The organism is Agrobacterium vacciniicorymbosi (genome assembly GCF_040427045.1).
Classification (GTDB): Bacteria; Pseudomonadota; Alphaproteobacteria; order Rhizobiales; family Rhizobiaceae; genus Agrobacterium.
In genome coordinates, this window is the sequence record NZ_JBETMF010000002.1 from 113,138 (window position 1) to 332,766 (window position 219,629).

A 219,629-nucleotide genomic window follows, 5' to 3' on the forward strand; every position below is an offset into this window, starting at 1 on the left:
GTCGGCAAACTACCCTCACCATCACTTGATCCTCGCCACAAGGGCGAGGATATCGGGTGCAGGGGCGCTAGCTCGCCCCTGCTATTCCCGACACGGTGTGACCGCGCCGCCGTTATCAGCTGGACTTGTTCATTGCCGTCGCGATCTGCTCGACATTATAGCGGAACATCTTCTCATAGGTCGGCGCAGGGCCTTTGGCCTTGGAAAGCGATTCCACGTAAAGTTCGCCGCCCGGCTGCGCACCGGTTGCCTTGGCCACCTGCTTGACCAGACGTGGATCGTTGGAATTTTCGAAGAAGTAGGTCTTCACATGCTCCGCCTTGATCTGCTCGATCAGCTTGGCCACGTCTCCGGCAGAGGCTTCGGTTTCGGTTGAAACGCCCAGAGGCGACAGGAACGTCACCTTGTATTCGCGCCCGAAATAGCCGAAGGCATCGTGGCTGGTCAGCACCTTGCGGCGATCTTCCGGGATGCTGTCGAATTTCGCATGGGCAAAGGTGTTCAGCTCATCCAGTTTCTTCAAGTAGGCCTCGGCGTTGGCCTTGAAATCTGCCTTGTCTGCCGGGTCGGCGGCAGAGAGGGTGGTTTCGATGTTCTGCACCCAGATTTTGACATTGACCGGGCTGTTCCAGACATGCGGATCGGTCACGGTCTTGCCGTCCTCTTCCATGCTGCGCGTCTTGATACCTTCGGAGACATTGACCGGCGTTCCCTTGTAACCGGAGGCGGAGATCAGCCGGTCCATCCATCCCTCAAGACCAAGACCGCTGACGAAGACGACATCGGCGGCTTTCAGGCTTTTCGCATCGGATGGAGACGGCTCGAATTCATGCGGGTCGCCATCCGGCTTGACGAGGCTGGTGACGGTAACGTGGTTGCCGCCCACCTGCTTGACCACATCAGCCAGCACGGTGAAGGAGGCGACGGCCTTCAGCTCCGCCGCAGAAAGCGGGGAGGCGAAGGCAATGAAGGCGGGTATTGCGGCAGTCAGCAGAAGATTACGGGACAACATTGGCAGGTCTCCAGTTAGCCCTTCAAATGCGGGCGGGTGAAAAAACGTCCTGCAAGACCCGCCGGTGCTGCCAGAATGGACAGCCCGTAAAGGCAGGTTGCAGCCATGATGATGGTGGGGCCAGAGGCCAGCTCGAAATGGTAGGACACGACAAGGCCGACATAGCCGGAGATGGCGGCACTCAACGCAGCAAGGATCAGCATGGCGGGCAGGCTGCGCGTCCAGAGTTGGGCGATAGCCGCAGGCAGCATCATCAACCCCACCGCCATCAAGGTGCCGAGCGCCTGAAAACTCGCAACCAGATTGATGACCACCAGCACCAGAAAAATGACGTGATAGACCGGCCCACGCCCGCCAACGGCCCGCAGGAAGCCGGGGTCGAAACATTCGCTGACCAGAGGACGGTAAATGATGGCGAGAACGATCAGCGTCAGGGAGGTAATGGCGCCGATCTGGTAGAGCGCTGGCGCATCGATAGCGAGAATGGTGCCGAACAGCACATGCAAAAGATCGACATTCGACCCGTGCAGGGACACGATCAGCACGCCGAGCGCCAGAGAAGCCAGATAGAAGCTGGCAAAGCTCGCATCCTCCTGCAGGGGCGTGATGCGGCTGACGATGCCGGACAGGAGCGCGACGGAGAGGCCAGCAATCAGGCCGCCGAAGCCCATTGCCGTCAGCGATAGCGACCCGGCAATGAGGTAGCCGATGGCGGCTCCCGGCAAGATGGCGTGGCTCAGCGCGTCACCCATCAGGCTCATACGGCGCAGCATCAGAAACACGCCGATCGGGCTTGCCCCTGCAGCAAGGCAGAAGCAGGCGACGAGCGCGCGGCGCATGAAGCCGTAATCCTGGAACGGCGCGAGGAAAATATCATAGGCCGTCATGCTGCTGGCTCGCAAATCTCGCTATTGTCATCCCAGCGCTCAGCCATGATGCGCGCGCGCATGAGATTGACCGGCGACATCACCTGCTGGGTCTGGCCCCAAGCGATCAGCTCGCGAGCAATCAGCAATGTCTCTGGGAAATGCGCCCGCACCTGATCGAAATCATGCAGCACCGCAACCACGGTGCGGCCTTCACCATGCCAGCGGGCAACGATGTCCAGAAGGTCGCGCGTGGTGCGGGCATCGATGGCGGTGAAGGGCTCGTCCAGCAGAATGACGCTGGCATCCTGCATCAGCAGCCGGGCAAACAGCACGCGCTGAAACTGACCGGCAGACAGCGCGCCAATCGACCGGCGCTCGAAGCCCGCAAGACCAACGGTGGCGAGAGCCTCTTGCGCAAGCGCCGCCTGCTGCTTGCTGATAGAGCCGAAGGCACCGGCGGTTTTCCATGTGCCCAGCAACACGGTTTCCAGAACGGAAATCGGAAAGCGCCGGTTGATATCGGCTGCCTGCGGCAGATAGCCAAAGTCGGTTCGCTTCAGCGCATGGGTAATGGAGCCCTCAGATACCTTGACGTCGCTAATGATGGCCTTCAGCAGCGTGGACTTGCCCGCCCCATTCGGCCCGGCAATGGCCGTCAGGCTGCCCTTGCTAAAGCTGCCGGAGACGTGATGCACCGCCGGATGCCGGTCATAGGCCACAGTCAGATTGTCGATGGACAGAACCGCAGCGCCACTCATGACAGCAGCACCGCCCAGTGAATGGCAAGCCAGAGTGGGAAGAGGATGACGAGAGCGATGAGAAGGCGAGTGATGGCGGACTGTCGCAACAGATGCCGTGGAGAGAAATGATGCAGCATGGAATGCTCACAATAATGTTATATAGTTACTGTAATGATATAACAATTACGGCGAAAGCATGGCGTGTTTTGCGGGGAGGTGGGGATGATGATGTCGCGCGTTTCTCTAACGTCATCCTCGGGCTTGACCCGAGGATCTGACCACATTTGACGTTGTGGTTCGTTAGATCCTCGGGACAAGCCCGAGGATTGTTTGCTGCTATCAAGCTATTGTCGGTGCGGGACTGCGCGCCCTTCACAGCGCGCAGTCCCGGCAGCAGGCGACCGTCCGAGGATTGGGACTACACCCCACGTCATCAAGGCTCCCTGCCGCCTTTGCTTCACCGCTTGGAGAGTTGATTGGGCCGCTGATTGCCACGCCCGCAAACAATCCGAAGCCTGCAAAGGATAGCAGACCTATGGACTTTTTGCACACACCACCCCTTCACTGCCTCGGCGTCGATGTCGCCAAGGACAATCTTGTTGTCAGCGATGGGAAACGCATCATCACCTTTGCCAACGATCGCTGCGGCATCCGTAAGCTGCTCAAGGCGATGCAGCCCGACTTTATCATATGCGAGCAGACCGGTGGCTACGAACTCATGCTTCTAGAGGCGTGCGTCAAGGCGGGCATCGCCTGCCACCGTGCCGATGTGATGAAGCTCAAAGCCTATATCCGTTCTCTCGGAACTTTGGGCAAAAGCGATGCCATCGACGCGACACACATGACCGCCTATGGTTATGAGCGATGGGCAAGACTGGCGTTATGGCACGCACCAGACCCCGATGACGTTGAATTACAGGCGCTTGTGCGGCGCCGGGCCGATCTTGTGGCGTTCAAAGTCGCCGAGCAGAATAGAGCGGGTGCGCCGGGCACCAAGGCCGTGGCTGCATCGTTCAAAGCCATGCTCGCCACCATCAAGCGCCAGATAGACATGCTCGACACCCAAATCGCTGCGCTCGTTGCCAGAAGCGTCAATCTTGCCCGACGTATCAGGATTTGCACAACGGTGAGCGGCGTTGGCACGATCAGTGCCGTAAGCCTTGTTGCCCAGATGCCTGAACTCGGCTCCCTGCATCGCCGCCAGGCCGCAGCTCTGGCAGGAACCGCCCCACATCCAAGTGAAAGCGGAAACGCCAAGGGTCGGCGACGACAGCGCGGCGGAAGACCTCAGGTCAAAACTGCTCTGTTCATGCCGGCAATGTGCGCCGCTCAGGGAAAGGGACAATTTGCCCCCTTCTACAAACGCCTTATCGAAAGCGGAAAGCCGCCAATCGTCGCCATCGCCGCAACCATGCGGAAAATTATCATAACTATAAACGCAAGGCTCAGAGACGACTTAATGCAACAGAGTTGATGACGAAAAGTGGCGTGGCGGTGGTCAGCCGCCTGATAACGCCGAGCATCTGCATATGCGAGATTGCGTTGACGTTGGAAAATCCCAGGCACAAGGCCTAGGATGACCTGGAAAAATCAAATCAAAGCTGCTCGATCATCGTAGCAGCCGAGGAAACCGTAGCCTGGCCTGGGTTTTCCTCAACATTCAGAGACTTCACCACGCCGTCTTCCACCAGCATGGAGTAACGCTTGGAGCGCACGCCGAGGCTGCCTGCGGAGAGGTCGGCATCGAGGCCCAGCGCCTTGGTGAAGGACGCGTCCCAGTCTGCGAGGAAGTGGATTTTGCCCTGTCCGCCAGAAGACTGCGCCCATGCGCCCATGACGTGCCAGTCGTTGACCGAGATCACGGCGATATCATCCACGCCGCGGGACAGAATCGTGTCGCGGTTTTCGAGATAGCCGGGCAGGTGGTTGAGCGAGCAGGTGGGAGTAAACGCGCCGGGAACGGCGAAGACGACGACTTTTTTGCCGCCGAAAAGGGCGTCCGTGGTGGTTTCAACCGGGCCGTCTGCGGTCTTTTCCTTGAATGTCGCGGATGGAAGTTTGTCGCCAATCTTGATGGTCATAATATCGCTCCTGTGGCAATGATGCGGCGCGACTATAGAGGATGAAATCGCCAACTTGCCAGCGATTTTCCGCATGTGTTATTGCGGAAAATCAAGCGGGGCTTCCATCACCCGCTCACCGGATTTGACTAGAATGGTCCAGCGCTGACCCTTGGGATTATAGGATTTCGGCAGACCCTTGATGTTCATGTAAAAGGTCAGCTTGCGCTTGTCGCGCACCATATTCTGCGGCTCGAAATAGGCATAGCCGGATGGGCCGGCGACGAAAATATCCGTTTCTTTCGGCGCATCTTCGGGCAAGCGCAACTCTACACCCAGCAGCGTTTTGTCAGGCGTTATGTGGAAGCTTTGTACCTTGAAGTCATCCGTTGCCTCTTCCGGCAAGGTGGCCTTGGCGGTCTGCACGGCTTCGGTCTCTTCCGCCGTCGCCATCTTTCCATGGTCCTTGCGGATTTCGAAGCTGGCTTCGAAAGGAATGCAGATGTTGAGGCAAACACCGATGAAGGCTGTCATACGCGCATTGGCATCATCAGAGCCGGGTTGTGCCTGAAGCACGAAGGGCAGGCTGACGGACCGGTCGTAGCCGATATCCTTGAGGTCGCCATTCTCTATGAGCTTGGGGACCGGGAAGGAGAGGGAGGACAGGGTCGCGCCGCTTTCCGGATCGAGCGTGATCTTGGGCGGAATGCCCGCTTCGCCCGGCTCTCGCCAATAGGTGATCCAGCCGGGTTTGAGGTCGATCTGCAATGCCGCTTCGATGCGGCCATTGGCATCGGCGGGAAGGCTGACGACGCGCATGCGCCCGCCTTCGCTTTGCTCCCAGTCGGTTATATCGGCATGAGCCAACCGGGATGTGGATGCCGTTGCAAGCATGAGAGCAAGCGCTGACAGGGATGCACGTATGGAGATAGAGACCTTGGCGTTCATGTTTTCGGTCTAGCCTAACATCCGCCCCCGGACCAGTTACGATTTTAACTCATTCATCATTTTCGGTTGATTGATTGGCATCTATGCCGCATCCTTGGCCGATGACCAACCACTATGCCGTACCTGTTTCACGCCAGAGTACCGCAGACCGGAGGCGCCAGTGACCTTTTCGACCCTGATGGACAAGAGAGAAAGAGGCTTCCTGGACGGCCATTTTCTCATCGCTATGCCGGGACTGGAAGGCGGCGCGTTCGAGCGGTCCGTGGTCTATATCTGCGCCCACTCCGATGCGGGCGCCATGGGCTTCATCATCAACCGTTCACAGCAGATCACCTTTACAGACGTGCTGCTGCATCTGAAGATGATGGACCGCAATGACGCCATCATGCTGCCCAACCGCACTCGCGAATTCCCAATCCAGTGCGGCGGGCCGGTGGAATCCGGTCGCGGCTTCGTGCTGCATTCGGATGATTACAACAGCGAATCCAGCATTCCCGTGAGCGATGATATTTCGCTGACCTCGACGCTGGATATCGTGCGTGCCATTTCCAGCGGGCGCGGGCCTGACAGGGCCACCATGTTGCTGGGTTACGCAGGCTGGGCACCGGGACAGTTGGAAAATGAAATCGCCAGCAATGGCTGGCTGAACTGCCCCGCATCGGAAGAACTGATCTTCGACCGCACGCTTGATAACAAGTATGAGCGCGCGCTTGGCCTGATGGGCGTCGACCCGCGCATGCTCTCTGCCGAAGCAGGTCATGCTTGAGGCAAATAAAATTTAGCGGAACCAAACGTTATGCCTGACGTTTTTACCCCGGTTGCCAGCGCCATGTCTGGTTAGAAACTAGGGAGAAATACCATGGGTAGCACATCCGATAAAGTCGCTGGCACAGCCAATGAAGTTGCTGGCAAGGTAAAGAAGAGCGTCGGCTCTGCCACAGGTAATGACCGTATGCGCGCCGAAGGTGCTGCACAGGAAACCAAGGGCAAAGTTCAGAAGACGGTTGGCAAGGCCAAGGACTCCGTCAAGGGCGCCGTAGACCGTATGTAATACGTCCTGTCACTTCGGCCCTCGGGCCGTGGCAGTTATTAATAAAACGCATGTGCCTAATACCGGCACATGCGTTTTTTCATCTCTGATCACCCAATTTCCCAGCGCCGGACCGTTTGAAAGCAAATCTTTCCCGTCCTTGGCGCTCGCTTCTGGAGCGGTAAATGCAGCTTTTCTCTTGCGCTGCCTGTGGGCAGCCCGTCCATTTCGACAATCGTTCTTGCGTCAAATGTGGCCATCGTCTGGTCTTCGTGCCGGAAACGCTTTCCATGGAAGCCGTGGAGCCTGCGGGTGATCCCAACTGGTCGCTGGTCTCCAATCCAGAGCGGCAGATCCGTTATTGCGCCAACGAGGTCAACGACATCTGTAACTGGTCGGTGCCTGCGCAGAGCGATCACAAATTCTGCCCGGCCTGTAGCCATAACCGCCTTGTTCCAGACGCTTCGACGGAAGAGGGTATCGAGCAGTGGCGTCGGTTGAGCCAGGCACAGCGTCACCTGTTCTATTCCATGTTGCGCCTGAACCTGCCGCATCCCAACCGCGATGTGGATCCGCAGGGTGGTCTCGTTTTCGACTTCCTGGTGGATGAAGTCGCGCCCGATGGTTCGATCATTCCCGCGATGACCGGCCATGACGAGGGCCTGATCGCCATCCGCGCAGCCGAATCCGACGATGCGACGCGTGAGCAGATCAAAAGCAACATGAACGAGCCATACCGCACCATGCTCGGTCATTTCCGTCACGAAGTCGGCCATTTCATCTGGAACAAGCTGGTGCGCGATGCCAACCGGTTGGAAGCCTGCCGCGCCGTCTTCGGTGACGAGCGCGAGGATTATGGCGAGGCGTTGAAGCGCAATTACGAGCAGGGACCGCAGCCCGGCTGGCAGCAGACCTATGTCAGCTCATACGCCTCGGTTCACCCTTGGGAAGACTTCGCGGAGTGCTTCGCGCATTACCTCCACATCGTCGATACGCTGGAAACAGCGCATGCTTTCGGCATCGCCATTGAGCCGGAGGGACACGAGGAGCTGGAAACGGATGTGGCCTTCGAGCCCTATAGCGCGAGAAGCGCCAAGCAGCTGGTCAGCGCCTGGGTTCCGCTCAGTGTCGCGCTGAATTCCATGCAGCGCAGCATGGGGGAGGCCGACCTATATCCTTTCGTGCTGACGCCAGCCGTGGTGGACAAGCTGGAATTCCTGCACAAGCTGTTGCACGGCCGCGTGCCGGAAGACCAGCAGCAGAGCTGGCAGCCAGCTCCGCAGCAGCAGGCGGAGCAAAATCAGGCTCTCTTGACAACCTGAAAACGCTCACGCAGCAGCCGTAGCGCCGCATCCGGCGTATCCGGCGTGCCGAACAGGAAGCTTTGCCCGTAGTGACAATTCATGCGGGCAAGCTCGGTCGCATCCTCCGGCGTCTCGATCCCTTCGGCCACCACCTGCATTTCCAAGGCACGCGCCATGGCGATGATGGAGCGCAGCAGCACGTTGCGCTTGTCGCTGGTATTGGCCACCAGCGCCTTGTCGAGCTTGATCGTATCGAACGGGAAGCGGGTGAGGTAGGCGAGGGACGAGTAACCGGTGCCGAAATCGTCCAGAGCGAGGCTAAGGCCGGTTTCTTTCAGCTTCGCTAGCACCAGCCGCGCCTGTTCCGGGTTCTCCATGACGATGGACTCGGTCAGTTCCAACTTCAACTGCGCCGGATTGCAACGGGTTCGCTGCAACATGCTGCGCACATCGTTATAAAGCTCGTTGTTCAGCAGCTGTGCACTGGAAATATTCACCGAAATGAAGATCGGCAGCTTGTCGATGGCGTGTTGCCAGTCCATCAGATCGGTCGCGGCTCGCTCCAGCGCAAACATGCCCAGCGGCTCGATCAGGCCGGAGGCTTCCGCGACAGGAATGAACTCGCTCGGCGGAATGTTGCCGCGCTTGGGATGTTCCCAGCGCATCAATGCTTCGAAACCGGCCAGATCGCCATTATCGAGCTTGATGATCGGCTGATAGGCCAGCGACAGTTCCTTGCGCTCGATGGCACGGCGAAGATCGCTCTCCATTTGCAGACGGTCTGTGCCTGACGTGCGGAATGCGGGGCGGAAAGGCTCCACCCGGTTGCCGCCCGCGCGTTTGGCCCGGTACATGGCAAGCTCGGCGTCGCTCAACAGACCGGCGGCATTTTCCTGCTGGTCGATCCAAGAGACGAGACCAATGGAAGCGGTCAGAATGATTTCGCGATTGGCGAAATTGATCGGCACCATGATGGCCTTGTTCACCGCATCGGCAAAATCCGCCACGCGCTGGGGATCACGTTCCGATACGAGGATCAGGCCGAATTCATCGCCGGAAAGACGCGCCAGCGTATCCTGCGGCTTCAACAGACGACGCAGACGGCGGGTCAGCGCAATCAGAATATTGTCGCCAGCGGCAATGCCCAGCGTGTCGTTGACCAGCTTGTAGCGGTCGATGTCGATTGCCATCACCGTCGGGCGCACGGTTTCGCCGTCCGGTGCAAGGTTCAGTACGGATTGAAGCCGGTCAAGGAAGACCTGACGGTTGGGAAGGCCGGTCAGATTGTCGCTCAGCGCATCCTGCAGCAGCCGTTCGACGGAATTCTTCTGCTCGGTGATATCGGTGATCGTGCCAACGCAGCGAATGATTTCGCCGTTGGAGCCCAGCACCGGCCGGGCGCGGATTTGCAGCCAGTGGAAATGCCCGTCTTCGGCGCGAATGCGGAATTCGTGGTTGAGGCGGCCCTTGCGATGGTCCAGCAGCACATCCAGCGTGGCCTTGAAACGGTCGCGGTCATCCGGGTGCAGGCGCGGCAACCAGTTGCGGGCGGCGCCGTGCATGGTGCCGGGCTGAAGCCCGAGTTTGGCTGAAACATCCGGTGTCGTCACGATACGGTCGCGCGTCACGTCCCAGTCCCACACGGTATCGCCGCTGCCGGTCAGCGCCAGCGATTGCCGCTCCAGATCGGAGAACAGCCCCTGTTGATAGGCACTGCCAGCAAAGGCATGCTGAATGACGGTGAAGCCGATCAAAAGCACGATCAGAACCAGACCGCCGCCAAGGGCTGGCTGGACAATGTCATTGTCCAATTGCCCGGTTACAGTGAGCCAGCTTCCAAACAGCCAGACCAGAATGAGTGCCCAGGATGGCACAAGCAGAATGGCACGGTCGTAGCGGTTGAAGCCCAGATAGATGATCAGCACGATACCGGCAGTCGCCGTCAGCGCGAAGGAGAGGCGGGCGATACCGGATGCGATGGAAGGATCGTAGATGGCGACGCCAAATAGCGCGCCAAGACCGATGATCCAGGCGAATGTCGCGTAACCCAGATGCGCGTGCCATCGGTTCAGGTTCAGATAGGTGAACAGGAAGACCACGAAACTGGACGCGAGCGCGACCTCCGCACCCGCGCGCCATATTCGCTCGTCGCTGGACGTAACGGTAATCAGCTTTTCCAGAAAGCCGAAATCCACACAGATATAGGCCAGAACTGCCCAGGAAAGAGCCGCGGATGCAGGCAGAACGGACGTGCCCTTGACCACGAAGAGAATGGTCAGAAGAACCGCCAGAAGTCCGGCAATGCCCAGAACGATGCCGCGATACAGTGTGAACGCATTGATCGTGTCTTTGTAGGCTTCCGGTTCCCACAGATAGATTTGCGGCAGCTGTGGTGTGGAAAGCTCTGCCACGAAGGTGATGACCGCGCCGGGGTTCAGCGTGATGCGGAACACATCCGCATCCGGGCTCGGTTGCCGGTCCAGCGCAAAGCCTTCACTCGGCGTAATGGCGATGATGCGCTGTGAGCCGAGATCGGGCCAGAACAGTTTGGAATTTACCAGACGAAAATGCGGCGCGACGATGACGCGCTCCAGCTGCTCTTCCGACACGTTGGCAAGCGCGAACACGGCCCAATCACCCTGATGCGTGGGGGATGAGGCGCGTACTTCGATACGGCGGCGAATGCCATCCGGGCCGGGGGCGGTGGAAACCTGAAAGGCTTCACCCTGATTGGCGTAAATGTCGGTGGTCGCGGTCAGATCGAGCGCGGTGTCGTCGCGGGAAATCTTGACCGGCTCGAAAGCATGGGCTTCAGCGGCGAAAAATACGCAGAGCAACAACAGAGGCGTGAAGCGCGCTGCGGCCACAAGACGTCCAAAACGGCGCAACGCAAGGCTAATATATGTCATCTATCCTACTGCGTCCCGCCGGGATTTGGCTTGTCGGAGATGAGGGAGAACATGACATGGTCCCGCCACTCGCCGTTTATTTTCAGATATTCCCGCAAGAGACCTTCCCGCTGAAATCCGGCGTTTTCAAGCAGCCGTATGCTTTTGAAGTTCTCTGGAATACAGGCTGCCTCAATACGGTGCAACTGAAGTCCGTTGAAGATGTAGGGTATTACCAGCTTTAATGCGGCAGACATATGGCCTTGGGCGGCGTAAGGCTGGCCCATCCAATATCCAATCATGCAGCTTTGCGCCGCACCGCGCCTGATATAGCCAACGGTGATGCCGCCCAGAAGCGTGGCATCCTGCCTGAACAGCAGCATGGAAATAGCGAGGCCGGAGGAAAATTCCTGACCGTTACGGGTGACCCGCACGCGAAAAGAGCTTTCGGTCAGCTCATCGCTGCGCCATGTCGGCTCCCATGGCTGAAGGAATTGCCTGCTTTCCGACCGCAGCTGGTACCACTGCCTGTAGTCGGAATAGCGCGGCAGTCTCAGCAGGTAATCTGCATTGCGAAGTTCCGGCGTATCACTGTTACGGGAAAGAAAACGTAGCATTTTGTCGCCCAACACCACGCTTCAGGACATGCCCTTGGCCTTCAGCCGTTTGCTTGTATCTTGATGGATGGCGACGCAGAAAGCTCCGCCGTAATGTCCGAAAGCGGCGAGAGGTTTTCCAGCGGGCCGATGGCGGACAATGTCGGAACTTTATCGAAAAACAGCCGTCCCGCAAGATCGGTCAGACGTTCTGTCGTGATGTCGCCCAGACGCGTCATCATTTCGTCGTTCGGGATCGGGCGGCCATAAAGCATCATCTGGCGGGCCATCTGTCCGGCACGCGCTGCGGGGCTTTCCTGACCCATCAACAGCTGAGCGCGGATTTGCGCGCGGGCACGGTCGATTTCTTCCTGATGAATTTCCTGCGACGACTTGCGAAGCTCATCGATGATGACAGGCACCAGTTCCGGAAGGTCGCTGCTGCCGGTGGCGGCGTGAATGCCGAAAATGCCCGTATCGGAAAAACCCCAGTGGAAGGCATAGACCGAATAGCACAGGCCGCGATATTCGCGCACTTCCTGAAACAACCGCGAAGACATGCCGCCGCCCAGAATATTGGCAAGGATTTGCGAACAGTAGAAGTCACGGGCGTGATAGGCTTTGCCCTCGAAACCGAGAAGGACCTGCGCGTCCATAAGGTCGCGCGATTCGCGGATTTCGCCACCGGTATAGATGGCTTTTTCCATGACCGGCGTCGCAACGGGCAATTGCGGCAGACCGGCAAAGCGCTGCTCCACCTGCTTGACGAAGCTGTCGTGATCCACCGCACCGGCGGCCACGACGAAAATGCGATCTGTCGTGTAATTGCGCGCCAGATAATGGCGAATCTGGCCGGTGGTGAAGGATTGCACCGTTTCCGGCGTACCGAGGATGGGGCGGCCAATGGTCTGGTCGCGATAGGCGACACCGGAGAAATTGTCGAAAATCACATCGTCAGGCGTGTCGGTCGCTGCACCGATTTCCTGAAGGATGACGTTCTTTTCACGCTCAAGCTCGGCCTCTTCGAAGGCCGATTCCGTCAGGATATCGGCAAGGATATCGACGGCGAGCGGAACATGGTCTTTCAAAACGCGGGCGTAGTAGGATGTCGTTTCGGTGGATGTCGCAGCATTGACCTCGCCGCCGACATTCTCGATCTCCTCGGCAATCTGCCGCGCCGTGCGCCGTGCGGTGCCCTTGAAAGCCATATGCTCGAGAAGATGGGCGATGCCATGCTCGTCATCGGTCTCGTTGCGGGAGCCGGATTTGATCCACACCCCAAGAGCAACGCTTTCAAGGTGTGGCATTCTTTCCGTAACGACGGTCAACCCGGATGAAAGCCGGGTTACATTTACACTCATATCACGTCTTTCCGCGCTACTTAACTCTTGGCGCGAGCATGGTTGCCGATGAATGTTTCCACGGCGGTCAGCTCAGCATCCAGAATATCGAAACGCTCCTCCCGGTTCATAAGATCAGCAAGCCATAGTGGAAGCGCGGGATCGATTGCGCAAGCGGATTTTACAGCGGCGGGAAATTTCGCTGGATGCGCAGTGGACAAAGTGACCATCGGCGCGTTTGATTTTTCATGCTTTTTCGCCACGAAAACGGCGGTTGCCGTGTGCGGGTCCAGAAGATAGCCCGTCTCTGCCAGCGTATCGCGAATGGTGGCGGCAACCTGTTTTTCCGTAGCGCGGCCAGCTCGGAAGTCACGCTTGATGAACTTCATGGCCTTTTCGGAAATGTCGAAAGCACCGGATTGCTTCAGCCCATCCATGGACCGCTTCACCGCACCGGCATCGCGATCATAGGCTTCAAACAGCAGGCGCTCGAAGTTGGACGAGATCTGAATGTCCATCGAAGGCGATGTCGTGGCATGCACGCCGCGCATCTCGTAGCGACCCGTCTTCAGCGTGCGCGCCAGAATGTCGTTGTCATTGGTCGCGATGACCAGCTTGTCGATGGGCAGTCCCATCTGCTTGGCGACGTAGCCTGCGAAGATATCGCCGAAATTGCCGGTCGGCACAGTAAAGGAAATCTTGCGATCCGGGCCACCCAGCGAAAGGGATGCGGTGAAGTAGTAAACCACCTGAGCCATGATGCGCGCCCAGTTGATGGAGTTCACACCCGACAGCTTGACGCCATCGCGGAATTTCCCGTCGTTGAACATCTCTTTGACAAGGGTCTGGCAGTCATCGAAATTACCGTTGACGGCGATGGCATGCACGTTGGACGCCGTCGAACTCGTCATCTGGCGCTGCTGCACCGGCGAGACCTTGCCGTGCGGGAAGAGAATGAAAATGTCAGTGCGGTCACGGCCTGCGAAGGCATCGATAGCGGCACCACCCGTGTCGCCCGATGTTGCGCCAACGATGGTTGCGCGCTCATTGCGCTGCGTCAGCACATAATCCATCAACCGCGCAATAAGCTGCATCGCCACGTCCTTGAACGCCAGCGTCGTGCCGTGGAAAAGCTCCAGAATATAGGAGTTTGGCCCAGTCTGTACCAAGGGAACGACCGCCGGATGACGGAAGGTCGCATAGGCATCGTCAATCATCGCACGGAATGTATCTGCGGGAATTTCGTTACCGGTAAAGCGATAAAGAACCTCGAAGGCGACTTCCTGATAGGACTTGCCGCGCAATGCGCGAATTTCCTTTTTGGACATGGTCGGCCATTTGCGCGGAACATACAGTCCGCCGTCACGCGCCAGACCCGCCAGAAGCGCGTCGGAAAAACCCAGCGATGGGGCGCTGCCCCTGGTCGATACATATTCCACGAGATGGTCCCTTGTCGTCTTTCAGGCAAATGTCGTCAGCATCTTATCCGCCGGATGCCTCTGGTTTGGGCGGTTTCGGAAGCATTTTGCAAAATTCAGGCAAATCCGAACACAACCAATCGATTTTTTCCAGCGCCGCTGCTATAGACCATCGCCGACAGGCATGAAAGGCCAATAAACAGGTCTCCGGTCCTGTATCGGGATAGTTTTTAGAGGGTTGAACAGAGTGACAAGTAATATTCTGCGTTTGTCTGCCGCCATATCGCTTCTGGCCGTCCTTGCTGGCTGCAACTCTTCAAATCCATCGGACTCGCTGGCCGTCAATGCACCCGCCGCGCAGGCCGTTGCCCCCGTCGTGCAGGCCAATTGCCCACCCATTACCATTCTCGATTCCAACGCCGTTCACCGCGTTTATGCTGGCGGTGCGAAAGACGATGCATCCAAGCTGGTCTATCAGGCCTCCCTTTCCGATACGACACGTTCCTGCAGCATGAGCGACGCGACGCTGACGGTAAACGTTCTCGCCCAAGGCCGCCTCGTTCCCGGCCCGCTCTCCAAGCCCGGCCGCGTCAACCTGCCGATACGCGTCACGGTGAAGGATGGCGACGGCGAAATCTACTCACAGGTCACCAATTTCCCGGTCGATGTTCCAGCAGGTTCCGCAGGCACGCAATTCATCTTCAACAACCCCAACGTCGCCATCCCCAACGCCCCCGGCGGCGCATCGCGCCAGACGAACGTGTTTATTTCGTTTGATGAAGCCGGTGCAAAGGCGGGGACGAAGAGGGGTCGGCGCGGGTAAGCTGACCTCGGAGCATCCCCCGCTTCAAGCGATGTGGCCACCAATGACGTGAGGTGCCGTTCTTGTGTAATTATCGCATATCGGCTATATTGCGCAAATGAGATGGTCTGTCGAAACGCACGAAGCGGCAGATTCTGAGATCGAAGCGCTACCCGTTGGGCTTCAGGCACGACTTGTTCGTTTGATGGAGGCTGTTGAAAATATCGGTCTCGAGCACTTACGCGAACCCCACGTCAAGCATCTCGAGGGCAAGCTTTGGGAGTTGCGAGCCAAAGCAAGTGAAGGTATCGCGCGCGGCATCTACGTAACCATGACGGGCCGTCGAGTCATTGTCCTCCATGTGTTCGTAAAGAAGTCGCAAAAAACTCCCGCAGGTGCGTTGGCAATTGCCAGACAGCGAATGAGCGAGATAAAGCCATGACGAAAATTGCCGATCTTAAAAAGAAACTGATGAGCAATCCGGAATTCCGGGCTGAATATGAGAAGGCTGACGCCGAGTTTCAGCTTATCGAGGCGCTTGTTGGTGCGCGTACCCGCGCAAAGCTATCTCAGTCTGAAGTCGCACGTCGTATAGGAACAACGCAGTCTGCAATCGCGCGACTTGAGGGCGGCGGTGTGTCGCCTTCAATCGACACTTTAAGGCGTTACGCGGAAGCGACAGGTGCCAAGTTGGAAATTAATCTGGTCGGCCATTAAACTGCAGTTTCTTACATTAGGCTGGCCGCGAAAGTTCACTCACAGCCCTGCGGCTTTGCGCAGGGCGGCGTTCATGCGGCCTTGCCAGCCTTTCCCACCTTCACGGAACCGGGCGACCACGTCTTCGTCCAGCCGCAACGTGATCTGTTTTTTCGTATTTTCCAGTGCCGGACGTCCGCGTGTCGCACGAACCTCGTCCATCGCTTTGAAAAACGCAGCAGGCAGAACATCTTTGGCTGGCCGGGCGCTGTCCAGCTCAGCCTCCGTCATTTCCGGAAAATCCACGGCATTCCAGTCAGCTTCGCTGTAGCCGCGTCCAGCGTCAAAGGACTTCACTTTAGATGTCTTGGCCACGGCAGCATCCTTCTTTCCTTTTCGCTGGCCTGCCTGAAGCTCACAATGGATATTGCCTCAGACCCCAGCGTTGCGAATGACCGCAGCCGTTCCGTTGCGGAAATAGCCTATCGCCTTGAAACGCCTGCTGTTAGGTGTCTCTGCCGGGCTTTCCGCGACAATCGTGCTTTCCCAATCGAACTCGCCGATATCTGCAAAGTCCAAGCCGTGCTTGTCGATATTGGCAAGCCGCTTCGGCTCATCCCAGATGATCTTCATGAATTAATGTAACTACATTTATTGAAAAAGCAATGCAGTCATTCAGATCATGAAAACTCGGTCATAGCAATTCACGCCACGCCAGCCCATTCCGACAGTGCCTCAATCGTTGCTGGCAAATCCTGCATGCGGGCGATCACCGTTTCAGCACCGGCATCCGTCAGGCGGTCGGCGTGGCTGGGGTAGGTGTGGGATGCGCCGGTGAAGCCGATCACGCGCATGCCGGCTGCCCGGGCGCCGGTAATACCGTGGACGGAGTCCTCGATCACGACGACGCGGTCGGGTGAGATGTTGAACTGCTTTGCGCCGTGCAGGAAGATATCCGGCTTCGGCTTGACGCGGTCTGCACCCAGATCCTTGGCGGAATAGATGTGGCCATCGAAATAGGGCTTGAGGCCGACCTTGGTCAGCATCATCTCCAGACGTGCGCTGGAAGAGTTGGAGCAGATGCAGCGTGGCAGCGTCAGTCGTGACAACGCCGTTTTGACGCCTTCGATGACCTTTACGTCACGTTCCAGCCGGGCATCCAGAAGCTTTTCGGATTTTTCCAGCAGCGAGGCGGAAAGAGGGATGCTGGCTTCGCGTTCGACTTCCAGAAGAATGTTCTTCCATGTCATGCCGGAGAAGCGTTCGCCCATCTCTTCGGTCGAGATCGGGTAACCGGCATCCGTCAACAGGCGCGATTCCACCTGTGCGGCGATGATTTCGGAGTCGACGAGAACGCCGTCGCAGTCGAAAATGATGAGGTCAAAGCCGCTCATGGGCTCTCCTTGGCAATTTGGTATGGAGGAACTTGGTATCGGAAGAGTTGGGCGCTTTTAGCCCATGTGGGCCATAAGCTCAACCGATGCCGTTGCAAACGAGCCTTGCAGATGCCCGCCACCCACGCGCCTGCGTCTTGCTCGACAATGTTCATGCAGCCCTTTATGTCAGACCAATGGCCAAAACTGCGAAAACCAAACCCGAAGACACCATTGCCGCAAAGATCAGCCGCACGCTGGCGGATCGCATCGTGCGCGGCGAGCTTTCGCCCGGTGCACGGCTGCGGCAGGATCATGTTGCCGAGGAGTTTGGTGCCTCGCATGTGCCAGTGCGTGAGGCCTTTCGTCGGCTGGAAGCGCAGGGGCTTGCCGTCAGCATTCCGCGCCGCGGCGTGCGGGTGGCGGATTTCGGTCTGGCCGATGTGCAGGAAGTGGCGGAGATGCGCGCGGCACTGGAAGTGCTGGCGCTGCGCCATGCCATTCCCAACCTGACTGCCGCTATTCTGGATGAGGCGGAAGCGGCGACGCTTGCGGGTGACAGGGCCATGGATGTGCAGCAATGGGAGGAGGCGAACCGCCGCTTCCACCGGCTGATTACTGCGCCCTGCAACATGCCGCGCCTGATGGAGGCCATTGACGGGCTGCATGCCGCCAGCGCCCGGTTTCTGTTTTCCGCATGGCGGGCAGGGTGGGAACGGCGCACCGATACGGACCACCGCGCCATCATAGATGCCCTGCGCGGCGACCGCGCGGAAGAGGCGGTGCGCATCCTTGATGGCCACGTCCAATGGATTGGCCGCACCGCAATCCGCACGCCGACGGGCTCGACACGCGATGCCTTCGCGATTGTCGGGTGAATTATAGATAATTTTATTTCGCTCTATCCTGCTGAAATCAATGTGTCTATGTGGAATCTATTCACATGGGGTACGCAGGCGCGTGCGATTTTTCCTTACTGCATGTGGATTCTCGAGAGTTTTACGATATCAATCAAGCCGTCTTTGTGAATTATCTATAATTTGAAAAGGAAGACATCATGACGGCTCACATTCGAACCCTTCCCACCGGTTTCCTCGGTCTTTCATCCAGGCCTTACGTCCAGCAAGCGCTGTTCGTCGTTGCTGGCACTCTGGCGCTGGCGCTTGCGTCCAAAATCGCCGTGCCGATGATCCCGGTGCCGATTACCATGCAGACATTTGCGGTGACGATGATAGGCGCGCTCTATGGCTGGCGGCTTGGCAGCCTCACAGTGCTGGCCTGGCTGGGCGAAGCCATGCTCGGCCTGCCGGTTCTCGCCGGGGCGTCATCCGGCTTTGCACCTTTCGTGGGCCCGACTGCGGGGTACCTCGTTTCCTTCCCCATCATGGCCGCTCTCGTGGGTCTCGTGACGGAAAAGGGCATCAGCGGTCATTGCCCTATTGCCGGTTTCCTGCTGCATCTTGCTGCCAATGCCGTGGGTCTTGTTCTTGGCTGGGCGTGGCTTGCTGGGCTTCTGGGCGCTGAAAAGGCCTTCCTCGCGGGCGTAGCACCCTTCATTCTCGGTGCAGTGCTGAAATCCGCACTTGCCGCCGCCGTGCTCAAGCTTCTCGCATCGCGCACAGAGGCCGCCCGGTGACGGTTCGTCTCAGAGCGCATCACCTGCTCTGCATGCTGACCTATGTCGGCAAAGGCTACACGCCCGGCTTCACGGTCAACTACGATCGTGTTGCCGAGCGGCTGAACTGCGGTGAAGAGATCGAAATCGTGTTTGGCCCGGATGATATCTGCGCGCCGCTGCTGGCGGACGAGGCGGCCCATTGCTTCAAAGACAGCATCAACAAGCGGGACGCCAAAGCACTGGCATTGGTCACTGAATGGCTGGGGCAGGCAACGGAAACCGGAAGCCGTATTGCGCCAGACAAAGCCTTCATCGAAAAGCTTCGCTCAGGGTTTCAACAGGGCCATCTGCGGTCTGCATGTTCCGGCTGTGAATGGATGAGCCTTTGCGACCGCGTTTCAACGAGCGATTTCTGCGGCGTGAAAATCGCGCCGCAGGTCACTAGTGCGGTCAATCGGTGACGTTGAGTTCGGTGCGCTCGCCAGCCGTTACCGTCGCCGTCACTTCTTTGGGCTCACGGCTGGTTTTGTCATCATAGGTCACCTTCACGGAGTAATTTCCGGGATGCAGCGTTTCCTGATGCGTGGTGCCGTAGCGACCGGAAATTTCTTTCTGGGTGCCCTGCAAATCCTTCGTGGTTTCCAGAATATCGATGCGCTGTGCGTCCTTCGCCGTCACGGCCAGCACGCCCGCATCCAGATTGACGGTCACATTCGTGCGCTGACCCGCCGTCACGCTGAACGGCGTTTCGACAACGACCTTGCCCAGACGCGCCCGCATGATGAAATTGCCCGCTGGCATCTGCATCAACTTGCCCACGCCATAGGTGCCGGTCAGTGTCTCGCGGGTGCCATCCAGCGTTTCATCGGGAGAGACTGTCTCAAAGCGGATATTGTCCGTCTCCACGGCGCGACCGCCATCCTTGTAGACGGCGTTGGCAATAACCACGCCGCTCGGAATGATCAGGTCATGGCTGACGGTTTCACCCGCGGTGACATTGATCGTCTCCTGCGCCTGTGCAGGTCCGATGCGGCCCTCCAGCGTCAAAGCGCCAGCGGGTACGAAGATTTGCTTGGCACCATAGATGCTGTCGCTGAAAGTCGCGCCCTGTTTGACATCCACGCGCGCCTGCGGCTCTGCTTCCTTACTGTCCACGCTGCGCTTGGGCACGATGGTCAGCTGGGCCGCGTTGAAATCGGCGGTGATCTCCGCCACTGCGCCATCCTTCACCTCCACGGGAATTTCCCGGGTGATATTGCCCAGCGCCGCCACGGCCACATATTTGCCGACCGGAATTTTCTCTTCGAAGGTCGCGTCATAAGCGCCACCGACATTTTCGTCGCTACGTCCGCCCGTGCTGTCCGCCTTGTAGAAATCCCAGCGCACCCGGTCGCTATTGCCAAGCGAAGGCCCGCCTTTGACCAGCACGGCATCGGTTTTGACATTGATCTGTGGTTTGGGAACCGGTGGCTTGGCATTCTGCGCAAAGGCAGTGCTGGCAAACAGCATGGAAACGACAATGAGAGAAACGCGCATTCTGAACTTACCCCTGCAACCCAAACCCTTGGCTCCACCATACAGATGGCGCGCAAAATTCCGAAATCACAACGTTAAAAGTGCTGTCTGGTTCCATTGCGCACCATCGAATATCGTCAGGGTGGCAAATAGGCAGCGGAAAGGTCGTGAGCTTGGCCAGACTCGCTGGGCGGCTGAATGCTCTAAACGGCAGATTGCTTAACCCTGATAATTCTCGCCTTTTGCGCAGTTCGCGTATTTTTTTACGCACTTAGCGTGATTTTGCATGCCGCGTTCAGTCTTTGATAACCAACTTCGGTAACCATAAGGGTCAGTTCAGTCGAGTAAGCGTATGGAGCGAGTACCTATGGCATCAGTGTTTCCGCTGGCCGATTTTCGGCGTGCCGGTTTTGACCTTGCAGGTGAAAGCGACGCCTGGAAAGACAGCATCATCAAGGGTGATTGCGTTGCTGCGCTTGAGGCACTCCCCAGCCAGTCCGTCGATGCGATTTTTGCAGATCCGCCATATAACCTTCAGCTCGGCGGCACGCTTCACCGCCCGGACCAGTCTTTGGTCGATGCTGTCGATAATGATTGGGACCAGTTCGCCTCTTTCGAAGCCTATGATGCCTTCACCCGCGCCTGGCTTCTGGCCTGCCGCCGTGTGCTGAAGCCCAATGGCACCATCTGGGTCATCGGCTCCTACCACAATATCTACCGCGTCGGCTCCATTCTTCAGGACATGAACTTCTGGATTTTGAACGACATCGTCTGGCGCAAGACCAACCCAATGCCGAACTTCAAGGGTCGCCGGTTCCAGAACGCGCATGAAACCATGATCTGGGCCAGCCGCGATGCCAAGGCCAAGAGCTACACCTTCAATTACGAAGCGATGAAGGCATCCAATGACGATGTGCAGATGCGCTCCGACTGGCTGTTTCCGATTTGCAGCGGCGGCGAACGCCTGAAGGGCGATGACGGCAAGAAGGTCCACCCGACCCAGAAGCCGGAAGCTCTGCTGGCCCGCGTCATTATGGCCTCCACAAAGCCCGGCGATGTCGTACTGGACCCCTTCTTCGGCTCTGGCACCACGGGTGCGGTGGCAAAGCGTCTGGGCCGTCATTTCGTCGGCATCGAGCGCGAGCAGGATTATATCGATGCGGCATCCGCGCGCATCGCAGCTGTCGAACCGCTGGGCAAGGCGGAACTGACCGTGATGACCGGCAAGAAGGCCGAGCCGCGCGTTGCCTTCAACGTGCTTCTCGAAAGCGGTCTGGTGCGTCCCGGTCAGGTTCTGACGGATGCCAAGCGTCGCTACAGCGCCATCATCCGTGCCGATGGCACGATTGCGTCTGGCGGTGATGCCGGTTCCATCCATCGCCTCGGTGCGAAAGTGCAGGGGTTGGATGCCTGCAACGGCTGGACCTTCTGGCATGTCAGCGAAGGCGATACGCTGAAGCCTATCGATGATCTTCGGACCGTGATCCGCAACGAAATGGCAAAGGCCGAATAGAAAGCGATCCACCGCTTCGCCTTACCAGAAAGGCCCTTTGTGGCCTGATATACTTCATCCGGTTTTAGTACCTTCAGTCCCGGATGAAGAGTGACCAATGCCCGGCGCTCCCTGATCGCCGGGCATTGGTATATTCGTTATTCATCATAACCGCATTTTCCAAAATATATCAATTGCATGGCAAGTTTGGAGCAAGTAAGGGTGTGTAGCTATTTTGTCCAAGGGAGAGACAATCAAGCCGCATAACGCATCGATACCGAGGTCCCGCCGGGCTTCGTGTCATTCAGATGCCAGAATAAGAAAGCGGCATTTTTCCCAATATGACATTAACAAATCTGGCCGCTTGCGGCCGGACTGGTGCAGGTTGAAGACCGCCATTTTCGCCTGCACCAGACATTCTCTTTCCCCACGCTCTGTAATGTCTATTCGCCTTTGCGAATGCTGTAATCGCGTGGAATTCCCTGTGTCACCGCAAACCAATCTGAGCTTTTGATGCGCTGTTGATGGGCGTCGAACGCGGCCTGATCTGAAAATATTTCCGAGACGAGATATCGCCCTTCGATAACAGGGCTGGGTACGACTTCGAAGGCCATGCAGCCCGGCTCGGCAAGGGTGAGTTCAATGTGCAGCGGCAAAGCGTCAGCCACGGCTTGCCGGCGATCTGGCGGAACATCGATATGGCCTTGCAGATAAATCTTTTCGTCAGACATGGTTTGTGGTTCCCGGATATCAGGCCTTGATGCCGAATTCTGCCAGATCGGCCTTCAGCTTCTCAGCACCGGTAAAATGCACGGCCTGCCATCCGGCAGCCTTTGCGCCTTCGACATTCGGCAGCGAGTCATCGATGAAAATGCTGCTCGCCGGGTCGAGGCCAAAGGTTTCCGCATGCAATTCATAAATCGCCACATCGGGCTTGATCAGACCGACATCGCCCGACACGGTCACGCCGCGTGATAGGGTAAGGAAGGGGTACATCTTCTGCGCTTCACGGAACGTGTCGGAGGCAAAATTGGTCAGCATGGTCACATCGTAACCGCCATCGATAAGGCCTTTGAGGATCGCGACCGAATCGTCATAGGAATGCGAGACCATTTCATGCCAGTGCAGGCGGAAAGCGCGGATCGTCTCTTCATGGTCCGGGTGGTCCTGCAAAAGCAGCGCTTCGGCGTCGGCCCATGTTCGGCCCCGGTCCTGCTCCAGATTCCATTCATGTGTGCAGACGTTTTCGAAGAACCATGCCCGCTCTTTCTCATCGGGAATGATGCGGCTGTAGGGAATGTTCGGGTCGTAATGGATGAGAACCTTGCCGATATCGAAAACGATGTGATTGATCTTGGTCATCAATTTTTCCTGCTTTTATCGAATGCGAGAGGAATAGCCTGAGAGATGGCTTTTTTCATCACCGTCGGCAGGGCCTGCGCATCAAGATTTGTGACCGGCTCCCACCATTCGTCATTGGCGCCCGGTTTCACGCTGCCGGAAACCTTGGCGCGGAAAATGGAAAGCCGAAGCTCGAAATGGGTGAAGACATGAATGATTGTACCCGCTGCCTCCCACGCCGCATCGAAGGGTGCATGGTCGGTGCCGGTGCCGCCATCGATCCGCGCTGTCCATGCGGTTGTCGGCACCTCCGTCATGCCGCCCAGCAGGCCGGTTTCGATCCGGCGGCGCAGCAGGATTTCGCCTTTGTCGTTCACTGCCACGAAGGCGGCACCCACGCGCACCGGCTTGTCCTTCTTGGCTGCCTTCACCGGAAAACGTTCCGGTTCATCCTGCGCCAACGCCAGACAGTGGCTGTTGTAAGGACAGAGCGCGCAGGCCGGACGCTTCGGCGTACAGATCGTGGCGCCCAAATCCATCATCGCCTGCGCAAAATCCCCCGGACGGTCGGCGGGCGTAATCTCCGCCACCTTCGCCCGCATCACACCCTTGGAGCCGGGCAGGGGGGCATCGATGCAAAACAGGCGGGAAATCACCCGCTCGACATTCCCATCCAGCACAGCCGATTGCCGGTTGAATGCGATGGCCGCAACGGCTGCGGCCGTATAATCACCAATGCCGGGAAGCTTCTTCAAACCCTCTTCGGTATCGGGAAACACGCCACCATGTTCGTTCGCCACTGCTTCCGCGCATTTCTTCAGATTGCGTGCACGGGCATAATAGCCAAGCCCCGCCCAAGCCGCCATTACGTCCTCGCTGGGAGCGGCGGCCAAGTCCTCGACCCGTGGCCACAGCGCCAGAAATTTAGCGAAATAGGGCTTCACTGCCTGCACGGTGGTCTGTTGCAGCATCACTTCCGACAGCCAGACATGGTAGGGATTGGCCCGCAAACCCTTGGCTGTCATCGGCGGCGAGGTACGCCATGGCAGGTCACGGTGGTGCCGGTCGTACCATGCCAGCAGCATGTCCGCATAAGGCGGGTTTTCGATTTTATGAAGCATGGTTTGCTGTGGCCCTCGTATTGCGCCTATACTTGGTTCATCCGCTTGCGCTGATCAAGCCCATAGCTTCCGGGTAAAAAGAGTTGCAGAGGTGAGAATGAAAAAGCCCCGCAAAGGCGTTATACAGATTGCCGAAATCGCAAACGGCATCATCGATCCGGTTCTGGCAAAAAGAGCGGGAATCAGCACGTCTTTGCTCGGCTCCTGGGATGAAATTGTAGGAAGCGATTTCGCCGATTGCACCCGCCCGGAAAAAATCACCTGGCCGCGTCGTGACGAGGGGCCGGATCGTGGCGGCTATCAGCCCGGCGTTCTGACCATCGCTTGCGAAGGTGCGCGAGCGCTGTTTCTGACCCATGCGCAGGGTGAGCTTATTTCCCGCATCAACGGTTTTTTCGGCTTTCCCGCCGTGCGCCAGATCAGGATCGTGCAGAAGCCGGTTTCGCAAACGCTGAACCGTCGCCCCAAGCCGCAGCCCTTGCGCGGCGATGCCGCCAGACGGCTGGAAGGCATGATGGAAGGCATAGAAAGCGAGGCTTTGCGCAAGGCGGTAGAGCGTTTGGGAACCGCCGTTATGCAGAAGCGAAAAGCGGGCCGGACGATTTGAAGCAGGCTGAAAATCCGCACTGTCCTTGACTGGTCACAATTCTTTGACAAGAAGAAAAGAAATGGCCGCTTGTTATGAACAGGTTGCCGCTATATCGGAATCGCAGACAATTGAGTCTTTCACAAACAGGTGCTTTCATGCATTTTCCCGAATTTAATATCACCCGCCGCAGCCTTCTTGGCGGTGTTGCTCTTGCTGCAGTTGCCGCGGCACTTCCTTTTGCCCTGACACCAACTGCCGCCCTTGCACAGGATCTGCCTGAATCCTCCGGCAATGTGGACATGGCCGAAGTGCTGAAGCCGGGTCCGCTGCCGGACCGCGCGCTGGGTGATGCGAATGCACCGGTTAAGATCGTCGAATATATGTCGATGACATGCCCGCACTGCGCGCATTTCCACAACACGACCTTCGAAGAAATCAAGAAGAAGTATATCGACACCGGCAAGGTCTACTTCATCATCCGCGAATTCCCGTTCGATCCGCGCGCTGCCGCTGCCTTCATGCTGGCCCGTTGCGCACCTGAGCAGCAGTATTACCCGTTCGTCTCCATGCTGTTCAAACAGCAGCAGACATGGGCAACCGCGCAGGATGCACGCGCAGCACTCCTGCAAATGTCGAAACTGGCCGGTTTTTCACAGGAGACATTCGAGGCCTGCTTGACGAACCAGAAACTTCTGGATGATGTGAACGCAACGATGCAACGCGGTGCGACGGAGTTTGGCGTCAACTCGACCCCGACCTTCATCATCAATGGAAAGCGCTACGCTGGAGACATGTCTGTTGAATCCATGTCGGCTCTTGTCGACAGCCTTCTCTAAAAGACGTTACCGGTTAAAAACGGGCGACGGATGTTTCCGTGCGCCCGTTTTTTTCGTTGAGGCCGCAGCATGAAGTTCAACAAGCTGCGCCTGCTCGGCTTCAAATCCTTCGTGGAGCCTTCAGAATTCATCATCGAGCCCGGCCTGACCGGCGTCGTTGGTCCCAATGGCTGCGGCAAGTCCAACCTTGTCGAGGCGCTTCGCTGGGTGATGGGCGAGAATTCCTATAAGAACATGCGCGCGTCCGGCATGGATGACGTCATCTTCTCCGGCTCCGGCAATCGCCCGGCCCGCAACACCGCCGAAGTCGGTCTTTACCTCGACAATTCCGACCGCACTGCGCCCGCCGCCTTCAATGATGCCGATGAAATTCAGGTCACGCGCCGTATCGAGCGCGAGAACGGCTCGGTCTATCGCATCAATGGCAAGGAAGCCCGCGCCAAGGACGTGCAGCTTCTATTTGCCGATGCCTCCACCGGCGCACGCTCGCCCTCCATGGTGGGGCAGGGGCGTATCGGCGAACTCATCAACGCCAAGCCACAGGCGCGCCGGCAGTTGCTGGAAGAGGCGGCTGGCATTTCCGGGCTGCATTCCCGTCGCCACGAGGCGGAATTGCGCTTGCGCGCCGCCGAAGCCAATCTGGAGCGGCTGGAAGACGTTACCGCGCAATTGGAAAGCCAGATCGAAAGCCTGAAACGGCAGGCGCGCCAGGCCAACCGCTTCAAGATGCTGTCGGCGGATATCCGCGCCCGCGAAGCGACATTGCTACACATTCGCTGGGTGGAAGCCAAACAGGCCGAAGGCGAGGCGGAAAGCGCGCTCAATCAGGCCACCAATGCGGTTGCCGAAAAAGCCCAGCGACAGATGGAAGCGGCCAAGGCGCAGGGGCTTGCGAGCTTCAAGCTGCCGGAACTGCGTGAGAACGAGGCGAAGGTCGCAGCCGCTCTGCAACGCCTGCAAATTGCCCGCACGCAACTGGATGAAGAAACCAACCGCATCCTGCGCCGCCGCGATGAGCTTGCCCGTCGCCTGGCGCAGTTGGGTGAGGATATCGAGCGCGAAGAGCGCATGGTCTCCGACAATGCCGAAATCCTCGCGCGTCTGGATGCAGAAGAAGCTGAAATCCTCGAAATTCTGGCTGACTCGGGTCGCACCTCCGAAGAAACCCGCGAGGCTTTCGAGGAAGCCGCGGCCAAGCTTGCCGAAAGCGAACGCGTTTTCGCCGCCCTGACCGCAGAACGCGCCGAAGCCTCCGCCAACCGGACCCAGCTGGAACGCACTATCCGCGATCTGGCCGACCGGAAGGCGCGGCTTGATCGTCAGTCTTCGGAAGCGTCGGCAGAAATCGACAACATAGACGAAAAGCTCTCCGGCCTGCCGGACCCCTCGGAAAAACGCGAAAGCGTGGAAGCCGCCGAAATCGCCGTCGAAGACGCGCTCATCGTAGTGGAGGAAGCTGAAACTGCGGTAGCAGAGGCCCGCTCTGCGGAAGCGATGGCGCGTGGCCCGGTGGAAGCCGCGCGCAGCCGCCTCAACGCGCTGGAAACCGAAGCGCGCACCATCTCCAAAATGCTGGCCGCCGGTGCCGTCTCCGGCTCGTTTACACCGGTGGCGGAAGAGCTGAAGGTGGATCGCGGCTTTGAAGCGGCCCTCGGCGCAGCCTTAGGCGATGACCTCGAAAGTCCGCTCGACCCAGCCGCCCCGGCCTATTGGACCGCCAATGGCGAAGGGGACGCTGATCCGGCGCTGCCGGAAGGCGTGGCATCCCTGCTTGCCCATGTCGCAGGCCCGGATGCGCTGAAACGCACGCTGCGCCAGACGGGTATCGTCTCCAGCGCCGAAGAGGCCAAGCGACTGATGCCCGCACTGAAACCCGGCCAGCGTCTCGTCACCAAGGATGGCGCGCTGTTCCGTTGGGACGGCCATATCACCAGTGCCGATGCGCCCGGAAATGCCGCACTTCGGTTGGCCCAGAAAAACCGTCTGGCCGAGCTGGAAAATGAGGTCGAAGAGGCGCGTTACGCCTTGGAGGAAGCGGAAGAGCAGCTTGCCGCCAGCGCCGACGAAATTCGTCTGGTGGAAAGTCAGCTTGCCGATGCGCGCGAACGCAGCCGCCTTGCGTCGCGCCAACTGGTCGAAGCCCGCGATGCACTTTCCATGGCCGAACGCGCCTCCGGCGATCTGCTGCGCCGTCGTGATGTCGTCTCCGAAGCGATCAATCAGATCAGCGGCCAGATCGAAGACATCGCCGTTCAGGAAGAAAATGCCCGCATCGAGCTGGAAGACGCTGCCGATCTCTCCGATCTCGATCTGCGCCTGCGCGAAAGCCAGCTGGAGGTCGCAACTGACCGCAGCCTTGTGGCCGAAGCCCGTGCAAAGCATGAAGGCCTGAACCGTGAAGCGGAAGCGCGCCAGCGCCGCATCAATGCGATTGCGCAGGAACGCGCTACATGGCAGGCCCGTGCCGCCAGCGCCAGCGGTCACATCGCGACCCTGCGCGAGCGCGAAGACGAAGCCCGCGACGAACTGGCCGAACTGGATATTGCGCCGGAAGAATTCGACGAGAAGCGCCGCGATCTCCTGACGCAACTGCAAAAGACCGAGGAAGCACGGCGGCAGGCTGCAGACCAGCTGGTCGAAGCCGAAAGCCTGCAACGCGAGGCAGACCGCACCGCGACCATCGCTTTGTCCGAACTGGCGGAAGCCCGCGAAAAGCGTGGCCGCGCCGAAGAGCGCCTCGTCTCCGCCCGCGAGAAGCGTCAGGAAGGCGAACATCGCATCCGCGAAGCGCTGAATGTCGAGCCTCATATGGCATTCCGGCTAACGGGCCTCGCAGTCGATACGCCGATGCCCGAAATACGCGATGTCGAGCGTGATCTCGACCGGCTGAAGATCGAGCGCGAGCGGCTGGGTGCGGTCAACCTGCGCGCCGATGAGGAGCAGGCCGAGCTTTCCGAAAAGCTGGCGGCGCTTATCAAGGAACGTGATGACATCATCGATGCGGTGCGCAAGCTGCGTGCGGGCATCCACAATCTCAACCGCGAAGGCCGTGAGCGTCTGGTCGCCGCCTTCGATATCGTCAACACGCAGTTCCAGCGACTGTTCACCCACCTCTTCGGCGGCGGCACGGCGGAACTGCAACTGATCGAATCCGACGATCCGCTGGAAGCTGGTCTCGAAATTCTCGCCCGCCCACCGGGCAAAAAGCCGCAGACCATGACTTTGCTGTCCGGCGGCGAGCAGGCCTTGACTGCCATGGCGCTGATTTTCGCCGTCTTCCTCACCAACCCGGCCCCCATCTGCGTGCTGGATGAGGTTGACGCACCGCTGGATGACCACAATGTCGAGCGTTACTGTAACCTGATGGACGAGATGGTGGCCTCCACCGAAACCCGTTTCGTCATCATCACCCACAACCCCATCACCATGGCCCGCATGGATCGTCTCTTCGGCGTCACAATGGCAGAGCAGGGCGTGTCGCAGCTTGTTTCCGTCGATTTGCAGATGGCCGAACGGCTTATCGAGACCGTTTGAGTTTACGCGTTCTTCTCCATCCGCCGCATTTATGCTGCACTGCGGTGCCAAGCTGCGAGAACGGGCGTTCCCAACAATGTAACAATGCTGTAAAGGGTTGAAAAACAAGAACGCTTCTGGGTGGAGAGCGTAGAATGAAAAAATGGGTTTATACCTTTGGCAACGGTGCTGCCGAAGGCCGCGCGAGCGATATCGCCATATTGGGCGGCAAGGGTGCAAACCTTGCTGAAATGGCGAGCCTCGGCCTGCCCGTTCCCCCCGGCCTGACCATTATCAGCGAAGCCTGCGCGCGCTACCATCAGGGCGGTCGCTCTTTGCCAGAAGAACTGAAATTGCAGGTCACAAGCGGCATTTCCGGCATGGAAGCCATCACGGGGCGCAGCTTCGGTTCCGGCTCGCAGCCGCTTCTGCTCTCCATTCGCTCCGGCGCGCGCGCCTCCATGCCCGGCATGATGGACACGGTTCTCAACCTCGGCCTTAATGACGAGACGGTGCAGGCGCTAGCCAGCGATTCCGGCGACGCCCGCTTTGCCTGGGATAGCTACCGCCGTTTCATCCAGATGTATGCCGATGTCGTCATGGGCCTGGACCATGAGATCTTCGAGGAAATTCTCGAGGACGAAAAGGGCCGCCTTGGCTACGAATACGATACCGAGCTTTCCGCCGCCGAGTGGCAGCATGTCGTCTCACGTTACAAGACCCTCATCGAAGAGGAGCTGGACGAACCTTTTCCGCAGAACACACAGGTGCAATTGTGGGGCGCCATTGGTGCCGTCTTTGCCAGCTGGATGAACACCCGCGCCGTCACCTACCGCCATCTGCACAATATCCCCGGAGACTGGGGTACGGCGGTCAATGTTCAGGCCATGGTTTTCGGCAATCTGGGATCCTCCTCGGCCACTGGCGTTGCCTTTACCCGCAATCCCTCCACCGGCGAAAAAGAACTTTACGGCGAATTCCTCGTCAATGCGCAGGGGGAGGATGTTGTCGCGGGCATTCGCACGCCGCAATCCATTACCGAAGAGGCGCGCATCTGTTCCGGCTCCGACAAGCCATCGCTGGAAAAGCTGATGCCGGAGGCATTCGCCGAATTCCTCGAAATTTGCAGGCGGCTGGAAACCCATTACCGCGATATGCAGGATATGGAATTCACCATAGAGCGCGGCAAGTTGTGGATGTTACAGACCCGCTCCGGCAAACGCACCACCAAGGCGGCGATGAAGATTGCGGTCGATATGGTGGCCGAAGGTCTTGTGACCACCGATGAGGCGATCTGCCGGATCGAGCCGTCCTCGCTCGACCAGCTGCTGCACCCCACCATCGATCCCTCCATCGAACGCCCAATCATCGGCTCCGGCCTTCCGGCCTCTCCGGGTGCTGCATCCGGGGAGATCGTCTTCACCTCCGAGGAGGCGATTTCCGCCAAGGCCGAGGGACGTCGCGTCATTCTCGTGCGCATGGAAACCAGCCCGGAAGACATTCACGGCATGCACGCCGCAGAAGGCATTCTGACCACGCGCGGCGGCATGACCAGCCATGCGGCCGTGGTCGCGCGCGGCATGGGCATCCCTTGCGTCTCTGGCGCGGGCTCGATGCGGGTGGATGTGCGCAACAACGTCCTGATCGGCGTCGGCTGCATGCTGAAGCGGGGTGATGTCATCACCATCGACGGTTCGTCCGGTCGCGTGATGAAGGGCGAAGTGCCGATGACGCAGCCGGAACTCTCCGGTGATTTCGCCAAGCTGATGGAATGGGCAGACGCGACCCGCCGCATGACGGTGCGCACCAATGCCGATACACCTGCCGATGCCCGTGCCGCCCGCGCCTTTGGTGCGGAAGGCATCGGTCTTTGCCGTACCGAACACATGTTCTTCGAAGGTGACCGCATTCAGGTGATGCGCGAAATGATCCTTGCCGAACATGAAGATGGAAGGCGGGCCGCACTCGACCAGTTGCTACCCATGCAGCGGCAGGATTTCACCGACCTGTTCTCCATCATGCACGGCCTGCCGGTCACTATTCGCTTGCTGGATCCGCCCTTGCACGAATTTCTACCGAAGACGGATGGTGAAATCGTCGAGGTCGCAGCGGCCATGGGCATGTCGCAGACGCTGTTTCGCCAGCGGCTGGATGCCTTGCATGAGTTCAACCCCATGCTTGGCCATCGCGGCTGTCGTCTCGCCATTTCCTATCCTGAAATCGCGGAAATGCAGGCCCGCGCCATTTTCGAAGCCGCCGTGGAAGCCGCCCGCCAGACAGGCGCGCCCGTCGTGCCTGAGATCATGGTGCCGCTGGTCGGTCTGCGCTCTGAGCTGGATTACGTCCGCGCCGTCATCGACCGCGTGGCCGCAGCCGTGGCGCAGGAAACCGGCATGGCACTCGAATATCTGACTGGCACCATGATCGAGCTGCCGCGCGCGGCCCTGCGTGCCCATGTCATTGCGGAAGCTGCCGAATTCTTCTCCTTCGGCACCAACGACCTGACGCAGACGACATTCGGCATCTCTCGTGACGATGCTGCCCGGTTCATCGAAACCTATCAGCGTAAGGGCATCATTGAGCGCGACCCCTTCGTGTCCCTGGATTTCGATGGTGTCGGTGAGTTGATCCGCATCGCTGCAGATCGTGGCCGCCAGACGCGTCCGGAACTCAAGCTCGGCATTTGCGGCGAACATGGCGGCGACCCGGCTTCCATTCATTTTTGCGAGGATGCGGGTCTGGACTACGTGTCCTGCTCGCCCTTCCGCGTGCCGATTGCACGTCTCTCTGCTGCGCAGGCAACGCTGGCCATGGCGCAGAAACGTGACACCGAAGCCGTCTCGAAGGTCGTGCCGCTCAGGGCGATTCCGGCGAAGGTCTAGCGGTTCTGCACGATGATGCGGCGTTCCACCACGACGGGGCGATAGAACATGTCGCGGCTGGATTGCGCCTGCCATGCGCGGGCATCGGCACGGCGGTCAAGATCCAAATCCAGCAGGCAACCGGCCATCTGGTCTGTATTGGGGCGGAAGCCATAGCCACGGCAGGTGGCCTCGTCACGCGCCCGCCGTTCCTCCGGGCTCAGCGTCTGGCACGCCGAAAGCGCCATGGTTGCCGCAAGTGCGCCGAGGACGATGGAAACACGCATGATGATAACTCCCTGGAATGCCAGCTTGTCGCTGTCTTGTGTTTCACTGATACGATTGTTTGAGCCCGGAGAAAAGTCTGCCGCACGGCAAAGGTTGCGTTTGGAAAACACGTCGCGGAAAAGTGTTTGCCGGGCCGCGATGAGTGGAGGGACAGATTCCATTCGAGGCCAAAAGGCTTTATGACATGCTGTACCGGCGATTCCTTGCGAAACCCAGCTTTTGCGCGGAGTGCCTTCATTGCAAAACGACAGCATGTCGCGGAGATGTCGCTATGATCTTTCCCCATCGACATGCGCATCCGGGTGCCGCTTTATGACTGTGCGTTTCGTTCGGCCCGTGTCCTTTGCGGCATATCTGTCCCGATATCTCGGGCTGTCGGCGCTCGTGCTGTTTCTCATCGCCGCACCTCTGCACCGCTTTGGCCCGCTGACGCTGCCGGATTTCATTTCGCTGACCCTCATTTCCGCCGCCATCGCCACTGTCGCGCTGCTGCTCGCCATCATCGGCTTGCAGCGTCTCTGGTCTGCGGGTGCAAAGGGTGGCATGTGGTCGCTCTATGCCATCTTTCTGGCAGCCATTCCGCTTGGAGTCGTGGGCTTTGCGGCCTTTCTCTACTGGCAGAAACCGCCCATCTATGATGTCTCCACGGACGTAGCCGATGCGCCGAACTGGCTTTCCATTCCAACCGCCAACCAGCAATGGCTGCCGCGCCCGGCCATTATATCCAAGGCAGACCGCGATGCGCAGGTGGCAGCCTATCCAAGCCTCGCAGGCCACCGCTATGAAGGCGCGATAGACCGCGTCTACACCGCCGCCCGCAAGGTCGCCAAAGCCCAGCGCATTCGCATTGCCTACACCGATGGCCTGATAGGCTCTCTGCCGGATGTTCAGCCCGGCGTGCCCAGGCAGGACCAGACCGAAGGCACCAACGACACGCCTATCGACGAGTTGCCCACCAACGTCCCTGTGCCACTGGCGCGCCCGGCAGAGGCTCCGGCGCCGACCTTCTTCAATGGCAGCGGCGTGGTGATGCTACAGGGCGAAATGCGCAGCCTCATCTGGGGCCTGCGTTTCGATGTCCTCATCCGCCTGCGCGAAGACACCGAAACCACGCTGGTCGATGTCCGCGTCGCCTCCCGCTTCGGCCCGCATGATCTGGGCATGGGCGCGGATATAGCAGAGGCCTATCTGGATGCGCTGGATGCGGAAATGCAGGGGTTGAACGATAATTGAGGACGATCAGATAAAACGGTCGCGTTCGTCAGCCGTCGGCATCCGGCAGGTCTGACGCCTTCCGGCAATCTTCATGCGGTTTCTGGCGACGATATCGTAGATGCCGTCTCGAAGAATGCGCGGGACGAAACGTAGAATTGACATCAGGCCAGCAAACCCGCCCAAAAGCTGAAGCACGCGCAAAGCACCATCCGAGCGCGGATAGGCGATGCCGTTTTCAATCAGCAGGCTGGTTTCGTAATCATCTGTTCTATAGCCGTAATGGCGCATCAGCGCAGTACCGAGTTCAGACTGCGCCGGGGTGAATCGAAAAAGCCCATGCTTATCGCGCTGCAGGACAAGATCGACATCTCGCGAGCAAAAGCCGCATTCGCCATCAAAAACGATCAGCGGCCTGTCGTCGGGGAACTCCGGAACCGATGGATCATCGCGGTAGCTATAGGCGTCAGCCATGGTCTCAAATCCTATGCCGGGAAATAAAGCCCATTCAGCGAAGGTGGTCCATCCGTCTGCACTTCGCCCTTTTCAATCAGGTCTTCGATATGCGCCAGAACGGAAAGCGCTGCTGCTCCATGCAATCGCGGATCGGTGCTTCGGTAGATGATCTTCACCATATCAGGGATGGTCCGGTCGCCCGCCTTGATGCGTGCCAGCACGGCTTTTTCCCGCATGCGCCTGTGCGCTCGCAGCCCGCGCATGAAGGCCGTGGGGTCGTTGACCGGCCCCCCGTGGCCGGGCAGAAACAGCCGGTCCTTACGTTTCAGAAGCTTCGCCAGCGAGGCCATATAATCGCTCATCGATCCATCCGGTGGCGCAACGATGGTCGTGGCCCATGCCATCACATGGTCGGCTGAAAAGACGATGCCGGTATCATCTAAAGCAAAAGCCGAGTGGTTTGCTGTGTGGCCGGGTGTATGCAGAGCAGTCAAAGCCCATCCGTCACCGGAGATGCTCTTGCCGTCCCCCAGCGCGATATCAGGCTCGAAAGCCGTATCGGAACTCTCGGCAAAGGGGTTGCGCTCACCCTCATGCAATGGACGTGCGGCACGATGCGGGCCTTCAGCCACCGTCAATGCACCGGTCGCCAGCTTCAACCGCGCCGCCAGAGGCGAGTGGTCGCGATGTGTATGGCTGACGAAAATATGCGTCACATCGCGTCCGGCAAGCGCTGCCATCAGAGCCTGGAAATGCGCCTCGTCATCAGGGCCGGGATCGATGACGGCCACGGATTTGTCACCGACGATATAGCTGTTCGTTCCGTGGAAGGTAAAGGCCGAGGGATTATTGACGGTGATGCGCTGCACACCTTCCGCCACAGGCACGGCAATGCCATAGGCGGGGTCGAAGTCACGGTTGAATTCCGGGTCTGCCATCGGCTTAGTCAATGCTCACTTATATTCGATCTCGATGAAAGACATCGGCTCGCTGCCCGCATTGACCACATTGTGCGAAACGCCAGCCTCACGGCGATAGGGCATACCCTTCGGCGTATCGACACGGCGACTGCCGTCCTCATCTTCGATCAGAAAATGACAATCCGTCATCGGCACTACGACGTAACCGAGGCCATGGGTGTGGTGGCCGGTATCAGCACCCGGCTCGAAGTCCCAACGGATGATCCGCACCACGGCATCATCAAGCAAAGTCGTGGGTATCGCGGGTGGACGTGCACTATATTTGCTCATGGGCGCTTTCACCGAAAAGCCTGAAGACCGGATATATCCTGACGTAACATGAAGCTTAGCCCGGACACACAAGAAATATTGTTCATCCATCAACTTAATCATTGCCGCTGCCGCCCCGCTTTGCTAATCAGGCGCCGTTCAGGCAGTGGCGCTTCGCCCATCTGCCCTGGTGGGGCGTCGCCAAGCGGTAAGGCACCGGTTTTTGGTACCGGCATTCCCAGGTTCGAATCCTGGCGCCCCAGCCATGTTTGAAAATCATCGCGCCTCTTCGAAATTCGCCTCTGCCTCAGGCAACATATTTGCGACTTTCAGCTTTGCTCAAGTCTGAATTTTAAAGCCTGCCAAGCGGGGAGGTGAGACAGGTTCCTGACCCCACCACTTTCGCAAGGCAATGCCAAACTCCTCGGCCTCGGTATTCTCGAACAGTCGCTTTGGCAGGACATGGGCCTGAGTCTTTGATGTCCAGAAATAGTAACGTTCTCCGTCTTCCTCGACGCTATAGAGGCTTTCCCACGGACATAACCATGTTTGTTGCCGGACAAGGACAGAGACGCCTTTGTCGTCCACCGTCATCTCCAGTGGAACATTGACAGCCTCGCGTGCTTCGAGAAAACCCTGCCAGAAGCCACGAAACTGTGCGCGGAAAAAGCTATAAAGCAGCCAAGCAAGCGCCGGGCCCGCAGCGAAAGCACCGATGACGATAGCCGCAGCTATCAAACGATCTCCGCTCTTCCACCACCCAAACGCAATAATGAAACCTATAAAAAGCGTACAAAGGGTGACAAATCCCGCGAAGCGGCCGAACGGCAAAGGCTCACTGCGAGCGTAGCGTACTGCCATATGGTCTTCGATGCTGATTTCAAACTGCTTCTTAAAGGCAGAATTTGTCGATGTCCGCCAGATGGAGGGAACTGTTGACTTGGCCATGTCAGCTTCTCCTGCTCGAATATGGTAGATTGATAATGTCAGCGCGCGGGGTAGTAATAATAAGAACTCATTGAATAATTGACCACGCAACAGCCATTTTTGCCATCCGTGAATTGTAGATGCAAGCAAAGATTGCATGTTCTCTGTGCTGCAAAACGGAAAAGGCACGCCCGTAGACGTGCCCTAATATTTTGATATTTCGACAGGCAGTGACGCCCGCCAAAACCGCTCGTTAAAGCGCCATGTCCGGGCGCTTCACACCGGGTTCGCTTGTCGCGCCCGGCGCTGCGTTGATTGCACTCACATCAATCTGCGGCGGTGTTGGCAGTTGCAGGTGTTCTGCGGTGTAAGCCCATTCCTGGCTGACCTTTTCAGGGTCTGCATTTAGCTTGGTGCCGTAGCTTGGAACGATCTGGCGGATTTTGGCCTGCCATTCTGGAGTGGCGACCTTTTCCTTGAAGACCTTTTCCAGCACGTTGAGCATGATGGGGGCAGCTGTGGAGGCACCCGGGGAGGCACCCAGCAGGGCTGCGATGCTGCCATCCTTGGCGCTGACGATTTCGGTGCCGAGCTTCAGCACGCCGCCCTTGTCCTTGTCGCGCTTGATGATCTGCACGCGCTGGCCTGCCTGCCATAGACGCCATTCGCCCTGCTTGGCACCGGGGAAATATTCCTGAAGCGCTGCGAAGCGGTCATCGTCGGAGAGCATCAGCTGACCGGCCAGATATTCAACCAGCGGATATTCATCGATGCCAACGCTCATCATCGGCCATGCATTGCTCATGGTCGTAGAGGTCAGCAGGTCGAAGTAGCTGCCTTCCTTGAGGAACTTGGTGGAGAAGGTCGCAAACGGTCCGAACAGGATGACGCGCTTGCCGCCAATAACGCGGGTGTCGAGATGCGGAACAGACATGGGCGGAGAGCCGACCGATGCCTTGCCGTAGGCCTTGGCCAGATGCAGCATCGTCACGTCAGGGTTTTCGTTGACGAGGAAGGAGCCGCCGACGGGGAACCCCGCATAATCGTCACCTTCCGGAATGCCGGACATCTGCAACAGGTGCAGCGCTCCGCCACCGGCGCCGACGAAGAGGAACTTCGCATCCACGGTGTGGGTGCTGCCATCTTTCGTGTTGCTGTAGCTGACGCGCCATGTGCCATCGTCATTGCGCTCGATGCCATCGACTTCGCTGGAAACCTGAAGGTTGAAATTCTGCTGGCTCTTCAGATGAGCAACGAACTGGCGGGTGATTTCCCCAAATTCCATGTCGGTGCCGAGCGGAGACCATGTCGCGCCGATCTTCTGGCCGGGGTCGCGGCCTTCCATCATCAGCGGAACCCATTTCTTGATCTGCTCCGCGTCGCTGGAATATTGCATGCCGGCAAACAGAGGGCTGGCCTTCAGGGCCTCGAAGCGCTTTTCCAGATAGGAAATGTTTTCGTCACCCCACACAAAGCTCATATGCGGTGTGTGGTTGATGAAGGAGCGCGGGTTTTTCAGCACGCCATTGCGCACCTGCCAAGCCCAGAATTGGCGGGAAATCTGGAAGGATTCGTTGATTTCGATCGCCTTGGAAATGTCGATGCCGCCATTGGCGGTTTCCGGCGTGTAGTTCAGTTCCGCGAGCGCGGAGTGGCCGGTGCCGGCATTGTTCCAGCCGTTGGAGCTTTCCAGCGCCACCGCATCCAGACGCTCCAGCATCTCGATAGACCATGTCGGCTCCAGCTCATGCAGCCATACGCCAAGCGTAGCACTCATAATGCCGCCGCCGATCAGCAGGACATCGACCTTCTTATCTGCAGCCTGCGCCAGCGCTGGTGCGCCCGGCACTGCGGCAGCAGCCAGACCGGCAAGCGCGGTGCCCAATACCTGGCGGCGGTTCATGGTGAAATTGTCGTGCGAAAATCCGGTGTTAAGGCCGTTGCCCTTGTCGTCTTTGGTCACGTCTTTTCCTAAACTATTGATGATTTTCAAATTGTGCGGCGCAATAACGCAAACAATCCCGCAACACAACGTCGGGAAAACACGCCAAGGTGGCGGGGGGGGCAGGACTACCCGAATTTAGCAAAAGCGAATATGGAGTGGAAAAAGGCGAGGCAAAACATCGCGGTGCGACATTTTGCCTTAGTTTTCCGCATCATACAGCATCAGCTGTTTTACGCGGTCAAGGCCAGAGATAAGACCTCAGAATTCAAGCTAATCGATTGTATAATATGTCCTGCGTGAAATGCATAACAGATGTGCGGGCTCAAATCAGGCGCGCATGGCAGTACAAAAGCGTGAAGGCGCTGAGGTTGAGAGCATGAAAAAAGCCCGCCGAAAATGAATTCGACGGGCTTTTGAAAGGGTTCTCTTCCTGCCTTAGTTGGCGGCGAGGAACTCTGCGCAATAGCTTGGGCCGTTGACGCCTGGGCGGTCAGACACGGTGCGGATGGAGCGGATGTTGTAATCGCTGCCGACAACCAGCTGCACGGTGCAGGAGAGGTAGACCTTGCGGGCAGACGATGTCTGGCGGCCGCGCTTGCCATCCTTGGTCTCGTCATACTTCGCGGGGATCGTGGTGGTCTTGTAACCGCCGCGCCAGTTATAGGTCGTGGTGCTGCCGGAATCGACATCGCTCAGCGGCGGGCCGAACTTGGCGAAGAAGACGCCAGCCGACTGGCCGACCCAACGGGTTTCAACAGCGCTTTTGGGAGCAAGCGAAGGAGTGGTGGTGGTGCAAGCGGAAAGGGCAATGGCCAGCCCTGCCAATGTTACGCTGCGAAAACGCATGTCGAAATTTCCTTGTTGTGCCGTTTCCGGTGTTTTGCGGGAGGATGATGTTCCCCTAGCAGATTTGTGACGAAGCGGCAGGGCCAGCGAACGCCGCGACGCATATTTTTTGCCACAATTGTTTTTTTGTAACGATTTTGTCTCCGGAACAGATGGCGGCAGGCCACTTTGTCGACCCAAAAAAGCTGTCACAAAAAATTCAAACGGCCTTCTTGTCGAAAACCGGACGCTGGTTTATAGAAGCGCCGCTGGTCACGGAGTGTAGCGCAGTCTGGTAGCGCACGTCGTTCGGGACGACGGGGTCGGAGGTTCGAATCCTCTCACTCCGACCAGGTAAGGCCTTAAAATCCCAAGGTTTTCTCATTTTTCTAAAGCTGTTTTGCGCTGCTGAAAATCTTGTCGGTCTCCAGCTCATGTTGCCACATTTGCAAGAATATCCCTCCAGACCCTCGTTTTTCGCATGAAGCCTCGGTCGTCATGTGGATTCCTGTTGCTAGCACTATAGCAAGCGCGACTATTTTTGGGCTAACGGCCGTTTCTGATAGGTTTTTAGGCGAAAGCCGTTGGATTCTCCCGATAGGGCTATGGTGTATTAGCAAAAATGATAGTGTAATCAGATACCGCATGCGAGTTAGGAAATAGCTCACTGTAACGTTTCAGAATAGTCATCTGCCCAAGCTACTAAGCCCAAGGTGTATGGATGTCATACCGAAGTAAACGTGGTGCTTCTGGCAAGGTCACATTGCAGGACGTTGCGAAAGAAACCGGAGTCAGTGCGATCACGGTTTCCCGCGCCTTGCGAGAGCCGGGTAAGGTCTCTAACGCACTTCGCGACCAAATTCTCAATGCCATCGAAAATATGGGTTATGTGCCGGATTTGAATGCCAGAGCCCTGGCCAGCGGCACCAGTGCCTTCATCGGTGTGCTTCTTCCATCTCTGTCCCATCCCGCTCTCAGCGCGGTGCTCAGTGGCATCGAGGCGCGGGTGAGGGGAACGGATTATCGCATTCAATATTCCAACACCCATTATGACCCGGAAGAAGAGGTCAAGCAGCTGCGCGCCTTTGCCGCCCAGCGCCCCGCCGGCGTCATTGTGGCTGGCACGGAGCGGTTGGAAAATCTGAAAACCATTGTGAAAGAAGCGGGCTGTCCCGTGGTGCAAACCATTGATTCCTCCTTGAAGATGGAGGGCATCGCCGTCGGCATCGACCACAAACAGGCTGCCATGGCGGCCACCCGTCACATGCTGTCGCAGGGTTATCGCCGCTTCGGCATACTTGGCTGCGGCCATGACATCAGGGTGCGCCTGCGCAAGTCCGGCTATTGCGAAGTCATGCAGCAGGCGGGCCTGTTCGATGAGAGCCTGATCATCTGGCAAGACGCGCCGCCCAGCATCCATCTCGGCTCGCGCATGATCCGCCGCTTTATCGAATCCCGGCCCGATGTGGATGGTGTGCTGTGCCAAAGCGACGATCTGGCGCTGGGCGTGATCTTCGAAAGCCAAAGACTGGGCATGCGTGTACCGGAAGATTTCGGCATTTGTGGCTATAATGATCTGGACTACGCCGTCTCCACCGAACCGCCGCTGACCACCGTGCGCGTGCCACGCTTCGATATAGGCTACAAGGCCGCAGATATCGTCATCACCCTCGGGCAGGGCGGGCTCATCAAAGAGCGAATCTTCAACATGGGCTTCGAAATGGTGGACCGCCAGACCACACGGCGCTTGAAAGCCGCAGCGTCTGCCTAGAGCGAGACATTTTCGAGCACTGAGTTAGCGCAAAGCCCTTCAAAACACCCATAATTCCTCATCGGCAAGTAGCAAACGAGCTCGATGGCGAAACGCAGGGTCGCTTTTCGCAAGGAACTTTTGGCTTCGACGACGCGTTAGGTCAGCAAGTCAAAAGGAGAGATATGATGCTGAAAGCTATGGTTTTGTGGGCAATGGGCGTGCCCTTGTTTGTCGTTGTTCTGATCTGGATGTTCTTCTTTTAATCTCCAGTAGACATCAAAAAATACCATCAAAAAGCGCAGGTTTAGACCGGCGTTTTTCGTTTGTCTGAGCAGGGCCGCGCGCGAAGTGGCCTACTGATCTGGCATAAGCTTCGCGAAAGCCGGGCCTTGTAGTCCTTTTTTATAATCAGTCGGAATTGTTCTTCATGATGAGGGCAGGGCTGGCGCAGCAAGCAAGAGACTCATCCCGCATCGGTCCTCGGGCTCGAGAATTTCCTGTCGGCGACGATGCCTTCTGTCGATGTCAGAGCGAATTCTCCCCTGAGGACGATGCCCAGTCGTTACTCACAGGCGGTCGTCGCGATGTCCAGTTCAGAAATCCTTCTCTCCATTTGCGTTCCTACATATAACAGGCAGTTCCTGCTGGAGAGGAACGTCAATTTCCATCTGGAATGGTTTCGGCGGCTGGGCATGTCGTTCGAGATCGTCATCGTCGATGATTGCTCGACCGACGGTACCGCGGACTATATTCAAACGCTCTCGCAGGTCCCTGAAGTCAACGCCTACAGGCGCACCAAGAATTCCGGCTTTGTCAGCAATTATGCTTTCGCCATGCGCCGTGCGCGTGGGCGTTACGCCGTCTTCCTCGGCGATGACGACTTGCTCATTCCGGAGAAGGTCAAGGAATATGTCGAGATCATGCAGGCGGACTCCGGCATCGGCATGGTGCAGGCGCCGTGGATGCTGGTCGATGCGCGCGGCGGTCAGCGCGATATTTCTCCGTTCTACCGTATTCCCGGCCCGACCCGTCACTCCAAGGGCGATTTCTCCTCCTTCCTCAACTTCATCTTCAACCACCACGTCTTTCCGGAATTCCTGATCGTTCGTCGCGACGTCCTCGCTCGGTCGATTTCAAGCGCAACGCCCTTCATCTTCTGGGCTTACCTCTACACCGCCCGTGCGCTTGAACATGCCGATGTCCTGTTCATGCCGGAGCCTTTTGCACGCGTGACGGCAGTCTCCGACGATCCGAGAATGCAGCAGGGCAACAATGAGTGCATGTTCCAGTGGGACACCTACCGCGGCGGCATCGAGTTTCTGGCGGCGCAGATGTGGAAGAATAAAACGCCTTCGACCCACGAGCGCAGCGACTTCTTCCAGCGCCTCGTCGGCTTCATGATGCAGCGGCAGGGCGTTGCCTTGCGCTTGCACATCGAATCCCGCAACTGGCCGGAAGCCTATATTCTATATAATCGCATGGCTGCGTATCAGAACGTTCCAATGACGGGTACTTCGATCGACACGATCCAGAAGCTGGCTGGGCTCGTCGTTGCCGGAAAAGAGGCGGCAGCATTCAGTGATCTTCCGATCATCGTCGATCCGGCTGTCGGTGACGAGATCGTCACTCTCCTGCCCGCTGCAATACAACAGCGACTGACGCGCATAACACCAACGTCCGATGATGGCCCTCGCGCATGGCTTCGTTTCGATCCGAAATTCGGTGAGCCCATGGCCCGCACCGACGCGGCTTTTGATCTTCAGGCCTATATCGGGCAGTTCATCTAAAAACGAAGACGTGACTTACGTGCCGGGGCTCTCTACCGGCATGTGAGTCACGTCCAAATTTCCGTTAGAATATTGGCGGCTTGGGCTTTCTTCAGCTCTGTAACGGTGGCCGCCATCAGCAATTCCCCACTCGAGACAATTACTCCGAAGGCGCCCGCAGCTTTTGAAGCGTTTCGTTGATGAGCGTAGACGAGGTGGACTTGGTGTAGGGGAAATAAATGATCCTCACGCCGACTTCCTTGAACTGATCCTCGAATTCCTTCCACTTCGGTGTGTTGTACCAGTCATCACCCACGAACATGACGTTGAAACCGTATCGTTTCCAGGCGTCGAACTTGTCACGGGAAAATTGCGGTACGGCAACGTCGACATATTTGATGCCTTTGACGATCTCCAACCGCTCGTCGAACGAGATGACGGTGCGCTTACCCTTGTATTCGCCGACAAGTTCATCGGTGCTGACGCCGACGACGAGCTTGTCGCAGAGAGCCTTTGCGTTGCTGAGCATTCTCATGTGCCCGACATGAAACAGGTCGAAGACACCCGCCGTGTAACCAAGGATCATCTGCTAAAGCTCCAGTAAAATCAGTGTTGATATATAAGGTCTGAGATATCCGCCCAGGGCGTGTCCAGCAACGTCTCAAGGTTGAAGCGAAGCCACTTATCCATCCCCGACCCTTCGCCCGCAAAGAGACGATCCGTCGGCACGGGAAAGCCAACTTTGGGACGGTCGATGATGGCGTCCGGCAATATGTTCCGGCACAGTCTTTTCAGCGGAGCTTTCGCTACGCCATTTTCTAGTCTGTAAGACGCCGGTGTGCCATACATCAGTTCGACAAGCCGATGATCCACGAAGGGCGTGCGCGCTTCGACGGAACACATCATCGTGCTGTTATCCAGTCTGCGCAGCAGCCCATGCAGATGGTGAATCTGGAAAAAGGCAGCTGTCCGGTCCAGCGCGGTGGTGCGATGCATGACGGGTGAGAGGATATCCTCGAGGATTTCACGATCGTCATGTTTGCCGTAGCTGTAGAGCTGATCGAATTTTTCGATATCCCACGGATTTTCAGCTGCCCAACGGAAGATGCGGTCATAGCCGAAAAACAACTCGTCCGCGCCTTCTCCACTCAGGATTACGGTGTTGAATTCCTTTGCGACTTTCGTCATTTTGTAAATCAGGACTTCATTTGGCACAGACAGCGGTTCGCCTCTGTGAAGGATGAGCATCTTAGCGATGTCCCGGAACTCCTGATCTCCGATGGTGATGGCGTGATGGTTGAATGAGAATTTTTCAGCCGCGAGTTCGGCCCAGTCGAACTCGTTATTATCCTCAAATCCAACGGTCCATGTATGCGGGCGTGAGCTGAGAGCGGCGATCAGCGTGCTGTCCACGCCTCCACTTAGGTAACTGCCCACCGGCACGTCTGCGATGCAACGGAGATCGACGGCACTTTTCAAAGTGTCCATGATCTCTTCGTCAGAGACTGACTTATCGTAGACCTCGCGTTCCGGGAGGTCCCAGTAGCGCGTGAGCTTGCCATTGAAATAATAATGGCCAGCAGGAAACAGCGATATACCCTTGTACATCGTGCGACCGTTGAAAAAGCTTCGGGCTTTCACATACTGACGCAGGGCAAATGGGTCGATTGCCGTCAGATCGTGAAGCTGCTTCAGCGGCTTGATCTCGGAAGAGAACGAAACGGAAGAGCCATTCTCATGGACATAGAGCGGCTTCACGCCGAGGCGGTCTCTGGCTGCAAAAATGTCGCCCGTCAGCATGTCATGGATGACAAAGCTGAACATGCCGTAGAATTCCTTGAGCGCGTCAGGCCCGATCTTGACGTAGAGCTCAATGAGAACCTCGGTGTCGCACGAGGTTTTGCAGTCGATGTTGTGTCGGGTTGCCAGCTCTTTGAAATTGTAGATTTCGCCGTTGAATATGATCCGGTAGCGCCCGTTGGATGACACGAATGGCTGGTTGGCACGCGCATCGAGATCGACGATTTTCAGGCGCCTGTGGCCGAGCTTGACGTGGTCAAGGCAGACAATCGATCCAGCATCCGGACCACGGTGATGCATCAGGTCGAGTGCGCGTTCAAATGCCGATCGATTGATCTCGGGAAAATTGGAGAATAATATTCCGCACATTTGAAATCCTCAGAATCGGAAAAAAAGAACGCGCCCCTCATAGCTTGGATTTGTCTCAGCCCGAAGTGCTGCTCACAAGACTATGAGAGGAACGGCCATAATGAGAAGCGGCGGCGCTGTTAAACGCCGATGCCGCTGGCAATGGAATCGAGAACGATTTCCGTCGATGGACGCTCATTCGGCAACAATTTCTCAAGCAGGCGTTCACGCGCCTCCACATTGCCCCATGGCTTGCCATTGGCGTAGGCGAGAACTGCGTTTTCTATTTCTTCCATGGTCGTCACGGTTTCAGCGCAGGCGTGGGCCAGTTCACCCAAAGCATTGAATGGAACGCGCCGTTGTGAATCGATGAAGACCAAAGGCTTATTGAACAGCTGGTATTCCGTCAAAAACGAGACGCCGTCCGTCAGCATCAGGTCGGATGCCGCGAACAGGTCGCCATATTGACCTTCAATGATCGAGCAATTGGGCAGGCTGTTCCAGCGTGCTTTGAAACCATCGACATCCGCTTGTGTCATCAATCCCATTTTTACGACCAGCGCAAACAGGGCAGGGTGAGGCTTCAGCGCGAACTCGATATTCGGCGAGCGCTGCGCCCAGGTCAGCATGTCTCTGTAGATGCGGTGGAACACGCCGAACGCAAGCCAGTCGTTGCCGACAGAGTGATGCGGCGCCCAGATGACGCGGAACGCCTTTTCCTCACCGCTATGGATGGGCCAGGATCCTTTTCCGATAAAGCTCACCAGTCTCTCATGTTTCGGGTAGCCTGAAAGCACGAATTTGGATGGATCTGAATGCTGGAAACTGCGGAAATAGGACTGTGTCTGCTCTGTTTCGCAAAACACACGCCACGCCGAACGGTGATACGGCTGATCGAACGCCATGGGCGATATTTCCGCCACGTCACGCTCGGAATGGCTGAATTTCGAGACGAGAGAGGTTCCATAGGTGATGGCGCAAAGCCGCGCGAAGCCCAATTCTTCGGTGCGGAACGCAGCCGGGTAGTCCCTGTCCCATTGCGACTGACGGAAAATAACGTCTGGAGACAGCGCGCGAAGGATATCGAGCCCCTCGAATGAGTTGGGCATACCCAGCCGAAGATGGGCAATCCCAAGTTCCGTCAAGGCTTCACTCACCGAGCTTTCACCGCCGCAGGCGTTATCGCCCGGGAACACTCTGTCGATGCTGACCACGAGAGGATCGAAGCGCCCGTCATTCTTCATGGCATGGAAAATATCGATCTGCGCGTCCCAGGCCTCGATCATGTGAACCAGAAATACGCAGCGGATTTTGCCGGAAGTCGGAGGCATCTTGCGAATGCCCGCATGCATGACCTGACGCAACTGGCCGAAGTTGCTTGCAATATGCTCGCTTTTCACCGCGAGGCCTTTGAAGCTTTCAACGAGGTTGTTTGCAAAGGATGCGTTTGATTGGGAGAGCTCTCGAATATTGCTCGATGTGACCTGCACGGCCTCATGGAGCTTTTGAGCGTGGGCGTGCTGAACGCCAATAGCATCTTCTCGGAATTTCGCCAGAAAGTTGACCAGCTCCAGCATGATCTCATCCTGAATCTGCTGTCTTTGTGCCAAGGCAGAAATATCTGCAATCACTTGGTCAAGCTTGTCGCTGACGGACGCAGACGATGCGGTGTTGGCAGCCATATCCATATTAAAACTCTCACCCTGTTTACCCAAGTATTTCAGCGTTTGCTTGCGCCGAACTGACCCTGGGTTCGCAGGCTGAGTGTCCTGTTTTCAAATCTGGCAGACTGGAAAAGAGAAAGCGCTGGAGATGGCTCCAGCGCTCTCGGGATATCAATCAAGCTCATCGAAAAGACGCGAAGCCGTCGCCGCACTCGTCCGGCGGACTTCGATTTCGTCTCTGCGGCTGGAGAGCTGTTCGCTGGCCAGAAGCGCTTCGGCGAGATCGGCGGGCAGGGAAATCAGGACACGTTCGCCCTGGGCAATCTTGCCGGTGTCGCTGCGCTTGCCGAGGATCATGCCGCCGGCCACCGTGTTGTTGGTGTCGGGGTCGATCAGGATGAAAGAGCCGGTCGAACGGTTCTGGTCGTAGGGGTCGAAGATGGCGGTTTCATCGAAGGATAGGCGCACCTTGCCGATGGCGTTCATAGGCAGCGTGTCGGCATGCGGCAACCATTGGCCGTTTTTCAGGTCCAGCTGCGTTGTCGGCTGCACCGTCACGCGCTGGCGACGGCTGCCGCTTTTCAGCCAGTAGCGTTTTGAGGGTTCGATACCACCCGGCTGAAGCGCCACGATCTGCGCGTCGAAGGCATGACCGGTTTGCGGCTGGGCTTCGATGGAGACGATCACATCGCCACGCGACACATCGACCTGACGGTCGAGAACGAGGGTGATCGCATCGCCCGAAACGGCAGCATTGCGCACCAGATCGAAGGTGACGATCTGCTTGACGTTGGCCACCATGCCAGATGGCAGGATGACGACGCTATCGCCCGGCTTGACGGAGCCACCAGCCACCGTGCCCTGATAGCCACGGAAACTTTCGCCCGGGCGGGACACGCGCTGTACAGGCAGGCGGAAACCGCCGGTCTGGGTGGTTCGAACCGTCGCCAGTTCTAGCGTTTCGGCCAGCGTCGGGCCATCATACCACGGCATGGAGGGCTTGCCGGAGAGAACGACGTTCTCGCCCTTCAGCGCCGACATGGGGATAGAGGTGATCTGCTTGGTGCCGAGCGATAGCGCAAATTCGCGGAAGTCGTGGGCAATCAGCTCGAAACCGGCCTTGTCGTAATTGGTGAGGTCGATCTTGTTGACGGCCAGCACGAACTGACGAATGCCCATCAGCGCGGCAATCGTCGCATGGCGGCGGGTCTGTTCGAGAATGCCGGTGCGGGCATCGACCAGTAGCACGGCCAGATCGGCAGTCGATGCGCCGGTTGCCATGTTGCGGGTATATTGCTCGTGGCCGGGCGTGTCGGCCACGATGAAGGCGCGCTTGTCGGTGGCGAAATAGCGATAGGCGACATCGATGGTGATGCCCTGTTCGCGCTCGGCCTGAAGACCGTCCAGCAGCAGTGCGAAATCGGGCAGGCCGAGATCGTTCTGTTTGCCGCTGTCGCGGTGCAGCGTTGCGGCCTGATCTTCCTTCACCGCCTTGGTGTCCCAAGGCAGGCGGCCGATCAGCGTGGATTTGCCGTCATCGACGCTGCCGCAGGTGATGAGACGCAGTGGACGTGTGTCGCGCACGGCCTTCACAGGCTCGACGAAGGGCAGAATGGTGGCGGATTGTGCGTTTGCGTTCTGTGTCATCAGAAATAGCCCTCGCGCTTTTTCTTTTCCATGGAGCCGGACTGGTCGCGGTCAATGGCACGGCCCTGACGCTCCGAAACGGTGGCGATTTCAAGTTCGGAGATCACCTCGTCCAGCGTGGTTGCCTCGGAGTTGATGGCACCGGTCAGCGGGAAGCAGCCCAGCGTGCGGAAGCGGATCATGCCGTGCTGAACGACTTCGCCGGGCAGCAGCTCCAGACGCTCGTCTTCAGCCAGAATCATCATGCCGTCGCGCTCGATGTATGGACGTTCGGCGGCGTAATAGAGCGGAACGAGCGGAATGTTTTCGGCCTGAATGTATCGCCAGATATCCACCTCGGTCCAGTTGGACAGCGGGAAGGCGCGCACGCTTTCGCCCTGACGAACCATGCCATTATATATGTTCCACAATTCCGGGCGCTGGTTGCGCGGGTCCCATTTATGATCAGGCGTGCGGAAGGAATAGATGCGCTCCTTGGCGCGGCTGGCTTCCTCATCGCGGCGTGCCCCACCAAAGGCGGCGTCGAACTTGCCAGCGTCCAGCGCCTGACGCAGCGCTTCCGTCTTCATGATGTCGGTGTAGAGCGCCGAACCGTGGGTAAACGGCGTCACGTTTTCGCTCGCGCCGCGCGGGTTGGTGTGAGAAATCAGGTCGAGATCGTATTCCTTGACGATATTGTCACGAAACTCGATCATCTCCTTGAATTTCCAGCCCGTATTGACGTGAAGCAGCGGGAAGGGGATGCGGCCCGGAAAGAACGCCTTGCGCGCAAGATGCAGCAGCACCGACGAATCCTTGCCGATGGAATAGAGCATCACCGGATTGTCGAATTCCGCCGCAACTTCGCGGAAAATGTGGATGGCTTCGTTTTCGAGGGCTTTCATGTGGGGATCAAGCGGCTGCTTTGGTGTGCTGACACTCTTGCTTTCCGTTTCCGGAACTGCATTGGACATTTTAAACTCCGGCAATCTACTGATTTCAATTATCTTTGTGAGGCGGATGGTAGCGGGGAGGCTTGGGCTGCCTCGGCCACGTGCAGGCCGCATTCGCGCTTCTCGTCATTTTCCCACCACCACCGACCGGCGCGTTCTGGCTCGCCGGGCTTGATGGCGCGGGTACACGGCTCGCAGCCGATGGAAGGATACCCACGGGCGTGAAGGGGGTTGATGGGAATGTTTTCCGACGAAACATGCACCTTGATCACATCGATATCCCAATCCGCAAGCGGATTGATCTTGATCAGATTGCGCTCGGCGTCGAATTCGGCAAAGGGCGTCGTTGCCCTGTTGCCTGACTGGCCACGACGAAGTCCAGTAATCCAGAAACTTGCGCCTTCCAGCGCCTTTGCCAGCGGCACAAGCTTGCGCACGTGGCAGCAGGCATGGCGGGCTTCGACGCTGTCATAAAAACCATTCAGACCATATTTCGCAGCATAAGCGTCGATGTCATCCTGCTCGGGATGAAAGCGCTTGATGGTGATGTCATAGCGCTCTTCCGTCTCGCCGATCAGCGTCACGGTTTCCGCGAAAAGACGGCCCGTTTCTAGCGTCGAGACACCGATCGGAAGGCGATGTGTGCCGATTGCGGCGGTTATGACCTGATCCTCGATACCGAGGCTCGTTGTGAACACCGCTCGTCCGCCCAACCCTGCAACGAAGGCAAGCCGACCGGCTAGATCAAGGCTGGCGAGCGTTTCATCGAGCGATGCAACATCATGGCTGGAAAGACTATGCGATGGGGTGTTGATGGTCATTTCACGGGTCCGAAACTCTACTGCTTCGAATAATCCCTGAAATGCGGGTTTTTTGACAGGAATGGCTATGCTTGTGCATGGCCTTGGGGAGCAAATATCTCTCTTGCACGTAAGTTACGCGCAAAAGAGTCCCAATCTGGCGAAATCAGTCCCGATTTGTGTTCGTATAAAAACTGCGCTAATCGAAAAAAGCAACCCCATTCATGATATTTTCGGTAATTTTAGTATGATTTCCCAAAAGGCGAAATATGCGTTGCGTGCGCTGCTGGCGTTGGCGAGAGCCGACGGGAACTGTCCTGTGCAGATTTCCGATATTGCCCGTACCCAGGCCATCCCGAAAAAGTTTCTGGAGCAGATCCTGCTGGAGCTGAAGCGCGCGGAGATCGTCACCAGTCGTCGTGGCAAGCAGGGCGGTTATCTGCTTCAGCGCCCGGCGACCGAGATATCATTTGGCGAAGTGCTTCGGCTGATCGATGGGCCGGTGGCGCCGCTGCCGTGCCTGTCGCAGACGGCTTACCGGCGCTGCGAGGATTGCGACGGCGAAACACAATGCGAAATCCGTCACGTCTTTGCGCAGGTGGCGGATGTGACGCGCAACATTCTCTTCAACACGACGATTGCAGATGCCATCAGCGGTGCCGAGGTGGCCGAGCTTCTGACCGCGTAAACCTTGAGCGACACGGAAAAATCATCCCTGATGACGGATTTTTTTATCCGTTAGCGGCGAAAATACGGTAAAAATGCGAACTGGTTTTGCGTAAAGCCCTGCGTTTCCACGGCACTTGTTGCGCATTTTCAGCATGCGGCGTTGCATTTGTTGCCGCTGACGCCAAGCGAAGGGAAACACTTTTGCGATCGTGATCGCCCTGATTGACCAACTCTACTGAACCGGTAGTGTTAAGCGCAATGCATCTAGGAGGGATACCGATGTCGAAACTTCTTTCCAGCCTCAGCGCCGTAGCGCTCAGCCTGTCAGTCACTCTCGGTGCTGTCGGAATGGCCCGCGCGGAGACCACGCTTCTCAACGTGTCCTATGACCCGACCCGCGAACTCTACAAGGACTTCAACGAAGCCTTCGCCAAGAAGTGGAAGGCCGACACGGGTGAAGACGTCACCATCAAGCAGTCGCATGGCGGCTCCGGCAAGCAGGCTCGTTCTGTTATCGATGGTCTGGAAGCAGACGTCGTAACACTGGCGCTACAGAGCGACATCGACGCCATCGTTGCCAATGGCGGCAAGATCAACAAAGACTGGCGCACCCGCCTTCCGCACAATTCTTCGCCATACACATCGACCATCGTGTTTCTGGTCCGCAAGGGCAACCCGAAGGGCATCCACAACTGGGGTGACCTCGTGAAAGGCGATATCCAGATCGTAACGCCGAACCCGAAGACATCGGGCGGTGCGCGCTGGAACTATCTGGCCGCATGGGCCTGGGCAAACGAAGAGTACAAGGGCGATCAGGACAAGATCAAGGCTTACGTCGGTGAACTGTACAAGCGCGCTCCAGTGCTGGATACGGGTGCACGCGGCTCCACGGTAACGTTTGCACAGCGCCAGATTGGTGATGTGCTGCTGGCATGGGAAAACGAAGCCTATCTGGCCGGTGAAGAATTCGGCAAGGACGCCTTCGATATCGTCGTTCCGCCGATCTCCATTCTGGCAGAGCCGCCGGTCGCCGTGGTTGACGCCAATGTCGATGCCAAGGGCACCCGCAAGCAGGCCGAAGCCTACCTGCAATACCTCTATTCTGACGAAGGCCAGAACATTGCTGCCAAGCATTTCTACCGCCCGTCTAATCCGTCCGTTGTCTCCAAGGATTTGCTGAAGCAACTGCCTGACATCAAGCTCGTCACCATCGATGATCCGCAGTTCGGCGGTTGGGCCAAGGCGCAGCCGGAACATTTCGGTGATGGCGGTATCTTCGACCAGATTTACAAGCCCGCAAAGTAAGCGGATGATGTGACACACCGAACAGGTCGCCCACGCGTCTTGTTCGGATCGGAGACAAGATCGACCGGCCCCGAGCCGGTCGATGGCGCATAAGAGGGTGGCTGTCGATGGCCCCCATTTTACCCGGAGCCTTGATGAGCAAAACCCCATCGCCCGCAAAGTGGAAGTGGCGTCAATCCAGTGTCTTGCCGGGGTTCGGCCTGACGCTCGGTTACACCATCACCTACCTGTTTCTCATCATTCTCATTCCTTTGGCCGGTCTGGTCTGGTCCACCGCAAAACTTGGTTTTGCGGATTTTTTCGCCATTGCGACCGATAGCCGGACGCTGAATGCGCTGCGCATCTCCTTCACCACCGCCTTTCTGGCGGCCTTCGTCAATGCCATCTTCGGCGTGCTCATTGCATGGGTGCTGGTGCGTTACCGCTTTCCGGGCCGCCGCTTCGTGGATGCCATCGTGGATCTGCCGTTTGCGCTGCCGACAGCCGTTGCCGGTATTGCGCTGACCGCGCTTTACTCCAATCGCGGCTGGGTTGGCCAATTGTTCGAACCCTTCGGCATCAAGATCGCCTTTACGCCGACGGGTATCGTCATTGCGCTGATCTTCATCGGTCTTCCCTTTGTCGTGCGCACGGTGCAGCCGGTCATGGAAGAGATCGACCGTCAGGTGGAGGAGGTCGCGGCAACGTTGGGTGCCAACCGCTTCCAGACCATCACCCGCATTCTGCTGCCAAGCCTCACACCTGCCATCCTCACCGGCTTTGCGCTGGCCTTTGCGCGTGGGGTCGGGGAATATGGCTCGGTCATCTTCATTGCGGGTAACATTCCATATGTCTCGGAAATCGCGCCGCTTCTGATCGTCATCCGGCTGGAGGAGTTCAATTATGCGGCAGCCACCGGCATCGCCACCATCATGCTGATCATCTCGTTTGCCATGCTCTTCGTCATCAATCTCATTCAGGCTTGGAGCCGCAAGAGGTACGGTTATGCCTGATCACGCGCGCAGCCTCCCATCCACAAAGCCGTTTCGTGATCCCGCCAGCGAAGCTCTGCCCGCTCGCATCGTACTCATCGGGCTCGCCTTCCTGTTCCTCGCATTGTTCCTCGTGCTGCCGCTGGTCGCGGTTTTCGTCGAAGCCTTCCGAAAGGGCATCGGCTCTTTCTGGGATGCGATTGTCGAGCAGGATGCGCTATCGGCCATTCGCCTCACGCTTCTCGTGGCCGCCATTGCCGTGCCGCTCAACCTCGTTTTCGGTATCGCCGCTGCGTGGTCCATCGCGAAATTCGAGTTCAAGGGCAAGGCGTTTCTCATCACGCTGATCGACCTGCCGTTCTCCATCTCTCCGGTCATTTCCGGTCTCGTCTACGTCATCCTGTTTTCATCCCACAGCGTGCTAGGTCCTTGGCTGAAAAGCTATGGCATCGAGATTCTCTTTGCCGTGCCGGGCATCGTGCTGGCCACCATCTTCGTGACATTCCCCTTCGTCGCGCGCGAGCTGATCCCGCTCATGCAGGATCAGGGCACGGGCGATGAAGAAGCGGCCATTTCGCTGGGTGCATCCGGCTGGCAGACTTTCTGGTTCGTGACGCTGCCCAACATCAAATGGGGCCTGCTCTACGGCGTGCTTCTCTGCAACGCCCGCGCCATGGGCGAGTTCGGTGCCGTCTCGGTGGTCTCGGGTCATATCAGGGGCGAAACCAACACCATGCCGCTGCATGTCGAAATCCTCTATAACGAGTACAATATCGGCGCGGCCTTTGCCGTGGCTACATTGCTTGCGGGACTTGCGCTCGTCACACTCGTTCTCAAAACCATTCTTGAAATACGCTTTGGCGCGGGCAACGCCGCCGGCAAGCATTGAAGGGCATATCAATGGAAGTGAAAGTTTCCGGCATTACCAAGCAGTTCGACCGCTTTCCCGCCTTGAACGATGTATCGCTGAACATCCGTTCCGGCGAGTTGATCGCGCTGCTTGGCCCATCCGGCTCCGGCAAGACGACGCTGCTGCGTCTCATCGCCGGTCTGGAGCAGCCGACGCAAGGGCAAATCTTCTTTGGTGACGAAGATGCCTCGCACCGCTCCGTGCAGGAGCGCAATGTCGGCTTCGTCTTCCAGCATTACGCCCTGTTCCGTCATATGACGGTGGCCGATAATATCGGCTTTGGCCTGAAAGTCCGCCCATCCGCCAGTCGCCCACCGAAAGCGGAAATCCGCAAGCGCGTTTACGACCTGCTGGATATGGTGCATCTCCAAGGTCTGGAAAAGCGCTATCCCAACCAGCTTTCCGGCGGTCAGCGTCAGCGCGTGGCACTGGCCCGCGCGGTCGCCATCGAGCCGCGCGTGCTGCTTCTGGATGAACCCTTCGGTGCGCTGGATGCAAAGGTGCGCAAGGAACTGCGCCGCTGGCTGCGCGAGTTCCACGACCGCACCGGCCACACCACCGTTTTCGTGACGCATGACCAGGAAGAAGCACTGGAGCTGGCCGACCGCGTCGTCGTCATGAGCCAGGGCAAGATCGAGCAGGTCGGCACCGCCGACGATGTCTACGACACGCCAAACTCACCCTTCGTCTTCTCCTTCATCGGCGAATCGTCGAACCTGCCGGTGACGATCCGCGATGGTCATGTGCTGTTTCAGGGGGAAAACATTGGCATCAGAGAGGCCAATGACGGCGAGGGCGATCTGTTCTTCCGCCCCGAAGATGTGGTGCTAACCGGCGAGCAGGACGCGCTCTACGGCAAGGTCACCACCTGTCGCCGTCTGGCAGGTACGCGCATCGCCGAAATCGACATCGCCAACAATGGCCATCAGCCCTATCATCTCGAAATCGAAGTTCCGCTGGACGCCTCGGTCGCCGTCGGCAACGAACTCCGCTTCCGCCCAACCCGCTGGAAAATCTTCCGCAAGTAGAGAGCGGACAAAGGAAAAGGGCCGCTTGGTTAGCGGCCCTTCCATGAGTTTGGTCGTTGTTACAGACCTGGAAACGTTTATCAACGTCCCGTTGGAAGGCGGATCAAGCCGAGGGCTGCCTCGTCAAAATCAAATCCTTTCCACTGTCACGCACCAAGACCGAAATCTCACTAGACATTGGATCACCTTCCTTTCGCTACGTTGAACATAAGAAGAAGGTAATACGATTCGCGGGGATTGCAAGGGGTGGCGAAACTCACGCCGCCTTTTCAGCCTTCATGTCGAACTCGAAATGAATGTTGTCGTACGGAAATTCGACGCCGTTTTCGTGCTTGTCGATAATGCCCGCATTGATCAGCGTCGTTACATCCCGGTGCACCGCCTGCACATCACGGCCTACACGCCGCGCCACTTCGCGAATGGCGAGCGGGCCTTGGCCCACAAGGCTTCTGACGATACTCAGTCGCAAAGGCGCCAGAATACGATGCAGGTCGTCGTAGCTGGAAAATTCGATGGATGGTGTCGCCTCTACCGCATTGCCGGAAAGGGCAAGCTTCCCAGCCGCCGCGAACCGCGCCTTCATGTCGTCCATCGTGCTCAATCGTATCGTCAAACTCGTCATTTCAGAATCCTTTCCATGTCGGTTTGAAAGTCGTCGAAGAGCGCTTCAAGCGTGGTGAATATGATTGCTTCTTCACGACCACCGATGTGGCGATGGTCTCCTTTGCCGCGCTCATTGTCGTAGCGAAGAATGCACTCGCCATTCACGACAAGCGCCAATCGGTATTTGAATGGGTGGATGCTGCCGGGTACCGGCTTGGGCAAGTGCCATAACACCACTTCAAAAAAGGTCTTTTCATCAATAACCTTTCTGGATTTTTCTATCAACGTCGCACCCATGTTGTTATTGTTAACAACACAGCGGACTGTTGTCAATGATAACAACAGTCCGGATCATGTCTGCTCAAGAAACCCGCATCATAATCTTCCCAATATGACTGCTGCTTTCCATCAGTTTATGCCCATCCGCCACATGGTCGAAATCGATCACATCGTGAATAACCGGCGCGATCTTGCCTGCTTCCAATAGCGGCCAGACTTCGGCCACCAGTTCATCGCGGATGGCGCGTTTTTCGTCTGCGGTGCGGGGGCGCATGGTGGAGCCGGTGACGGTCAGGCGTTTGACCATGATGGGGCGCAGATCGACCTTTTCGGCAATGTTGCCACCCAGAAACGCGATGATCGAGAGACATCCGTCCTTGGCGAGCGAAGACAGGTTCTTGGCGAAATAAGAGGCGCCGATCATGTCGAGGATGACATCCACGCCCTTGCCGTCGGTCTCAGCCTTGATGACCTCGGCAAAATCCTCATCGCGGTAATTGATCGCCCGCTTTGCGCCGAGCTTTACGCAGGCATCGCATTTTTCCTTGGAGCCAGCGGTGGCATAGACCTCTGCGCCAAACGCCTTGGCCAGCTGAATGGCGGTTGTGCCGATGCCACTGGTGCCGCCGTGGATCAGCACGCTTTCGCCCTCGGTCAGCCCTGCCATCTGGAACAGGTTGGCCCAGACGGTGAAGAATGTTTCCGGCAGTGCCGCCGACTTTACCGCGTCATAACCCTTGGGGAAGGGCAGGGCCTGGCCCGCAGGAACCACGCAATATTCCGCATAACCGCCGCCATTGGCCAGCCCACAGACATTGTCGCCTATGCTGTATTCAGTAACACCTTCGCCCAGCGCCACGACTTCACCGGAGATTTCCAGCCCCAGAACCGGGCTTGCATCCTTTGGTGCCGGATAGTTGCCCTGCCGCTGCGCCACATCGGGTCTGTTGATGCCCGCGGCTGCCACCTTGACCAGAATCTCACCCGCCTTGGGGGTGGGAACTGCGCCCGTTGCAAAGACCATTACTTCCGGTTCACCGAAGCTTGGCAGATCAACAAATCGCATCGTCGTGGGCAAAGTCATGGCGGGCCTCCATTGTGTTTCAATGGCAGGGAAACTAGGCGAGATGCCGCCCGGAGGGAAGGAGGCGTTTTGCCGCTACGGCGAAAGTCAGGCCATGAAGCGGCGCTGACCTCTCAATGCGCGTCGCCGGAACTGCGGATGATGAGGCCGGATTCGCTTTCCTTGGCAGCTTTCTTGATGGCCGCGATCTCGCCCCCGATCCGCTCAGGATTACCCAAAAGCAGGCCTCTGGGCAGTTGCAGCACGCCGATGGAGCAGCGCAGCAGCGCAAACTCACGTTCATTGCCAAAGCGGTCATGACCAGTGATCAGCCCTGCAGCCCGGTCTTCTTCCGAATAAAGCTGCACCACGTCGTCGTGGAAATCGCTGAGCAGACGCTCCAGAATTTCCGTCACCTCATCCTGCTGCCAGTCGCGAACGCCGATGAAGAAATCGTCGCCGCCAATATGGCCAAGGAAGCAATCGCCGGAGAAGAAATAACGCTTCATCAGTGCTGAAAACAGCGTGATGGCATGGTCGCCGACATGGAAGCCGTATTTATCGTTGAAGGGTTTGAAATTGTCGAAATCGCAATAGCAGAAGAAGCGGTTGTCATCGCTGTCGCCGCAGCTGGCTTCGATGAAGCTGCTGATGGCCCGGTTGCCGGGCAGGGCCGTCAGCGGGTTCTGCTCCTGTGCAAGCTTCAACTGCTTTTCATTGATGACCTTGATGAGCGATGCAGCCGAAACCACGCCGATATAGCGCATATTCTCGGTCAAAATCACACAGGCGCTGCCGCCCGTATTGGCAAAGACATTCATCAACTGGTCGGCATCCGCATCCAGCCCGACAATTGGCGCGCCATCCACGAAATGCGAAATGGTGCGCTCATAGACCTTGTTTTTTAGCAGGTCGCGGCCAAAGGGCTGGTAGATGTATTCCTTGAGATGATGCTCGTTGATAACGCCGCGCGGCTCGCCATTGGCGTTGAGAACCGGAAAGAAGGCCTGCGCCGGATTGCGGCGAAACAGCTCGAACACGCTGTCGATGGTGTCGTTTTCAAATACGGTCGGCAGCCGCTCGATCTGGCGGCGAATGAGGATTTCATCCAGCGTCTGGCTGCTGCGACGGGTCTCGCCCAGATGCTGCAGATGCGGAAAGGCGCCTTGCAATTCACTGACGAAAGTGGTGGGCCGGGAAATAAACCAGCCCTGCACCAGATCCACGCCATGTTCGCGGCAGGCCAGAAACTCCGCTTCGGTCTCGATGCCCTCGGCAATCACCCGCACACCCAGCGTGTGAGCAATGTTGACGATGTTCTTCACCAGATGGCGCTTGCGCGGATTGCGGTCCATGCCATCGATGAAATAGCGGTCGATCTTCAGGTAATCGACCGGGAACTCGCACAGCAGCTTCATCTCGCCATGGCCGACGCCGAAGTCGTCGATAGCCAGTTTGAAGCCTTCCTTGCGCATGCGGGCAATCAGTGCGCTGAACTCCGGCACGCTGGTATTGTCGAAACGCTCGGAGAGTTCGAAACAGATTGAGGAGGGCGGTATCGAGGCTTTGGCCAGATGCTCCAGGAGCTTGTTCAGAATGGCATCGCCATGCGGAATGAGGCGGACATCGAGATTGAGAAACAGCGTGGCGGAGGAAAATTCCGGCAGGGTGGAGAATTTGGCCAGCGCCCGGCCTGCCAGCATCTGCTCTACGGCAACCAGCTGGCCATCGGCTTCGATGTGGTCCAGAAGGTCCAGCGGGCTGGAAAAACCGATGCGGTCGAAACCGCGCATCAGGGATTCGTATCCGAAAACAGTGCCTGTCGTGGCTTCGACAATCGGCTGAAAAGCCGTTTCAAGAACGAGTTTCGCCATGGAAGCCATTTGCCCGGTTGCAAATCGCCGTATGACGTCAGGGTCGATCGCCGTCGACTGCATGAATTTTCTCCACCATTGCGCCCATTTTTAAAGGCACTTTTTGGGTGGGAGAATGCTCGAAACTCCTCAACAAAAGCTTTCTGACAGATGAAGCTTTCTTGAAGTTTTTATGACACAACCGCGACGCACTAAAATAGCTCTCATGCAGAAGCCCTAATAGCTCAGGCGTGACGCCGTTTGAGAGAATGCGCAGCATAAAGTTCGGCTACATTGAGATGCTCACCGCTTACATGTGCATCCGTGCCACCCTTGGTAGTGTCGTCGCGGCCAGCAGTTTCCACCCACAGGCGAAGGGCTGCGCGCACAACTTCACTTCCCGAAGCGTAATCCCCACTATTCACCGCTTCGCGCATCTTCGCGGCCTGCTCTGGGGAAATGGATACAGTCACCATTGGCATCATGTCTCTCCCTATCATGGCGGTTCTTGTCCCTGACAATCATGTCGAAGCTGAACCGTCCTTGGCCATTTATGCATCCGCTCCCGGCCAGTTGTGAGCAGACTTAAGTGATTATTATATTAGCACATCTGTCATGCGCGCCCGAAGGAACGCCCACCTTCGTTTGCGGTTCCGAAGGAAACGTCGTTTTATGAAAATGGGAAGAGGCGGCAAAAACCGCCGGGCTACCTGTCACGGCGCAGACATGCAGCTGCGCTAGTGGACGCTGAAGGCTTTTCAAGCGAATGCAATCGGTCATGCCTGCGACCTTTCATTTGCCAGTTGGCGCGATCCTAGCACATTTGGGCGAGCGGGCAAAGTTTTCCGGCATGTTTGATATGACGCAAGTCACACGATTGCGTGTCGCATTTATTATTGATTGATCAGTCAATCAATAATAAATTGCCTGTAAAGGAGAATGCCAATGCCGAAGCTTGGAATGGAGCCGCTGCGCAAAAAGGCGCTGATGGATGCCGCATTGCGGGCCATTGGCCAGACCGGTTCGCTGAATGTGACCATGTCTGATATCGCTCGCGAGGCGGGGGTGTCGGCGGCACTGGCGCATCATTATTTCGGCAGCAAGCAGCAGCTTCTTCTGGAAACCATCCGCAGCCTGCTGCGCGCCCTTCGCCGTGATGCGATTGCCGCGCTGAGCCAGGCCTCTGGCCCGCGGGCGCGGCTGAGCGCCATTGTCCGCGTGTCGTTCCAGAGCGATCAGTTCACCAATGAAACCGTGGCCGCATGGCTGGCCTTTTATGTGGAGGCGCAGCGCTCCGAAGAAATGCGCCGCCTGCTGGTGACCTATACCCGCCGCCTGCGCTCCAACATCATGGATAGCCTCAACCGCCTCTGCCCACCGGATGATGCCGCCCGCATCGCCGAAGGGGCCGCCGCGCTGATAGACGGGCTCTACATCCGCCACAGCCTTCAGGCCGCACCGCTCGGCCTTTCCGCCGCGCCTGCGCTGGTGGAGAACTATTTCGACACCCAGCTCAAACCCTTTTCTGACGCGCCTTCTCTGGAAGGCAAGCCGTCCATTCGTATTCTCTGAGGACCTTTAGATGACATTGAAAGCCCAGCCGAAAGCCTCCCATTTCATCGATGGCGATTACGTCGAAGATACTCAAGGCACGGTCTTCGAAAGCATTTATCCCGCCACCGGCGAAGTCGTCGCAAGGCTTCACGCCGCCACGCCAGCCATCGTAGAGCGCGCCATTGCCTCCGCCAAAAAGGCGCAGAAGGAATGGGCGGCGATGAGCCCGACTGCGCGGGGTCGAATTCTTCGTCGCGCCGCCGATCTCATCCGCGAGCGCAACCGTGCTTTGTCGGAACTGGAGACGCTGGACACGGGCAAGCCGATTCAGGAAACAATCGTCGCCGATTCCACCTCTGGCGCGGACGCGTTCGAATTCTTCGGCGGCATCGCACCCTCGGCTCTGAACGGCGATTACATTCCGCTCGGCGGCGATTTTGCTTATACCAAGCGCGTGCCGTTGGGTGTCTGCGTCGGCATCGGGGCGTGGAACTATCCGCAGCAGATCGCCTGCTGGAAGGCTGCCCCCGCGCTGGTCGCTGGCAACGCCATGGTTTTCAAACCATCGGAAAACACGCCGCTTGGTGCCTTGAAGATTGCGGAAATTCTCATTGAGGCAGGTCTGCCTAAAGGGCTGTTTAACGTCATTCAGGGCGACCGTACGACTGGCCCGCTGCTGGTGGAGCACCCGGATGTGGCGAAGGTCTCGCTCACCGGTTCCGTGCCCACGGGCCGCAAGGTGGCCGCTGCTGCTGCCGGTCATCTGAAACACGTCACCATGGAACTCGGCGGCAAGTCTCCGCTGATCGTTTTCGATGACGCCGACATCGAAAGTGCTGTCGGCGGCGCGATGCTGGGCAATTTCTACTCTTCCGGTCAGGTCTGCTCCAACGGCACCCGCGTTTTCGTCCAGCGCGGCGCAAAGCAGCGCTTCCTCGAAAACCTCAAGGCCCGCACCGATGCGATGGTGATCGGCGATCCCATGGATGAGGCAACCCAGATCGGCCCGCTGGTGTCCAAAGCACAGCAGGAAAAGGTTCTGGCCTATATCGAAAAGGGCAAAGCCGAAGGTGCGACGCTCATCACCGGCGGCGGCATTCCCAACCATGTTGCGGGTGAGGGTGCCTATGTGCAGCCGACCGTGTTTGCCGACGTAACCGACACCATGACCATCGCCCGCGAGGAAATCTTCGGGCCTGTTATGTGCGTGCTGGATTTCGATCACGAAGACGAAGTCATCGCCCGCGCCAACGCCACCGAATTCGGCCTCGCGGGCGGCGTGTTCACCGCCGACATCAACCGCGCGCACCGCGTGGTGGATCAGTTGGAGGCGGGGACGCTGTGGATCAACACGTATAATTTGTGCCCGGTGGAGATGCCGTTTGGTGGGTCGAAACAGTCCGGCTTCGGGCGGGAGAATTCGGCGGCGGCGCTCAATCATTATAGTGAGTTGAAGACAGTTTATGTGGCGACGGGGAAGGTCGAGGCGCCTTACTAAATCCGTGCGCTCCCCTGCTAAGGGAGTATCGGGATCAGTGGCTCATCCTCGTCCCTCGAGGCCTGTTTCACAGGCACCTCAGGATGAGGATGAGAGCAAGCGTCTCGGTCTCCGTCACTCCACAGCAACGCATGTTTTCAACCAGACAATGCAACGTCTCTCCACCTCATTTTTCGAGGCCCGTTTCACGGGCGCCTCAGGATGAGGATGAGAGCAAGCGTTTCGTCCTCCGTCACTCCACAGCAACGCATGTTTTCAACCAGACAATGCAACGTCTCTCCACCTCATTTTTCGAGGCTCGTTTCAAGGGCACCTCAGGATGAGGATGAGAACAAGCGTTTGCCCTCAGGCACCCTTCAGCAGCGCACGCTCGTCAACGAAATAAATGCACAACCTCTCTCCACCTCATCCTGAGGTGCCCGTGAAACGGGCCTCGAAGGACGAGGTGGCCACAGCAAAGAGCAACCACAATGCAGCAAGCAGATTTCGTCATCGTCGGTTCGGGTTCCGCCGGCTCTGCCATGGCTTACCGCCTGTCGGAAGACGGCAAATATTCCGTTATTGTCATCGAGGCCGGTGGCTCCGATTTCGGGCCCTTCATCCAGATGCCTGCTGCCCTAGCCTGGCCGATGAGCATGAAGCGCTACAATTGGGGTTATCACTCGGAACCGGAGCCAAACCTCAACAATCGCCGCATCACCGCGCCGCGCGGTAAGGTCATTGGCGGGTCGTCTTCCATCAATGGGCTCGTTTACGTTCGCGGCCATGCGGAGGATTTCAATCGCTGGGAAGAGCTTGGCGCGCAGGGCTGGGCTTATGCCGATGTGCTGCCCTATTACAAGCGCATGGAAACCAGTCACGGCGGGGAAGAGGGCTGGCGCGGAACGGATGGGCCGCTGCATGTTCAGCGCGGACCGGTCACAAATCCGCTGTTCCACGCCTTCGTCAAAGCCGGATCGCAGGCCGGTTTCGAGCTGACGGATGACTATAACGGCTCCAAGCAGGAGGGCTTCGGCCTGATGGAGCAGACAATCCACAACGGTCGCCGCTGGTCCGCTGCCAATGCCTATCTGCGGCCAGCGTTGAAACGACCGAACGTCTCTCTGGTGCATGGATTCGCGCGCAAGATCGTCATCGAAAACGGCCGGGCCATGGGTGTCGAGATCGAGCGGCGGGGCGGAGTGGAAACCATCCGCGCCAACCGTGAGGTCATCGTCTCGGCGTCGTCTTTCAATTCTCCCAAGCTGCTGATGCTCTCGGGCATCGGTCCAGCCCAGCATTTGCAGGACATGGGCATCGAGGTGATAGCGGATCGCCCCGGCGTCGGTGCCAACCTTCAGGACCATATGGAGTTCTATTTCCAGCAGGTCTCCACCAAGCCAGTTTCGCTTTATTCATGGCTGCCTTGGTTCTGGCAGGGCGTTGCCGGTGCGCAGTGGCTGGTGACGAAGGGCGGGCTGGGTGCTTCCAACCAGTTCGAGGCTTGCGCCTTCTTGCGGTCTGAGCCGGGCCTGAAGCAGCCGGATATCCAGTTCCACTTCCTTCCCGTCGCCATTTCCTATGATGGCAAGGCGGCCGCGAAAAGCCATGGTTTTCAGGTCCATGTCGGTTTCAACCTGTCGAAATCGCGCGGCAATGTCACGCTGCGCTCGTCCGATCCGAAGGACGATCCGGTCATCCGCTTCAACTATATGAGCCACGCCGAAGACTGGGAAAAGTTCCGCCACTGCGTCCGCCTGACGCGGGAAATCTTCAGCCAGAAGGCATTCGATGATTATCGTGGCCCCGAAATCCAACCGGGCGAGAGTGTTCAATCGGATGAAGACATCGACGCATTCCTGCGGGAGCATCTGGAAAGCGCCTATCACCCCTGCGGCACCTGCAAGATGGGTGACCGCAACGACCCGATGGCGGTGGTCGATCCCGAATGCCGTGTCATCGGCGTGGACGGCTTACGCGTCGCAGACAGTTCGATCTTCCCGCACGTCACCTACGGCAACCTCAACGGCCCCTCGATCATGACGGGCGAGAAGGCGTCGGACCATATTCTGGGCAGACAGCCGCTGCCGCGCTCCAATCAGGAGCCGTGGGTCAACCCGCGCGCAGCGGTGAGTGACCGCTGAGGATCAGTGGTAGTCGTCTTCGCGCTGGTGGCGGATGGCGAGGATAGAGACGGTTTCTGCGTCCTCGATTTCGATAAGGGCAATATAGCCTGATGAACCAAAGGGTATCAGAAGCTCTCTACGCCGTCCGTTGTCACCAATGGTTTTACGCGTCGCGAAAGGAAACTCCTTGAGGTTTTCTATAGTGCTGATGATCTTATCGAGGGCTTTTTCCGCGGTGGGGAAATCCTTTTCCAGAAGAAATTGATAGAGCCGCGTAATGTCGTCTCTGGCGGAAATCGTATATCGAAGATTGAAACTCAACGGCCAAGCTCTGCCTTTTTAGCCGCAAGCATTGCCCGCAGCTCCGCATGAACTTCATCTGCCGAATAATAAATTCCCGTCCGTTGTGATTCTTCCAACGATGCAATCCCACGCGCGATAAACTCCGCCTGCGATTTGCGAATTTCCACCTGTTTGCGAACCGCCGCTTCCATGAATGCGGAAAGCGTTTCGCCGTCCTTCAAAACGCTTTCCGCCTTGTCGCGAAATTCCGGCTCAACGCGTAGAGAAGGCAGTGTGGCAGTTTTTAAGGGTCGGCTCATGGGCAACGTCCTGCATTGCAATTGCGATGCGCGATCCTGCTCCATTCCATGGCAATTGTCAAAGACGAGGTTGCAATCCCAGCGTCGCAGGTCGATAACTGAGGCCTTCCCCGGACGACAGAAAAGTTGCCATGCCTTCCAAATACAAGAAAATGAAAATGTTTCGCCGCTCCCGCGTCATGTGGGGTTCGTGGCGGATATGGAAGCCGCGTGCGGTGTTCTGGACCGGCGCTCTGGCTGTCGGGGTCATCAGCGTCGCTTTCGCGAAAATGGCAGACTGGGCGCAGCATCTGTTCTTTTCCGTCACCTCGTCGGGGGAGTGGGCCTTTCTTCTGCCGCTCATTATCACGCCACTCGGCTTTGCGCTTTGCGCGTGGCTGGCCATTACCGTGTTTCCCAATTCCGGCGGCAGCGGCATTCCGCAGGCCATTGCGGCACGGCACTTTCATGATGATGAAGATCGCTCACGGTTGCTCTCACTAAAACTGGCGGTGGGCAAGATCGTGTTGACCATTGCCGGGCTGCTGTCGGGAGCGTCCATCGGGCGTGAGGGGCCGACGGTACAGGTGGGCGCGTCGATCATGCTTCAGGCGGCACGGATTGGCGGCATGGCGCAGGCGCGGGGCCTGATTCTGGCCGGTTCTGCCGCAGGCATCGCCGCTGCCTTCAACACGCCGCTGGCCGGTATCGTCTTCGCCATTGAGGAAATGAGCCGGACTTATGAGTCGCGCTCCAACGGTCTGGTGCTGACCGCCGTTATTCTGTCGGGTCTCGCATCGCTGGGACTAGTCGGAACCTACACCTATTTCGGAACGAGCAACGTCTTGGCGCAGACGGCGGCGGATTGGGGGCTGGTGCTGATCTGCGGCATTGGCGGCGGTGTGTTCGGCGCGCTGTTCAGTGCCGGTGCGCTCAAAGCGTCGCAGCGCATTCGCCGCTGGAGCCATAGCGTACCGCTGAAACGTATGCTGATCGTGGCCGCCGGTTGTGGTCTGGCCTCCGCCATCATCGGTGTGGCAACGGGTGGCGCGACCTTCGGCACGGGCTATGAACAGGCGCGGTCCGCCATCGAAGGTCAGGCAGCGCCGACATTCTTCTTCATCGAGAAACTGGCTTCCACCTTTCTTTCCATGATGTCCGGCATTCCCGGCGGTATTTTTGCGCCATCGCTTTCGGTCGGTGCCGGTTTCGGCAGCACGGTGTCGTCCATTCTCGGCACAAGCATCGGGCTCGGCGCAATCCTTGGCATGGCGGGATATTTTGCCGGCGTCGTCCAGGCGCCAATGACGGCTTTCGTCATCATTCTGGAAATGACCGGTAACCACGAAGCCGTCATTCCCATCATGGCGGCGTCCATGCTGGGCTATATAACGTCGCGCATGATTTCGGCAGAGCCGCTCTATCACGGCCTGTCCCGGGTCTTCATCGCGCAGGGCATTCGCGCCAAGCGCGCTCACCGCAGCGGCGATGATCACACACCCAGCCGTGAGCCCGTACCGAAATAACCCAGCCCCGGAATTTTGATGCCGGGGTTCATCACGTCGATCCCGGCAACCAGTCCGAGGAAATTGACTTCCAAACCACTGCGCTGACCAGCGGACACGCCGAAGAAGCCGCCCAGCGAAAGGCTGATATCCTTCCAGTCATCGGCAACATGAATGAATTCGCCGTTGGGCAGATAATCGCGACCCACAGCATCTGGCGGCAGCACGACGCCCAGTTCCGGCACGCTACGCAGCACATGGGCCACGAAGGTGTTGGAGTTGGGACCGGGATAGATGCGATAACCGCCTGCCTTGCCATAGGGGTAATCGGCAATGGCTTTTTGCATTTTGGGGATCAGCTTTTCGGCTTCTTCGCCGTGTAGCTCCACCACAAGGCGCGGCATGTTGGAATACCAATAGGCGTCCGGAGCATAGGCGTTACGGCGGATGGGCGTGCCCCAGCCGACCTTGTCGTAGCGCTCATAGCTGTCGGCACCTTTCTCCTTCATCACGATCCAGGCGTGGCTGGCAATCGAGCCCTTGAAGCCTCCGGTCATGGCGGAATAGACATAGATCGCCGCTGGCTTGTCCGCCGGTGCTTCAGGCAGAATACCTGCGGAAGACCAGCGCGCGTTGCGATAGCCGGTCGGGTGCTCTTTCATGACCCACAGGCCAGCCGAAGCCAGCGCGGGCAGCAGGTAGATGATAAGAATGGCAAGCAGCAAACGTTTGGCAAGTTTCAACTGTGGGCCTCGTGCATCGATAAGAGAAGTTGGATAGAACAGTCTCAATTTCGTATTTTTTGAGGCCGCCCCATGCACAACCCCGTTACCGTCGAAGTCACCAGAGGAAATCTTGTCGAAAGCCGCCATCGTGGCATGGCCGTGGTGGTCGATGGGGATGGCGCGGTCGTGTTTTCCGCTGGAGATATTGAAAGCGGCGTGTTTCCACGCTCCGCCTGCAAGGCCATGCAGGCGCTGCCGCTGATGGAAAGCGGGGCTGCGGATGCTTACGGCTTTGGCAACCGGGAACTGGCGCTCGCCTGCTCCTCGCATTCTGGCGAAGATGCGCATGTGCAACTCGCCGCCGCGATGCTGGCCAAGGCGGGCAGGGATGTCGAGACGCTGGAATGCGGCGCGCATTGGTCATCCGACCAGAAGACCATCATCCATCAGGCCCGAACTCTGGACAAGCCGACGGCCCTGCACAACAACTGCTCCGGCAAGCATTCTGGCTTCGTCTGCACCTGTGTCCACACGGGCACTGACCCGAAGGGCTATGTCGGCTACGACCACCCGCTGCAGCGGGACATTCGCGCGACGATGGACAGCCTAACGGGCACGGCGCTTGGTCATGATAATTGCGGCACGGATGGCTGCTCCATTCCCAATTACGCTGTGCCGCTGAAAAACCTGGCGCATGGCTTTGCGAAGATGGCGACAGGGCAGGGGCTTGAGGCAGGCCGGGCCAAAGCCTCCCGCCGCCTGATCGATGCCTGCATGGCGGAGCCCTTTTACGTGGCCGGAACGGGCCGCACCTGCACGCGGCTGATGGAACTCGCGCCCGGCCAGATATTTGCCAAAACGGGTGCAGAAGGCGTGTTCGTCGCGGTCCTGCCGGAACAGGGCATCGCCATGGCGGTGAAATGCGAAGACGGCACCACGCGCGCTGCCGAAGCGATGATTGCCGCGCTTCTGGCCCGCTATTCCGAAAAGGACAGCGCCCGGCAGCAGGCGCTGTTGGGCATGGCAAACCGTTCCATGAAGAACTGGAACGGCATCCATGTCGGCGATATCAGGGTGACGTCAGCGCTGTGATTACGCCGCTTCGCTGTCGCGGGCGCTCCACATGGCCTTGAAGGCCGGGCGGGACTGGCAGCGTTCCAGCCAGGCCCGGACAGCCGGATTGGCGTCGAACAAGGGCACGTGCGCCTGGGCGTAACGCACGACTTCAGCGGCGTTTATGTCTGCGACGCTGAAACGGTTACCGACCAGATAGTCATTGCCGGACAGATGCTGCTCCAGGACCTTGAACGGACGGCGCAGCATGCGGGCCGCAACCTCGATCACGGCTTGGCCGGCATCGGTGCCTGCCAGCCCCTCGGCCACGGTGGAGGAAATCTTCAGCGCATTGGTTTCGATTTCGGTCGCGGCAAAGAACGACCACTGCATCATCAGCGCGTCTTCGGAAAGATCGGCAGGCGCAAGCGCCGTGCCATGCTTGCGGGCGAGATACATGTTGATCGCCATGGATTCGTAGAGAACCATGCCGTCATCTTCGATGCAGGGAATGGTGCCCATGGGGTTGATCGCCAGAAAGGACGGCGTCAGCGTGTTAAGCGGAGCGCCTGCCGCCAGCGGATCAGTCACGCGTCTGGCCTGAATGACAGGCACATGGCGGAACTCCAGCCCGAGTTCTCCCGCCAGCCAAAGTGTGCGCGTGGCGCGAGAGCGATAAACCCCATAAATCGTCAGCATTCCAGATCCCCTTCGATTGCTGGAGGGCAACCTATTGCTGCCGCTTGGAAAACGGAAGTCGGAATAGTGATGGGATAGCCGATTTTTTTGGAAGCCCCTGTGCATCTTTCGATTGCATTTAAATCGAATTAGAGCTATCTGCGGCTATATTGCACCAATATTGTTCACGCATAAATATATTTCCCGTTACAGACAGTGTTACGACTCATTTTAATGGGGCATAAGTATTTTTGCTCCATGGTCGTGCAAGCTGAGCTGTTACCGTGAAGTATGGCATTCAGTCGCAAGAGCAATTGCAAACAGGAAAGACTGGGTTCGGTAGGGGTTGTTGCGCGATGCGTGAAGAAAATGGCGCTCGTTCGTTTGGCATGCAAGCATTGGCAACGGATTTTCTGACGAACGGCCTTGCGGATGCACGGCTGGCCTATCTGCTCAACAATATTCCTGAAATGGTCTTTCTCAAAGACATAGATGGTTACTATACGTATATGAATGCGGCAGCGCTCGCCTGTCTTGGGCGTCCCGCTGATTTCATGCAGGGACGCCGCCTTACCATTTATGACATGGCACCACCCGATGTCGCACGCCGGATCGACGTGATGGATCGTAACATCATGACCACGGGCGAGGGTCTTTATGAGGCCGAAGAACGTGTGGCGATGGACGGCCATGTCCGCTGGTACTCCGGCACGCGCATTCCTATTCGCGACGACAAGGGCGAGATCGTTGGTCTTGCCGGTATTTCCCGCGATATCACTGCCGCCAAATGGCAGGAAACGCTTCGCCACAGTCATGCAGCACTTCTGGAAATGATCGTACACGGCCAGCCGTTGACGTCCATACTGGAAGCCGTGGTCAAGACGGTGGAGAACATGCTGCACAATCTCACCGGCTCTATTCTGCTGCTGGAGCAGAACCGGCTATGGAATGGTGCTGCTCCCTCTCTTCCCGATAGCTACACGTCGCTGATCAACGGCGTCGAAATTGGTCCGGGCATCGGCTCGTGCGGGGCGGCGGCGTGGCACCGCGAAGCCGTCTATGTCAGCGATACGTTTCAGGACCCGCGCTGGGCGGAATCCGTCGATGTCGTCATGCGTCATAATCTTCGTTCCTGTTGGTCCACGCCGATCATGGGCAATGGCGGCGTGTTGCTGGGCACCTTCGCGCTGTATTCCGGCACGGTGCGCATGCCGACCGATATCGAAAAAGAAATCATCGATATGGCGACCAACATCGCCGGTATCGCCATCGACCGCCGCCGCGCGGAAGAGCGCGTGAATTTCATGGCGCACCACGATCCGCTGACGGGGCTTTCCAACAGAAACCTGTTCTGGAGCCAGTTCCGCCGCGCCATTCATGAGGCCAGACGCGAAGACCGGCTGGTGGCCATCACCTATATCGATCTCGACAATTTCAAGCAGATCAACGATGTCCACGGCCATGCCGTGGGGGATGAGGTTCTGCGCAGCCTGGCAGAGCGGATCACCAGCTGCATTCGCGCGTCCGACATTGCCGTGCGGTTGGGTGGCGATGAGTTCGCCATCATCTTCAGCAACCCCAAACATGACGAGCCCGGCATCTTGCGGCGGCTGGAAGCCATTCGTCAGCGCGCGGCAGAGCCGATTGCGCTGGAAAGCGGTTCAATCAGCGTTACCTGTTCCTCCGGCACGGCCTTCTACCCCGGTGATGGTGAAACGCCGGAAGCCCTTCTGGCCAAGGCAGATGCTGCCATGTACGAGGCCAAGAAGCAGGGCCGCAACAGTGTGCGGGTCTTCGAGCAGACGTTTGGCGATGGCATCTGACGCCTGCGGCACATTGCCTCAATATTCAGAGAAATAGCGTAAGTTACTGAAATTAAATGATTTAATCTATTCTCGAAATAACCGGGGTTTGCGCCGCGCTGCGCGGATTTGATCTTGCGCAAATCGAGCGCTCCCGGCCTGTTCTAATCTGCCTCCATCAACCGATGGAGGTTTCTATGACAAATACCGATACCATTTTCGATGCAATCTCGACGCCGGTTTATGCGGGCGCGGCTATCGTGCTGCTGCTATCTGTCCGGCAGATGGAAAGCTGGAGGACTAAGCGCGGTCACCATGTGAAGCCGGATGCGGCGCGGCGGGATGGGCCAGTCAGAGTTCTGCGGGCGGCGCAAAGTCGGAAAGCGTCGGCGTTCTGAATATTGCGTGAAGTTTCTCCCGCTTAACGGCTTTCCACCGCTTTTACCGTCAGAGCCAGGGCATCCGGTGCGAGGCGCTTTTCGAACCGACCGATAAACCGGTCGAACAGCCGCGCGAAATCCGCCACGTCCTGCTCTGGCCAGTCGCTGACGACTTCGCGGATGATGCTGATCTTGGCGCTGCGCATTTCCGCCAGAATGCTGTGGCCGAGTGGTGTGATGTCGATGACGCTGCGGCGTCCGTCTTCCTGTGACGCTTCCCGTTTCAACAGACCTCTGCTCACCATTTCCGCCACCACGCGGCTGCCGCGCGAAGGGTCGAGACGCATGGCATCTGCAATGGCACCCACGGTGGCCGAGCCTTCGGCGCGGTTGACGATATCGAGCACATCGATATGCGAAAGCTCCAACCCCGGTGCCAGCTTGGCAATGGCCATGCGGCCAATCACACGCCGCCCAATCATCAGCCGCATACGTGTCATGGTGTGGCTGATATCCAGCACGTCATCGCGATCGGTGTTTTCACACTCTTTCGACAGTGATGCGTGCTCGTTCATATCTGCGATTCCCCGATAATTTCACGCAATATAACACAGACACAGAAATGTGCCATTGACATATATGTGCGAAAGGCACATAAATTCTCCATCAAGCGTGAGACCCTCCCATGGATATGTCCGTTACGCCTGTGGCGCCCCTCGTCGCGGATCGCCGTCGCAGGCTTGTTGTTTTCTTCTTTCTGATGTTTGCCATGTTCATGGCGACGCTCGACAACCAGATCGTATCGACGGCCCTGCCGACGATCGTGGGTGAGTTCGGTGCGCTGGAACGCTTTGGCTGGATCGGCTCTGCCTATCTCTTGGCAACCAGCGCCGTCATGCCTGTCTATGGCAAGCTGGGCGATCTCTTCGGGCGCAAATACGTCATGATGGCCGCCATCGTCATCTTTACGCTGGGCTCGCTCGCCTGCGGTCTGGCATGGTCGATGGATTCGCTGATTGCCGCGCGTGTACTGCAAGGCCTCGGCGGCGGTGGTATCATGGTGTCGATCTTTTCCGTCAATGCCGATCTGTTCGAGGCACGGGAGAGGGCACGTTACCAAAGCTATTCCAGCCTCGTCATCATGGCATCGGGCAGCGTCGGGCCAATCCTCGGCGGCACGATGAGCGATCTCTTCGGTTGGCGCTCGATCTTCCTCATCAACCTGCCCATCGGCATCATCGTGCTGACGGGGCTTGCTTTCCTTCTGCCCTATCGTCGCCCGGAACGGCAGCCCAAGATCGATTATCTCGGTGCGATCCTTCTGGCGCTGACAATTTCCAGCGTCGTGCTGTGGGCCGATAGTTCGCAGCTCTTCGGTTCGATCTTCGCCTGGAAGAGCCTCTGCATCGTCGCCTTTGCGGCCATCACAGCCTATTTGTGGGTGCAGGTGGAGCGCCGTGCGCCGGAACCTGTCGTGCCGCTGCGGCTGTTCAAGGACAGCACCTTTCCGCTGTTCATGATCATTTCGTTGGTCAGCGGCGGTCTTGGCATCGGCATGGTCAACTACTACGCGCTGTTCCTGCAAACGACGACGGGCCTTTCTCCGTCGTCAGCCGGCCTGTTCTTCATAGCCGTCACCGGCGGTATCGTTATGGGGTCGCTCACGGCGGGGCGGCTGATTTCCAAAACGGGCAGCTACAAGATATTCTCCGTCATCAGCCTGTCCATCGCAGTGTTGGCCATGCTGTCGCTCTCGCAAATGCATGCGGGAACGCCGCTCTTCGTCATTGCCATCATCCTGTTCGCACAGGGGCTCGGTGTTGGCCTTGGACAGCAGGCACCCATCATCGGCGTGCAGAATTCGGCGCCGAAGGCAGATATCGGTGCAGCCAGCGGCGCGGTCTCGCTGACGCGCATGGGTGGGGCGGCGATTGCGATCTCGATCTATGGCGCGATCATTTCAGCCAATCTCAAGGGCGTCGGTGTGGATATTCCCGGCGTCGGCAAGATACAGGAATTGACACCCAAGATGCTGGCAGAACTGCCTGCCGCATCGCAAAGCGCTGTCGCCAATCTCTATGCCGGGGCCTTCACGCCTCTGTTTTACGCAGCGGCAGTCACCGCAGTCATCGGCCTCGTTGCAGCACTTGCCTTGAAGAACGTCAGACTGCCCGCAGCAGTCGTCGAAAAGCCGGTTGCGGCAGTGGAATAAGGCCAGGCGCTGAAAAGTTGTGGCGGGAGGAACGTGTTGCTTTGACAAACGTTTCTTCCATCCACGCCGCAATCGATAGCGCTTATGAAACCAGAGAAATTGCTCTATCCCACGCCTAAGGGGCTCTATTGCTCCGTCGGCGATTTCTATGTCGATCCCGTGCGCCCGGTGCCACGGGCGCTGATTACCCACGGCCATTCCGACCACGCCCGCGCAGGGCATGAGAAGGTTCTCGCCACCCGCCAGACGCTGGATATCATGCGCATCCGCTACGGCGAGGATTTCACCGGCAGCGAACAGGCCGTCGGTTTTGGCGAGACGGTGGAGATCAACGGCGTCACGGTTGGCTTTTATCCCGCAGGTCACGTTCTCGGTTCAGCACAGATTTCCATCGAACATGGCGGCACACGCATCGTCGCATCCGGCGATTACAAGCGCGGTGTCGATCCCACCTGCGCGCCTTTCGAGCCGGTGAAATGCGATGTCTTCATTACCGAAGCCACCTTCGGCCTGCCTGTTTTCCACCACCCAAAACCCAGCCGCGAAATCGCCAAGCTGCTGACCTCCATCAAGCAGTTCCCCGAACGCACCCATCTGGTCGGTGCCTACTCGCTTGGTAAGGCGCAGCGCGTGCTGCGTCTGCTGCGTGACAACGGCTACCGTGAGCCCGTCTATATTCACGGGGCGCTGGTCAAGCTCTGCGACTACTATGTGTCGCAAGGAATCGACCTCGGCGACCTTCGCCCCGCGACGCTGGAAAAAAGCAACCCCGCCCAGTTCAAAGGCGCCATCGTCGTCGGCCCGCCCTCCGCTTTTCAGGAAAAATGGGCGCGTCGCTTCAACGAACCGCTGATCTCCTTCGCCTCCGGCTGGATGATGGTGCGCCAGCGCGCCAAACAGGGCGGCGTGGAACTACCGCTTGTTATCTCCGACCATTGTGACTGGCCGGAATTGTTGGAGACCATCAAGGAAGTCGCGCCGTCTCAGGTCTGGGTAACCCATGGCCGCGAGGAGGCGCTGGTGCGCTGGTGCGAGCTGCAGGGCATTCCGGCACGGCCGCTGCATCTGGTGGGCTATGAGGATGAAGGGGATTGATGGTGCGGAGTTTGCGGCTTACCCCCCTCTGTCCTGCCGGACATCTCCCCCTCAAGGGGGGAGATCGGCCAGACGCGTGCTCCCCACTTCATACGCAGCCTTCGATATGGGCGAGAGCCAACCACGAGTCTATCTCCCCCCTTGAGGGGGAGATGTCCGGCAGGACAGAGGGGGGTGTCCCACCCGCAGTTCCCCAACGCAGGGAGCATCCCCACCCATGAAATCCTTCGCAACCCTCCTAGACCGCCTCGTCCTAACACCCTCCCGCAACGGCAAACTCAAACTGCTGACCGACTACTTCCGCGACACCCCCGACCCCGACCGGGGCTATGGCCTTGCCGCCATTGCAGGCACGCTGGACCTGAAAAGCATCAAGCCCGCCATGCTGCGCGAATTGGTGCTGGAGCGGATGGACGATGTGCTGTTTCACTATTCCTATGATTATGTTGGCGATCTGGCCGAGACGATCTCTCTTGTCTGGGATACCAGTCAGAATATCAACCCGCCGGACATCCAAGACCCCGGCCTTGGCGAAATTGTCGATCTGATGAATTCGCTGGGCCGCACAGAGGTTCGCTCAGCGGTGCGCGATCTCTTGGATCGGCTGGAAACGTCGTCGCGTTTTGCGTTTCTGAAACTCGTCACCGGTGGCCTGCGCATTGGCGTGTCAGCGCGGCTTGCCCGGCAGGCTCTGGCGGATTTTGGCGGCAGGGATATCACTGAAATCGAAACACTGTGGCACGGCCTGACCCCGCCCTATGAGCCGCTTTTCGCATGGCTGGAGGGCAAGGCCGAGCGCCCGGTGCTTGCAACGCCTGCGATTTTTCATTCGGTCATGCTGTCGACGCCCGTCGGCGATAACGATCTGCAAAACCTCGATCCCAAGGACTTCGTTGCCGAGTGGAAATGGGATGGCATTCGTGTGCAGCTGTCGCGCTCCGGCGAGACCAGAAAGCTCTATTCCCGTTCAGGCGATGATATTTCCGGCGCCTTTCCAGACGTTCTCGACAGAATCAATTTCGAAGGCGTCATCGATGGTGAACTGCTGATCGGCGGCACCGCCCGTTCCAACAATTCCACCCGCACTTTTTCGGATCTGCAACAGCGCCTGAACCGCAAGACAGTGACGGGCAAAATGCTGGAGGAATACCCCGCCTTCATCCGCGCCTACGACCTTCTGTTCGAGGGCGATGACGATATTCGCGGCGAGGTTTTTCTCAAGCGCCGGGAAAAGCTGACCCATCTCATCGAAAACGCCCCGCATGACAGGTTCGATCTGTCGCCGCTGGTGCCCTTCGACAACTGGGATGAGCTGGAAACCCTGCGAAAAGCGCCGCCCGATCCCGTCATTGAAGGCGTCATGATCAAGCGCAAGGACAGCATCTATCAGGCAGGTCGTGCCAAGGGTCCGTGGTTCAAGTGGAAACGTGATCCCTTCAACATCGATGCCGTGATGATGTATGCCCAGCGCGGCCACGGCAAACGCTCCAGCTATTATTCGGACTTCACCTTTGGCGTCTGGTCCGAAAACGAGGATGGCGAGCAACTGGTGCCCGTCGGTAAAGCCTATTTCGGCTTTACCGATGCGGAATTGGAAGTGTTGGACAAGTTCGTACGCGATAACACGGTCGAACGTTTCGGCCCCGTCCGGGCCGTTCGCGCCACGCCCAGTTTCGGTTTCGTGCTGGAAGTGGCCTTCGAAGGCATAAACCGCTCCAACCGCCACAAATCCGGCGTAGCCATGCGCTTTCCAAGAATCGCCCGCCTCCGCGCCGACAAGCTGCCATCAGAGGCAGACAGGTTATCGACGCTGATGGCGATGATTGAGGAGAAAGAGTGATGATATCATTGGTTTCTCAAAACAGTGAGTGGACAACCGAATGGGTCAATGGTGAAATTGAAATGTGCGCAACGCTGTTTAGGGTCATCGCATATGGTCGATAAACTCTCCTCCACCGACACCATTTCCAAACGCCTGACGCGTCGCACTTTGCTGGCCGGGGCGGCGGGGCTGTCTGCCGCTGCGCTGCTTGCGCCGCATGCGCGTGCCAGCCTGACGATGCCGGAGTTCATGCCGCTGGAGGCCGTGGATTATGCCGATGCGCGCAAGCGGTTTCACACGCATCTGCTGCGCAAGATTTCGGCACCGGAAAAATCTTCGCCGCTTGGTACGCCGGATGGCGGGACGCGGGTGACGTATCCCGGTGGGCCTAATGGTTCTATCGAGCTTGTTGCGTGGCTATCTGATTACACGCCGTCCAGCACGCTGAAACCGGCGGTGCTTTTCCTCCATGGCGGCAATGCCACGGGGGACGGTCACTGGGCTTTGATGAAGCCCTATTGGGACGCGGGCTTTGTGGTTCTCCTGCCATCTTTCCGGGGTGAAAACGGCCAAAAGGGCAATTATTCCGGCTTTTATGATGAAACATCCGATGCGTTGGCGGCGGCTTCCTATCTGGAAAACCTGCCGGGTATCGACAAGGATCGCCTCTATCTCGCGGGCCATTCCAATGGCGGCACGTTGTCGCTTCTGGCGTCCATGACGCGGAAATTCCGCGCCGCGGTGCCGATTTCGGCAGGCGTGAATTCCTGGCGCTATTTCAACCGCTATTCGGACGAGCTTTGCTTCGATGGCAGCAATCCGCAGGAGTTCATCATGCGCTCCTCGGTCTGTTTCGGGCCCAGCCTGAAATGCCCGACGTTGCTGCTGCGCGGAACGGAAGAGCGGCCCTTCGATGATGACCACAAGCTGTTGATGGAGCGCGTGCGTTCTGCTGGCATGCCCATCGACAATATGCTGCTAAAGGGCACGCATAATGGCGTGGTGCCGGGAGCGGTGGTGGAAAGCATTCGTTTCTTCAATCAGTTTGCCTGACATCGCTCCGAACTGACCATTCCTCCAGCTTCGCGCCAGCCGGGCAGGGCATTGTCATCGCAAAGATGACTCCCTGTGAAGCGGTTCAATGACAGTTCTATCCCTGAAACACTGCCGTCGCCTTGTCTCCCTCGCGGTGCTCTCGCTCATGCCGATGTTGAGTGGGTGCCTGTTCGTGACGGATACGAGCCGCATGAACCCGGATGTGTTCGTGCAGGAAACGGCACCTGTCTTCAATTACAACAATGTCGGCTCCATTCCGCGCCAGCCGCTGCCACCGACGCCGGGGTCGATCAACAGCCGTCCGCCGGATCTCTTCCGTTCGCAGTTCCAGCAGCATTACGGCCCGCCATCCACGGCGCGGCCAACGGGGTCTGGCCTTTCGCCCGCTTACAGCAACAATCAGACGCTGGGTTATGGCCTGCCGGTGTCGAACCCGCTGCACCGCGTGATGTATGACCAGCTCAGCGATGACGGCCATACGCTGCCCGCTATTCCCTATTCGCGGGTCGATCCCCGTTTTCTGCGTCAGGACGTGAGTTACCAGACGGCGGAAGCGCCGGGCACGATCGTGGTCGATACCAAGCAGCACTTCCTCTATCTGGTTCAGCCGGGCGGCAAGGCCGTGCGTTATGGCGTGGGCCTCGGTCGCGATGGTTATGCCTGGGCCGGTCGCGGCAAGATACAGTGGAAGGCCAAATGGCCGCGCTGGACGCCGCCGGACGAGATGGTGCAGCGACAACCGGAACTGGCGTCGATATCGGCTGCCAATGGCGGCATGATCCCCGGTCTCAACAATCCGCTCGGTGCCCGGGCGCTTTACATTTTCAAGGATGGCAAGGACACGCTGTACCGCGTTCACGGCACGCCGGACTGGCAGTCGGTGGGCAAGGCGACATCGTCCGGCTGCGTGCGCATGCTCAATCAGGATGTCATCGATTTGTACGACCGCGTGCCGCAGGGCGCGCCGATTGTGGTTATCTGATCACGCAGGGCAGGAAAGCTTGCGCAAACAGGCCATGTTGCAGATCGGCAACTGGCCTTTAGCTATGTATTAACTACTATACCAATACGTGATCTGCTGTGGAACAAATGACGTACAGCGAGATTGAAGGATGGTTCTGCAACCCCGCTAACATCCGCCTAGTCGCTTCGATGTGAGAAAAACGGCCTTATGATGAGCACCGACACAGATCTTTCCAGACGCACTTTCCTTTCCCTTCTCGGCCTTTCCTCTGCATCGCTTCTAGCGGGCTGCGCCTCTTCCGGCGTTCGTCCCTATAACAGCGTGCAGCCGGGCAGCATTGCCAGCAACTTTGCGGGCGATTTCCGCTCGATGTTTGCAGGTGGCATTTCCGATGCCGAGCTTGCCGTGATGTACGGCACCGTAGAGGATGGCGGTTACGTCATTCCCGCCGTGCCTTACCAGAAGATCGACCGCCGCTACTATCGCCAGCGCGTCGTCGATCCAACCGGCGAACCTGCCGGCACCATCGTCGTCGATACGCGCTCGCGCTTCCTCTACGTTGTCGAGCCCGGCGGCTCCGCCATGCGCTACGGCGTCGGCATTGGCCGCGAAGGCTTCGCATGGTCGGGTGAAGGCGTCATCCAATGGCGTCAGAAGTGGCCAAAATGGACCCCGCCAGACGAGATGGTTGCCCGCCAGCCGGAACTGGTCAAGTTCTCCTCCAAGAACGGCGGCATGCCACCGGGCCTGAAAAACCCGCTCGGCGCCCGCGCGCTCTATATCTTCCAGAACGGCAAGGACACGCTCTATCGCCTGCACGGCTCGCCAGAGTGGAACTCCATCGGCAAAGCCGTCTCGTCCGGCTGCGTCCGCCTGATGAATCAGGACATCATCGACCTCTACGACCGTGTGCCGAACAAGGCGCGGGTTGTGGTTTGGCAGTAATCATGAAGAGGAGGGCGGCACTGTGCTGCTCTTACTTCTTGAAATTGCAAACGCCGATTTTTGACATCCTCGGGCTCGTCCCGGGGATGTAACATCTTACAAATCAATCAGTTGCAAATCCTCGCGGCAAGCTGGCTTGCCGTGAAAGAGGATACGAGTTTTTTTGGCAATGAAGATCTGACAGCGATGCTCCAAAAGCAGTCATCTCGTCACTGAGAAGTTTGCCACACTCCTTCCAGATGCAATGAAATGAGTAGCTTACATTGTCCGCTTTCCCTGCATATCCGCAGCGGACGACGGGGCAATGCATTGCTGGTCAGCGAGAAATAGGACCAGCGCAGATCGGGTTAGCGTGAGAAAGAGCGTTAACCGGACATTCCCGAACCTGAAAATCATCTTTTGAACCGGAACGAGTTCGCACGATGATCGACGGGAGTTTTCGCGCGGCCTCTCACACTCGGCTTTTGTTCTGTCTACGGAAATGCTTAATACCGGGAATGACAGAACCCACGTCCGATCAAACCGAACAGCTCGCTATTGCCTTCGAGCGCTTTACCCGCCGCTTTAAGGTCGCAGAGGCATCCGCTGCCGTGCAGAACGCGCTCAATGCGCTGGATATACAGGTCCTCCTGTTCATCAACGATCATCCCGAATGCAGCCTGGGCGACGTGGCCCGCCACCTCCAGGTCGCCCTGACAACCATGTCTTCCTCGGCCGACCGTCTGGTTCGCCGGGAAATGATAGAGCGGGAGCGGCCGGAGGCCAATCGTCGGTCGGTGGCTCTGACGCTCACGCAGGGCGGAATGACGGTGGTTAAGGGCTACATGGATGGCTATCGCTCCTCATGTCGCGCGATGTTGGAGGCGCTCGATCATGACGACAGGATCGCATTCCTGGATCTGGCGGAAAAAATAAAAAATACGGATATTGAATAATACGAATTTCGTAGTATATCTCCGCCGACGAAATCGACGGATATACGAGATGACTGACACACAGACGACTGCGCTTATCACAGGCGCCAACAAGGGTATCGGCCTCGCCATTGCGCGTCAGCTGGGCAAACATGGCTACGTCGTCTGGCTTGGTTGCCGGGACGTTTCGCGGGCCGATGCGGCGGTTGAACATTTGCAAAGCGAGGGCATCGATGCCCGTGCCGTCCAGCTTGACGTCACCAACGAGGGTAGCGTTGCCGCCGCCGTCAGGGTCGTCGGCTATGACAATAGCGGCCTTGACGTGCTGGTGAACAACGCGGGCCTAATGTATGCGCCGCCGCCCTCGCTCGAGGAGGAATCCATCGACGAGATCAGGCAGATGTTCGAAACCAATGTGTTTGGAACATTGCGGGTGACACAGGCCTTCCTGCCATTGCTGCGCAGATCAAAGGCGGCTCGGATCGTGATGATGAGTAGCGGCCTCAGTTCGCTGGAGGATGCGCTCGATATGCGCAGCGAAATGTGGGGCGTTGGCTTCGGCGGCTACTGTGCATCAAAGACAGCTCTGAACATGCTGACCGTCAAGCTGGCCAAAGAACTGGATCGAGAGGGGATCAAGGTGAATGCTGTCGACCCGGGGCTGACATCCACCGACATGACGGGCAACGGTCCCGGCCATTCACCTGATGTGGGCGCGCGTCCTGCAGTCGCTCTATCGACGATGCACGCCTACGGTCCTTCCGGTGGTCTTTATGCATGCTCGGCACAGGGCGAACTGGTTCGGAAGAATTGGTGACAGAGCGGAACGATACTCAAAAAAACGGAGCGGAAATGCATTTCCGCTCTTTGATCGTTGAATGAAGCAAGCCGATAAAAAAGAATGGTTCATCTCACATTTTGAGGCCGGAACGTTTTCTCCGGGCGGAACCCAGATTCTACTTTTAGGGTATCGTTTCTATTTCACTCGCTCAAAGCGCGTCTATCTTCCGGTATGGGGTATCGCTCCCCGTCATAGACCAGACGCAATGTCTGCGGCTTGCTGGTGACGGTCTTGTCTTTGCATTCATTGTCTTTTTCAACGAAGCTGGTCTTTGTCGATTTCGTTTCAACCAAGGTTATGTCTGCGTAACCGTTGGTTCTGTTCGCACTCATCGAAAGCGTACTTCCACTCGACTGAAACTCACCGGCGCAATTTGTGTCCCATTCGCCTCCATTCTGTGAGACGACCAAGCCATCCAGCACCGGGCGAAGCGAACCATCTTCTATCACATACAGCCACAAGCCCGCGCCATCGTAAGGGTTTGGCCTTGAGCTGCCTGAAGTCGATATGCGCAAGCCGAAGGCCGTCTGGTCTTGCGTCAACCTGTAGCGTGCCGTGTCGAATTCGACCGCGCTGATGCTTATCGCATCGTCATTCATTCTATCGGCAAGAAGCAGGCGATGTTTTACCGCTGAACTGGCTGTGTCGATTACCAGAAGATCCAAGTCGCCCACGGTGCCATCTTCATTTGTGGACTTGATCAGGGGCACCGCGACGAGCGTGAGTTGAGGATTGGCCGGCCAGACACGGCATTTCATCGTATGCGGCGTGTCACCACTGGTTTCGCCGTCGTTGATCTGGATTGTTGAGCCGCGGAACTGGAATGTTTCCCCGCTACTCTTCGTGGCATCAGGATAGGCGTGGCGGACTATGGCCTCAGCCCTGCCATCGCAACTCGGACCATCTTCTGCCTGCGCCTTGTCGATTGCGAGGACGCCCGGAATAACGATGAATAAAACGACCCTGATACATTGAGCAAACATTGGTGCGTTCCATGAGGCTTGATGGGGCGTGCGCTGGACAGTATCGGAACACCCCAATGTCTCAAGCCTAATCCTTCACCAAATTCTCCTTCAGCGCGTTCAACCGATCCCGCAACTGGCCCAACTCCTCCAGGCTGCAGCCCGTCGCCTCGCCAATCGAGCGCATGACGTTGGCGGCTTTCTTTTTCAAATCCGCGCCTTCCGGCGTCAGCGCAATCAGCACCTGACGTTCATCCACCGTGCCGCGCTTGCGGGTAATCAAGCCAGCCTGTTCCAGCCGCTTGAGAAGCGGGGAGAGGGTGCCTGAGTCCAGCCCCAGCATTTCGCCCAGTGTTTTGACAGTTGCGGTTTCCTTTTCCCACAGCGCCATCATGACCAGATATTGCGGATAGGTCAGACCCAGCGGTTCCAGCAGCGGTTTATAGGCGCGGTTGAAGGCGTGCGCGGCGCCATACAGCGCGAAGCATATTTGCAGGTCGAGCCTCAAAAGGCCTTCCATCGTCCCGTCGTCCATAATGTGAGCTCCAAATGCGGCTGGAGAGGGAACAATTTATCCCGTCACTCGGTTCCTGCCCCATGCACAAGGCAACGCAATCTCCTCAATATCTATTGCAGAAATTGAAAAATTTCTCAATGTGCAAAATTGTATTGCGCGCAATTTAATTGTGAGCTATATGATATTCAACATCAACCGAAGGAAGTGAATGACATGGCTATTCTCTACACCACCCAGGCAACCGCAACAGGCGGCCGTGCAGGCAACGCCAAGTCCGCAGACGGCGTTCTCGACGTAACGCTGACCGTTCCCAAGGAACTGGGCGGCGACGGTGCAACCGGCACCAACCCTGAGCAGCTCTTTGCCGCTGGCTATTCCGCCTGCTTCCTCGGCGCGTTGAAGAACGTCGCTGGCAAGGAAAAGGTAAAGATTCCTGAAGACACGACCGTGGCGGCAAGCGTTGGCGTTGGCCCGCGTGAAGACGGTGGCGGCTTCGGCATCGACGTGTCGCTGAAGGTCAACATTCCCGGCCTCGACAAGGCCACAGCAGAGGATTTGGTCAAGAAGGCGCATATCGTTTGCCCTTACTCCCACGCGCTGCGCACCTCTACTGAGGTTCCTGTTTCTGTCGCCTAATCTCGTCCCCGTGATTAACGACACAGCAAGGGCTGGCTTCACCGCCAGCCCTTCTTGCTTTCAGAAAGAAATTTGCTATATTCTTTCCAAGGAAAGGATATGCGCATGAATATCCAAGTTAGACCATCAGCGGACCCGGCAGAGCAGGGCAGGGTCGTCACCAAGGCGGTGGTATCAGCCGCAGAACGGCTTGGCCTGAATGCGGCCCGCGTTGCCGATGTACTCGGCGTTTCCGCCCCCACCGTGTCGCGCATGAAGCGGCTCGATTTCGTACTGGAGCCGGGCGCCAAGTCCTTCGAACTGGCCGTCTTGCTGATCCGCGTTTTCCGTTCGCTCGATGCCATCGTTGGCGGGGATGAGGCGGTGGCGCGCGCATGGCTGCGAAACCACAATGATGCGCTGGGTGCCGTGCCCGCCGAAAAACTCACAACCATAACCGGATTGCTCGATGTCCTTGCCTATCTGGACGCCAGACGCGCTCCAATCTGAAAAACGTGAAATTTCAGGCCATTGGTGGCGGTTGGTGGAGGCTCAGCACCACGTCTCCACCATGAAGCTTGTCGATACGGTGGATGAGCAATCCCTGCTGGAAGATATTCTGGAAGGCAGCAAACGACGCTTTCCGCCGGAATGTGCAGGGCTCGATTATCTGCTGGCGACGCCTTTTCGCTACGATGCCGCCTATCCCTATGGCTCCCGCTTCCGCCGGGCGGGCTGGACCAAGGGCGTTTATTATGCGGCGGCAAAGGTGGAAACGGCGCTGGCCGAAATGGCATTCTACCGCCTGCTGTTCTACGCCGAATCCCCCGCCACGCCGCTGCCCGCCAATGCCGCAGAATACACCGCCTTTTCCGCCGAAATCGCCACGCCTGCGGCCATTGATCTGACCACGCCGCAATTGTCGGATGACAAGGCGCTGTGGACACACCCGACGGATTACGAACCGTGCCAGGCGCTGGCAAACACGGCACGCGCTGCGGACGTCGAAGCCATTCTCTACCAGTCCGTTCGCGATCCGCAGGCTGGGCTGAATATCGCGCTTCTGACGCCGCTTGCCTTCAAGAAGAAGCAGCCGGTGGAGCGGGTAAGCTGGCGCATCCGGCTGGCGAAGACCGGCATTCAGGCGCTGTGCGATTTTCCCATGCGGCGCATTGGTTTTGCGGTGGAGGATTTTGCGGGAGACCCGCGGATTGCGGGGTTGTTGCGGGGGTAGCGCTACCCCAAATCCACAAGGTCACTCCGCAATCTGTCCGCATCACCGCTGCCAATCTGCGCTTCCACCTCGCCATGCGTCCGTGTCCAGATGGGAATGGCGGAGGCCAGTATCGCCAACCCTTCCGCCGTCAGTTTCAGCCGTTTGCCGCGCTTGTCTTTCGGGTCGGGCTCTATGGAGAGCAGACCGCGTTTTTCCAGCGGCTTCAGTGCTGCCGTCAGCGTCGTGCGGTCCATGGCCAGCAGGTTGGCCACCGGCCCCATGGGTGGCGGTTCGGGGCGGTTGAGGGACATGAGCAGCGAGAATTGCCCATTCGTCAGTCCCACCGGCTTCAGCGCCATGTCAAACCGGCGTGCCAAAGCACGGGCGGCGCGCTGGGCATGCAGGCACAGGCACGTATCGCGCACCAGGAGTGTTGTCGAAAAAGGAATCACTGACGTATTTGACATGCGGAATATATGTTGATATCAACGTAAATAGTCAAGCAAAATCGTTTTGGTGGTTTAGGAGGGCATCAGCCAAACCAAAACCGCGCCATAAGTGTTGTTTGTGCAGCTGTAAGATCGAAGGAGGATGAGATCATGCCGCATGCTATCGTTTCCAGAGAGGAGTGGCTGGAGGCCCGCAAAGCGCTTCTGGCCCAGGAAAAAGAACTCACCCGCGCACGTGACAGGCTGAACGAGGCGCGCCGCGCCCTGCCGTGGGAGCCGGTTACGAAGGATTATATTTTCGACACGCCGTCCGGCCCGAAATCGCTGGGTGAGCTGTTCGGCAATTGCAGCCAGCTCATCGTTTATCACTTCATGCTGGCACCGGATTGGGAAGAGGGCTGCGTCGGCTGCTCCTTCTTTGCTGACCATGTGGATGGCGCAATCGTTCACCTCAAAGCAGGCGATGCCGCCTTCGTTGCCGCATCCCGCGCGCCGCTGGACAAGATCGAGACCTACAAGGCCCGCATGGGCTGGAAATTCCCCTGGGTATCGTCTCAAGGCAGCGATTTCAATTATGATTATCAGGCCTCGTTCCGCGATGAAGACGTCGCTTCCGGCACCATTACATATAATTACACGGACATGCCTGCCATGGGCGATCTGAAGGATCTGCACGGCACCAGCGTGTTCGCCAAGGGTGAGGACGACAAGATTTTCCACACCTATTCCACCTATGCCCGCGGTGCCGAGCAGACACTGACGACGCTGATGCTGCTGGACCTCGTGCCAAAGGGCCGTAACGAGGAAGGCACCATGAACTGGGTGCGCCGTCACGACCAGTATGAGGATTCACCCAAGGCCGCCAGCTGCTGCCATTAACATCACAGGGAGAGACGGCATGGAAAGCGCAAAACCGCAGACGGAACACGCATTTCTGGAACGCCTGGTGGGCGAGTGGGAAATGGTGTCCAGCACGGGCTATGAGGGTTACGATCCCGATGATTCCGAGCAGCGCTTCACCGAAAGCATCCGCTCTGTCGGCGGGCTCTGGATTGTCAGCGATGGCAAGGGAAAGATGCCGGATGGATCGCCGATGGAAGCGATCATCACGCTGGGTTTCGACCCCGCCAAGGGCCACTATGTCGGCTCATGGATCGGCTCGATGATGACGACGCTCTGGGTCTACAAGGGCTGGCTGGAGGCGGATGGAAAGACGCTGGTGCTGGAGGCGCAGGGCCCGAAATTCGATGGCAGCGGCGAATTCGCCACCTATCATGATATCATGACGTTGCATGATGATAATAGCCGCACTTTCTCCGGCAGCGTGCTGCAGCCGGATGGAAGCTTCAAACAATTCATGTCGTCGGAATTCCGCCGCGTATAGAGAGGGAGAGAAGCGATGTCTGATACCCATGGGAAATTCATCTGGGCGGAATTGATGACGCCGGACAAGGACGCCGCAGGCCGCTTTTACAGCCACGTCGTCGGCTGGGAGCTGAAGGATTTCGGCTCGCCGGAGATGGGCTATAAAATCTTCGAAGCCAATGGCGTCGGCGTTGGCGGCATGATGGAACTGACCGAGCAGCATAAAGGCGAGGGCATTCACCCCAACTGGACGCGATATGTGGCGGTGGATGATGTGGATGCCACGGCAAAACGCTTTGAGGAAAAAGGCGGCAAGATCATGCGTCCGCCGAGTGACATCCCCGAAGTCGGCCGCTTCGCCGTGGTGACGGACCCCTCCGGCGCTGTGCTCTGCATCATGAAACCCTTGCCGATGGATACGGGCAGTTTTCCCGAAGAGCCGCAGCATCTCACCGGCCATGTCGGCTGGAACGAACTTTTCACCGATGATGTCGATAGTGCCATGGCCTTTTACGGTGATCTCTTCGGCTGGACCAAGGATCATGATTTCGACATGGGCGAAATGGGGCCATACCGCATCTTCGCCTATGGTGGAAATCAGATCGGCGGCGTCATGAAACGCCCGCCGCAAGTGCCCGTGTGCCACTGGGGCTATTACTTCAACGTCGATGGCATCGACGACGCCATCACCCGCGTCAGCACAGGCGGCGGTAAGGTCGTGAATGGCCCAATGTCCGTGCCGGGCGACGCCTGGATCGTCAACTGCCAGGACCCGCAGGACGCGTATTTCTCGCTGGTCTCGCCGCGGAAGTAATCACCCACCCCTCGGCAGCCGCACATGATCGATAAACGCCCGTAGCTTAGGGGCCAGGTTGCGGCGGCTGGGGTAGTAGAGGTAGAAGCCAGCGAAGCTGGGGCAATAGTCCTCCAGCATGGGCAGCAGTTCGCCGCGCTCGATAAAAGGGCGGAAGGATTCTTCCATACCGAAGGTGATGCCGGCACCGGCGCAGGCCAGCTTGATCATCAGCTGCATGTCGTTGGTGGTGAATTCCGGTTGGACGGCGACGGCGAATTCGCGGTCGTTTTCTGCAAATTCCCAGCGGTAGGGCGCGACGCCGGGGCTGGGACGCCAGCCAATGCAGCTGTGGTCTATCAACTCCGCCGGATGTGATGGCAGGCCGCGCCGGTCCCTATAGGCCGGTGAGCAGACGGGAAGCTGCCGCTGCTCGACCGACACGGGAACGGCGATCATGTCCTGCGCAATCAATTCGCCCAGCCGCACGCCCGCATCATACTGTTCGGCGACGATATCGAATTCCTCATCGGTGACGACAATATCCAGCTGAACCTCGGGATAGGCAGCCGCAAAACTGGCCAGTAGCGGGCCGGAGAGGAAGCGTTCGGCGATGGATGACACGGCCAGCCGCAACTGCCCGCGCACAGCGCCGCCCAGCGAGGAGGTGGCAAGGGCTGCCTGCTCCAGATTGGCGATGGAGGGCGACACATCGGCATAGAGCCGCTGGCCTGCTTCGGTGAGGCTGACGCTACGCGTCGTGCGCTGCACCAGCGCAATCCCCATCATCTCCTCCAGCTTGCGAATGGTCTGGCTGACGGCGGAACGGGTCACGCCAAGACGGTCGGCAGTTGCGCGGAAATTCCGCTCCTCCGCCACCATGCAGAAAATCGAGAGGGCATTGAGATCGATATTCATTGGTTAGATTTTCTATCCATTGAAGTAAGAATTGAGGCAGTTATCACGACAATGCCATCGAACTATCTTGCTTGCAACAGCACCGCTCCAACAGGGACGGGCTGGCAAACAAGGAGATAGATCATGGCATCGAACAAAGTCGTTCTCATCACAGGTGCATCGAGCGGCATCGGCGAAGGCATCGCCCGCGAACTCGCCACCGCAGGCGCAAAACTGGTTCTCGGCGCTCGCCGCCTGGACCGTCTGGAAGCGTTGGCGCAAGAGCTTCGCCAGTCCGGCGCAGACGTCGTTGCCCAGCAACTTGATGTGACGGACCGGGAAAACGTCGCGGCTTTTGCCGAGGCTGGCCGCAGGGCCTTCGGTCCAATCGACGTCATCGTCAACAATGCGGGCATCATGCCGCTGTCGCTCATGTCGTCGCTCAAGGTCGATGAGTGGGACCGCATGATCGACGTCAACATCAAGGGCGTGCTGTACGGCGTTGCTGCCGTTTTGCCTGAGATGACCAGCCGCAAGTCCGGCCAGATCATCAACATCGCCTCCATCGGCGCACTCGCCGTTTCGCCCACGGCGGCGGTCTATTGCGCGACGAAATTCGCTGTCCGCGCCATTTCCGATGGTCTGCGCCAGGAAAACAAGGACATCCGCGTGACCTGCATCCACCCCGGCGTGGTGGAAAGCGAACTGGCAGGCACCATCACCGATCCCGCCGCTGCGGAGCTGATGAAGGGCTATCGCTCCATCGCACTGAAACCCGAAGCAATCGGCCGCGCCGTGCGCTTCGCCATCGAGCAACCTGATGATGTCGACGTCAATGAAATCGTCGTTCGCCCAACTGCAAACCATGGAGGCTAAAATGAAAATCATCTTTCCATTCGCCCTTGCCGTCGTAACATTGGTGGCCGCCACTGCGGCCTTTGCCAACCCCGAGCAGCTGGAAGACCGGCTGCAACGCGGGGATCAGGTGATCCGCACGCTCAACAACGGCGAGCCGCAGCAGACTCTCGAACGCATGCGGCAGGAATTTCCATTCCTTGCTGAAGCGACCGAAGGTTATGCGCTGGGCGAAGTCTGGTCCCGTCCGGGGTTGGACAACCGCACCCGCCAGCTCGCCACTGTTGCCGTCATGGCGGCCTTGGGTGAGCGTAATTTGATGAAGGTCCATGCTGGATACGCGCTGAATGTCGGCGCGACCGATGATGAGCTGAAAGAGATGATCTACCTCGTCACGGTCCCGGCAGGCTTCCCGAAGGCAATTGCGGCTTCGCAGACGCTTTCCGAAATGTTCGAAGAACGCCGCAATCAGGCCAGCACAGGAGCAGGCGAATGACCATCCTCTCCACATCCATCGCTGTCGCCTTGGCGGCAGCATCCATCGAAGCCGATCCGCAGCGGTCGGCTCCAGCCCTGAAAACCAGCGCGGCGGACCAAACCGCCCGAGCGCAAAGCCACCCCTATATCGGCATGTGGGTAACGGGCGATGGCCGCATCCGGCAGGAGCTTTTGACAAACGGGCGCTATGACGAAGCGCGCGGAAACCGCAAGAGTGCCTATCAGGGCCGTTACGAGGTGAAGGGCAACCGCATCGAGTATTGGGACGATACGGGCTTTACCGCGGATGGGGAGTTCCGTGACGACGTGTTGTACCACGGCGGGATGGTGTTTTACCGGGAGAGGTAACCACAACACTCCCTCATTCCTGTGCTTGTCACAGGAATCTAGTCAGCCCAAGTCCTTGGGCTGAAAGAACTTCTTCGCCGCGCAGACGCGCAGCACTGGATTCCTGTGACAAGCACAGGAATGAGGGGTGGGCTTCCGTTCCGCGCGGGAACGACGACAACACTACCGCCGCAAACTCCCTAAGATACCCCGCACCAGCGCACGTCCAACCGACGTCGCGACAGACCGTGCCGCACTCTTCATCGCTGCCTCGATCACCGTTTCGCGCTGGTAACCGCTGGATTTGCGTGCTCCGCCGGTGGTGGAGGCTTGCTTCGGCTCTTCATCGCCGAAGCCCGGGAGCTTCCAGCGGCCAGCGGCAGTGTCGGGTTGCTGGCTTGCCTGTTCTTCCGCAGCACGCTTTGCAGCCTCCGCCTCGGCTGCCTTCTGGGCGCGGGCGGCAAGAAGTTCGAAGGCGGATTCGCGGTCCAGGTCGGTGTCGTAGATACCGGCAACCGGGCTTGTGCTCATGATGCTGCGGCGTTCGTCATCGCTGACGGGGCCGACGCGGCCCGATGGCGGGCGAACCAGCGTGCGCTCCACGATGGAGGGTGCGCCCTTGTCGCCCAGCGTCGAAACCAGCGCCTCACCGGTGCCGAGTGTGGTGATGGCGTCTGCCGTGCTGAAAGCCGGGTTCTGGCGGAACGTATCGGCTGCGGTTTTTACGGCCTTCTGCTCACGCGGCGTATAGGCGCGCAGCGCATGCTGCACCCGGTTGCCCAGCTGCGCCAGTACGGTTTCCGGCACGTCCAGCGGGTTCTGCGTTACGAAATAAACGCCCACACCCTTGGAGCGAATGAGGCGAACCACCTGTTCCACGCGTTCCACCAGCACGCGGGGTGCATCGTTGAACAGCAGATGCGCCTCATCGAAAAAGAAGACGAGCTTGGGCTTGGCGGGATCACCCACTTCCGGCAGTTCCTCGAAGAGTTCCGAGAGCATCCACAGCAGGAAGGTGCCGTAAAGACGCGGGTTCATCATCAGCTTGTCGGCTGCCAGAACCGAAATCGTGCCGCGACCATCGCTGGTGGTGCGCATGATATCGGAAATCTTCAGCGCCGGTTCACCGAAGAAATGTTCCGCACCCTGCTGTTCCAGCACCAGCAGTCCGCGTTGCAGCGAGCCGACGGAGGACTTGGAAATCAGGCCGAACTGGTTGGAAAGCTCAGACGCATGTTCACCCATATAGTTCAGCAGCGCCTGTAAATCCTTCAAATCCAGCAGCGGCAAGCCGCCCTGATCGGCAATCTTGAAGGCGATGTTCAGAACGCCTTCCTGCGCTTCCGATGCATCCATCAGGCGCGCCAGCAGAAGCGGCCCCATTTCAGCGATGGTGGCGCGAACGCGGTGGCCCTTTTCGCCGTAGAGATCCCAGAAGATGACGGGAAACTGCTCGAAGGCGAGATCGGTAAAGCCGATCTGTTCGGCGCGTTTCGTCACCCAGTCCTTGGCCTCACCCTTGGCGGCAATGCCGGAGAGGTCACCCTTGATATCGGCGCAGAACACCGGCACGCCCGCCTTGGCGAAGCCTTCCGCCAGCACCTGAAGCGACACGGTTTTACCCGTGCCGGTGGCGCCGGTGATGAGGCCGTGGCGGTTGCCGAATCTCAAGTCCAGATATTCGCCCTTGTTGAGGGTGTCGTCGGGATTGCGGCTCGTGCCGATATAAAGCTTTCCGTCCTGCAGCATCGTGGCGATCCCTCCGGTATAGCGGGCAATGGCTGCCCTTTATCCATTCTTTGCAATATACTTATAGGAACTGTTTCCGCCCTCAACAACTGTTTGATAGGGATGTTGAAGAAGGGCGGCGAAACTTGTTTTTTCCGGCTTTTCGCCAGCTTGAAACACGGCATCAATTGTTTTACGTTGACGTGAACGTAATTTTATTCTCCAGGAGGAAGACTATGAGCGAGATCGTCACCCAGGTGGCTGACAGGGTGGGCATTGCCCCGGACGTGGCGGAAAAAGCCCTTGGCATGATGCTGGGTTTCCTTCAGCGCGAGGCCGATGATGCGCCGGTTGCCAAGATGATCGAATCCATTCCCGGCGCACCGGAACTGGTGGCCCGTTTCAACGGCGAAGGCCAGGGCGGCGGCGGTTTGCTGGGCGGCCTGATGAGCGCCATCGGCGGCGGCGGCATCATGGGTCTCGGCCAGCAGTTGATGAGCCAGGGCCTGGGCATGGGCGAAATTTCCGCTCTCGCCAAGGCGACGATTTCCATTGCGCGCCAGCATGCAGGCGACGAAGTGGTCGATCAGGTTATCGCCTCGGTTCCAGGCCTCAGCCAGTTCGCGTAATCAAACTGCCCGGCGCGGAGGGTGTTCGCTGAACGCTTTCCGCGCCTTTTCTATGTCCGCATGGTGCGTCTCGGCCCAGATCCACACGCCGCAGAAGGCGGCGCCGAGGCTTCTGCCCAGCGGGGTCAGGCTGTAATCCACATGCGGTGGGATGACCGGGTGGATGATGCGTTTCACCAGCCCGTCGCACTCCATCTGCCGCAAGGTTTTCGTCAGCATCTTCTGGCTGATGCCGCCGACATGGTGGCCGATCTGCGTGAAGCGCAGCGTGCCGTTTTCTTCCAGAACCTCCAGAATCAGCATCGTCCACTTGTCCGCAACCTTGGCGATGATGTCACGCACCAGCGCCTCGATGACCGGATCGGTCTCATCGGGTGGCGGTGATTTGCGCTTTTCCTCGATGATGTCATCGGCCAGATGCCTTTTCATCCAGACACTCTCCTTCGGGTAAGTATAAATCTTTCGGGTGCCTTCTACCCATTGGAGAGCAATCTACCTACTTTCCGGTAAGACAACAAGGAAAGGCACTCCCATGAACGTCACAGGCAACACCATTCTCATCACCGGCGGCGGTTCCGGCATTGGCCGGGCGCTGGCAGAAGCATTCCACGCACTCGGCAACAAGGTCATCATCTCCGGTCGCCGCGCTGAGGTTTTGAGAGAGGTCTCCACCGCCAATCCGGGCATGGCATGGGCGACGATGGATGCGACCGATGCCGCAGGCATCAAGGCTTTCGCGGATAAGCTCATCGCCGACCACCCCGATCTCAACGCCGTCATCAACAATGCCGGCATCATGAAGAACGAGGATATCAAGGCAGCACCCGATTATCTTAATATTGCTGAGGAAACCATCGCCACCAATCTCCTCGCGCCCATCCGCCTCACAGCAGCGCTGCTGCCGCATTTCCTGACGAAGCCGAAGGCAGCAGTACTGACCGTCTCATCCGGCCTTGCCTTCGTGCCGATGGTCGCCACGCCCACCTACAGCGCCACCAAATCCGCCATCCACGCATATTCCATGGCCATCCGAGAACAGCTCAAGGGCACCTCAGTGGATGTCATCGAAATCATCCCGCCCTATGTGCAGACCACGTTACAGGGCGACCACCAAGCCACCGACGAACGCGCCATGCCGCTCGACGCCTATATTGCCGAGGTCATGGACATCCTGACCAATCAGCCGGAAGCAACGGAAGTGGTGGTGGAGCGCTGCAAGCCGCTGCGTTTTGCCGCGCAGAACGGCAATTTTGATCAGGTGTTTGCGATGGTGAATGGGTTGCATTCTTGAGATGGTGAGGGAGGCGGATAGGTCACCCCGCAGGGCACCGTCACCCCGGCCTTGAGCCGGGGTCCAGCCAACCCAAGTCATTGGGTTGGAAGACTCTTTCACCTGACAGACGTCAGGTCGCTGGATTCCGGCTCAAGGCCGGAATGACGGAGAGTGTTGGGTATTTATTGCCGTTAAGCCCTCGACTAACGCAAAACTACTTATCCCACTCCGGTGCCAGATGACCCGGATTAACAATCCTGCCATCCGCCTTCGCCAGCGCAAAAATCGCCTGCATCTCATCACTGGACAGCTCGAAATCAAAGATGTCGTAATTTTCCTTCAACCGGCTTTCCGTCGCCGTCTTGGAAAGCGCAATCACATCCGGCTGCTGCACGGCCCAGCGTAGCGCAACCTGCGCGGCGGTCTTGCTGTGTTTTGCGCCGATGTCCTTCAGCACCGCATCCTGAGGCACCTTGCCGTCCGCCATCAGGTAATAGGCAGTGATGGAGATGCCGTTTTTGCGGGCGGCTTCTATGACTTTGGTCTGGTCGAGATAGGGGTGGTACTCGATCTGGTTGTTGGCAATCGGCGCGTCGGACAGTTTTATGGCCTCGTCCATCAGCGCGACGTTGAAGTTGGAAATGCCGATGTTGCGAACCTTTCCGGCCTTGTGGACTTCGTTCAGCGCGCCGATACGCTCTGCCAGCGGCACATCGCTTTTGGGCCAGTGGAGCAGAAGAAGGTCGACATAATCGGTCTTCAGCTTGGTCAGGCTCTCATCCACAGATTTGATGAAGTCGGCGTGTTTGTACTGATCAACCCAGACCTTTGTCGTGAGGAAGATATCGCCACGGGCAATGCCTGAGTTGGCGATGACTTCGCCGACAGATGCCTCGTTCTTGTAGATCTGCGCCGTATCGACATGGCGGAAGCCGAGCTTCAGAGCTTCGGGCAAAATGCGGTGGACGTCTGCATCAGGCATACGGAATGTGCCGAAGCCGAGAGCGGGGATATTGGCGCCATTGGCGTTCACTGTGTGCATGGTTTTCTCCATTTTGGGAGGGGGCCCCGCGAAGATGCGGGGCGGGAATGGTATAGGGATAAGTGTGTCGGCAGCGGTTTGGTTCAAGCCGCGTGGGCGAGATTTGTTATAGGCTACAAATGGGCCGCCACCTCGATTTCACCAAAACAGCGATTAAAGGTTGTTAATTTCACGGAAAGAAAAAGAAATATAATTCTAGGTTGAGGCAAGCTTCGAATGGCAACTTCGGCAAATAGCCACTTGGAGTTTTGAAAATGACATCCGTTGCAGCAAACTCACATTACAACACCGTTACGACATCACGCTCCGCCGACAAGGATCAAACAGCATCCGAAAACTCTGACGGATTCGGCGCACTGGTTGCAGATGGCGATACGTCTCCGACCAAAAATACAGCCACGGCCTCCGATGTCGTCACCGTTGGTCCTGTCACCACATTGCAGCTTGCCAACGGCGAAACCTTCGTTGGGCAATCGCACCGAGTTGATTTTTCCCGCATTCAATTCAGCGTCGCGCAACAGCCAGAAGATAAATACCAAGATTATATGAGCGTCACAGAAGAGACGATTGAAACGACGCATGAATCGCTGGAGCGGCGTTTCGAGCTGGATTATGCGACCGTCGTTTCCAACGGGAGAATGGTCGCGAGAATCGATAATCGCGGAGAGGTGATCAGCTTCAGCGACTATTCTGCTGCCATCAACGATCTTTTGTCCAGCGTCGATGGGGCGGCGGGGCCTGATCTGGCGCAGAAGAGAGCAGACGCTATAACTGGTCTATTCGGAGCCAAGGTCGTCAAGTCGGATGCCGCCATGACGCAGGAAGACTTTGACGTGATTGCCGAATTCGACGTCTATAGCCCGGTCAAGTATCAGGACGGCTTGGGAGAAACTACCGATGACCTGCTCAAGATGCTCGGCAGCTTTCAGAACGTCCAAAAAGATCGGGCCGATTATCTGGCGCAACAGGCAGTCGCTGACGTGGCGCTTTAATCACTGGATTTGAGAAGATGAGGCATCTCCCACCCTTTGGATGGGAGATGCCTAACCCAATCAGCTCGTCAACCGTGGCGATGTGATAACCCGCTTGAACAGTGCGGACATGGCGTCGCTGATGCCTTCTGTGGGGCTGACTTCGAAGTAAAGGCCGGGGGAGGCGCAGTCCTGCATCTTGGTGCCGATCTGCGATTGGAAAGGGCTGATCCAGGTGTTGTACCAGTCGTTGGTCGGCAGGGGCAGGTAGGTGGTGTAGAGGACCGCGATGCGGTAGCCCTTGTTTTTCAGGGCCGTGCAGAGCTTGGTGTCGATGGGTTCCTGACAGCGGCCGCCGGTCAGCTTCTTGGTGCAGCCGGAGGGTTTGTAGCTGTCGCCGACGCCATCGGAGACGAAGAACACGACCTTGTCGGGTGTGGCGGCACTTGCGCCGTTGCCGGGCTTGCCGATCTTGTCGGCGATCTGCGTCATCGCCCGGTCGAAATCCGTCATCTGGTCGTTGTTGTAGCCCTGATAGGGAATGGACATGAGGTCGATATCCGCCGCCTTCTTTTTGGTGGTGGCGAGATCGGCGCTCAGTGGCGAAACTTCCAGAAGCTTGGTGTCTTCTGCCTTTTCACCAAAGGTATAGACCGCCATTCGATACTGGTTGACGTTCTTTCTGGTCGCGACGGCGGTGTCCATCAGGCTCGCCGTTGCCTTGGCCACGACGTTGATGCGCGTCGTCACGCCCAGTTTCTTGGCTTTGAAGTAATAGCTGTTCTGGTCAGCCACACCGTCTTTGACGATGTGACAGGCAAAGGCGCATTTGTCGCTGGTGTTGGCCACCAGTTTGGAAACGTCTGATGGCGTTGCGCCCACGCCCATGGAAGGGGTATTGTCCAGCAGAAGATAGAAATCGCTGAACATTTCGGTCTCGTATTTTGCCGTCGCCTTGCCGGAAACGGTCACGAATTGCTTGCCCAGAATGCGGGTCAACGAGGTGTTGACGGTTGCCTGAAAGGCGACGGCTGCCTGCACCACATTGCCGACCTTTTCCACCGACACATCGACGGATTCGACCTCGAAGTCGTCGCGGCCAACCGCATCGCTTTTGAAGAAGTTCATGGCTTCGTCATCGGGAAGAACGATCGCGCCATCGCCGGACATTTTTCTGGCCGCTTCTACATGCGCGGACATTTTTGCCACCGCAGACAGCACGGCGGCATCGGCTGCCTGCTGCAAATCGGCCTTGACCGCCATGGCCTGGCTGATATCCAGAGCAGCCCCGGCAGCGCCAAAAATGGGCACAACCATGAGTGCGGTAAGAATACCGAAGTTACCTGATTTATCTTGCCAGAAATTTCGCACGTTCTACCCCAGCGTTCGAATTTTTCGCAAGAATAGCCGTGTAGGATTGAAAACTGGTTTCCTAAAATAACTAATGGCTGGTGAAAATATTGCATTAATATATTGATATTGATGTATTATCTGATGCTTTTAAAGTTTTATGGCAATAGCAAACGCGGCGCAAGGAAACATCGTGTCACGCTCCCAGCGTCTTCTAGACCTTCTTCAACTCCTGCGCTCGCATCGCAGACCCGTCAGCGGTGCGGAACTGGCGCAGGCGACGGGCATCAGCCTGCGCACGCTCTACCGCGATATCGCAACCTTGCAGTCGCAGGGTGCCAATATCGAGGGCGAGGCGGGCGTGGGTTATGTTCTGCGGCCCGGCTTTTTGCTGCCGCCGCTGATGTTCAGCGAAGCGGAAATCGAGGCGCTGGTGCTGGGCTCGCGCTGGGTGGCGGGCAGGGCGGATGGGCCGATGGCGAATGCGGCGCGCGCCGCCCTGACAAAGATCGCCGCCGTCTTGCCGGAAGAACTGAGCGAGGAACTGGAAAATTCCACCCTACTGATCGGCCCCGGCAAGGTGCTGGAAATGGCCCATATCGATCTGGGCAGCGTGCGCGCCACCATTCGCAGCCAGTTGAAGGCGCAGATCGATTATGGCGATGAAAGCGGGCAGGGCACGCAACGCACCATCTGGCCTTTTGCGCTGGCTTTTTTCGATCAGGTCCGGGTTGTTCTGGCATGGTGCGAGCTGCGGCAGGATTTTCGCAGCTTTCGCGCCGACCGCATTACGGCGTTCCAGCCGCTTTCGACACGATACCCGCGCAATCGCCAATCGCTTTTGAAGGAATGGCGCGCGCGTCAGGCAATCACTGCTGACAAAAACTGACAGTAGCACGGTCTAGGCTCACTCCATCGTCAACAAGGAGACAGAGCGATGACCCACCCCAACTTCACCATCCTGTTCGTGGAAAACCCGGTTAAAAGCACCGAGTTCTATAAGGACCTGTTCGGCATGGCACCTGTGGAAGCGTCCGAGACGTTCGCGCTGTTCATTCTGCAGGGCGGCCTGAAATTCGGCCTCTGGTCACGCCACACGGCGGAACCCGCCGTCACCGTAACCGGCGGTGGAATGGAAGTCGTGTTTCAAGTAGGGGCAGATAGCGATGTCGATGCGCGCCACCGGGAATGGAAGGCCAAAGGCCTGACCATTCTGCAAGAGCCGACCGCCATGGATTTCGGCTATACTTTCACCGCCGCCGATCCCGACGGGCACCGCCTGCGCGTCTATGCATTCCACGGTTGATTGCCAGATTTGAAGGGTTCGGAGTAGCCCACAAACTCCTCTTCCGTCATGCTCGGGCTTGACCCGGGCATCTAACCACCTCGAGACAGCCGAGAGGGTAGTGGATCCTCGGGACAAGCCCGAGGATGACGAAAGTGGGAGTTCAGCAGTTACTTCTTCACCGCCACGATGAACAGTCGTGGGAACCGCAGCAACCGCCGCCCGTCTGCCATGGGTGGATAGGCGGCGTCGATGCGGGCCAGATAATCGGCCAGAAACGCCTCGCGGTTTTCCGCGCCTACGGCTTCCAGATAGGGTCGAAGGCCGGTGCCTTTGACCCATTCCACGATGGCTTGGGCATTCTGCATCGGGTGGTTATAGATCGTGTGCCAGACATCGACCCGTGCCGATTTTGGCGAGAGCCGGTCGAAATAGGTGGCGGGAGAGGGCAGGGCGCGGCGGCGCAATCGGTTGCCTTCGAAGGCGGCGCTCCATGGTCCCGCAGCGCCGGTTTCTTCCATGGCAAGATGGGTGGGTTCACCGAGATTATCCGGCATCTGCACGGCCAGCACGCCGCCGGGCTTCAGGTGATCCATCAGCGCAACAAGAATATCCAAATGGTTCGGCAGCCATTGAAAAACGGCGTTGGCATAGAGCAGATCGGCTTTCTGCTGCGGCTTCCATGTGGCGAGATCAGCCCTCTGGAAGGTGGTGTTGGGCAGCCGAAGCCGCGCCTTCTCCAGCATGTCCTGGTCGCTATCGACACCGGTGATGACGTTGACGCCATAACGTTCGGCCAGAAGTTCTGTGGAATTGCCAGGCCCGCAACCCAGATCGTAACCCGCCGTCAACCGTTCCAGCGGCACCTGCGCCAGAAGATCGCTGGCAGGGCGGGTGCGTTCGTTCTCGAATTTCAGATATTGCTGCGCCGACCACACCATGATGCACTCCTCGATTGGTCCGAACATCGCATGGCGAAAGCAGGTGGACCAGCCACTTATTCATCAAAAAGCGTGATGGGTGTATCGATGCCGCTTGCGGATGGCGCAATAAAATCCAAGCGGAGGGCCGTTTTTCCGTAACTTTCCATCAATTTCGGAAATCGGAGGAATTTGGTCTTGACGCTCAAGGGCGAGAGGCATTCATTCCCCGGCACATCTACCAAGGAGAATGTCATGTCCGTCGATACCGCGCCCCGCTCCCCCACCTGGACCTATGTCGATGGCCAGTGGCTTCCCGGCAACCCGCCGCTGATCGGGCCGACCTCGCACGCCATGTGGCTGGCATCCACGGTGTTTGACGGCGCACGCTGGTTCAACGGGCTGGCGCCGGATCTGGATTTGCACTGCCAGCGCGTCAATCGCTCTGCCATCAACATGGGCATGAAGCCGACCATGACGGCAGAAGAGATCGAGCAGTTGGCGCTGGAAGGTGTCACGAAATTCGATGGCAACACGGCCATCTACATCAAGCCGATGTATTGGGCAGAACACGGCACGCCGGGCAGCATCGTCGCCCCGGACGCGGCCTCCACCCGCTTTGCGCTTTGCCTGTTCGAAGCGCCGATGGATGCCGGTGCGCCAATCACGCTCACCGTCTCCCCCCTTCGCCGCCCATCGCCGGAAACGGCCATGACGGATGCCAAGGCCGGTAGCCTCTACCCCAACAGCGGCCGCGCCATTCTGGAAGCCCGCTCGCGCGGCTTCGGCGGCGCGCTGATGCTGGATATGAACGGCAATGTTGCCGAGACGTCCTCCGCCAACGTCTTCATCGTCAAGGACGGCGTCGTCTTCACGCCGGTCCCCAACCGCACCTTCCTCGCGGGCATCACCCGCGCCCGCGTCATGGTCCTGCTGCGTCAGGCCGGTTTCGATGTGCGCGAAGCCACACTTTCGGTGCAGGATTTCCGCGAGGCCGACGAGATTTTCTGCTCCGGCAACTATTCCAAGGTCTCGCCGGTCATCAAGCTGGACGAGCGGGAGCTGCAGGCTGGTCCGGTGGCGCGCAAGGCGCTGGATCTGTATATGGAATGGGCGGGCTCCGCGAATGTTGAGGCGGAGTGAACATCGTATAACTCGGTATTTTGCTTTGAACCTGAATATACCAGCCGCGCGTCTAGGCGCGCGGTGGACGGTTTAGTTCAAAAACTGATAGGTTCACGTTTTAAGGGGTAAACGATGGCCGACATTAATTGGGAGATGGTGTCAGCATTAGCAAATGTCGTGATGGCGCTGACTGCGGTAATCGCCGCGTGGTATGGCTTACGTCAGTATCGTGCCTCGCTCCGAATTCAGGAACTAGAGCAGATCGACAACATCTATAGGTCTGGCGTCGATGTCGTAACCAATAATCCCCCGAAAGAATGGGACTTCGCATCTATGAAGCGGGTGATAGATCACCTTGAACTTCAGGAGAGACGCATCGCTTATGGTCTTATCAGCGCACGTGCATTGGAGTTCTATCGTGATGCAGCCTCGATCAACGGCGATTTTGTTGACATCCCTGCCGATAACCTAAAACTCATCAGGTCAATTTTGCAGGCTGATCTTAGAGGATACCGCCACCTTATCGCTTCATTACAAAAAAATCAGAAAACGGCCTACATCGTAAACTGGTGACAGTCCCCGTAGCTCATTGCACCAACACCCCCCGCGCCACATCCACCACCGCCTGCGTCAAAGGCATCAACTTCTCCGCTGCCAGCCTGTTCACCTGCCAATAGAGCGGAATATCCAGCGGCGTATCGGCCACCAGTTCCAGCAGGCGGCCCGAGGCCAGGTGCTGCGCCACAAGCGCGTGCGGGTTCATGCCCCAGCCCATGCCCAGAAGGGCCGCATCCACGAAGCTTTGCGTGGAGGGCAGCCAGTGGGTGGGGTGAACGACGGGCGCGCCGAAGACATTCGATACCCATTGGTGTTGCAGCCGGTCTTTCTGGTTGAAGGTTAAAGCCGGGGCCTGCGAAAGCCGCGCTTCTGTCACGCCGCCTGCGAAATATCGCGCCATGAACTGCGGGCTGGCGGTGGCGTGGTATCGCAGGGACCCTAGCGGCGTGACGCGGCAGCCCTGAACCGGCTTTTCAAAGCTGGTCACAGCGGCCAGAACCCGCCCGCGTTGCAGCCATTCCGCCGTATGGTCCTGATCATCGACTGCAATGTTCAGCAGATAATGCTGCTCGGTGGCAAAGCCGGAGATCGCATTGAGAAACCATGTGCCGAGGCTATCGGCATTGGTTGCGATGTGTAGCGTGACCTGTTGCCCCGGCTGGTCGGGCGAGAGCAGCGCAGGCAGTTGCCCGAACAGTTCCGTTTCCAGCATGCCCACATGCTCCATGTGGCGGCAGACCCATTCGCCCTTTTCCGTCGCCGTGCAGGGGTTGCCGCGCAGGATCAGCACCGCACCCAACCGTTCTTCCAACTGCTTCACCCGCTGGGAAATCGCAGAGGGCGTGACGTGCAAGGCGAGCGCTGCCTTTTCAAAGCTGCCCGTCTGCACGACCATTGAGACCGCGCGCAGCGCTGCATAATCCAACATGACATTAGCCTGACTTAATCCAGATAAGAAAGCTTAACTGGATTAACTTGGCCGCGCCACCTATTCAAAGCCGGAAAAGAGGGCAGGGTACATGGATTTTTCGACCTATATGACGGGCTTGACGATGGGGCTGACGCTGATCGTCGCCATCGGCGCGCAAAACGCCTTCGTGCTGCGGCAGGGGCTGCGCGGCGAGCATGTGTTTGCCGTGGTTCTCGCCTGCGCAGTGTCGGATGCGATCCTGATCACCGTCGGCGTTACCGCCTTTCGCGAGATCGCCGCCGTGATGCCAGCGCTGGAACCGGCCATGCGTTACGCCGGTGCGGCTTTTCTGTTCTGGTATGGCGCAAAAAGCCTGCAATCGGCACTCGGCGCATCGAATGTGCTCGTCGCCGCATCCGGCACCGTGACCTCGCTCGGCTCGACGCTCGCCACCTGTCTTGCGCTCACATGGCTCAACCCGCATGTCTATCTCGACACGGTGGTTTTGCTCGGCACTATCTCCACGCAGTTTCCGGGCTCGGAAAAAGCATTCTGGGCCGGTGCCGTCACCTCGTCCTTCGTTTTCTTCTTTTCCCTCGGCTACGGCGTCCGCTGGCTGCGGCCCATCTTCGCCAATCCGCAGGCGTGGCGCATACTGGAAGGCGTCATCGCGCTCACCATGTGGCTGATCGCCATCAAGCTTTTGACGGGTGGCTGAGAATGGCGGAAAGCGCCCGCAGAGGCGCGGTCATATGCTTGTCGCGGCGCAGGCCCAGCGCCAGCCTGCGTTCAAGCCTGGGAGATAAAGAGCGGATCGTCAGCGGCGACGATGCCGCCTCATCCCGCATAGCCATGGCTGGGACAATAGCCACGCCCAGCCCCGCTTGCGACAGCTTCTTCAAGGCTTCGACGCTGCCAAGCTCCATTACTGGCTGAACCCGTTTGCCGCCCGCCTTCAGCCAGTCATCCACCAACCGTCTCGTATTGCCGCCTTCATAAAGCAACAGCGGCTGGCTGGAGAGAAAATCGGCGGTGATCTCGCCTGCTGGCAGTGTGGCATCCGGCGGAAAAATCGCCACCAGCTCTTCACAGTGGATGTCGCGCAATTCGATGCTGCGCCCGCTGGCGGGCAGAGTCACGATCGCCGCATCGATCATATTGTCTTCCAGAAGCCGCAGAATATCCGGCGTGTTGCCGGTCTGAACCTTGATCTCGATATCAGGCATGGCATGGCGGATTTGTCCCAGAATGGCAGGCAGAAAATAGATCAGCGCTGTCGCACCGGTGCCGATCCGCAACCGACCGGCAGCACCGCTGCGGTGCGGGGCCACCGCCTCCATGGCCTGCGCGACATCTTCGGCAATGCGCCTTGCATGGACCAGCAGATCGCGCCCCGCCGATGTCGGCTGTGCCCGTCGCCCCACGCGCTCCACCAACCGGGTGCCCAACTGTTTCTCCAGCAGACGAATATGCAGGCTGATCGCGGGCTGGGTCACGCCAGCCTTTTGCGCAGCGGCGGAAAAACTGCCGAGATCGGCCACATCCATGAAGCTGCGCAGCTGCTTGAGATCGAAATCCATCACCAAAGAATTCCTTATGGTTTGCATAAGATGGATAATCTTTATTTTGGTTTTCGTCTGGTGCAAACTACACGAAGAGAATTTCCCAGGATATTGAAATGCTGTCCCAGCCAAAACCCACTGTCACCATCCGCCCCTGCGAAGAGGGCGATATCAAAACCATTACCGAAATCTACCGCCATGCAGTGCTGCACGGCACGGCCAGTTTCGAAATCGAGCCGCCATCCGCAGAGACCATGGTCGAGCGCAGGCGGGTGCTGGTTGCGGGCAGCTTTCCTTATATTGTCGCAGAGGTGGAAGGTGCGGTTGCAGGCTACGCCTATGCCGGACCCCACCGCGCTCGACCGGCCTATGGCGCGACGGTGGAGGACTCCATCTATGTCGATCCGGCGCGCAAAGGCCTCGGTATCGGAAAATCCCTGCTTCTAGCCTTGATCGATGAAGCCACTGCGCGCGGTTTCCGCCAGATGGTCGCCGTCGTCGGAGATGCCGACAACGCCGCCTCCATCGGCGTCCACCGCGCCACCGGTTTCGAAATGGTCGGCACCCTGAAATCCGTCGGCTGGAAGCATGGCCGCTGGCTGGACATCGTGCTGATGCAACGCGCGCTGGGTGAGGCGGGCACGTCGCCGCGGTTCAAGGTGGAATAGACCTCCCATCAGCATTGTGGTCGTTGGTTGATGACGGAGTTCAATGTGCTCAGCGTTTTCACATAGATTTCCGTTTCATGCGAAATCAGCGCAAGAAGCCCCATGACGTCGGCCAGTTTGGCCTGTGGGGTTTTGTCGAATAGAGCCGCGTGGTGCATAACATCGTTGCGAAGCTTGCGCATGTCTTCCAGCATCGAATGAATCTGGCTACGGCCGATGGCTTTTTGCGCGTAGGGGAACGATCCCTTGATGCCATTGTGCCACAAATGTTTGTCATAGGCTTTGCCCATCAGGGCGACCCAAAAGCCAAGCGAGAGTGCGGAAACGACATGGTCCCCACTTAGGGTCACGCCGTGTTTCCTGGTTTCTTTCCTTACAGCTTCGCGCAGCTCGTCTCTCAATCGAGGCGGCAGAATGTTTTCGAATTTGGGATTTTGATACCACTGCGCCGAAAAACGTTTCTGCACTGGCTTGAGGATTGCGTTTCTTGTTGCTACTTCGGTAAATTGGATCGGTAGATAGAGGCATTCGCACAGTCTGACGTTCCAGACATAGAGGCGAAGGGCAAATTGCGGATCGTTTTTTGCCGCAGGCATATATCGTGACAGCCGCACCCTGGAGAGCGTGTTTTCTATCTCGGCGTAAACCAAGGGTGTGCAGGAAAAAGGGTCTTGTATCAAAAGATGTTTGGCCTTATTTCTATCACATGCGCTGCGGAACAGATCACTGCCTTCGGCATATCTACTGCGGACAAAAATCGGGGGCAGGCCTAACGGCGCTGCCCCTTTATTTTTTGCACGCAAACTGGCTGCCTTGCAACTTTCGCGACAGGCGACGACGTGCATTTTCTCAGATTTCATGACAAAGCCGAACCGAATGGCATGGATCGGTACGCTTCCCAGTGTGAAAAGCGGCGTCCAGCAAGTCATGAGTGGAATTTTCTCTTTTGCCGGAACATTTTGATATTTCACAGGTTGCCTCCGATGACGTCCGCTCTTATGGTCCGCGCACAAGGTTTCAAGGAGCGGTCACGCCGCTGCAACAAGGAGTAAAACCATGGCCTTTGAACTTCCCGAACTGCCTTACGATTACGATGCGCTGGCGCCTTACATGTCGCGCGAAACGCTCGAGTTTCACCACGACAAGCACCACAAGGCCTATGTAGCCAACGGCAACAAGCTTGCTGCTGAAGCTGGCCTTGCAGATCTTTCGCTGGAAGAAGTGGTCAAGAAGTCCTTCGGCACCAATGCCGGCCTGTTCAACAACGCTGCCCAGCATTACAACCACGTCCATTTCTGGAAGTGGATGAAGAAGGACGGCGGCGGAAACAAACTTCCCGGCAAGCTGGAGCAGGCTTTCGCGTCTGACCTCGGCGGATACGACAAGTTCAAGGCAGATTTCATCGCTGCCGGCACCACGCAGTTCGGCTCCGGCTGGGCATGGCTGTCCGTCAAGAACGGCAAGCTTGAAATCTCCAAGACCCCGAACGGCGAAAACCCGCTGGTTCACGGCGCAGACCCAATCCTCGGCGTAGACGTATGGGAACACTCCTACTACATCGACTACCGCAACCTGCGTCCGAAGTACCTCGAAGCCTTCGTCGATAATCTCATCAACTGGGATTACGTTCTGGAGCGTTACGAAGCCGCTTCCAAGTAAGCCATCAATCCCTTTAAACATCGCCCCAACGTCATCCTCGGGCTTGTCCCGAGGATCTAACGAACCACTCGATTGAACGTGGTTAGATCCTTGGGACAAGCCCAAGGATGACGAAAGGGAAATGTGTGGATAGAGAGACATTGACACCCGGCCTCAGCGCCGGGTGTTTTCGTTTTGCCTCCGTCATACCGCACTTGATGCGGTATCCAGTCAGCCCAAGTCCTTGGGCTGAAAGAACTTTTCCCGCCGCGCGGACGCGCGTCTACTGGTCCCCGGATCAAGTCCGGGGTGACGGCGGTGGGGAGGCATTGTCAGCTTTCCATCCGTTGTCACACACCTGTCATTCGCTCGTCCTATGCGGGGGCATCATGACAGACACATCCGCACCGCTCTTCTCCTTCGGCATCGTCGCCGATCCCCAATATGCCGATATCGCGCCACGCCCGGACATGGGCCGTTATTATGCGGAAAGCCCGCGCAAGCTGGCGGAAGCCATCGATGTGTTCAACGCCCACGACCTAGCCTTCGTCGTCACGCTGGGCGATATCATCGACCGCAGCTGGGAGAATTTCGATGCGATTTTGGGCTGTTATGACAGGCTCAGGCACCGCTCGGTTCTCTTGCCCGGCAACCATGACTTTGCCGTTGCGCCGGAATATCTGAGCCAAATCCATGCGCGCCTCGGCATGCCGTCGCCATGGTATGATTTTTCCATCGGCCATTTCCGCTTCGTGGTGCTGGATGGCAATGACGTCAGCCTGTTTGCCCCGCCACCCGGCGACCCGCGCCGGGCGCTGGCCGAGAAGAGACTGGCCGGTCTGCAGGAAGCCGGTGCCATCAACGCGCAGGACTGGAACGCTTCTTTCAGCGACGAGCAGCTGAATTGGCTGGCAAAAACGCTGGATGCAGCCGATGCGGCGGGCGAACATGCCATTCTGTTTTGCCACTATCCGCTCTATCCGGAGAATTCGCACAATATGTGGGACGCGCCTGATGTGCTGAACCTGCTGGCCGCGCATCCAAGCGCCAGAGCCTGGTTCTGCGGCCACAACCACACCGGCAATTACGGGCAGCTGGGCCATACGCATTTTCTCAACTTCAAGGGCATGGTGGATACGCTGAGCGAAAACACTTTCGCCATTGCCGATCTCTATGCAGATCGCATCGAGATTCGCGGATTTGGCCGCGAGGATAGCCGCACGCTCACGCTCTGAACGCCTTATCTCACGACATGTCCGGTGCAACACGCCGTTGCGCGGGCGGGTGAAACGCATCGCCAGCGAGATGAAATCACCACACTTATTCATTTGATATTCCCCGAAAAAACGGATGATTTGGCTCGATATGGCGACATCATTTTGCGACCGTTATATTTTCAGGAATACTCACGATGACTTACACCGAAAATCTCTGGCTTTATTTCTCGCTCCTGTTCGGCATCATCATCCTGCCGGGCATCGACATGCTTCTCGTTCTGGCAAGCTCGCTGACCGGTGGGCGAAAGGCGGGACTTGCGGCCACATCCGGCATCATGGCGGGCGGGGTGGTGCATTCGCTTTACGGTGCCGTCGGCGTCGGGCTTCTTGCCAGCCTCATGCCCAAGCTTTTCACGCCGCTGATGATCTTCGGCGCGGCCTATATGATCTGGGTCGGCATCGGCCTCATGCGCAGTTCCATCGTGGTGGAGGGGGATGAGGTGAGTGTCAGCGCGTCGGCCCGCCGGGCGTTCCGGCGTGGCATCGTTACATGCCTCTCCAACCCAAAAGCCTATCTTTTCATGATGGCCGTCTACCCGCAATTTTTAAAGCCGATCTATGGCCCGGTCTGGATACAGGGCATCATCATGGGGCTGATGACGGCGGCCACGCAGCTTGCGGTCTATGGCACGCTGGCGCTCACGGCGGGCAAAAGCCGGGATTTGCTGGTCTCTTCACCGCATGTGACGATTTTCATCGGTCGTGCCGCCGGTTTGCTGCTGGTGGTGGTTGCCGGTTTCACGCTGTGGGAAGCTATCGCACATCGCTGATATGCACCTGATTTCGCTCCAGAAATCACCGGAATGTGACTTCTTTTTGCCATGGGAAGCGGGCATCTTCTTGTGCGTTCGTCGCGCCTGTCGCAAAGCTGTGCAGTGAATTTGCGATAGGCATGAAGCGATACGAAGCATACATCCCGCCAGCATGCGGATCAGGAGAGAGATGATGAAGCTTAGAACCATTGCCGCGTCCATAATGATAGGCTGTCTGTGCGCCGGTGCGGTTTCCGCAGCCGGCGAGGTCGAAAAGCGCGAAGGCTTGATGAAGGGTATCGGCGGCGCCATGGGCGCGCTGGGTTCCATCGCCAAGGGTGAAAAGCCCTATGATGCGGACGTGGTCAAAACCGCCGTCACCACCATCAGCGCCAATGCCAAGGCATTCCCGGACCAGTTCCCTGCCGGTTCTGAAGGTGGTGCCGCAGCACCTGCCATCTGGCAGAACTTTGCAGACTTCAAGACGAAGTCCGAAAAGCTCGGTACGGATGCAGATGCGGTTCTGGCGCAATTGCCGACGGATCAGGCCAGCGTCGGCGCAGCCCTCAAGACGCTGGGTGCCGATTGCAGCAGCTGCCACCAGACATACCGTCTGAAGAAGTAATCTGTCATCGCCAAGGTCCGCCATTCAACCGGCGGGCCTTTTTTGCATTTTGAATTTTGATTGAATCGGAGAAGGCGATGGCTTCCATCTGGGCGAAGCTGGCGGGTGGCGCCGTTGTTGCGGGTGTTGCCGGGTTCGGCATTTTCATGTGGGTTACAGCGCCTCAGCGCCAGTCGCCAAGCCATTGGGCCAATCTGGGTGAGCCCAATCTCGCCAATGGTGAAACCCTGTTCTGGGCAGGCGGCTGCGCCAGTTGTCACGCCGCCCCGGATGCGACGGGTGATGCGCTGAAAACGCTGTCCGGCGGGCAGGCGCTACCAAGCCCCTTCGGCACCTTCCACATGCCCAACATCTCGCCCGATCCGCAACATGGCATCGGCAGTTGGACGGTGGCGCAGTTCGGCGATGCGATGACGCGAGGCGTCGGCAAGAACGGCGAACATCTCTATCCGTCCTTCCCCTACGCATCCTATGCGCGGATGACGCCGCAGGACATCAACGACCTTTTCGCCTATCTGAAAACACTGCCCGCCAGCGCCAATGATGCGCCCGGCCACGATCTGCCATTCCCCTTCAACATCCGCCTCAGCCTCGGCGGCTGGAAGTTCCTGTATTTCGATAAGGGCCAGCCGCGCGTGGAACTCGCCAATGCGGATGCAGAGGTCGTGCGCGGCCAATATCTGGTAGAAGGCCCCGGCCATTGCGGCGAATGTCACACCCCGCGTGATGCGCTGGGCGGTTTCCTGAAAGACCAGTGGCTGGCCGGTGGCCCGAACCCGGAAGGCGAGGGGCGCATTCCCGATATCACGCCCGGGTCGCAGGCTATCGGCTCATGGACGAAAGCCGATATCGCCAACTACCTCGAAACCGGCTTCACCCCGGACTTCGACAGCGCGGGCGGCTCCATGGTCAAGGTCCAGCAGAACATGGCACACCTGACAGCCGAAGACCGCAACGCCATTGCGGCCTATCTCAAGGCGGTACCGTCGCGGTAACTATCTGCTCTTAGTCCGTGGGCATCACATAAAGGCTTACCGGTGCCCAGCTTATGTCGATATCGATCTTGGAATGGAAAGGACCCCATCCATTGTTTTGGGTGAGTTTCATCGAGAGGTCGCCAGACTGCTGAAAGAGTCCTACGCAGTGCGCGCTTACTTGCTTTGCGGATGCAATAAATTGTCTTGATCGGTCAGCAAGATTACCAGTTAGCACGACCTTAACCTCAAAAAGCTCGCCACTTGGTGAAACGCTAATTTCGAAGTCGCCTTTGTTTCCGAGTCGGTCATACTTTCCGTTTGCACGTAGCTCGTTACTCACAAAAGTCGCCAACAGACCGGTTCCGACGGAAATATGATTAGATCCAATTTCCATCTTTTCGTTGAGATTTCGTCCGACCCGGAAACCGCCGGAACTAGGATTTACTGATACAAAGTCCACCATCTGACACGTCCTTTTAAGTTGTTGTTCACATGCAAATACAATCTAAAGTTTCTTAATTTTTAGAAAACAATTATTGCGTTTTTTGCGGATATTGACTCTGCATAGCCAAAGGCCTGATAACAGGAGTGTGATGGTCTTTCCGGGTTCGCTCGGAAAGTGAAAAGGGAATACGATAGGAGCGAGCATTCGCTCTCATTCGTGGCTGCCCCCGCAACTGTGAACGGAGAGCCTGAAAACAAAGACCACTGATCTGGCAAGCCCGGATCGGGAAGGTGTTTTCAAGGTAACGACCCGTGAGCCAGGAGACCTGCCATTGCGTGAAGTGTCGTCAATACCGGCGGGGTGTCCGGGCAAGCACGGTTGGCAGGTCGGGTCCTCCCGCCTTTAAAACCATGTGTCTCTTTCCCCGTGGTGAATGTTGAATGCGGTCGTGCGGCGTTTGATCAGAACAGCGCCCATCCGCACAGGAAAGGGTCACCATGTCTATCCAGCAGAATACGGCGTCATCTGCCGTCTCATCCAAAACATCGAAAATCGCGCAATCGCTGACGGCAGCCGCACTCGGCCTGTTCATCGTCGGCTTCGTGGGCTTTTCGCATGTCGAAGCCGTGCACAATGCGGCGCATGACACGCGCCATGCCAACGCTTTCCCTTGCCATTGAGGGGAGATGAACCATGCCATTTTTCCGAAATATCGTCTTTTCCGCCGTTCTGGTGGGGCTGATTGCCGGTCTCGCCGTCAGCGCCATGCAGGCCATTGGCACCACGCCGCTCATCCTTCAGGCGGAAACCTTTGAGAGCGCCGGTGGCGAAGCGGCCCCCGCCCACAGCCATGATGCGGCAACACCCGCGGACCATCACCATGATACAGAAGCATGGGCGCCTGCCGATGGTTTCGAGCGCAATGCCTACACCATCGCCGCCAATGTGCTGACGGCAATCGGTTATGCGCTGGTGCTGACAGCGCTGATTTCGCTGCGCAGCACGCAGGGCGGCTGGCGTGAGGGCCTGTTCTGGGGTCTTGCCGGTTTTGCCGCTGTCATGCTCGCCCCGATGATCGGCCTGCCGCCGGAACTGCCGGGCAGCCCGGCTGCTGCGCTTGAAGCACGGCAGATCTGGTGGATCGCAACCGTTGCCGCAACGGCTGGCGGCATTGCGCTGCTGGCCTTCAAACGGGGCGAACCATGGGCGATCATCCTCGCTTTGGTGCTAATCGTCGCGCCGCATGTCGTCGGCGCCCCGCTGCCGCCGGAAGGCGAACATGCGCTGGCACCTCTGCCCCTGGAGCGCCGCTTCGTTGTGCTGGCAACGGTAACAAGTTTCGTGTTCTGGCTCATCCTCGGTTCGTTGAGCGGGTTGTTCCTCAAGCGTTTCGAGACGGCCAAGTAACATGACGCAAGCTAGGGAAAACGCAGTGGAATGGAGTGATGAGCTTCAAGCCCTGCGTTTTTCCGTCCCCGGTCATGGCGCGCTCTGCGCCATGCATCGGCTCGCCTTCAAGGCGCTTCTGCCGCAAGAGCCGGGCAGGGAGGCCTGCATCAGATTTTTCGCGGAAAACCACCAGGCCTTTATCAGCGCCGCCACCGCCAAGATCACCCGGCTGGCTCTACCCTTCGACCGCAGCCTGCACATCAACAGCCGCGATCTCAGGCGGGCGATGACACATGCACTTCCCGAAGGTCCGGTGCGCTCCTGCCGCGTGCTCGATCGGGGCTAGGCGGATATCAACGCTATCCCGCCAGCCCCTTCGCCACATCGGCCAGCGTGACTTGTGAAAACCGGCTGCGCAACAGTTGCTCGGCCTCATCGAACACGCCCTTCAGTGTCGCGTTGACCGCCTGCTCAATGTGACATCCCGGCATGTCATAGGCAGGTCCAACAGCGAAGATGGATGGCTCGCCAACGGCGCAGTAGATATCGAAAAGCGTCAGTTGGTCGAGAGGGCGAGCCAGCCGCCAGCCGCCGCCATGGCCTTTTTCCGATAGCACGAAACCCTCATCGCGCAGGCCCGCCATCGTGCGGCGGATAACGACGGGGTTGGCGTCCAGCATCTGCGCGATCATCTCCGATGTCATCGCCCCATCGTGCTTATCCATGTGGATCAAAACATGCAGCATGCGCGAAAGCCGACTGTCCTGCCTCATCCTCAAATTCCTTCTGCAAATCGCGTCGATCTATAGCACGATTGCCTCATGATACAAATGAAGTGCCATGACTATTGACTCTACACAATCACGACACTTATGTTGTTGCGAGAAAAGGAGCCAGCCATGAACGACACGATCTACGACGTCATCATCATCGGAGGCAGCTATGCGGGGCTATCGGCGGCGCTGCAACTCGGTCGCGCCCGCAGAAGCGTGCTCGTCATCGATGAAGGTCTGAGGCGCAATCGCTTCGCCTCACATTCCCACGGCTTCATCACGCAGGATGGTGTCGATCCGGCGGTCATTGCGGCAACGGCACGCTCGCAGGTGGCGCAATATCCAACTGTGCAATGGTTGTCTGGCCGGGCGGATGCGGCTCGACGGATATCGCAGGTGGGTGATACGGCAGCAGGCTTGTTCGAAGTCATGGTTGCAGAGACGCGAATTCTCTCCAAAACGCTGATACTCGCCGTCGGCGTGAAGGATATTCTGCCCGGCATCGAAGGTCTGGCGGAGCGCTGGGGGAAAAGCGTGTTCCACTGCCCCTATTGCCATGGCTATGAGCTGAACCAAGGTCAGATCGGCGTCATTGCCGGATCTGAACTGTCTATGCACCATGCCCTGATGCTTCCCGATTGGGGACCAACGACGCTTCTTCTCAATGATGCCTTCGAGCCGAACGCAGATCAACTCGCAGCCCTTGCCACCCGTGGTGTCACGCTAGAGCGCAGCGCCGTGCAAGCACTCAAAGGTCATGCCGATGTGCAGCTTGCCAATGGCCGAACGCTCTCCTTTGCCGGGCTCTTCGCCCTCGCGTCGATTGAGATCGCCACGGCCATCCCAAACCAACTCGGCCTCGATCTAGAGCCCGGACCGCTAGGCTCCATCATCAAAACCGATGCGATGAAGGAAACCAGCATATCCGGCGTTTTCGCCTGCGGCGATGCTGCCCGCGCCATGGCGTCCGTGGCGCTGGCTGTCGCGGATGGAAATCTCGCGGGCGTCAGCGCCCACAGGTCGCTGATGTCAGGAATGATCGCTCACAGGTAAGTGGCTTCGCGTCATCGATGCTCCGCCGAAAACACCGCAATTTCGGCTTCCGCTTCCGGCCCCCAGAGATCGAGCGCCTTCAGCACTTCGGTGGCGAATGTTACCGGTGCGCTGCCGGGGGCGGTGATGATGCCTTCGTGGCTCACCGCCTGTGGCTGGTCGTGGTAGTGGTCCGCGCCCTGATAGGTCTCGTATTTACCGTGGGACTCCAGCGAGTTACCGGTATGGGCCACATGGTTCAGCACGCCGGTTCCCGCCAGCGCACTCGCTGCGGCGCAAATGCCTGCCACCACGCGGTGCTGGGCGCGAAAGCGGTGGACGAGATCGGTAAAATCAGGCGCGGCACCCTTTTCCCAGATCAGCCCGCCGGGAATGACCAGCGCATGGATCGTCTCCGGGTCGAGTTCATCATAGGCCATGTCAGGCGTCACGTTGAGCCCACCCATGGAGGTCACGGGGGCACCGTCCGGCGACGCGGTGACGATATCGACGCCCAGATAACCGCGTGCTGCGGCGGCCAGCAAAGCGGGTTCCCAGTCGGCAAAGTCCTCGGTCAGAGCCAAGGCGATACGAGGCATTGTCTTCTCCTGCAATCAAAGACATCAAGATCAGCGGACGGAGATCCTGTCGTCAAGCAAAACCTGAAAACGGCGGTGTCGGTTCCGTCCCCTCGGGCGCTTTAAGCCAGCGCCTGCATGAAGCGCATGCCGGTGACGGGGCGCGGAACGAAATCCATGTTTTCGTAGAATTTATGGGCGGCGAAGTTGCCGGTCGCAGCGCCGACAGACAGGTAGTCGCAGCCGCAACGCTTGGCCACGTCGCGCGCGCGGGCCACCAGATGCTGGCCGGTGCCGTGGCCGCGGTGTCCGTCGCGGACGAACAAATGATGCAGATCCATGCCGCGACGGCCTTCCTGCGCGCGGTACTGCGGCACGAGAATGGCGTAACCGATCAGTTCGCCATCCGCCTCGGCCACCAATGCGGTGATCCAGGGCATCTGTGCGAAAAGATCGCGCTCCAGCTTCTCCGGCGTAATCGCCGCCGCATCGCCATGGTGGGCGGCCAGCAGGGTGATCATCTCGTTGAGTTCAGGCAGATCGGCCTTGCGCGCACCACGAATGGTCACGACGGGCGGTCTCGGCAGGGTCAGAAGGCTGTCTTCGGTCATTGTCTCGTCCTTCGGGTTCTGGTTTTTGCCGTCAGGACGTTTGAAAACAACAAAGCCGCCTGACGGCGGCTTGTTGACAAAGTGATCTGTCGAGCCGCCCTTAAAGGAAGGCCCAAAAATACGTGCAGGAAATGAGTGCGCGTGCGTTGATCATGTCTAGCTAGATGCGCTCGAATCGAAAAACTGTCAAGTGGGTTTGAAACGCCTTGCCGAAAACGTTGTCCGGCCAGCACTTATCTTGGACTGCTCATTTAAATAAGAAAATAATCCTCATTTCTTATATAGAGAAGTTTTGATCCGTCATTTTTCGAGCCCATTTCTGAGATTGATGTTGCCGAATTGATGGTGTATGAATTAATTCCTATTTAGTCAGGAGTTGCATCATGCCCTTCCATCTTGAAACCTTCAGCGCGGAACCGGCCTTTGGCCCGGCTTATTCCGCCAGCCTCAGCCCGCCACCAGCGGTTCCCATGGCGCATCGCGCCGCCTGCCAGCGCGTACGCCAGATCACCTATGAGACATTTGCGCAGATCGTGGATCGCGACATGATGCGGCGGGATCGCCGGCATGCCATGCTGCATATCCGGCAGATTGCGCTTTATGTCTGCCATGTCACGCTGTCTCTGCCCCTCCCAAATGTCGCCGTCTGCTTCGGGCGGGACCGCTCCACGGTCAGCATCGCCTGCCAGCGGGTGGAAGACCGCCGTGACGATCCGGGTTTCGATGAATTCGTGACGGCTGTCGAGGAACAGGCAAAGCCGCTTCTCGCAACGCTTCAGGCAGGTGACCATGACTGAGGGAAAGAGCAAGCAAGAGAAGAACGTTGAACGCGCGCTGGTACGCCTTTTGCGTTTCATCGGGCGCGGCCCTGCGCAGGTGAAGGATTGCGGCGCGCAGGTCGAAATCAGCGTCGATCACACGCCGGAGCCTCGGCGCATGGAAAAACATGTGCTGGAGCAGGGGTTTGCCTCCGGCTTGCTGCGCATGGAGGAAAACCGGCTCACCCCCTGCGACACGGCCAGCGCCTTCCTCAAACGCGCCATGGTCAAGGAACGCGACGAGATTTTTCAGGAGCAACACCGTCTCTGCGATATGGTCTCGGTGGAAATCGAAGGCGCGCGCCAAACTGCTCGACGCAACGAACTGTCGTCGCCGCTTCTGGCCCTCTTGCGACTGAAGGACCGCGATGGCCAGTCATTTTTTCCCGCAGAAGCACTGGACGCAGGCGAAAGACTGGCCAGCGATTTTCACCGCGGCCAACTCAGCCCCCGCATCACCGCCTCCTGGGAGCCGCGCCTGTCTAAACGGGTCAAAGGCCAAGCCAACGGCGCCCAAGACCTCACCGACACCGCTATGGCCGCCCGCAACCGCTTCTCAAGGGCCGCAGACGCGATGGGCCCGGAACTGGCAGGCGTCGCCATCGATGTCTGCTGCTTCGAAAAAGGATTGGAACTGGTGGAACGCGAACGCCAATGGCCCGTCCGCTCCGCTAAACTCATGCTACGCACCGCCCTGCTGGCCCTTGCCCGGCACTATAACCCGCCACAGCCCGCAGTGCGCAAACGCGAGAGCCATCACTGGGGCGCGGAGGGGTATCGACCGCGTGTGTGAGGTAGCCGGTGGGTGGAGCGATGGTCTTTACGCCTTTTTCCCTTTTGCGGAACCGAACGCTGTATCGAGACGCTTTTCCACACTGCTGCCAGATGTAGCCTTGAGAAGCTTTTCCCATTCATCCGGCGGGTCGCCATCATTGAGCATGTCTTTGAACACGGTATAGGCATCGGTCTTGGCACCATATGTTCGCAGCGTGTTTTCATCATTCACCCAGGCGAAGATGATGACTTTCGCTTTGGTGCTGTATCGAAAAAACAGACGAAACCGCCCGCCGCCGAATTTGGCTCGAAACCAGTGGCGGCGGGTCGTGCCAAGTGTGTTGCCCTGAACATAAGATGTGGCGGTTGGGTCTTGCGGAATCTTGTCGAACAAGAGGGACTGAAGTGCTGCCAGCAACTTGGTGTTGGCATTGTTGCGATAGGTTTCGGGGTCTTTGCGAGCCAGATGCTCTACGGTTGTCGTCAGCTTTTCAAGCTGGTCGAGCAGAAGCGGATGCGCACGGACGGTCCAGCCATTAATGACAGGCATGTCAGATCGTCACATCGCCATCGATCGGCGCATCCAGATCGACTTCGACACCCTTCGTCAGTTCCATCATTCGCTGGCGCAGCGCCTCGGGAAACTCCTGAATATGTTCGGGATGCTTTTCCATGTCTTGCGAGAGAAATGCGAGAAAGCTGTCGATGACGGGATCGTCTTCCTCGTCCACTTCCTTCTCTATCGAGACATGTCTGTTTTCATCGATGTAAAAGGCTATGCGCCCGCCATATCCCAGGCCAAGCGCATCCCGCACGGATTTCGGCACAGTGACCTGGCCCTTTTCCGTAATCGTGCTGACTTTTTTCAACAAAGCGGGCATTTCGAACTCCATTGCGAGCCCAAAAAGTAAGGAAAATTCCTTACTTTGTCAATGCGGATATGCTCACGCTGCCAGCAGCTGCGCCTCTGACCTTATGCGGTTGACCATGGAGCGCAGGCCGTTGGCACGCTGGGAGGAGAGGTGTTCGACAAGGCCGATCTTGCCGAAGACTTCGATGGCGTCGAGCCCGGCGATTTCGGAGGCGTGTTTGCCGGAATAGACGGCCATGACGATGGCGACGAGGCCGCGCACGATGTGGGCGTCGGAATCGCCCTCGAAGGTGAGGATCGGGTCGGCGGAACCATCGCTATGGCTGACGAGCCAGACCTGGCTTGCGCAGCCTTGCACCTTGTTCTCGGCGGTCTTCTTGTCCTCGGCCAGATCGGGCAAATCCTTGCCAAGCTCAATCACGTAGCGGTAGCGATCCTCCCAATCATCGAGAAAGGCAAAGTCGTCCATGATCTTGTCGAGAGAGGCCATCTGTCCATTATCCGTTGTTCGAACCACAGCTCCCTCGTTCCTGTCACGAGGACGGGAACGAGCAGAGGTGTCTCGTGAGCATATAGGTCAAACCATCCCCGAATTGAACCGCCATACAAGCGAAAAAAAGCCCTGCGACGAAGGGAAATTCGTGCAGGGCTCAGGAGTCGGGCAGTCAGGCGGCTCGATCATGAGCCGCAAGGGCGGGCAGGAGGCGGGTGGCCTCACTTGAAATCGGAATGGTCTGTGCTGCTCAAGGTGCCGGGCGGCGCAGGGGCAGGGGCACGTAGGGCTGGGATTTGATGGTGCCGGTTTTGATGTCGTCGCTTTCCTGCGCCACGTCGATGGTTGCGGCAGGCACGGTGAGGGCGGGTGCGGCAGGGGTGGTGTCGGCCAGTTTGACGGCAGGTTCGTTGCTGCCAGCCAGTTGGGCGTCGATCAGCTGATAGGCGACTTTTGCGCCTTCGCGGGCTCTTTCACCCAGCGCATGAAAGGTTTCGGCGCCCTTGACGCAGACATCAGGCTTTTCCACGCAGATGGCGCTGACATAGCGGTAGGCTTCGCTGGCAGCCGAAACGGCGCCGGCCACGTTCATCTGCGACGTCTGCGAAGTGCTGTCGCTCGACCCACCGAAGTAGGAAAGCGCCACCAGAACCAGCGAAAAGAAGATCGATGACTTGATCAAAAACCACATTGCGAAACTACCCTGTTCAAACGTCGCCCTTTTCGGGTCGTCCGTGTTTGCCCTGTTGTCCGGGCTTGGAATCACCCTAGAACCAAGAGACCAACAGCCATTTGCGAAAACCGGAAGGATTTAATTCAAATTGTATCTATTTGTTCCGTGACAGGACTAAGAATGACGTTTCGCTCAAACTTTAACGGTCCATGTTAAGCATAATTGCGGCGGTGGCCCACAAAAGCAGGGGATAGCGGCACATGCCGTTGCCACAAAGATTAACGCAATGGGAAAAATATAACGAAATCCTTCGCTTACCCGTCGTTAACCATGAAACACAAAGTCTGCCTCAAATGCCTCGAAATGGGATTCGGCCCAGCTTTAAGCCGGGTTGCGCTGCCTGCTTTTAGCCTTTCCTTAAGTCGCAGGCCCCTATTGTCGGGCATGGTTAAGGGCGCTCTCGCCCCTTTGGAATTCGGTGTTCAGGTATTGCGTAATATAACGGAAAAAGCGATTGCGTTGATCGATCATGCCACCGGCATGTGGCTTTCGCGCATGGAAGAAGACGCCAGCGTGCGGACCGCCACGGTCCATGCCCTGCGCCGTCTGGTGGCATTCGGTCTCACCGCGCTGTTCGTCGTTCCTGCCGTTTTCTGCCTTGCCTTTTCCGTCTCCGTTGCGCTGCCGCTGGGCGTTGCCACCGTCATCGCCGTCTTTCTTGCCGCCGCCGCCTCGCTCATCGCTTTCCGCAAACCGCTGAGGCAGGAAGAGATCGCTGCTGCGCCTGCACAGAATACGGTGCTGGCAAGCCAGGTCCCCGGCCTGCTGCTGGTGTTCGATGAGCATGGCGTCGTCAAAAGCGTTTCTGGCCGCGATCTCAAGCAGTTTCCCGCCCATTTCCAGAGCTGCACCGGCCATCTCTTTGCCGAGCTGGTGCATGTTTCTGACCGTATCGGCCTGATGCAGGCTTTCGATGCGCTGCGTCAGGGCAACGATAACGCCATTGCCGATCTGCGCTTTGAAAATGCCATTGCAGCGCGCCAGACGCAGTTCATTCATGCGCGCATGGATATCACCGCCGAGCGTGACCGCTTCGGCAGGCTGACCAGCGTTATCGGCCAGCTGCGGGATGTGACCGAAAAGGAATTGCTGCGCAACGAGGTCGCCCGCAAGGCTGCGGAAGCGGAATCGGCCAATGATGCCAAGTCGCGCTTTCTCGCCGCCGTCAGCCATGAATTGCGCACGCCGCTCAATGCCGTGCTGGGCTTCTCTGATATTCTGGCCGGGGAATATTTCGGCAAGCTGGAAAATGACCGCCAGCGCGAATATGTCTCGCTTATTCGCCAGTCCGGCGCGCATCTTCTGTCTGTGGTCAACACCATGCTGGATATGAGCAAGCTGGAAGCGGGCCGTTACGAGCTGCTGATGGAGCCTTTCCGGATTGCAGATGCCATCGCCACCTGCGAGGGCATGCTCGGTCTTCAAGCCCGCCAGAAGGGCCTGACGCTGACCAGTCGCATTCAGCGCGATATCGGCGAAGTGGTGGCAGATCAGCGCGCCATCCAGCAGGTTCTCATCAATCTGGCCGGCAATGCCATCAAGTTTACCGAATCGGGTGGTGTGGTCTCCATGGACGCATCGCTGGAAGGCCGCATGCTGAAACTCACCGTCAGCGATACCGGCATCGGCATCGAAGCGGACAAGATCGCGTTTCTGGGCCAGCCTTTCATGCAGGTGCAGAATGAATATACCCGCCGCTATGAAGGCACGGGTCTGGGTCTTTCGCTGGTCAAGGGGCTGGTGGAGTTGCATGGCGGCAGATTTGCGATTTCCAGCCGCGCCGGTGAAGGCACCGTCGTGACAATCCTGTTGCCTGCGGATGGCTCCGGCCAGACGAATGGCACGGATGGTGACGATGGCAGAGGTCCGGTGGAGTTTCCGCCGCGCCTCAAGCAGCAGGCTGCCGGTGCGGTAAAAATGATGAAGGAGGATGTTGCGGATGGCCGCGCCAAAGCGAAAATCGCCTAGGAAAACACCTGCCCGCAAGGAGCCCGGTTTCGTTTCTGTGGCAGCACTCGCCATAGGACAGGAAATTCTGCGCCATCCCAAACTGGTTGGTGGCTGCACGGCCTTTTTCGTCGTTTTCGGTTTCGTTGCCGCCAATGCACTCTGGTACCAGCCGGGCCATCACCCGTCGCCTTTCCTGCGCACGCGCGATGAGGAAAACCCCAACGGCATTCCCGGTTATCGCCTGGCCTCGGGCCTGGGAGAACACGGCAACGTCACCACCTTCCGCATAGAACGCCAGACCGATACGCCGCAGCCACAGGCACCGGCGGCAGCACCCGCTGCCCAGCCAGCGGACCCGGTGGCAAATGCCATCGCACAGGCCGCGCCGCATCCTCCCTCCGAACTGGTGGCTGAAATCCAGCGTGAGCTTGCCCGTCGTGGTCTCTATGAGGGCCCGGCAGACGGCATGACCGGACCACGTACCACTGCGGCTATTCTCTTCTTCGAGGAAACGGTCGGTATGGAGCAGACCGGCGAGCCTACGAGCCGCATTCTCTCCGCGCTGAAAATCGACAGCGCCACCACGGTTGCCGCTATCCCCAAGGCCTTGCCGAAGGATCGGCCCGCCAGCGCCAATACCGGCGGCGTGGCCATCGATCCCGTGGCCGCCGCCATCCGCAATGCCGAAGCCAACGCGCCCAAGCCGCAATCCATCTCGCTGACCTCAGGCGGATCTGCCAAGTCAGTGACGAAGGATCTGGTCGCCAAAATCCAGCAGGGCCTCGTCAACATCGCCTATGCCGATGTGAAGGTGGATGGCATGGCAGGCGAACAGACCCGCACCGCCATTCGCAATTTCGAAAAGCACTACCGCCTGCCGGAAACCGGCGAGCCGAATGAAGCGGTGCTGAAAAAGCTGAAATCCATCGGCGCTTTGTGATACTGCGTCGCTATGCGCTTAAAATCTGAGATATTTGTCTCCGCCCTGATCCGCCGCGTCTTTTCCGCAGGCGATTTCGCCGCCGTGGAGTGCAAGGGCGCAGATGCCGCAGGTGCCATCTTCATCCGCCAGCGCCTTCGCGGCGGGCTGGAAAACCTCTACGGCCCCGCACCGCAAAGCTTCTCGGACGACGAAGAGGAACGAGCCGAACGCCGCTTCGAGCGCCGCTTGATCAATGCCGAAACGCAGGATGTCGAGGCGTTGCTGGAGAAGGAACGGCGTTTCGATAGTGATTTGTGGGTGGTGGAGCTTGAGACGGAGAGTGTGGAGGGGTTGTTTACGGTTGTTGCTTGAGGCGGCAGCGCCAGCGGGTGTGGCTCACCCCCCTCTGTCCTGCCGGACATCTCCCCCTCAAGGAGGGAGATCGACTCGTTGAGACCTCTCGCCAATCTTAAACGTTGAGGATAGAGCGACGGATAAGCGTCTAGCCGATCTCCCCACCTGAGGGGGAGATGCCCGGCAGGGCAGAGGGGGGTAAGCCCCACCCGCTGCCCTACAATACCGGGCGTAAAAGGCCCCACCCGCAAACGCCTACCAACCTAAACCGCCGCCTGCGCATCCCAGCTTTCAGGATCGGCCGTGGCGAAGATGGCGTCGAGGTTGAGGAAGCAAATCATCACCTTGTCGCGGGCAAAGATGCCTTCGGCAAACCCCGTGGTGGCAAGGCCGGCGGCGGCGGGGACTGGCTGTAGGTCGGCGGCCGAGACGGTGAGAATGTCGGACACGCGATCCACCATCATGCCGATTGTTCTGCCCTTGACGCTGGTCACAACGATGGCGCTGCGTTCGCTGGCTTCCGCAGGCGGCATACCCAACTTGCAGGCCAGATCGATGATGGGGATGACCGTGCCGCGCAGGTTCATCACGCCCACCACTTCCGGCGGCGTGTGTGGCAGAGGTGTGACGGGGGCCCATCCGCGAATTTCGCGGATGGAGGTGGTGCGAACGGCGAACTGCTGCTCGCTGAGCATGAAGGCGATGATTTCAAGCGCGCCGTCGCCGCGAATGATTGGTGCATGATCCATCAAAATTCTTCCCAGTTGCTTTTGGATGTATCGAGAGCGGCGTTGCCGGAGAAGGCAGCGCTGATCTTGCGGCCAAGCGCACGCGCAGGAGAGGCGGATGGACGGTCATGGGAGGAGGCAGCACGCATTGGCGCTGCGTTTCCGGCATGGCTGCCGTCCGAAAGCTTGAACTGCGCCAGAAGCTGGTTGAGCGAATGGACTTCCTGCGCGAGACCGTGGCTGGCAGCAGTAGATTCCTCGACCATAGCAGCGTTCTTCTGCGTGTCCTGGTCCATCTGGTTCACAGCGGTGTTGATTTGCTGAAGACCGGAAGACTGTTCCTGTGCCGATTCCGCGATGGCTGCGACGTGGCGGTTGATTTCCTGAACCTCGGTCACGATGGTTTCAAGGGCAATGCCCGTTTCGCCAACCAACTGTACGCCCTGCGCAACCTGCGTGTTGGATGTGGTGATGAGCGCCTTGATATCCTTGGCCGCATTGGCAGAACGCTGTGCGAGTTCGCGAACTTCCTGTGCAACGACCGCAAAGCCCTTACCCGCTTCACCGGCGCGAGCCGCTTCAACGCCTGCATTCAAGGCCAGAAGATTGGTCTGGAAAGCGATTTCGTCGATGACGCCGATGATGTTGGAAATCTCGCCGGAGGATTTTTCGATCTGCTCCATGGCGGTAACGGCCTTGCGCACGACGTTACCGGATTGCTCCGCGCCAAGCTTTGCGCGGCTGACCAGTTGACCGGCTTCCTGGGCGCGACGTGTCGCGTCCTTGACCGTGGTGGTGATCTCTTCCAGCGCTGCGGCGGTTTCTTCCACGGCGGCTGCCTGCTGCTCGGTGCGCTTGGCAAGATCGTCTGCGGCAGAGCGGATTTCATTGGCACCGGAATCGATGCCGCGAGCATTCTGTGCCACGCGGTTCAGCGTGGACTGAAGCCGTTCTGCGGTGCTGTTGAAGTCATTGCGAACGCCATCCAGCGTTTGCGCAAAAGGCTCGCGCAGGCGGTGCGTGGTGTCGCCGTCGGCAAGCTTGGAGAGGGCGGAAGCCAGATTGTCCACGGCGAACTGCACGTCTGCCGCCTCCTGTGCCTTCTGCTTTTCGCGCGCAATGCGCTCCTGCTCGGAGGACGACCGGTTGGCCTCGGTTTCGCGCTCCAGACGGATGCGTTCGATGGCGTTCTCGCGGAAAACCTGCACGGCAGCGGCCATCTGACCCACTTCGTCCGAGCGGTCCATTCCTTCGATTTCAGCCTTTGTTTCTCCCGCAGCCAGCGAGGCCATGCGTTCACGAAGGCGGGCGATAGGCACGGAAATGCCCGCACTGGCGATGTAGAGGCCAAGAGCGATCAACAGGGCCGACACCGTCAGGATACCCACGGCGGCAGTGATAATGGTGCTGTCTGTATTGTCGGAAAGATTCTGGCTGCCTTCGTTCATCGCCGTGATGAGTTGTTCCGTGCCGGCTGTCACCTTCGGCGATATTTCGCCGATCTTGGCGACTACAGCGAGAGCGGCACTCTGCGCTTCGGTGCGATTTCCGGCTTTCGCGAGATCGAATACTTTTTTGCTCAGAGCATCCGCTTCCGAGATGCCGCTCAGAATGTCCGTAACGGCTTCCTTGCGCTGGGGGGTCAGCTCCGCGACCTTGACCTGACGCTCCGATGTCGTCTTGCTGTCATCCGTATATTTCTTGACCGCAGCCGCAAATGCGTCACTGGAAGGATCAAGCAATGCAGCGCGCAGCGTCTGAATAGACATCGAGTTCATCGAGCCGCTTGTTCGGGCGTTCAAAACGGCGGCGTAAGCATCCTTGGCAATGAAATCATTGTAGATATCATCGGTGGATTGATACTGCACGCTGACATAGGCCAATCCGGCGATGGACGCTGCGCTCATCAAGGCGATGACCGAGATGACCTTGGTCTTAATTTTCGTGTTTTTCAGAAATGACATGATTTCCTCAAGGCAGTGGTCAACCGCCTCATCAGCGGTTGGGAATAAATATTTGAAACATCGCGCGTAGCCGTCCCCTGCATCGGGGCAGCAAGCAGTTACCAAATCGCAATCTTTGGTTGATTGCGCTCCTCCGCTTGGTCTACTGACTTCATGTTTGAATGAAGTCTGCGGCGCAACAGTTCATTATTTTATCTAAATTTTGAGTTACTTTATTATGCGAATAATTACCGTTACGTGAAGTTGTGAGGCTATTTGAAATTACAGGGTTTTTTGCGCTCTGCCCCTTCCGGCACTCGCAAAAGGGGTGCTGGAGCTTCCCATGCGTTAGTTTGGCCAGAGGCTGGCTGCCAAAACCAGAAAGCGCCAGCGTTGTGGCGCTGGCGCTTTTGTCAAAAATACAATCTTCGGGGGTATTTGCGTGTGGTTGATAAGACGCCTCAGCGTCTGACCACCAGCTTCTGAACCGCAGCCGTTTCTTCGGCAACTGAGGCTTCCTGACGGCTTGGGTCGACCGTGTAGCGGTCGGCACGACGCCAGTTTTCGATGCGGTCTTCGCACTGGCCGGGGTCGAGCTTTTCAAGCATGGCTTCCGCCTTGGTCATGTCGCCATCACGCACCTTCAGGTGCGGATAGAAACATTCCAGCACGAAAGCCGCATCGGCGAAGTCCATGCCAAGGCCTGTCATGGTGGTGGCCAGTTGCTGGCCGGAAATATCCAGCATCACCCGCTCCGACAGCCAGTGGCTGGCCGAAAGCGAATCCGAAAGCGCCATGGAAAACTGCCGCGCATTGCGTTCGCGGGCAAAGCGCACCAGCAGAGCTTCCTGTACATCCGTCAGGCGGCGTGCTCCAAGGTTGTCGCTGTGCGGACGGTTGAGCTGGCGGGCCATGGTGCGAAGCTGGCGGCGCAAATCCTCTTCGCGGTCGGCAATGGTCTTCTGCATGGAAGGTGATTGCGCGGGCAGGGCGGCGGTGTCCTGCTCAGAAGGACGTGTCGGCGCGTGGCGGGAATGGCGCAGGCCCACAAGCGCATCAATAACGGTGGGCGAAAGGTCGTCGCGGCGGACGATGGTGCGGGCATGCGCACCACCCTGGGTGCGGGCAATCGCAATCAGCGTGTCGTCGTTCAGAGCCTTTGAAGACACCAGAAAGGGTGCCGATAGCCCAATGGGCTGGCTGGCAATGAAAAAGGCGACTGCCGATGGCACATTCGGGTTTTGAGAGAGTGCGGCCACGGCTTCCCGTTTCGCTTCCGGCGTGGAGGCGGTGAACAGGGGCATGAACAGTTCCGCAAACTGGCGAAGCTCGGACTTGGACGGGTGCGAAAGCCCTTCAAAACTCGATACAGTGGCCATTAGCACCACATCTTTCTTCCTCTCGGCACTGGGCCTTTCTAATTCTCGAAACCGGTCGGTCAACGCAATACCCAATGAGACGCAAAACAAAACGATCCGTTCAAATTAGAGCAAACGTGTTGACGCCCTGTTAACCAGCAATGTCGCAAAGCGGTTTTTTGTGCTTATGCACAGTGAATTTTTAAGAAAAGAATTTCGGAAAATTACGCGCCCTTTGAACCCTGCACATTGCTGCGCTAGCGGGAACTCGCCTGCCGTGTCGATAACACGGGATGGCGAGCCCCTGACCGCTATCATGGCGGCTAAGTCCCTTTAAACACGCGGGAAATGACAATGGTCAAATGTGATCTCGTGGAAATCTGACCTGTTACTTTTTCGGTCTTCGGCAAATGGTTATATAATACAATGACTTTGCTTGGCTCGCCCCAGTTGTGTTCACAGGACTGTGAGACGCGCCCCTGTGAATAAAATGCTGCATGGCAGTAAATTTTAATGGGTTTTGTGTCATGGCAAGAATATTAGTATTAACGAATAATTAACCTCCACATGTTTGTAATCCCATAGGCAGTTATGAGATTCGGTGTTAGATTTGGGGTATGAAATCTAGCATTCTGGGTGGCAAGCACTGTTGCACCCGCAGCTGCCTCTCGTCTCCCATGCCAGTCTGTGGACTGGAAATGCACAATGTTGTGGTGATGGCATTCCCGCGCGTCGCTTGAGCGTCCGCGCGTTTATTCAACAAAACAAGCGTCATGCCCCTGAGAGGAGAAGACAATGGCAGACATCATTTCGTTTTATGCGGCGTGGCGCCGCTTAAGCAGACCGGCAGATGCGCACAGGCCGCCAACAGGACCGGCACAATTGCTGTTTTTCACAGGCGTAAGGTATGAGCGCCCCATCATCGACATCAAGATGGAAACGCGCAAGAAACCGCGCAAGCGCAAGACGGTTGTCGCTCCTACGGATGCCGCTATCGGTTCCTGATGTGACGGGTCTGAAGACTGCTCAAGACCACGGCGTTGGCTCGCATTTGGCTTCGCCCAGGAATCTCTCCGCTTCTTCCACGAAGCTTGGCTGTGGCACCATGGTGCGCAACACGGCATAACCCTTGTTCTGGCCCGCTTCCACCAGAATGGATTGCGCAAGCCCCTCCGGCTTTGCCTTGCGGATGGCCGCAAGCTGCACCTGGTTTGCCACCAGAATATCCAGCTCTCCACCCGCCGATGTACGGTCGTTCATGCTGAAGATTTCATTGGACGCACTGTCGAAAATCGCCACCGACCAGAATGGCACGGCCCCAAAGGCCGCCAGCCGCACCGGCTTGTCTGTGATGTCGAAGGTGCAGACGGCAACCCGCATGAAGGGATCGCCACTGCCAAGCTCGGTCTTTTCACGGCTGTCATCCAGCAGATGAAACACATTCGCCCTGCCTTCCGCCACCGAGCGCGTATAGGCATCGCGGTTGGAAAAATGCGGGATCGACAACAGGATGATCAGATGCAAAACCGCTGCACCCACAAGCCCGACGAAAACGGCAAAGAGAACCCTAAGCATTGCCGCATCCTGTTTTCTGGATTTCCGGCATCTTTATGTCGATAAGGCCAGTGCTGCCAGCGACAGGCGTATCGAGCAGCGTCAGCACCAGCTTGAAATTGCCACCCTTCGGTACCGCCAGCCAATTGTAGGTCTGGGCGGTGGCAGCCACGCTGATATCCATGCTGCCATCCGGCGCATGCAGCAGCGTGCGGGAATTGAGCGCGATGGGACGGCCAGAACCATCATCCAAAAGATTGCCCTGCTGGTCGGCAGCATAAAGCGTCCAGAAGCGGGAAGGGGGCACGGTGCCCGCCAGCCGGTAACGGCACTCGCCCGTCAGGCGCTGACCGGCGCTGTCGATGGAAGCGGTAAAGCTCAGGCCTTCGGCTGTTCCATAGAGCAACTTGCCCGCATCCGCACGGTGGGATTTGGCGTAAGGGTCGGCCTCAATCGTCTGCGCTTCAGGAAAGGCATCCCAGGCTCCGATCTTGATCGAGCCGAAACCATCGGTCGCTTCAAGGGCCGCAAGCGTGGACAGTATGCCGCCGCCAAAGGCGATAATGAGCGAGATTGCAACAAGAAATGGAACTCGAAACACGCTGTTTTCCCGTTTTGGAACAGGTGAGCGTTAGCATTGATTTTGCTTCGGGGAAATGGGCAGAACGCGACGCACACAGGGCTTTGCATAAATCTCCACGCTTGTTGCTGAGGATGTGCTAATTTGTGGCCCGGAACCGCCGCCTGATGTTTGCCGAGGATGCCCATGGCCAGCAAAACCGATCCCGTTTTAGCCCAAGACGCCACCTTGCTGATCGACAAACGCATCGCTGAACTGAGCGATTGGCGTGGCGAAACGCTGGCCCGCCTGCGTGCCATCATCACCGAGGCAGACCCTGATATCATCGAGGAATGGAAGTGGCGCGGCGTCCCCGTCTGGTCGCATCACGGCATCATCTGCACCGGCGAAACCTATAAGTCCGTCGTCAAGATGACCTTCGCCCACGGCGCATCCCTTGCCGATCCCCACCACCTGTTCAACTCCAGCCTGGACGGCAACACCCGCCGCGCCATCGATGTGCATGAGGGGGAGGAGATCGATGCACAGGCCCTGACCGCGCTGGTTCGCGCGGCTGTGGCGTTGAACGTCTCGAAGAAGAAGTAGCAAGGCTTTACCGGCCAGTCGTGTCCGTCGCGACCACATGTTTGTCGCGCCGCGCCGTGAAGCGTATTTTCGAGGAGAACCTGTGCATCGGTTTTTCCAGCAGCACATAAATGACGTAACTGGCCAGGCAAATCAGTGGCAGGGAAACCAATGCCACACCGGCACGCCCTATTTCCGGCACCAAAAAACGGTCGCATATCTTGATGATGACGGCCACCATGAAGAAGTGGAAGAGGTAGAGCGAATAGCTGGCATCGCCAAGCGCAGTCAACCAGTTGCGGCCTGTTGCACGCCCCGCCTTTTCCAGCAGAACGGCCCCCAGAACCAGCATTGCAGCCGGTACGCCCTGCGTGAAAAACGTGTTGGTGATGGGCGCTATCGTATAGGCAGGGTCGAAGATTTTGTTCAGGCTGAACATCAGCACGAAGCCGACGACGCCCAAGCTGACATAAAGACCCGTATTTCTGTTGGTCTTGGCAAGAAGCACATCCGCGCTTTGCGCAATCAGCATTCCCAGCACAAAATCCAGCATGATCGGCCGTGTATAGACATAGGCCAGAATGCCGTATTCATCGGCGTGGATGAACAGCCCGGCGATGGTCAATGCCAAAATGATGGCGGAACAAATGTAAGTGCGCAGCTGGTAGCGAAGCCAGATCGCGATGCTGAACATCAGATAGAAGAACATCTCATAATTCAGCGTCCAGCCCAGATAATAGAGCGGATAGATGCGTCCCTCGGACTTCTGATAGGGAATGAACAGTGCACTCTTCACCATGGAAGGCAGATCGACCTCTGTCGATTTGAACGCCGCTGGCATGACAAGAAAGATCAGTATGACCAGCAACGTCGCGAGGTAATAGAGCGGCGCAATTCTGAGAAATCGTCTGAACAGAAAGGCCAAAGGTCCGGTTACACGCTGGCTTGTCGTATAGACCATAATGAAACCGCTGATGACGAAGAAAAGATCGACACCTTCCAGCCCATAGGGTGTGTATCTGAGCAGCGACGAGCCGGGAAACAATTCGCTGAGATGTGCCCAGACGACGAGGCAAGCTGCAAATGCTCTCAAAATCTGGACGTTCATCAGCATGGGCAGGTTCTCTCGCGTGCGTGATGCTATCGTAAGTGGAATTTTATTACATTTTCTCGCTTGTGAATTTCAAGGTTTTTATTCAACTTCGAAAGCATACGCGTTCGAATACTGGGAATATTATTAACTTGCACTCTGAGTTTGGCGAGCAAATCTTGTCTCGCACGGGTGCAGCATGCTTCATTACAGTCGAATGGACATCCAGTTCGTCTGGATCAATCCTGTTTGGACTGAAGGGCAGTTCGGGCGATATCCGACAGCCGGGCATCCTGATACGCCTTTGTCAGCGCCAGTTCAGCGCCCTGAAATGCTTCTACCAGCCGCGCATTCGTCGCTTTTTCCACCGGACAGGATGGGTGGTCACTGGAAAGTGGAGCTTCGAGAATAGTCTCGCCCTGAAGCGCACGCTGGATGTCGAGGATCGTCAGCTCTTCCAGAGGTCTTGCAAGCGACCAGCCGCCGCCGCGACCACCTTCTGAGACGACGATGCCATGTCGCCGCAACTGGCCCATGGTTCGCCGCACGACCACTGCGTTGGTATTCAGCATCTGCGCAATGCGCTCGGATGTTTCCCGTCCACCCAGAAGTCCCATGTGAACGAGGACGTGCACCATGCGCGCCAGTCGGCCATCCTGTCTCAATCGTGAGGTCTCCATAAATTGTAACAATATTTGTTACGGTATCTTGATCCTGCTTATTCTGTAACATATCTTGATACGCAATGAACGCCAAGCGTCGCATGGTATTTGGACATGGCGCTTTCCTGAAGCGTGCCTTTCGAGGAGATCGATATGAAACAGCGGATGATCGAGACAAGAACCCTGAACATGAACATTCGGGAAGCGGGCGAGGGGCCGTTGGTTGTGCTTTGTCACGGGTTTCCGGAAACCTCGCATGCATGGCGTCACCAGATCGCCGCTTTGGCCGAGGCCGGGTTTCATGCTGTGGCGCCTGATATGCGCGGCTACGGCCAGACGGAAGCACCGCAGGATTGGGCGCAGTTCACCGTCTTCGACTTTGTGGCGGATATGGTGGCTCTGGTCGATGCGCTGGGTGAGGACAAGGCCACCATCATCGGCAATGATTGGGGTGCGACAATTGCCTGGCAGGCCGCCCTTCTTCGTCCTGATCGCTTCCATAAGGTCGTTGCCATGGGCGTGCCTCTGATGGGCCAGCCACCCGTTGCGCCCAGTGCCATCTTCCCCACCACAGATGACGCCATGCTTTATGCGCTCTATTTCCAGCAGGATGGGGCGCGTGTGGAACTCGACAAGAACCCCGAAACGACGCTGCGCAAAATCTATTACGCCGCCAGTGGCGAAGCCGGACCACGCCTGCCGGGCGACGATACACCCAACCCGTTCGGCATGGTAGCGCGCAAGCGTGGTTTGCTTGCCGATCTGCCGGATCGTCCCGTGTCATGGCTGAAGGAGAGCGACTGGCAGGTGCTTGTCAGCGCCTTCACCGCGTCAGGCTTTGCGGGCGGTCTCAACTATTACAAAAATCTCGATCGGAACTGGCAGCTCCAGCATGCTCTGTCTGGTCTGAAAGTCATCGTCCCCGCGCTGTTCATGGTGGGGAAGCGCGACACCGGCCTTGCCATTCCCGGCATGAAAGAGATGATCGATGCCATGCCCTCGCTTGCTCCGGCTCTCCAGAGAACCCAGATGGTTCCCGGGGCTGGCCATTGGCTGCCGCAGGAGGCACCAGAGTTGGTGAACAAGGCCATCATCGAGTTTCTGAAAGGTTGAGACGTTCAGCCACTTGCCCTGACGCATGAACGTAAAAACGCCGCCACCGGAGGGGTGACGGCGCTCTGGAAATTCGAGTGTCAGTTTGCAGGTGCAGGGGCGGGCGCAATTGCAGGAGCCGACGGTGCAACCGGTGCTGCCGGGGCAGGTGCCGTCGGGGCAACGCCACCAGCGGAGACGTCATCCGTGGCAACAGGGGCAGGTGTTACTTTGCCATCTGCTGCCGCCACGCGCCAGACTGTGTTGCCCGCATCATCCGCCACCAGCAGCGCGCCGGTGCCATCGATGCCGACACCCACGGGGCGGCCACGGGCCTTGTCGCCCTGAATGAAGCCGGTGACCACATCCTGCGTCTTGCCCGCTGGCTTGCCGTTTTCGAATGGCACAAAGGTCACGCGGTAACCGTTGAAGGCGGTGCGGTTCCAGCTGCCGTGTTCGCCGATGAAAGCACCGTTGGAATAAGGTGCGGGCAAAGCGGAGTTGAGCGAGAAGGTGAGGCCGAGGGCTGCGACGTGGCTGGAGAGCGCGTAATCAGGCTTGATGGCCTTTTCCACCATATCCGGGCGCTGCGGGTGAACGCGGGCGTCGACATGGTTGCCATAATAACTCCATGGCCAGCCGTAAAAGGCGTTTTCCTTTACCGATGTCATGTAGTCGGGCACGAGGTTCGGGCCCAGTTCGTCACGTTCGTTGATGACGGCCCAGAGTTCCTTGCTTTCAGGGTTGAAGGCAAGGCCGTTGGGGTTGCGCAGGCCAGAGGCGTACAGCTTAAAGGCGCCGGTCTGGCGGTCCACCTGTAGGATTGCGGCGCGGTTCTTCTCGGCCTCGATGCCGTTTTCCACGATGTTGGAGTTTGAGCCGACGGAAACGTAAAGCATCTTGCCATCTGAGCTCAGCGCCAGATCCTTCGTCCAATGGTGGTTGATCGGCCCGCCGGGAAGTGGTGTCAGGATCTTTGGCTCGGCGGTAATCTCGTTCTGCCCTAGCTGATAGGGGTAGGCGAGAATATTGGAGGCGGTCGCGACATAAAGCGTGTTGTCAGCAAAGGCGACGCCGAAGGGCGAGTCGAGGTTGGTCAGCAACTCGTGGCGCTCATCCACCGTGCCATCGCGGTTGGTATCGCGCAGCAGGGTGATGATATTGCTGGGTTTCTGCGGGCCGGTTTCACCATGGGCAATGGACATGATCCAGCCGCGAATAATGTCCTTCGGGCGCGATGGCGCTTCACCCTTCGGCCCGCGAGACTGCACCACCAGCACATCGCCATTCGGCAGCGTGTGCACGGTGCGCGGATTGACGAGGTCTTTTTGATAGGCCGTGATTTTCAGGCCCTGCGGCACGGTTGGCGTTTCGCCATCCTTCCAGCCGATGACCTCGGCCACCTTCAGGTCGGGAATGAGGCTGGGCGAAGGATCTGGCAGAACCGGGTCGGCCCCAATCTGCTGCGAAAGATCGAAATTGCCGTTCTGCTCGCTGCAGGCGGGCAAAATGACGGCGACGCTGCCGAGGAGGATAGAGCTGAGGAAAAAGCGCGGCGTGACCATCATACTCTCCAAGCCAGTCTTGCATATTTGCGGGTAGAAGCGGCAACCGCCATCAGCGACACGACGAAGGTGACGGCAGACAAAAGCAGCCCGTAGGGCACAACAGCGGTCCAGCCATCACCGGCGTGAACGAGGCTGTTGACGAAGGCCAGAAGCAGCATGACGATGAAAAGAAGAATGGCAAAAAACGAAGGCCGCATGGGACGCGTCCGCGCCCGCAACAGATCGATCAGCCCCGCCAACAAAGCCAGACCACCGATGACCAGCCCGGCAAACAACAGCCAGGCGGAAAAATTCTGCCACATCAGATTGCCGGTCTGCCAAAAGGCGATATCCGTTCCCAGCGCCAGCGAAAAGCAGACGAAGGGAAACGGCACGAACAGCAATTGAAAGGGATATGCAGAGGCTTCTCTGCGAGACGAGACATCATTCATGGAGAAGGCTCCGAAACTCAAGACGAATATGGCAATTGCATTGCGCGGGACACATCCATGCTGCGCTTGAGAAATCAACGGTTTGGAGGGGATTTGGTTGCACAGTGCCAGATGGGCAAGCCAAGGCCAGGCAGGGAGCAGCCGCGCAAACCTAAACGCCAAAATCCATAGCATGGGAACTGCATTCCCGCTCACGCCGTTACCCGGCCATGACCGACACCAATCTCGCCGCCACCTACCGCGCCTATATCGCCTGCCTCGATGCGCAGGACTGGCAAAATCTCGGAAATTTCGTTGCCGAAAATGCCGTGCATAACGGGCGTGCGCTGGGCCTGAGCGGCTACCGCGCCATGCTGGAAAACGACTTCCGCGAAATCCCGGATCTGCGCTTCAACATCGAGCTTTTGGTCTGTGACCCGCCTATGGTCGCCAGCCGTCTGCACTTTCATTGCACACCAAAAGGCACCTTCTTCGACCTGCCCATCAACGGCAAAACGGTTACCTTCGGCGAAAACGTCTTTTACCGGTTTGAGGCTCGAAAGATTGAAGAAGTCTGGTCGGTCATCGATACGGCGGCTATTGCGGCGCAGTTGCAGGATTTCAATTAGTTGCGCGGCTCATACCGGGTATGGCAATCAGGGTCGGCGAGGATTTCACGGAGCATTGTAAAGAACTGTGGAACCGTCTGGCCAATTGTATCAGGTGTGAAGTCGAACCAGTAACGCCTCGAAAACTCGCCTTCGAGATCGTTATGATACCTCTCACTAAAACGCTCCATTTCCTCGAGCAGTTTCTGCTTCTCTTTAAGCTCGGTGAAATGCGCATAACCAGCAAGTGCCTCTGGTACGCTGTCATATTCCAAATCCATGTCCTGATGTAGATAGCCCGCAATAAGGCCCGCGAGCGTTGGAAAATCGTCTTCGGCTGTGGTCATGGAGCTCATCATCAGGGAACAGGAAATGCCGTCAGAATATAGTGCGTCATACCGTTATAGCTTTCCTTTTTTATAACAACACGCAGTTTCGACATTTGCTGCAGCTGTCCGGACGACCGAATGACGCCGTGTCCGACGATGCGGCCCGCATCGAAGACGATTGGCGGTTGAAGGGTTGCACCGGTGGGAGCGGTTTTCGACCACTGTAAAATTCGCACCTGGTTGACTTTCAAGGCTCGCGATATCTGTTCTTCTGCCACACGAAGACCGGTGAAAGAAGAAATTGCCGGTGGTGGTGCGCGCCCTGTTGCCGTTTGCGCTATCCGTTGCCGCAGAAACGCTTCGTCCTTGCCGACGTGCCTGGCAATCGTGTGTCCACCCAGACGCGTTCCCGCTTGCGCCTCATGTTGCATCAGAGAGATACGCCCGGAGCGTACGGCAGCAGCCCTAACGGCACCCGCCATTATGGCGCCGCCGATTGGCACCATGAAATCCACGGCCATGCCAATGTTCTGCGCGGTATCAGGACTGGCCCCGAGGCTCCTTGCCATAGCCGATGTGCTGCGTTCAGTCAGCGACCGTTCGTCTCGACCAGTCCAGAGTTGACGCCCGCCAGTGGTGCATTGGTCCGCTGCATGGATTGCCAGCGCAGTACCCCCGATTTTTGTCAGTGTCGTTGGTTCGGGAGTCAACCAAAGCGCTCCAGCGGTGACGCCTTCTGCCGCGCATCCAAGAAGCCGCAATGCACCTATAAGGCGATTTCCCGGTGTTCCGCTTTGTTCGACGCTTTCACCTTCCAAAACCGCTGCCAATTGCAATGCAGACACTGCAATAACCAGCCCCTCATCCGCGTCTTCGAACTGTCTGGTTTCGACCGCCATGTAACCTCCGACGAATTGCCTTTAAAACTCAATCAAAAACCATTTTACCATCTGTGATTGAATTTTTCTGTCATTCTGTGGCATTTCCAAGGCGTTCACTCATGACGTCATGACAACTTTGATTATTCAGAACATTGAAAGTCTGGCATTTTGTAATGATGTCGCTCTAGCTTGCGAAAAAGTTGAATGAGCCCTGTCGGAAACCCGCTCCACTATTCGTCTTCCATCTGTACCATCAAGGGAGAACGGCCATGACCATAACAATCACTGCTTTTGAACGCTCGCCGGATCGCGGCAAGGGGTTGGCGCGGGATATGCGGGTGCGTTGGGCGCTGGAGGAGGTAGGGCAGCCTTATGAGGTGCGGCTTTTGTCGTTTCAGGCGATGAAGGAGCCGGACCATCTGGCGCTGAATCCCTTCGGGCAAATCCCGACCTTTGAGGAGGGCGATCTTGCCCTGTTCGAGTCCGGGGCCATCGTCTTCCATATTGCCGAGACCCATCCGGGCTTGCTGCCTGTAGAGGCGAATGCACGGGTGCGTGCCATCGGCTGGATGTTCGCCGCGATCAACACCGTTGAGCCACCGCTTATCGACCGCGTGGTCGCCAAAATTCTGGAGGGAGACCGCAGTTGGGCGGATGAGCGTCTGCCGCTGGTCGATGCGCGCATTCACCAACGTCTGCGCGAGCTTTCCGCCCGCCTTGGCGATGCCGAGTGGCTGGATGGTGCGTTCAGCGCGGGTGATTTGCTGATGGTGACGGTGCTTATGCGCGCAAAGGCTGGGGGCTTTCTAAGCGACTATCCCAACCTCGCCGCCTATGTTGAACGCGCCGAAGCCCGCCCGGCCTATCAGCGCGCATTTGCTGCGCAATTGGCCGTTTTCAAGGCTGCCTCGGCGGGGTAGCAAGAACGCGGTCCGTGTTCGACATCTGATTCTCGATGGCGTATCGCGGAGCTTGTTCCAACGCGTCGTGAGCGGCGTGAAGCAGATGGCACTATGTTACGAAAGGCGGAATTTCCCATGGCACCACGCGTGAAGCTTCGGGCTCTGGATGGGAGTTACGGCGTGGCCCGTCTGGGTCCGTCCAATGCCATTCCCGGCTGGGCGGATGGGCAGGGCTTCGTCAGCATCAGCCGCACGGATGACGAACTTTCCATCACCTGCCTGCGGGAGCGAATTCCTGATGGCGTGAAGGTGGATGGCGGTTGGTCCTGCATCAAGCTTCAGGGGCCGTTCGCCTTCGATGAGACCGGCATCGTACTGTCTGTCATCCAGCCGCTTTCGGAAAATGGCATCGGTATTTTCGTGGTATCCACATTCGATGGCGACCACCTGCTCGTCAAAACCGACGACCTGGAAACCTCCCGCGATCTTCTGGTCAAGGCCGGGCATTCCTTTATCTGATCGATACTCCAACCTGAAAATGACATGTAATGAACGACATAGAACAGCCGGTCCGTGAGCAGCTTGCGGCCTATAATGCCAAGGATATCGACGCCTTCATGCCCTGGTGGGCGCAGGATTGCGAATATTACGCATTCCCATCCACCCTTCTGGCCAAGGGTGTCGATGAAATCCGCACGCGCCACATAGAGCGCTTCAAGGAGCCCGATCTCCACGGGAAACTGCTGACCCGCATCACCGTCGGCAATGTCGTCATCGACCACGAGACGGTGACCCGGACCTTCCCCGAAGGACGCGATGAAGTGGATGTGGTCTGCATTTACGAGATTGAAAACGGCAAGATTGCCAAGGCATGGTTCAAGCTGGGCGAGCAGCGGATTTTGTGATCGTGCCCTTCTTGTCGCATGAGCCGTATCGACCATAAGCGGTTGCGGTTCAACGCTTTTTCGAACAGACTAAGATATGCATGAAACCGCAAAGCCCCATTCCCGCCGCCGCGCATTCCTTGCCGATACGACGGCGCTGATCGTGTTTTTCACCACGACCGGCATCATCAACGAACGCTTCATTGCCGGAATGACATGGGAACAGGTGCTTCATGCCAGACTTCTGGGCGCAGCCCTGATGGTGCCGGTGGGGCGGCCTTACGGCCTGTGGCGTGACTGGCTGATGCGTTTCGCAAAGCCTAGCCGCATCTCGCAAATCCTGTGGGACAGCCTAGCTCTGGTCAGTTTCCAAGTGCCGATCTATGCCGCCATCATCGCGGTCACCGGCGCGTCCGGGCAAGGCCTGCTCTTCGGCATTCTCGGCGCAGCCGTAATGATGCTGACGCTGGGGCGACCTTACGGCGCGTTCCTCAACTGGGTCCGAAGCCTCTTCGGCCTGCCGCCGGGTGGCGATAGGCCCATGAGTTTGAAGAGTTTGGATTGATTTTTTTAGGTTCTAATGAGCGGGATGGTTTGCAGGAAGTTTTGTTGGGGCGTGCAGTCGGACAGGGGGTTGACGAGGAAACGGGTTGGCTCATCCACCACCCGCAACTGCTGCAGATACGAGCGTCGCAAACGAACCGAGCACTCCAGCGGTCACTGGTAGGGCTGCAGTTTGCCAATTCCGTCGCTTACAAAGTCGTCGCTTTCAAGCAGTCGCGGCGGTGTCGGACCTTCCACGAGCCAAAGCGAATTTGCCTTCAGCAAAGTTAAGCTGCTGCATTGAAGCACGTCGCCAGACGTAAGTTGCAATGTTTCGGACTGGCAATCGAAGACACGGTTCTCGTGGTCCGTTAAAAGAAGGCCAGAAACAAAACCCCACAACAAACCGGCGATGACCAAGACGAGAAGACGAGGGATGTTCTTTCGCTCCGCCCGCAAATACATCACATGGCCGAGAAACACGCAGCAGATCGTCAGCGCTGTTCTAAACGATATGACACCGAAAACTCCGAAAACGAGGATGAGCAGCAGCGCAATCCCGACGTATGTCAGGACTTTTAGGACGCTTATGTTTCTAAGCCGGTGTAAAACATCGGACGTTCTTGGATCGCTTTCTGCGAAATTGCGTGCACGATCCCAAGCAAAGATGATCACCAGATTGTAAAAGCCATTGTAATGAGTGGGCCAAGTGGAAAACACCAACCACATTGCATGCTTGTCGTGGACTAATATCGCAAGCTGGGGCAGACGGATGAGAAAGGCGAGCTGTGCGCCGAGCATGAGTGCCAGCAGGACAAATATCGCACTGAGCACTCTTAAGAGCACCGGCCAGAACCTGGATATCGATAATACCAACGGCTGCCCTGCTACCTCTTTTCGCCCGGAATACTCGCTATCATAAGGGCGAAAATTTTCAACCCAAAGAAATAGACACTCTTCAGGTGCAGCTAAAGCGATATTATCAAAAGAGCAAAACTACCGCTTCACCCCATCACTCCCCACGTCCGCAACCTTCTGCACCGTCAGCGCCGGAGCGGACGCTTCCTTCAGCTTCTTGCCAATCGAGCGGATGACCCGTGTTGCCTCGGTGGAAAGGGAGCGGGGGCGGGTGAGGGCGGGCATGGCGTTGGCGTCTGCGGAGGCGACGAGGCCGCCGTTGGCGGGTTTGGGGTGTGTGCCTGATGGCAGCGGGTTCTGGATGCCGGGAATGGGGCGCAGTTCCATGCCCTGATGGGCATAATCCATCAGCCGCTTGAACGTCATGGCGGGCAGGGCGCCGCCGGTCATGTTGTTCATGGAAGTGAAGTCGTCGTTTCCGAACCAGACAGCCGTTGTGTAATTGCCGGTGAAGCCGACATACCATGCATCGCGGTAGGACTGCGAGGTGCCGGTCTTGCCGCCTGAGACGATGCCGTTGTCCAGTGCGCCGCGCCGCGCCGTTCCCTCGACGGGAATGGTCACCAGCATGCGGTTCATCTTGGAATTGGCTTCTTCGGAGAGCACGCGATGTGCAGGCGGCTCGTCGCGGTCGAAATCGTAGAGAACCTTGCCTTCGTAATCCAGCACCTGTTCGATGCCGTGGCGACGTGACTGCATGCCATCTGCCGGGAACACGGCGTAACCCGTGGCCTGATCCAGCACGGTGACTTCGGATGTGCCGAGCGGAATGGTCTTGTCGGTGCGCAGTGGCGTGGCCACGCCCATGGCTTTCGCCGTATCGGCAATGATCTGCGTGCCCAGAACATCCTTGGCAAGCCGCACCGGAACGGTGTTGTAGGATTTGGCAAGGGCCGTCTGCAACGTCACCTTGCCCGCATAGGAGCGGCCATAGTTTTGCGGAGACCAGCCGCGCCATGTCACAGGGGCGTCAGAAATCAGCGTTTCCGGCTTGTAGCCCTTCTCCATGGCGGCGGAGTAGGTGTAGACCTTGAAAGACGAGCCCGGCTGGCGAAGGGCCGCCGTTGCGCGGTTGAACTGGCTTTCACCATAATCCCGCCCGCCGACCATGGCGCGAATACCGCCGCCATTTTCGATGGTCACCATCGCGCCCTGCTTAACCTTGTAACCTTCGCCATATTCGCGAAGACTGCCTTCCATCGCCTGTTCGGCGGCCTGCTGAAGGCCGGTGTCTATGGTGGTGCGCACGACCACCGTGTGGTCCTTGATCTTGCCTTCCTTGGCCAGCCTCTGCACTTCGTCAAAGGCCCAGTCGAGGAAATAGTCCGGTGCCTTCACGTCTTCACGGTCGATGACTGTCGCCGGGTTGCGGCGTGCGCCAACGACCTGACCTTCGGTCATCAGGCCACCCTGCACGAGGTTGGAAAGAACCGTGTTGGCGCGGGCGCGGGCGGCGGGAAGGTTGACGTGCGGCGCATATTTCGCCGGTGCCTTGAACAGACCGGCGAGAATGGCGGATTCGGCCAGCGTCACATCCGTGAGGTTCTTGCCGAAATAGAATTGCGCTGCCGCAGCCGCCCCAAATGTGCCGCCGCCCATATAGGCGCGGTCGAGATAAAGGCTGAGGATTTCCTTCTTGGACATGTTGGCTTCCAGCCACAGCGCCAGAAAGGCTTCCTTGATCTTGCGCTCCAGCGAGCGTTCATTGGTCAGAAAAAGGTTCTTGGCCAACTGCTGCGTCAGCGTGGAGCCACCCTGCACGACGCCGCCTGCGCGGGCATTCTCGCTCATGGCGCGGGCAAGGCCGATGAAATCGATGCCGAAATGGTCGAAGAAACGGCGGTCTTCGGTGGCCAAGACAGCCTTGATGAAATGGTCAGGCATCTGGTCGATCGGCACGGAATCTTCGTGAATAATGCCGCGGTGGCCGATTGTGTTGCCGTAGCGATCCAGGAAAGTGACAGCGAAATCACCGCGATAGCGCCAGTCCTTCTTGGTTTCCTCGAAGGCGGGCAGGGCCAGCGCCAGCATCAGCACGGTGCCTGCGGTGCCAACGGTCAGAGCGTCGTCGGTGATGTTGATGAGGAACTTTTTCCAGCCGCGCACATGCAGTTTGCGCGATGCGATGGTGACCTCTTCCCAGAAGTCGAAAACGCGGGATGCAGCTGTCCAGAGGCCGGAATCGATGAAGGAATCGATCCGCAGCAGAATGTGGCGTTTACGGCGCGCTTGTTTCTTGTCTTTATCTTCCTGCACCTGAAACGAATTCCTGTTCGATATGGCGAGTGGATGCTTGACGCAGCAACCTTGCGCGGGTCATTCCTCACCACTACTCCGCCGGATTTAAGAATTATCTTATAATCGCGCGGAATGCGATATGACAAAAAGGGCTAGAGCGCCGTGTGTCCTTTTGGACGCACATAACACGCTCTAACTTTCTCAATCGGCACATCGTGCTATACGATGCGCCAGGGCCATGTTGCCGCCCGATGCCCCAAAATGAAACGGAAATGTTAACGATGAGTGACGCGCCATTCTGGAAAACCAAATCGCTGGCGCAAATGAGTAACAGCGAATGGGAAAGCCTGTGCGATGGCTGTGGCCTGTGCTGTCTCAACAAGCTGGAGGATTGGGACACGGGCGACGTGGTCTTCACCTCCGTTGCCTGCCAGCTGCTGGATGGCGACAGCTGCCAGTGTTCGGACTATCCCAACCGGCGCGATACGGTGCCGGACTGCATTCAGCTGAGCCTGAAACTGGTCAATGAAATCGGCTGGCTGCCACCCACTTGCGCCTACGCCTTGGTGCGTGATGGCGAGGACCTCTATTGGTGGCACCACCTCGTTTCGGGCGATCCTCAGACGGTGCACATTGCCGGTATTTCTGCGCGCGGACGCACGGTAAACGAGCTGGATGTGGATGTGGATGATTTCGAAAATTACGTTGTGGACTGGCCTTTGACGGTGGGGGAGCAGCCGGAGGCGCAGCGGCGGTGAGGGGCCAGCCCGAAACTCGACGTCATCCTCGGGCTTGACCCGAGGATCTAATCACGCATCGTCATTCTCTCGCTATCGTCGAATACGCAGGAGCGGCAGCAGATCCTCGGGTCAAGCCCGAGGATGACGGAGGAGAGGGCTCGACCCTTGAAAATCCCCGTCCTATTCCTGCCGCATCAATACGTTACCCAGCTTCTCTCTTTTCTTATGCCCGTTACCGGCTATGATGCATCGCCGGATATTCAAGGAAAATGCATGCGCAATCGTTTCGCGCTTCTTCTGCCAATCTGCCTGATCGCAATGAGCGCGTCCGCGCGCGCTCAGCCAATACAGCCATATGAATGCACCTTCGTGACCTCAGTGGAAACCGGTGCGGTCATTACCCAGCAGGGCACCTGCGACCGGCGCGTGTCTCCCGGTTCCACCTTCAAGGTGCCGCTGGCGCTGATCGGCTTTGACGCTGGCATTTTGCTGGATGAGTTCAACCCCGTGTGGGATTGGCAAAAAGGCATGGAGGCCAAGCCCGAAGAGCGCAAGAAAGTGGACCCCACCACGTGGCAGAAAGAGGGCATTCGCTGGTATTCCCGCGAAATCACCCGCCGCCTGGGCCAGGAAAAATTCGCCGCCTATGTCAAGCGTTTAGGCTTCGGCAATGCCGATGTGGCCGGAGATGCCGGTGAAAACAACGGGCTGACGGATGCCTGGGTCGGCACCTCGCTGGAAATCTCGCCGGTAGAACAGATTGGCTTCATGCGCCGCCTGCTGGCTAACAACCTGCCATTTTCCCGCGATGCGCAGAACAAGACCAAGGCCATTATTCCAGTCTATGACGGTGCCGAAGCCTGGAGCGCGCACGGCACCACAGGCACCGGCAACCTCAAGGGCGATGACGGCAAACCAGACCCCAACCGCCCCTTCGGCTGGTTCGTCGGCTGGGCCGAACGCGAAGGGCAACACATCGTCTTCGTCCGCTTCCGTGTCGGCGACAAGCCATCGGACAAGCCCATGGGGCAGGTGGTGCGAGAGGAATTCTTGCGGGATATTCCACGGTTTTCGGTGCATCGATAGAAAATCTGCGAAAAAATCGACGTCTCACCCATTCGGGCGATGTACCTTGCCGCAACCGCTGCTAGTTAAGACATTATTAAGCGGTTGGGGCTGTTGGAATGTTCGAAGCATTTATCGGTGCAGTATATTTTTTGCACGCTGGCGTTTTTGCCATGTTCGTGATCGTGGAGCGCAACAGGAATGGTGGCGCGTGGCGGCTGAAGCATGTGGTGCTGATGGTTGGAGCCGCCACCTGGCCCTTGCTGATTGGTGTGGCCTTGTTGGCGGCATCTTTCAAGGCCGGTTCGGCGGCGTTTTCTGCTGTTGCTTTGATGATGTCCCGGGCTGAGGGCTCAAACATCGAAGCTGGAAATCGAGGACAATAGCGCGGCAAGCTCCGATTGGCGCGCCGTGCCGGTCTTGCGGAAGATCGATTTGACGTGGGTGCGAATGGTTTCCGTGCTGACCGCCAGATGCTGTGCGACGGAAGGAATGTCGTTGCCGGTTGAGATGAACTGCGCGACCCGCGCCTCTGCGGCGGAAAGGTCGAAAAGCCCTTGAATGACGTTAGCGGTCGGCACCTTTTGCCTGTCGACAGGCGTGACGAGCAGAAAGAAGGCGGCAGAAGCAAAGATATCGCGGGCATTGCCGCGAATGGGCAGTAGATGGGCCACCGCTGCTGGCGTGTCATCGATCTGCGGCAGGGGAAAGGACTGGCAGGCTTGTAACGGCGCAGTCTTTGCAAGCCGGAACTGCTGCAAGGCCTCTGCAAGCTGGGTATTGGCAGCTGACGATGCGAAGCTGAACCTGTTGAAAGCCTGGAAGGAAATCTGTTTTCCCAGCGTCGTCAGCAAGGCGTTATGGGCCAGAATGGTGCCGCGCTCCGTCAGTACGGCGGAGGGCAGGCCGGTCACCTCAAGCGCTTGCACTGCGGCGTTGATACGCTCGAATTCCAGACGCCCGGCCATCATAGCGGCGCGCGCCAGATGCGGTCTCAAACCATCCAGAAACGAAATATCCGCGCTGGTCATCGGCCCACGGGCACGTTTCCGCTCCACCGAAAAGACGATGTGATCGCCGCTCGGCACCGATATTGCGGTTCCCGCGCCAAAACCGTAACCCAGCGGCTGCATCAGATCGGTATAGATCGGGAAGGTGTTGTACTCTTCGTCGGTGAACTCCTCCGCCTCGTTGAAAAAGCCGCTGTAAGGTTTGCCCAGAAGCCGCTTTGCCCGGTCGTTGCGACTACCCCAATCCTCCCGCAGAATGCGGTCGATCATATCCATGATACCAGCAGATGCCCGCCATTTTGTGGAAACGGCGTTGGAGTTGAAAAGAACAGTCCCCGCGCCACCAGCCTGTAACGCCATGTCGTTCAACACCGTTTCCCAATGATCGGGAAGAAACGCGGCTTCATAAATAAGATCGATGAGGTGATGCGGTGCGTTCATATGCTTTGACCGTTCAATGAAATAGTAAAAACAGAAAATTCTATATGCAATGATCGTGAATAAATGGCTGAATGACACGGCTATTCAGACACGCTTTGTGCTGCAATGCAATATTTCTTGTCAGGCGGCGCATGTCATCACCCATTTGGGTGAAGTGGGTATCCGCCTGCGCGAAACCCGGCAGCCAAAATCGTCGGGTTCTCCCTTGACCTTCCCATCATGGGAAGCCTTACATGAAGTCTCGAAAGGGGAAATCCCATGAATGAGACAGTCAAGACCAACATCCCGGCAGAGCCGATTTCCGTGTCCGTGGAGGGCATGACCTGTGCGTCCTGCGTTCGGCGCGTCGAGATGGCGGCGGGGAAGGTGCCGGGGGTGGTGGCCAGTTCGGTGAATTTTGCGACGAAGCGACTGACGGTGGAACCGGGGCAGGGGTTTTCGGCAAAGACGCTGGCCGCAGCGGTGAAGAAGATTGGTTATGAGGTCGCGCCGCAGAAGATGACGCTTTCGGTGCAGGGCTTGAAGAGTGCGGAAGATGCGGCGCGATTGAAGGCCGTGCTGGAAGTCGCGCCGACCACTGTAAATGTGGAGGTGGATGCGCAGAGCGGGGCGGTGACCATTGAAAGCATGGGCGGTGCGCGTCAGCGCGAGGTGCTGGTGGAAACGGCTCGGCTGGCCGGGTTTGCGCTGAAGGCTCCGGGTGCGGCGGGCCGCGACCACACAGGGCATGAGCATAGCCACCATGCCGGTGACGAGGCGACGCTGAAGCGGGATGTCGTTCTGGCGGCCGTCTTCACCGCTCCGCTTTTCGTGCTGGAAATGGGCGGGCATCTTTATGCGCCGATGCATCATTGGCTGATGGGCGTTATCGAGACGCAGACGCTGTATTACGTCTATTTCGCGCTGGCGACAGTGGTGATTTTCGGGCCGGGATGGCGGTTCCTGAAGTCCGGGTTTCCGGCACTTGCGCATGGCGCACCGGAGATGAATTCGCTGGTGGCGCTGGGGGTGAGTGCGGCCTATCTCTATTCTCTGGTGACGACCTTCGCGCCCGGTCTGCTGCCTGAGAATGCCCGGCATGTCTATTACGAGGCGGCGACCGTCATCGTCACGCTGATCCTGATCGGGCGGTTGCTGGAGGCGCGGGCTAGTGGCAAGACGGGTGATGCCATTCGCAAGCTGGCAGGCCTTCAGGCCAAGACAGCGCGGGTGGAACGGGGCGGCCAGGTGCTGGATATATCGCCCGAAGAGGTGCTGGTGGGTGATATCATCATCATCCGTCCCGGCGAGCGCCTAGCCGTGGATGGCGAGGTGGTGGAGGGTGCGTCCTATATCGATGAATCAATGATTTCGGGCGAGCCGGTACCGGTGGAAAAGACTGTGGGAACGCATGTCACCGGCGGCACGATCAATGGAAATGGTACGCTGAAGTTCCGGGCGACGAAGGTCGGTGCCGATACGATGCTGGCGCAGATCATCCGGCTGGTGGAGCAGGCGCAGGGGGCTAAGCTGCCCATCCAGCTTCTGGTGGACCGGGTGACGGCGCTGTTCGTGCCTGTCGTGATTGGCGTCGCGGTGCTGACTTTTGTGGTCTGGGCGATCTTTGGGCCGCAGCCTGCCTATACCTATGCGCTGATCAATGCCGTCGCTGTTCTCATCATCGCCTGCCCCTGCGCCATGGGGCTTGCGACGCCGACTTCGATCATGGTCGGCACGGGGCGGGCGGCGGAGCTGGGCGTGCTGTTTCGCAAGGGCGAGGCTTTGCAGGCGTTGCGCTCCGCCGGGATCGTTGTGGTGGACAAGACCGGGACGGTGACGAAGGGCAGGCCGGAACTGACGGATTTGGTGGTTGCCGATGGGTTCGAGCGCCGGGAGGTTTTGAGGCTGGTGGCAGCGGTGGAAAGCCGCTCGGAGCATCCTATTGCTGAGGCAATTGTGCGGGCGGCGAGGGTTGAAGAACCCCTCCCCAACCCCTCCCCACAAGGGGGAGGGGCTAACCCGGCTGAACCGTTTGATGGAGGACTGACACCCATGCAACGCGGTTTCTCCCCCCCTGTGGGGGAGATGCCCGGCAGGGCAGAGGGGGTCTTCTTCTCAACCATCACCAACTTCCAAAGCATCACAGGCTACGGCATTTCTGCCACCGTGGATGGCCGCAAAATCGACGTCGGCGCGGACCGCTTCATGTCCAAACTCGGCCTCTCCGTCGCACCTTTTGCTGACACAGCACAAAAGCTGGGCGATGAAGGCAAGACACCGCTTTACGCCGCCATCGATGGCAAACTGGCGGCCATCATCGCGGTGGCAGACCCGCTGAAACCCTCCAGCATCCATGCCATCAAAGCCTTGAAATCCATGGGCATCGAGGTGGCGATGGTGACGGGGGATAATGCGCGCACGGCCAAGGCCATCGCCAGCCAGGTTGGCATCGAAACGGTGGTGGCCGAAGTATTGCCCGAGGGCAAGGTGCAGGCGATCCATGATCTGCGGCAGGGCGGCAAGACACTGGCTTTCGTGGGTGATGGGATCAATGACGCACCGGCGCTGGCTGAAGCCGATATCGGTATAGCCATCGGCACCGGCACGGATGTCGCCATTGAAAGTGCCGATGTAGTGCTGGTGGGTGGTGATCTGATGGGCGTGGTGCATGCCATCGAGATGAGTCGCGCCACCATGCGCAACATCCGCCAGAACCTGTTCTGGGCCTTCGGGTACAACGTCGCGCTCATTCCCGTGGCGGCGGGTGCGCTTTATCCGGGGTTCGGCATCATGCTGTCACCCATGGTCGGGGCGGGAGCCATGGCGCTGTCCTCCGTCTTCGTGCTGGGCAATGCCTTGAGATTGAAAACAGCGAAGGTATCGACATGAATATCGGTCAGGCATCTGAGGCGTCGGGCGTATCGGCCAAGATGATCCGCTATTATGAACAGATCGGCCTCATCACGCCTGCGGCCCGCACGGGTAATAATTACCGCGTCTATGGCGAGCAGGATGTGCACAATCTGCGTTTCATCAAGCGCTCCCGCACGCTGGGTTTTTCGCTGGAGGAAACGGAAACGCTGCTGAAACTCTGGCAGGACAAAACCCGCGAAAGCTCCGCCGTCAAGGATATAGCGCTCGCCCACATCAACGATCTGGAGCGCAAGATCGCGGAGATGAAAGCCATGGTGAAAACGCTCTCCCATCTCGCCCACTGCTGCGGCGGTGACCACCGGCCGGACTGTCCCATTCTGGACGATCTGGCAGGCATCGACGCCTCAGTGACGCATAAGTAGTTGGAATAGAAAGGAAATCAACATGACAACCACCACCTTCACCGTACCCGACATGACCTGCGGACACTGCGAGAAAACGATAAGGGGTGCCCTGACAGAAGCGCTTCCCGGCGCAGACATCGGTATCGACCTGTCTATGCACAGTGTGACGGTGACTGGCGATGCCGCGACGGCTGAGGAGGCGATGCGGGAGGTGGGGTACAGCCCGGAGCGGGTGGGGTGATGTTCTGGCAAAGGAAGGACGAATATGCTACTGAGTAGTAGTCGTTTTCCCAATGGAGAGTGGTCATGTCGGTTAAAGCGTCGGTTTCCATTTCAGATCAACAGGATAGCTTTGCACGCCAGCTTGTTGAGGATGGTAGGTTCTCCAGTCTCAGTGCTGTGGTTCAGCGCGGAATAGAACTTCTGCGTCAGGAGACCGAGTTACATGACGCTGAATTGGCGGCGCTCAAGGCACTGCTGGAGGAGCGCAGCAAAGGTCCGTTTATATCTCAGGAAGAAGGGGAAAGGCGTACCGAGGCAATGATTGCAGCGAAAAAGGCTGCTTATGGCCTATGAGATTATTCGCTCGGAGGATGTCGAGCGTGATCTAGAATTGCTCTTCGATCATCTCCTGGAGTCGTACTTAGCTTTTGGGGACGAGTTAGGAGAGGCTTTTGAACGGGCGAGCGTCAGGCTCAGGTCGATCGACAAAGAGATTGAGCTTCTGGGGCACGCACCGTTTCAAGGAACGTTGTCGCCACATCTTTTGCCCGGCTTGCGCAACGTCACGAAAAACAAAGCCATATTTTATTTCGAGGTTTTGGAGGGTCGCCAGCAAGTCAAACTCCTTGCGGTTTTCTTTGGTGCCCAAGATCATCAACGGCATATGCTGAAGCGATTTTCGGCGCGCGGGCCAAACGAAAAAGGGTGATCCGAGATCACCCTTTAAAACCATAAGAATTTCTCAACGATCAAACCTCGTCAAACTTTCCGCCTTCGCGGGATGGATTGCGATCCAGAAGCTTTTCCTCGACATCATCCGGCAGAGCGTCGTCGCTTTCCTGATAGGGATCGTCGTCGGTTTCGGCTTCTTCTTCGCGTAGTTCCTGTTCGATCTGCTGCGAAAGTTCGCCGTCTTCTGGGAGGTCGTCTACTTCAACGTCTACGATGTCCTGATCGAGGGCGTCTTCGTTTTCTGTGAGGGGCTTGCGCGGGTCCATGGTCGTGTTCCTGTCGGGTTTGGGGAAGGGGAGGATGCACGCAGTCATTAGGACTGCGTGGTCATGAACACGATCATTGCCAGATAGATAACGAAGGCCATGATGCCGACGCCAGCGATGATAAGGATGATACCGCGGCCGGCGCGTGTTTTTTCGCCTTTGTTCTCATTGGCCTCGGATGGAAATAGAATGGGATCGGTTCCCTGAATCTTGGTCACGAAGCTCTCCTCTGGATAAGTTTCTTACCAAGACAACGATACAGGGAGGCGAATGTTCCTGAGCGCTTACTGTTTTAGCGCCCAGATCGTGGCGTGCGCCACCGCCCCATCGATGCTTTTCAGGTGGGCTGCGCGCACCGGCTCGAAGCTTTCGAGGCGCTTGGTGCCGACATAACGGCCATGGTCGGCAAAGACTTCGATGGAACCGTAATCGAGGAAAATGCGCAGGCGGAACGGGCGTGCGCCCTCGGAAATATAGCGCGGCGAGGCACCTTCGCGACCGTCTTCATGGCGAATCCAGAGGCCCGTTTCATCGCAGACGACGCCGAGTTTGACGCCGGGGTGGTCGAGTTCCAGTTCGAAGGGTAGGCCGGGCTTGGTGAGTTCGAACAGCAGTTCTACGGCCCCGGTGGACAGATCGACACGCTCTCCCGCCGCAAGTCTTGTGCGGTCCAGAATGCGGTGGCGCAGGCTTTCTGCGGCACCGATGGGCGGTGTCAGCAGCGCGCCGTGGGAGAAGTGCATGCGGCGCGGCAGGGTCATGGCGGTGGGGAAGTCGATTTCCGGCGTCGCATCCGCCCAATTGGCCAGCCAGCCGATGCCGACGATGGTATCGCCATCCAGAAAGGCCTGAAACGCGTAATTATCCGTGCCGAAATCCAGTTCCTGGCCGAATTCCTTGACGAAAGTCTTGCCATCGAACCAGCCGACATCGGCCATGGTCAGGTTCTTGCGGCCCGTGGCGGCATCTTCCGAGTGCATGAGGCCATAAGTCAGCACCCAGCGGGTGGAGCGGGCATTGGCAGGGCCATCCAGCGGCAGCAGGCAAGGGCATTCGATGGCGGTGGTCTTGTAGCGCGTTTCCACCCACAGCTTGCCCACATAGGTCCAGCCGGAGGCGGCTGTGGGGTCCTGCGTTTCATAAAGCAGAATGACGCCGCCGCCATCGCTCTGGCTGCCTAGCAGCATTTTCCAAAGGCCATCCGGGCCGCGTACGACGTAAGGGTCACGGAAGTCAGGGGTCAGGCCCTGCCCATCCGGGCGGTGGCCGAGAATGACGTCTGCCTGACCAGCCATGATGAGATCAGACGAAGTCGCTGTCAGCTGGATCTGCTGTTCCGGCACGCGGTCCTGCACCTGTTCGGTAAAGAACACACGAATGCCGGTACCTTCTACCAGCGGAATGGTGGAGCCGGAATAGGCCCCGCCACGCTTGTCTGGCCTCGTCGTCAGGTCTTCGGAGGGGAAGAGGAAGATCGGCAGGTGCCGCCAGCGCAGGTAATCCGACGACACCGCATGGCCCCAATGCATGGTGTTCCAGCGCAGGCCATGGGAATAATGCTGATAAAACAGGTGCGGTCGTCCCTCGAAACGGCCAAAGCCGTTGGGATCGTTCATCCAGCCGAAGGGCGGGCGGAAGTGGTAGCTATCCGGCAGATCGGGGGCGGCATTATCCGGCTTGGTGTGGACGACTGTAATGCCGGTTTCCAGCACGTCGGACTGGACGAACCAGTAAATGACCGAGACGGCTGTGGTGACCGTATCGTAGCTTAGCTCGACGCGACCGCCGCCGAATACCTGATAAATGCGGAAATTATACTCATCGATATTGGTGGAGGAGACCTCGGCGAACTTGCCATTGTGATTGGAAAACGAAACAGCCCCCGGCTCATCGGCCTTCTTCGCCTTCAACCAGATATGGAATGTGGCATTGACCGGAAGATCGGTTTGAATGGTGCGGATGGCGCTCTCGATCTCTACGGGCAAGGCGGTATCGTTCATTCCACTGTCCTTTCGTCTCTGTGTCTCAACAGAATAGGAACGAAAGTGGCAGGTTAAAGTTCATCCCCGCCAAACTGTGCGGAGATTTCAGAGGCTTGTGCGCAAGCGTCGTTCAGAAAGCGCCTTTGCCGACGGAGGCGAACTGCGTTTTGACATCCACCAGAAGACCCTGGAAATTCAGCGATTTCTGCCCGGTTTCAGTAAGGGACCCGGTGCCGGAAGCCGCATTGTCGGGCGGCGGACACGTAAAACAGGTTAGCCCCGCCATATGCGGACCGGCACCCGTAACCGGAAAACCCAAGGCCAAATCCCGCGCCGAGCCCTCCATGGGTTGATAGCCATAACGGGCAAGGCCGACCGGCCGAAAACTCCTGATCTCCGGCTGTTTCAGCACCTGCAACCACGAAACGGCAATGAGCCGCGAGCCTTGCGCCTGCGTATAATGCAGCCTGTGCGTTTCCGCAGTCCGCTCACCATTTTCCACCGCCAAAACGCCGGTGGACAGAAGCGATAAAAGCCCGCAGGCCGCGATTGTTCTCCTGAAAACGAACCCCATCATCCGAAAGTCCCCAAACGAATCACCCAGCCGCCGTGATCGGCAGATTTTGTCAGGGTGCTACGATTGGTTAATAATTTCAATTAAAAATAATTTAGAAAATGCTTTCGCACGGATTGCGTGATTAAGATTTATCTAAAAATTGTTGTGAAGCATCATTATTTTCGTGAGCTATTGCAATGGAGTAATGGTTGCAATTTTAAATAAAACTACAAAAGATTGATTAAATAAAGCGCAAGCTAGGGTCTTGTAGACGTAACCTGGAACAGGGCCGTCAAAGAAAACGTAAGGTCTTCGATCACGACAATAGGTCGTTTAAGGTGTCCCGGACTAGTTCCTTGTCGGGCCTCGGCAAAGATTTTACCGTTTTCAAAAATTCCAACATTTCAGCCAATATTTCTCGAGGCATCTCTCCGAGTACCTCCGCCTCATAGAGATTGAGCTTTTCATCAGTATAGCGTGCGAAGATCGAAAAGCTGATTGAGGTGAATCCTGTTTCGGAAGGCGGCAGAAATGATATTTTTGAACAATCGATGTTGAGGCAGTCTTTATAACTTGGATCAGAGTTCAAGAAGAGGAATTTTCCGGAAATACCATTTTGCGGGAGGCAAATGCAAAAATGATATTTTTTGTAACCGGCTATGGGCGCAAATATTCTTACGATATCGCCAGCTTTCATCAGATATGCTCTGAAATGAATTTCAATTCCTGTGCTTTGTCGACCGCGGGGAAGTCATAAAGCATTGCGTAGCTCATCACGAAAGCTTTCTTATCGCTTTCATCGTCCCACGCATCTACATATGCCGGATCTTCGTGTGTAAGCTTTCTGATTTGCTGGAAGCCAAGTGATTTCACCGTGATGAAAGACTCATACAAAGCCTCGCAATCACTCTCTGAAAGAATGTTTTCGTCAAAGCTGCGCTGCGCATTACTATACTGAAAAACTTTGTGGCCGGTTTGAACGCGCGTCCAAGGCAAATTCTTGAGCGACGGGTCGGACTTCAACAAATCATAAGCGTTTGACGGCACAGGGCCATGCTCCATCGCGACATATCTGTCAAACGTGATCGGTCTTCCGTATTCGTTCAGATGACGCCGGTCAGACAGAAAAAGCGACTTTACGATATCGTACTGGGAGGCAGACTTATGGAGTCTGTCGGCTTCAGAAATCAAGAAAACCAAAGCTTCGAGAATCCGCGCCGCGTTTGGTTTGATATCGATTATGGGAGCCTTTGCACGCATTGCCTCTCGTCTCCAGACGGGCTTTTGAACACTATGTCGTCAGTATTGACGACGTTAAAATACCGCGATTGAATTTACAGGATATGAGGAATTCGACGCAACAATTCTGGCATGCTTCTAGCAAAGTCCCTTAGTCGCTTCAATGTCCCTTTCATTTGGTAACGTTATATCACAAAGCAACTGGCATCTCACAATTGCGTCTCCATATAGATGGAAACAGGGAGATTACCCGTGATCCATTTTGACAATTCCTATGCGCGCCTGCCGGAGCATTTTACCGCCGCTGCCTTGCCCACGCCGGTGGCGGCGCCGGTGTTGATTGCGTTCAACCGGCCTTTGGCGGAAGAGCTTGGGCTCGAGCTTGATGGCGTGGATGATGAGCGCTTGGCGGCGATCTTTTCCGGCAACGTCGTGCCGCCGGGGGCGGAGCCTTTGGCGATGGCCTATGCGGGGCATCAGTTCGGTAATTTCGTGCCGCAGCTGGGTGACGGGCGGGCGATTTTGCTGGGCGAAGTGGTTGATATCAATGGCAAACGCCGGGATATTCAGCTGAAGGGTTGCGGGCCGACAAAGTTTTCGAGGGGTGGCGATGGGCGGGCGGCGCTTGGGCCGGTGCTGCGGGAATATATCGTATCGGAGGCCATGCACGCGCTCGGCATTCCGGCCACACGCGCGCTGGCAGCGGTGGCGACGGGCGAGCGGGTGCAGCGCGAAACCGGTCTGCCCGGCGGCGTGGTAACGCGGGTGGCGGCGAGCCACATCCGGGTTGGGACGTTCCAGTATTTCGCGGCGCGTGAGGACCATGCGGCCATCAAGGTGCTGGCCGATTATGTGATCAACCGGCATTATCCTGAGGTCAAACAGGCCGAGAAGCCCTATTTTGCCTTGCTGCAAGCCATTGCGGAGCGGCAGCGCGAGCTGGTCTGCCGCTGGCTGATGGTGGGGTTCATCCATGGGGTGATGAATACCGATAATGTCGCTATATCAGGTGAAACAATCGATTTTGGGCCGTGTGCCTTTATGGATGAATATAATCCTAACAAGGTGTTTTCCTCCATCGATGCGCAGGGGCGCTACGCTTATAACAGCCAGCCCGGCATTGCGCAGTGGAACATTGCGCGGCTGGCGGAATGTCTATTACCTTTGCTGGATGACGATGCAGATACGGCGGTGGAGCTGGCCAATTCGGTGCTGGCGGAATTTGCCAGCGACTTCCCGAAACGCTGGCTTTCCGGCATGCGACAGAAGCTGGGGCTGAGTACGCAGGACGATGCCGACGAGCAGCTGGTGCAGGATCTGCTGGCGCTGATGCAGCGAAACGAGGTGGACTTTACGCTGACATTTCGCAGGCTGTGTGATGCGGCGGATGGCAGCCCGGAGGCGTTTCGCGGCATGTTCACCGATCTGGCCGGTGCGGATGAATGGCTGGCGCGCTGGCGGCAGCGGACGTGGCGCGAGAGCGAGACGGAAAGCGCCCGGGCGCAGGCCATGCGGGCGGTGAACCCTGCGGTCATTCCGCGCAACCACCGGATCGAGGAAGTGATTGCGGCGGCGGTGGAGGATGGTGATTTCGAGCCGTTCCATGCGATGGTTCGGGCGACCGCGCGGCCGTTTGAGGAGGTGCCGGAGTTCAGCGTTTATATGCAGGCGCCGATGGGGCACGAGCGGGTGTTTCGGACGTTTTGTGGGACGTGAGGGGGTGTTGTGAGTAGCCGCGGCTGGTATCTCTCCCCTTGTGGGAGAGAAAGCGATTTCAACATCTTAGCCATAGGCTAAGTGTTAGAAATCGCAAGTGAGGGGTCTTTTCTCGGCGCGAGCGGCAAACCCCTCACCTGAAAAATCTATGACTTAGCCGTTGGCTAAGATCATGATTTTTCTTCCTCTCCCACAAGGGGAGAGGTAACAGAGCAAGCATTGCGCTTTCACCCCACCTTCGCCAATCCCTCCCGAGGCGCATAATACTGCCCGAACCGGTTGGCCAGAAAATCCGCCAGACCAATATCCTCCTGTTTCACAAAGCCTTTCTGCGGCAGCTTGCCCTGGCTCAGCAAATCCAGAACCGTCGTGATGCCGGCGGCGGTGGTGATCTGGATGGCGCTCATCATGCGGCCGGAGACGGGCCCGGCGTAGACTTTGTGGGCGTAGGTTTCCTGCATGAAGCGGCCATTTTTTGTGCCGCAGACGGTGACGAAAACGATGACGACATCCTGCATGGTGGCGGGCAGGGCGTTTTCGAAGAGGTCTTTTAGGACATCACGACGGTTGCGCAGGTTGAGGTCGTTGAGCAGCGCCTTCATGATGGCGACGTGGCCGGGATAGCGGATGGTGCGGTAATTCATGGTGCGCACCTTGCCTTCCAGCGTGGCGGCCAGTGTGCCGAGGCCGCCTGATGTGTTGAAGGCCTCGTAGGTCATGCCGTCGAGCGAAAATTCCTCGCGCTCTTCCAAGGCAGGCACGGCGGTGAGGCGGCCCTCGACGATGGCTTCGCAGGGCTCGATATATTCGTTGATGAGCCCATCCGTGCTCCATGTGAGGTTATAATTCAAGGCGTTGGAGGGGTATTGCGGCAGCGCGCCGACGCGCATGCGCACGCTGTCCAGCTTATCGAAACGGGAAGCGAGATCGGCAGCAACGATGGAGATGAAGCCCGGCGCAAGGCCGCATTGCGGGATGAGCGCGCTTTCGGACGTTTCGGAGAGTTTCTTGACCTTGCGGGTGGATTCGACGTCTTCGGTGAGGTCGAGATAATGTGTGCCGACGGCGACTGCCGCTTCGGCTATGCCAGCGGTGAGGTGGAACGGAGCAGCGGAGAGGACTGCGAATTTGTCCTTCAACAGCGCCTGCAAGCCAAGGCGATCGGTGATGTCGACGATCTCGGTATCGACCGGCTCATGGCCGGGAACGTTGGCGAGCTGATCTGCGGAACGGTCCGCAACGGTGACGCGGTAATCGCCGGTGACGGCGAGCATCCATGCGATGGCAGAGCCGATATTGCCTGCGCCGATGATGACGATGTGTTTCATTCTGTCCCCCTTGAGAAATGCCATTGAGGTGACAGAATGCCGCTTTTTGCAAACGATTCGTAGCTTCACTTTGCGCGAAAGAGCGATTAGAATTGTGCATATCGCCAAAAGGATTGTGCATAATGCTGAGTGAAAAAGACCGAGCGCTGCTCTCGCTGCTGGGCGATAATGCGCGCATGCCGGTGGCGGAACTGGCGCGAAAACTCGGTCTTTCTCGCACGACAGTACAGGCGCGCATCGAGCGGCTGGAGGCGGATGGGGTGATCTCCGGTTACGGCATCAAGCTGTCAGACGCCTATCTCTCCGGGCTGGTGCGAGCGCATGTGCTGATTACGATTGCGCCCAAGGCGCTGGCGGGCGTGACGGCTGCGCTGGCCGCGATCAAGGAGGTGACGACGCTGCACTCCGTCAGCGGTAGCTTCGACCTCATTGCCATTCTCACCGCGCCTTCGATTGCCGATCTGGACCGGCTGATCGATGGCATTGGGGCGCTGGATGGGGTGGAACGGACGCTGTCTTCGGTGATTTTATCGACTCGGATTTCGCGGTGAGGTGGGCTGCTCTTCGTAGTCGAAGTCATCTTCGATATCGATGGATGGTGGTTTCTGCTGGCCGTGCCGAACCTTCAGGATGATGATTTCGTCTGGGTGAATCTCATAATCCACCAGATAGTCACCCATGACGGCGCGGCGCACACCCGGCAAGGGAAGCTCTTCGGTTTCGTGACCAATGCGCGGAAATTGCAACAGGTTTTGCCGTAGTCTCGCAAGGTCGTCTCGGAAGTGAGTGGCCGCCTGCGGGCTGCGTTTTCGCAGATAGGCGGCTTCCGATTTGATATAATCCCGCGCCAGCGGAGAGACGACAAGCTTCACGCCGCAGCGCCCTTTACGATATCATCGACTTCGGCAATGACGTCGTCCAGATCGAAGCTTTCGCCGTTTTCAATCTGCTGTCGGGCTTGGGCGATCTCGATGATCTCCCGGCCTTCCGCAGCGAGATATGTTTTCAAGGCACGGACGAAAACCCAGCTGCGTGTTTTGTCGCAGGCTGCTGCGATCTGTTCGATTTCAGCAAGAACATCCTGCGGCAGGCGCATGGTGATGGGTTGCGATAGGTTTCTTTGATCCGCCATCGATTTTTCCTCGATTTGTAATACACAAGATAGCCGGAAATATGCTTGTCGTCAAAGGCCACGTCTTACCGCGCAGACGCGCAGTGGCTGGACCCCGGCTCAAGGCCGGGGTGACGGAGGATAGGGCTCACACCGGGTCGGTGCTGCCCCGTTTCGCCTTGAAAAACATCTTCAGCCGCTGGATTTCGGCGGGTGGCCAGCCCTGCGGTTGGGTGACTTCCAGCCATGCGTCGATGTAGTGTTCCGGCGCGTAGACGTGGCCGTAGCCCATGGGAGCGGTGGTGGCGGCGGCGACGTCTAGGAGCAGTTGCAGTTCGGTGACGACGGGGAACCAGCGGAAGGAGGAGGAGACGTCGCGGCCGCGGGGTTGCTTCATCCATTCCGGGCGGCGGTAAAGGGCGGCGGTCTCGAAGAAAGTGATGGGGTCGCTGGCATATTGCAGATAGACGATGCGCATCGGCCCCCAGGGCTTCTCCGGCATGTGGGCGTTGGTGTATTGGTCCGCAAAGCGGATGACCGAGGAATCGCGGAATTTGGGCAGCCAGTAGGGTGAGCCTTCGGTGCGGCCTGATGTGGCCATGCGCCATGTGGGGCTGGAAAAGGGCGGGCCGCTCCACAGCGCGCCCTGGAAGGGATCTGCCAGCACATCGTAGAGATCGGAGGATTTCTGGCTGTTCAGCGCACCGAGGCTGAGACCGTGCAGGTAGAGCTTGGGGCGGGTGTCCTTGGGCAGCGTCGTCCAGTAGCCGTAGATGGCTTCGAAGAGTGCGCGGGCGGTTTCCACGCCGTAATCCGGCTCCGTCAGAAGCGCGATCCAGCTGGAGAGATAGGAATATTGCACGGCGACGGTTGCGACATCACCATTGTGTAAATATTCAAGCGTATCAATGGCTTCGGGATCGATCCAGCCGGTACCGGTTGGGGCTATGACGACAAGGGTTTCGCGCTCGAAACCGCCGGTGCGCTTGAGTTCTTCCAAGGCGAGTTTGGCCCGGTCCGCTGGTGTGGCCCCGGCATTCAGCCCGGCATAAACGCGGATGGGCTCCATTGCGGGGCGGCTGGTGAAGGCGGAAATTTCGGCGCTGTGCGGGCCGGTGGCGACGAATTCGCGGCCACGGCGTCCGAGCGATTCCCACGTCATGAGGGAGGCGGAACTGCCGGTTTTCATGGGGTCGGAGGGGCGCGGCACATCGGGCTCGATGAGGCTATCCACCTGTTTCAGCGAGCTATCCATGAACCGCAGGCCGACATCGACCACCAGCCCGTTGAGCAGCAGCACAGCGATGATGACGGCGGCGGCAATGCCGACGACATTGGCGAGCGGACGCGGCAAAAACCGGCGGCTGCGCAGGGCAAACAGCCGCCGCACGATCTGAAACAGGCGCCCGAAAGCGATGAGCAAGGCAGAGACGCCAACGGCAATGGCCCCGGTTTTGACGCGGTGGGCGCTGTCCAGCGGGTCAAGCTCCATCAAGACACGAATGGAGTTTTGCCAGGTTGCCGCCTGCCACAGAAAGCCGAGGGCAGCGACGATTGCCGCCAGCGAGATGACGAATAGAATGCCGCGCTTATCATGCCGGGAGGGCTGCTGCAGGCCGAGATAGATGGCGATATCCTTCAGGAATACGCCAATGAGATAACCGATGGCAAAGGAAAATCCGCACAGCACGCCTTGCATGACGAAGGTGCGGGGCAGCAGCGATGGCGTGAGCGAAGCGCAGAGCAGCACCGTGCCGACGACGATGCCGGTGGTGGACAGCGGCATGACCAAACGCCTGATCCATCTCAAGATTCTGCTTCCTTCCCCGGTTGTTTGCTAGGGCAGTGTAGTATGGCGGCGGGGTGCGTGGAAGGAAGGGTACGGAATAAATTTTGCGGTGAATAGGAATTTAATCTTTGGGCTATCCGTATGCTTGACGTTATGATGTAGTATAGATCAGATTCGAGGGATGCTGCATGATACGTATATCGATTCCATGGATGGTTGAAGTATTTCAATCGCTTGATCAGCTTGATTCTCTCCAAGCTCACCAGAATGTTGGACAGGCATTTGGATCGCTATATACAGCAAAGACTAAGATTGAAGACGCATTTACAAAAAGCATATATCAACCATTTCTTAAAATGTCATCTGAACACGCAGACAAACTAGTTTCAGCTATTAATGAGTTTATGGAACCATTTGATCCTGAAAAAGTCATAGACGACTTCGGTGTCTGGCGAATAAAGCATGAAAGGGATCAGTTTAGAATAGTATTCCGTGCTGATATTAGCCAGTTACCGGCTTATCTGGTCTCTAAAAAGGAAAACTATGACATCGACTCACTTATAGATAACGGAGTCGGTCTTTTTCCATCGAGTTTGTTGCAGAAGTCGCCTGAAGCAATGTCGGATGCGATGGAGGCTGGTAAGTGCCTCGCATTCGAGCGATACACCGCATGTGGTTTTCACACTTTTCGTGTCGTGGAATCGGTAGTCAGACGATATTGGGATCACGTGAGCGGAGGAAAGGAGCGGCCAGTTCCTGAAACCCTTGGTAATATCGCTGGACAAATGGAAATAAATAATTGTGGCGACAAAAAAGTTTATGAGTCCCTGAAGCAACTGTCGAGATTGCACAGGAATCCACTTGCTCATCCTGACGTTATACTAGGAAAAGACGAGGCGATCGGAACAATGGGCATGGCCTGGAGTGTCGTTGCACATATGACCACCGTTTTGCCTGAGGTGCCGACGACCACCGCGAACGCGCTAGTGCCACAAGCTTAAAATATAGGTCGATGCAAAATAGGAATTTAATCCTTGACGGCGTGACGGTGGTTTGGTAGTGTTTAGGTATAGTCGGAGAAGTGTGGGTGGTGGGGGTGTTGCCGTAGCGGCGGTGCGGTTGTTTTCACATTTTTAGCGTTGAGGGTGGGGTTTACCCCCCTCTGTCCTGCCGGACATCTCCCCCACAAGGAGGGAGATTGGCTGGGCGCTGACCCCTCGCTCTCTTCGCGAGGTTGGAGATGGGCGAGAGTTTGCCTCCTGCCGATCTCCCCACCTGTGGGGGAGATGCCCGGCAGGGCAGAGGGGGGCGAGCTTGCTCTGACGTTTGACGTTCCAACAAAGCAGGCAAACCATGACATCGACAATCACGACAGACCTCTCGCTTTACCGCGAGTGGCCGCGAACGCCTGTTTATGCCGATAATCCCGCAGTGCTGGAGTTGAAATCCGCACCGCCCGACAAGGCGAGCGACGAGCTGTGGCGGTTGCTGAACGAGATGACCGCTGAGATGCGGGAGCAGTTTGAGTTCTTTCGCTGTCTGCGCGAAGGGGCAGGTGCGGCGCTGGATGAGGCGGCGGACGATGCGGCGGGGAAGGGGGCGCGGGCCGATGTGAAGGCCGCGACCGATGCCATGTCGCTGATCGTGCGGACGCTGGAAAAGATCGATACGCTGCAACGGCAGCTGGCCCGCGATCGCGAGGCGGCGGCTGAAGACGCGGCGGGAGCGCAGGATTATGAGGACGCCGTTGCATTCTTCCAAAGGCGCATCGACGACCTCGTCCGGCAAAAAGTGCGGGCAAGGCTTGTCGCTGCCGGTCTTTCGCCGGACGAAGACACGGCTGAAGCCGGAAAATGAGGCGGGGCGGGCGGCGGTGCCGATGATCGGCTCTCCCGTTCCTGACATTCGCAGGCAGGAGATTGCGCAAGGCATGGCAGCGCCGCTGGCAGAGAAATACCAACGGCAGCACATTGCCCGCTTCAACCGCGACTGGCGCTTCGTGGGCAACCACCCGCAGCAACAGCCGGATGGCGACTGGCGCAACTGGTTGCTGATTGGCGGGCGCGGCTCTGGCAAGACCAGAGCCGGGTCCGAATGGGTGCATCTCATCGCCTCAACCGGCGACCGCTCCGATCTGCGCATTGCGCTGGTGGCGGAAACGCTGGGCGATGCGCGTGAGGTGATGATCGACGGCGTCTCCGGCATCTGCCGGGTGGCGCGGTTCAGGAGACCGGATTTCGAGGCATCGCGCCGCAGGCTGATCTGGCCGAACGGGGCGATGGCGCAAATCTTCTCCTCCGAAGACCCGGAAAGCCTGCGCGGGCCGCAGTTCCACTTCGCCTGGTCTGATGAGCTGGCGAAGTGGCGGTATGCGCAGGAAACCTGGGACATGCTGCAATTCGGCCTTCGCCTGGGTGACAATCCCCGGCAGCTGATTACCACCACGCCAAGGCCGATACCGCTGTTGAAGGCGCTGATGGCCGACCCGGGCAGCCGGGTGGTGCGGATGCGCACCCATGACAATGCCGACAACCTCTCGCCCGGTTTCATCGATGCGATGATGAAGCGGTATGGCGGCACGCGGCTGGGGCGGCAGGAACTGGATGGCGAGTTGATTGCCCAGCGGGACGATGCGCTGTGGAAGCGCGCCTATCTGGAAGCGATTTTCGATGACAAGCCGGAAACTTTGGCACGGATCGTCGTTGCGGTGGACCCGCCGGCGGGCAGCGGCGAAGGCTCCTGCTGCGGCATCGTGGTGGCGGGCATCGGTATCGACGGGCGGTTCCGGGTTCTGGCGGATTGCTCCGCAGAGGGCGCGACGCCTGCGGGCTGGGCGCGAGCGGTGGTTGCCGCCTTTCGCCGCTTCGAAGCCGACCGGGTGGTGGCCGAGGTGAACCAGGGCGGCGAGATGGTGAGCGCCATGCTGAAAAGCATCGACGCCAATCTGCCCGTTACCATGGTGCGCGCTAGCCGTGGCAAATTCACCCGCGCTGAACCGGTGGCGGCACTTTATGAGCAGGGCCGGGTGCGGCATGTTGGGCGTTTCCAGAAGCTGGAAGACCAGATGACGGATTTCGGGCCGGACGGGCTGTCTTCCGGCAAGTCGCCCGACCGGCTGGACGCGCTGGTCTGGGCGCTGACGGCGCTGGCGATGGAAACGATGGCCGAGCCTAGGGTGCGGGGGATGTGAGGGGGTGGCTGCGGTGGTTATCTCTCCCCTTGTGGGAGAGAAAGCGATTTCAACATCTTAAGCTTGGCTTAAGTGTTAGAAATCGCAAGTGAGGGGTCTATGCTCGGCGCAAGCGGCGGACCCCTCACCTGAAAAATCTATGACTTAGCTTCCAGCTAAATCATGATTTTTCTTCCTCTCCCACCCCTTCGACAGGCTCAGGATGATTGGGGAGAGGTAGCTGCGGCAATCTTCATGCGTTCACCAATGACGATTTTGTAGCAGATATCGTGAAACGCAAAACGCCCGCGTAAAGCGCATCACGGGCGGTTTCAAACTGTTGAGCAACGGCGGCCATCATGTCCTGACCATCACTTCTTCGTAGACTGGTCCGGCTTCTGCTGAGCGCCGACTTCGCGCATCTGGCGCCATTCGCTTTCGAGGCGGTCGTAGGTGGTCTGCGGAATTGTTGCTGTCATGGCATTCCTCCTTGGCGGTTGGGCGCTGCGTTTTGCGCGGTGTGAAACCGAGTAAGCGGGCGAAAGTTCCTCAATTCAAGGTAAAATTTTCTCTTAAAACGGTTCGCATGAATTAAAATCGATTAAGATATTTTCAAATCGATTTAGGTCACGCGCGCTGACATGTGGAAAAACGGGGGCTTAGCCACCCGTCATTCAGAAAGGTCATAATGGTGATCGACAGGCAGCGGTTTTTCGAGGCGATTCGGGCAAATCCTTTCGCGGGTCGGTTGAGTGCAAAGCAGGTACAGTGCACCGAACTGGTGCTGACGGAATTCGAAAATCGGGCGCCCGTCGCAGACCTGCGGCACCTGGCCTATATGCTGGCCACGGGGTTTCACGAGACCGCAGGCACCATGCAGCCGGTGCGGGAAACGCTGGCGGCGAGTGATGAGGCGGCTATGCGCATTCTGGACCGGGCCTACGCGGCAGGGCGTCTGGGGCAGGTGCGCACGCCCTATTGGCAGCGCGACGGCGAGGGTAAAAGCTGGCTGGGGCGCGGGCTGGTGCAGCTGACGCACCGGCGCAATTACGAGGCGATGTCGGCGGTGACGGGCATCGATCTGGTGGAACGGCCGGAGCGGGCGATGGAGCCGCAGGTCTCGGCGGCCATTCTGGTGGAGGGCATGCTGCGCGGCAGTTTTACTGGCAGGCGGCTGTCGTACTCTTTCAACTCATCCCGCGCGGATTGGGTGGGGGCGAGGGCGATCATCAACGGCAATGACAGGGCCGAGCTCATTGCGGGCTATGGCAGGTCATTCCACGCGGCGCTGACGGCGAGCCGGATTGAACCGGCGGCGGTGGGATGATAGGCGGTTTTCACCCGAGATTTTTGCATGACAGGTGCTTTCATGATCCGCCATATCGTTTTCTTCACCGTAGCCGAAGCCAACCGCGATGCGGTTCGCAAGGGCCTTTCCGGACTAACAGCCATTTCCCACGCGCTGAAGCTTGAAATTGGCGAGAACGTGAAGAAGGACCAGTGGGGCAATTCGGTGGACTTCATTGTCTACGGCGAATTCGAGAATGAGGCGGCACTGGCGGCGTATAAGGCCGACCCAGCCTATGAGCTTTCCACCAATACGGTAAAGCCGCTGCGGGAGACGCGGGTGGCGGCGGATTTTGATAGTGATAGGGCGGTGAAAGAGCCGATTGGGTGAGATGCACCGGAGCATTTTGATCTCATTTGTGCGGCAGATTTATTGACTTTCGTTTGACGCAAGCGCTTCCGTCCACTCGAACCTATCGTTTGTATCGACGTGATTAGATCCTCGGCACAAGACCGAGGATGACGGCGGAGAGCAGTGCGAAGATGCGGCTGCTTCAGAAGTTGTGGCTGGTTTCTCCATAAAGGAAAAAATTCCATGCGATTTTTTGGTCATCTGCCGTGGCGGCGCCCGGTGGGGCGTGGACCTGTACGCGAAGAAAAGGCGGCGGGTGGGTTTCTGGTGCTGTCTGGCGAGGCGGGGCGGGCGCATTGGTCGGGGCGGGGTTATGGTGCGCTGTCTCGCGAAGGTTTCATGCGCAACCCGGTGGCGCACCGGGCGGCGCGGATGGTGGCAGAGGCTGCGGCTTCCGTCAGCTGGTTGCTGTATGAGGGTGACAACGAGGTTGGCGAGCATGCGCTGTTGCGGCTGCTGGCGCGTCCCAATGGGCAGATGAGCGGGCCGGATTTTTTCGAGGCGCTTTACGGGCATCTGCTGCTTTCGGGCAATGGCTATATCGAGCCGCTGATGGTGGGTGAGCGGTTGCGGGAGCTGCATCTGCTGCGACCCGACCGCGTCAGCATCATCGAGGGGGCAGATGGCTGGCCTGCGGCGTTTGATTACCGCGCCGAGGGCCGGGCGGCGCGACGGATTGCGGCGGATCGCAACGGGCTTGGGCTGCTGCATCTGAAGCTGTTCAACCCGCTGGATGACCATAACGGGTTTTCGCCGCTGGCGGCGGCGGGGGCGGCGCTGGATTTGCACAATGCGGCGAGCATCTGGAACAAGCGGTTGCTGGACAATTCCGCTCGCCCTTCCGGGGCGCTGGTCTATCAGCCCAAGGAGGGCGGCAATCTTTCCACCGAGCAATACGACCGGCTGAAGCGGGAGTTGGAGGAAGGTTACGCAGGCGCGGTGAATGCCGGGCGTCCGCTGCTACTGGAAGGTGGGCTGGACTGGAAGAGCATGGGGCTTTCGCCCAAGGATATGGACTTCATGGAGGCGAAGAACGGGGCTGCGCGGGACATAGCGCTGGCGCTCGGCGTGCCGCCCATGCTGCTGGGCATTCCCGGCGACAATACCTATGCGAATTACCAGGAGGCCAACCGGGCGTTTTATCGGCTGACGGTGCTGCCGTTGATCAACCGCACGGCGGCGAGTTTGTCGGCTTGGCTTTCGCCGTTGTTCGAGGGTGTGTTGCGGCTGGAGCCGGATCTGGATCGGATTGCGGGACTGTCTGGCGAGCGCGATGCGCTGTGGGCGAGGGTGGGGGCTGCGGGGTTTTTGAGTGACGAGGAGAAGCGGGAGGCGGTGGGGTATTGAGCCGCCTGTTCACGCAAAGGCATCCATGAGGATGAAGGTTGCAGCCTGCCGCTGGTGCGCATTTATCAGTGGCACGAGCCGGGTGAAATGCTCTGTGGCGCAATGGGCGTCCAATGCTGCGCGATCTGGCCATTCTTCAATGAAAATGAAATGCCCGGGGTCTTTTTGATCGATGAACAGATCATAGGAAATACAGCGTTCTTCCTGTTTCGTTTTCTCAACCAGCTCTCGGTAGAGCGGGAGCACCAACTCGACGGCGTCCGGTTTGATGAAGTCTTGTGCGATCAGCTTCAACATAAAATTCTTTCTATAACAATGGTTTATAGTGAAGAAGTGAATCGCTTTTCAAGGCCGTTGATCCAAAAACTGAGCCTTATTCTTAAATTTGCGACGAGCCACTTAAACGGTTCAAGAAGACGCAGGTCAATCCTAAAAAAGTGCATGTTGGCTGGTCGAGGACCTCGTTCGACCGCAACTTCAATCCAACCCAGAATGGTGACACATGTCTGAATTTGCCAATGAGGGCGGCATTTGGGCTGCTCGATTTACCGGGGCGGTGGCGGGAGCTGGCGTTTCGTTGATCTATCTGTTGCCCCAGACGCATCGTGAAGCGGCGAGCCGTTTTTTGACGGGGCTGGCCTGCGGCATGATCTTCGGCGGGCCGGTGGGGGTGTGGATCGTCAAGCGGCTGGATATTGCCGATGGTCTCTCGGGTCAGGACATCATGCTGACCGGCGCTGCCGCCTCCAGTCTGTGCGCGTGGTGGGGGCTGGGGGTGATGGTGCGTGTGGCCGGGCGGTATGCGGCGGGGCCTAGGGGGTGAGGTTGGCTTTGTCCTTTGATCAGCACCGAGGACGAGGAGAGAGGAAGGTCTGTGGCGGCAACATCGCGAGGTCAGCGCTAAACTTAAAGTTTCTCTAGAATGGCCAGCATCTTTTTCTGTTCAAGCAAACCTTGGCGACCTTCGACATTGCCGATTCCGAGCCGGGCAAACACGATTGTTCGGCCCCGTCGTTCAGCCCAACCGACAAACCATCCTTCCGGCTTGTTGCGGTGGATTTGTCCGTGCGCGTCGCGTGTCCAACCGCTGCCGGTTTTGCCATGCACCCGCCAGCCAGACTTCGTGCTGAATTCTGGTACGATTTCCATCGCGCGGATGTGAGCCGCAGGGGAGACTGGCAACTGATAGGTCAACAAGCGGCGAAAGAATGCCGTCTGTTCGCGAGGCGAGATTGCCAGAGAGGTGATCCACGCGTGTGAAAGACCGTTGTCCTTTCCCCGTTCACCGGAGATGTCCATGTTGCCGTAATCAAATGCCCTGACGTAGGATGAAAAACGCTCGGCGCCCAGGTGCCGGGTAACTTCCCGCGAATACCAGATTATGGAATCGGCTTGCCAGATGCTGGGATCGACAGGTTTTTTATCTCTCGCTGGAGCCAACATTCCGGGCTGCCATGTCCACAACGGCGTGTGATCATCAATCAATGCGCTAGCGTCATATCCCATGAGGGCAAGAGCAACCTTGAAGGTTGAAGCAGCGGTATGCCGCTCATCACACCGTCCAGTTTCCTCTAAAGTCGCGCCGGTCTTAGCATCTATGATTAAGGTGCATTCTCCAGCGTAGGCCGCTTCCGAGACGCAGGTCAGGTAAAATACCACGAGTGCGGCAAGGACTTTACCGTTGATTACCCTGATGCTCATGGCGTCTCTTAACTGAATCGTTTTCGCGACGTTAGATCAATCGCGTTACCAAGTCATTCGATCATATCGTCAAGGTTGCGGCATAGCCGCTTAACGCAAACTCGCCTCTGCCATGGCGCAACGGCGGCAGTTTTCTGCATCGCCTTTCCTTACAAAATCGCAGGAGAATTTCATGCACGTTTATCGCGGGCCGCGGCCTGCTACGCGCAAATTTGCCAGTCTGGAGCTGCGCGGCATAGCCTTTGACGGGGTGTTTTCCGGTTATGCCAGCGTGTTTGGCGAGGTGGATCTGGGGCGCGATGTGATCGAGCCGGGGGCGTTCCGGCGGTCTATCGAGGAGCGCGGGGCGGCGGGTATTCGCATGCTGTACCAGCACGACCCGGCCCAGCCGATTGGCGCGTGGCGCACCATTCGTGAGGATGAGCGCGGCCTGTTCGTCGAGGGAGTGCTGGCGCCGGATGTGGCGCGGGCCAAGGAGGTGCACTCGCTGATGAAGACGGGTGCGCTGGACGGGCTTTCCATCGGCTTCCAGACAGTGCGGGCGGGTAAGGCTTCGCGCGGCGGCATTCGCCGCATTCTGGAGGCCGATCTTTGGGAAATCTCCGTCGTGACCTTTCCCATGTTGCCGTCGGCGCGGGTTTCCAATGTCAAGCAGGCGCGGTTTTTTCGCGACCGGGAGACGGAGCTGGTGCGGACGATGCGCCGGGCTGCGAAGAGTTTGGCGGGGAATACTTTTCGGCGGTGAGGGGTGCTTTCGAGGCCCGTTCTTCTCTTCCGTCATACCGGCCTTGAGCCGGTATCCAGTTTGGCGCGTCTGCGCCAAGGAAGAGTCTTTTGCGTTGCAGACGCAACGCTGCTGGGCCCCGGATCAAGTCCGGGGTGACGGCGGTTGGGTGAGCCGTCGCCTTTCATCTTTTACCAATCAACAGAGGAAAACCACATGACGGAACAGACAGTTGCACCGCAGATCAAGGCCGTGCCGGATACGATGACGGCGGCGTTTGATGATTTTATGGAGGCGTTCGAGGCGTTTCGCGAGACCAATGACGAGCGGCTGGGCGATATCGAGCGCAAGATGAGCGCAGATGTGCTGACCCGCGAAAAGCTCGACCGTATCGACAAGGCGCTTGATGACAACAAGAAGGCGATGGACGAGCTTTCGCTGAAAAAGGCGTGGCCTGCGCTGGGGCGCAAGGGGGCGGCCAATGCGGAGACGGAAGAGCATAAGGCGGCGTTCGAGGCCTATATTCGCCGAGGTGACGAGGGTGCGCTGCGCGATCTGGAGGCCAAGGCGTTTTCTGGCAGCGCTGGCGCGGATGGCGGGTATCTGCTGCCCAACGAGACCGATAGCGATATTGGCAGGCGCATGGCAGTAGTGTCTCCGATGCGTGCGCTGGCCACCGTGCGGCAGGTTTCTGGTGCCGTGCTGAAAAAGCCGTTCGCGCCGAGCGGCATGGCCACCGGCTGGGTGTCTGAGACGGCGGCCCGGCCGCAGACCAACACGCCGCAGCTTTCCGAGCTGACCTTCCCGACCATGGAGCTGTACGCCATGCCGGCGGCGACGCAGGGGCTGCTGGACGATGCGGCTGTCGATATCGAGGCTTGGATCGCCTCTGAAGTGGACGTGGCCTTTGCTGAGCAGGAGGGCACGGCCTTCATTTCCGGCGATGGCGTGAACAAGCCGAAGGGGTTTCTGGCCTATGACACGGTTGCGAATTCGGCCTGGGAGTGGGGCAAGATCGGCTATGTTGCAACGGGTGCTGCGGGCGCGTTCGCCTCTTCCGGGCCGCTGGATGTGCTGATCGACACGGTCTATGCGCTGAAAGCCGGGCACCGCCAGAATGGCAACTTCCTGATGAACCGCAAGACGCAGTCGACCTTGCGCCGGGCGAAGGACAATACCGGCAACTATCTGTGGCAACCGCCAGCCTCTGCGGGCCAGGCCGCGCTGTTGATGGGCTTTCCGGTGGCGGAGGCCGAGGATATGCCGGATGTCGCGGCAGGCAGCACGGCGATTGCGTTTGGTGATTTCCGTGCCGGTTATCTGGTGGTGGACCGCACGGGTATTCGCATTCTGCGTGATCCGTATTCGGCCAAGCCTTATGTGCTTTTTTACACGACTAAGCGTGTTGGGGGTGGGGTGCAGAATTTCGAGGCGGTGAAGCTGGTGAAGTTTGCGGCGAGTTGATGGGTGATGAAGTATGACGGCGCGGCGGGTTACCTCTCCCCTTGTGGGCCTGTTGCAAAACGCATCGCTTACGTCACTTGATGCCAACAAAGCCGTCTCTTCTGCCCACCCTCCCTCTGGACGGTGGCTTAAGAGGGCTTTCTGCCAGGGATGGGTGGATGACGGGCGCAGTTTGCCCTTGGGTTTATGCGCTCAGCGTCACCCAGCGGCGCAATTGAAGGCCATGGCAGCAAGCAGAACCTGAGCGGAAGCCTTGGCAAGGCCGACATAACGGATCACGCTCAACCCCATGCACCGCTTGAGGGTGGCAAAGGTTGTCTCGACGGCGGCGCGATATCGTGACACCACCCGATTGAAGCGGCGCGCGGCGGGTTTGAGAACCGGATGATGTTTGTTGGGTCGCCGCATCAGGCCGCAGCCTATGCCACGCTCCCACAACTCCCGTTCCCGTTGATGGGTGTGATAGGCGCTGTCGTCCAGAACCCGCGCCTCGTCTCCTACAATCAGCCCGTCGGCAGGCACGGTGTCGTTGATATTGGCCGGTGTGGTGATGACGCGCCGGATCAGGCCCGAACCTTCATCGACACCGACATGGGCCTTGTAGCCATAATGCGAACCCTGTCGTCCCTGGCGACGCGTAAACGCCGCATCGGGATCGCGAGGGCCGCGCGTTTGGGGGACATCGCTGGCAAGGCCATCATTCGAACCTGCATCCCGCTCACGTGGCGGGCGGGCCGCATGCGTTTCGATGACGGTGGCATCCAGCATCGTGCCACGCCGCAGGATCAGGCCAGCGGTATCCAGTTGCTTGTCGAGTTCGGTAAATACTTTGTCCAGCAGCTTCAGTTCCACCAGCCGGTTGCGAAAGCGGCACAGCGTCGTGTGGTCTGGAACCGCTTCATCCAGACCAAGCCCGCAAAAACGCCGGAAGGACAGGCGGTCATAGATCGCCTCTTCCAGTTCCGCATCCGAAAGCCCGTAAAGCTGTTGCAGCATCAGAGCTTTAAACATGAGAATGACCGGATAGGCAGGTCGACCACCATTCTCGCCTGCACGCTCCATGGGTCGTAGCACCTTCGCAAACCGATACCACTTCACAACCGACGACAGCTTGCCCAGCCGATCCGGCCCGCCACGCACCGTGACCAGAGCATCTGCAAAGCTGAGCTGAGAACCGCTTTTGCCTGTCATCCCGCAACCCCCATCAATCGTTCAATGAGATGAATCATATTCGGTGGGTTTTGCAACAGGCCCTCAAGGGGGAGATCGACTCGCGAGTAGGTCTCTGCCATCTCTGATGCTGCGGATTGAGTGGGGAGCAAGCGCCCAGTCTATCTCCCCACCTGTGGGGGAGATGCCGGCCGGCAGAGGGAGGTGAGCCACACGCTACCGTTCACCTTGCGCTCAACTCCACGACAGCCCACATTCATTTGCCATTCAGACGCTTTGCGATACATATTCGGCCAAGAATTCATTTCGACGTGCATCCAGTTTTTCTGTGGAAGTTTTGTGCAATGGCATCACCCCTCATCATCGCGACGCTCGCAGCCGGTCTTTCCGGTTTTCCTGCGCCGCAGGCTGATTTGCAGGTGAAAGCCGTGGATGGCCGGATCATTCAGGTGGCCAGCGATTGCTCATCCGCCGTGTCGCGCGTGGTGCGGGAAACCGGCGGGCAGCTTCTTTCCGTTTACCCGACCAATGACGGGCAGTCCTGCGTCGTGACCGTGCTGGTGCAGGGCAACGGCGAGCGCCCGCGCAAGGTGACGATGCGTGTGCCGATGTAGAGCGTCGCAATCCCGAAAAATCTGATGTAGAGATGATTTGGATTAGTCGGCGCTTCGATCGGCGACGGATGGAATGAAAAGGGACTGATGATGCGCATTCTCGTGGTCGAGGACGATACCAACCTCAATCGACAGCTGACCGACGCGCTGAAAGAAGCGGGTTATGTCGTCGATCAGGCCTTTGATGGCGAAGAGGGGCATTATCTCGGCGATACCGAGCCCTATGACGCGATCGTGCTGGATATCGGCCTTCCGCAGATGGACGGGATTACCGTTGTCGAGAAATGGCGTGCCAGCGGCAAGTCCATGCCGGTTCTGATCCTGACCGCCCGCGACCGTTGGAGCGACAAGGTGGCCGGGATCGATGCCGGTGCCGACGACTATGTGACCAAGCCTTTCCATGTGGAAGAAGTGCTGGCGCGCGTGCGCGCGCTGATCCGCCGTGCGGCGGGCCATGCCTCATCCGAAATCGTCTGTGGCCCGGTGCGGCTGGATACGAAATCCTCCAAGGCGACCGTCAACGGTGTGACGCTGAAGCTGACCTCGCATGAGTTCCGTCTTCTGTCCTACCTCATGCACCACATGGGCGAGGTGGTGTCCCGTACCGAGCTGGTCGAGCATATGTACGATCAGGATTTCGACCGCGATTCCAACACGATAGAGGTGTTCGTTGGCCGCCTGCGCAAGAAGCTGGGCGTCGATCTGATCGAGACCATCCGCGGTCTCGGCTACCGGATGCAAGCACCCGCAGATGCGAAGTAACTCACTCACCGCCCGCGTTCTGCTGCTGGCCTCGGCATGGTCGATGCTGGCACTGGTGGTGATCGCGGTGGTGATTTCCACGCTCTACAGGCAGGGCGTGGAGCGCAGCTTTACCGATCTGCTGCGCGCTCAGCTTTATAACGTCATCAATTCCATTACCGTTTCCAACGAAAACACGCTGGCCGGAAGCCCGCAGCTTGGCGATCTCAGGTTTTCGCAGCCTGATACCGGCTGGTACTGGGTGGTGGAACCGCTGGGTAATTTCCAGACCGCACCGCTGGTTTCTTCCTCGCTCGGCGTATCGACCCTGCCGGTGCCGGGCATTCTGGATGTGCCCTTCGACAATCGCTACGAGCGTTATTACGTGGTGACCGATGAGGCCGGAAACCGCGTGCAGGTGGCCGAAACGGAAGTGGTTCTGGACGGCGAGGGCCGGGCGGCGCGCTTTCGCGTAACCGGCAATCTCAACGTCGTGGAAGACGATGTGCGCGATTTTTCCAACAGTCTTTATCTGGCGCTGGCGGTCTTTGGTGTCGGCAGTTTGGTCGTGAATGGTCTGGCCATTCTCTACAGTCTTCGGCCGTTGGACCATGCGCGTGTGGCGCTGGGCAAGATTCGTGGTGGCGAGGCGGAGCGGCTGGAGGGCGAATTTCCGAGGGAAATCCAGCCCTTGGCGACGGAGATCAATGCGCTGATCGAAAGCAACCGGCGACTGGTGGAGCGGGCGCGCATGCAGGTGGGCAATCTGGCGCATTCGCTGAAAACGCCTATTGCCGTTCTGCTGAACGAGGCGCGCACGCTGGACAGCCACCATGGCGATCTGGTGCGGGGGCAGGTGGATGCGATGCAGGCGCAGGTGCAATCCTATCTTTCCCGCGCCCGTATTGCCGCACAGCGCGGCTCCATTCTGGCGCGTGCGGAGGCCGAACCGGCGCTGGAGCGGCTGGTGCGGGTGATGCGCCGCCTGAACCCGGACAAGACATTCGAGCTGGACATGCAGCAGCCGGGCACTGTGCTGGCCATGGAGCAGCAGGATCTGGAAGAGGCCGTGGGCAATCTTCTGGAAAATGCGGCGCGCTTTGCCGAGACAAAAGTGGTGATCACCGTCACGCCCGGTTCGCACACCTCTTCCGACCCGGATGTGATCCGCAGGTCCTGGGTGACGCTGCTGGTGGAAGATGACGGGCCGGGGCTGGAGCCGGAGCAGATTACCGAGGCGATGAAGCGCGGCAGGCGTCTGGATGAAAGCCGCCCGGGAACGGGGCTTGGACTTTCCATAGTCAGCGAGGTGGTTTCCGAGTACCACGGTACCTTTGCCATGTCGCGCAGCCCGCTTGGTGGGCTGAAAGCGGAATTGCTGCTGCCGGGGCTTTCGAAAGAGCTTGCATGACGGCCAAAAACTGGCAAGACATTTCATGATGAATGACGGCGCCAGGATGGCGCGTTGATAAGGAGTGTATTCTTGGTTGATGTGACAGGCAAAGCCGGATTTGCCGGAATGAACTCCCATTTTATGCGCCCTGCCGTGTTTTCGCTGATCTGCCTTTCGGTTCTCAGCTCCTGCACAACATCCAACACCCGCAACACGGGTGGCGGACTTCTGAGCCGTGGTGGCGCATCTGCCACACCTTATATTTCGGCACTTCAGGGCGGCATTGTGGGCAGAAGCGGCTTGCAGATGGACCGCAGCGACTTCAACAAGGCGCTGGAAGCGGAATATCAGGCGCTGGAAACCGCACCCGGCGGGCAGGCCGTGACATGGGGCAGCGGCGATACGCGCGGCGAAGTTGTTGCCAATGCGCCCTATCAGGTCGGCAACCAGAATTGCCGCCAATATACCCATGATCTGACTGTCGATGGCAAGCAGGCGAAGGTGCGCGGCGCGGCCTGTCGCAATGCGAACGGCACATGGACGCCGCTGACGTGACGCCTGCTTGACGTATGTCAAGGTAAGCGCAAGGCTTGTCGTTCAAAGCTTGATCATTGGGTTTGTTCTGCCGCAGTCGACGCGAAAGCGTGAGCGGATGCGGCATACTGGCTCAAATTCACGTCATCCCGCAGCGGCTTATTTCAAAGCGGTGCGCATTCGAGTAATTGAAACGGCATGTTCTGGATTATCATCGCCCTGTTGACGGCGGCAGTCGCCATCGTTCTGACCTATCCGCTGATGCGCAGCAAAGGCGTATCCGACACGCGCCGTGAGGGCGAGGTGGCGGTTTATCGCGACCAGCTGGCGGAGTTGCAGCGGGAGCGCCAAAGCGGGTTGATCGGCGAGACGGAGGCGGAATATGCCCGTGCCGAAATCGGGCGGCGGCTTCTGGCGGCAGCATCCGGCAAGGCGCAGGAGAGTTCCAAAGCCGCGCCGCGCAGCCACAATGCGCTGGCCAGCATCGTGACGATATTGCTGCCTCTGACGGGGCTCTGTCTTTACTTGTATATGGGTAGTCCGGGCATGCCGGACATGCCGCTGGCCGCGCGACTGGAAAAGCCCGGCAATGACATGAACCTGCTGATTGCCAAGGCTGAGCGTCACTTGGCGCAGAACCCCGATGACGGTGCCGGGTGGGACGTGCTGGCCCCGATCTATTTCAAGACCATGCGTCTGGGCGATGCCGAAATGGCTTATCGCAATGCCATTCGTCTTCAGGGCGAGAATGCGCCACGTCTGACGGGGCTTGCCGAAACGCTGATTGCGGCCAATCAGGGCATCGTCATCGAGGATGCCCGATCTGCCCTTGAAGATGCGGAAAAGATGAGCCCCGGCAACCCGCGGGCACGCTTTTATCTGGCGCTTTCTCTGGAGCAGGCGGGCAAGACGGATGAGGCACGCGACGCCTTTGCCGCGCTGCTGAAGGATTCGCCCGAGGGGGCACCATGGATACCGCTGTTGCAGGCGCATCTGCAAAACACCGGCGGTGCCGACATTGCTGCCGCACCGAAGGCGCAGGCGCCGGGTGGCCCGAGCGCCGAAGACGTGGCTGCGGCGAGCAACATGTCGGCGGAAGATCGGCAGGCGATGGTGGCGGGCATGGTTGAAAGTCTGGACGCGCGGCTGAAGGAAAACCCTGACAATTTCGAGGGCTGGATGCGGCTGGTGCGATCCTACGCCATGTTGAAGAATGACGAGAAGGCAAGGCAGGCTCTGGCAGATGGTCTGAAAGCCTTTCCGCCAGCCGGTGAGCAGGGCAAGCAGTTGCTGGCGCTGGCGCAACAGCTGGGCGTGGATGCGAAAGGGATGACGCAATGACCCGCAAGCAAAAAAGACTGGCGATTATCGGCGGCGGTGTCAGCTTCATCATGATCGCGGCCTTTCTGGTGATGTTCGCCTTCGGCCAGTCCATTGCCTATTTCTACATGCCCGGTGATCTGGAAAAGACCAGCGTGGCCCCCGGAACGCGTATCCGCCTTGGCGGGCTGGTTGCCGAAGGTTCGGTCAAGCGCGGCGAAGGTCGCACGGTAAGCTTTGCGGTGACGGATGGTGGTGCCAGCGTGCCGGTCAGCTATACCGGCATTCTGCCGGACCTGTTTCGCGAGGGACAAGGTGTGGTGACAGAAGGCACCTTCGATGCCGCAACCCATGCTTTCGTGGCCGACAGTGTGCTGGCCAAGCATGACGAAAACTACATGCCGAAGGAAGTTGCCGACCGCCTGAAAGACAAGGGCTTGTGGCAGCAGGATGGAACGGCGCCAACGGGTGCGGTAAAGACCGGAGCGACGCAATGATTACCGAAATCGGCCATTATGCTCTGGTTCTGGCGCTTGGCGTGGCGTTGGTCGTTTCCGTGCTGCCAGCCATTGGTGCAAGGCGGGGCGACAAGGCGTTGATGGACATTGCGCCCATCGGTTCGGTTCTGTTGTTTCTTTTGGTGGGCATCGCTTTTGCATCGCTGACGCATGCCTATGCGGTCTCAGATTTCTCGCTGAAGAATGTCTATGAGAACTCGCATTCCCTGATGCCGATGCTCTACAAGCTGACCGGCGTGTGGGGCAACCATGAGGGATCGATGCTGCTGTGGCTGCTGATCCTCGTGCTGTTCAGTGCGATGGTGGCGGTCTATGGACGCAATTTGCCCGATACGCTGCGGGCCAATGTGCTGGCCGTGCAGGCTTGGGTGACGACGGCGTTTCTGCTGTTCATTCTGCTGACCTCCAATCCGTTTGCGCGGCTTTCGCCGGTGCCGGCGGAGGGGCAGGACTTGAACCCGATTCTTCAGGATTTCGGTCTCGCCATCCACCCGCCGCTGCTCTATCTCGGTTATGTCGGCTTCTCCGTCTGTTTCTCATTTGCTGTTGCGGCGCTGATGGAAGGGCGCATCGACGCCGCATGGGCGCGCTGGGTAAGGCCGTGGACCTTGGCTGCTTGGACTTTTCTGACGGCGGGTATTTCGATGGGCTCCTACTGGGCCTATTACGAACTCGGCTGGGGCGGCTGGTGGTTCTGGGACCCGGTGGAAAATGCTTCCTTCATGCCATGGCTGGCCGGAACCGCGCTGCTGCATTCGGCGCTGGTGATGGAAAAGCGTGAGGCGCTGAAAATCTGGACCGTGCTGCTGGCGATCATGACCTTTTCGCTATCGCTGCTGGGCACCTTCCTTGTGCGCTCCGGCGTGTTGACCTCGGTCCATGCCTTCGCGACCGACCCGAGCCGTGGTATCTTCATCCTGTGCATTCTGATGATCTTCATTGGCGGTGCGTTTTCTCTGTTTGCCTGGCGTGCGCCGATGCTGAAGGCCGGTGGGTTGTTTGCGCCGATTTCGCGCGAGGGTGCGCTGGTTCTCAACAACCTCATCCTGACTGTTTCCACAGCGACTGTGCTGATCGGCACGCTCTATCCGCTGGTGCTGGAAACGCTGACCGGCGAGAAGATTTCCGTCGGTGCGCCCTTCTTCAACCTGACCTTTGGGCTGTTGATGATCCCTATTCTGATCGTGACGCCTTTCGGGCCGATGATGGCGTGGAAACGCGGCGATCTGCTTGGCGCATTTCAGCGGTTGTATGTGGCGGCAGCGTTGGCCGGGTTAGCGGGTCTGGCGCTGTGGTATATCGAGAATGGCGGGCCGGTGCTGGCTGCGCTGGGCATCGTTGCCGGTTTCTGGCTGATCTTCGGGGCGCTGGCCGATCTGTGGTACCGCGCCAATTTCGGCAAGCTGGCTTTTGGTATTGCGCTGCGGAGACTGAGAGGTCTGCCGCGCTCCACCTTCGGGACGGCGCTGGCGCATATGGGCCTTGGCGTAACCGTGCTGGGCATCGTCATCGTGACGACCTTCGAGACGGAAACCGTGGTCGAGATGAAGCAGGGCATGACCGTGGATGCGGGCGGCTACAGCCTGACCTTTGACGGCATTCGCCACCATGTGGGCCCGAACTATACCGAGGATCGCGGCCATTTCACCGCGCGCAACGGCGGGGCAGAGGTGGCAGATGTGTGGTCATCGAAGCGGCTCTATACGGCGCGGCGCATGCCGACGACGGAAGCGGGCATCATGACCTTCGGGCTTTCGCAGCTTTACGTGTCGCTAGGTGACCCGATGGACGATGGCGGCATGGTGGTTCGCATCTGGTGGAAGCCGTTCATTCTGTGCATCTGGGGCGGTACGGTATTCATGATGATTGGTGGGCTGGTCTCGCTCTCCGACCGCCGTTTGCGAGTGGGTGCGCCGACGCGCAAGGCCAAGGCTGTGAAGGTTGGACCCGTGCCGGAGCCTGCGGAATGATGAGCAAGAACCCCTCCCCAACCCCTCCCCACAAGGGGGAGGGGCTTAAACCGGCCTCACGCTTTTCGTTTTCATTGGGCCGCGTGTTTGCCGCGTGGTTTCTCCCCCCTTGTGGGGGAGATGGCCGGCAGGCCAGAGGGGGCCTTTTCCGCCACCTGCGAACTATCGCCCTGTTTCTCACCCTCCTATTCACGTCACTCCCCGCCTTCGCCTTCAACCCCGACGAAGTTCTCTCTGACCCGGCGCTGGAGGCCCGCGCGCGGGCGTTGACCGTGCAGTTACGCTGCATGGTGTGCCAGAACCAGTCGATCGATGACAGCAATGCCGAGCTGGCGCGGGATCTACGCGTGTTGGTGCGTGAGCGGTTGACGCAGGGCGATAGCGACGAGGCGGTGATCAATTATGTCGTGTCCCGCTACGGCGAATTCGTGCTGCTGAAGCCGCGCTTTAGTGCGCGGACCATTGCGCTGTGGGGTGCGCCGGTTGTGCTAATTTTGATTGGGGCGACGGCGATTTTTGTTTTTGCGCGGCGGCGCGTGGCGGTGCCTGAGGGGCAGAAGCTGACGGTGGATGAAGAGGCGCGGATTCGGGATTTGTTGGGGTAGGGGGGGGTGGCCTAGCGCCCTACCGTTTATGGTGGTGCGTGTGGCTTACCCCCCTCTGCCCTGCCGGGCATCTCCCCCTCAGGTGGGGAGATCGACTCGTGGATAGCTCTCGGCCATCTTGAACGATGCGGATTGATTGAGGAGCGTGTGGCTTTCCGATCTCCCCCCTTGAGGGGGAGATGTCCGGCAGGACAGAGGGGGGTGAGCCACAGACGCTGCTCTAATTTGTTGCGTCAGGTTAAAATAAAGAAACGCAAACCATTCCAATAATTTAACTCTCCCACAAACCCCTCTCTCCCGCAAATGCCCGAACATTACGGATTTTTCACGCGCCAGACACTTCGCTGTAAGGTGAAGCCTCCTATATCTTCATCATCCACCGCTTCCCCGGTCACGCCGGGCTCCAGTCTGAATGAAGAAAGAAGGTAAGTTCCATGTCTAATTCGCAAAACGGACGTCCCTCGTTGAAGACCATCCTCAAGTCTTCCGCTGTTGGAGGCCTCGCAGCACTGATGCTGACGACCGGTGTGGCAGGGCCCATCATGCATTCTTTTGCAGCGCCGGTTGAAGTGACCGCGCCGCAGGTGCCGAGCTTCGCCAATGTGGTCGATGCGGTTTCGCCAGCGGTTGTTTCGGTGCGCGTACAGTCGAATGTGCAGCCTGCTTCCGACGACAACAGCAATTTCTCTTTTAACTTTGGCGGTCGCGGTCTCGACCAACTGCCCGATGACCACCCGCTGAAGCGTTTCTTCAAAGAATTTGGCGGCCCTGGTGCCGGTGAAGGCGACAAGCGCGCTGACCGTGGCCCGAAGGCCCATCGTGATGGCAAGGGCCCGCTGCGCCCTGTTGCGCAGGGTTCCGGCTTCTTTATCTCCGAAGACGGATATCTGGTCACCAACAATCACGTCGTCGATGATGGTTCGGCCTACACCGTGGTCATGAATGACGGCACTGAATATGATGCCAAGCTGGTTGGCCGCGATGCGCGCACCGATCTAGCCGTGTTGAAAGTGGATGTGAACCGCAAGTTCACCTATGTCCAGTTTGCCGACGACAGCAAAATTCGCATTGGTGACTGGGTCGTGGCCGTGGGTAACCCATTTGGTCTTGGCGGCACCGTGACGTCGGGTATCATTTCGGCACGCGGTCGTGACATCGGTTCCGGTCCGTATGACGATTACCTCCAGATCGACGCCGCTGTGAACCGCGGTAACTCTGGTGGTCCTGCCTTCAATCTCAATGGTGAGGTGGTTGGCATCAACACCGCCATCTTCTCTCCATCCGGCGGCAGCGTGGGCATTGCCTTCGCCATCCCCGCATCCGTTGCCAAGGACGTGGTGCAGGATCTGATCAAGGACGGTAAGGTCGAGCGCGGCTGGTTGGGCGTGCAAATCCAGCCTGTAAGCAAGGACATTGCCGAATCGCTCGGTCTTTCCGAGGCTAAGGGTGCGCTTGTGGTTGCACCGCAGGCCGGTTCGCCCGGTGACAAGGCCGGTATCAAGCAGGGTGACATCATCACTGCGCTGAATGGCGATACGATCAAGGACGCTCGCGATCTTTCGCGCCGCATCGGTGCACTTGCGCCGAACACCAAGGTCGAGCTTTCGCTGTGGCGCGGTGGCAAGTCCCAGCCTGTGACCGTAACGTTGGGCGACCTTGCAAGTGACGACGCATCCAAGGCAACGGCGACCCAGAACGACAGCAAGAGCGCTCAGCCGTCCAGCGATAAGGTACTGTCCAGCCTTGGCTTGACGGTTGCCCCTTCGGATGACGGTGCAGGTCTTGCGATCACCGATGTCGATCCCGACTCCGATGCTGCGGCCCGCGGCCTGAAGACCGGCGAAAAGATCACCACCGTCAACAACCAGCAGGTTGCTTCCGCCGGTGACGTCGAGAAAATCCTCGAGCAGGCCAAGAAGGACGGTCGTTCCAAGGCTCTGTTCCAGATCCAGACGGAAGATGGCAGCCGCTTCATCGCGCTGGATATCGACCAGGGTTGATCGTTCAGCGGGGCGGGAGAGGGATTGCCTCTTCCGCCCCGCTTTGCCGTTATCAGACACCGCAACGTGTTCGGAGAAACTCCATGGAAAACAAGGCACAGGAATCGTTTCCCGCATCTGTTTCCGGTTGTGCGGTTGATACAGACAACGCTATTGTCCCGCACATGAAGATTCTTGTTATCGAAGATGATCTGGAAGCTGCGGCCTATATGACCAAGGCGTTCCGGGAAGCGGGCATTGTGGCTGATCACGCCAGCGATGGCGAGAGCGGCTTGTTCATGGGCGTTGAAAATGCCTATGACGTGATGGTCATCGACCGCATGCTGCCACGCCGCGACGGGCTATCCGTTATCAGCGAACTGCGCCGCCGTGGTATCGAGACGCCGGTGCTGATCCTCTCTGCACTGGGCCAAGTGGACGACCGCGTGACGGGTCTGCGCGCCGGTGGCGATGATTATCTACCAAAACCCTATGCGTTCAGCGAGCTTCTCGCTCGTATCGAGGTGCTGGGCCGCCGCAAGGGCAAGCCAGAGCAGGATATGATTTACCGAGTTGGTGATCTGGAACTGGACCGGCTTTCCCATGACGTCAAACGTAATGGCAAGGAGATACTCCTTCAGCCGCGCGAGTTTCGTCTGCTGGAATATTTGATGAAGAATGCGGGCCAGGTGGTGACGCGCACCATGCTGCTGGAAAATGTTTGGGACTATCATTTCGATCCGCAGACCAACGTCATTGACGTGCATGTGTCGCGCCTTCGCTCGAAGATCGAGAAGGATTTCGACAAGCCGCTGCTGAAGACCATTCGTGGCGCTGGCTATATGATGAAGGACGAGGGGTAACGCCGCCTCATGATCCGTCTTCGTCTTCTGTTCAGCTCGACGGCGGTGCGCCTTTCGGCGCTGTATATCCTCCTTTTCGCGCTCTGTGCCGCCTTCCTCGTTTTCTATGTGACCGCTCTCTCCGAAGGGCTGCTGAACCAGCAGACGCGCGATGCCGTGCAGCAGGAAGTGAACGACGTTCAGCGCGTCTATAATCGCGGCGGCATCAACCCGCTCTTGCGGATGATGGAGCGCCGCGCCCGCCAGCCGGGAGCGAGTCTTTATGTGATTGCCGGGCCGAATGGGGAAATTCTGGCGGGCAATGTCGCTTCCGTGCAGCCCGGTGTGTTCGACAGCGAAGGCTGGACCGAGTTTCCCTTCGGCTACGAGCGCTATTCTGAAAGCGGCGATAGCGTGAAGCATCTGGCCACGGCTAATATCTTCCGCCTCGACAATGGCTTGCGCATTCTGGTCGGCCGCGACCTGGGCGAGCCGACGAAGTTCCGCTTGCTGGTGCGCAATGCGCTGATGGTGGCACTGGCCATCATGGGCAGCGGCGCGGTTCTCATCTGGTTTGCCATCGGCCGCAATGCCTTGAAACGCATCGACCGCATGTCGGATGCGACGAAGAAGATCATGGCGGGCGATCTTTCGCAGCGCCTGCCGCAGGGCCGCTCCGGCGATGAGTTCGACCGTTTGTCGGGTTCGCTGAACGCCATGCTGGGGCGCATCGAGAAGCTGAACGAGGGTCTACGGCAGGTTTCCGACAATATCGCCCACGACCTCAAGACGCCGCTGACGCGTCTGCGCAACAAGGCAACCGAGGCGCTGGAAGACAGGGATGATGCCAAGCGCCGGGCGGCGCTGGAAGGGATTATTGCCGAATCCGACCAGCTGATCCGCACCTTCAATGCTCTGCTGATGATTTCTCGTGTGGAGGCGGGTTCTATTGCCGCCGAGATGAGCGATGTGGATGTGTCGGCAATTGCCGAGGACAGCGCCGAGCTCTACGAGCCTGTGGCCGACGAGGAAGGCTTGACGCTGACGGCGGATATTGCGCCGGGGCTGATCGTGCAGGGCAACCGCGAACTGATCGGCCAGGCGCTGACCAACCTTATCGACAACGCCATCAAATATGCCGGTGGGCATGAGGGCAAGAAGGCTCTGGCCGTGCGGCTGACGCGGCAGGACAACACCATCGTTCTGTCCGTTGCGGATAATGGCCCCGGTGTACCAGAAGCCAAGCGCGACGAGGTGATCAAGCGTTTCGTGCGGCTGGATGAAAGCCGCTCCAAGCCCGGAACGGGTCTGGGCCTCTCGCTTGTCGAGGCGGTGATGGAGCTGCATGGCGGTTCGCTGCGGCTTTCCGACACCGATCCTGACAATGCCGAGGCACCCGGCCTGACTGTTTCGATGGTTTTTCCTGTTTCCACACCGTAAGGTCGTACCCAAAAACAATGAAGCCGATTCCGTGAGGATGGCATTCAGCGTGCAAGGGAGAGAGACAGTGCAAAAAGCCGCAACCGTCGAAAGACGGCTGGACGATGTGCAGCCGGGTGTGATCCGCCACTATACGCAGACGGAGCTGAAATCCGTTCTTTCCACCCTCAAGGATATTGGCAAAAGCGAGCCGGATGTTGCAGCGCTTCTGGCGAGCGACAGGCCGCTCAAGGACTTTGTGGCGCAGGCGTTATCGCTGTCACCTTATCTGCGGGATGCGGCGGTGGCGGATGAGGGGTTGCTGACGCTGGCGATTTTAGGGCCGCTGGATGCAACGCTGGCGCGGCTAGTCGAAGACGCCCGCAATTGCTGGCGGCCGGAGGGCGAGGGCGTTGTGCCAAGCGAAGCCGAGGTGATGACGCGGCTGCGTGTTGCCAAAAGAAGGCTCTCCTTCATTTCCGCTTTGGCCGATCTGGCGCGCATTTTCGTGGCGCGGGACACGACCCATTGGCTGAGCGATATGGCCGATGCGAGTCTCGCCGCAGCCATAGACCATCTGCTTTTGGCCAACCACCACAGCGGCAAGCTGACACTGAAGAATGTCGATGCGCCGAGTGAAGGCTCGGGCCTGATCGTGCTGGGCATGGGCAAGCTGGGTGCGCAGGAACTGAACTATTCCTCCGATATCGACGCCGTCGTGTTCTTCGAACCGTCTTCCGGCATCGTGCCGGACCCGCTGGATGCGTTGGAAGTCTTTGGACGCATGATGCGCCGTCTGATCCGTATCATGCAGGAGCGCACAGCCGATGGTTATGTGTTCCGAACAGACCTTCGGCTGCGCCCCGACCCCGGCTCGACGCCGCTGGCCATACCCGTCGAGGCGGCGCTGACCTATTACGAGGGCAGGGGGCAGAACTGGGAGCGCGCGGCCTACATCAAGGCAAGGCCGGTGGCGGGGGATATTAAGGCGGGCGAAAACTTCCTGCGCGAACTGACGCCCTTCGTGTTTCGCAAATATCTGGATTATGCGGCGATTGCCGATATCCATTCCATCAAGCGGCAAATCCATGCGCATAAGGGCCACGGCGCGATTGCGGTGAAGGGGCACAATGTCAAACTCGGTCGCGGCGGTATTCGCGAGATCGAGTTCTTTGCGCAGACGCAGCAGCTGATTGCAGGCGGGCGGATGGCACCGCTGCGGGTGCGCTCGACGCAGGAAGCGCTGGCGGCGCTGACGGAGGCGAAGTGGATCGACGCCAGTACCCGTGACAAGCTGACGGACGCGTACTGGTTTCTGCGCGAGGTGGAACACCGCATTCAGATGGTGCGCGATGAGCAGACGCATATTCTGCCCGATACAGAAACGGAGCTGAAGCGCATCGCCTTCATGCTGGGCTTTGCCGATACCAAGGCGTTTTCCGAAAAACTGGAAGATGTGTTGCGGCTGGTCGAGCGGAAATATTCGGCGCTGTTCGAGCAGGAAACCAAGCTGTCAGGCGAAAGCGGCAATCTGGTCTTTACCGGTCAGAAGGATGATCCGGATACGCTGAAGACACTGGCGCGGCTGGGTTTCGAGCGGCCCGAATCCATGTCCGGCGTTATCCGTACTTGGCACAATGGCCGCTACCGCGCCACGCAATCCGTCGAGGCGCGGGAGAGACTGACGGAACTGACGCCGGATTTGCTCAAGGCTTTCGGTGAAAGCAAGCGGGCCGATGAGGCGCTGTTGCGGTTCGATAATTTTCTCTCTGGCCTGCCTGCCGGTATTCAACTGTTTTCGCTGCTGGGCAACAATCCGGCACTGCTGTCTCTGCTGGTGACGATCATGTCATCTGCGCCGCGACTGGCGGAAATTATCGCTGCGCGCCCGCATGTGTTCGACGGCATGCTGGACCCGGCGCTGATGACGGAAATTCCGACGCGGGAATATCTTGGCCAGCGCATGCGGGGTTTTCTGGCACCGGCCCGGCACTATGAAGACATTCTCGACCGCCTGCGTATCTTCGCCGCAGAACAACGATTTCTGATCGGCGTACGCTTGCTGACGGGAGCCATCCGGGGCGAGGTGGCGGCGCGTGCCTTTACCTATCTTGCCGACCTCGTGATCGAAGCCGCGGTCAATGCTGTCATGGCTGAGATGGAGGCGTCGCATGGCACCTATCCGGGTGGTCGCGTTGCCGTGGTCGGCATGGGTAAGCTGGGCTCGTTTGAACTGACGGCGGGCTCCGATGTCGATCTGATTTTGCTATACGATTACGACGATGCGGCCTCCGAATCCGATGGGGCGAAGCCGCTGGATGCCGTCAGATATTTCACTCGTATCACGCAGAGGCTGATCTCGGCTCTTTCGGCGCCAACGGCGGAAGGCGTTCTTTATGAGGTGGACATGCGGCTGCGCCCCTCCGGCAACAAGGGGCCGGTGGCGACGCGTATCTCCACCTTCGAAAAGTACCAGCGTGAAGAGGCCTGGACGTGGGAACATCTGGCGCTGTCGCGCGCGCGGCTGATCTGTGGCGATGCCTCGCTGATCGAGGATGCAGAACGGATCATTGCATCCGTCCTCTCGCAGAAGCGGGATGTGGCGAAGATTGCAGGCGATGTGGCCGAGATGCGAAAGCTGATTGGTGAGGAAAAGCCGCCTGCCAATATCTGGGATTTCAAGCTGATCCCCGGCGGGCTGGTCGATCTGGAATTCATCGCGCAATATCTGACACTGGTCGCGCCCGCAAAGGGTCTGCCGCCGCATGTGGCAGGGGAAAGCACGGCGGATGTGTGGAAGCGCGTTGCGGCAGACGCGATGGAGTTGCAGACCTATGACGACTGCATGGTCGCGCTTAATCTCTTCACCGAACTTTCCCAGATCATCCGCCTGTGTATCGACAGCGATTTCGAACCGAAGGAGGCCCCCGCTGGCCTCATCGATCTCGTGTGCCGGGCGGGCGATTGCCCGGATATCAGCACACTGGAGGGTGAAGTGAAGCGCTTGTCGAAAACCGTGCGGAAGGCGTTTTCTTCGGTGGTGAAGGATAGCGGCTGAGCAGGGAGTGACATATGAAAACCGACTGGAACTTGGTCCGGGATATGCTCAATGCAGCAATCGATACGTGTGAGAGGATCGACGCGGCGGGATATAAGGAAAGCGACCGGGATGCTGTCATAGACGTGAACGGCCAGGCTGTCAGCGTTCAGGATTTTCTCGCAAGCGCCTGGACTGCATCGGAAAATCTTCGCTACAAGATTATTCGCAGCCGACACGAAAATGATGTCGATCTGGCCTATGTTCCAGAGACGGCTCGTATTCTGGTTGCAATGGCGCAGGCTGCTGCGGAGACGATCGGTGCTGGCGAAAAGGAACCACCAGCGGCGGATGACATTCGCAAACTGGTTTCGTGGTTTCATTACCACGCTGCCCCAGGCATCGAACGCGCCATCGACACGAGACGACACCAAGGTTCAGACAGGACGGAGACAGGCGAATGATTGGATACACCATGGTTGGTACGACGGATCTGGACCGCGCGGTGCGGTTTTATGATCCGGTGTTTGCCGAGATGGGGCTGAAGCAGTGCTACAAGGACGAACAGGTCGCGTTCTGGGGTGACAAGACGGACACGAACGCGCCGCGTTTTGCCACGGGTTATCCCTTCAATGGCGATAAGGCTGGCGTTGGCAATGGAACGATGACGGCTTTTCTGATCGAGGATTCGGCCCGGATCGACAGGCTGCATGGCCATGCCATGGCGAATGGTGGATCGGATGAGGGTGCGCCGGGCCTGCGTCCCGATTACGGTGAAGGGTTTTACGCGGCCTATGTTCGCGACCCCGACGGCAACAAGATTGCCTTTGTTTGCTATGATGTGAACAAGAAAGGCTGAGGGCGGCCAGAAATAACGGCACTCACAGGTTGGCGCGCGTCTGCGGCTGACCTACATCCGCATTCATGTTTCCAAGGGAAGCACGGATCAATCCATCGTCTCGTGGATTGATCCGGTGGTGCGCGGCGTGCGTAGACAAGATCAAACACAAAGGCATATTCATGTTTCATCTCATATTCGGCATTCCCTGGCTGGTCGTTGTCGTCAGATTTCTCCAGCCACTGCCTTGGCTATGGTCTGTCAAAGCGGGAATTGCCCTGATCTTGCTGGTCGCTTCGCAATATCATTTGTTCAATCGGCTCTCCTCCGGCTCGGTCTTTTCGCCGGAGTTTCCTCGGTCGCTTATCATCACCTTCAATGTGCTGATGGGCACGATTCTGCTGCTGGCGCTGTTTCAAATCGCGCTCGACGTGGTCTCGGTCATTCTGATCCCGTTCAAGGGGCATTTTCCGGCAGTGCCGGTGGGCGTGCGATATGCGATGGGGCTGGCAGCGCTGGGATTGTCGTCCTTTGCCGTCTCCCAAGCGATCCGCGTGCCGCCCCTGAAGGATATCGAGGTCACCATTCCGGGGCTGCCGCAGGCGTTCGATGGCTATCAGATGGTGCAGTTGACTGACCTACATATCAGCCGCCTGTTTCCCGAATTCTGGGCAAAGGCAGTGGTGGATAAAACCAATGCACTGAATGCCGATGTCATCGTGATCACCGGCGATCTGATCGATGGCAGCGTCGAGGCGCGCACGGCAGACATTGCGCCGCTGGCCAATCTGAAAGCCCGCGACGGCGTGTTCACCATTCCGGGCAATCACGAATATTTCTTCGGCTATGAAGAGTGGATGAAATATTATCAGGGCCGGAACATGACGACGCTGGCCAACAGCCACACCGTTATCGACAGAAGCGGCGAAAAGCTCGTGATCGCTGGTGTGACCGATCTTTCATCCACCAGAACTGGTTTTCCGGCGCCGGATGTCGCGGCTGCAATCAATGGAGCGCCGCAGCAGGCGCCGATCATTCTGCTCGATCACCAGCCGATGCAGGCGGAGCGCAATGCGCAGCAGGGCATAGCCTTGCAGCTTTCCGGCCATACACATGGCGGCATGGTGTGGGGTCTCGACCGGCTCGTCGCGCGCGCCAATCAGGGCTTCGTGTCCGGCTTCTATACGGTTGGTGGCATGCAGCTTTACGTGAACAACGGCACGGCGCTCTGGCCGGGCTTTGCGCTGCGACTGGGTATTCCGTCAGAGCTGACGCGCTTCACGCTTCGGCGAGGGTCTTGAACTTTCTCTCGTCGGGGCGCAGCGTCTCGATGAGGGTGACGACCTTGGTTTCCATGAAGGGATGCTGCTGCACGGGAACCGTGTGAGGGATCATCAGGGCGACGACGGTGCCCTTGCCCTCGCGGGAGCGGATTTTCATGGTGCCGCCATGCAGCTTGACCAGTGAGCGGGAGATGGCGAGGCCGAGGCCGGAGCCGCCCTGGCTCTTGGCATATTGGCTTTGAACCTGCTCGAAAGGCTGGCCGATCTTGTTGATGGCGGCGGAGGGAATGCCGATGCCGGTATCTGCAATGGTGACCATCAGGCCCTTGTCATGAACATGGGTGCGAAGCTCCACACGCCCGCCATTGCCGGTAAACTTCACCGCGTTTGACAGAAGGTTGAGCATGATCTGCTTCATGGCGCGGCGATCTACGGCCATGTGCATGTCATCACAGACGCGCTTCTGAATGGAGATATTCTTCTGCGCGGCCTGAATAGCCGTGAGGCGGAGCGTTTCTTCGACCAGAGGGGCGAGATCGACCTTCTCGCGGTTGATGCGCATGTGGCCAGCTTCGATCTTCGACATATCCAGAATATCGTTGATAACGTTAAGCAGATGCTTGCCGCTATCGTGGATATCACGGGCATATTCGCTGTATTTCGGGGAGCCAACCGGGCCGAACATTTCTGCGATCAGGATTTCCGAAAAACCGAGAATGGCGTTGAGCGGTGTGCGCAGCTCGTGGCTCATATTGGCCAGGAATTCGGATTTTGCAGTATTGGCGGCTTCGGCGCGCTCTTTTTCAGCCTGGTAATTGGCATTGGCGTCGGAAAGCTCTGTCTTCTGGCGCTCCAGCTTGTGGCGTGAGGCGGAAAGGTCGCCAATGGTTGCCATCAGGCGCTTTTCGGAGTCGCGCAGGCGCTCTTCATGCCGCTTTAGAAGGGTGATGTTGGTGCCGACCGAAACGAGGCCTCCGTCGCGGGTGCGGCGGTCGTTGATTTGTAGCCAGCGGGCGTCGGCAAGCTGGACTTCCGTGGTACGCGACAGGCCAGACTGATCCGGGTCGGCCACGCGGCGTTCCACAACGGGGCGGCAGGCGGCGGCGTTTACGACGGAGCGTTCCGTTCCGGCCACCAGCACGCTGTCCGGCAGGCCGTAAGCCTGCTGGAAGTGAGCGTTGCACATGACCAGACGGTCGTTCTTGTCCCACAGCACGAAGGCTTCCGATGTGCTTTCGATGGCGTCTGCAAGACGCTGGTCGGCTTCGGCGTAACGCTGGGCAAGTCGGTGCTGCTCGGTCACGTCCATGGCAATGCCGATGACGCGCGGGCCAGCGGATGTGTGGATGACCTGAGCGCGGGCGCGCAGCCAGACATAATGACCATGGGCATGGCGCATGCGGAAAATCTGGTCGATCTGGCGGAGGTCGCCGCAGCCGACGGAGCGTGCGAGTTCGTAGAGATTGCCGTCTTCCGAATGCATCATGCGGGCGGCATCGCTGAAGGACAGTGGGTCGGTTCTGGGAGGCAGGCCGAGAATTTCGTAGAGCGAGGTGGACCAGAACATACGCCGGGTGGAGAGATCGAAATCCCACAGGCCGCAGCGTCCGCGCGACAGTGCCGTTTCAACACGCAGGTTGGATTCGACGAAGACTTCGTCCGCCGTACGTGCCCGCTTCACTTGCATGTAATAGGCATAGAGAATGACCAGCAGAATGGCCGAGATGCCGGTGAACAGCGTGACATTCATGGCGACTTCGCTGCGCCAGAAGGAGCGGATCGGCTCCAGCGAACGCGCCGCGATAATCATGCCGCCTTCGGTGCCGAGCGACAGCATGGTTGCGTAGTGCGGGACGCCTTCAATATCCGTTTCGATGGTGCCGGGCGCACCGGGGAAGCGACGAACGATGGCGATTTCCGGCAGAAGATTGGTGAGCGACGTGCCGAGATAGGTAGAGGCTTCATTGCCGATGCCGCCGAAGATACGGCCATCATTGCCGGCCACCAGCAGCAGCGTGTCATGATCGAGGCTGCCAGCAGGGAAGGAGGTGCGAAGACGGGTTTCGGCTGTGGCACGATCCTGCATGGCAAAGAGGGTTTCGGCGCCGTTGAAGGAGGCCTTTGCGGCAAGAGCGGAGAGGGCGGTTGCCTGTCGGGCCGATTCTTCCATCCGTCCGGATTCGGCCACGATGCCCAGCATGCGCGAGGCTGCCACGACAACCAGAAAGGCCAGGATGAGAACGGGAATGAGCCGCTTCAGCAGCGATTCCAGATGGGGTATTGGCAGCGCGCTCGTCGGACCTGCGGCCAATGCCAACAGGTTTCCGGAGAGCTTTTCGCTCCATGCAGCAATGTCCACAAATTTGGCATACGAGCGCTCATCGCCCGCAGTCGCCCGCCGCACGTCCGTCATTGTCCCGCCTTGATGTCCCTCGTGGAATCCGAAGCGCCGCCGCTCGAATCTGACACCAGTGAATCAAAGCTGATTCGGCTTGTCCAGAGCTTAAGGTTAAAAGAATTTTAACCCTTTGAACCGACTCCGTATTTTTTTGGGACAAGTTCGGCGACTTACCAAAAAGCCGCCAAACTCACGTAACGTCAAGCCTTTAGCACGCGTTCGACGATGTCGCGGACGTCTGTCGAGAGGGCAGGGGACCGCTCGATTGTGGTCAGCGCAGCGCGGGCATGATCGGCCCGAACAGGCTCCAGAGACCGCCAGGAACGCATGGATGTGAGGATGCGCGCCGCAAGCTGCGGATTGCGCTTGTCGATGGTGACGATCTGCTCGGCGAGGAAGCGATAGGCTTCACCATCGGCACGGTTGAAACCGGTCGGATTTCCAAAGGCAAAGGTGCCGATGAGCGAGCGAACGCGGTTCGGATTGGTGCCGATGAAGTGCTTGGAGCCGATCAGCGCTTTGATACGCGCCAGCGCATCGCTGCCGGGAATAGCCGCCTGAATGGACAGCCACTTGTCCAGCACCAGCGCGTTGTCGGCAAAGCGGCTTTCGAACGTGGCAAGAGCCTGTGCCGTTTCCGGCGCATTCGGGAAGCGCTGCGTCAGCACGCTGAGAGCATGGGCGAGATCGGTCATGTTGCTGGCGGCGGAGAAGGCCGCAGAGGCGCGCTCCGGCGTCTGTTCCGCAAAGGACAGATAGCTCATGGAAATATTGCGCAGCGACCGGCGACCGGCGCTCTCTGCATCCGGAGAATAGGCACCCTTGTCTTCGAAGCTGGCAAACAGCCTCTGGAAGGTTTCAACACCGGCCTTGGCAATGGCCGTCATGGCGGCGTTGCGGGCCTTGTGGATCGCTTCCGGGTCATTGTTGCCGCCGATTTCACGGGCGACATCCGCTTCGCTTGGAAGCGCCAGCGCCTGAGCACGGAATGCGGGCTCCAGACTGTCATCGCCTGCGATTTCGATCAGCGTTGCGATGAAGGCCGGATCGAACTCAACGTCCGAACCATCGCGTACCGCCTGCGTCGCCTTGACGAGGTTGGGCATGGCAAGGGTGGTGAGCGCCTGCCAGCGGGAGAACATATCCGTATCATGACGGGCGATCTGCACCATATCGTCGGCAGACTGCTCTAGATGCAGATTGATCGGCGCGGAGAAGCTGCGGTTGAGCGACAGCACCGGGCGCGAGGAAATGCCGGAGAAAGTGAAGGTCTGGTTGCGTTCGGTCAGATGCAGCACGCCATCCCGGTAGTCGCCGCCTTCGACCTTCGACGGTTCGGCAATCTGGCCATTGTCGAGAATGAGGGCTGTGGAAAGCGGAATGTGCAGGGTCTGCTTGGCGCTCTGGCCGGGCGTTGCCGGAACGGTCTGTTCCAGCGACAGCGTGAAGGTGGAAGACGCCGCGTCATAGGACGTCGATGCGCTGACCAGCGGTGTGCCGGCCTGCACATACCAGCGGAAGAACTGGCTGAGATCACGACCGCTTGCGTCTTCGAAACACTTGATGAAGTTTTCGACCGTCGAGGCCTCTCCATCATGACGCTCGAAATAGAGATCCATGCCCTTGCGGAAATCTTCCGCACCCAGAATGGTGGCGATCATGCCGGTGATTTCGGCACCCTTCTCATAGACAGTCGTCGTGTAGAAGTTGTTGATTTCGCGATATTTATCCGGACGTGGCGGATGCGCCAGCGGGCCGCCATCTTCCGGGAACTGCTCGGACTTCAGGTGGCGCACATCGGCGATGCGCTTGACCGGGCGCGAGCGCATGTCAGAGGAGAACTCCTGATCGCGGTAAACGGTCAGGCCTTCCTTCAGGCAAAGCTGGAACCAGTCGCGGCAGGTGATGCGGTTGCCGGTCCAGTTGTGGAAATACTCATGCGCGATGATGCGTTCGATATTGGCATAATCGGCATCGGTCGCGGTCTCAGGATCGGCCAGAACATATTTGTCGTTGAAGACGTTGAGGCCCTTGTTCTCCATGGCGCCCATGTTGAAATCGGACACGGCGACGATCATGAATATGTCGAGGTCGTATTCGCGACCGAAGCGCTCTTCGTCCCATTTCATGGAGCGTTTCAGCGCGTCCATGGCGTAGGCCGCGCGCGGCTCCTTGCCGTGTTCGACATAGATTTTCAGCGCGACATCACGACCGGACATGGTGGTGAAGGTGTCTTCGATGAGGCCGAGATCGCCTGCCACAAGCGCAAACAGATAGCTTGGCTTTGGATGCGGATCGAACCACGCCGCGAAGTGACGGCCTTCATCGTAATTGCCGCCACCGAGGAAATTGCCGTTGGACAGAAGGAAGGTGTTGCCTTCCTTGGCAGCGATGATGGTGATGGTGTAGGGCGCCAGAACGTCGGGACGATCGGGGAAATAGGTGATGCGGCGGAAGCCTTCGGCTTCGCACTGGGTGCAATAGACACCATTGGTGCGGTAAAGGCCCATCAACTGCGTGTTGGTCTGCGGATTGATGTAGTTTGTGACGCAAATCTCGAACGGTTCTGCGGCGGGCAGGTCGCGGATCGTCAGACTGTCCGGCGTCGCATCATATTGCGCAGCGGGAATGTCGATCTGGTCCAGCAGCAGGCCGGAGAGCGTCAACTCGTCACCATCAAGAACCAGCGGCGCTGACGCATCGACGCCTTTACGCCGATGGAAAATCAATCGCGCTTCGACCTTGGTATTTTCAGGGTCGAGTTCGAAGGTGAGGTCAACTCGTTCGAGAACGAAATCGGTGGGGCGATAATCCGCCAGGTGAACGATCTGGCCCGTGTCTGTTCGCATGACTATTCCTGAATGAACCTTGTCTGCCACGATTCAGGTTTCATGCCGGATGTCACCTGAAAGTAAAATTGAAATAGGGTCACGTTCATGTGAAATTCGCAAGACATTATGTCCTGCGTATTGTCTCGCCAGACCAACGGTTCAGTGAGGATCAATGAATGTGTCTCGCATTGGCACATCATTCCATTAAATGTTGAACGATTACTGAAATTATGGCCTCTCACAAATAATATTACGATAAAATATTCGATTGGTTACCAATTCTATTCAGTATCAAAGCCCATGTGTTCACGCAGTGTACGAGAGCGTTCAGCTATGCCTTGAAACCAAGGCTGTTGCGGATCGCCTCATCGTTTTCCGTTTGTTGGATGACGACGCCGTACCACCCCAGACCATCATAATCCTCGTATCCGAATGTCTTGGCGAAGGCGACAATTGCGCCGCTGGTATAATAGCTGCCGCGCATCGCGTTGGATGGGTTTTGGAGAGGGTAATGGGTAAATCGCAGAGCCGGATCGCCGCTTGCGATGACGCGCATATCGCCATCCAGCAACAGCACGACCGTTCGCTCTGCCACGGAGGGCGGTAAATTCGCTTCCTTCTCCACGATGGAGCGACCCTGCGACTGCCAGTCGAAATAGACACCCAACGTGCCCAGCAAAGCACCATCGTTCTTGCCGCCTTCCCGAACGCCGGTGGCGTAGACCAGAACGTCGCGATCATCGTGCTGCGGGCTGCTCTTGACCTGATCGACAATATATTCATCGCCGCTGCGGCACTGCGAGGCGGCAATGAACCACGGTTCGAGCGTCAGGTTACGACCCAGCAGGTTGCGCTGATAACGCGGATTGGCAGACGCAATCACCGTACCGCGACGATCCGTCATAACGAGGTCTATATAGACGGTATAGAAGCGGCTGATGACGCCGAGACGCTCCGCTGCGAAGGCGGCATCCGCCTTGTCGTTGCTTTGCAGCGCTTGCCACAAAGCCGTATCGGTTGCCCACCAACGCACATCGGCGGTGCGTTCAAACAGATTGCGCACGATCAGCTGAACCAGCGTCTGCGCCATATCCATCAACCGCACGCCTTCCATCTCCTCCACCAGCGCTTCGGCCATATCGCGGCTGAGCCCGATACGGCTGAGGACGGTATGTTCAAATGTCGAGGAAATATCCGAGGCGATCTGCGCGAGGCGCTGAACCTCGTTCGCCACCACGGAAAAGCCCTTGCCAGCTTCACCGGCTCTCGCCGCTTCGATCAGCGCATTGATGGCCAGAAGCCGGATTTGTTTGACGATGTGGCTGTTATCCGTGCTGAACCGCCGCAGGTCGTTCGACATGCCATCCGTGACGATACGCATGCTGCGTGGCGTTGCCGGTGGCGAGCCGCTTTTTTCAAATATCTGTGGAGCGTGTTTCATCTGTCTTCATCAGTTCTGAAATAGAGATGGACATCATCTTCAGTTCAACATCGGTAGCGAGGGCGCGCGGCGAACGATTAAGCTTGCGCAATTAGAATGTATCTTGGTTAACAAGTGGTTTTTATTGGTTGTATTTTCTCGCAGCGCACCGATACATACATGTGCCGTCAAATCCGGCATCTGCATATATTTAAATCATTTTTGGTAGAGATTTGCCAAGGCGTGGCATTTGAGCAAGTGGTTGCGCTAAAAATCACCGGAGAGATGACTCAATCTTGAGTTTATTTCAAATCTGCACGGTAATCTGATAGTCATCACAGCGTGATGTGCGGGACCATGCAGTGGCCTGTGAGATGAAACCGGTTCGCAGCCGTAACTTTTTGAATGTTCGTTCGCATGAGTGCCGCCGCCTATAACCCCATCAGGGGCATAAGCTTCAAGCTGATATCCGTTGGTTTTTTTCTGGTCATGCAGACCTGCATCAAGGCGGCAGGGGCAGATGTACCGGCAGGCGAGATCACCTTCTTTCGCTCCACCTTCGCCATCGTTCCCATCATTATTTACCTGGCATGGCTGCGGAGCCTGAAAAGCGCGTTCCACACGGAAAATCTCTTCGGTCATTTCAAGCGCGGATTTCTCGGCATTCTCTCGATGATCTGCGGGTTTTACGGGCTGACATTGCTGCCGCTGCCGGAATTCATCGCCATCGGCTATGCCTCTCCGCTGATGGCGGTGGTGTTCGCCTCGCTGATGCTGGGCGAGACCGTGCGCATCTATCGCTGGTCTGCGGTTCTAATCGGCATGAGCGGTGTGATCATCATTCTCTGGCCCAAACTGACCCTGTTGCAGAGCGGTGGCTTTGCGGCGGGTGAGGGGATTGGCGCACTCGCTGTTCTGCTGGCCGCCGTCCTCGGTGGTCTGGCCATGGTGCAGGTGCGCCAGCTGGTGGTGACGGAGAAGACGGCGACGATTGTTCTCTATTTCTCGCTGACTGGCAGCCTACTGTCTGCGTTCAGCCTGCCATTCGATTGGGAATGGCTGGATTGGAAGCAGACGGTGCTTCTGATCTCCTGCGGGATTGCCGGTGGTATCGCTCAGATTTTGCTGACCGAGAGCTATCGCCACGCGGAAGTCTCGACCATTGCCCCCTTCGAATATTCATCCATCCTGTTCGGAATTGGTGTTTCCTACGTATTGTTCGGCGATATTCCGACCGTGACGATGCTGGTGGGCACGGCAATCGTCATTTCTGCCGGGATTTTCATTATTTTCCGGGAGCATCAACTAGGGCTTGCGCGAAAGGCGGCTAGAAAAGCGTCTACGCCTCAGGGCTAGTCGAAATATTGCGTTCGACTGGACAGCTTCTGTAAAATTTAAAAAAAGCGCTGTTTTTATCAAAGTTTTATTCAAATTTCGCACGACTGTGTTATTGAACACATGGGTGGTAAAGGTAAATCTAAGGTGGCATAATCGTGTTTGGGGCAAAACGCGTAGAGCCTGATAGTGCGCGTCTATTGGTGCGCGTCAGTATTTGGCAGGGCAATGATGTGGCAACCAGTGGTTGCTACGGAGCATATTTCTTTTCATTATTATCACGGGATCGGTCATGATGTATTCGTATGACGATCTCGTTGCGCATCCCAAATTGCTGGGAGCGATAAGAACGCTCGCCCGGACTCTGCGGGGCGCTTACAACAATAATCCGCGGATAGCGCGGTTGCTTTCGGCGCATCAGAAGTGGCTGATGACGCAGGCGGGGATGGCCCTAAACCTTGAAAGCGGTCCCCGTGGTTTCACCGTTGCGCAGGCGCGGGAACTCATCACCACCAATCATGTTGCAAGCCGCAACACGGTTCAGAACTATCTCGATCAGCTTGAAATTTATCGCTATGTTGAAAGAGTTAGTCCGGCCTCTCAGCGACCCCGTCGATACAAGGCGACGCCCGTAAGCGAAGAGGCGATCCTGATGTGGTATATCGCCAATCTGGCAGCTATCGATTGTCTTGATGGGGGAATACGTGCCATTGAGATGATGGCACATTCACACCTTCTGGCGGTGGCACAACCATTGGCCGCTCGTCTCTGCCTCATGGATTCTGCATGGGTGAACCCGCCACCACGCGTTGGACTTTTTCTATGGACCGAGGCAGGTGCGCTCGTGATGGACGAATTCATCAGTCGCATTGAAGACTCGTCGCGCCAATGCGACCGTATCGATATCGGTTTTGTCGATGCGCGGGCCATGGCTGCGGAATTCATGATGTCACGCACGCATCTTCAGCGCCTGCTCAACAAGGCGGCGGAACAGGGCATCATGGGCTGGCACGATGACAGCCTGCGCAGCGGCATGTGGTTCTCCCGCGATTTCCTCGACGAATATTGCAGCTGGCAGGCCATCAAGTTCAAGTATGTCCAGGATGCATTTATCGAGGCCAAGGCTGCCAGGTCCGACACGGCACCATCTGCGTCGTAAATCCTGCCCTAGATTACCTGCGCGACTTCCCAGACATTGCCTGCGGGGTCTGCAAAGGCTGCCGTGCGCCGGCCCCATGGTCTGTCTATGGGGCCGTTGAGCATGGTCGCGCCGCGTTTGGTGAGCTCTTCGCAGACGGCATCGACATCATCCACCCTTATCGTCAGGAGCATCCGCGTGCCGGTGCCTGCTGGCGCGACTGCGAGCGGCGTGACCAGTTCCGGTGCTTCGCTGGCCTGAAGCAGATTGATGAGGATGCCCGAGAATTTGAGAACGGCGGAGACATCGTCCTTATAGATAATGTCGGGGTGAAATACCGTCTCGTAGAACTGCCGGGTTGCGCCGATATCCTCGACAAACAGCGTGATAACCTCGATCTCATTTGTGAACATATCGCCCTCCCGGAAGTATCGGATACTGGGGAGACTACACGGTTTTGCGGCGAAATGCGGTATCAGGCACCCCGAAAACGCAAAAGCGCCTCTCCATCGGAAAGGCGCTGCGAAGCGTCGGTCTATAAAAGTCTTCGATGGCGGAGCCGGAAGACTGATTGTATCAGCGCTCGCGGAAGTCCGCGAAGACGGCTGAAGGACGTGTCGTGCGAACTTGCTGAGCGGAAGCCCGAGCTGTCAGCTGTTCATTGGTGCCACCGAAGCGGTGGTAGCTATCACCCGAGCGCGGGCCGAGGCCTGCAAGCCGGAGTGTTTCGAAGCCGGAATGAACCGGACGGAAGCGAGTGGTCATTGCCTTGGTTCCTTAAACCGTTTCCTCCCAAGACGAGATGACTTATCGCGGTGCAGCATGGATTCGGCAATCAGGGTAAATGCGCCGCTGTTATGCGCCATTTGCATGGCTATTTTCATAAATGATTCACATTGATCAAAAAGGAAGCATTCACATTTTGCGAAGGTGAACCTGAAATGCTAATAAATCCTGCCATGCCAATGGCTTACTGGCTGGAGCGTTCAAAAGTTCCTGTGGGTGCAAAGTGGCGATGGCAGGCACGATTCCATGCCCCGATGCGACATCACGCCACTGTCCGCGCAGCGTATGGATGGTGCCGGTGCCGCCAAAGAAAAAACGGGCGGTGAAGTTGCCCAAAAGCAACAGTGCTTTCGGCTCTGCCAAAGCCACCTGTCGCTCGATGAAGGGGCGGCAGATTTCCATCTCGGGGCCGGAGGGCGGGCGGTTGCCCGGCGGGCGCCATGGGACGACATTCGTGAGCAAGAGATTGGCACGGTTAAGGCCGATAGCCGCCAGCATACGGTCGAGCAGCAGGCCTGTCTTGCCGACGAAAGGCTGACCCTCGCGGTCGTCATCCGCATCCGGCATCGGGCCAATCACCATGATGCCGGAGGAGGGGTCTCCCTCGGCAAATATGGTGTTGCGGGCGCTGTTTTTCAGATTGCAGCCGTTGAAGCCTTCCAGCGCCGACTTGAGTTCCGACAGCGAACGGGCGGTTTCCGCGGCAAAACGGGCGGCAGCGATGGCCTGCTCATCCGGCATGGCGACATTGGCCTGAACCGGTGGCGGGGCAGGTGCTGCGCGTGCTTGAGGCCCCGACTGAACGCCGCGAGGGGGTGTGTTTTGTGGAACACTAATTTGCTGAGGGGGGGCGTCTCGCTGCGCGGGGCGGCTCTGGCGGGTTGCGGCAAATTCCGCAAAGCGATCCAGCGACGTGTCTTCCAGCAGCCAGTCCACGCCCGCATCTGCATGGAAATGCAGGAGCGCCGCCAGTTCTGCCGGTGAAAGGTCTTGGGCCAGGATCATGGGGGCAAAACTACCTTAAGTGGCCGCCCCGTGAAACCCCTGTCATCACGCTGTCCAGCGTTCAATGTCACCGCTTTCGCCAATCATGGCCAGACCATGCGCAATCGACAGAAGCTCGCCACCCGTTTCGATCCTGTCGGCATCGAAGCGGCGGGCGAAAAGCTGGCGCACGGCGGGCACGAAGGAGGTGCCGCCGGTGAGGAAGACCTTATCGATGGCCTCTGGCGCGGTCTGGGTTTTCTCCAGCACCTCATCCAGCGCGCCTTCGATCTTGGCGAGATCATCGCTGATCCACTTGTCGAAATCCGAGCGCTTGACAATCTTGCGACCGGCCTTGCCGAGTGGCGAGAAGTTGAACTCGGCTTCCTCATGGGAAGACAGCGTCATCTTGGTGGCCGAGATCGCCTGATAGAGCGGGTAGCCCTCATCATGCTCGACCAGCTCCACGAACATCTCCAGCTTTTCCGGCTCAAGTGCCGAGCGAACCAGCGACTTCAGATCGGAAAATTCCTTGGTGGTCTTGAAGATGGACAGCTGGTTCCAGCGACCGAAATTGACGTAGTAACCGCCCGGAACATCCAGCACCTTGTCGAAGCTCTTGAATTTGCTGCCCTTGCCGATCTCAGGCGACACCAGATTGTCGATCATGCGGAAGTCGAAATGGTCGCCCGCGACGCCAACGCCGGAATGGCCGATGGGTGTGGCGGAAAGCTTGCCACCATGGGTTTCGAAGCGGATGAGCGAATAGTCGGTGGTGCCGCCGCCGAAATCGGCCACCAGAACATTGGCGTCCTTCTTCAGGCTCTGGGCGAAGTAGTAAGCAGCAGCGACGGGTTCATAGACATAGTGGATTTCCGGAAAACCGGCGCGGGTCAGCGCATCATTATAACGTGCCAGGGCCAAGGCCTCATCCGGGTTGCTGCCTGCGAAGCGCACGGGGCGACCGGCGATGACGGTGGAGACGTCATCGCGCCATTCATCGCCCGCATAGGACTTCAGCTTGCGCAGAAAGACCTCCATGAGGTCTTCGAAGCTCTGGCGCTTGGCGAAGACCAGCGTGCCCTGAAACAGCGAGGAGGCGGCGAATGTCTTGATGGATTGCAGAAAGCGACAGTCGCCGGGATTATCGATGAACTGCTGAATGGCGGCGTGGCCCGCTTCGACATGAAGGGCAGCGGCCCCCATGGAGCGATCCTTCATGAAGGACAGGGCGGTGCGCATGCTATCTGCTGTGCCGGCGCTGCTGGTAAAGCGCATCGAATGGCTGTCCGTGCCGCTGTCCGAAAGTGCCATGACCGTGTTGGTCGTGCCGAAATCGAGGCCGAGTGTCCGTGTCATTGCAGTCGTTCCTTGGTGTTTAGACAGGTCGAAATGGGCCGAGGCATGCTCGGGCCCGTCAGTCCGGATGCCCATGGCATCGGTGATTTTTGAGGAGGGCGGGTCATTGCATGATGGCTGGCCTATGGCAAGCCGGGTGGCTCAGTTTTTTGCCATTTGTGCCGCCCGGCTTTGCTGTGCCTCTTCCAAAAGCCATTTGGAAAATGTTGCCATGGCTGGCGTCACTGGCCGCGATTTCAGCCGCGTCAGCCAATAGCATCCTTTGGAGACATAGACCGGGAAAGGCTGCTCCAGTGCGCCGGAGGAGAGTTGGCGGCTGAACATGAGCGGCGGGGCCAGTGCAACGCCCGCACCCTGCAAGGCAGCCTCGATCATCAGGACGGACGAGTCGAACACGATGCCGCGAATTTTCGGCGGCACCACACCGGCGGCTTCGAACCACTCCGGCCATTCATCCACCCGGTAAGAGCGCAGCAGAGGCTGAGCGGCAATATCCTGCGGCGAGGTGAGCTGGCGCGCGATGGCAGGGATGCACAGTGCCGAATGCGGGGCTTCGAACAGTTCTTCCGCTTCCGTATCGTGCCAGGCGCCATTGCCGAAACGAATGGCGTAATCCAGACCCTCGGCGGCGATATCGACGCGGTTATTGTTAGTGGAAAGCCGCACCTCGATAAAGGGGTAGCGTGCCTGAAATGCGCCAAGCCGCGGCAACAGCCAGCCAACGGCAAAGGTGCCCACGGCACCCAAAGTCAGCACATCGCGCAGATGCCCTTCCTCGAAACGTTGCAGCATATCGGCCATGCGGTCGAAAGAGTCGCGCAGCGTCGGCAGCAAGGCAAGCCCGTCTTCGGTGATCATCAGGCCGCGCGGCAGCCGCCGGAACAGTTCCACGCCCAGCTTCTGCTCCAGAAGCTTGACCTGATGGCTGACAGCCGTCTGCGTGACGCAGAGTTCTATGGCGGCGCGGGTAAAGCTGAGATGCCGGGCGGCGGCCTCGAAAGCGCGCAGGGCATTGAGCGGGAGATGTGGACGGACCATTGCTAAGACCAACTAAAATTCATGCCAGAAGCCAGATATCATCATTTGTCTTGACGCGACAGGCTAGCTTACAAGTGCGTCAACACAACCCAATGGAGAGTGTCCATGACGATAAAGCGACATATCGGTTTCGTTCTTTGTTCAGCCTTTACAATGATTTGCTTGAGTTCTCTCAGTGCTAAGACTGCGGAGACGGTACAATGCACGGTCATCCTCGACGCCAAAAGCGGTGAAGCCCTGTATAGAAAGGGTGAATGCGGCAAGGCTTTCGCGCCACAATCCAGCTTCAAACTGCCATTGGCCATTATGGGTTATGATGCGGGAATTCTGAAGGACGAGACGACGCCGCGCTGGGAGTATAAGGCGGAATGGAAACGCCCGAAGCGCGAGCAGCAGGCTACCGATCCGACCATTTGGGAGCGGGATAGCATCGTCTGGTATTCGCAGGAAATCACACGACGTCTCGGGAAAGAGACGTTTGCTGATTACGTCCGTCGCTTTGATTATGGCAATGCGGATGTGAGTGGTGTTAAGGGCCGTACGGACGGGCTGACGGAATCCTGGCTGATGTCATCGCTGAAGATTTCTGCCGACCAGCAAGTGGATTTTGTGCGGCGCTTCGTGGACGGCAAGCTGCCGGTTTCCAAGATGGCTTATGACAAGACCATGGCGATTATTCCCAAGTTTGCCGCTGAAGATGGCTGGCAGATACAGGGCAAGACGGGGTCCGGCCGTATGCGCACCAAGGCGGGCAAATATGATGGCGACAGCTGGCTCGGCTGGTTCGTGGGCTGGGCACAGAAGGGCGACCGGCGGGTGGTGTTTGCCACGCTGAACGTGAAGGACTGGAAAAGCGAAGAGCCTATCAGCTTTGCCACGCGTGACGCGCTGATTGCAGACCTACCGAAACTGGTGAAATAGCCTAGCGGATAAAGCGTCGCGACGCCCAGATGATGACAAGGCCGACGACGAGAACCAGCGCGCCGCGCAATATCCACGGGCTTTGGTTGACCATAAAACTGGAGGCAGGGTAGGGGAAATATCCGCTGCCCTGACCAATCCAGACGAGGCCGATGAGCGAAAGCAATGCGCCGAAAATAGTCAGAGAAACGCGAAGTATCTGCATGATGAGCCTCGAAGGGGACGTCGATGCCGCAATCTACGCGTTTGTTGCGGGCGTGGGAAGCGTTTTCGGAGCGTGTGAGACGGGTGAGCCAACTGCCTGATTTAGGCTTTGACTGACACCCGCACTACCCTTGGGCTTTTTACCGAACGACTGGTCACGCCGCCAGTTGGGCGACGTGATGGGGGCCTCTGGGCAAGGCCGAGGAGCGGTCTTTAACCGCTCAGGCTTCGGCGTAATATTTCTCGATAATGCTGGTTTTCGGCTGTTCCGCGTCATTATCGTTCAGCGGGTTGGCATCCGTCTTGGGATCGCTGTTGACGATGGAGTCGAGCAGGCCACGCAGAATGCGGGATTTCTGAACTTCAGCAGCACGGCTGCGGGCGACCTCAATCTCTGCCTCTTCCTGCGCGGCAAAGCTGCGCGCGGAAGCTCTGGCTTCGACCGCGTCCACGGTGGCATTGCCGGAATGCTTGGCTGCTATAACCGTGGACGGTGAATGCGTGACTGGCGCGGAAGCAACCGGCGCAGTGGCAGGTGGTGCGGGAGATGCGGCCACAGGCTGGGCAGGCGATGCCGCGACGGGCTGAGATGCGCCGCTGTTGCCGCCGCTAACCGGCTGGGACGGTTCAGACTGCTCACTGCCTGTGGCCTGAGACGCTGCCTCTGGCTCTTCGGAAGCGCCGTTCCCGGCTGGTGTTTCCGACGTGGCAGGTTCGGATGCAGCTGGTTGCTCGTCGGCTGGCGCGCTTGCCGTTTCCTCGGGCTGCGTTTCTGCAGCGGGAACCTCGGCTTGGCTCTGTGACGGTGCGGACGACACTGGCTGCTGGTCTTCGTTAGCAGGTTGAGATGCAGCGGGTTGCTCTTCAGCCGGTGCGGCTGGCGTTTGCGCCGCTGGAGCTTCGGCCTCGCTTTGTGACGGCGTGGACGATACGGGCTGCTCGCTTTCGCTGGCAGGTTCTGACGGTGTCTCCGCAGAGGTTTCCGTTGGCGCTTCCGCCGATGGTTCGGTCTGCGCTGGCGGGGTGTTTTCGCTCGCCTGTGTTTCCGGTGTCGGTTCTACGGCTGGGGAGGGCGAGGATGTGCTTTCGCCAGATGTCTGCTCGGACGTGGCAGGCTGGGACGGTGTCGGCGAATAGGTGCCGTCATCGACGTCCTGATCGTCCGTGTCGTCTTCAACCGGGGCGGAGGCGCTGGGCGCTGGCTGGCTCTGGCTGCTGGCAGGCGCGCTAGACGGCTGGCTGCTCGTGGAGCCCTGCGTTTGGCCGCTGCCGGACGAGGATGTGCCCGTCGAAGGCGCAGTGGTGGGAGTGGATGTGGGAGGAAGCAGTGTTTCGAACATGTGAGGAGGCCGGAAATTGACGATGAGCAATTCCTGCGGCATCTCCCCCCAAAATTATGTGCATTTGCGTGGTCGCATTTAATTAAAATGCTGATGTATCTGCGGTTTTTATAATAATTATCGAAAATAACTATTGTGGAGCCGTGTTTGCGGCTCCAGAAACACCGCGATCAGATGGATTTCGCCGCGCCGCCATCCACCCGCAGCATGGTGCCGGTGATGTAGCTTGCGGGTTCCGAGCAGAGGAAAGCACCGGCGGCGGCGAATTCCTCGACCTTGCCGAGGCGTCCGGCTGGGATGGTTTTTAGCGATGCTTCGCGCACCTCTTCCACGCTTTTGCCGAGCCGTTTGGCATTGGCACCATCCAGCTCATCGATGCGATCCGTGTGGATGCGTCCGGGCAGGAGAAGGTTGGCGGTGATGCCGGAGCCCGCCACTTCCGTCGCCAGCGTCTTGTTCCAGCCCACCAGCGCGCCTCGCAGAGTGTTGGAAAGGGCGAGGTTGGGGATGGGCTCGAACACGCCCGAAGACGCGACGGTGAGAATACGGCCCCAGCCCTGTTCCTTCATCTGCGGCAGGAAGGCGCCCGTCAGCGTGATGACGCGCAGAACCATGGACTGGAAGAAAGTTTCCAGCTTGTCGATGGTGATATCCTGCGCCGTGCCTGGGGTAGGGCCACCGGTGTTGTTGACGAGAATATCGATGCCGCCGAGCTTCTCCTTCACGGCCTTGACCATGGTTGCGACGAAATCTTCCTGCGAAAGATCACCCTGCACCCAATCCGCCTTGCCCTTGCCCAGCGCGTTGATGGCGTCTGCATTTGCGGCCAGCTTTTCGCTGGTGCGGCCAACGAGCAGCACATGCGCGCCTTCTTTGGCCAGCGCCGTTGCAATGCCAAGGCCAAGGCCGCGAGATGACGCCAGTACGAGCGCGCGTTTGCCGGAAATGCCGAGATCCATGGGATATCCTCCTGAAAGTGTTGAGGGTGGTTATAGGGGTGGTGGTGCTTGTTTTGAAGGTGTTTATTTCGGGGGAGGAAACGCGTAGCAACGTCGTGCGCATTTCTTATGTCTGGAAACGCTTTCCATCCTCCCGCCTTGACCTCTTCGCAAATCCCGTTAGTTTACGTGAACGTAAGAGTTAGATATTACCAATGCGCTCGATAATGTAATAAGCCTGAACAGGATTTGCCGCAGTTCAACCTCGACAATGGCTTTGTGCTTTGCGAAGAAGAATTGAGACGATGGCTGAAAAGCGGGCAGGTGCGGCGAGGGTGGTGAACCCTGTGGCTGCGGGCGCGTTGGGTAAAACAAGGCCGGATGGGACCGGTTAAGCTGAGAGGATGGACATGACGGAAGCGATGGAACTGCCGGAACGCGAAGCAATGGAATTCGACGTTGTTATCGTTGGCGCTGGCCCTGCGGGTCTTTCGGCAGCGATACGGCTGAAGCAGGTCAATCCGGACCTTTCCGTCGTGGTGCTGGAAAAAGGTGCGGAAGTCGGTGCGCATATCGTTTCCGGCGCGGTGGTCGATCCCATCGGCATCGACCGTTTGCTGCCCGGCTGGCGCGAAGAGGAGGGGCATCCCTTCAAGACCGAGGTCAAGGACGACCAGTTCCTGCTGCTCGGCCCTGCTGGCTCCATCCGCCTGCCCAACTTCGCCATGCCGCCTTTGATGAACAATCACGGAAATTACATCGTCTCGCTCGGGCTGGTCTGTCGCTGGCTGGCGGAAAAGGCGGAAGCGCTGGGCGTTGAAATCTACCCCGGCTTTGCAGCAACCGAAGTGCTTTATAATGACGCGGGCGCCGTGATTGGCGTTGCCACCGGCGACATGGGCGTGGAGCGCAATGGCGAACCCGGCCCGGCCTTCACGCGTGGCATGGAACTGCACGGCAAATATGTGCTGATCGGCGAAGGCGTGCGCGGCTCGCTGGCCAAGCAGCTGATTGCGAAATTCGATCTTTCCAAAGACAGCGATGTCCAGAAATTCGGCATCGGCATCAAGGAACTCTGGCAGGTCAAGCCAGAAAACCACCGGCCCGGCCTCGTGCAGCACTCCTTCGGCTGGCCGCTGGGCATGAAGACGGGTGGCGGATCGTTCCTCTACCATTTGGAAGATAATCTCGTCGCCGTCGGCTTCGTTGTGCATTTGAACTACAAGAACCCCTATCTCTATCCCTTCGAGGAATTCCAGCGTTACAAGACGCACCCGGCCATCGCCCCGACATTTGAGGGGGCCAAGCGCCTGTCCTATGGCGCGCGCGCGATCACTGAAGGCGGTTATCAATCCGTGCCGAAACTGACCTTCCCCGGCGGTGCGCTGATTGGCTGTTCCGCCGGTTTCGTCAATGTGCCGCGCATCAAGGGCAGCCATAATGCCGTGCTTTCCGGCATGATGGCGGCGGACAGACTAGCCGATGCTATCGCCGCTGGTCGCGCGAATGACGAGGTCATCGAGATCGAAAACGAATGGCGCGGCAGCGACATCGGCAAGGATCTGAAGCGCGTGCGCAACGTCAAGCCACTGTGGTCCAAGTTCGGCACCGCCATCGGCGTGGCGCTGGGCGGGCTTGATATGTGGACCAACCAGCTGCTCGGCCTTTCCCTTTTCGGCACGCTGAAACACGGCAAGACGGATGCGGAAAGTCTGGAACCCGCGAAATTCCACAAGCCGATTGCATACCCCAAGCCAGATGGCGTCCTGACCTTCGACCGCCTGTCATCCGTCTTCATCTCCTCTACCAACCATGAGGAAGACCAGCCGGTGCACCTGCAGGTGAAGGACATGGACCTGCAAAAGCGCTCCGAACACGACGTCTATGCCGGCCCTTCGACACGCTACTGTCCCGCCGGGGTCTATGAGTGGGTGGAGAAGGACGGCGAAGAGGTCTACGTGATCAATGCGCAAAACTGCGTCCATTGCAAAACCTGCGACATCAAGGACCCCAACCAGAACATCAACTGGGTGCCCCCACAGGGCGGTGAGGGGCCGGTTTACGCGAATATGTAAAACGGCACTATTATTCGAGATGCCACGGTCTTGTTTATGTTGAGGCACCGCCATCGATGATGATGTCCTGCCCTACAATGTAGCTGGCCGCATCTGATGCTAGCCATTGTGCGGTGGCTGCGATTTCTGCCGGTTGAGCGACACGCTTAGAAGGATTTACAGCCGCAATGCGGCTGTCTCGCTCTGCCCGGTCTTCTCCGGGTCTGTACGACATGCTGGTATCAACAGGGCCGGGGCAAATCGCGTTCACCCGGATGCCATGTGCTATTGCTTCAAGAGCGGCGGTGCGTGTCAGGGAGCTGACTGCCGCTTTGGAGGCCGCGTAAGCACCCATCGTCTGACGCACAAGTTTTGCACCCACGTTTGAACCTATATTGATGATGACCCCGCCGCCGCTTCGCTTCATGGTCCGAATCTCATGCTTCATCGAAAGCCATAGCCCGAACACATTGACAGAAAAAACGCGGGAGAAAGTGTCTGCCTCCATTTCGTCAATGGGGCCAGATGCCAAAACGCCCGCAGCATTAATTGCTAGATCGATATGATCAATTCGCTCAAATAGTGTTGCTATTGCAGCCTCGTCCGTGACATCCGCGACAAGGGGACTGGCTTCCGCTCCACCCTGTCGGACAAGGTTCGCTGTAACCTCAAGCTCTTCGGCGCGGCGCCCCACGAGAAGCAGCCGCGCTCCTTCATGCGTAAATGCCTGAGCCATCGTTCGGCCAATGCCACTGCTCGCGCCCGTAATAAGGACTGTTTTCGGTTTCAAATAGGGCTTGCTCATAAAACATTTCCATTTCTGTGTTGGTCGATACAGAAATAGATTCTGGAAATGATATTGTCGAGTGGATCGAGTCGATTTAGCAAACAAAATAAACGCTGTGCCGGACGGGGATTAGCGAAGGAAACACTGGGATGTTCTTTGCGAATGTCAGAATCGATCCTTCTGATAAGTTCACGTAGCGAATGGCAGTGCAGTCGGTGAGAGGATTCAAAATTGGGTGAGCGAGGTCGTCCGAGGGGTTTTGACAGAGCGGAAGCTTTGGATATGGCGCTACAGGTTTTTTGGAAAAGCGGTTTCGAAGCGGCTTCCATGGGTGATCTCACAGATGCAATGGGGATTACGTCTCCTAGCCTTTATGCCGCTTATGGATCCAAGGAAGCACTGTTTCTGGAAGCCTTGCAGCACTATCGAACGCATTACGCCCAAGCCATGCTTGATGTTCTTTACAGCGCAGAGAATGCTGCTGGCGGCCTTTCTGCAATGTTTGAAACGGCAATCGATCTTTTTACCCGCGCGGATAGACCGCACGGATGCATGGTGGTGCTTGCTGAAGCGGGTAATGCCCCAGCTTCTGGGACAGCAAGGCAAATATTGTCAGGGTTGCGGCTCCAGCGTAGCGATGAAATTGCCGCTCGTTTGCAACTCGATGTTTCCGCTGGCCACCTCCACTTGAAACTGCCCGTCCAGCCACTTGCGGACATGTATGCAGCCCTTTTGCAAGGGATTGCCGTGGCGGCACGAGATGGGACACCTCGAAACAGACTATCGGCGCTTTATAAACCCGCCATTCTGCTGCTTATCGAACCAAAAAATATTAATTGGCTTTGATGCATTCCGCAACGTCGTCAGGGCGTTGGTCTTTTGAAGAGTTTGTTTTATCTATTGTGTACAGAATTGCAGAACCTCGTCCGGTGCCTTACTGATAGAGACTGCGACGTTTGCGTGGCTTAGGTTGTCCGACCAGGTCGGGTGTGGGAGCAGATGATGAAGACGGCAGCAGGCAATGTTTTTTCTCAGCGCGGGCCGGGGCTTGTTTGCGGGGCAGTTCTGACGGTGTTTGTCGCGGTGACCCTGACAGCAAACCACAGCCAGGCGGCCAGTTGCCGGGCCGATGCCGGTGCCGGGATTGACTGGAGTGCATGCAACAAGCGGCTTTTGATGCTTGGCGGCAGCATGCTGGATGGCGCGGATTTGCAGGGAACGGATTTCACCTTCACCGATCTTCGCGGCTCGTCCTTCAAGAAGGCCAATCTGGAAAAGGCAAAGCTCATCCGCACCTCGCTCGCCTCATCGCAATTGCAGGACGGCAATTTCATCAAGGTGGAAGCCTATCGCGGTGATTTCAGCGATGCGGATGCGGAAAACGCCAAGTTCAACAATGCGGAAATGCAGCGCGCCAGCTTCCAGAACGCCAAGCTCGTCGGCACGGATTTCTCCAAGGCGGAACTCGGGCGTGCGGATTTCGAAGGCGCGACGCTAACCGGCGCGAAATTCACCATGGCCAATCTTTCGCGTGCCCGCTTTGATGGCGCGAAATTCACCGGGCCGATTGATTTCGAAAACGCGTTCCTTCTTCTCGCCCGCATCGAAGGACTGGACCTTTCAGCAGCCACCGGGCTGGAGCAGAAGCAGATCGACATTGCCTGCGGTGATCCCAAGACCAAGCTGCCGCAGGGGCTGACGACGCCGACGTCGTGGCCTTGCCCGGAGGATCCGGACGAGGATTGACCGATAGGTTTGCGGGTGGGGCTCACCCCCCTCTGTCCTGCCGGACATCTCCCCCTCAGGTGGGGAGATTGGCTGGGCGCACGCTCCTTGGTTCTCCGCAACGTCATCACCGGCCTCAATAGTCAAAGCGTCAAGGTGGGCTGGAGCTTGCCGCGAGTCGATCTCCCCCCTTGAGGGGGAGATGCCTGGCAAGGCAGAGGGGGGTAAGCGGCAGTCTCAACCGCTCATGAAGTCTCCGCCATCAAAACCCCGACAAAACAATCTTCCCTCTCGCAGTACCACTCTCAATCAACGCATGCGCCTTCATAAGATTGGCCGCGCTGATCGTGCCGAAGACATCCGTCAGCGTCGTCTTGATCTTGCCCGCATCCACCAGTTCCGAAACGTGGTTCAGCAAATTGTGCTGTTCCAGAACATCGGCCGTTTCAAACACCGGGCGGGCGAACATCATTTCCCAGTGGATGGAGATCGCCTTGCGCTTGAACGGCATCGCATCGAATCCGCCTGCGGGATCATCGATCAGGCAGAAGCGGCCTTGCGGGGCGATGAGGGCGACGCTGTCCGCTGCGTGGAGGTCGCTCTGGGTTGTGGAGAAGACGAAGGCAGGGGCGCCGAGGCCGAGTGCCTCCACCTGTGGGGCGAGCGGCTGGCTGTGATCGATGATGTGGTGCGCACCGAGTGACTTGGCCCATTCCTTGGTTTCTGGGCGCGACGCGGTGGCGATGACGGTGAGGTCGGTCAGTTGCCGTGCAAGCTGGATGGCGATGGAGCCGACGCCGCCTGCGCCGCCGATAATGAGGATGGCATTGGCCCCACCGGCGACGGGGTCTTTCACCTTCAGGCGGTCAAACAACGCCTCATAGGCTGTGATGGCGGTGAGCGGCAGGGCGGCGGCTTCCTCGAAGCTGAGGCTCTTTGGCTTCTTGCCGACGATGCGCTCATCCACCAGATGGAATTCGCTGTTGGAGCCGGGGCGGTTGATGGCACCGGCGTAAAACACTTCGTCGCCCGGCTTGAACAGCGTGACGCCTTGGCCGACGGCCTTGACGATGCCGGCCGCATCGAAGCCCAGAATGCGGGCCTGCCCCTGTTCCGGCGGCTGGTTGCGGCGCACCTTCGTATCGACGGGGTTGACCGACACGGCCTTCACCTCGACCAAGAGATCATGACCCTTGGCTTCCGGCATGGGCACATCGAGGTCAACAAGCGCATCTGAATCCGTGATGGGTTTTGCGCTTTTGTAACCGATAGCACGCATGGCGTTTCTCCTTTGCTTGTTGCGTTGACCTCTATTTGATAGAGATGAGCAAACACCGCAAGAATGCACATATTCTGTATATACGCACAAAAAGGATACTGTGATGTCCCGTCCCCGCGCCAAATTGACCGGCAATTTTCCCGGCTGTCCGGTGGAATCCACGCTGAGTTTTCTGGATGGAAAATGGAAGGGTGTGATCCTCTATCACCTGATGAATGAGGGTACCCTGCGCTTTAACGAGCTGCGCCGCCACATTCCCAGCGTCACGCAGCGCATGCTGACCAAGCAGCTGCGCGAGCTGGAAGAGGCGGGGCTGATTTCCCGCAAGGTCTTTGCCGTGGTGCCGCCGCGTGTGGATTATGACCTGACGCCGCTCGGGCTCAGCATGCAGCCGGTCATCGTCGCGTTGAAGTCGTGGGGCGAGACGCATGTGATCTGCAAGGACGGCGAGAAGCGCGTGGTTTCCCCGGCGGATTTGATTAGGCCACTGGAGGCCGCCGAATAATCCGGCGATACTGACCATCGTTTTCGTGCGTTCGATTCTTTCAAAATTTTCCGCAGTGCAACATTGATCTGCCCGGATTGCTTCATAGCGTCGCGGCAGTGATTCTCAGTCAGGGACGACAAGCATGGGTATTGGTTGGATCGAGGCCGCGATTCTCGGTTTTATTCAAGGTCTTACGGAATTTTTGCCAATTTCCTCCAGTGCGCATCTGCGCATTGCCGGAGAGTTTCTGGGAACGGGTGAAGACCCGGGCGCCGCCTTCACCGCCATTATTCAGATCGGCACCGAACTGGCGGTTCTGGTCTACTTCTGGTCCGACATCATGCGCATTGCCATGGCATGGCTTCGCCAGAACCTGCGCCTCGGTGGCACTTACGATGCAGCGGATGCGCGCATGGGCTGGCTCATCATCATCGGCTCGATACCGATCGTGCTCTTGGGCTTGCTGTTCAAGGATGCCATCGAGACCTCGCTGCGCAACCTCTACATCACTGCCGTCATGCTGATCGTCTTCGGTATCATCCTCGGTTATGCGGATAAAATCGGTAAGAAGAAGTACCCGCTGAACAAACTTATCTGGCGCGATGGCATATTGTTCGGCTTCGCACAGGCCATGGCGCTAATTCCCGGCGTTTCCCGTTCCGGCGGCACGATTACGGCAGGCCTGCTGCTGGGTTACACGCGAGAAGCAGCGGCACGCTATTCCTTCCTCCTCGCCGTTCCCGCCGTCTTCGGCTCCGGTTTCTACCAGCTTTACAAGAGCATCGGTCAGGTCAATCCGGTCGGCTGGGGGCAAACTGCACTCGCCACGCTGATATCCTTCATCGTCGGATACGCTGTTATCGTCGTCTTCCTGAAGCTGGTTTCGACAAAGAGCTATATGCCGTTTGTCTGGTACCGCGTGGTGCTGGGCGTGGTGCTTCTGGTGCTGCTGGGTACGGGTACGATCAGCGCAGCTTAAGGCCACGCTTCAGAAATCATGTCTCTCGTCATGCCGACGTGCAGTCGGCATGACCGTCAAACGCTCGAAATACGAAACACATCCAAACCCGCCACATCCTCTTCCAGAAGCGTGAAGCCCTGTTTTAGATAATAGGGACGCTTGTCTGCGGTTGCGCAGAGGTAGCAGGTGTCGTGGCCGAGTTGGGCGATGTGCGCGCGGCTGCGGGTGATCAGTTGTGCGGCGATGCCCTGGCGTCGGAAATTCGGGTCAACCCATAGGGCTGCGATCCATGGGGCGTAGTCGGGGCACTCATCTAGGTCGTTTTCGATGATGAGGACGGAACCGATGTAGCGGTCGTCTTCGTGAGCGACGAGTGCTGCGGGGATGCCGTCTGTTTCAAGCATCAAGTGAACATGGGCGCGGTAATTTTCGATTGGGACGCCGCTTTCCGTCCACCATGCGTGCCAGCCGCGGTCTGCTATCGTGTCTGCAAATGCAGGATAGTGTCGAAGATTGGAAATCTGCAAAGGCTCGTCCTTGTTTGAATCATCGTCGCAACGCAAGGTTACAAGCTTTTGAAAAGACAAGGCAAGGGCAAGAGGTAACCGGCCGCAAATGCGATGCGACCGGTTTTTGTAAAGGCGTTGCTTACAGCAGCGCTACCGATAAGTGGATGACTGGGCCGGTGACATCGACCAGCGTTTAATGCTTAGGAAAATTTATCCGAAGAATTCCTTGCTATGATTGTTGCGATGGTGAAGGTATGCAGAAAATTGAGCAGATATGCAGGAAAATGCTGACGTTGAATGGTCAAAAGAGCCGCGATTTATGACTTGACCTATTCTCATGCACTGGAAGCCATGGAGGACAGGACGACCACCTTCGTTCCTACGGGCACTCGCCGGTACAAGTCCATGATGTCTTGATTAAGTAATCGGATACAACCGGAAGAAACCATCGTTCCGATTGTCCACGGTTCAACCGTGCCGTGAAGTCGGTAATATGTATCTTGATTGTTTCTACACAGATACAGCGCACGAGGACCCAGCGGGTTGCCACTTCCTCCCGGAAGTCCATTTCTGAGCGGGCCGTAGCGATCCGGCTCCCGCGCTATCATGTCAGGTGTGGGCCGCCAGCCCGGCCATTCAGCCTTGCGAGCAATTATCGCCTCACCCTGAAAATTAAAAGCCTCCTGCTTGCCAACTCCGACTCCATAACGAAGTGCGCGACCGCTTTCCATGACGAGGTGTGCATATCGAGCGACTGGGTCAACGACGATTGTGCCAGGCTTTTCGTCTGTTTCATAAGCGACTTCTCTGCGCAGAAACGGCTGCTTTACCCGTTTTAGATCGATTGCCGGCACCGGGAAAGGCTCGGTGTCAATTGCACCATACATAGACAGATAAGTGGGATCCACAGAGAGGCTTTGGACCTTAGCTTTGGTTTGCTGCGTCGTGCTGCATCCCGTCAAGAGCAAAGGTGCTCCCATTAGAAATGTTCGTCTGTTCAATGTCATCGAATGCCATCCCGTTGTCGGAAACTAATTGCCTAAATGAGCCTGATGGACGAAAAAATGTATATATGTTATGCAATGATGGATTTCATAACAAATTGGAATGAAGATGGATATTGCCGCTGCTTTAAGAGCGTTTGTCAGGACTGTCGAGCGAGGGTCGATAACTTCAGCTGCGAAGGATCTTATGGTTTCCCAGCCCGCAGTGACTAAACACCTTCTTAATCTTGAGCGACATGTGGGCGCGCGTTTGATGGAGCGCTCTACAAAGGCGACGCGCCCTACTGCGCAGGGACAAGCCCTCTATGAAGCAAGCCGTGATGCATTAGCGACTATCGATGCAGCATTGGAAGGTGTGCGCCGAAATATGGGCGAGATCGAAGGGCAGCTTCGCCTTCACACTCCTTCATGTATCGGGTCCAAGCACCTGCATCCCATCGTCATGGAGTTCCAGCACCTCCACCCATCAGTGACAGTCGATCTCGTGCTGGAAAATCGCGAGGTCGACCTAATCTATGAAAATTATGATCTCGCAATCAAATATGGTCGGCCAGCTGATCAGGATCTGATAATCAGACGGCTCGGTCTAATCCGTCGCATTTTGGTAGCATCTCCGAGCTTTTTGAGAAAGACAGGTCCTATAGACACACCAGAACGTCTAACGGAAATAGCCATTATTACGAGCGCAGCGGTAGCTTCGCAGCGCAATTTTTTGAGCCTTCATGGGAAAGACGGAGTGATCGATATTCCTGTGCTGCCAACACTGCGGACCAATTCAGCCGATGTCATATCATATACTCTATTGCAGGGGCACGCTGCCGGCCCTGTTCAACAGCTACTCGTGAATGACGAGCTTGCGTCGGGAAAGCTAATCCGTATCCTCCCAGATTATGAAGTCAAAGCAACGGAGGCGTATTTTTCCTATCCTTCTGTCCGGTTCATGAGACCAGCTGTCAGGGCCTTTACAGATTTTGCGGTTCCATTGCTAAGAGCAATTGAAGGTATCGACGCGTCTTGATGCGCTAAATCAGGCCGTCATTACTTTTGTATACCCATCCATAAAGAAAGACCTGCGGTCACCAGCAGGCCTCTCATATTCATTGGAGCTTACAGCAGCGTACCGCTGAGGATCAGCAGCGCTACCGAGAAGTAGATGACGAGGCCGGTCACATCGACCAGCGTTGCCACGAAGGGTGCCGATGCGCTGGCGGGGTCTAGGCGCAGGCGCTGCAGGATGAAGGGCAGCATGGAGCCGGCCAGCGAGCCGAAGGTGACGATGCCGACGAGGGCCGAGAAGACGGTGAAGCCGACCAGCAGCCAATGTTCGCCGTAATCATAGAAACCGGCCTGCTGCCAGACGGTGAGACGCACAAAGCCGATGGCGCCGAGGATGGCGCCCAGCGTCAGGCCTGTTGGCAGTTCACGCAGCAGCACCCGCCACCAGTCCGAAAGCTTCAGTTCGCCCAGCGCCAGCGCCCGGATGATGAGCGATGTGGCCTGCGAACCGGAGTTGCCGCCCGAGGACATGATGAGCGGGATGAACAGCGTCAGCACCACGGCCTTTTCCAGCTCTCCTTCGAAATGCTGCATGGCGCTGGCCGTCAGCATTTCCCCGAGGAAGAGGGCGGAAAGCCAGCCGGCGCGTTTGCGGATCATGTCCGCAAAGCCCATCGTCATATAGGGCTTGCCAAGCGCTTCCATACCACCGAATTTGTGGGCGTCTTCCGTCGTATCGGCAATCATAGTGTCGATGACGTCATCCACCGTGACGATGCCGAGAATGTGGGCGTGCTCATCCACCACAGGAATGGCCAGAAGGTCGTGCTTGCGGATGAGGCGGGCGACATCCTCCTGCGACATCAACGGATCGGCATAGGTGATGCCTTCCTTGGATGCGACCGTGAGGATGGATGCGGAAGGCTCGCCCGTGACGAGGCTGCGCAGGGTGACGACCTTGGTCAGCGTTCCGTCTTCGGCCAGCACATAGATGGCATAGACCGTTTCGCGTGACCGCTCGACGATGCGGATATGCGCAAGGGTCTGTTCCACAGTCCAGCGATCCGGCACGCTGACGAACTCCGTGGTCATCATGGAGCCAGCCGTGCGGGGCGGATAGGTCATCAGGTGTTGGATGGCGGTGGCCGTTGCGCGGTCCAGCCGCGAAAACAGCTTTGCGCGGGGCTCGTCGTCCATCTCGGCCATGACGTCTGCCACACGGTCATCCGACATGAGGTTGACGAAGCGGGCAGCCTGTTCCAGCGGAACATGGGCGACGATCTCGGCAGCGTGGTGCAGTTCTGGACGGTCCAGAACGGCAACGGCCTTTGCCTGGGACATCTTCAGCAATGCATCGACGGCGTCAGGCACGTCGAGCGTGTTCAGCTGATCGACGCGTTCTGCAATGGTGGTGGGGCCGATGCTGCTGCTGAAAAGACGTGCAGCTTTGCCAGCTCTTTGGGAGAGGTTGTGAAAGTTCATGATTGCTCACCTTCGAGTCGAACCGCCGATCTCGGCGGAACGTGGTGAGCCGACAGGAGTCAGATCAGGGCACGTCTCGCCGGTCTCGGCAAAGGCAATCGACTACTACTGTCGCTAGACATCAAACGATGCTCCGTGGATATCCGCGCCAACCCGAAAGGTTGCGCGTAACTCATGTGGTGCGCCTGAATCTGCGCTTAGTCAAGCGGGCCAAATATGAAATTTTGGCAATGCTGGTTTGTGGTGAATGGGGCGCTGAATTTGCGTCTCCATTCTTCGGATCAGGTGCAGGGACTATGCGGCAAATATCTTGCTGCCAAGAGCATGAGCTGTATCGAGATGATGTGTGAAATCATTGGCTTGATCAGGAACCATGAGTTCCGAGGTTATGACCTTCGCGCCGCAGTAATCGAATATCCCGTGGTCGATCTGCGTTCGCATCGCGCCGAAATAACCGTGGCGTGCGTAGGTGCGCATATCGGCACCGCCAATGGCAACCAGATGCACCTTCAGTTCGCCAAGCTTCTTGATGATCTTGCCATCACCACTGTCGGAATAGGCCCAGCCATTCGTGAACACGCGGTCAATCCAGCCCTTCAATTGCGCAGGCATCGACCACCAGTAAACGGGATAAACGATGATGAGCGCGTCGGCACGATCCAGCCGGGCATGTTCGGCGGCGACATTAGCAGTGGGTTCGGCCTGTCCGAGCATCAGAGCGATATCATCCTGCGTATAGCGCGGGTCGAACGCTTCGGCTGCAAGATCTGCGAACTCATGAGAATGCCCGCCTGCCGAACCGGCGATACCGTCTGCAATGCGCGCTGCGATGGCGTACGTCAATGAGCCGGGGTTGGGATGCGAGGTGACGATGATGGCATGCATGGGGAGAACTTTCTTTGGTGATTGCGAACGGGCCGTCCGCGCTATATACTTATAGTAAGTTACTAATGGTATATAGTGGATGTCAAGCAGCAAACAACCAGAAGAACCAGCACGTCGCATACGCCTGACGCGGGAGCAGAGGCACCGGCAATTGATGGACGCGGCCTGGAAGCTGATCCACGACGAGGGGGCCGATGCCCTGACGCTTGGGCGTCTCTCGGAAAAAGCGGGCGTTACGAAGCCCGTCGTGTACGATCAGTTCGGCAGCCGGGAAGGGCTTCTGGCGCAGCTTTATCAGGAATTCGACGCCAACCAGACTGCCATCATGGACGAGGCTTTGCAGGCCTGCGAGGCGCGATTGGCCGATATCGCCACGGTCATCGCCTCGTCCTATGTCAACTGCGTGTCGCGGCAGGGCCGGGAAATACCGGGCATCGTCGCAGCCCTTGCGGGTTCTCCTGAACTTGCCATCATTAAGAAGCAGTATGAAGAGGGCTTCCTTGAAAAATGCAGGGCGCTGCTGGCTCCCTTCGCAGGTGAAGGCCTGATTTCGTCGGCAGCTCTATGGGGGATGCTCGGCGCGGCGGAGGCACTGTCAAACGCCGCCACCAATGGTGACATAACGTCGGAAGAGGCAACCGACGAATTGTTTGCGATGATTGTTGCGATGGTGGAGAGGGGCAGTCGCTGAAAGCTTGAAAAGCTTCCTACCCTCGGAGTTGATCCGTGGACAGGAGTAAAGGGGGCGTGATGCCACCCCAGGCCTAGTGGGCGAAGGCCTTCTCGCGCCGCTCCAGCGCCACCGCAAAAGCAAAAACGACGAGACCGCCGAGCGACAGAACCGCGCCGATGTAGCCGGTCGAGGCATAGCCGTAACCCATGGCAATGACGACACCGCCCAGCCATGCGCCGAGCGCGTTGGCGATGTTGAAGGCCGAGTGGTTGGAGGCAGCGGCCAGCGTCTGCGCGTCGGCGGCAACATCCATCAGGCGTGTCTGTACCGCAGGGCAGGCGGCAAAGCCGCAGCCGATGAGGAAGACGCAGAGGCACAGCATGTAAGGATTATGGGCGGTGAGGCCGAAGAGCGCCATCAACACCACGTTGAAGGCCAGCATGCCGCCAATCGTGCCATTGAGAGAGTAATCTGCCATGCGCGAGCCGACGACATTGCCGACATTCATGCCGATGCCGAAGAGAGCCAGAACCATGGAAACGGTCGAAACCGGCATCATGGCAACATCTGTCGTGGTCTTGGCGATGTAGCTGAAGACGGCAAACATGCCGCCGAAGCCGACGGATGCGACAGCCAGTGTCAGCCAGACCTGTACGCGTCTGAAGGCACCGAGTTCGCGCCAGATGCTGGCACCTTCCTGCACCTTGTCTCGCGGCTGGAAGAACCACAGCAGGGCAACAGTCAGAAGTGCGATGCCGCCGACCATCATGAAGGCGGCGCGCCATGAGAACATCTGGCCGAAGAAGGTGGCAAGCGGCGTGCCGAGAAGAGTGGCGATGGTCAGCCCCAGCATGACGCGGCCAACGGCGCGGGCGCGCTTATGGATGGGCGCCATGGAGGCGGCAACCAGTGCCGCGACGCCAAAGTACGCACCATGCGGCAGGCCGGTGATGAAGCGCAGCGCCGTGAAGGTGGCGAAGTCAGGCGCGATGGCGCTGAGAATATTGCCCGCCGCAAACAGCCCCATCAGCGCCAGCAGAAGCATGCGCCGTGTCATGCGCGCAGCCAGCACTGCGATGATGGGTGCGCCGATGACGACGCCGATTGCGTAAGCCGCAATCACATAACCCGCCTGCGGAACAGTGACGCCATAGGTCGTCGCCACTTCCGGCAACAGGCCCATAATGGCGAATTCACCCGTGCCGATGCCAAAACCACCAGCGGCAAGCGCCAGTTCGATAAGGGCGATGGACAGGGGTGTGAGCGTTGCCGCAGGCAAAGCCGCAACGGCTTCGGCTTCCGCATCAGGGCGGTTTTCGGAGAGATGTGTGTGGGTCATGATTTCTGCGAAGAGTACGAAGAAAAAAAGGGCAAGACCGAAAGATTTCGGCCTGCCCTGACTGGAAGTGTTGGTCACTAAAATGACCTTATCCAACGCATATCATCAAATTGTGCGTCGCGGTAGTATCTGATTCTGCAAATTGTGCGGCTCACGCAAAGGTGTTTGGAACGGAAATCATTTTATTTCATTTAGGGTCGCGCTTTGCGTGTAACAGGGGCTGATAAGCAATGAAGCTGGTGGCGATTTTAAACCGCGATGGCGGTACCTTCAAAACCACCGACATGGACGCTTATTGCGAGCATGCTCAAACGGTTTTCAAGAATGCAGGGCATGACATCGAGTGCCGTCTCGTTTCCGGCAAGGATATCGTCTCCGAGATGGAGCGCACCGCCGACGACAAGGGGCTGGACGGCCTGATTGCGGGCGGCGGTGATGGCACGATTTCCGCTGCCGCCGGTATTGCCTGGAAGCACGGCATAGCACTGGGCGTGGTGCCCGCCGGCACGATGAACCTCTTTGCCCGCTCGCTGAAACTGCCGCTCGACATATGGCAGGCGGTGGATACGCTGGCCGAGGGGCATGTGCAGAATGTGGACATTGCCAGCGCCAACGGGAGGCCTTTCGTGCACCAGTTTTCCGCTGGTCTCCATGCCCGCATGGTGCGGTATCGCGACAAGATGGAATATGCATCCCGGCTGGGCAAAATCCGCGCGAATATTCGTGCTGCCATCGGCGTGGTCTTCAATCCGCCTGTCTTCGATATGGAATTCACCGTTGATGGAAAGACCGAGCATCGACGCGTCTGCGCCATTTCCGCTTCCAACAACGAGTTTGGCCAAAGCCCGCTTCTGGTGGCCGATGACATCACGCGCGGCCATCTCGGCCTCTACATTGCCGATGCGTTGACGCCATCCGGCGTGACGGGTCTGGCGATCGATATTCTGCGAGGCAAGCTGAAGGAAAATGCCGCCGTGACGGCTATGGCGGTGCCGGAGGCGGAGCTGCATTTTCCCAAGAGCCGCCATGACGTGAAATGCGTGATGGACGGTGAATTGCTGCCGATGAAGCGTGATGTGACGCTGAAAATTCATGCGGGCGAACTAAAGGTCATTGTGCCGAAAGACTTCGCAAACCTCTGATATTGCTGACCTCTCACCTCTGTTCACAGAGGCGTGGGACATGGTGCGGCGGCCTTGCAAATTGCCGCCGCCCCGGCCATGTTGCACCCATGAAAGCCAATGGGAGTGCATGACGCGATGAACGAAAATGCCGGGACGATCTCAAACCTCGCCGCCATCGACGCCGCTCACCACCTGCATCCCTTTTCCGACATGGGCAAGCTGAATGCCACCGGCACCCGCATCATAGAGCGGGCTGAAGGCGTGTTCATTTATGACAGCACCGGCAAGAAATATCTGGATGCCTTTGCTGGTCTATGGTGCGTCAATATCGGTTATGGCCGTCGCGAAATCACCGATGCCGTTTCCCGGCAGATGAATGAACTGCCCTATTACAACGCCTTTTTCGGCACCACGACGCCGCCTGCGACACTGCTGGCGCAGAAGATCGCGTCCCATGCCGGGCCGCACATGAACCATGTGTTCTTCACCAATTCCGGTTCCGAGGCCACCGATACGTGGTTTCGCATGGCGCGGGTCTACTGGAAGGCGCTGGGCCACCCGACCAAGACGCAGGTCATTGCGCGGCGCAACGGCTATCACGGCTCCACCGTGGCGGGCGCTTCGCTGGGCGGCATGACGTGGATGCACGAGCAGGGCAATCTTCCCATCGAAGGTGTTTCTCACATCGGCCAGCCCTATTGGTATGCCGAGGGTGGTAACCTGACGCCTGCCGAATTCGGCCTGAAGGTCGCGCGGGAGTTGGAGGCCAAGATCGATGAGCTGGGTGAGGAGAATGTCGCCGCATTCGTGGCCGAGCCCGTTCAGGGCGCGGGCGGGGTCATCGTGCCGCCGGAGACCTATTGGCCGGAGATTGCCCGCATCTGCAGGGCGCGGAACATTCTGCTGGTGTCGGACGAGGTCATCTGCGGCTTCGGGCGGCTGGGGTCGTGGTTTGGCTATCAGCATTTCGGCTATGAGCCGGATTTGGCGCCCATAGCGAAGGGCTTGTCTTCGGGTTATCTGCCCATTGGCGGCGTGCTGGTCTCGGACCGCGTGGCAGAAGTGATGTTGACCGAGGTGGGCGATTTTAACCACGGCTTTACCTATTCCGGGCACCCGGTCTGTGCTGCTGCTGCGCTCGAAAATTTGCGAATCATCGAGGATGAAGGGTTGGTCGAGCGGGTGCGCGACGACATCGGCCCCTATTTCCGGCAAGGTTGGGAAAGTCTGCTGGATCATGCCGTGGTGGGTGAGGCGGTCAATGTCGGCCTCATCGGCGGGCTGCAACTGACGGCGGACAAGGCAACCCGCAAACGCTTCGACAAGCCCGACGAAGTCGGTACGCTGGTGCGCAACCATTGCCTTGAAAACGGCCTCGTCATGCGCGCCACCGGCGACCGCATGCTGGCATCGCCTGCCTTCACCATCGCCCGGTCGGAAGTCGACCAGATCATCGAGACATTGCGCAAGGGGCTGGACCACTTGGCGCACATAGCAAGGACATAGAAGACGTGGCAGACGCAGAGCATCACTACAAGGTTCAGATCACCTGGACCGGCAACACAGGCACCGGCACCTCCGGCTACCGCGAATATGAACGGTCACATGTGATTTCGGTAGACGGCAAGCCCGACATTGCGGGCTCTTCCGACCCGGCCTTTCGCGGCGATGCCGCCCGCTGGAACCCGGAAGAGCTGCTGCTCGCCTCCGTCTCTGCCTGCCACAAGCTGTGGTACCTGCATTTCTGCGCCGTTTCCGGCGTAGTCGTGACCGACTATGTGGATGAGCCGGAAGGCGCCATGGTGCTTCGCAAGGACGGGGCAGGGCACTTCACCGAAGTAATGCTGAAACCCGTCGTCACCATCTCCAAGGGCGACCCGCAAACGGCGCTGGAACTGCACGAAGACGCGCATGAGAAATGCTTCATCGCCAATTCAGTGAATTTCCCGATCCGCGTCGAGGCTTCGGTGAAAAAGGCCTAAGCGTCACTTCGGCCCGATCACGGTCCATGCGTAATAGAAGGCGTGCTTTTTCTCGCCATCGCCACCGGCATAGGAGACTTCCACATGCCGGATGTCTGTAGGTGGCGGCAGCGATGAGCGTGCGGCAAGTGCTGCGAGATCTGCACCGGGATTTTCCGGCAGCTTGCCCTCATCGCCGGTTCCCGCAATCAGCACGGTCGCACCCGCTGGCCAAGTCGCGGGCAGGGCCTCGGTGGTAGGATTGCCGATGAAGACGGTTGCCTTTGGAAACTGTATCTTGAGATTACCGCCAACGAGACCAGATGAGATGACATATTGCGGCTCGGCAAAGCCATCGCGGCGGACGGCTTGGGCAAATCTGTAATAGGGAATGTGGACGAGCGAGTAGCGCCCGTAATACGGCGTTACCAACCCGCGAAACAGCAGAATGAGGAGTACGCCGATGGTGAGCGCCGATGTGGCCGCCAGCATTCCGGGCAGCTTAGGCTTTACGTCCACGCCCGCCGCCCGGATTTTTAGAGCGAGATAGAGCGGCAGCAGGATGAGATAAACGATCAGCCATTTCTGTCTGATATTGGTGACGCCCAGCGCAAGCACGATGACCAGAACCATGAAAAGACAGAGCAGCACAATCCGCCCCGTAACCCGCGTCCATTGATCGCTGGCCGTCAGGATGCGTTTGATATCCCGGTAGAAAAACGCGGCGAAGATGGCGAGGGTGACGGCAGAGCCGCGGAGTGTGGAGACGACCAGATCGAACGCGCCGTATAATCCTTGAAACGACAGGTGTTCATGGCCTTCGGTCATTTCGCCCATGGTTTGGCCAGTGGCGATTGCCATGTTTTCCAGCACCCAGAGGCCGTGGGGCAGGACCACGAGGACGGACACCAGCACGGCCACGGCCATGCGCCAGTCCAGCACGCGGGCGCGCAAATCCTTTTCCGGCAAAACGGCGAGAATGGCCGCAAGCGGAACGAGGACGAAATTGTATTTTGACAGTGCCCCAAGGCCGACGGCGAGGCCCGCCAGCAGATATCCGCCGAGGCTCTGCTGTTTCAGGGTGCGGAAGAATGCGTAGAGAAACAGGGAGACGGCCAGCAGCGCGATGATGGAATGGGTTAGGTCGCGCTGCGCCATCAGGAAGATCGGCGGCAGGGTCAGCACACCGAGCGTCGCGAGCCCGCTTAAGGCGCGGTCCTGCGTCAACAGGCGCGCGGTGAGCCAGAAGAAGAGGCAACAGAGGAAAAGGATCGTGTTCTTGAGAATGCTGAGCGTCGCAATCGACATGCCGAACACTTCGGCAAGGCCAAGCTGGAGCCAGTGATAAAGCGGCGGCTGTGAGCCGTAGCCCCAGAAAAAGAACTGCGACAGGGCGGCCTGCGTCTCATCCACTTCCAGCGCCGGAGAGCGCACGACACGCACGAGGATCGCCAGCAGGTAATAGGCCGCAATCAAATAGATAATCACATCAGGATTGCGGGAGAG

At 58.1% G+C, this 219,629-nt stretch carries 229 protein-coding genes, 2 tRNA genes, 3 pseudogenes and 1 riboswitch (1 of these 235 cut by a window edge); of the genes and pseudogenes, 128 read left to right on the plus strand and 106 right to left on the minus strand.

All coding sequences use genetic code 11. The annotated features are described in order from the left end of the window. Positions 1-115: 115 nt before the first annotated feature. From ABUK73_RS03710 to ABUK73_RS03725, 4 genes are read right to left on the minus strand one after another with little or no spacing between them, the layout of a single operon-like run. The gene (locus ABUK73_RS03710; RefSeq protein WP_113088636.1) at positions 116-1,012 is read right to left on the minus strand and encodes a metal ABC transporter substrate-binding protein; all 897 of its coding nucleotides are present in this window, start codon (positions 1,010-1,012) and stop codon (positions 116-118) included. A gap of 14 nt (positions 1,013-1,026) precedes the next feature. Continuing rightward, positions 1,027-1,899 (minus strand): metal ABC transporter permease, encoded by an 873-nt coding sequence (locus ABUK73_RS03715; RefSeq protein WP_113088635.1) that lies wholly within the window; start codon positions 1,897-1,899, stop codon positions 1,027-1,029. Then, on the minus strand, positions 1,896-2,639 hold the full coding sequence (locus tag ABUK73_RS03720) for a metal ABC transporter ATP-binding protein (protein ID WP_353576093.1): 744 nt from the start codon (positions 2,637-2,639) through the stop codon (positions 1,896-1,898). The genes ABUK73_RS03715 and ABUK73_RS03720 overlap by 4 nt, the downstream gene beginning before the upstream one ends. Beyond that, positions 2,636-2,758, minus strand: a complete 123-nt coding sequence (locus tag ABUK73_RS03725; RefSeq protein ID WP_353576094.1) for a hypothetical protein — start codon at positions 2,756-2,758, stop codon at positions 2,636-2,638. Before ABUK73_RS03725 ends, ABUK73_RS03720 begins: the two co-directional genes overlap by 4 nt. Before the next feature lie 398 nt (positions 2,759-3,156). Between ABUK73_RS03725 and ABUK73_RS03730 the strand changes: the two genes are divergently transcribed. Beyond that, complete coding sequence (locus ABUK73_RS03730) at positions 3,157-4,095, plus strand: IS110 family RNA-guided transposase (RefSeq protein WP_353576095.1); 939 nt, start codon at positions 3,157-3,159, stop codon at positions 4,093-4,095. Between the two features lie 121 nt (positions 4,096-4,216). On the opposite strand, the gene ABUK73_RS03735 is transcribed toward ABUK73_RS03730, so the two are convergent. Further along, positions 4,217-4,702: a peroxiredoxin gene (locus tag ABUK73_RS03735; protein ID WP_353576096.1), complete on the minus strand. Its 486-nt coding sequence runs from the start codon at positions 4,700-4,702 to the stop codon at positions 4,217-4,219. A 78-nt stretch (positions 4,703-4,780) separates the two neighbouring features. Continuing rightward, positions 4,781-5,629 carry a protein-disulfide reductase DsbD domain-containing protein gene (locus ABUK73_RS03740; protein WP_353576097.1) on the minus strand — a complete coding sequence of 283 codons (849 nt, stop codon included), beginning with the start codon at positions 5,627-5,629 and terminating at the stop codon, positions 4,781-4,783. 160 nt (positions 5,630-5,789) lie between these two features. Between ABUK73_RS03740 and ABUK73_RS03745 the strand changes: the two genes are divergently transcribed. The 3 genes from ABUK73_RS03745 (at position 5,790) to ABUK73_RS03755 (ending at position 7,981) form a co-directional block, all read left to right on the plus strand. Continuing rightward, positions 5,790-6,395, plus strand: coding sequence for a YqgE/AlgH family protein (locus tag ABUK73_RS03745; protein ID WP_113088632.1), 606 nt, complete (start codon positions 5,790-5,792; stop codon positions 6,393-6,395). Between the two features lie 93 nt (positions 6,396-6,488). Further along, on the plus strand, positions 6,489-6,680 hold the full coding sequence (locus ABUK73_RS03750) for a CsbD family protein (protein ID WP_111840630.1): 192 nt from the start codon (positions 6,489-6,491) through the stop codon (positions 6,678-6,680). Positions 6,681-6,844: 164 nt separating this feature from the next. Further along, positions 6,845-7,981: a zinc-binding metallopeptidase family protein gene (locus tag ABUK73_RS03755; RefSeq protein WP_353576098.1), complete on the plus strand. Its 1,137-nt coding sequence runs from the start codon at positions 6,845-6,847 to the stop codon at positions 7,979-7,981. On the opposite strand, the gene ABUK73_RS03760 is transcribed toward ABUK73_RS03755, so the two are convergent. From ABUK73_RS03760 to thrC, 4 genes are read right to left on the minus strand one after another with little or no spacing between them, the layout of a single operon-like run. Beyond that, the gene (locus tag ABUK73_RS03760; RefSeq protein WP_454892321.1) at positions 7,960-10,872 is read right to left on the minus strand and encodes an EAL domain-containing protein; all 2,913 of its coding nucleotides are present in this window, start codon (positions 10,870-10,872) and stop codon (positions 7,960-7,962) included. The two genes, ABUK73_RS03755 and ABUK73_RS03760, sit on opposite strands and share 22 nt — an antisense overlap. A gap of 5 nt (positions 10,873-10,877) precedes the next feature. Continuing rightward, positions 10,878-11,468 (minus strand): GNAT family N-acetyltransferase, encoded by a 591-nt coding sequence (locus ABUK73_RS03765; protein WP_353576099.1) that lies wholly within the window; start codon positions 11,466-11,468, stop codon positions 10,878-10,880. A gap of 41 nt (positions 11,469-11,509) precedes the next feature. Next, the gene (locus tag ABUK73_RS03770) at positions 11,510-12,808 is read right to left on the minus strand and encodes a M16 family metallopeptidase (protein WP_353576100.1); all 1,299 of its coding nucleotides are present in this window, start codon (positions 12,806-12,808) and stop codon (positions 11,510-11,512) included. Between the two features lie 20 nt (positions 12,809-12,828). Continuing rightward, on the minus strand, positions 12,829-14,226 hold the full coding sequence (gene thrC, locus ABUK73_RS03775; RefSeq protein ID WP_353576101.1) for a threonine synthase: 1,398 nt from the start codon (positions 14,224-14,226) through the stop codon (positions 12,829-12,831). 247 nt (positions 14,227-14,473) lie between these two features. On the opposite strand from thrC, the gene ABUK73_RS03780 reads away from it, so the two are divergent. From ABUK73_RS03780 to ABUK73_RS03790, 3 genes are all read left to right on the plus strand, one after another. Further along, positions 14,474-15,028 (plus strand): PilZ domain-containing protein, encoded by a 555-nt coding sequence (locus ABUK73_RS03780; RefSeq protein ID WP_353576451.1) that lies wholly within the window; start codon positions 14,474-14,476, stop codon positions 15,026-15,028. A 97-nt stretch (positions 15,029-15,125) separates the two neighbouring features. Further along, complete coding sequence (locus tag ABUK73_RS03785; protein WP_353576102.1) at positions 15,126-15,449, plus strand: type II toxin-antitoxin system RelE/ParE family toxin; 324 nt, start codon at positions 15,126-15,128, stop codon at positions 15,447-15,449. Further along, positions 15,446-15,724, plus strand: a complete 279-nt coding sequence (locus ABUK73_RS03790; RefSeq protein ID WP_113088625.1) for a helix-turn-helix domain-containing protein — start codon at positions 15,446-15,448, stop codon at positions 15,722-15,724. Before ABUK73_RS03785 ends, ABUK73_RS03790 begins: the two co-directional genes overlap by 4 nt. A gap of 39 nt (positions 15,725-15,763) precedes the next feature. Here the strand turns inward: ABUK73_RS03790 and ABUK73_RS03795 are convergent, their stop codons facing one another. The 3 genes and pseudogenes from ABUK73_RS03795 to ABUK73_RS03805 form a co-directional block, all read right to left on the minus strand. After that, positions 15,764-16,078 (minus strand): BrnA antitoxin family protein, encoded by a 315-nt coding sequence (locus ABUK73_RS03795; RefSeq protein ID WP_353576103.1) that lies wholly within the window; start codon positions 16,076-16,078, stop codon positions 15,764-15,766. Beyond that, positions 16,057-16,336: pseudogene (locus ABUK73_RS03800) on the minus strand (BrnT family toxin). Before ABUK73_RS03800 ends, ABUK73_RS03795 begins: the two are co-directional and overlap by 22 nt. 71 nt (positions 16,337-16,407) lie before the next feature. Beyond that, the gene (locus tag ABUK73_RS03805; protein WP_353576104.1) at positions 16,408-17,097 is read right to left on the minus strand and encodes an HAD family hydrolase; all 690 of its coding nucleotides are present in this window, start codon (positions 17,095-17,097) and stop codon (positions 16,408-16,410) included. 176 nt (positions 17,098-17,273) lie between these two features. Between ABUK73_RS03805 and ABUK73_RS03810 the strand changes: the two genes are divergently transcribed. The 3 genes from ABUK73_RS03810 (at position 17,274) to ABUK73_RS03820 (ending at position 19,155) form a co-directional block, all read left to right on the plus strand. Beyond that, the gene (locus ABUK73_RS03810; protein WP_353576452.1) at positions 17,274-17,954 is read left to right on the plus strand and encodes a GntR family transcriptional regulator; all 681 of its coding nucleotides are present in this window, start codon (positions 17,274-17,276) and stop codon (positions 17,952-17,954) included. A gap of 179 nt (positions 17,955-18,133) precedes the next feature. Continuing rightward, positions 18,134-18,712 (plus strand): biotin transporter BioY, encoded by a 579-nt coding sequence (locus tag ABUK73_RS03815; protein ID WP_353576105.1) that lies wholly within the window; start codon positions 18,134-18,136, stop codon positions 18,710-18,712. After that, positions 18,709-19,155: a DUF1284 domain-containing protein gene (locus tag ABUK73_RS03820; RefSeq protein ID WP_353576106.1), complete on the plus strand. Its 447-nt coding sequence runs from the start codon at positions 18,709-18,711 to the stop codon at positions 19,153-19,155. The genes ABUK73_RS03815 and ABUK73_RS03820 overlap by 4 nt, the downstream gene beginning before the upstream one ends. Here the strand turns inward: ABUK73_RS03820 and ABUK73_RS03825 are convergent. After that, complete coding sequence (locus ABUK73_RS03825; RefSeq protein WP_353576107.1) at positions 19,145-20,230, minus strand: hypothetical protein; 1,086 nt, start codon at positions 20,228-20,230, stop codon at positions 19,145-19,147. The two genes, ABUK73_RS03820 and ABUK73_RS03825, sit on opposite strands and share 11 nt — an antisense overlap. Before the next feature lie 346 nt (positions 20,231-20,576). Between ABUK73_RS03825 and ABUK73_RS03830 the strand changes: the two genes are divergently transcribed. Further along, positions 20,577-21,722, plus strand: a complete 1,146-nt coding sequence (locus ABUK73_RS03830) for a site-specific DNA-methyltransferase (protein WP_353576108.1) — start codon at positions 20,577-20,579, stop codon at positions 21,720-21,722. A 422-nt stretch (positions 21,723-22,144) separates the two neighbouring features. Here ABUK73_RS03830 and ABUK73_RS03835 read toward each other — a convergent pair whose 3' ends face one another. The 3 genes from ABUK73_RS03835 to mutY are packed head-to-tail and all read right to left on the minus strand — an operon-like array spanning position 22,145 to position 24,163. Continuing rightward, the gene (locus tag ABUK73_RS03835; protein ID WP_113088619.1) at positions 22,145-22,432 is read right to left on the minus strand and encodes a putative quinol monooxygenase; all 288 of its coding nucleotides are present in this window, start codon (positions 22,430-22,432) and stop codon (positions 22,145-22,147) included. 19 nt (positions 22,433-22,451) lie between these two features. Beyond that, entirely contained in the window at positions 22,452-23,063 is a 612-nt protein-coding gene (locus ABUK73_RS03840) for an HAD family hydrolase (RefSeq protein ID WP_353576109.1), read from the minus strand. Further along, positions 23,063-24,163: an A/G-specific adenine glycosylase gene (gene mutY, locus ABUK73_RS03845; protein ID WP_353576110.1), complete on the minus strand. Its 1,101-nt coding sequence runs from the start codon at positions 24,161-24,163 to the stop codon at positions 23,063-23,065. The genes ABUK73_RS03840 and mutY overlap by 1 nt, the downstream gene beginning before the upstream one ends. A gap of 97 nt (positions 24,164-24,260) precedes the next feature. Here mutY and ABUK73_RS03850 point away from each other — a divergent pair, with 97 nt between their 5' ends. From ABUK73_RS03850 to ppdK, 4 genes are all read left to right on the plus strand, one after another. Then, complete coding sequence (locus tag ABUK73_RS03850) at positions 24,261-24,770, plus strand: DUF721 domain-containing protein (RefSeq protein WP_353576111.1); 510 nt, start codon at positions 24,261-24,263, stop codon at positions 24,768-24,770. A gap of 137 nt (positions 24,771-24,907) precedes the next feature. Continuing rightward, positions 24,908-25,588 (plus strand): DsbA family protein, encoded by a 681-nt coding sequence (locus ABUK73_RS03855; RefSeq protein ID WP_113088616.1) that lies wholly within the window; start codon positions 24,908-24,910, stop codon positions 25,586-25,588. Between the two features lie 69 nt (positions 25,589-25,657). After that, a complete protein-coding gene (gene smc / locus ABUK73_RS03860; protein ID WP_353576112.1) occupies positions 25,658-29,122 on the plus strand; it encodes a chromosome segregation protein SMC in 3,465 nt (1,154 codons plus the stop codon). A 134-nt stretch (positions 29,123-29,256) separates the two neighbouring features. Continuing rightward, a complete protein-coding gene (gene ppdK / locus ABUK73_RS03865; RefSeq protein ID WP_353576113.1) occupies positions 29,257-31,983 on the plus strand; it encodes a pyruvate, phosphate dikinase in 2,727 nt (908 codons plus the stop codon). On the opposite strand, the gene ABUK73_RS03870 is transcribed toward ppdK, so the two are convergent. Beyond that, the gene (locus tag ABUK73_RS03870) at positions 31,980-32,249 is read right to left on the minus strand and encodes a hypothetical protein (RefSeq protein ID WP_113086072.1); all 270 of its coding nucleotides are present in this window, start codon (positions 32,247-32,249) and stop codon (positions 31,980-31,982) included. The two genes, ppdK and ABUK73_RS03870, sit on opposite strands and share 4 nt — an antisense overlap. 313 nt (positions 32,250-32,562) lie before the next feature. On the opposite strand from ABUK73_RS03870, the gene ABUK73_RS03875 reads away from it, so the two are divergent. Continuing rightward, the gene (locus ABUK73_RS03875; protein WP_353576114.1) at positions 32,563-33,483 is read left to right on the plus strand and encodes a DUF1499 domain-containing protein; all 921 of its coding nucleotides are present in this window, start codon (positions 32,563-32,565) and stop codon (positions 33,481-33,483) included. 6 nt (positions 33,484-33,489) lie between these two features. On the opposite strand, the gene ABUK73_RS03880 is transcribed toward ABUK73_RS03875, so the two are convergent. The 3 genes from ABUK73_RS03880 to ABUK73_RS03890 are packed head-to-tail and all read right to left on the minus strand — an operon-like array spanning position 33,490 to position 35,168. After that, positions 33,490-33,936: a thiol-disulfide oxidoreductase DCC family protein gene (locus ABUK73_RS03880; protein ID WP_353576115.1), complete on the minus strand. Its 447-nt coding sequence runs from the start codon at positions 33,934-33,936 to the stop codon at positions 33,490-33,492. Between the two features lie 11 nt (positions 33,937-33,947). Next, positions 33,948-34,856 carry an MBL fold metallo-hydrolase gene (locus tag ABUK73_RS03885; RefSeq protein WP_353576453.1) on the minus strand — a complete coding sequence of 303 codons (909 nt, stop codon included), beginning with the start codon at positions 34,854-34,856 and terminating at the stop codon, positions 33,948-33,950. A gap of 15 nt (positions 34,857-34,871) precedes the next feature. Then, positions 34,872-35,168, minus strand: coding sequence for a cupin domain-containing protein (locus ABUK73_RS03890; RefSeq protein ID WP_353576116.1), 297 nt, complete (start codon positions 35,166-35,168; stop codon positions 34,872-34,874). A 170-nt stretch (positions 35,169-35,338) separates the two neighbouring features. Between ABUK73_RS03890 and ABUK73_RS03895 the strand changes: the two genes are divergently transcribed. Next, positions 35,339-35,413, plus strand: a tRNA-Gln gene (locus ABUK73_RS03895). A gap of 73 nt (positions 35,414-35,486) precedes the next feature. On the opposite strand, the gene ABUK73_RS03900 is transcribed toward ABUK73_RS03895, so the two are convergent. From ABUK73_RS03900 to ABUK73_RS03910, 3 genes are all read right to left on the minus strand, one after another. Next, on the minus strand, positions 35,487-36,233 hold the full coding sequence (locus ABUK73_RS03900) for a YcxB family protein (RefSeq protein ID WP_353576117.1): 747 nt from the start codon (positions 36,231-36,233) through the stop codon (positions 35,487-35,489). Between the two features lie 94 nt (positions 36,234-36,327). Beyond that, positions 36,328-37,977 carry a malate dehydrogenase (quinone) gene (mqo, locus tag ABUK73_RS03905; RefSeq protein WP_353576454.1) on the minus strand — a complete coding sequence of 550 codons (1,650 nt, stop codon included), beginning with the start codon at positions 37,975-37,977 and terminating at the stop codon, positions 36,328-36,330. A 477-nt stretch (positions 37,978-38,454) separates the two neighbouring features. Next, entirely contained in the window at positions 38,455-38,865 is a 411-nt protein-coding gene (locus tag ABUK73_RS03910) for a cupredoxin domain-containing protein (protein ID WP_353576118.1), read from the minus strand. Positions 38,866-39,120: 255 nt separating this feature from the next. Between ABUK73_RS03910 and ABUK73_RS03915 the strand changes: the two genes are divergently transcribed. The 3 genes from ABUK73_RS03915 (at position 39,121) to ABUK73_RS03925 (ending at position 42,384) form a co-directional block, all read left to right on the plus strand. Beyond that, positions 39,121-39,197, plus strand: a tRNA-Pro gene (locus ABUK73_RS03915). A gap of 368 nt (positions 39,198-39,565) precedes the next feature. Beyond that, complete coding sequence (locus tag ABUK73_RS03920) at positions 39,566-40,615, plus strand: LacI family DNA-binding transcriptional regulator (RefSeq protein WP_353576119.1); 1,050 nt, start codon at positions 39,566-39,568, stop codon at positions 40,613-40,615. A gap of 566 nt (positions 40,616-41,181) precedes the next feature. Next, positions 41,182-42,384 (plus strand): glycosyltransferase family 2 protein, encoded by a 1,203-nt coding sequence (locus ABUK73_RS03925; RefSeq protein WP_353576120.1) that lies wholly within the window; start codon positions 41,182-41,184, stop codon positions 42,382-42,384. Positions 42,385-42,523: 139 nt separating this feature from the next. On the opposite strand, the gene ABUK73_RS03930 is transcribed toward ABUK73_RS03925, so the two are convergent. The 6 genes from ABUK73_RS03930 to ABUK73_RS03955 all read right to left on the minus strand — a co-directional run bounded on the left by ABUK73_RS03930 (position 42,524) and on the right by ABUK73_RS03955 (position 49,575). Then, positions 42,524-42,949, minus strand: a complete 426-nt coding sequence (locus ABUK73_RS03930) for an adenylyltransferase/cytidyltransferase family protein (protein ID WP_113086045.1) — start codon at positions 42,947-42,949, stop codon at positions 42,524-42,526. 20 nt (positions 42,950-42,969) lie between these two features. After that, complete coding sequence (gene asnB, locus ABUK73_RS03935; RefSeq protein ID WP_353576121.1) at positions 42,970-44,532, minus strand: asparagine synthase (glutamine-hydrolyzing); 1,563 nt, start codon at positions 44,530-44,532, stop codon at positions 42,970-42,972. A 119-nt stretch (positions 44,533-44,651) separates the two neighbouring features. After that, positions 44,652-46,199, minus strand: coding sequence for a hypothetical protein (locus ABUK73_RS03940; RefSeq protein ID WP_353576122.1), 1,548 nt, complete (start codon positions 46,197-46,199; stop codon positions 44,652-44,654). A gap of 147 nt (positions 46,200-46,346) precedes the next feature. Beyond that, positions 46,347-47,822: a sulfate adenylyltransferase subunit CysN gene (gene cysN, locus ABUK73_RS03945; RefSeq protein ID WP_353576123.1), complete on the minus strand. Its 1,476-nt coding sequence runs from the start codon at positions 47,820-47,822 to the stop codon at positions 46,347-46,349. Further along, positions 47,822-48,775, minus strand: coding sequence for a sulfate adenylyltransferase subunit CysD (gene cysD / locus ABUK73_RS03950; protein ID WP_353576124.1), 954 nt, complete (start codon positions 48,773-48,775; stop codon positions 47,822-47,824). Before cysD ends, cysN begins: the two co-directional genes overlap by 1 nt. A gap of 29 nt (positions 48,776-48,804) precedes the next feature. Beyond that, positions 48,805-49,575 (minus strand): phosphoadenylyl-sulfate reductase, encoded by a 771-nt coding sequence (locus ABUK73_RS03955; protein WP_353576125.1) that lies wholly within the window; start codon positions 49,573-49,575, stop codon positions 48,805-48,807. A gap of 226 nt (positions 49,576-49,801) precedes the next feature. Here ABUK73_RS03955 and ABUK73_RS03960 point away from each other — a divergent pair, with 226 nt between their 5' ends. The 5 genes from ABUK73_RS03960 (at position 49,802) to ABUK73_RS03980 (ending at position 54,437) form a co-directional block, all read left to right on the plus strand. Further along, on the plus strand, positions 49,802-50,242 hold the full coding sequence (locus ABUK73_RS03960) for an RrF2 family transcriptional regulator (RefSeq protein ID WP_353576126.1): 441 nt from the start codon (positions 49,802-49,804) through the stop codon (positions 50,240-50,242). Positions 50,243-50,502: 260 nt separating this feature from the next. Further along, positions 50,503-51,528 (plus strand): sulfate ABC transporter substrate-binding protein, encoded by a 1,026-nt coding sequence (locus tag ABUK73_RS03965; protein ID WP_353576127.1) that lies wholly within the window; start codon positions 50,503-50,505, stop codon positions 51,526-51,528. A 134-nt stretch (positions 51,529-51,662) separates the two neighbouring features. After that, positions 51,663-52,520 carry a sulfate ABC transporter permease subunit CysT gene (gene cysT, locus ABUK73_RS03970; RefSeq protein ID WP_353576128.1) on the plus strand — a complete coding sequence of 286 codons (858 nt, stop codon included), beginning with the start codon at positions 51,663-51,665 and terminating at the stop codon, positions 52,518-52,520. After that, on the plus strand, positions 52,513-53,388 hold the full coding sequence (gene cysW, locus ABUK73_RS03975; RefSeq protein ID WP_353576129.1) for a sulfate ABC transporter permease subunit CysW: 876 nt from the start codon (positions 52,513-52,515) through the stop codon (positions 53,386-53,388). The genes cysT and cysW overlap by 8 nt, the downstream gene beginning before the upstream one ends. Before the next feature lie 11 nt (positions 53,389-53,399). After that, a complete protein-coding gene (locus ABUK73_RS03980; protein WP_353576130.1) occupies positions 53,400-54,437 on the plus strand; it encodes a sulfate/molybdate ABC transporter ATP-binding protein in 1,038 nt (345 codons plus the stop codon). Between the two features lie 256 nt (positions 54,438-54,693). On the opposite strand, the gene ABUK73_RS03985 is transcribed toward ABUK73_RS03980, so the two are convergent. The 5 genes from ABUK73_RS03985 to ABUK73_RS04005 all read right to left on the minus strand — a co-directional run bounded on the left by ABUK73_RS03985 (position 54,694) and on the right by ABUK73_RS04005 (position 58,717). Further along, positions 54,694-55,059, minus strand: a complete 366-nt coding sequence (locus ABUK73_RS03985) for an HVO_A0114 family putative DNA-binding protein (RefSeq protein WP_353576131.1) — start codon at positions 55,057-55,059, stop codon at positions 54,694-54,696. Beyond that, positions 55,056-55,337, minus strand: a complete 282-nt coding sequence (locus tag ABUK73_RS03990; protein ID WP_353576132.1) for a toxin-antitoxin system TumE family protein — start codon at positions 55,335-55,337, stop codon at positions 55,056-55,058. Before ABUK73_RS03990 ends, ABUK73_RS03985 begins: the two co-directional genes overlap by 4 nt. A gap of 64 nt (positions 55,338-55,401) precedes the next feature. Beyond that, complete coding sequence (locus ABUK73_RS03995; protein ID WP_353576133.1) at positions 55,402-56,403, minus strand: NAD(P)H-quinone oxidoreductase; 1,002 nt, start codon at positions 56,401-56,403, stop codon at positions 55,402-55,404. A gap of 113 nt (positions 56,404-56,516) precedes the next feature. Continuing rightward, on the minus strand, positions 56,517-58,319 hold the full coding sequence (locus ABUK73_RS04000; RefSeq protein WP_113086033.1) for a GGDEF domain-containing protein: 1,803 nt from the start codon (positions 58,317-58,319) through the stop codon (positions 56,517-56,519). 161 nt (positions 58,320-58,480) lie between these two features. Further along, positions 58,481-58,717, minus strand: coding sequence for a ribbon-helix-helix domain-containing protein (locus tag ABUK73_RS04005; protein ID WP_353576134.1), 237 nt, complete (start codon positions 58,715-58,717; stop codon positions 58,481-58,483). Positions 58,718-59,180: 463 nt separating this feature from the next. Here ABUK73_RS04005 and betI point away from each other — a divergent pair, with 463 nt between their 5' ends. The 3 genes from betI (at position 59,181) to betA (ending at position 63,410) form a co-directional block, all read left to right on the plus strand. Continuing rightward, positions 59,181-59,807 (plus strand): transcriptional regulator BetI, encoded by a 627-nt coding sequence (betI, locus tag ABUK73_RS04010; protein WP_353576135.1) that lies wholly within the window; start codon positions 59,181-59,183, stop codon positions 59,805-59,807. Positions 59,808-59,823: 16 nt separating this feature from the next. After that, positions 59,824-61,287, plus strand: a complete 1,464-nt coding sequence (betB, locus tag ABUK73_RS04015; protein WP_353576455.1) for a betaine-aldehyde dehydrogenase — start codon at positions 59,824-59,826, stop codon at positions 61,285-61,287. Between the two features lie 470 nt (positions 61,288-61,757). Further along, a complete protein-coding gene (gene betA, locus ABUK73_RS04020; RefSeq protein ID WP_353576136.1) occupies positions 61,758-63,410 on the plus strand; it encodes a choline dehydrogenase in 1,653 nt (550 codons plus the stop codon). Positions 63,411-63,413: 3 nt separating this feature from the next. On the opposite strand, the gene ABUK73_RS04025 is transcribed toward betA, so the two are convergent. Both ABUK73_RS04025 and ABUK73_RS04030 read right to left on the minus strand, forming a co-directional pair. After that, positions 63,414-63,713, minus strand: coding sequence for a type II toxin-antitoxin system RelE/ParE family toxin (locus ABUK73_RS04025; protein WP_103658643.1), 300 nt, complete (start codon positions 63,711-63,713; stop codon positions 63,414-63,416). After that, complete coding sequence (locus tag ABUK73_RS04030; protein WP_353576137.1) at positions 63,710-63,994, minus strand: YlcI/YnfO family protein; 285 nt, start codon at positions 63,992-63,994, stop codon at positions 63,710-63,712. Before ABUK73_RS04030 ends, ABUK73_RS04025 begins: the two co-directional genes overlap by 4 nt. Before the next feature lie 131 nt (positions 63,995-64,125). On the opposite strand from ABUK73_RS04030, the gene ABUK73_RS04035 reads away from it, so the two are divergent. Beyond that, positions 64,126-65,499 (plus strand): chloride channel protein, encoded by a 1,374-nt coding sequence (locus tag ABUK73_RS04035; protein WP_353576138.1) that lies wholly within the window; start codon positions 64,126-64,128, stop codon positions 65,497-65,499. Here ABUK73_RS04035 and ABUK73_RS04040 read toward each other — a convergent pair. Further along, the gene (locus tag ABUK73_RS04040; protein WP_353576139.1) at positions 65,466-66,221 is read right to left on the minus strand and encodes a DUF3750 domain-containing protein; all 756 of its coding nucleotides are present in this window, start codon (positions 66,219-66,221) and stop codon (positions 65,466-65,468) included. The genes ABUK73_RS04035 and ABUK73_RS04040 overlap by 34 nt on opposite strands. A 72-nt stretch (positions 66,222-66,293) precedes the next feature. On the opposite strand from ABUK73_RS04040, the gene ABUK73_RS04045 reads away from it, so the two are divergent. Next, complete coding sequence (locus ABUK73_RS04045; protein ID WP_353576140.1) at positions 66,294-67,295, plus strand: asparaginase; 1,002 nt, start codon at positions 66,294-66,296, stop codon at positions 67,293-67,295. Here ABUK73_RS04045 and ABUK73_RS04050 read toward each other — a convergent pair whose 3' ends face one another. Beyond that, positions 67,296-67,955 (minus strand): glutathione S-transferase family protein, encoded by a 660-nt coding sequence (locus ABUK73_RS04050; RefSeq protein WP_353576141.1) that lies wholly within the window; start codon positions 67,953-67,955, stop codon positions 67,296-67,298. It lies immediately after the preceding gene. Positions 67,956-68,290: 335 nt separating this feature from the next. Here ABUK73_RS04050 and ABUK73_RS04055 point away from each other — a divergent pair, with 335 nt between their 5' ends. After that, positions 68,291-69,757 carry a sensor domain-containing protein gene (locus ABUK73_RS04055; RefSeq protein ID WP_353576142.1) on the plus strand — a complete coding sequence of 489 codons (1,467 nt, stop codon included), beginning with the start codon at positions 68,291-68,293 and terminating at the stop codon, positions 69,755-69,757. Between the two features lie 176 nt (positions 69,758-69,933). Further along, the gene (locus ABUK73_RS04060; protein WP_353576143.1) at positions 69,934-70,134 is read left to right on the plus strand and encodes a hypothetical protein; all 201 of its coding nucleotides are present in this window, start codon (positions 69,934-69,936) and stop codon (positions 70,132-70,134) included. 23 nt (positions 70,135-70,157) lie between these two features. On the opposite strand, the gene ABUK73_RS04065 is transcribed toward ABUK73_RS04060, so the two are convergent. Continuing rightward, entirely contained in the window at positions 70,158-70,616 is a 459-nt protein-coding gene (locus ABUK73_RS04065; protein ID WP_454892326.1) for a MarR family winged helix-turn-helix transcriptional regulator, read from the minus strand. A 185-nt stretch (positions 70,617-70,801) separates the two neighbouring features. On the opposite strand from ABUK73_RS04065, the gene ABUK73_RS04070 reads away from it, so the two are divergent. The 8 genes from ABUK73_RS04070 to ABUK73_RS04105 all read left to right on the plus strand — a co-directional run bounded on the left by ABUK73_RS04070 (position 70,802) and on the right by ABUK73_RS04105 (position 79,941). Then, positions 70,802-72,328 carry an MDR family MFS transporter gene (locus tag ABUK73_RS04070; protein ID WP_162727635.1) on the plus strand — a complete coding sequence of 509 codons (1,527 nt, stop codon included), beginning with the start codon at positions 70,802-70,804 and terminating at the stop codon, positions 72,326-72,328. Between the two features lie 84 nt (positions 72,329-72,412). Then, entirely contained in the window at positions 72,413-73,423 is a 1,011-nt protein-coding gene (locus ABUK73_RS04075) for a ligase-associated DNA damage response exonuclease (protein WP_353576145.1), read from the plus strand. Positions 73,424-73,640: 217 nt separating this feature from the next. Continuing rightward, on the plus strand, positions 73,641-75,263 hold the full coding sequence (locus ABUK73_RS04080; protein ID WP_353576146.1) for a cisplatin damage response ATP-dependent DNA ligase: 1,623 nt from the start codon (positions 73,641-73,643) through the stop codon (positions 75,261-75,263). Positions 75,264-75,356: 93 nt separating this feature from the next. Then, complete coding sequence (locus tag ABUK73_RS04085) at positions 75,357-76,298, plus strand: alpha/beta hydrolase family protein (RefSeq protein WP_353576147.1); 942 nt, start codon at positions 75,357-75,359, stop codon at positions 76,296-76,298. Positions 76,299-76,386: 88 nt separating this feature from the next. Then, positions 76,387-77,283 carry a L,D-transpeptidase gene (locus ABUK73_RS04090; protein WP_353576148.1) on the plus strand — a complete coding sequence of 299 codons (897 nt, stop codon included), beginning with the start codon at positions 76,387-76,389 and terminating at the stop codon, positions 77,281-77,283. 189 nt (positions 77,284-77,472) lie between these two features. Further along, a complete protein-coding gene (locus ABUK73_RS04095; protein WP_113086016.1) occupies positions 77,473-78,210 on the plus strand; it encodes a L,D-transpeptidase in 738 nt (245 codons plus the stop codon). A gap of 497 nt (positions 78,211-78,707) precedes the next feature. Then, positions 78,708-79,145, plus strand: a complete 438-nt coding sequence (locus ABUK73_RS04100) for a MarR family winged helix-turn-helix transcriptional regulator (RefSeq protein WP_353576149.1) — start codon at positions 78,708-78,710, stop codon at positions 79,143-79,145. A 49-nt stretch (positions 79,146-79,194) separates the two neighbouring features. Next, positions 79,195-79,941 carry an SDR family oxidoreductase gene (locus ABUK73_RS04105; RefSeq protein WP_353576150.1) on the plus strand — a complete coding sequence of 249 codons (747 nt, stop codon included), beginning with the start codon at positions 79,195-79,197 and terminating at the stop codon, positions 79,939-79,941. A 164-nt stretch (positions 79,942-80,105) separates the two neighbouring features. On the opposite strand, the gene ABUK73_RS04110 is transcribed toward ABUK73_RS04105, so the two are convergent. Together ABUK73_RS04110 and ABUK73_RS04115 are read right to left on the minus strand one after the other, a co-directional pair. Further along, the gene (locus tag ABUK73_RS04110) at positions 80,106-81,005 is read right to left on the minus strand and encodes a PA3715 family protein (RefSeq protein ID WP_353576151.1); all 900 of its coding nucleotides are present in this window, start codon (positions 81,003-81,005) and stop codon (positions 80,106-80,108) included. A gap of 10 nt (positions 81,006-81,015) precedes the next feature. Then, entirely contained in the window at positions 81,016-81,462 is a 447-nt protein-coding gene (locus ABUK73_RS04115) for a MarR family winged helix-turn-helix transcriptional regulator (protein WP_113086014.1), read from the minus strand. Between the two features lie 195 nt (positions 81,463-81,657). Between ABUK73_RS04115 and ABUK73_RS04120 the strand changes: the two genes are divergently transcribed. The 3 genes from ABUK73_RS04120 to ABUK73_RS04130 all read left to right on the plus strand — a co-directional run bounded on the left by ABUK73_RS04120 (position 81,658) and on the right by ABUK73_RS04130 (position 83,293). Beyond that, a complete protein-coding gene (locus ABUK73_RS04120) occupies positions 81,658-82,080 on the plus strand; it encodes an organic hydroperoxide resistance protein (protein WP_353576152.1) in 423 nt (140 codons plus the stop codon). 105 nt (positions 82,081-82,185) lie between these two features. Continuing rightward, on the plus strand, positions 82,186-82,569 hold the full coding sequence (locus ABUK73_RS04125; RefSeq protein WP_353576153.1) for an MbcA/ParS/Xre antitoxin family protein: 384 nt from the start codon (positions 82,186-82,188) through the stop codon (positions 82,567-82,569). Continuing rightward, the gene (locus ABUK73_RS04130; RefSeq protein WP_353576154.1) at positions 82,529-83,293 is read left to right on the plus strand and encodes an RES family NAD+ phosphorylase; all 765 of its coding nucleotides are present in this window, start codon (positions 82,529-82,531) and stop codon (positions 83,291-83,293) included. The genes ABUK73_RS04125 and ABUK73_RS04130 overlap by 41 nt, the downstream gene beginning before the upstream one ends. 2 nt (positions 83,294-83,295) lie before the next feature. Here the strand turns inward: ABUK73_RS04130 and ABUK73_RS04135 are convergent, their stop codons facing one another. Further along, positions 83,296-83,742 (minus strand): MarR family winged helix-turn-helix transcriptional regulator, encoded by a 447-nt coding sequence (locus tag ABUK73_RS04135; RefSeq protein WP_353576155.1) that lies wholly within the window; start codon positions 83,740-83,742, stop codon positions 83,296-83,298. A gap of 132 nt (positions 83,743-83,874) precedes the next feature. On the opposite strand from ABUK73_RS04135, the gene ABUK73_RS04140 reads away from it, so the two are divergent. From ABUK73_RS04140 to ABUK73_RS04150, 3 genes are read left to right on the plus strand one after another with little or no spacing between them, the layout of a single operon-like run. Next, positions 83,875-84,603 carry a DUF899 domain-containing protein gene (locus ABUK73_RS04140; RefSeq protein ID WP_353576156.1) on the plus strand — a complete coding sequence of 243 codons (729 nt, stop codon included), beginning with the start codon at positions 83,875-83,877 and terminating at the stop codon, positions 84,601-84,603. A 19-nt stretch (positions 84,604-84,622) separates the two neighbouring features. Beyond that, on the plus strand, positions 84,623-85,108 hold the full coding sequence (locus ABUK73_RS04145) for a DUF1579 domain-containing protein (RefSeq protein WP_353576157.1): 486 nt from the start codon (positions 84,623-84,625) through the stop codon (positions 85,106-85,108). Positions 85,109-85,123: 15 nt separating this feature from the next. Then, a complete protein-coding gene (locus ABUK73_RS04150) occupies positions 85,124-85,903 on the plus strand; it encodes a VOC family protein (RefSeq protein WP_353576158.1) in 780 nt (259 codons plus the stop codon). On the opposite strand, the gene ABUK73_RS04155 is transcribed toward ABUK73_RS04150, so the two are convergent. Next, positions 85,904-86,800, minus strand: a complete 897-nt coding sequence (locus ABUK73_RS04155; protein WP_353576159.1) for a LysR family transcriptional regulator — start codon at positions 86,798-86,800, stop codon at positions 85,904-85,906. It lies immediately after the preceding gene. 123 nt (positions 86,801-86,923) lie between these two features. On the opposite strand from ABUK73_RS04155, the gene ABUK73_RS04160 reads away from it, so the two are divergent. The 3 genes from ABUK73_RS04160 to ABUK73_RS04170 are packed head-to-tail and all read left to right on the plus strand — an operon-like array spanning position 86,924 to position 88,480. Beyond that, the gene (locus ABUK73_RS04160) at positions 86,924-87,655 is read left to right on the plus strand and encodes an SDR family oxidoreductase (RefSeq protein WP_353576160.1); all 732 of its coding nucleotides are present in this window, start codon (positions 86,924-86,926) and stop codon (positions 87,653-87,655) included. A gap of 1 nt (position 87,656) precedes the next feature. After that, positions 87,657-88,130, plus strand: coding sequence for a carboxymuconolactone decarboxylase family protein (locus ABUK73_RS04165; RefSeq protein ID WP_353576161.1), 474 nt, complete (start codon positions 87,657-87,659; stop codon positions 88,128-88,130). Continuing rightward, the gene (locus ABUK73_RS04170; protein WP_353576162.1) at positions 88,127-88,480 is read left to right on the plus strand and encodes an Atu4866 domain-containing protein; all 354 of its coding nucleotides are present in this window, start codon (positions 88,127-88,129) and stop codon (positions 88,478-88,480) included. The genes ABUK73_RS04165 and ABUK73_RS04170 overlap by 4 nt, the downstream gene beginning before the upstream one ends. A gap of 162 nt (positions 88,481-88,642) precedes the next feature. Here the strand turns inward: ABUK73_RS04170 and ABUK73_RS04175 are convergent, their stop codons facing one another. Beyond that, the gene (locus tag ABUK73_RS04175; RefSeq protein WP_353576163.1) at positions 88,643-90,208 is read right to left on the minus strand and encodes a helicase HerA-like C-terminal domain-containing protein; all 1,566 of its coding nucleotides are present in this window, start codon (positions 90,206-90,208) and stop codon (positions 88,643-88,645) included. 215 nt (positions 90,209-90,423) lie between these two features. Here ABUK73_RS04175 and ABUK73_RS04180 point away from each other — a divergent pair, with 215 nt between their 5' ends. Continuing rightward, the gene (locus ABUK73_RS04180) at positions 90,424-90,816 is read left to right on the plus strand and encodes a hypothetical protein (protein WP_113086002.1); all 393 of its coding nucleotides are present in this window, start codon (positions 90,424-90,426) and stop codon (positions 90,814-90,816) included. Here the strand turns inward: ABUK73_RS04180 and ABUK73_RS04185 are convergent, their stop codons facing one another. Further along, positions 90,817-91,245: a winged helix-turn-helix transcriptional regulator gene (locus ABUK73_RS04185; protein WP_353576164.1), complete on the minus strand. Its 429-nt coding sequence runs from the start codon at positions 91,243-91,245 to the stop codon at positions 90,817-90,819. A 103-nt stretch (positions 91,246-91,348) separates the two neighbouring features. Here ABUK73_RS04185 and ABUK73_RS04190 point away from each other — a divergent pair, with 103 nt between their 5' ends. Further along, complete coding sequence (locus ABUK73_RS04190; RefSeq protein ID WP_353576165.1) at positions 91,349-92,107, plus strand: SDR family oxidoreductase; 759 nt, start codon at positions 91,349-91,351, stop codon at positions 92,105-92,107. 196 nt (positions 92,108-92,303) lie between these two features. On the opposite strand, the gene ABUK73_RS04195 is transcribed toward ABUK73_RS04190, so the two are convergent. Further along, on the minus strand, positions 92,304-93,131 hold the full coding sequence (locus ABUK73_RS04195) for an aldo/keto reductase (RefSeq protein WP_353576166.1): 828 nt from the start codon (positions 93,129-93,131) through the stop codon (positions 92,304-92,306). 254 nt (positions 93,132-93,385) lie between these two features. Between ABUK73_RS04195 and ABUK73_RS04200 the strand changes: the two genes are divergently transcribed. Next, positions 93,386-94,123, plus strand: coding sequence for a hypothetical protein (locus ABUK73_RS04200; protein WP_353576167.1), 738 nt, complete (start codon positions 93,386-93,388; stop codon positions 94,121-94,123). Between the two features lie 60 nt (positions 94,124-94,183). On the opposite strand, the gene ABUK73_RS04205 is transcribed toward ABUK73_RS04200, so the two are convergent. Then, positions 94,184-95,473, minus strand: a complete 1,290-nt coding sequence (locus ABUK73_RS04205; protein ID WP_353576168.1) for a pilus assembly protein TadG-related protein — start codon at positions 95,471-95,473, stop codon at positions 94,184-94,186. A 172-nt stretch (positions 95,474-95,645) separates the two neighbouring features. Between ABUK73_RS04205 and ABUK73_RS04210 the strand changes: the two genes are divergently transcribed. Both ABUK73_RS04210 and ABUK73_RS04215 read left to right on the plus strand, forming a co-directional pair. After that, on the plus strand, positions 95,646-96,341 hold the full coding sequence (locus ABUK73_RS04210) for a helix-turn-helix transcriptional regulator (protein WP_353576169.1): 696 nt from the start codon (positions 95,646-95,648) through the stop codon (positions 96,339-96,341). Positions 96,342-96,389: 48 nt separating this feature from the next. Beyond that, positions 96,390-96,758, plus strand: a complete 369-nt coding sequence (locus ABUK73_RS04215) for a VOC family protein (RefSeq protein WP_353576170.1) — start codon at positions 96,390-96,392, stop codon at positions 96,756-96,758. A 149-nt stretch (positions 96,759-96,907) separates the two neighbouring features. Here the strand turns inward: ABUK73_RS04215 and tam are convergent, their stop codons facing one another. Further along, positions 96,908-97,678, minus strand: coding sequence for a trans-aconitate 2-methyltransferase (gene tam, locus ABUK73_RS04220; protein WP_353576171.1), 771 nt, complete (start codon positions 97,676-97,678; stop codon positions 96,908-96,910). A 234-nt stretch (positions 97,679-97,912) separates the two neighbouring features. Here tam and ABUK73_RS04225 point away from each other — a divergent pair, with 234 nt between their 5' ends. Then, positions 97,913-98,800 carry a branched-chain amino acid aminotransferase gene (locus tag ABUK73_RS04225; RefSeq protein ID WP_353576172.1) on the plus strand — a complete coding sequence of 296 codons (888 nt, stop codon included), beginning with the start codon at positions 97,913-97,915 and terminating at the stop codon, positions 98,798-98,800. Between the two features lie 114 nt (positions 98,801-98,914). Beyond that, complete coding sequence (locus tag ABUK73_RS04230; protein WP_353576173.1) at positions 98,915-99,355, plus strand: hypothetical protein; 441 nt, start codon at positions 98,915-98,917, stop codon at positions 99,353-99,355. Positions 99,356-99,368: 13 nt separating this feature from the next. Here the strand turns inward: ABUK73_RS04230 and ABUK73_RS04235 are convergent, their stop codons facing one another. Continuing rightward, positions 99,369-100,268, minus strand: coding sequence for a LysR family transcriptional regulator ArgP (locus tag ABUK73_RS04235; RefSeq protein WP_353576174.1), 900 nt, complete (start codon positions 100,266-100,268; stop codon positions 99,369-99,371). A gap of 91 nt (positions 100,269-100,359) precedes the next feature. Here ABUK73_RS04235 and ABUK73_RS04240 point away from each other — a divergent pair, with 91 nt between their 5' ends. Then, positions 100,360-100,968, plus strand: a complete 609-nt coding sequence (locus ABUK73_RS04240; protein WP_353576175.1) for a LysE/ArgO family amino acid transporter — start codon at positions 100,360-100,362, stop codon at positions 100,966-100,968. Here the strand turns inward: ABUK73_RS04240 and ABUK73_RS04245 are convergent. Continuing rightward, positions 100,946-101,833 (minus strand): LysR family transcriptional regulator, encoded by an 888-nt coding sequence (locus ABUK73_RS04245; RefSeq protein ID WP_353576176.1) that lies wholly within the window; start codon positions 101,831-101,833, stop codon positions 100,946-100,948. The genes ABUK73_RS04240 and ABUK73_RS04245 overlap by 23 nt on opposite strands. Positions 101,834-101,928: 95 nt before the next feature. On the opposite strand from ABUK73_RS04245, the gene ABUK73_RS04250 reads away from it, so the two are divergent. Beyond that, positions 101,929-102,480 carry a GNAT family N-acetyltransferase gene (locus ABUK73_RS04250; RefSeq protein ID WP_353576177.1) on the plus strand — a complete coding sequence of 184 codons (552 nt, stop codon included), beginning with the start codon at positions 101,929-101,931 and terminating at the stop codon, positions 102,478-102,480. A gap of 8 nt (positions 102,481-102,488) precedes the next feature. Here the strand turns inward: ABUK73_RS04250 and ABUK73_RS04255 are convergent, their stop codons facing one another. Further along, entirely contained in the window at positions 102,489-103,451 is a 963-nt protein-coding gene (locus ABUK73_RS04255) for a hypothetical protein (protein WP_353576178.1), read from the minus strand. 85 nt (positions 103,452-103,536) lie between these two features. Between ABUK73_RS04255 and ABUK73_RS04260 the strand changes: the two genes are divergently transcribed. From ABUK73_RS04260 to ABUK73_RS04280, 5 genes are all read left to right on the plus strand, one after another. Next, positions 103,537-104,139 carry a superoxide dismutase gene (locus ABUK73_RS04260; RefSeq protein WP_353576179.1) on the plus strand — a complete coding sequence of 201 codons (603 nt, stop codon included), beginning with the start codon at positions 103,537-103,539 and terminating at the stop codon, positions 104,137-104,139. A 368-nt stretch (positions 104,140-104,507) separates the two neighbouring features. Further along, positions 104,508-105,353 (plus strand): metallophosphoesterase, encoded by an 846-nt coding sequence (locus ABUK73_RS04265; protein ID WP_353576180.1) that lies wholly within the window; start codon positions 104,508-104,510, stop codon positions 105,351-105,353. Positions 105,354-105,529: 176 nt separating this feature from the next. Next, positions 105,530-106,165 (plus strand): LysE family translocator, encoded by a 636-nt coding sequence (locus ABUK73_RS04270; protein ID WP_353576181.1) that lies wholly within the window; start codon positions 105,530-105,532, stop codon positions 106,163-106,165. Positions 106,166-106,340: 175 nt separating this feature from the next. Continuing rightward, positions 106,341-106,772, plus strand: coding sequence for a c-type cytochrome (locus ABUK73_RS04275; protein WP_353576182.1), 432 nt, complete (start codon positions 106,341-106,343; stop codon positions 106,770-106,772). A gap of 77 nt (positions 106,773-106,849) precedes the next feature. Further along, entirely contained in the window at positions 106,850-107,767 is a 918-nt protein-coding gene (locus ABUK73_RS04280; protein ID WP_353576183.1) for a cytochrome c, read from the plus strand. A gap of 10 nt (positions 107,768-107,777) precedes the next feature. On the opposite strand, the gene ABUK73_RS04285 is transcribed toward ABUK73_RS04280, so the two are convergent. Next, complete coding sequence (locus ABUK73_RS04285; protein ID WP_113085981.1) at positions 107,778-108,212, minus strand: hypothetical protein; 435 nt, start codon at positions 108,210-108,212, stop codon at positions 107,778-107,780. Positions 108,213-108,326: 114 nt separating this feature from the next. Beyond that, positions 108,327-108,541, plus strand: a riboswitch (cobalamin riboswitch). Positions 108,542-108,691: 150 nt separating this feature from the next. On the opposite strand from ABUK73_RS04285, the gene ABUK73_RS04290 reads away from it, so the two are divergent. From ABUK73_RS04290 to ABUK73_RS04300, 3 genes are read left to right on the plus strand one after another with little or no spacing between them, the layout of a single operon-like run. After that, positions 108,692-108,874, plus strand: coding sequence for a CbtB domain-containing protein (locus ABUK73_RS04290; protein ID WP_062450401.1), 183 nt, complete (start codon positions 108,692-108,694; stop codon positions 108,872-108,874). 13 nt (positions 108,875-108,887) lie between these two features. Beyond that, the gene (locus ABUK73_RS04295) at positions 108,888-109,601 is read left to right on the plus strand and encodes a CbtA family protein (RefSeq protein ID WP_353576184.1); all 714 of its coding nucleotides are present in this window, start codon (positions 108,888-108,890) and stop codon (positions 109,599-109,601) included. A gap of 1 nt (position 109,602) precedes the next feature. Continuing rightward, complete coding sequence (locus tag ABUK73_RS04300) at positions 109,603-109,929, plus strand: hypothetical protein (protein ID WP_353576185.1); 327 nt, start codon at positions 109,603-109,605, stop codon at positions 109,927-109,929. Between the two features lie 13 nt (positions 109,930-109,942). On the opposite strand, the gene ABUK73_RS04305 is transcribed toward ABUK73_RS04300, so the two are convergent. Next, positions 109,943-110,356: an RrF2 family transcriptional regulator gene (locus ABUK73_RS04305; RefSeq protein WP_353576186.1), complete on the minus strand. Its 414-nt coding sequence runs from the start codon at positions 110,354-110,356 to the stop codon at positions 109,943-109,945. Positions 110,357-110,482: 126 nt separating this feature from the next. On the opposite strand from ABUK73_RS04305, the gene ABUK73_RS04310 reads away from it, so the two are divergent. Continuing rightward, positions 110,483-111,409, plus strand: coding sequence for an NAD(P)/FAD-dependent oxidoreductase (locus ABUK73_RS04310; protein WP_353576187.1), 927 nt, complete (start codon positions 110,483-110,485; stop codon positions 111,407-111,409). Positions 111,410-111,420: 11 nt separating this feature from the next. Here the strand turns inward: ABUK73_RS04310 and ABUK73_RS04315 are convergent, their stop codons facing one another. Both ABUK73_RS04315 and ABUK73_RS04320 read right to left on the minus strand, forming a co-directional pair. Further along, positions 111,421-111,987: a type 1 glutamine amidotransferase family protein gene (locus tag ABUK73_RS04315; RefSeq protein ID WP_353576188.1), complete on the minus strand. Its 567-nt coding sequence runs from the start codon at positions 111,985-111,987 to the stop codon at positions 111,421-111,423. Between the two features lie 101 nt (positions 111,988-112,088). Continuing rightward, positions 112,089-112,577 (minus strand): GNAT family N-acetyltransferase, encoded by a 489-nt coding sequence (locus ABUK73_RS04320; RefSeq protein ID WP_353576189.1) that lies wholly within the window; start codon positions 112,575-112,577, stop codon positions 112,089-112,091. Between the two features lie 383 nt (positions 112,578-112,960). On the opposite strand from ABUK73_RS04320, the gene ABUK73_RS04325 reads away from it, so the two are divergent. Further along, positions 112,961-113,374 carry a helix-turn-helix domain-containing protein gene (locus tag ABUK73_RS04325; RefSeq protein ID WP_353576190.1) on the plus strand — a complete coding sequence of 138 codons (414 nt, stop codon included), beginning with the start codon at positions 112,961-112,963 and terminating at the stop codon, positions 113,372-113,374. Beyond that, positions 113,367-114,188: a DUF6456 domain-containing protein gene (locus ABUK73_RS04330; RefSeq protein WP_353576191.1), complete on the plus strand. Its 822-nt coding sequence runs from the start codon at positions 113,367-113,369 to the stop codon at positions 114,186-114,188. Before ABUK73_RS04325 ends, ABUK73_RS04330 begins: the two co-directional genes overlap by 8 nt. 27 nt (positions 114,189-114,215) lie before the next feature. Here the strand turns inward: ABUK73_RS04330 and ABUK73_RS04335 are convergent, their stop codons facing one another. The 4 genes from ABUK73_RS04335 to ABUK73_RS04350 all read right to left on the minus strand — a co-directional run bounded on the left by ABUK73_RS04335 (position 114,216) and on the right by ABUK73_RS04350 (position 116,224). Next, on the minus strand, positions 114,216-114,719 hold the full coding sequence (locus tag ABUK73_RS04335; protein WP_353576192.1) for a type II toxin-antitoxin system YhaV family toxin: 504 nt from the start codon (positions 114,717-114,719) through the stop codon (positions 114,216-114,218). A gap of 1 nt (position 114,720) precedes the next feature. Further along, a complete protein-coding gene (locus tag ABUK73_RS04340) occupies positions 114,721-115,050 on the minus strand; it encodes a type II toxin-antitoxin system PrlF family antitoxin (RefSeq protein WP_353576193.1) in 330 nt (109 codons plus the stop codon). 63 nt (positions 115,051-115,113) lie between these two features. Further along, positions 115,114-115,530: a SufE family protein gene (locus ABUK73_RS04345; protein WP_353576194.1), complete on the minus strand. Its 417-nt coding sequence runs from the start codon at positions 115,528-115,530 to the stop codon at positions 115,114-115,116. 253 nt (positions 115,531-115,783) lie between these two features. Beyond that, positions 115,784-116,224, minus strand: a complete 441-nt coding sequence (locus tag ABUK73_RS04350) for a DUF5330 domain-containing protein (protein WP_353576195.1) — start codon at positions 116,222-116,224, stop codon at positions 115,784-115,786. A 480-nt stretch (positions 116,225-116,704) separates the two neighbouring features. Between ABUK73_RS04350 and ABUK73_RS04355 the strand changes: the two genes are divergently transcribed. The 3 genes from ABUK73_RS04355 to ABUK73_RS04365 are packed head-to-tail and all read left to right on the plus strand — an operon-like array spanning position 116,705 to position 119,510. After that, positions 116,705-118,234: a sensor histidine kinase gene (locus tag ABUK73_RS04355; protein WP_454892327.1), complete on the plus strand. Its 1,530-nt coding sequence runs from the start codon at positions 116,705-116,707 to the stop codon at positions 118,232-118,234. Beyond that, a complete protein-coding gene (locus ABUK73_RS04360) occupies positions 118,206-119,156 on the plus strand; it encodes a peptidoglycan-binding domain-containing protein (RefSeq protein ID WP_353576196.1) in 951 nt (316 codons plus the stop codon). Before ABUK73_RS04355 ends, ABUK73_RS04360 begins: the two co-directional genes overlap by 29 nt. A gap of 12 nt (positions 119,157-119,168) precedes the next feature. After that, positions 119,169-119,510, plus strand: coding sequence for a DUF1491 family protein (locus tag ABUK73_RS04365; RefSeq protein ID WP_353576197.1), 342 nt, complete (start codon positions 119,169-119,171; stop codon positions 119,508-119,510). 245 nt (positions 119,511-119,755) lie between these two features. Here ABUK73_RS04365 and ABUK73_RS04370 read toward each other — a convergent pair whose 3' ends face one another. From ABUK73_RS04370 to ABUK73_RS04380, 3 genes are all read right to left on the minus strand, one after another. Continuing rightward, on the minus strand, positions 119,756-120,241 hold the full coding sequence (locus ABUK73_RS04370; RefSeq protein ID WP_353576198.1) for a chemotaxis protein CheW: 486 nt from the start codon (positions 120,239-120,241) through the stop codon (positions 119,756-119,758). Continuing rightward, positions 120,241-122,184: a HAMP domain-containing methyl-accepting chemotaxis protein gene (locus ABUK73_RS04375; RefSeq protein WP_353576199.1), complete on the minus strand. Its 1,944-nt coding sequence runs from the start codon at positions 122,182-122,184 to the stop codon at positions 120,241-120,243. Before ABUK73_RS04375 ends, ABUK73_RS04370 begins: the two co-directional genes overlap by 1 nt. A gap of 440 nt (positions 122,185-122,624) precedes the next feature. After that, the gene (locus ABUK73_RS04380; RefSeq protein ID WP_454892322.1) at positions 122,625-123,551 is read right to left on the minus strand and encodes a DUF2336 domain-containing protein; all 927 of its coding nucleotides are present in this window, start codon (positions 123,549-123,551) and stop codon (positions 122,625-122,627) included. A gap of 765 nt (positions 123,552-124,316) precedes the next feature. On the opposite strand from ABUK73_RS04380, the gene ABUK73_RS04385 reads away from it, so the two are divergent. Next, a complete protein-coding gene (locus tag ABUK73_RS04385) occupies positions 124,317-124,526 on the plus strand; it encodes a hypothetical protein (RefSeq protein WP_353576201.1) in 210 nt (69 codons plus the stop codon). Between the two features lie 21 nt (positions 124,527-124,547). Here the strand turns inward: ABUK73_RS04385 and ABUK73_RS04390 are convergent, their stop codons facing one another. Together ABUK73_RS04390 and ABUK73_RS04395 are read right to left on the minus strand one after the other, a co-directional pair. Further along, positions 124,548-125,096, minus strand: coding sequence for a DUF1254 domain-containing protein (locus ABUK73_RS04390; RefSeq protein ID WP_113085963.1), 549 nt, complete (start codon positions 125,094-125,096; stop codon positions 124,548-124,550). Continuing rightward, a complete protein-coding gene (locus tag ABUK73_RS04395) occupies positions 125,089-125,676 on the minus strand; it encodes a DUF1214 domain-containing protein (protein ID WP_113085962.1) in 588 nt (195 codons plus the stop codon). The genes ABUK73_RS04390 and ABUK73_RS04395 overlap by 8 nt, the downstream gene beginning before the upstream one ends. A 165-nt stretch (positions 125,677-125,841) precedes the next feature. On the opposite strand from ABUK73_RS04395, the gene ABUK73_RS04400 reads away from it, so the two are divergent. After that, positions 125,842-126,240: a DUF1801 domain-containing protein gene (locus ABUK73_RS04400; RefSeq protein ID WP_353576202.1), complete on the plus strand. Its 399-nt coding sequence runs from the start codon at positions 125,842-125,844 to the stop codon at positions 126,238-126,240. 7 nt (positions 126,241-126,247) lie between these two features. Here the strand turns inward: ABUK73_RS04400 and ABUK73_RS04405 are convergent, their stop codons facing one another. Both ABUK73_RS04405 and ABUK73_RS04410 read right to left on the minus strand, forming a co-directional pair. Then, on the minus strand, positions 126,248-127,333 hold the full coding sequence (locus tag ABUK73_RS04405; RefSeq protein ID WP_353576203.1) for an acyltransferase family protein: 1,086 nt from the start codon (positions 127,331-127,333) through the stop codon (positions 126,248-126,250). A gap of 215 nt (positions 127,334-127,548) precedes the next feature. Further along, positions 127,549-127,974, minus strand: a complete 426-nt coding sequence (locus tag ABUK73_RS04410) for an RrF2 family transcriptional regulator (RefSeq protein WP_353576204.1) — start codon at positions 127,972-127,974, stop codon at positions 127,549-127,551. Positions 127,975-128,124: 150 nt separating this feature from the next. Between ABUK73_RS04410 and ABUK73_RS04415 the strand changes: the two genes are divergently transcribed. Next, positions 128,125-129,084, plus strand: coding sequence for an alpha/beta fold hydrolase (locus ABUK73_RS04415; RefSeq protein ID WP_353576205.1), 960 nt, complete (start codon positions 128,125-128,127; stop codon positions 129,082-129,084). A gap of 80 nt (positions 129,085-129,164) precedes the next feature. Here the strand turns inward: ABUK73_RS04415 and ABUK73_RS04420 are convergent, their stop codons facing one another. Both ABUK73_RS04420 and ABUK73_RS04425 read right to left on the minus strand, forming a co-directional pair. Beyond that, positions 129,165-130,628 (minus strand): PQQ-dependent sugar dehydrogenase, encoded by a 1,464-nt coding sequence (locus ABUK73_RS04420; RefSeq protein ID WP_353576206.1) that lies wholly within the window; start codon positions 130,626-130,628, stop codon positions 129,165-129,167. Continuing rightward, the gene (locus tag ABUK73_RS04425; RefSeq protein ID WP_113085957.1) at positions 130,628-131,062 is read right to left on the minus strand and encodes a DUF2231 domain-containing protein; all 435 of its coding nucleotides are present in this window, start codon (positions 131,060-131,062) and stop codon (positions 130,628-130,630) included. Before ABUK73_RS04425 ends, ABUK73_RS04420 begins: the two co-directional genes overlap by 1 nt. 209 nt (positions 131,063-131,271) lie before the next feature. Here ABUK73_RS04425 and ABUK73_RS04430 point away from each other — a divergent pair, with 209 nt between their 5' ends. Then, positions 131,272-131,670, plus strand: a complete 399-nt coding sequence (locus tag ABUK73_RS04430) for an ester cyclase (RefSeq protein ID WP_353576207.1) — start codon at positions 131,272-131,274, stop codon at positions 131,668-131,670. Here ABUK73_RS04430 and ABUK73_RS04435 read toward each other — a convergent pair. Together ABUK73_RS04435 and ABUK73_RS04440 are read right to left on the minus strand one after the other, a co-directional pair. After that, entirely contained in the window at positions 131,667-131,996 is a 330-nt protein-coding gene (locus ABUK73_RS04435) for a contact-dependent growth inhibition system immunity protein (protein ID WP_353576208.1), read from the minus strand. The genes ABUK73_RS04430 and ABUK73_RS04435 overlap by 4 nt on opposite strands. Positions 131,997-132,007: 11 nt before the next feature. Then, positions 132,008-132,877 carry an RNase A-like domain-containing protein gene (locus ABUK73_RS04440; protein ID WP_353576209.1) on the minus strand — a complete coding sequence of 290 codons (870 nt, stop codon included), beginning with the start codon at positions 132,875-132,877 and terminating at the stop codon, positions 132,008-132,010. 251 nt (positions 132,878-133,128) lie between these two features. Between ABUK73_RS04440 and ABUK73_RS04445 the strand changes: the two genes are divergently transcribed. The 4 genes from ABUK73_RS04445 to alaE all read left to right on the plus strand — a co-directional run bounded on the left by ABUK73_RS04445 (position 133,129) and on the right by alaE (position 135,210). Continuing rightward, positions 133,129-133,779 carry a glutathione S-transferase family protein gene (locus tag ABUK73_RS04445; RefSeq protein ID WP_353576210.1) on the plus strand — a complete coding sequence of 217 codons (651 nt, stop codon included), beginning with the start codon at positions 133,129-133,131 and terminating at the stop codon, positions 133,777-133,779. Between the two features lie 117 nt (positions 133,780-133,896). Beyond that, on the plus strand, positions 133,897-134,280 hold the full coding sequence (locus ABUK73_RS04450) for an ACT domain-containing protein (RefSeq protein WP_353576211.1): 384 nt from the start codon (positions 133,897-133,899) through the stop codon (positions 134,278-134,280). 29 nt (positions 134,281-134,309) lie between these two features. Continuing rightward, positions 134,310-134,666: a nuclear transport factor 2 family protein gene (locus ABUK73_RS04455; RefSeq protein WP_353576212.1), complete on the plus strand. Its 357-nt coding sequence runs from the start codon at positions 134,310-134,312 to the stop codon at positions 134,664-134,666. A gap of 76 nt (positions 134,667-134,742) precedes the next feature. After that, complete coding sequence (alaE, locus tag ABUK73_RS04460) at positions 134,743-135,210, plus strand: L-alanine exporter AlaE (RefSeq protein ID WP_353576213.1); 468 nt, start codon at positions 134,743-134,745, stop codon at positions 135,208-135,210. 152 nt (positions 135,211-135,362) lie between these two features. Here the strand turns inward: alaE and ABUK73_RS04465 are convergent, their stop codons facing one another. Next, positions 135,363-136,022 carry a hypothetical protein gene (locus ABUK73_RS04465; protein ID WP_353576214.1) on the minus strand — a complete coding sequence of 220 codons (660 nt, stop codon included), beginning with the start codon at positions 136,020-136,022 and terminating at the stop codon, positions 135,363-135,365. A 162-nt stretch (positions 136,023-136,184) separates the two neighbouring features. Further along, positions 136,185-138,362, minus strand: coding sequence for a transglycosylase domain-containing protein (locus ABUK73_RS04470; RefSeq protein WP_353576215.1), 2,178 nt, complete (start codon positions 138,360-138,362; stop codon positions 136,185-136,187). Between the two features lie 263 nt (positions 138,363-138,625). Between ABUK73_RS04470 and ABUK73_RS04475 the strand changes: the two genes are divergently transcribed. The 3 genes from ABUK73_RS04475 (at position 138,626) to ABUK73_RS04485 (ending at position 140,535) form a co-directional block, all read left to right on the plus strand. Continuing rightward, positions 138,626-139,102: a YcgN family cysteine cluster protein gene (locus tag ABUK73_RS04475; RefSeq protein WP_353576216.1), complete on the plus strand. Its 477-nt coding sequence runs from the start codon at positions 138,626-138,628 to the stop codon at positions 139,100-139,102. A 255-nt stretch (positions 139,103-139,357) separates the two neighbouring features. After that, positions 139,358-140,170, plus strand: a complete 813-nt coding sequence (blaOXA, locus tag ABUK73_RS04480) for a class D beta-lactamase (protein WP_353576217.1) — start codon at positions 139,358-139,360, stop codon at positions 140,168-140,170. 98 nt (positions 140,171-140,268) lie between these two features. Next, positions 140,269-140,535, plus strand: a complete 267-nt coding sequence (locus ABUK73_RS04485) for a hypothetical protein (RefSeq protein ID WP_353576218.1) — start codon at positions 140,269-140,271, stop codon at positions 140,533-140,535. Here ABUK73_RS04485 and ABUK73_RS04490 read toward each other — a convergent pair. Then, positions 140,503-141,600: a helix-turn-helix transcriptional regulator gene (locus ABUK73_RS04490; RefSeq protein WP_353576219.1), complete on the minus strand. Its 1,098-nt coding sequence runs from the start codon at positions 141,598-141,600 to the stop codon at positions 140,503-140,505. The two genes, ABUK73_RS04485 and ABUK73_RS04490, sit on opposite strands and share 33 nt — an antisense overlap. A gap of 49 nt (positions 141,601-141,649) precedes the next feature. On the opposite strand from ABUK73_RS04490, the gene ABUK73_RS04495 reads away from it, so the two are divergent. The 6 genes from ABUK73_RS04495 (at position 141,650) to ABUK73_RS04520 (ending at position 145,788) form a co-directional block, all read left to right on the plus strand. Continuing rightward, positions 141,650-141,862: a hypothetical protein gene (locus tag ABUK73_RS04495; protein WP_353576220.1), complete on the plus strand. Its 213-nt coding sequence runs from the start codon at positions 141,650-141,652 to the stop codon at positions 141,860-141,862. Next, positions 141,859-144,468, plus strand: coding sequence for a heavy metal translocating P-type ATPase (locus ABUK73_RS04500; RefSeq protein WP_353576221.1), 2,610 nt, complete (start codon positions 141,859-141,861; stop codon positions 144,466-144,468). The genes ABUK73_RS04495 and ABUK73_RS04500 overlap by 4 nt, the downstream gene beginning before the upstream one ends. After that, positions 144,465-144,875: a Cu(I)-responsive transcriptional regulator gene (cueR, locus tag ABUK73_RS04505; RefSeq protein WP_353576222.1), complete on the plus strand. Its 411-nt coding sequence runs from the start codon at positions 144,465-144,467 to the stop codon at positions 144,873-144,875. Before ABUK73_RS04500 ends, cueR begins: the two co-directional genes overlap by 4 nt. Positions 144,876-144,897: 22 nt before the next feature. Then, on the plus strand, positions 144,898-145,098 hold the full coding sequence (locus ABUK73_RS04510) for a heavy-metal-associated domain-containing protein (protein ID WP_353576223.1): 201 nt from the start codon (positions 144,898-144,900) through the stop codon (positions 145,096-145,098). Between the two features lie 65 nt (positions 145,099-145,163). Further along, on the plus strand, positions 145,164-145,433 hold the full coding sequence (locus tag ABUK73_RS04515) for a ribbon-helix-helix domain-containing protein (RefSeq protein WP_353576224.1): 270 nt from the start codon (positions 145,164-145,166) through the stop codon (positions 145,431-145,433). Next, a complete protein-coding gene (locus ABUK73_RS04520) occupies positions 145,423-145,788 on the plus strand; it encodes a type II toxin-antitoxin system RelE/ParE family toxin (protein ID WP_353576225.1) in 366 nt (121 codons plus the stop codon). Before ABUK73_RS04515 ends, ABUK73_RS04520 begins: the two co-directional genes overlap by 11 nt. Positions 145,789-145,828: 40 nt before the next feature. Here the strand turns inward: ABUK73_RS04520 and ABUK73_RS04525 are convergent, their stop codons facing one another. From ABUK73_RS04525 to ABUK73_RS04550, 6 genes are all read right to left on the minus strand, one after another. Continuing rightward, a complete protein-coding gene (locus ABUK73_RS04525) occupies positions 145,829-146,077 on the minus strand; it encodes a hypothetical protein (RefSeq protein ID WP_353576226.1) in 249 nt (82 codons plus the stop codon). A 47-nt stretch (positions 146,078-146,124) separates the two neighbouring features. Then, the gene (locus tag ABUK73_RS04530) at positions 146,125-146,295 is read right to left on the minus strand and encodes a hypothetical protein (protein ID WP_353576227.1); all 171 of its coding nucleotides are present in this window, start codon (positions 146,293-146,295) and stop codon (positions 146,125-146,127) included. 66 nt (positions 146,296-146,361) lie between these two features. Then, a complete protein-coding gene (locus tag ABUK73_RS04535; protein WP_113085940.1) occupies positions 146,362-148,077 on the minus strand; it encodes a GH32 C-terminal domain-containing protein in 1,716 nt (571 codons plus the stop codon). Positions 148,078-148,189: 112 nt separating this feature from the next. Continuing rightward, on the minus strand, positions 148,190-148,636 hold the full coding sequence (locus ABUK73_RS04540) for a hypothetical protein (protein ID WP_353576228.1): 447 nt from the start codon (positions 148,634-148,636) through the stop codon (positions 148,190-148,192). 295 nt (positions 148,637-148,931) lie between these two features. After that, on the minus strand, positions 148,932-149,312 hold the full coding sequence (locus ABUK73_RS04545) for a hypothetical protein (protein ID WP_353576229.1): 381 nt from the start codon (positions 149,310-149,312) through the stop codon (positions 148,932-148,934). Beyond that, positions 149,312-149,875: a Panacea domain-containing protein gene (locus ABUK73_RS04550; RefSeq protein ID WP_113085937.1), complete on the minus strand. Its 564-nt coding sequence runs from the start codon at positions 149,873-149,875 to the stop codon at positions 149,312-149,314. Before ABUK73_RS04550 ends, ABUK73_RS04545 begins: the two co-directional genes overlap by 1 nt. A gap of 210 nt (positions 149,876-150,085) precedes the next feature. On the opposite strand from ABUK73_RS04550, the gene ABUK73_RS04555 reads away from it, so the two are divergent. After that, positions 150,086-151,570 carry a protein adenylyltransferase SelO gene (locus ABUK73_RS04555; RefSeq protein WP_353576230.1) on the plus strand — a complete coding sequence of 495 codons (1,485 nt, stop codon included), beginning with the start codon at positions 150,086-150,088 and terminating at the stop codon, positions 151,568-151,570. A 227-nt stretch (positions 151,571-151,797) separates the two neighbouring features. On the opposite strand, the gene ABUK73_RS04560 is transcribed toward ABUK73_RS04555, so the two are convergent. Continuing rightward, complete coding sequence (locus ABUK73_RS04560; protein WP_353576231.1) at positions 151,798-152,898, minus strand: saccharopine dehydrogenase family protein; 1,101 nt, start codon at positions 152,896-152,898, stop codon at positions 151,798-151,800. Between the two features lie 122 nt (positions 152,899-153,020). On the opposite strand from ABUK73_RS04560, the gene ABUK73_RS04565 reads away from it, so the two are divergent. After that, positions 153,021-153,449, plus strand: a complete 429-nt coding sequence (locus tag ABUK73_RS04565; protein ID WP_112501786.1) for an Lrp/AsnC family transcriptional regulator — start codon at positions 153,021-153,023, stop codon at positions 153,447-153,449. Here ABUK73_RS04565 and ABUK73_RS04570 read toward each other — a convergent pair. From ABUK73_RS04570 to ABUK73_RS04580, 3 genes are all read right to left on the minus strand, one after another. Next, positions 153,426-153,770 carry a type II toxin-antitoxin system RelE/ParE family toxin gene (locus ABUK73_RS04570; RefSeq protein ID WP_353576232.1) on the minus strand — a complete coding sequence of 115 codons (345 nt, stop codon included), beginning with the start codon at positions 153,768-153,770 and terminating at the stop codon, positions 153,426-153,428. The genes ABUK73_RS04565 and ABUK73_RS04570 overlap by 24 nt on opposite strands. After that, positions 153,767-153,994 carry a CopG family ribbon-helix-helix protein gene (locus ABUK73_RS04575; RefSeq protein WP_353576458.1) on the minus strand — a complete coding sequence of 76 codons (228 nt, stop codon included), beginning with the start codon at positions 153,992-153,994 and terminating at the stop codon, positions 153,767-153,769. The genes ABUK73_RS04570 and ABUK73_RS04575 overlap by 4 nt, the downstream gene beginning before the upstream one ends. A 163-nt stretch (positions 153,995-154,157) precedes the next feature. Then, positions 154,158-155,795, minus strand: coding sequence for an alpha/beta hydrolase (locus ABUK73_RS04580; RefSeq protein ID WP_454892323.1), 1,638 nt, complete (start codon positions 155,793-155,795; stop codon positions 154,158-154,160). Positions 155,796-155,986: 191 nt separating this feature from the next. On the opposite strand from ABUK73_RS04580, the gene ABUK73_RS04585 reads away from it, so the two are divergent. From ABUK73_RS04585 to ABUK73_RS04610, 6 genes are all read left to right on the plus strand, one after another. After that, on the plus strand, positions 155,987-156,799 hold the full coding sequence (locus ABUK73_RS04585; RefSeq protein ID WP_353576233.1) for a hypothetical protein: 813 nt from the start codon (positions 155,987-155,989) through the stop codon (positions 156,797-156,799). 352 nt (positions 156,800-157,151) lie between these two features. Beyond that, positions 157,152-157,655, plus strand: a complete 504-nt coding sequence (locus ABUK73_RS04590) for a hypothetical protein (protein ID WP_353576234.1) — start codon at positions 157,152-157,154, stop codon at positions 157,653-157,655. Between the two features lie 73 nt (positions 157,656-157,728). Beyond that, positions 157,729-158,988, plus strand: a complete 1,260-nt coding sequence (locus ABUK73_RS04595) for a DNA-packaging protein (RefSeq protein ID WP_353576460.1) — start codon at positions 157,729-157,731, stop codon at positions 158,986-158,988. Between the two features lie 667 nt (positions 158,989-159,655). Further along, positions 159,656-160,294 (plus strand): hypothetical protein, encoded by a 639-nt coding sequence (locus ABUK73_RS04600; protein WP_353576235.1) that lies wholly within the window; start codon positions 159,656-159,658, stop codon positions 160,292-160,294. Between the two features lie 42 nt (positions 160,295-160,336). Then, positions 160,337-160,645: a Dabb family protein gene (locus tag ABUK73_RS04605; RefSeq protein ID WP_353576461.1), complete on the plus strand. Its 309-nt coding sequence runs from the start codon at positions 160,337-160,339 to the stop codon at positions 160,643-160,645. 204 nt (positions 160,646-160,849) lie between these two features. After that, entirely contained in the window at positions 160,850-162,013 is a 1,164-nt protein-coding gene (locus tag ABUK73_RS04610) for a phage portal protein (protein ID WP_353576236.1), read from the plus strand. Positions 162,014-162,022: 9 nt separating this feature from the next. On the opposite strand, the gene ABUK73_RS04615 is transcribed toward ABUK73_RS04610, so the two are convergent. Continuing rightward, positions 162,023-162,310, minus strand: a complete 288-nt coding sequence (locus tag ABUK73_RS04615) for a putative quinol monooxygenase (RefSeq protein WP_353576237.1) — start codon at positions 162,308-162,310, stop codon at positions 162,023-162,025. Between the two features lie 205 nt (positions 162,311-162,515). Between ABUK73_RS04615 and ABUK73_RS04620 the strand changes: the two genes are divergently transcribed. Then, complete coding sequence (locus ABUK73_RS04620; protein ID WP_353576238.1) at positions 162,516-162,836, plus strand: DUF6107 family protein; 321 nt, start codon at positions 162,516-162,518, stop codon at positions 162,834-162,836. A gap of 83 nt (positions 162,837-162,919) precedes the next feature. Here the strand turns inward: ABUK73_RS04620 and ABUK73_RS04625 are convergent, their stop codons facing one another. Then, a complete protein-coding gene (locus ABUK73_RS04625) occupies positions 162,920-163,714 on the minus strand; it encodes a penicillin-binding transpeptidase domain-containing protein (protein WP_353576239.1) in 795 nt (264 codons plus the stop codon). A 172-nt stretch (positions 163,715-163,886) separates the two neighbouring features. Here ABUK73_RS04625 and ABUK73_RS04630 point away from each other — a divergent pair, with 172 nt between their 5' ends. Together ABUK73_RS04630 and ABUK73_RS04635 are read left to right on the plus strand one after the other, a co-directional pair. Next, positions 163,887-164,459, plus strand: a complete 573-nt coding sequence (locus ABUK73_RS04630) for an HK97 family phage prohead protease (protein ID WP_353576240.1) — start codon at positions 163,887-163,889, stop codon at positions 164,457-164,459. 195 nt (positions 164,460-164,654) lie between these two features. After that, positions 164,655-165,902, plus strand: coding sequence for a phage major capsid protein (locus tag ABUK73_RS04635; RefSeq protein ID WP_353576241.1), 1,248 nt, complete (start codon positions 164,655-164,657; stop codon positions 165,900-165,902). Positions 165,903-166,086: 184 nt separating this feature from the next. Here ABUK73_RS04635 and ABUK73_RS04640 read toward each other — a convergent pair. After that, positions 166,087-167,093 (minus strand): annotated as a pseudogene (locus ABUK73_RS04640) (IS5 family transposase). A gap of 323 nt (positions 167,094-167,416) precedes the next feature. On the opposite strand from ABUK73_RS04640, the gene ABUK73_RS04645 reads away from it, so the two are divergent. From ABUK73_RS04645 to ABUK73_RS04715, 15 genes are all read left to right on the plus strand, one after another. Continuing rightward, positions 167,417-167,686 carry a hypothetical protein gene (locus ABUK73_RS04645; RefSeq protein WP_113090047.1) on the plus strand — a complete coding sequence of 90 codons (270 nt, stop codon included), beginning with the start codon at positions 167,417-167,419 and terminating at the stop codon, positions 167,684-167,686. Between the two features lie 90 nt (positions 167,687-167,776). Beyond that, on the plus strand, positions 167,777-168,448 hold the full coding sequence (locus ABUK73_RS04650; protein ID WP_045231270.1) for a response regulator transcription factor: 672 nt from the start codon (positions 167,777-167,779) through the stop codon (positions 168,446-168,448). Then, positions 168,438-169,838: a HAMP domain-containing sensor histidine kinase gene (locus tag ABUK73_RS04655; RefSeq protein WP_353576242.1), complete on the plus strand. Its 1,401-nt coding sequence runs from the start codon at positions 168,438-168,440 to the stop codon at positions 169,836-169,838. Before ABUK73_RS04650 ends, ABUK73_RS04655 begins: the two co-directional genes overlap by 11 nt. Positions 169,839-169,946: 108 nt before the next feature. Continuing rightward, positions 169,947-170,375, plus strand: coding sequence for a hypothetical protein (locus ABUK73_RS04660; RefSeq protein ID WP_113090053.1), 429 nt, complete (start codon positions 169,947-169,949; stop codon positions 170,373-170,375). 177 nt (positions 170,376-170,552) lie between these two features. Next, positions 170,553-171,695, plus strand: a complete 1,143-nt coding sequence (ccmI, locus tag ABUK73_RS04665) for a c-type cytochrome biogenesis protein CcmI (protein ID WP_353576243.1) — start codon at positions 170,553-170,555, stop codon at positions 171,693-171,695. Next, positions 171,692-172,171, plus strand: a complete 480-nt coding sequence (gene ccmE, locus ABUK73_RS04670) for a cytochrome c maturation protein CcmE (RefSeq protein WP_353576244.1) — start codon at positions 171,692-171,694, stop codon at positions 172,169-172,171. The genes ccmI and ccmE overlap by 4 nt, the downstream gene beginning before the upstream one ends. Further along, the gene (locus tag ABUK73_RS04675) at positions 172,168-174,162 is read left to right on the plus strand and encodes a heme lyase CcmF/NrfE family subunit (RefSeq protein WP_353576245.1); all 1,995 of its coding nucleotides are present in this window, start codon (positions 172,168-172,170) and stop codon (positions 174,160-174,162) included. Before ccmE ends, ABUK73_RS04675 begins: the two co-directional genes overlap by 4 nt. 155 nt (positions 174,163-174,317) lie before the next feature. Further along, the gene (locus ABUK73_RS04680) at positions 174,318-174,767 is read left to right on the plus strand and encodes a cytochrome c-type biogenesis protein (protein WP_353576462.1); all 450 of its coding nucleotides are present in this window, start codon (positions 174,318-174,320) and stop codon (positions 174,765-174,767) included. 434 nt (positions 174,768-175,201) lie between these two features. Beyond that, entirely contained in the window at positions 175,202-176,767 is a 1,566-nt protein-coding gene (locus ABUK73_RS04685; protein WP_353576246.1) for a Do family serine endopeptidase, read from the plus strand. A gap of 83 nt (positions 176,768-176,850) precedes the next feature. Continuing rightward, entirely contained in the window at positions 176,851-177,609 is a 759-nt protein-coding gene (locus tag ABUK73_RS04690) for a response regulator transcription factor (RefSeq protein ID WP_082453638.1), read from the plus strand. Positions 177,610-177,618: 9 nt separating this feature from the next. Then, positions 177,619-179,028, plus strand: a complete 1,410-nt coding sequence (locus ABUK73_RS04695) for a sensor histidine kinase (RefSeq protein WP_353576247.1) — start codon at positions 177,619-177,621, stop codon at positions 179,026-179,028. A 37-nt stretch (positions 179,029-179,065) separates the two neighbouring features. Then, positions 179,066-182,065 (plus strand): bifunctional [glutamine synthetase] adenylyltransferase/[glutamine synthetase]-adenylyl-L-tyrosine phosphorylase, encoded by a 3,000-nt coding sequence (locus ABUK73_RS04700; RefSeq protein WP_454892324.1) that lies wholly within the window; start codon positions 179,066-179,068, stop codon positions 182,063-182,065. A gap of 14 nt (positions 182,066-182,079) precedes the next feature. Next, positions 182,080-182,508 carry a hypothetical protein gene (locus ABUK73_RS04705; RefSeq protein WP_353576249.1) on the plus strand — a complete coding sequence of 143 codons (429 nt, stop codon included), beginning with the start codon at positions 182,080-182,082 and terminating at the stop codon, positions 182,506-182,508. Next, positions 182,505-182,903, plus strand: coding sequence for a VOC family protein (locus tag ABUK73_RS04710; protein WP_353576250.1), 399 nt, complete (start codon positions 182,505-182,507; stop codon positions 182,901-182,903). Before ABUK73_RS04705 ends, ABUK73_RS04710 begins: the two co-directional genes overlap by 4 nt. Before the next feature lie 161 nt (positions 182,904-183,064). After that, positions 183,065-184,183 carry a metallophosphoesterase gene (locus ABUK73_RS04715; protein ID WP_353576251.1) on the plus strand — a complete coding sequence of 373 codons (1,119 nt, stop codon included), beginning with the start codon at positions 183,065-183,067 and terminating at the stop codon, positions 184,181-184,183. Positions 184,184-184,262: 79 nt separating this feature from the next. Here ABUK73_RS04715 and ABUK73_RS04720 read toward each other — a convergent pair. The 3 genes and pseudogenes from ABUK73_RS04720 to ABUK73_RS04730 all read right to left on the minus strand — a co-directional run. Further along, positions 184,263-186,578: pseudogene (locus tag ABUK73_RS04720) on the minus strand (PAS domain-containing sensor histidine kinase); the annotation flags it as partial. A 185-nt stretch (positions 186,579-186,763) separates the two neighbouring features. Further along, a complete protein-coding gene (pepN, locus tag ABUK73_RS04725; RefSeq protein WP_353576252.1) occupies positions 186,764-189,412 on the minus strand; it encodes an aminopeptidase N in 2,649 nt (882 codons plus the stop codon). Between the two features lie 313 nt (positions 189,413-189,725). Beyond that, positions 189,726-190,835 carry a methyl-accepting chemotaxis protein gene (locus tag ABUK73_RS04730; protein WP_353576253.1) on the minus strand — a complete coding sequence of 370 codons (1,110 nt, stop codon included), beginning with the start codon at positions 190,833-190,835 and terminating at the stop codon, positions 189,726-189,728. Between the two features lie 396 nt (positions 190,836-191,231). On the opposite strand from ABUK73_RS04730, the gene ABUK73_RS04735 reads away from it, so the two are divergent. Together ABUK73_RS04735 and ABUK73_RS04740 are read left to right on the plus strand one after the other, a co-directional pair. Then, the gene (locus ABUK73_RS04735) at positions 191,232-192,170 is read left to right on the plus strand and encodes a DMT family transporter (RefSeq protein WP_353576254.1); all 939 of its coding nucleotides are present in this window, start codon (positions 191,232-191,234) and stop codon (positions 192,168-192,170) included. Between the two features lie 271 nt (positions 192,171-192,441). Then, positions 192,442-193,308 carry a hypothetical protein gene (locus ABUK73_RS04740; protein WP_353576255.1) on the plus strand — a complete coding sequence of 289 codons (867 nt, stop codon included), beginning with the start codon at positions 192,442-192,444 and terminating at the stop codon, positions 193,306-193,308. 8 nt (positions 193,309-193,316) lie between these two features. Here the strand turns inward: ABUK73_RS04740 and ABUK73_RS04745 are convergent, their stop codons facing one another. The 5 genes from ABUK73_RS04745 to ABUK73_RS04765 all read right to left on the minus strand — a co-directional run bounded on the left by ABUK73_RS04745 (position 193,317) and on the right by ABUK73_RS04765 (position 197,454). After that, positions 193,317-193,700 carry a VOC family protein gene (locus ABUK73_RS04745; RefSeq protein ID WP_353576256.1) on the minus strand — a complete coding sequence of 128 codons (384 nt, stop codon included), beginning with the start codon at positions 193,698-193,700 and terminating at the stop codon, positions 193,317-193,319. 163 nt (positions 193,701-193,863) lie between these two features. Then, positions 193,864-194,052, minus strand: a complete 189-nt coding sequence (locus tag ABUK73_RS04750; protein WP_103584675.1) for a hypothetical protein — start codon at positions 194,050-194,052, stop codon at positions 193,864-193,866. Positions 194,053-194,202: 150 nt separating this feature from the next. After that, the gene (locus tag ABUK73_RS04755; protein WP_353576257.1) at positions 194,203-195,078 is read right to left on the minus strand and encodes a uracil-DNA glycosylase; all 876 of its coding nucleotides are present in this window, start codon (positions 195,076-195,078) and stop codon (positions 194,203-194,205) included. Between the two features lie 45 nt (positions 195,079-195,123). Further along, a complete protein-coding gene (locus ABUK73_RS04760; RefSeq protein ID WP_353576258.1) occupies positions 195,124-196,416 on the minus strand; it encodes an Hsp70 family protein in 1,293 nt (430 codons plus the stop codon). 141 nt (positions 196,417-196,557) lie between these two features. Next, positions 196,558-197,454 (minus strand): LysR family transcriptional regulator, encoded by an 897-nt coding sequence (locus ABUK73_RS04765; RefSeq protein WP_353576259.1) that lies wholly within the window; start codon positions 197,452-197,454, stop codon positions 196,558-196,560. A gap of 153 nt (positions 197,455-197,607) precedes the next feature. Here ABUK73_RS04765 and blaOXA (ABUK73_RS04770) point away from each other — a divergent pair, with 153 nt between their 5' ends. Further along, the gene (blaOXA, locus tag ABUK73_RS04770; RefSeq protein WP_454892328.1) at positions 197,608-198,375 is read left to right on the plus strand and encodes a class D beta-lactamase; all 768 of its coding nucleotides are present in this window, start codon (positions 197,608-197,610) and stop codon (positions 198,373-198,375) included. A 1-nt stretch (position 198,376) separates the two neighbouring features. Here the strand turns inward: blaOXA (ABUK73_RS04770) and ABUK73_RS04775 are convergent, their stop codons facing one another. The 3 genes from ABUK73_RS04775 to ABUK73_RS04785 all read right to left on the minus strand — a co-directional run bounded on the left by ABUK73_RS04775 (position 198,377) and on the right by ABUK73_RS04785 (position 200,878). Continuing rightward, entirely contained in the window at positions 198,377-198,580 is a 204-nt protein-coding gene (locus ABUK73_RS04775; RefSeq protein WP_353576261.1) for a hypothetical protein, read from the minus strand. A 220-nt stretch (positions 198,581-198,800) separates the two neighbouring features. Then, complete coding sequence (locus ABUK73_RS04780; protein ID WP_353576262.1) at positions 198,801-199,919, minus strand: hypothetical protein; 1,119 nt, start codon at positions 199,917-199,919, stop codon at positions 198,801-198,803. A 170-nt stretch (positions 199,920-200,089) separates the two neighbouring features. After that, on the minus strand, positions 200,090-200,878 hold the full coding sequence (locus ABUK73_RS04785) for an SDR family oxidoreductase (RefSeq protein ID WP_353576263.1): 789 nt from the start codon (positions 200,876-200,878) through the stop codon (positions 200,090-200,092). A 389-nt stretch (positions 200,879-201,267) separates the two neighbouring features. Between ABUK73_RS04785 and ABUK73_RS04790 the strand changes: the two genes are divergently transcribed. Then, the gene (locus ABUK73_RS04790; RefSeq protein WP_353576264.1) at positions 201,268-202,932 is read left to right on the plus strand and encodes an electron transfer flavoprotein-ubiquinone oxidoreductase; all 1,665 of its coding nucleotides are present in this window, start codon (positions 201,268-201,270) and stop codon (positions 202,930-202,932) included. A gap of 34 nt (positions 202,933-202,966) precedes the next feature. On the opposite strand, the gene ABUK73_RS04795 is transcribed toward ABUK73_RS04790, so the two are convergent. Further along, a complete protein-coding gene (locus ABUK73_RS04795; RefSeq protein ID WP_353576265.1) occupies positions 202,967-203,716 on the minus strand; it encodes an SDR family NAD(P)-dependent oxidoreductase in 750 nt (249 codons plus the stop codon). 264 nt (positions 203,717-203,980) lie between these two features. Here ABUK73_RS04795 and ABUK73_RS04800 point away from each other — a divergent pair, with 264 nt between their 5' ends. Both ABUK73_RS04800 and ABUK73_RS04805 read left to right on the plus strand, forming a co-directional pair. Continuing rightward, positions 203,981-204,544, plus strand: coding sequence for a TetR/AcrR family transcriptional regulator (locus ABUK73_RS04800; RefSeq protein WP_353576266.1), 564 nt, complete (start codon positions 203,981-203,983; stop codon positions 204,542-204,544). A 156-nt stretch (positions 204,545-204,700) separates the two neighbouring features. After that, positions 204,701-205,444: a pentapeptide repeat-containing protein gene (locus tag ABUK73_RS04805; RefSeq protein WP_353576267.1), complete on the plus strand. Its 744-nt coding sequence runs from the start codon at positions 204,701-204,703 to the stop codon at positions 205,442-205,444. A 241-nt stretch (positions 205,445-205,685) separates the two neighbouring features. On the opposite strand, the gene ABUK73_RS04810 is transcribed toward ABUK73_RS04805, so the two are convergent. Continuing rightward, positions 205,686-206,702, minus strand: a complete 1,017-nt coding sequence (locus ABUK73_RS04810) for a zinc-binding alcohol dehydrogenase family protein (RefSeq protein WP_353576268.1) — start codon at positions 206,700-206,702, stop codon at positions 205,686-205,688. 103 nt (positions 206,703-206,805) lie between these two features. Here ABUK73_RS04810 and ABUK73_RS04815 point away from each other — a divergent pair, with 103 nt between their 5' ends. Further along, the gene (locus ABUK73_RS04815; RefSeq protein ID WP_353576269.1) at positions 206,806-207,207 is read left to right on the plus strand and encodes a winged helix-turn-helix transcriptional regulator; all 402 of its coding nucleotides are present in this window, start codon (positions 206,806-206,808) and stop codon (positions 207,205-207,207) included. Between the two features lie 124 nt (positions 207,208-207,331). Further along, positions 207,332-208,168, plus strand: a complete 837-nt coding sequence (locus ABUK73_RS04820) for an undecaprenyl-diphosphate phosphatase (protein WP_353576270.1) — start codon at positions 207,332-207,334, stop codon at positions 208,166-208,168. A gap of 56 nt (positions 208,169-208,224) precedes the next feature. On the opposite strand, the gene ABUK73_RS04825 is transcribed toward ABUK73_RS04820, so the two are convergent. Together ABUK73_RS04825 and ABUK73_RS04830 are read right to left on the minus strand one after the other, a co-directional pair. Further along, the gene (locus ABUK73_RS04825) at positions 208,225-208,677 is read right to left on the minus strand and encodes a GNAT family N-acetyltransferase (protein WP_353576271.1); all 453 of its coding nucleotides are present in this window, start codon (positions 208,675-208,677) and stop codon (positions 208,225-208,227) included. Between the two features lie 317 nt (positions 208,678-208,994). Continuing rightward, entirely contained in the window at positions 208,995-209,666 is a 672-nt protein-coding gene (locus ABUK73_RS04830) for a L,D-transpeptidase (protein WP_353576272.1), read from the minus strand. 106 nt (positions 209,667-209,772) lie between these two features. Between ABUK73_RS04830 and ABUK73_RS04835 the strand changes: the two genes are divergently transcribed. Further along, entirely contained in the window at positions 209,773-210,681 is a 909-nt protein-coding gene (locus tag ABUK73_RS04835; protein ID WP_353576273.1) for a LysR family transcriptional regulator, read from the plus strand. An 89-nt stretch (positions 210,682-210,770) separates the two neighbouring features. Here the strand turns inward: ABUK73_RS04835 and mgtE are convergent, their stop codons facing one another. Both mgtE and ABUK73_RS04845 read right to left on the minus strand, forming a co-directional pair. Then, positions 210,771-212,141, minus strand: a complete 1,371-nt coding sequence (gene mgtE, locus ABUK73_RS04840) for a magnesium transporter (RefSeq protein WP_353576274.1) — start codon at positions 212,139-212,141, stop codon at positions 210,771-210,773. A gap of 294 nt (positions 212,142-212,435) precedes the next feature. Then, positions 212,436-213,026, minus strand: coding sequence for an NAD(P)H-dependent oxidoreductase (locus ABUK73_RS04845; protein ID WP_353576275.1), 591 nt, complete (start codon positions 213,024-213,026; stop codon positions 212,436-212,438). A 79-nt stretch (positions 213,027-213,105) separates the two neighbouring features. Between ABUK73_RS04845 and ABUK73_RS04850 the strand changes: the two genes are divergently transcribed. Further along, complete coding sequence (locus tag ABUK73_RS04850) at positions 213,106-213,717, plus strand: TetR/AcrR family transcriptional regulator (RefSeq protein WP_353576276.1); 612 nt, start codon at positions 213,106-213,108, stop codon at positions 213,715-213,717. Positions 213,718-213,790: 73 nt separating this feature from the next. On the opposite strand, the gene ABUK73_RS04855 is transcribed toward ABUK73_RS04850, so the two are convergent. Further along, complete coding sequence (locus ABUK73_RS04855; RefSeq protein ID WP_353576277.1) at positions 213,791-215,038, minus strand: MFS transporter; 1,248 nt, start codon at positions 215,036-215,038, stop codon at positions 213,791-213,793. Between the two features lie 230 nt (positions 215,039-215,268). Here ABUK73_RS04855 and ABUK73_RS04860 point away from each other — a divergent pair, with 230 nt between their 5' ends. From ABUK73_RS04860 to ABUK73_RS04870, 3 genes are all read left to right on the plus strand, one after another. Further along, positions 215,269-216,180 carry a diacylglycerol/lipid kinase family protein gene (locus tag ABUK73_RS04860; RefSeq protein ID WP_353576278.1) on the plus strand — a complete coding sequence of 304 codons (912 nt, stop codon included), beginning with the start codon at positions 215,269-215,271 and terminating at the stop codon, positions 216,178-216,180. 117 nt (positions 216,181-216,297) lie between these two features. Next, positions 216,298-217,668, plus strand: a complete 1,371-nt coding sequence (locus ABUK73_RS04865; protein WP_353576279.1) for an aspartate aminotransferase family protein — start codon at positions 216,298-216,300, stop codon at positions 217,666-217,668. Between the two features lie 5 nt (positions 217,669-217,673). Next, complete coding sequence (locus tag ABUK73_RS04870; RefSeq protein WP_353576280.1) at positions 217,674-218,144, plus strand: OsmC family protein; 471 nt, start codon at positions 217,674-217,676, stop codon at positions 218,142-218,144. 3 nt (positions 218,145-218,147) lie between these two features. Here ABUK73_RS04870 and ABUK73_RS04875 read toward each other — a convergent pair whose 3' ends face one another. Next, on the minus strand, positions 218,148-219,629 hold the 3' portion of the coding sequence (locus ABUK73_RS04875; RefSeq protein ID WP_353576281.1) for a glycosyltransferase family 39 protein. Its footprint extends 12 nt past the window's final position; the window shows 1,482 of its 1,494 coding nt (coding positions 13-1,494); the start codon falls outside the window, past its right edge; it ends in the stop codon at positions 218,148-218,150.

Excerpts from the sequence above, each read along its gene's own strand:
- ABUK73_RS04475 (WP_353576216.1), top strand. The coding sequence starts at position 138,626 with ATGAGTGACGCGCCATTCTGGAAAACCAAATCGCTGGCGCAAATGAGT.
- ABUK73_RS03725 (WP_353576094.1), bottom strand. The coding sequence starts at position 2,758 with ATGCTGCATCATTTCTCTCCACGGCATCTGTTGCGACAGTCCGCCATC.
- ABUK73_RS04050 (WP_353576141.1), bottom strand. The coding sequence starts at position 67,955 with ATGCTGACGATTTATGGGGTTTATCGCTCTCGCGCCACGCGCACACTT.
- ABUK73_RS03760 (WP_454892321.1), bottom strand. The coding sequence starts at position 10,872 with ATGACATATATTAGCCTTGCGTTGCGCCGTTTTGGACGTCTTGTGGCC.
- ABUK73_RS04235 (WP_353576174.1), bottom strand. The coding sequence starts at position 100,268 with ATGTTGGATTATGCAGCGCTGCGCGCGGTCTCAATGGTCGTGCAGACG.
- ABUK73_RS04405 (WP_353576203.1), bottom strand. The coding sequence starts at position 127,333 with ATGCTGATGAACGTCCAGATTTTGAGAGCATTTGCAGCTTGCCTCGTC.
- ABUK73_RS04420 (WP_353576206.1), bottom strand. The coding sequence starts at position 130,628 with ATGGTCACGCCGCGCTTTTTCCTCAGCTCTATCCTCCTCGGCAGCGTC.
- ABUK73_RS04510 (WP_353576223.1), top strand. The coding sequence starts at position 144,898 with ATGACAACCACCACCTTCACCGTACCCGACATGACCTGCGGACACTGC.
- betA (WP_353576136.1), top strand. The coding sequence starts at position 61,758 with ATGCAGCAAGCAGATTTCGTCATCGTCGGTTCGGGTTCCGCCGGCTCT.
- ccmI (WP_353576243.1), top strand. The coding sequence starts at position 170,553 with ATGTTCTGGATTATCATCGCCCTGTTGACGGCGGCAGTCGCCATCGTT.
- ABUK73_RS04655 (WP_353576242.1), top strand. The coding sequence starts at position 168,438 with ATGCGAAGTAACTCACTCACCGCCCGCGTTCTGCTGCTGGCCTCGGCA.
- ABUK73_RS04705 (WP_353576249.1), top strand. The coding sequence starts at position 182,080 with ATGAAAACCGACTGGAACTTGGTCCGGGATATGCTCAATGCAGCAATC.
- ABUK73_RS04805 (WP_353576267.1), top strand. The coding sequence starts at position 204,701 with ATGAAGACGGCAGCAGGCAATGTTTTTTCTCAGCGCGGGCCGGGGCTT.
- ABUK73_RS04775 (WP_353576261.1), bottom strand. The coding sequence starts at position 198,580 with ATGCAGATACTTCGCGTTTCTCTGACTATTTTCGGCGCATTGCTTTCG.
- ABUK73_RS04645 (WP_113090047.1), top strand. The coding sequence starts at position 167,417 with ATGGCATCACCCCTCATCATCGCGACGCTCGCAGCCGGTCTTTCCGGT.
- ABUK73_RS04000 (WP_113086033.1), bottom strand. The coding sequence starts at position 58,319 with ATGCAGTCGACGGCGATCGACCCTGACGTCATACGGCGATTTGCAACC.
- ABUK73_RS03750 (WP_111840630.1), top strand. The coding sequence starts at position 6,489 with ATGGGTAGCACATCCGATAAAGTCGCTGGCACAGCCAATGAAGTTGCT.
- ABUK73_RS04090 (WP_353576148.1), top strand. The coding sequence starts at position 76,387 with ATGACAGTTCTATCCCTGAAACACTGCCGTCGCCTTGTCTCCCTCGCG.
- ABUK73_RS04075 (WP_353576145.1), top strand. The coding sequence starts at position 72,413 with ATGAAACCAGAGAAATTGCTCTATCCCACGCCTAAGGGGCTCTATTGC.
- ABUK73_RS04285 (WP_113085981.1), bottom strand. The coding sequence starts at position 108,212 with ATGGTGGACTTTGTATCAGTAAATCCTAGTTCCGGCGGTTTCCGGGTC.
- ABUK73_RS04650 (WP_045231270.1), top strand. The coding sequence starts at position 167,777 with ATGCGCATTCTCGTGGTCGAGGACGATACCAACCTCAATCGACAGCTG.
- ABUK73_RS04495 (WP_353576220.1), top strand. The coding sequence starts at position 141,650 with ATGATCGTGAATAAATGGCTGAATGACACGGCTATTCAGACACGCTTT.
- ABUK73_RS03900 (WP_353576117.1), bottom strand. The coding sequence starts at position 36,233 with ATGCAATCTTTGCTTGCATCTACAATTCACGGATGGCAAAAATGGCTG.
- ABUK73_RS04625 (WP_353576239.1), bottom strand. The coding sequence starts at position 163,714 with ATGAGCATCAGGGTAATCAACGGTAAAGTCCTTGCCGCACTCGTGGTA.
- ABUK73_RS04140 (WP_353576156.1), top strand. The coding sequence starts at position 83,875 with ATGCCGCATGCTATCGTTTCCAGAGAGGAGTGGCTGGAGGCCCGCAAA.
- ABUK73_RS04100 (WP_353576149.1), top strand. The coding sequence starts at position 78,708 with ATGACAGAACCCACGTCCGATCAAACCGAACAGCTCGCTATTGCCTTC.
- ABUK73_RS04750 (WP_103584675.1), bottom strand. The coding sequence starts at position 194,052 with ATGACCACTCGCTTCCGTCCGGTTCATTCCGGCTTCGAAACACTCCGG.
- ABUK73_RS03810 (WP_353576452.1), top strand. The coding sequence starts at position 17,274 with ATGGCCAAAACTGCGAAAACCAAACCCGAAGACACCATTGCCGCAAAG.
- ABUK73_RS04525 (WP_353576226.1), bottom strand. The coding sequence starts at position 146,077 with ATGGACCCGCGCAAGCCCCTCACAGAAAACGAAGACGCCCTCGATCAG.
- ABUK73_RS04260 (WP_353576179.1), top strand. The coding sequence starts at position 103,537 with ATGGCCTTTGAACTTCCCGAACTGCCTTACGATTACGATGCGCTGGCG.
- ABUK73_RS04695 (WP_353576247.1), top strand. The coding sequence starts at position 177,619 with ATGATCCGTCTTCGTCTTCTGTTCAGCTCGACGGCGGTGCGCCTTTCG.
- ABUK73_RS04275 (WP_353576182.1), top strand. The coding sequence starts at position 106,341 with ATGAAGCTTAGAACCATTGCCGCGTCCATAATGATAGGCTGTCTGTGC.
- ABUK73_RS04325 (WP_353576190.1), top strand. The coding sequence starts at position 112,961 with ATGCCCTTCCATCTTGAAACCTTCAGCGCGGAACCGGCCTTTGGCCCG.
- ABUK73_RS03880 (WP_353576115.1), bottom strand. The coding sequence starts at position 33,936 with ATGGCTGACGCCTATAGCTACCGCGATGATCCATCGGTTCCGGAGTTC.
- ABUK73_RS04785 (WP_353576263.1), bottom strand. The coding sequence starts at position 200,878 with ATGGATCTCGGCATTTCCGGCAAACGCGCGCTCGTACTGGCGTCATCT.
- ABUK73_RS04790 (WP_353576264.1), top strand. The coding sequence starts at position 201,268 with ATGACGGAAGCGATGGAACTGCCGGAACGCGAAGCAATGGAATTCGAC.
- ABUK73_RS04445 (WP_353576210.1), top strand. The coding sequence starts at position 133,129 with ATGACCATAACAATCACTGCTTTTGAACGCTCGCCGGATCGCGGCAAG.
- ABUK73_RS04055 (WP_353576142.1), top strand. The coding sequence starts at position 68,291 with ATGCGTGAAGAAAATGGCGCTCGTTCGTTTGGCATGCAAGCATTGGCA.
- ABUK73_RS04610 (WP_353576236.1), top strand. The coding sequence starts at position 160,850 with ATGCGATTTTTTGGTCATCTGCCGTGGCGGCGCCCGGTGGGGCGTGGA.
- asnB (WP_353576121.1), bottom strand. The coding sequence starts at position 44,532 with ATGTGCGGAATATTATTCTCCAATTTTCCCGAGATCAATCGATCGGCA.
- ABUK73_RS04175 (WP_353576163.1), bottom strand. The coding sequence starts at position 90,208 with ATGCTGCAGGACGGAAAGCTTTATATCGGCACGAGCCGCAATCCCGAC.
- ABUK73_RS04535 (WP_113085940.1), bottom strand. The coding sequence starts at position 148,077 with ATGAACGATACCGCCTTGCCCGTAGAGATCGAGAGCGCCATCCGCACC.
- ABUK73_RS04540 (WP_353576228.1), bottom strand. The coding sequence starts at position 148,636 with ATGATGGGGTTCGTTTTCAGGAGAACAATCGCGGCCTGCGGGCTTTTA.
- ABUK73_RS04635 (WP_353576241.1), top strand. The coding sequence starts at position 164,655 with ATGACGGAACAGACAGTTGCACCGCAGATCAAGGCCGTGCCGGATACG.
- ABUK73_RS04685 (WP_353576246.1), top strand. The coding sequence starts at position 175,202 with ATGTCTAATTCGCAAAACGGACGTCCCTCGTTGAAGACCATCCTCAAG.
- ABUK73_RS04600 (WP_353576235.1), top strand. The coding sequence starts at position 159,656 with ATGGTGATCGACAGGCAGCGGTTTTTCGAGGCGATTCGGGCAAATCCT.
- ccmE (WP_353576244.1), top strand. The coding sequence starts at position 171,692 with ATGACCCGCAAGCAAAAAAGACTGGCGATTATCGGCGGCGGTGTCAGC.
- ABUK73_RS04830 (WP_353576272.1), bottom strand. The coding sequence starts at position 209,666 with ATGACATTGAACAGACGAACATTTCTAATGGGAGCACCTTTGCTCTTG.
- ABUK73_RS03815 (WP_353576105.1), top strand. The coding sequence starts at position 18,134 with ATGACGGCTCACATTCGAACCCTTCCCACCGGTTTCCTCGGTCTTTCA.
- ABUK73_RS03770 (WP_353576100.1), bottom strand. The coding sequence starts at position 12,808 with ATGAGTGTAAATGTAACCCGGCTTTCATCCGGGTTGACCGTCGTTACG.
- ABUK73_RS04105 (WP_353576150.1), top strand. The coding sequence starts at position 79,195 with ATGACTGACACACAGACGACTGCGCTTATCACAGGCGCCAACAAGGGT.
- ABUK73_RS04390 (WP_113085963.1), bottom strand. The coding sequence starts at position 125,096 with ATGCTTAGGGTTCTCTTTGCCGTTTTCGTCGGGCTTGTGGGTGCAGCG.
- ABUK73_RS04485 (WP_353576218.1), top strand. The coding sequence starts at position 140,269 with ATGTTCGAAGCATTTATCGGTGCAGTATATTTTTTGCACGCTGGCGTT.
- ABUK73_RS04125 (WP_353576153.1), top strand. The coding sequence starts at position 82,186 with ATGAATATCCAAGTTAGACCATCAGCGGACCCGGCAGAGCAGGGCAGG.
- ABUK73_RS04745 (WP_353576256.1), bottom strand. The coding sequence starts at position 193,700 with ATGTTCACAAATGAGATCGAGGTTATCACGCTGTTTGTCGAGGATATC.
- ABUK73_RS04240 (WP_353576175.1), top strand. The coding sequence starts at position 100,360 with ATGGATTTTTCGACCTATATGACGGGCTTGACGATGGGGCTGACGCTG.
- mqo (WP_353576454.1), bottom strand. The coding sequence starts at position 37,977 with ATGAACCGCCGCCAGGTATTGGGCACCGCGCTTGCCGGTCTGGCTGCT.
- ABUK73_RS03965 (WP_353576127.1), top strand. The coding sequence starts at position 50,503 with ATGTCGAAACTTCTTTCCAGCCTCAGCGCCGTAGCGCTCAGCCTGTCA.
- ABUK73_RS03830 (WP_353576108.1), top strand. The coding sequence starts at position 20,577 with ATGGCATCAGTGTTTCCGCTGGCCGATTTTCGGCGTGCCGGTTTTGAC.
- cysT (WP_353576128.1), top strand. The coding sequence starts at position 51,663 with ATGAGCAAAACCCCATCGCCCGCAAAGTGGAAGTGGCGTCAATCCAGT.
- ABUK73_RS04005 (WP_353576134.1), bottom strand. The coding sequence starts at position 58,717 with ATGCCAATGGTGACTGTATCCATTTCCCCAGAGCAGGCCGCGAAGATG.
- ABUK73_RS03940 (WP_353576122.1), bottom strand. The coding sequence starts at position 46,199 with ATGGATATGGCTGCCAACACCGCATCGTCTGCGTCCGTCAGCGACAAG.
- ABUK73_RS03885 (WP_353576453.1), bottom strand. The coding sequence starts at position 34,856 with ATGGCAGACCCGGAATTCAACCGTGACTTCGACCCCGCCTATGGCATT.
- pepN (WP_353576252.1), bottom strand. The coding sequence starts at position 189,412 with ATGCGAACAGACACGGGCCAGATCGTTCACCTGGCGGATTATCGCCCC.
- ABUK73_RS03755 (WP_353576098.1), top strand. The coding sequence starts at position 6,845 with ATGCAGCTTTTCTCTTGCGCTGCCTGTGGGCAGCCCGTCCATTTCGAC.
- ABUK73_RS03870 (WP_113086072.1), bottom strand. The coding sequence starts at position 32,249 with ATGCGTGTTTCCATCGTCCTCGGCGCACTTGCGGCAACCATGGCGCTT.
- ABUK73_RS04815 (WP_353576269.1), top strand. The coding sequence starts at position 206,806 with ATGTCCCGTCCCCGCGCCAAATTGACCGGCAATTTTCCCGGCTGTCCG.
- ABUK73_RS04865 (WP_353576279.1), top strand. The coding sequence starts at position 216,298 with ATGAACGAAAATGCCGGGACGATCTCAAACCTCGCCGCCATCGACGCC.
- ABUK73_RS04490 (WP_353576219.1), bottom strand. The coding sequence starts at position 141,600 with ATGAACGCACCGCATCACCTCATCGATCTTATTTATGAAGCCGCGTTT.
- ABUK73_RS04780 (WP_353576262.1), bottom strand. The coding sequence starts at position 199,919 with ATGTTCGAAACACTGCTTCCTCCCACATCCACTCCCACCACTGCGCCT.
- ABUK73_RS04615 (WP_353576237.1), bottom strand. The coding sequence starts at position 162,310 with ATGTTGAAGCTGATCGCACAAGACTTCATCAAACCGGACGCCGTCGAG.
- ABUK73_RS04580 (WP_454892323.1), bottom strand. The coding sequence starts at position 155,795 with ATGCCGCTGTCCACCACCGGCATCGTCGTCGGCACGGTGCTGCTCTGC.
- ABUK73_RS03825 (WP_353576107.1), bottom strand. The coding sequence starts at position 20,230 with ATGCGCGTTTCTCTCATTGTCGTTTCCATGCTGTTTGCCAGCACTGCC.
- ABUK73_RS04430 (WP_353576207.1), top strand. The coding sequence starts at position 131,272 with ATGACCGACACCAATCTCGCCGCCACCTACCGCGCCTATATCGCCTGC.
- ABUK73_RS04360 (WP_353576196.1), top strand. The coding sequence starts at position 118,206 with ATGGCCGCGCCAAAGCGAAAATCGCCTAGGAAAACACCTGCCCGCAAG.
- ABUK73_RS03840 (WP_353576109.1), bottom strand. The coding sequence starts at position 23,063 with ATGACCAAGATCAATCACATCGTTTTCGATATCGGCAAGGTTCTCATC.
- cysD (WP_353576124.1), bottom strand. The coding sequence starts at position 48,775 with ATGTCCAATGCAGTTCCGGAAACGGAAAGCAAGAGTGTCAGCACACCA.
- ABUK73_RS04595 (WP_353576460.1), top strand. The coding sequence starts at position 157,729 with ATGGCAGCGCCGCTGGCAGAGAAATACCAACGGCAGCACATTGCCCGC.
- ABUK73_RS03735 (WP_353576096.1), bottom strand. The coding sequence starts at position 4,702 with ATGACCATCAAGATTGGCGACAAACTTCCATCCGCGACATTCAAGGAA.
- blaOXA (WP_353576217.1), top strand. The coding sequence starts at position 139,358 with ATGCGCAATCGTTTCGCGCTTCTTCTGCCAATCTGCCTGATCGCAATG.
- ABUK73_RS04435 (WP_353576208.1), bottom strand. The coding sequence starts at position 131,996 with ATGACCACAGCCGAAGACGATTTTCCAACGCTCGCGGGCCTTATTGCG.
- ABUK73_RS03790 (WP_113088625.1), top strand. The coding sequence starts at position 15,446 with ATGACGAAAATTGCCGATCTTAAAAAGAAACTGATGAGCAATCCGGAA.
- ABUK73_RS04095 (WP_113086016.1), top strand. The coding sequence starts at position 77,473 with ATGATGAGCACCGACACAGATCTTTCCAGACGCACTTTCCTTTCCCTT.
- ABUK73_RS04700 (WP_454892324.1), top strand. The coding sequence starts at position 179,066 with ATGGCATTCAGCGTGCAAGGGAGAGAGACAGTGCAAAAAGCCGCAACC.
- ABUK73_RS04135 (WP_353576155.1), bottom strand. The coding sequence starts at position 83,742 with ATGTCAAATACGTCAGTGATTCCTTTTTCGACAACACTCCTGGTGCGC.
- ABUK73_RS04440 (WP_353576209.1), bottom strand. The coding sequence starts at position 132,877 with ATGGCGGTCGAAACCAGACAGTTCGAAGACGCGGATGAGGGGCTGGTT.
- ABUK73_RS04375 (WP_353576199.1), bottom strand. The coding sequence starts at position 122,184 with ATGTCATTTCTGAAAAACACGAAAATTAAGACCAAGGTCATCTCGGTC.
- ABUK73_RS04330 (WP_353576191.1), top strand. The coding sequence starts at position 113,367 with ATGACTGAGGGAAAGAGCAAGCAAGAGAAGAACGTTGAACGCGCGCTG.
- ABUK73_RS04760 (WP_353576258.1), bottom strand. The coding sequence starts at position 196,416 with ATGACACGGACACTCGGCCTCGATTTCGGCACGACCAACACGGTCATG.
- ABUK73_RS03720 (WP_353576093.1), bottom strand. The coding sequence starts at position 2,639 with ATGAGTGGCGCTGCGGTTCTGTCCATCGACAATCTGACTGTGGCCTAT.
- ABUK73_RS04820 (WP_353576270.1), top strand. The coding sequence starts at position 207,332 with ATGGGTATTGGTTGGATCGAGGCCGCGATTCTCGGTTTTATTCAAGGT.
- ABUK73_RS04225 (WP_353576172.1), top strand. The coding sequence starts at position 97,913 with ATGTCCGTCGATACCGCGCCCCGCTCCCCCACCTGGACCTATGTCGAT.
- ABUK73_RS04675 (WP_353576245.1), top strand. The coding sequence starts at position 172,168 with ATGATTACCGAAATCGGCCATTATGCTCTGGTTCTGGCGCTTGGCGTG.
- ABUK73_RS04810 (WP_353576268.1), bottom strand. The coding sequence starts at position 206,702 with ATGCGTGCTATCGGTTACAAAAGCGCAAAACCCATCACGGATTCAGAT.
- ABUK73_RS04300 (WP_353576185.1), top strand. The coding sequence starts at position 109,603 with ATGACGCAAGCTAGGGAAAACGCAGTGGAATGGAGTGATGAGCTTCAA.
- ABUK73_RS04320 (WP_353576189.1), bottom strand. The coding sequence starts at position 112,577 with ATGACCGAAGACAGCCTTCTGACCCTGCCGAGACCGCCCGTCGTGACC.
- ABUK73_RS04860 (WP_353576278.1), top strand. The coding sequence starts at position 215,269 with ATGAAGCTGGTGGCGATTTTAAACCGCGATGGCGGTACCTTCAAAACC.
- ABUK73_RS03765 (WP_353576099.1), bottom strand. The coding sequence starts at position 11,468 with ATGCTACGTTTTCTTTCCCGTAACAGTGATACGCCGGAACTTCGCAAT.
- ABUK73_RS04345 (WP_353576194.1), bottom strand. The coding sequence starts at position 115,530 with ATGGCCTCTCTCGACAAGATCATGGACGACTTTGCCTTTCTCGATGAT.
- ABUK73_RS04315 (WP_353576188.1), bottom strand. The coding sequence starts at position 111,987 with ATGCCTCGTATCGCCTTGGCTCTGACCGAGGACTTTGCCGACTGGGAA.
- mgtE (WP_353576274.1), bottom strand. The coding sequence starts at position 212,141 with ATGAACTTTCACAACCTCTCCCAAAGAGCTGGCAAAGCTGCACGTCTT.
- ABUK73_RS03930 (WP_113086045.1), bottom strand. The coding sequence starts at position 42,949 with ATGATCCTTGGTTACACGGCGGGTGTCTTCGACCTGTTTCATGTCGGG.
- ABUK73_RS04450 (WP_353576211.1), top strand. The coding sequence starts at position 133,897 with ATGGCACCACGCGTGAAGCTTCGGGCTCTGGATGGGAGTTACGGCGTG.
- ABUK73_RS04045 (WP_353576140.1), top strand. The coding sequence starts at position 66,294 with ATGCACAACCCCGTTACCGTCGAAGTCACCAGAGGAAATCTTGTCGAA.
- ABUK73_RS04160 (WP_353576160.1), top strand. The coding sequence starts at position 86,924 with ATGGCATCGAACAAAGTCGTTCTCATCACAGGTGCATCGAGCGGCATC.
- ABUK73_RS04070 (WP_162727635.1), top strand. The coding sequence starts at position 70,802 with ATGGATATGTCCGTTACGCCTGTGGCGCCCCTCGTCGCGGATCGCCGT.
- ABUK73_RS04200 (WP_353576167.1), top strand. The coding sequence starts at position 93,386 with ATGACATCCGTTGCAGCAAACTCACATTACAACACCGTTACGACATCA.
- ABUK73_RS04230 (WP_353576173.1), top strand. The coding sequence starts at position 98,915 with ATGGCCGACATTAATTGGGAGATGGTGTCAGCATTAGCAAATGTCGTG.
- ABUK73_RS04755 (WP_353576257.1), bottom strand. The coding sequence starts at position 195,078 with ATGATCCTGGCCCAAGACCTTTCACCGGCAGAACTGGCGGCGCTCCTG.
- ABUK73_RS04085 (WP_353576147.1), top strand. The coding sequence starts at position 75,357 with ATGGTCGATAAACTCTCCTCCACCGACACCATTTCCAAACGCCTGACG.
- ABUK73_RS04605 (WP_353576461.1), top strand. The coding sequence starts at position 160,337 with ATGATCCGCCATATCGTTTTCTTCACCGTAGCCGAAGCCAACCGCGAT.
- ABUK73_RS04400 (WP_353576202.1), top strand. The coding sequence starts at position 125,842 with ATGGCCAGCAAAACCGATCCCGTTTTAGCCCAAGACGCCACCTTGCTG.
- ABUK73_RS04180 (WP_113086002.1), top strand. The coding sequence starts at position 90,424 with ATGAGCGAGATCGTCACCCAGGTGGCTGACAGGGTGGGCATTGCCCCG.
- ABUK73_RS04855 (WP_353576277.1), bottom strand. The coding sequence starts at position 215,038 with ATGACCCACACACATCTCTCCGAAAACCGCCCTGATGCGGAAGCCGAA.
- ABUK73_RS04290 (WP_062450401.1), top strand. The coding sequence starts at position 108,692 with ATGTCTATCCAGCAGAATACGGCGTCATCTGCCGTCTCATCCAAAACA.
- ABUK73_RS04385 (WP_353576201.1), top strand. The coding sequence starts at position 124,317 with ATGGCAGACATCATTTCGTTTTATGCGGCGTGGCGCCGCTTAAGCAGA.
- ABUK73_RS04310 (WP_353576187.1), top strand. The coding sequence starts at position 110,483 with ATGAACGACACGATCTACGACGTCATCATCATCGGAGGCAGCTATGCG.
- ABUK73_RS04415 (WP_353576205.1), top strand. The coding sequence starts at position 128,125 with ATGAAACAGCGGATGATCGAGACAAGAACCCTGAACATGAACATTCGG.
- ABUK73_RS03985 (WP_353576131.1), bottom strand. The coding sequence starts at position 55,059 with ATGACGAGTTTGACGATACGATTGAGCACGATGGACGACATGAAGGCG.
- ABUK73_RS03910 (WP_353576118.1), bottom strand. The coding sequence starts at position 38,865 with ATGCGTTTTCGCAGCGTAACATTGGCAGGGCTGGCCATTGCCCTTTCC.
- ABUK73_RS04250 (WP_353576177.1), top strand. The coding sequence starts at position 101,929 with ATGCTGTCCCAGCCAAAACCCACTGTCACCATCCGCCCCTGCGAAGAG.
- ABUK73_RS04295 (WP_353576184.1), top strand. The coding sequence starts at position 108,888 with ATGCCATTTTTCCGAAATATCGTCTTTTCCGCCGTTCTGGTGGGGCTG.
- ABUK73_RS04170 (WP_353576162.1), top strand. The coding sequence starts at position 88,127 with ATGACCATCCTCTCCACATCCATCGCTGTCGCCTTGGCGGCAGCATCC.
- ABUK73_RS04335 (WP_353576192.1), bottom strand. The coding sequence starts at position 114,719 with ATGCCTGTCATTAATGGCTGGACCGTCCGTGCGCATCCGCTTCTGCTC.
- ABUK73_RS04150 (WP_353576158.1), top strand. The coding sequence starts at position 85,124 with ATGTCTGATACCCATGGGAAATTCATCTGGGCGGAATTGATGACGCCG.
- ABUK73_RS04455 (WP_353576212.1), top strand. The coding sequence starts at position 134,310 with ATGAACGACATAGAACAGCCGGTCCGTGAGCAGCTTGCGGCCTATAAT.
- ABUK73_RS03730 (WP_353576095.1), top strand. The coding sequence starts at position 3,157 with ATGGACTTTTTGCACACACCACCCCTTCACTGCCTCGGCGTCGATGTC.
- ABUK73_RS04520 (WP_353576225.1), top strand. The coding sequence starts at position 145,423 with ATGGCCTATGAGATTATTCGCTCGGAGGATGTCGAGCGTGATCTAGAA.
- ppdK (WP_353576113.1), top strand. The coding sequence starts at position 29,257 with ATGAAAAAATGGGTTTATACCTTTGGCAACGGTGCTGCCGAAGGCCGC.
- ABUK73_RS04350 (WP_353576195.1), bottom strand. The coding sequence starts at position 116,224 with ATGTGGTTTTTGATCAAGTCATCGATCTTCTTTTCGCTGGTTCTGGTG.
- ABUK73_RS04270 (WP_353576181.1), top strand. The coding sequence starts at position 105,530 with ATGACTTACACCGAAAATCTCTGGCTTTATTTCTCGCTCCTGTTCGGC.
- ABUK73_RS04035 (WP_353576138.1), top strand. The coding sequence starts at position 64,126 with ATGCCTTCCAAATACAAGAAAATGAAAATGTTTCGCCGCTCCCGCGTC.
- blaOXA (WP_454892328.1), top strand. The coding sequence starts at position 197,608 with ATGATTTGCTTGAGTTCTCTCAGTGCTAAGACTGCGGAGACGGTACAA.
- ABUK73_RS04630 (WP_353576240.1), top strand. The coding sequence starts at position 163,887 with ATGCACGTTTATCGCGGGCCGCGGCCTGCTACGCGCAAATTTGCCAGT.
- ABUK73_RS04575 (WP_353576458.1), bottom strand. The coding sequence starts at position 153,994 with ATGCGCCTGCCGCAGGATGTTCTTGCTGAAATCGAACAGATCGCAGCA.
- ABUK73_RS04590 (WP_353576234.1), top strand. The coding sequence starts at position 157,152 with ATGACATCGACAATCACGACAGACCTCTCGCTTTACCGCGAGTGGCCG.
- smc (WP_353576112.1), top strand. The coding sequence starts at position 25,658 with ATGAAGTTCAACAAGCTGCGCCTGCTCGGCTTCAAATCCTTCGTGGAG.
- mutY (WP_353576110.1), bottom strand. The coding sequence starts at position 24,163 with ATGCTTCATAAAATCGAAAACCCGCCTTATGCGGACATGCTGCTGGCA.
- ABUK73_RS04620 (WP_353576238.1), top strand. The coding sequence starts at position 162,516 with ATGTCTGAATTTGCCAATGAGGGCGGCATTTGGGCTGCTCGATTTACC.
- ABUK73_RS04145 (WP_353576157.1), top strand. The coding sequence starts at position 84,623 with ATGGAAAGCGCAAAACCGCAGACGGAACACGCATTTCTGGAACGCCTG.
- ABUK73_RS04740 (WP_353576255.1), top strand. The coding sequence starts at position 192,442 with ATGATGTATTCGTATGACGATCTCGTTGCGCATCCCAAATTGCTGGGA.
- ABUK73_RS04165 (WP_353576161.1), top strand. The coding sequence starts at position 87,657 with ATGAAAATCATCTTTCCATTCGCCCTTGCCGTCGTAACATTGGTGGCC.
- cysW (WP_353576129.1), top strand. The coding sequence starts at position 52,513 with ATGCCTGATCACGCGCGCAGCCTCCCATCCACAAAGCCGTTTCGTGAT.
- ABUK73_RS03980 (WP_353576130.1), top strand. The coding sequence starts at position 53,400 with ATGGAAGTGAAAGTTTCCGGCATTACCAAGCAGTTCGACCGCTTTCCC.
- alaE (WP_353576213.1), top strand. The coding sequence starts at position 134,743 with ATGCATGAAACCGCAAAGCCCCATTCCCGCCGCCGCGCATTCCTTGCC.
- ABUK73_RS04800 (WP_353576266.1), top strand. The coding sequence starts at position 203,981 with ATGGCGCTACAGGTTTTTTGGAAAAGCGGTTTCGAAGCGGCTTCCATG.
- ABUK73_RS04690 (WP_082453638.1), top strand. The coding sequence starts at position 176,851 with ATGGAAAACAAGGCACAGGAATCGTTTCCCGCATCTGTTTCCGGTTGT.
- ABUK73_RS04795 (WP_353576265.1), bottom strand. The coding sequence starts at position 203,716 with ATGAGCAAGCCCTATTTGAAACCGAAAACAGTCCTTATTACGGGCGCG.
- ABUK73_RS04185 (WP_353576164.1), bottom strand. The coding sequence starts at position 91,245 with ATGAAAAGGCATCTGGCCGATGACATCATCGAGGAAAAGCGCAAATCA.
- ABUK73_RS04280 (WP_353576183.1), top strand. The coding sequence starts at position 106,850 with ATGGCTTCCATCTGGGCGAAGCTGGCGGGTGGCGCCGTTGTTGCGGGT.
- ABUK73_RS03920 (WP_353576119.1), top strand. The coding sequence starts at position 39,566 with ATGTCATACCGAAGTAAACGTGGTGCTTCTGGCAAGGTCACATTGCAG.
- ABUK73_RS04080 (WP_353576146.1), top strand. The coding sequence starts at position 73,641 with ATGAAATCCTTCGCAACCCTCCTAGACCGCCTCGTCCTAACACCCTCC.
- cueR (WP_353576222.1), top strand. The coding sequence starts at position 144,465 with ATGAATATCGGTCAGGCATCTGAGGCGTCGGGCGTATCGGCCAAGATG.
- ABUK73_RS03715 (WP_113088635.1), bottom strand. The coding sequence starts at position 1,899 with ATGACGGCCTATGATATTTTCCTCGCGCCGTTCCAGGATTACGGCTTC.
- ABUK73_RS04565 (WP_112501786.1), top strand. The coding sequence starts at position 153,021 with ATGCTGAGTGAAAAAGACCGAGCGCTGCTCTCGCTGCTGGGCGATAAT.
- ABUK73_RS04545 (WP_353576229.1), bottom strand. The coding sequence starts at position 149,312 with ATGAAAGCTGGCGATATCGTAAGAATATTTGCGCCCATAGCCGGTTAC.
- ABUK73_RS04560 (WP_353576231.1), bottom strand. The coding sequence starts at position 152,898 with ATGAAACACATCGTCATCATCGGCGCAGGCAATATCGGCTCTGCCATC.
- ABUK73_RS03995 (WP_353576133.1), bottom strand. The coding sequence starts at position 56,403 with ATGACTTTGCCCACGACGATGCGATTTGTTGATCTGCCAAGCTTCGGT.
- cysN (WP_353576123.1), bottom strand. The coding sequence starts at position 47,822 with ATGACACAGAACGCAAACGCACAATCCGCCACCATTCTGCCCTTCGTC.
- ABUK73_RS04845 (WP_353576275.1), bottom strand. The coding sequence starts at position 213,026 with ATGCATGCCATCATCGTCACCTCGCATCCCAACCCCGGCTCATTGACG.
- ABUK73_RS03990 (WP_353576132.1), bottom strand. The coding sequence starts at position 55,337 with ATGGGTGCGACGTTGATAGAAAAATCCAGAAAGGTTATTGATGAAAAG.
- ABUK73_RS04155 (WP_353576159.1), bottom strand. The coding sequence starts at position 86,800 with ATGAATATCGATCTCAATGCCCTCTCGATTTTCTGCATGGTGGCGGAG.
- ABUK73_RS04130 (WP_353576154.1), top strand. The coding sequence starts at position 82,529 with ATGTCCTTGCCTATCTGGACGCCAGACGCGCTCCAATCTGAAAAACGT.
- tam (WP_353576171.1), bottom strand. The coding sequence starts at position 97,678 with ATGGTGTGGTCGGCGCAGCAATATCTGAAATTCGAGAACGAACGCACC.
- ABUK73_RS04365 (WP_353576197.1), top strand. The coding sequence starts at position 119,169 with ATGCGCTTAAAATCTGAGATATTTGTCTCCGCCCTGATCCGCCGCGTC.
- ABUK73_RS03890 (WP_353576116.1), bottom strand. The coding sequence starts at position 35,168 with ATGAGCAAATATAGTGCACGTCCACCCGCGATACCCACGACTTTGCTT.
- ABUK73_RS03955 (WP_353576125.1), bottom strand. The coding sequence starts at position 49,575 with ATGACCATCAACACCCCATCGCATAGTCTTTCCAGCCATGATGTTGCA.
- ABUK73_RS04550 (WP_113085937.1), bottom strand. The coding sequence starts at position 149,875 with ATGCGTGCAAAGGCTCCCATAATCGATATCAAACCAAACGCGGCGCGG.
- ABUK73_RS04425 (WP_113085957.1), bottom strand. The coding sequence starts at position 131,062 with ATGAATGATGTCTCGTCTCGCAGAGAAGCCTCTGCATATCCCTTTCAA.
- ABUK73_RS04555 (WP_353576230.1), top strand. The coding sequence starts at position 150,086 with ATGGAAACAGGGAGATTACCCGTGATCCATTTTGACAATTCCTATGCG.
- ABUK73_RS03960 (WP_353576126.1), top strand. The coding sequence starts at position 49,802 with ATGATTTCCCAAAAGGCGAAATATGCGTTGCGTGCGCTGCTGGCGTTG.
- ABUK73_RS04340 (WP_353576193.1), bottom strand. The coding sequence starts at position 115,050 with ATGCCCGCTTTGTTGAAAAAAGTCAGCACGATTACGGAAAAGGGCCAG.
- ABUK73_RS03785 (WP_353576102.1), top strand. The coding sequence starts at position 15,126 with ATGAGATGGTCTGTCGAAACGCACGAAGCGGCAGATTCTGAGATCGAA.
- ABUK73_RS04195 (WP_353576166.1), bottom strand. The coding sequence starts at position 93,131 with ATGCACACAGTGAACGCCAATGGCGCCAATATCCCCGCTCTCGGCTTC.
- ABUK73_RS03740 (WP_353576097.1), bottom strand. The coding sequence starts at position 5,629 with ATGAACGCCAAGGTCTCTATCTCCATACGTGCATCCCTGTCAGCGCTT.
- ABUK73_RS04710 (WP_353576250.1), top strand. The coding sequence starts at position 182,505 with ATGATTGGATACACCATGGTTGGTACGACGGATCTGGACCGCGCGGTG.
- ABUK73_RS03875 (WP_353576114.1), top strand. The coding sequence starts at position 32,563 with ATGACTGTGCGTTTCGTTCGGCCCGTGTCCTTTGCGGCATATCTGTCC.
- ABUK73_RS04515 (WP_353576224.1), top strand. The coding sequence starts at position 145,164 with ATGTCGGTTAAAGCGTCGGTTTCCATTTCAGATCAACAGGATAGCTTT.
- ABUK73_RS04585 (WP_353576233.1), top strand. The coding sequence starts at position 155,987 with ATGATACGTATATCGATTCCATGGATGGTTGAAGTATTTCAATCGCTT.
- ABUK73_RS03925 (WP_353576120.1), top strand. The coding sequence starts at position 41,182 with ATGTCCAGTTCAGAAATCCTTCTCTCCATTTGCGTTCCTACATATAAC.
- ABUK73_RS04120 (WP_353576152.1), top strand. The coding sequence starts at position 81,658 with ATGGCTATTCTCTACACCACCCAGGCAACCGCAACAGGCGGCCGTGCA.
- ABUK73_RS04660 (WP_113090053.1), top strand. The coding sequence starts at position 169,947 with ATGAACTCCCATTTTATGCGCCCTGCCGTGTTTTCGCTGATCTGCCTT.
- ABUK73_RS04765 (WP_353576259.1), bottom strand. The coding sequence starts at position 197,454 with ATGGTCCGTCCACATCTCCCGCTCAATGCCCTGCGCGCTTTCGAGGCC.
- ABUK73_RS04500 (WP_353576221.1), top strand. The coding sequence starts at position 141,859 with ATGAATGAGACAGTCAAGACCAACATCCCGGCAGAGCCGATTTCCGTG.
- betI (WP_353576135.1), top strand. The coding sequence starts at position 59,181 with ATGCCGAAGCTTGGAATGGAGCCGCTGCGCAAAAAGGCGCTGATGGAT.
- ABUK73_RS04215 (WP_353576170.1), top strand. The coding sequence starts at position 96,390 with ATGACCCACCCCAACTTCACCATCCTGTTCGTGGAAAACCCGGTTAAA.
- ABUK73_RS04190 (WP_353576165.1), top strand. The coding sequence starts at position 91,349 with ATGAACGTCACAGGCAACACCATTCTCATCACCGGCGGCGGTTCCGGC.
- ABUK73_RS04115 (WP_113086014.1), bottom strand. The coding sequence starts at position 81,462 with ATGGACGACGGGACGATGGAAGGCCTTTTGAGGCTCGACCTGCAAATA.
- ABUK73_RS04370 (WP_353576198.1), bottom strand. The coding sequence starts at position 120,241 with ATGGATCATGCACCAATCATTCGCGGCGACGGCGCGCTTGAAATCATC.
- ABUK73_RS04065 (WP_454892326.1), bottom strand. The coding sequence starts at position 70,616 with ATGACACGTATGCGGCTGATGATTGGGCGGCGTGTGATTGGCCGCATG.
- ABUK73_RS04030 (WP_353576137.1), bottom strand. The coding sequence starts at position 63,994 with ATGAGCCGACCCTTAAAAACTGCCACACTGCCTTCTCTACGCGTTGAG.
- ABUK73_RS03835 (WP_113088619.1), bottom strand. The coding sequence starts at position 22,432 with ATGTCTGACGAAAAGATTTATCTGCAAGGCCATATCGATGTTCCGCCA.
- ABUK73_RS04060 (WP_353576143.1), top strand. The coding sequence starts at position 69,934 with ATGACAAATACCGATACCATTTTCGATGCAATCTCGACGCCGGTTTAT.
- ABUK73_RS04715 (WP_353576251.1), top strand. The coding sequence starts at position 183,065 with ATGTTTCATCTCATATTCGGCATTCCCTGGCTGGTCGTTGTCGTCAGA.
- ABUK73_RS03805 (WP_353576104.1), bottom strand. The coding sequence starts at position 17,097 with ATGAGCGGCTTTGACCTCATCATTTTCGACTGCGACGGCGTTCTCGTC.
- ABUK73_RS04850 (WP_353576276.1), top strand. The coding sequence starts at position 213,106 with ATGTCAAGCAGCAAACAACCAGAAGAACCAGCACGTCGCATACGCCTG.
- ABUK73_RS04730 (WP_353576253.1), bottom strand. The coding sequence starts at position 190,835 with ATGAAACACGCTCCACAGATATTTGAAAAAAGCGGCTCGCCACCGGCA.
- ABUK73_RS04835 (WP_353576273.1), top strand. The coding sequence starts at position 209,773 with ATGGATATTGCCGCTGCTTTAAGAGCGTTTGTCAGGACTGTCGAGCGA.
- ABUK73_RS04305 (WP_353576186.1), bottom strand. The coding sequence starts at position 110,356 with ATGAGGCAGGACAGTCGGCTTTCGCGCATGCTGCATGTTTTGATCCAC.
- ABUK73_RS04265 (WP_353576180.1), top strand. The coding sequence starts at position 104,508 with ATGACAGACACATCCGCACCGCTCTTCTCCTTCGGCATCGTCGCCGAT.
- ABUK73_RS03855 (WP_113088616.1), top strand. The coding sequence starts at position 24,908 with ATGCATTTTCCCGAATTTAATATCACCCGCCGCAGCCTTCTTGGCGGT.
- ABUK73_RS03710 (WP_113088636.1), bottom strand. The coding sequence starts at position 1,012 with ATGTTGTCCCGTAATCTTCTGCTGACTGCCGCAATACCCGCCTTCATT.
- ABUK73_RS04735 (WP_353576254.1), top strand. The coding sequence starts at position 191,232 with ATGAGTGCCGCCGCCTATAACCCCATCAGGGGCATAAGCTTCAAGCTG.
- ABUK73_RS03850 (WP_353576111.1), top strand. The coding sequence starts at position 24,261 with ATGAAAAAGCCCCGCAAAGGCGTTATACAGATTGCCGAAATCGCAAAC.